This is a genomic window from Pseudomonas laurylsulfatiphila, assembly GCF_002934665.1.
GTDB classification, from domain to species: Bacteria; Pseudomonadota; Gammaproteobacteria; order Pseudomonadales; family Pseudomonadaceae; genus Aquipseudomonas; species Aquipseudomonas laurylsulfatiphila.
The window spans coordinates 747,916-975,927 of record NZ_NIRS01000002.1; the positions used below are offsets into that span (position 1 = coordinate 747,916).

212 protein-coding genes and 3 pseudogenes (2 of these 215 cut by a window edge) are annotated in these 228,012 nt (G+C 62.0%); 107 read left to right on the forward strand and 108 right to left on the reverse strand.

What is annotated here, in order from left to right; translation table 11 throughout:
• Both CD175_RS32070 and CD175_RS09115 read right to left on the reverse strand, forming a co-directional pair.
• Positions 1–420: pseudogene (locus CD175_RS32070) on the reverse strand (MCP four helix bundle domain-containing protein); its annotated part reaches 357 nt to the left of the window's first position; the annotation flags it as partial.
• A gap of 75 nt (positions 421–495) precedes the next feature.
• Complete coding sequence (locus CD175_RS09115) at positions 496–1,170, reverse strand: DUF2238 domain-containing protein (protein WP_104448616.1); 675 nt, start codon at positions 1,168–1,170, stop codon at positions 496–498.
• A 158-nt stretch (positions 1,171–1,328) separates the two neighbouring features.
• Here CD175_RS09115 and CD175_RS09120 point away from each other — a divergent pair, with 158 nt between their 5' ends.
• Positions 1,329–1,760: a nuclear transport factor 2 family protein gene (locus CD175_RS09120; protein ID WP_104448617.1), complete on the forward strand. Its 432-nt coding sequence runs from the start codon at positions 1,329–1,331 to the stop codon at positions 1,758–1,760.
• A gap of 131 nt (positions 1,761–1,891) precedes the next feature.
• On the opposite strand, the gene CD175_RS09125 is transcribed toward CD175_RS09120, so the two are convergent.
• Complete coding sequence (locus CD175_RS09125) at positions 1,892–2,707, reverse strand: AraC family transcriptional regulator (RefSeq protein ID WP_095967235.1); 816 nt, start codon at positions 2,705–2,707, stop codon at positions 1,892–1,894.
• 134 nt (positions 2,708–2,841) lie between these two features.
• Here CD175_RS09125 and CD175_RS09130 point away from each other — a divergent pair, with 134 nt between their 5' ends.
• Positions 2,842–3,360: a carboxymuconolactone decarboxylase family protein gene (locus CD175_RS09130; protein ID WP_104448618.1), complete on the forward strand. Its 519-nt coding sequence runs from the start codon at positions 2,842–2,844 to the stop codon at positions 3,358–3,360.
• Between the two features lie 161 nt (positions 3,361–3,521).
• On the opposite strand, the gene CD175_RS09135 is transcribed toward CD175_RS09130, so the two are convergent.
• Together CD175_RS09135 and CD175_RS09140 are read right to left on the reverse strand one after the other, a co-directional pair.
• Entirely contained in the window at positions 3,522–4,610 is a 1,089-nt protein-coding gene (locus tag CD175_RS09135) for a polyamine ABC transporter substrate-binding protein (RefSeq protein ID WP_007974146.1), read from the reverse strand.
• Between the two features lie 55 nt (positions 4,611–4,665).
• Positions 4,666–5,967, reverse strand: coding sequence for an NAD(P)/FAD-dependent oxidoreductase (locus CD175_RS09140; protein ID WP_104448619.1), 1,302 nt, complete (start codon positions 5,965–5,967; stop codon positions 4,666–4,668).
• 157 nt (positions 5,968–6,124) lie between these two features.
• Here CD175_RS09140 and CD175_RS09145 point away from each other — a divergent pair, with 157 nt between their 5' ends.
• On the forward strand, positions 6,125–7,012 hold the full coding sequence (locus CD175_RS09145; RefSeq protein ID WP_104448620.1) for a LysR substrate-binding domain-containing protein: 888 nt from the start codon (positions 6,125–6,127) through the stop codon (positions 7,010–7,012).
• Between the two features lie 263 nt (positions 7,013–7,275).
• Here CD175_RS09145 and CD175_RS09150 read toward each other — a convergent pair whose 3' ends face one another.
• The 3 genes from CD175_RS09150 to CD175_RS09160 are packed head-to-tail and all read right to left on the reverse strand — an operon-like array spanning position 7,276 to position 10,252.
• Complete coding sequence (locus CD175_RS09150; protein WP_104448621.1) at positions 7,276–8,784, reverse strand: tripartite tricarboxylate transporter permease; 1,509 nt, start codon at positions 8,782–8,784, stop codon at positions 7,276–7,278.
• A 15-nt stretch (positions 8,785–8,799) separates the two neighbouring features.
• Positions 8,800–9,285, reverse strand: coding sequence for a tripartite tricarboxylate transporter TctB family protein (locus CD175_RS09155; RefSeq protein ID WP_104448622.1), 486 nt, complete (start codon positions 9,283–9,285; stop codon positions 8,800–8,802).
• 1 nt (position 9,286) lies between these two features.
• On the reverse strand, positions 9,287–10,252 hold the full coding sequence (locus tag CD175_RS09160) for a Bug family tripartite tricarboxylate transporter substrate binding protein (protein WP_104448623.1): 966 nt from the start codon (positions 10,250–10,252) through the stop codon (positions 9,287–9,289).
• 360 nt (positions 10,253–10,612) lie between these two features.
• Here CD175_RS09160 and CD175_RS09165 point away from each other — a divergent pair, with 360 nt between their 5' ends.
• The 4 genes from CD175_RS09165 (at position 10,613) to CD175_RS09180 (ending at position 15,560) form a co-directional block, all read left to right on the forward strand.
• On the forward strand, positions 10,613–10,870 hold the full coding sequence (locus CD175_RS09165) for a DUF2790 domain-containing protein (RefSeq protein ID WP_104448624.1): 258 nt from the start codon (positions 10,613–10,615) through the stop codon (positions 10,868–10,870).
• A gap of 85 nt (positions 10,871–10,955) precedes the next feature.
• Positions 10,956–11,627, forward strand: a complete 672-nt coding sequence (locus tag CD175_RS09170) for a heavy metal response regulator transcription factor (protein ID WP_007979096.1) — start codon at positions 10,956–10,958, stop codon at positions 11,625–11,627.
• Positions 11,628–11,635: 8 nt separating this feature from the next.
• The gene (locus CD175_RS09175; protein WP_104448625.1) at positions 11,636–13,066 is read left to right on the forward strand and encodes a heavy metal sensor histidine kinase; all 1,431 of its coding nucleotides are present in this window, start codon (positions 11,636–11,638) and stop codon (positions 13,064–13,066) included.
• 106 nt (positions 13,067–13,172) lie between these two features.
• Entirely contained in the window at positions 13,173–15,560 is a 2,388-nt protein-coding gene (locus CD175_RS09180; protein WP_104448626.1) for a DUF3772 domain-containing protein, read from the forward strand.
• Positions 15,561–15,659: 99 nt separating this feature from the next.
• Here the strand turns inward: CD175_RS09180 and CD175_RS09190 are convergent, their stop codons facing one another.
• Both CD175_RS09190 and CD175_RS09195 read right to left on the reverse strand, forming a co-directional pair.
• Entirely contained in the window at positions 15,660–17,150 is a 1,491-nt protein-coding gene (locus tag CD175_RS09190) for an aldehyde dehydrogenase family protein (RefSeq protein WP_104448627.1), read from the reverse strand.
• Positions 17,151–17,251: 101 nt separating this feature from the next.
• Positions 17,252–17,641: a c-type cytochrome gene (locus tag CD175_RS09195; RefSeq protein WP_104448628.1), complete on the reverse strand. Its 390-nt coding sequence runs from the start codon at positions 17,639–17,641 to the stop codon at positions 17,252–17,254.
• 283 nt (positions 17,642–17,924) lie between these two features.
• Between CD175_RS09195 and CD175_RS09200 the strand changes: the two genes are divergently transcribed.
• The 6 genes and pseudogenes from CD175_RS09200 to CD175_RS09230 all read left to right on the forward strand — a co-directional run bounded on the left by CD175_RS09200 (position 17,925) and on the right by CD175_RS09230 (position 25,667).
• A complete protein-coding gene (locus tag CD175_RS09200; protein ID WP_104448629.1) occupies positions 17,925–19,247 on the forward strand; it encodes an alginate export family protein in 1,323 nt (440 codons plus the stop codon).
• A gap of 273 nt (positions 19,248–19,520) precedes the next feature.
• A pseudogene (locus CD175_RS32075) lies at positions 19,521–20,030 on the forward strand (cache domain-containing protein); the annotation flags it as partial.
• Positions 20,031–20,405: 375 nt separating this feature from the next.
• A pseudogene (locus CD175_RS32080) lies at positions 20,406–21,428 on the forward strand (methyl-accepting chemotaxis protein); the annotation flags it as partial.
• 626 nt (positions 21,429–22,054) lie between these two features.
• Positions 22,055–23,368, forward strand: a complete 1,314-nt coding sequence (locus tag CD175_RS09220; protein WP_104448632.1) for an amino acid permease — start codon at positions 22,055–22,057, stop codon at positions 23,366–23,368.
• On the forward strand, positions 23,361–24,641 hold the full coding sequence (locus CD175_RS09225; protein WP_104448633.1) for an aspartate aminotransferase family protein: 1,281 nt from the start codon (positions 23,361–23,363) through the stop codon (positions 24,639–24,641). Before CD175_RS09220 ends, CD175_RS09225 begins: the two co-directional genes overlap by 8 nt.
• A 9-nt stretch (positions 24,642–24,650) precedes the next feature.
• The gene (locus CD175_RS09230) at positions 24,651–25,667 is read left to right on the forward strand and encodes a phosphotransferase enzyme family protein (protein ID WP_104448634.1); all 1,017 of its coding nucleotides are present in this window, start codon (positions 24,651–24,653) and stop codon (positions 25,665–25,667) included.
• 178 nt (positions 25,668–25,845) lie between these two features.
• Here CD175_RS09230 and CD175_RS09240 read toward each other — a convergent pair whose 3' ends face one another.
• From CD175_RS09240 to CD175_RS09250, 3 genes are all read right to left on the reverse strand, one after another.
• Positions 25,846–26,142, reverse strand: a complete 297-nt coding sequence (locus CD175_RS09240; protein WP_104448635.1) for a DUF6124 family protein — start codon at positions 26,140–26,142, stop codon at positions 25,846–25,848.
• Positions 26,143–26,687: 545 nt separating this feature from the next.
• Complete coding sequence (locus CD175_RS09245; RefSeq protein ID WP_104448636.1) at positions 26,688–26,984, reverse strand: DUF6124 family protein; 297 nt, start codon at positions 26,982–26,984, stop codon at positions 26,688–26,690.
• A 446-nt stretch (positions 26,985–27,430) separates the two neighbouring features.
• Positions 27,431–28,513 carry a sigma-54 interaction domain-containing protein gene (locus CD175_RS09250; protein ID WP_104448637.1) on the reverse strand — a complete coding sequence of 361 codons (1,083 nt, stop codon included), beginning with the start codon at positions 28,511–28,513 and terminating at the stop codon, positions 27,431–27,433.
• Between the two features lie 542 nt (positions 28,514–29,055).
• Between CD175_RS09250 and CD175_RS09255 the strand changes: the two genes are divergently transcribed.
• From CD175_RS09255 to CD175_RS09280, 6 genes are all read left to right on the forward strand, one after another.
• On the forward strand, positions 29,056–30,129 hold the full coding sequence (locus tag CD175_RS09255; protein ID WP_104448638.1) for an ABC transporter substrate-binding protein: 1,074 nt from the start codon (positions 29,056–29,058) through the stop codon (positions 30,127–30,129).
• A gap of 14 nt (positions 30,130–30,143) precedes the next feature.
• The gene (locus CD175_RS09260) at positions 30,144–31,367 is read left to right on the forward strand and encodes a lipase family protein (RefSeq protein WP_104448639.1); all 1,224 of its coding nucleotides are present in this window, start codon (positions 30,144–30,146) and stop codon (positions 31,365–31,367) included.
• Positions 31,368–31,382: 15 nt separating this feature from the next.
• Positions 31,383–32,591, forward strand: a complete 1,209-nt coding sequence (locus CD175_RS09265) for an LLM class flavin-dependent oxidoreductase (protein WP_104448640.1) — start codon at positions 31,383–31,385, stop codon at positions 32,589–32,591.
• 4 nt (positions 32,592–32,595) lie between these two features.
• The gene (locus tag CD175_RS09270) at positions 32,596–34,182 is read left to right on the forward strand and encodes an ABC transporter substrate-binding protein (protein ID WP_104448641.1); all 1,587 of its coding nucleotides are present in this window, start codon (positions 32,596–32,598) and stop codon (positions 34,180–34,182) included.
• Between the two features lie 142 nt (positions 34,183–34,324).
• Positions 34,325–36,907, forward strand: a complete 2,583-nt coding sequence (locus tag CD175_RS09275) for a TonB-dependent receptor plug domain-containing protein (protein WP_104448850.1) — start codon at positions 34,325–34,327, stop codon at positions 36,905–36,907.
• A gap of 40 nt (positions 36,908–36,947) precedes the next feature.
• On the forward strand, positions 36,948–38,033 hold the full coding sequence (locus CD175_RS09280) for an LLM class flavin-dependent oxidoreductase (protein ID WP_104448642.1): 1,086 nt from the start codon (positions 36,948–36,950) through the stop codon (positions 38,031–38,033).
• Positions 38,034–38,171: 138 nt separating this feature from the next.
• Here the strand turns inward: CD175_RS09280 and CD175_RS09285 are convergent, their stop codons facing one another.
• The 8 genes from CD175_RS09285 to CD175_RS09320 all read right to left on the reverse strand — a co-directional run bounded on the left by CD175_RS09285 (position 38,172) and on the right by CD175_RS09320 (position 47,307).
• The gene (locus CD175_RS09285; RefSeq protein WP_104448643.1) at positions 38,172–38,630 is read right to left on the reverse strand and encodes an REP-associated tyrosine transposase; all 459 of its coding nucleotides are present in this window, start codon (positions 38,628–38,630) and stop codon (positions 38,172–38,174) included.
• A gap of 183 nt (positions 38,631–38,813) precedes the next feature.
• On the reverse strand, positions 38,814–40,616 hold the full coding sequence (locus tag CD175_RS09290; RefSeq protein WP_104448644.1) for a dipeptide ABC transporter ATP-binding protein: 1,803 nt from the start codon (positions 40,614–40,616) through the stop codon (positions 38,814–38,816).
• The gene (locus tag CD175_RS09295; protein ID WP_104448645.1) at positions 40,613–41,458 is read right to left on the reverse strand and encodes an ABC transporter permease; all 846 of its coding nucleotides are present in this window, start codon (positions 41,456–41,458) and stop codon (positions 40,613–40,615) included. Before CD175_RS09295 ends, CD175_RS09290 begins: the two co-directional genes overlap by 4 nt.
• 10 nt (positions 41,459–41,468) lie before the next feature.
• Positions 41,469–42,530, reverse strand: a complete 1,062-nt coding sequence (locus CD175_RS09300; protein WP_104448646.1) for an ABC transporter permease — start codon at positions 42,528–42,530, stop codon at positions 41,469–41,471.
• Positions 42,523–44,094 (reverse strand): ABC transporter substrate-binding protein, encoded by a 1,572-nt coding sequence (locus CD175_RS09305; protein WP_104448647.1) that lies wholly within the window; start codon positions 44,092–44,094, stop codon positions 42,523–42,525. Before CD175_RS09305 ends, CD175_RS09300 begins: the two co-directional genes overlap by 8 nt.
• An 11-nt stretch (positions 44,095–44,105) precedes the next feature.
• Positions 44,106–45,284, reverse strand: coding sequence for an LLM class flavin-dependent oxidoreductase (locus tag CD175_RS09310; RefSeq protein ID WP_104448648.1), 1,179 nt, complete (start codon positions 45,282–45,284; stop codon positions 44,106–44,108).
• Positions 45,285–45,489: 205 nt separating this feature from the next.
• A complete protein-coding gene (locus CD175_RS09315) occupies positions 45,490–46,236 on the reverse strand; it encodes a class II aldolase/adducin family protein (RefSeq protein ID WP_104448649.1) in 747 nt (248 codons plus the stop codon).
• A 15-nt stretch (positions 46,237–46,251) separates the two neighbouring features.
• Positions 46,252–47,307 carry an ABC transporter substrate-binding protein gene (locus CD175_RS09320; protein ID WP_104448650.1) on the reverse strand — a complete coding sequence of 352 codons (1,056 nt, stop codon included), beginning with the start codon at positions 47,305–47,307 and terminating at the stop codon, positions 46,252–46,254.
• A 444-nt stretch (positions 47,308–47,751) separates the two neighbouring features.
• On the opposite strand from CD175_RS09320, the gene CD175_RS09325 reads away from it, so the two are divergent.
• The 14 genes from CD175_RS09325 (at position 47,752) to CD175_RS09410 (ending at position 66,842) form a co-directional block, all read left to right on the forward strand.
• A complete protein-coding gene (locus tag CD175_RS09325) occupies positions 47,752–49,020 on the forward strand; it encodes an acyl-CoA dehydrogenase family protein (RefSeq protein ID WP_104448651.1) in 1,269 nt (422 codons plus the stop codon).
• 412 nt (positions 49,021–49,432) lie between these two features.
• On the forward strand, positions 49,433–51,214 hold the full coding sequence (locus CD175_RS09345; protein WP_104448851.1) for an ABC transporter ATP-binding protein: 1,782 nt from the start codon (positions 49,433–49,435) through the stop codon (positions 51,212–51,214).
• The gene (locus tag CD175_RS09350) at positions 51,207–53,075 is read left to right on the forward strand and encodes an ABC transporter ATP-binding protein (RefSeq protein WP_104448652.1); all 1,869 of its coding nucleotides are present in this window, start codon (positions 51,207–51,209) and stop codon (positions 53,073–53,075) included. The genes CD175_RS09345 and CD175_RS09350 overlap by 8 nt, the downstream gene beginning before the upstream one ends.
• Before the next feature lie 541 nt (positions 53,076–53,616).
• On the forward strand, positions 53,617–54,777 hold the full coding sequence (locus CD175_RS09355) for an LLM class flavin-dependent oxidoreductase (protein ID WP_104448653.1): 1,161 nt from the start codon (positions 53,617–53,619) through the stop codon (positions 54,775–54,777).
• A gap of 20 nt (positions 54,778–54,797) precedes the next feature.
• Positions 54,798–55,850, forward strand: coding sequence for an ABC transporter substrate-binding protein (locus CD175_RS09360; RefSeq protein ID WP_104448654.1), 1,053 nt, complete (start codon positions 54,798–54,800; stop codon positions 55,848–55,850).
• A 36-nt stretch (positions 55,851–55,886) separates the two neighbouring features.
• Positions 55,887–56,945, forward strand: coding sequence for an ABC transporter substrate-binding protein (locus tag CD175_RS09365; protein ID WP_104448655.1), 1,059 nt, complete (start codon positions 55,887–55,889; stop codon positions 56,943–56,945).
• 385 nt (positions 56,946–57,330) lie between these two features.
• Positions 57,331–59,601, forward strand: a complete 2,271-nt coding sequence (locus tag CD175_RS09375) for a TonB-dependent receptor (protein ID WP_104448657.1) — start codon at positions 57,331–57,333, stop codon at positions 59,599–59,601.
• Between the two features lie 125 nt (positions 59,602–59,726).
• Positions 59,727–62,189, forward strand: coding sequence for a TonB-dependent receptor plug domain-containing protein (locus tag CD175_RS09380; protein ID WP_104448658.1), 2,463 nt, complete (start codon positions 59,727–59,729; stop codon positions 62,187–62,189).
• Positions 62,190–62,426: 237 nt separating this feature from the next.
• The gene (locus tag CD175_RS09385) at positions 62,427–63,188 is read left to right on the forward strand and encodes an ABC transporter permease (protein ID WP_104448659.1); all 762 of its coding nucleotides are present in this window, start codon (positions 62,427–62,429) and stop codon (positions 63,186–63,188) included.
• Between the two features lie 9 nt (positions 63,189–63,197).
• Entirely contained in the window at positions 63,198–63,959 is a 762-nt protein-coding gene (locus tag CD175_RS09390) for an ABC transporter permease (protein ID WP_104448660.1), read from the forward strand.
• Positions 63,960–63,970: 11 nt separating this feature from the next.
• Entirely contained in the window at positions 63,971–64,765 is a 795-nt protein-coding gene (locus CD175_RS09395; RefSeq protein WP_104448661.1) for an ABC transporter ATP-binding protein, read from the forward strand.
• A 57-nt stretch (positions 64,766–64,822) separates the two neighbouring features.
• Entirely contained in the window at positions 64,823–65,635 is an 813-nt protein-coding gene (locus tag CD175_RS09400; RefSeq protein ID WP_104448662.1) for an energy transducer TonB, read from the forward strand.
• Positions 65,636–65,716: 81 nt separating this feature from the next.
• Complete coding sequence (locus CD175_RS09405; RefSeq protein ID WP_104448663.1) at positions 65,717–66,439, forward strand: MotA/TolQ/ExbB proton channel family protein; 723 nt, start codon at positions 65,717–65,719, stop codon at positions 66,437–66,439.
• A gap of 1 nt (position 66,440) precedes the next feature.
• A complete protein-coding gene (locus CD175_RS09410) occupies positions 66,441–66,842 on the forward strand; it encodes an ExbD/TolR family protein (protein ID WP_103395705.1) in 402 nt (133 codons plus the stop codon).
• A 96-nt stretch (positions 66,843–66,938) separates the two neighbouring features.
• Here the strand turns inward: CD175_RS09410 and hpaC are convergent, their stop codons facing one another.
• Positions 66,939–67,451 (reverse strand): 4-hydroxyphenylacetate 3-monooxygenase, reductase component, encoded by a 513-nt coding sequence (hpaC, locus tag CD175_RS09415; protein WP_008002569.1) that lies wholly within the window; start codon positions 67,449–67,451, stop codon positions 66,939–66,941.
• A gap of 260 nt (positions 67,452–67,711) precedes the next feature.
• Between hpaC and CD175_RS09420 the strand changes: the two genes are divergently transcribed.
• Positions 67,712–68,341, forward strand: coding sequence for a response regulator transcription factor (locus CD175_RS09420; protein WP_104448664.1), 630 nt, complete (start codon positions 67,712–67,714; stop codon positions 68,339–68,341).
• Between the two features lie 118 nt (positions 68,342–68,459).
• Here the strand turns inward: CD175_RS09420 and feaR are convergent, their stop codons facing one another.
• The 9 genes from feaR to CD175_RS09470 form a co-directional block, all read right to left on the reverse strand.
• A complete protein-coding gene (feaR, locus tag CD175_RS09425) occupies positions 68,460–69,380 on the reverse strand; it encodes a transcriptional regulator FeaR (protein WP_104448665.1) in 921 nt (306 codons plus the stop codon).
• Between the two features lie 152 nt (positions 69,381–69,532).
• A complete protein-coding gene (locus tag CD175_RS09430) occupies positions 69,533–70,483 on the reverse strand; it encodes a PDR/VanB family oxidoreductase (RefSeq protein ID WP_104448666.1) in 951 nt (316 codons plus the stop codon).
• 145 nt (positions 70,484–70,628) lie between these two features.
• Positions 70,629–71,369: an SDR family NAD(P)-dependent oxidoreductase gene (locus CD175_RS09440; protein ID WP_102675694.1), complete on the reverse strand. Its 741-nt coding sequence runs from the start codon at positions 71,367–71,369 to the stop codon at positions 70,629–70,631.
• Between the two features lie 10 nt (positions 71,370–71,379).
• On the reverse strand, positions 71,380–71,880 hold the full coding sequence (locus CD175_RS09445; protein WP_104448667.1) for an aromatic-ring-hydroxylating dioxygenase subunit beta: 501 nt from the start codon (positions 71,878–71,880) through the stop codon (positions 71,380–71,382).
• On the reverse strand, positions 71,877–73,160 hold the full coding sequence (locus CD175_RS09450; protein WP_102701674.1) for an aromatic ring-hydroxylating oxygenase subunit alpha: 1,284 nt from the start codon (positions 73,158–73,160) through the stop codon (positions 71,877–71,879). The genes CD175_RS09445 and CD175_RS09450 overlap by 4 nt, the downstream gene beginning before the upstream one ends.
• A 23-nt stretch (positions 73,161–73,183) precedes the next feature.
• On the reverse strand, positions 73,184–74,308 hold the full coding sequence (locus tag CD175_RS09455) for an amidase (RefSeq protein WP_104448668.1): 1,125 nt from the start codon (positions 74,306–74,308) through the stop codon (positions 73,184–73,186).
• Entirely contained in the window at positions 74,305–74,790 is a 486-nt protein-coding gene (locus CD175_RS09460) for a nuclear transport factor 2 family protein (RefSeq protein WP_104448669.1), read from the reverse strand. Before CD175_RS09460 ends, CD175_RS09455 begins: the two co-directional genes overlap by 4 nt.
• Before the next feature lie 3 nt (positions 74,791–74,793).
• Positions 74,794–75,165 (reverse strand): hypothetical protein, encoded by a 372-nt coding sequence (locus CD175_RS09465; RefSeq protein ID WP_007978123.1) that lies wholly within the window; start codon positions 75,163–75,165, stop codon positions 74,794–74,796.
• Between the two features lie 30 nt (positions 75,166–75,195).
• Positions 75,196–76,353, reverse strand: coding sequence for an acyl-CoA dehydrogenase family protein (locus CD175_RS09470; protein WP_104448670.1), 1,158 nt, complete (start codon positions 76,351–76,353; stop codon positions 75,196–75,198).
• A 335-nt stretch (positions 76,354–76,688) separates the two neighbouring features.
• Between CD175_RS09470 and CD175_RS09475 the strand changes: the two genes are divergently transcribed.
• From CD175_RS09475 to CD175_RS09510, 8 genes are all read left to right on the forward strand, one after another.
• A complete protein-coding gene (locus CD175_RS09475; protein WP_104448671.1) occupies positions 76,689–78,161 on the forward strand; it encodes a PAS domain-containing sensor histidine kinase in 1,473 nt (490 codons plus the stop codon).
• A 222-nt stretch (positions 78,162–78,383) separates the two neighbouring features.
• On the forward strand, positions 78,384–79,532 hold the full coding sequence (locus CD175_RS09480; protein WP_104448672.1) for an amine dehydrogenase large subunit: 1,149 nt from the start codon (positions 78,384–78,386) through the stop codon (positions 79,530–79,532).
• Positions 79,533–79,543: 11 nt separating this feature from the next.
• Entirely contained in the window at positions 79,544–80,083 is a 540-nt protein-coding gene (locus CD175_RS09485) for a MauE/DoxX family redox-associated membrane protein (protein ID WP_104448673.1), read from the forward strand.
• Positions 80,084–80,088: 5 nt separating this feature from the next.
• The gene (mauD, locus tag CD175_RS09490; protein WP_104448674.1) at positions 80,089–80,703 is read left to right on the forward strand and encodes a methylamine dehydrogenase accessory protein MauD; all 615 of its coding nucleotides are present in this window, start codon (positions 80,089–80,091) and stop codon (positions 80,701–80,703) included.
• A gap of 18 nt (positions 80,704–80,721) precedes the next feature.
• The gene (locus CD175_RS09495) at positions 80,722–81,243 is read left to right on the forward strand and encodes a methylamine dehydrogenase light chain (RefSeq protein WP_007978110.1); all 522 of its coding nucleotides are present in this window, start codon (positions 80,722–80,724) and stop codon (positions 81,241–81,243) included.
• Between the two features lie 226 nt (positions 81,244–81,469).
• Entirely contained in the window at positions 81,470–82,021 is a 552-nt protein-coding gene (locus tag CD175_RS09500) for a cytochrome C (RefSeq protein WP_104448675.1), read from the forward strand.
• Between the two features lie 51 nt (positions 82,022–82,072).
• Positions 82,073–82,285, forward strand: a complete 213-nt coding sequence (locus CD175_RS09505) for a DUF4287 domain-containing protein (RefSeq protein WP_007978105.1) — start codon at positions 82,073–82,075, stop codon at positions 82,283–82,285.
• A gap of 14 nt (positions 82,286–82,299) precedes the next feature.
• The gene (locus tag CD175_RS09510; RefSeq protein ID WP_104448676.1) at positions 82,300–82,971 is read left to right on the forward strand and encodes a class I SAM-dependent methyltransferase; all 672 of its coding nucleotides are present in this window, start codon (positions 82,300–82,302) and stop codon (positions 82,969–82,971) included.
• Positions 82,972–83,331: 360 nt separating this feature from the next.
• Here CD175_RS09510 and metE read toward each other — a convergent pair whose 3' ends face one another.
• Positions 83,332–85,620, reverse strand: coding sequence for a 5-methyltetrahydropteroyltriglutamate--homocysteine S-methyltransferase (metE, locus tag CD175_RS09515; protein WP_104448677.1), 2,289 nt, complete (start codon positions 85,618–85,620; stop codon positions 83,332–83,334).
• A 396-nt stretch (positions 85,621–86,016) separates the two neighbouring features.
• Between metE and CD175_RS09520 the strand changes: the two genes are divergently transcribed.
• From CD175_RS09520 to CD175_RS09540, 5 genes are all read left to right on the forward strand, one after another.
• On the forward strand, positions 86,017–87,000 hold the full coding sequence (locus CD175_RS09520) for a FecCD family ABC transporter permease (RefSeq protein ID WP_167399519.1): 984 nt from the start codon (positions 86,017–86,019) through the stop codon (positions 86,998–87,000).
• Complete coding sequence (locus CD175_RS09525) at positions 87,000–87,767, forward strand: heme ABC transporter ATP-binding protein (protein WP_104448679.1); 768 nt, start codon at positions 87,000–87,002, stop codon at positions 87,765–87,767. Before CD175_RS09520 ends, CD175_RS09525 begins: the two co-directional genes overlap by 1 nt.
• A 55-nt stretch (positions 87,768–87,822) precedes the next feature.
• Positions 87,823–88,707 carry a ChaN family lipoprotein gene (locus CD175_RS09530; RefSeq protein WP_104448680.1) on the forward strand — a complete coding sequence of 295 codons (885 nt, stop codon included), beginning with the start codon at positions 87,823–87,825 and terminating at the stop codon, positions 88,705–88,707.
• Between the two features lie 375 nt (positions 88,708–89,082).
• On the forward strand, positions 89,083–89,688 hold the full coding sequence (locus CD175_RS09535; protein WP_104448681.1) for an SCO family protein: 606 nt from the start codon (positions 89,083–89,085) through the stop codon (positions 89,686–89,688).
• 1 nt (position 89,689) lies between these two features.
• Positions 89,690–90,199 (forward strand): copper chaperone PCu(A)C, encoded by a 510-nt coding sequence (locus tag CD175_RS09540; RefSeq protein WP_104448682.1) that lies wholly within the window; start codon positions 89,690–89,692, stop codon positions 90,197–90,199.
• 100 nt (positions 90,200–90,299) lie between these two features.
• On the opposite strand, the gene CD175_RS09545 is transcribed toward CD175_RS09540, so the two are convergent.
• Both CD175_RS09545 and CD175_RS09550 read right to left on the reverse strand, forming a co-directional pair.
• Positions 90,300–90,716, reverse strand: a complete 417-nt coding sequence (locus CD175_RS09545) for an organic hydroperoxide resistance protein (protein ID WP_104448683.1) — start codon at positions 90,714–90,716, stop codon at positions 90,300–90,302.
• 124 nt (positions 90,717–90,840) lie between these two features.
• Positions 90,841–91,170: a hypothetical protein gene (locus tag CD175_RS09550; RefSeq protein ID WP_104448684.1), complete on the reverse strand. Its 330-nt coding sequence runs from the start codon at positions 91,168–91,170 to the stop codon at positions 90,841–90,843.
• Between the two features lie 182 nt (positions 91,171–91,352).
• Here CD175_RS09550 and potE point away from each other — a divergent pair, with 182 nt between their 5' ends.
• The 8 genes from potE (at position 91,353) to CD175_RS09595 (ending at position 100,538) form a co-directional block, all read left to right on the forward strand.
• A complete protein-coding gene (gene potE / locus CD175_RS09555; protein ID WP_104448685.1) occupies positions 91,353–92,762 on the forward strand; it encodes a putrescine-ornithine antiporter in 1,410 nt (469 codons plus the stop codon).
• Positions 92,759–95,044 carry an Orn/Lys/Arg family decarboxylase gene (locus CD175_RS09560; protein ID WP_104448686.1) on the forward strand — a complete coding sequence of 762 codons (2,286 nt, stop codon included), beginning with the start codon at positions 92,759–92,761 and terminating at the stop codon, positions 95,042–95,044. Before potE ends, CD175_RS09560 begins: the two co-directional genes overlap by 4 nt.
• A 182-nt stretch (positions 95,045–95,226) precedes the next feature.
• Positions 95,227–95,628: a hypothetical protein gene (locus CD175_RS09570; RefSeq protein ID WP_015094584.1), complete on the forward strand. Its 402-nt coding sequence runs from the start codon at positions 95,227–95,229 to the stop codon at positions 95,626–95,628.
• Positions 95,628–96,167: an HD domain-containing protein gene (locus CD175_RS09575; protein WP_104448687.1), complete on the forward strand. Its 540-nt coding sequence runs from the start codon at positions 95,628–95,630 to the stop codon at positions 96,165–96,167. The genes CD175_RS09570 and CD175_RS09575 overlap by 1 nt, the downstream gene beginning before the upstream one ends.
• A 202-nt stretch (positions 96,168–96,369) precedes the next feature.
• Entirely contained in the window at positions 96,370–96,648 is a 279-nt protein-coding gene (locus CD175_RS09580; RefSeq protein ID WP_104448688.1) for a DUF3303 domain-containing protein, read from the forward strand.
• A 217-nt stretch (positions 96,649–96,865) separates the two neighbouring features.
• Complete coding sequence (locus CD175_RS09585; RefSeq protein WP_104448689.1) at positions 96,866–98,479, forward strand: arylsulfatase; 1,614 nt, start codon at positions 96,866–96,868, stop codon at positions 98,477–98,479.
• Between the two features lie 69 nt (positions 98,480–98,548).
• The gene (locus CD175_RS09590) at positions 98,549–99,817 is read left to right on the forward strand and encodes an OmpP1/FadL family transporter (RefSeq protein ID WP_104448690.1); all 1,269 of its coding nucleotides are present in this window, start codon (positions 98,549–98,551) and stop codon (positions 99,815–99,817) included.
• Positions 99,818–99,863: 46 nt separating this feature from the next.
• Positions 99,864–100,538 (forward strand): DUF3313 domain-containing protein, encoded by a 675-nt coding sequence (locus tag CD175_RS09595; protein WP_104448691.1) that lies wholly within the window; start codon positions 99,864–99,866, stop codon positions 100,536–100,538.
• Positions 100,539–100,644: 106 nt separating this feature from the next.
• Here CD175_RS09595 and ligD read toward each other — a convergent pair whose 3' ends face one another.
• Positions 100,645–102,657: a DNA ligase D gene (gene ligD / locus CD175_RS09600; RefSeq protein WP_104448692.1), complete on the reverse strand. Its 2,013-nt coding sequence runs from the start codon at positions 102,655–102,657 to the stop codon at positions 100,645–100,647.
• Between the two features lie 248 nt (positions 102,658–102,905).
• A complete protein-coding gene (locus tag CD175_RS09610) occupies positions 102,906–103,634 on the reverse strand; it encodes a tellurite resistance TerB family protein (RefSeq protein ID WP_104448693.1) in 729 nt (242 codons plus the stop codon).
• 258 nt (positions 103,635–103,892) lie between these two features.
• Between CD175_RS09610 and pcsA the strand changes: the two genes are divergently transcribed.
• Together pcsA and CD175_RS09620 are read left to right on the forward strand one after the other, a co-directional pair.
• Positions 103,893–104,615 carry a phosphatidylcholine synthase gene (gene pcsA / locus CD175_RS09615; protein WP_102701706.1) on the forward strand — a complete coding sequence of 241 codons (723 nt, stop codon included), beginning with the start codon at positions 103,893–103,895 and terminating at the stop codon, positions 104,613–104,615.
• Between the two features lie 2 nt (positions 104,616–104,617).
• The gene (locus CD175_RS09620; protein ID WP_104448694.1) at positions 104,618–105,004 is read left to right on the forward strand and encodes a DUF488 domain-containing protein; all 387 of its coding nucleotides are present in this window, start codon (positions 104,618–104,620) and stop codon (positions 105,002–105,004) included.
• A 106-nt stretch (positions 105,005–105,110) separates the two neighbouring features.
• Here CD175_RS09620 and CD175_RS09625 read toward each other — a convergent pair whose 3' ends face one another.
• Both CD175_RS09625 and CD175_RS09630 read right to left on the reverse strand, forming a co-directional pair.
• Positions 105,111–105,923 (reverse strand): class I SAM-dependent methyltransferase, encoded by an 813-nt coding sequence (locus CD175_RS09625; protein ID WP_104448695.1) that lies wholly within the window; start codon positions 105,921–105,923, stop codon positions 105,111–105,113.
• Positions 105,924–105,967: 44 nt separating this feature from the next.
• Positions 105,968–106,237 carry a DUF4242 domain-containing protein gene (locus tag CD175_RS09630; RefSeq protein ID WP_104448696.1) on the reverse strand — a complete coding sequence of 90 codons (270 nt, stop codon included), beginning with the start codon at positions 106,235–106,237 and terminating at the stop codon, positions 105,968–105,970.
• 177 nt (positions 106,238–106,414) lie between these two features.
• Between CD175_RS09630 and CD175_RS09635 the strand changes: the two genes are divergently transcribed.
• Entirely contained in the window at positions 106,415–107,407 is a 993-nt protein-coding gene (locus CD175_RS09635; protein ID WP_104448697.1) for an AraC family transcriptional regulator, read from the forward strand.
• Between the two features lie 9 nt (positions 107,408–107,416).
• Here the strand turns inward: CD175_RS09635 and CD175_RS09640 are convergent, their stop codons facing one another.
• From CD175_RS09640 to CD175_RS09650, 3 genes are all read right to left on the reverse strand, one after another.
• Positions 107,417–108,634: a cytochrome c biogenesis protein DipZ gene (locus tag CD175_RS09640; protein WP_104448698.1), complete on the reverse strand. Its 1,218-nt coding sequence runs from the start codon at positions 108,632–108,634 to the stop codon at positions 107,417–107,419.
• A gap of 154 nt (positions 108,635–108,788) precedes the next feature.
• Positions 108,789–109,001 (reverse strand): hypothetical protein, encoded by a 213-nt coding sequence (locus CD175_RS09645; RefSeq protein ID WP_104448699.1) that lies wholly within the window; start codon positions 108,999–109,001, stop codon positions 108,789–108,791.
• 49 nt (positions 109,002–109,050) lie between these two features.
• The gene (locus CD175_RS09650) at positions 109,051–109,314 is read right to left on the reverse strand and encodes a DUF2790 domain-containing protein (RefSeq protein WP_104448700.1); all 264 of its coding nucleotides are present in this window, start codon (positions 109,312–109,314) and stop codon (positions 109,051–109,053) included.
• Positions 109,315–109,620: 306 nt separating this feature from the next.
• Here CD175_RS09650 and CD175_RS09655 point away from each other — a divergent pair, with 306 nt between their 5' ends.
• Positions 109,621–110,361 carry a response regulator gene (locus tag CD175_RS09655; RefSeq protein ID WP_102701714.1) on the forward strand — a complete coding sequence of 247 codons (741 nt, stop codon included), beginning with the start codon at positions 109,621–109,623 and terminating at the stop codon, positions 110,359–110,361.
• Complete coding sequence (locus CD175_RS09660) at positions 110,358–111,668, forward strand: ATP-binding protein (protein WP_104448701.1); 1,311 nt, start codon at positions 110,358–110,360, stop codon at positions 111,666–111,668. The genes CD175_RS09655 and CD175_RS09660 overlap by 4 nt, the downstream gene beginning before the upstream one ends.
• A 604-nt stretch (positions 111,669–112,272) precedes the next feature.
• On the opposite strand, the gene CD175_RS09670 is transcribed toward CD175_RS09660, so the two are convergent.
• Positions 112,273–113,031 (reverse strand): HvfC family RiPP maturation protein, encoded by a 759-nt coding sequence (locus tag CD175_RS09670; protein WP_104448702.1) that lies wholly within the window; start codon positions 113,029–113,031, stop codon positions 112,273–112,275.
• Positions 113,024–113,866 carry an HvfB family MNIO-type RiPP peptide maturase gene (locus CD175_RS09675; protein WP_104448703.1) on the reverse strand — a complete coding sequence of 281 codons (843 nt, stop codon included), beginning with the start codon at positions 113,864–113,866 and terminating at the stop codon, positions 113,024–113,026. Before CD175_RS09675 ends, CD175_RS09670 begins: the two co-directional genes overlap by 8 nt.
• A 434-nt stretch (positions 113,867–114,300) precedes the next feature.
• On the opposite strand from CD175_RS09675, the gene CD175_RS09680 reads away from it, so the two are divergent.
• On the forward strand, positions 114,301–115,347 hold the full coding sequence (locus tag CD175_RS09680) for a class I SAM-dependent methyltransferase (RefSeq protein ID WP_104448704.1): 1,047 nt from the start codon (positions 114,301–114,303) through the stop codon (positions 115,345–115,347).
• Between the two features lie 133 nt (positions 115,348–115,480).
• Complete coding sequence (locus tag CD175_RS09690; protein WP_104448705.1) at positions 115,481–116,323, forward strand: NAD-dependent protein deacetylase; 843 nt, start codon at positions 115,481–115,483, stop codon at positions 116,321–116,323.
• 120 nt (positions 116,324–116,443) lie between these two features.
• On the opposite strand, the gene CD175_RS09695 is transcribed toward CD175_RS09690, so the two are convergent.
• Positions 116,444–117,340 carry a LysR family transcriptional regulator gene (locus tag CD175_RS09695; RefSeq protein WP_104448706.1) on the reverse strand — a complete coding sequence of 299 codons (897 nt, stop codon included), beginning with the start codon at positions 117,338–117,340 and terminating at the stop codon, positions 116,444–116,446.
• A gap of 288 nt (positions 117,341–117,628) precedes the next feature.
• Between CD175_RS09695 and CD175_RS09700 the strand changes: the two genes are divergently transcribed.
• The 3 genes from CD175_RS09700 to CD175_RS09710 are packed head-to-tail and all read left to right on the forward strand — an operon-like array spanning position 117,629 to position 120,222.
• Entirely contained in the window at positions 117,629–118,327 is a 699-nt protein-coding gene (locus CD175_RS09700) for a CoA transferase subunit A (RefSeq protein ID WP_015094554.1), read from the forward strand.
• Positions 118,328–118,363: 36 nt separating this feature from the next.
• Entirely contained in the window at positions 118,364–119,029 is a 666-nt protein-coding gene (locus tag CD175_RS09705; protein WP_007975748.1) for a CoA transferase subunit B, read from the forward strand.
• A gap of 11 nt (positions 119,030–119,040) precedes the next feature.
• Positions 119,041–120,222 carry an acetyl-CoA C-acetyltransferase gene (locus CD175_RS09710; protein ID WP_104448707.1) on the forward strand — a complete coding sequence of 394 codons (1,182 nt, stop codon included), beginning with the start codon at positions 119,041–119,043 and terminating at the stop codon, positions 120,220–120,222.
• 211 nt (positions 120,223–120,433) lie between these two features.
• Here CD175_RS09710 and CD175_RS09715 read toward each other — a convergent pair whose 3' ends face one another.
• Both CD175_RS09715 and CD175_RS09720 read right to left on the reverse strand, forming a co-directional pair.
• Positions 120,434–121,756 (reverse strand): Nramp family divalent metal transporter, encoded by a 1,323-nt coding sequence (locus tag CD175_RS09715; protein ID WP_104448708.1) that lies wholly within the window; start codon positions 121,754–121,756, stop codon positions 120,434–120,436.
• Positions 121,757–121,813: 57 nt separating this feature from the next.
• On the reverse strand, positions 121,814–122,344 hold the full coding sequence (locus tag CD175_RS09720) for a chalcone isomerase family protein (RefSeq protein WP_104448709.1): 531 nt from the start codon (positions 122,342–122,344) through the stop codon (positions 121,814–121,816).
• Between the two features lie 160 nt (positions 122,345–122,504).
• Here CD175_RS09720 and CD175_RS09725 point away from each other — a divergent pair, with 160 nt between their 5' ends.
• From CD175_RS09725 to CD175_RS09740, 4 genes are all read left to right on the forward strand, one after another.
• Positions 122,505–123,299: a hypothetical protein gene (locus tag CD175_RS09725; RefSeq protein WP_104448852.1), complete on the forward strand. Its 795-nt coding sequence runs from the start codon at positions 122,505–122,507 to the stop codon at positions 123,297–123,299.
• A gap of 58 nt (positions 123,300–123,357) precedes the next feature.
• Positions 123,358–124,275, forward strand: coding sequence for an aromatic amino acid exporter YddG (gene yddG, locus CD175_RS09730; RefSeq protein ID WP_104448710.1), 918 nt, complete (start codon positions 123,358–123,360; stop codon positions 124,273–124,275).
• Positions 124,276–124,358: 83 nt separating this feature from the next.
• Positions 124,359–125,030 carry a glutathione S-transferase family protein gene (locus tag CD175_RS09735; protein WP_104448711.1) on the forward strand — a complete coding sequence of 224 codons (672 nt, stop codon included), beginning with the start codon at positions 124,359–124,361 and terminating at the stop codon, positions 125,028–125,030.
• A gap of 282 nt (positions 125,031–125,312) precedes the next feature.
• On the forward strand, positions 125,313–125,879 hold the full coding sequence (locus tag CD175_RS09740) for a DcrB/PsbP domain-containing protein (protein WP_104448712.1): 567 nt from the start codon (positions 125,313–125,315) through the stop codon (positions 125,877–125,879).
• Positions 125,880–125,882: 3 nt separating this feature from the next.
• On the opposite strand, the gene CD175_RS09745 is transcribed toward CD175_RS09740, so the two are convergent.
• From CD175_RS09745 to CD175_RS09755, 3 genes are all read right to left on the reverse strand, one after another.
• Positions 125,883–126,599, reverse strand: a complete 717-nt coding sequence (locus tag CD175_RS09745) for an alpha/beta hydrolase (protein WP_104448713.1) — start codon at positions 126,597–126,599, stop codon at positions 125,883–125,885.
• Positions 126,600–126,790: 191 nt separating this feature from the next.
• Positions 126,791–127,900 carry a succinylglutamate desuccinylase/aspartoacylase family protein gene (locus CD175_RS09750; RefSeq protein WP_104448714.1) on the reverse strand — a complete coding sequence of 370 codons (1,110 nt, stop codon included), beginning with the start codon at positions 127,898–127,900 and terminating at the stop codon, positions 126,791–126,793.
• Between the two features lie 168 nt (positions 127,901–128,068).
• Positions 128,069–128,848 carry an ABC transporter substrate-binding protein gene (locus CD175_RS09755; protein ID WP_007975754.1) on the reverse strand — a complete coding sequence of 260 codons (780 nt, stop codon included), beginning with the start codon at positions 128,846–128,848 and terminating at the stop codon, positions 128,069–128,071.
• Positions 128,849–129,179: 331 nt separating this feature from the next.
• Between CD175_RS09755 and CD175_RS09760 the strand changes: the two genes are divergently transcribed.
• The gene (locus CD175_RS09760; RefSeq protein WP_104448715.1) at positions 129,180–129,821 is read left to right on the forward strand and encodes a type 1 glutamine amidotransferase; all 642 of its coding nucleotides are present in this window, start codon (positions 129,180–129,182) and stop codon (positions 129,819–129,821) included.
• Positions 129,822–129,955: 134 nt separating this feature from the next.
• Here the strand turns inward: CD175_RS09760 and CD175_RS09765 are convergent, their stop codons facing one another.
• Positions 129,956–130,390 (reverse strand): rhodanese-like domain-containing protein, encoded by a 435-nt coding sequence (locus CD175_RS09765; protein ID WP_104448716.1) that lies wholly within the window; start codon positions 130,388–130,390, stop codon positions 129,956–129,958.
• 101 nt (positions 130,391–130,491) lie between these two features.
• Between CD175_RS09765 and ftrA the strand changes: the two genes are divergently transcribed.
• Complete coding sequence (gene ftrA / locus CD175_RS09770) at positions 130,492–131,466, forward strand: transcriptional regulator FtrA (protein WP_104448717.1); 975 nt, start codon at positions 130,492–130,494, stop codon at positions 131,464–131,466.
• A 115-nt stretch (positions 131,467–131,581) separates the two neighbouring features.
• Here ftrA and cobF read toward each other — a convergent pair whose 3' ends face one another.
• Together cobF and CD175_RS09780 are read right to left on the reverse strand one after the other, a co-directional pair.
• On the reverse strand, positions 131,582–132,337 hold the full coding sequence (gene cobF / locus CD175_RS09775) for a precorrin-6A synthase (deacetylating) (RefSeq protein ID WP_104448718.1): 756 nt from the start codon (positions 132,335–132,337) through the stop codon (positions 131,582–131,584).
• Positions 132,337–132,909, reverse strand: a complete 573-nt coding sequence (locus CD175_RS09780) for a histidine phosphatase family protein (RefSeq protein ID WP_104448719.1) — start codon at positions 132,907–132,909, stop codon at positions 132,337–132,339. The genes cobF and CD175_RS09780 overlap by 1 nt, the downstream gene beginning before the upstream one ends.
• Before the next feature lie 713 nt (positions 132,910–133,622).
• On the opposite strand from CD175_RS09780, the gene CD175_RS09785 reads away from it, so the two are divergent.
• The 3 genes from CD175_RS09785 to CD175_RS09795 all read left to right on the forward strand — a co-directional run bounded on the left by CD175_RS09785 (position 133,623) and on the right by CD175_RS09795 (position 136,741).
• Positions 133,623–134,639, forward strand: a complete 1,017-nt coding sequence (locus CD175_RS09785) for an arginine N-succinyltransferase (protein ID WP_104448720.1) — start codon at positions 133,623–133,625, stop codon at positions 134,637–134,639.
• Between the two features lie 55 nt (positions 134,640–134,694).
• The gene (gene astA / locus CD175_RS09790) at positions 134,695–135,729 is read left to right on the forward strand and encodes an arginine N-succinyltransferase (protein ID WP_104448721.1); all 1,035 of its coding nucleotides are present in this window, start codon (positions 134,695–134,697) and stop codon (positions 135,727–135,729) included.
• A 142-nt stretch (positions 135,730–135,871) separates the two neighbouring features.
• Positions 135,872–136,741 carry an isocitrate lyase/PEP mutase family protein gene (locus CD175_RS09795; protein ID WP_104448722.1) on the forward strand — a complete coding sequence of 290 codons (870 nt, stop codon included), beginning with the start codon at positions 135,872–135,874 and terminating at the stop codon, positions 136,739–136,741.
• A gap of 197 nt (positions 136,742–136,938) precedes the next feature.
• Here the strand turns inward: CD175_RS09795 and CD175_RS09800 are convergent, their stop codons facing one another.
• Positions 136,939–138,012, reverse strand: a complete 1,074-nt coding sequence (locus tag CD175_RS09800; protein ID WP_104448723.1) for a diguanylate cyclase — start codon at positions 138,010–138,012, stop codon at positions 136,939–136,941.
• 199 nt (positions 138,013–138,211) lie between these two features.
• On the opposite strand from CD175_RS09800, the gene CD175_RS09805 reads away from it, so the two are divergent.
• The 3 genes from CD175_RS09805 (at position 138,212) to hglS (ending at position 142,453) form a co-directional block, all read left to right on the forward strand.
• Positions 138,212–139,666: a flavin-containing monooxygenase gene (locus CD175_RS09805; protein ID WP_104448724.1), complete on the forward strand. Its 1,455-nt coding sequence runs from the start codon at positions 138,212–138,214 to the stop codon at positions 139,664–139,666.
• A 22-nt stretch (positions 139,667–139,688) separates the two neighbouring features.
• On the forward strand, positions 139,689–140,645 hold the full coding sequence (locus CD175_RS09810; RefSeq protein ID WP_104448725.1) for an alpha/beta fold hydrolase: 957 nt from the start codon (positions 139,689–139,691) through the stop codon (positions 140,643–140,645).
• A 377-nt stretch (positions 140,646–141,022) separates the two neighbouring features.
• Entirely contained in the window at positions 141,023–142,453 is a 1,431-nt protein-coding gene (hglS, locus tag CD175_RS09815; RefSeq protein ID WP_104448726.1) for a 2-oxoadipate dioxygenase/decarboxylase HglS, read from the forward strand.
• A gap of 965 nt (positions 142,454–143,418) precedes the next feature.
• Here the strand turns inward: hglS and CD175_RS09825 are convergent.
• The 4 genes from CD175_RS09825 to CD175_RS09840 form a co-directional block, all read right to left on the reverse strand.
• Complete coding sequence (locus CD175_RS09825) at positions 143,419–143,997, reverse strand: hypothetical protein (RefSeq protein WP_104448728.1); 579 nt, start codon at positions 143,995–143,997, stop codon at positions 143,419–143,421.
• Positions 143,998–144,128: 131 nt separating this feature from the next.
• Entirely contained in the window at positions 144,129–145,211 is a 1,083-nt protein-coding gene (locus CD175_RS09830; RefSeq protein WP_104448729.1) for a lipocalin-like domain-containing protein, read from the reverse strand.
• The gene (locus CD175_RS09835) at positions 145,201–147,672 is read right to left on the reverse strand and encodes an ABC transporter permease (protein ID WP_104448853.1); all 2,472 of its coding nucleotides are present in this window, start codon (positions 147,670–147,672) and stop codon (positions 145,201–145,203) included. Before CD175_RS09835 ends, CD175_RS09830 begins: the two co-directional genes overlap by 11 nt.
• A gap of 1 nt (position 147,673) precedes the next feature.
• On the reverse strand, positions 147,674–148,342 hold the full coding sequence (locus CD175_RS09840) for an ABC transporter ATP-binding protein (protein WP_104448730.1): 669 nt from the start codon (positions 148,340–148,342) through the stop codon (positions 147,674–147,676).
• A 137-nt stretch (positions 148,343–148,479) separates the two neighbouring features.
• On the opposite strand from CD175_RS09840, the gene CD175_RS09845 reads away from it, so the two are divergent.
• Positions 148,480–150,453: an alkyl/aryl-sulfatase gene (locus tag CD175_RS09845; protein ID WP_104448731.1), complete on the forward strand. Its 1,974-nt coding sequence runs from the start codon at positions 148,480–148,482 to the stop codon at positions 150,451–150,453.
• Positions 150,454–151,247: 794 nt separating this feature from the next.
• Here the strand turns inward: CD175_RS09845 and CD175_RS09860 are convergent.
• The 5 genes from CD175_RS09860 to CD175_RS09890 form a co-directional block, all read right to left on the reverse strand.
• Positions 151,248–152,633, reverse strand: coding sequence for a DUF1254 domain-containing protein (locus CD175_RS09860; protein ID WP_104448734.1), 1,386 nt, complete (start codon positions 152,631–152,633; stop codon positions 151,248–151,250).
• Positions 152,630–153,979, reverse strand: coding sequence for a DUF1254 domain-containing protein (locus CD175_RS09865; protein ID WP_104448735.1), 1,350 nt, complete (start codon positions 153,977–153,979; stop codon positions 152,630–152,632). Before CD175_RS09865 ends, CD175_RS09860 begins: the two co-directional genes overlap by 4 nt.
• A gap of 143 nt (positions 153,980–154,122) precedes the next feature.
• Positions 154,123–155,460, reverse strand: a complete 1,338-nt coding sequence (locus CD175_RS09870; protein WP_104448736.1) for a DUF1329 domain-containing protein — start codon at positions 155,458–155,460, stop codon at positions 154,123–154,125.
• 11 nt (positions 155,461–155,471) lie between these two features.
• Positions 155,472–157,298 (reverse strand): DUF1302 domain-containing protein, encoded by a 1,827-nt coding sequence (locus CD175_RS09875; RefSeq protein WP_104448737.1) that lies wholly within the window; start codon positions 157,296–157,298, stop codon positions 155,472–155,474.
• 875 nt (positions 157,299–158,173) lie between these two features.
• Positions 158,174–158,470, reverse strand: coding sequence for a DUF1330 domain-containing protein (locus CD175_RS09890; RefSeq protein WP_095967716.1), 297 nt, complete (start codon positions 158,468–158,470; stop codon positions 158,174–158,176).
• Positions 158,471–158,540: 70 nt separating this feature from the next.
• Here CD175_RS09890 and ribBA point away from each other — a divergent pair, with 70 nt between their 5' ends.
• The 6 genes from ribBA to CD175_RS09920 all read left to right on the forward strand — a co-directional run bounded on the left by ribBA (position 158,541) and on the right by CD175_RS09920 (position 166,070).
• Positions 158,541–159,650: a bifunctional 3,4-dihydroxy-2-butanone-4-phosphate synthase/GTP cyclohydrolase II gene (ribBA, locus tag CD175_RS09895; protein WP_104448740.1), complete on the forward strand. Its 1,110-nt coding sequence runs from the start codon at positions 158,541–158,543 to the stop codon at positions 159,648–159,650.
• 321 nt (positions 159,651–159,971) lie between these two features.
• Entirely contained in the window at positions 159,972–160,997 is a 1,026-nt protein-coding gene (locus tag CD175_RS09900) for an ABC transporter substrate-binding protein (RefSeq protein ID WP_104448741.1), read from the forward strand.
• Positions 160,994–161,938 carry an ABC transporter permease gene (locus tag CD175_RS09905; RefSeq protein ID WP_167399510.1) on the forward strand — a complete coding sequence of 315 codons (945 nt, stop codon included), beginning with the start codon at positions 160,994–160,996 and terminating at the stop codon, positions 161,936–161,938. The genes CD175_RS09900 and CD175_RS09905 overlap by 4 nt, the downstream gene beginning before the upstream one ends.
• A gap of 6 nt (positions 161,939–161,944) precedes the next feature.
• Positions 161,945–162,754 carry an ABC transporter permease gene (locus tag CD175_RS09910; protein ID WP_007976227.1) on the forward strand — a complete coding sequence of 270 codons (810 nt, stop codon included), beginning with the start codon at positions 161,945–161,947 and terminating at the stop codon, positions 162,752–162,754.
• A gap of 16 nt (positions 162,755–162,770) precedes the next feature.
• Entirely contained in the window at positions 162,771–163,925 is a 1,155-nt protein-coding gene (locus CD175_RS09915; RefSeq protein ID WP_104448743.1) for an ABC transporter ATP-binding protein, read from the forward strand.
• A gap of 429 nt (positions 163,926–164,354) precedes the next feature.
• Positions 164,355–166,070, forward strand: coding sequence for an amidase (locus tag CD175_RS09920; RefSeq protein ID WP_104448744.1), 1,716 nt, complete (start codon positions 164,355–164,357; stop codon positions 166,068–166,070).
• Between the two features lie 317 nt (positions 166,071–166,387).
• On the opposite strand, the gene CD175_RS09930 is transcribed toward CD175_RS09920, so the two are convergent.
• Positions 166,388–167,386 carry a bile acid:sodium symporter family protein gene (locus tag CD175_RS09930; RefSeq protein WP_104448746.1) on the reverse strand — a complete coding sequence of 333 codons (999 nt, stop codon included), beginning with the start codon at positions 167,384–167,386 and terminating at the stop codon, positions 166,388–166,390.
• Positions 167,387–167,470: 84 nt separating this feature from the next.
• Between CD175_RS09930 and CD175_RS09935 the strand changes: the two genes are divergently transcribed.
• Positions 167,471–168,259 (forward strand): AraC family transcriptional regulator, encoded by a 789-nt coding sequence (locus tag CD175_RS09935; RefSeq protein ID WP_104448747.1) that lies wholly within the window; start codon positions 167,471–167,473, stop codon positions 168,257–168,259.
• Positions 168,260–168,464: 205 nt separating this feature from the next.
• On the opposite strand, the gene CD175_RS09945 is transcribed toward CD175_RS09935, so the two are convergent.
• Positions 168,465–169,565, reverse strand: a complete 1,101-nt coding sequence (locus CD175_RS09945) for a polyamine ABC transporter substrate-binding protein (protein WP_104448748.1) — start codon at positions 169,563–169,565, stop codon at positions 168,465–168,467.
• 15 nt (positions 169,566–169,580) lie between these two features.
• On the opposite strand from CD175_RS09945, the gene CD175_RS09950 reads away from it, so the two are divergent.
• On the forward strand, positions 169,581–169,787 hold the full coding sequence (locus tag CD175_RS09950) for a hypothetical protein (protein ID WP_104448749.1): 207 nt from the start codon (positions 169,581–169,583) through the stop codon (positions 169,785–169,787).
• Positions 169,788–169,901: 114 nt separating this feature from the next.
• On the opposite strand, the gene CD175_RS09955 is transcribed toward CD175_RS09950, so the two are convergent.
• The gene (locus CD175_RS09955; protein ID WP_104448750.1) at positions 169,902–171,227 is read right to left on the reverse strand and encodes an OprD family porin; all 1,326 of its coding nucleotides are present in this window, start codon (positions 171,225–171,227) and stop codon (positions 169,902–169,904) included.
• Between the two features lie 348 nt (positions 171,228–171,575).
• Here CD175_RS09955 and CD175_RS09960 point away from each other — a divergent pair, with 348 nt between their 5' ends.
• Positions 171,576–172,196: a glutathione S-transferase family protein gene (locus CD175_RS09960; protein WP_104448751.1), complete on the forward strand. Its 621-nt coding sequence runs from the start codon at positions 171,576–171,578 to the stop codon at positions 172,194–172,196.
• 70 nt (positions 172,197–172,266) lie between these two features.
• Here the strand turns inward: CD175_RS09960 and CD175_RS09965 are convergent, their stop codons facing one another.
• On the reverse strand, positions 172,267–173,673 hold the full coding sequence (locus CD175_RS09965; RefSeq protein ID WP_104448752.1) for a purine-cytosine permease family protein: 1,407 nt from the start codon (positions 173,671–173,673) through the stop codon (positions 172,267–172,269).
• Positions 173,674–173,996: 323 nt separating this feature from the next.
• Between CD175_RS09965 and CD175_RS09970 the strand changes: the two genes are divergently transcribed.
• The 8 genes from CD175_RS09970 (at position 173,997) to CD175_RS10000 (ending at position 182,066) form a co-directional block, all read left to right on the forward strand.
• Positions 173,997–174,482: a flavin reductase family protein gene (locus CD175_RS09970; protein WP_007976207.1), complete on the forward strand. Its 486-nt coding sequence runs from the start codon at positions 173,997–173,999 to the stop codon at positions 174,480–174,482.
• A gap of 168 nt (positions 174,483–174,650) precedes the next feature.
• Positions 174,651–175,694 carry an LLM class flavin-dependent oxidoreductase gene (locus CD175_RS09975; protein WP_104448753.1) on the forward strand — a complete coding sequence of 348 codons (1,044 nt, stop codon included), beginning with the start codon at positions 174,651–174,653 and terminating at the stop codon, positions 175,692–175,694.
• A gap of 150 nt (positions 175,695–175,844) precedes the next feature.
• A complete protein-coding gene (locus CD175_RS31320; protein ID WP_167399511.1) occupies positions 175,845–175,997 on the forward strand; it encodes a hypothetical protein in 153 nt (50 codons plus the stop codon).
• 90 nt (positions 175,998–176,087) lie between these two features.
• Positions 176,088–176,765: a cysteine hydrolase family protein gene (locus tag CD175_RS09980; RefSeq protein ID WP_104448754.1), complete on the forward strand. Its 678-nt coding sequence runs from the start codon at positions 176,088–176,090 to the stop codon at positions 176,763–176,765.
• A 5-nt stretch (positions 176,766–176,770) separates the two neighbouring features.
• On the forward strand, positions 176,771–178,123 hold the full coding sequence (locus CD175_RS09985; protein WP_104448755.1) for a purine-cytosine permease family protein: 1,353 nt from the start codon (positions 176,771–176,773) through the stop codon (positions 178,121–178,123).
• Positions 178,124–178,676: 553 nt separating this feature from the next.
• Positions 178,677–179,198: a Tli1a family immunity protein gene (locus CD175_RS09990; protein ID WP_104448854.1), complete on the forward strand. Its 522-nt coding sequence runs from the start codon at positions 178,677–178,679 to the stop codon at positions 179,196–179,198.
• Entirely contained in the window at positions 179,186–181,507 is a 2,322-nt protein-coding gene (locus tag CD175_RS09995; protein WP_104448756.1) for a T6SS phospholipase effector Tle1-like catalytic domain-containing protein, read from the forward strand. Before CD175_RS09990 ends, CD175_RS09995 begins: the two co-directional genes overlap by 13 nt.
• A 37-nt stretch (positions 181,508–181,544) precedes the next feature.
• Positions 181,545–182,066 carry a Tli1a family immunity protein gene (locus CD175_RS10000; protein ID WP_104448757.1) on the forward strand — a complete coding sequence of 174 codons (522 nt, stop codon included), beginning with the start codon at positions 181,545–181,547 and terminating at the stop codon, positions 182,064–182,066.
• Between the two features lie 13 nt (positions 182,067–182,079).
• Here the strand turns inward: CD175_RS10000 and CD175_RS31045 are convergent, their stop codons facing one another.
• From CD175_RS31045 to CD175_RS10020, 5 genes are all read right to left on the reverse strand, one after another.
• Complete coding sequence (locus CD175_RS31045; RefSeq protein WP_146094566.1) at positions 182,080–182,307, reverse strand: hypothetical protein; 228 nt, start codon at positions 182,305–182,307, stop codon at positions 182,080–182,082.
• 56 nt (positions 182,308–182,363) lie between these two features.
• Positions 182,364–183,710, reverse strand: coding sequence for a glutamine synthetase family protein (locus tag CD175_RS10005; RefSeq protein ID WP_095967701.1), 1,347 nt, complete (start codon positions 183,708–183,710; stop codon positions 182,364–182,366).
• Between the two features lie 20 nt (positions 183,711–183,730).
• The gene (locus CD175_RS10010; RefSeq protein ID WP_104448758.1) at positions 183,731–184,285 is read right to left on the reverse strand and encodes a helix-turn-helix domain-containing protein; all 555 of its coding nucleotides are present in this window, start codon (positions 184,283–184,285) and stop codon (positions 183,731–183,733) included.
• Positions 184,286–184,310: 25 nt separating this feature from the next.
• Positions 184,311–185,600 carry an NAD(P)/FAD-dependent oxidoreductase gene (locus tag CD175_RS10015; RefSeq protein ID WP_104448759.1) on the reverse strand — a complete coding sequence of 430 codons (1,290 nt, stop codon included), beginning with the start codon at positions 185,598–185,600 and terminating at the stop codon, positions 184,311–184,313.
• 138 nt (positions 185,601–185,738) lie between these two features.
• Entirely contained in the window at positions 185,739–186,941 is a 1,203-nt protein-coding gene (locus CD175_RS10020) for an NAD(P)/FAD-dependent oxidoreductase (RefSeq protein WP_104448760.1), read from the reverse strand.
• Between the two features lie 309 nt (positions 186,942–187,250).
• On the opposite strand from CD175_RS10020, the gene CD175_RS10025 reads away from it, so the two are divergent.
• Positions 187,251–187,811, forward strand: coding sequence for an RrF2 family transcriptional regulator (locus tag CD175_RS10025; RefSeq protein WP_104448761.1), 561 nt, complete (start codon positions 187,251–187,253; stop codon positions 187,809–187,811).
• Positions 187,812–187,945: 134 nt separating this feature from the next.
• Here the strand turns inward: CD175_RS10025 and CD175_RS10030 are convergent, their stop codons facing one another.
• Positions 187,946–188,281, reverse strand: a complete 336-nt coding sequence (locus CD175_RS10030) for a hypothetical protein (RefSeq protein ID WP_102701579.1) — start codon at positions 188,279–188,281, stop codon at positions 187,946–187,948.
• A 279-nt stretch (positions 188,282–188,560) separates the two neighbouring features.
• On the opposite strand from CD175_RS10030, the gene CD175_RS10035 reads away from it, so the two are divergent.
• Entirely contained in the window at positions 188,561–188,800 is a 240-nt protein-coding gene (locus CD175_RS10035; RefSeq protein ID WP_104448762.1) for a hypothetical protein, read from the forward strand.
• A 13-nt stretch (positions 188,801–188,813) separates the two neighbouring features.
• The gene (gene osmE / locus CD175_RS10040) at positions 188,814–189,164 is read left to right on the forward strand and encodes an osmotically-inducible lipoprotein OsmE (RefSeq protein WP_104448763.1); all 351 of its coding nucleotides are present in this window, start codon (positions 188,814–188,816) and stop codon (positions 189,162–189,164) included.
• 114 nt (positions 189,165–189,278) lie between these two features.
• Here the strand turns inward: osmE and CD175_RS10045 are convergent, their stop codons facing one another.
• On the reverse strand, positions 189,279–189,479 hold the full coding sequence (locus CD175_RS10045) for an SPOR domain-containing protein (protein ID WP_102701582.1): 201 nt from the start codon (positions 189,477–189,479) through the stop codon (positions 189,279–189,281).
• 218 nt (positions 189,480–189,697) lie between these two features.
• On the opposite strand from CD175_RS10045, the gene CD175_RS10050 reads away from it, so the two are divergent.
• Positions 189,698–190,060 (forward strand): NUDIX hydrolase, encoded by a 363-nt coding sequence (locus tag CD175_RS10050; RefSeq protein WP_104448764.1) that lies wholly within the window; start codon positions 189,698–189,700, stop codon positions 190,058–190,060.
• A gap of 3 nt (positions 190,061–190,063) precedes the next feature.
• Here the strand turns inward: CD175_RS10050 and CD175_RS10055 are convergent, their stop codons facing one another.
• From CD175_RS10055 to CD175_RS10095, 9 genes are all read right to left on the reverse strand, one after another.
• Positions 190,064–190,762, reverse strand: a complete 699-nt coding sequence (locus tag CD175_RS10055; RefSeq protein ID WP_104448765.1) for an alpha/beta hydrolase — start codon at positions 190,760–190,762, stop codon at positions 190,064–190,066.
• A 42-nt stretch (positions 190,763–190,804) separates the two neighbouring features.
• Positions 190,805–191,578: a 1,6-dihydroxycyclohexa-2,4-diene-1-carboxylate dehydrogenase gene (locus CD175_RS10060; RefSeq protein WP_104448855.1), complete on the reverse strand. Its 774-nt coding sequence runs from the start codon at positions 191,576–191,578 to the stop codon at positions 190,805–190,807.
• A gap of 145 nt (positions 191,579–191,723) precedes the next feature.
• Entirely contained in the window at positions 191,724–192,737 is a 1,014-nt protein-coding gene (gene benC, locus CD175_RS10065) for a benzoate 1,2-dioxygenase electron transfer component BenC (protein ID WP_104448766.1), read from the reverse strand.
• A 10-nt stretch (positions 192,738–192,747) separates the two neighbouring features.
• Entirely contained in the window at positions 192,748–193,236 is a 489-nt protein-coding gene (gene benB / locus CD175_RS10070) for a benzoate 1,2-dioxygenase small subunit (protein ID WP_104448767.1), read from the reverse strand.
• Entirely contained in the window at positions 193,233–194,597 is a 1,365-nt protein-coding gene (benA, locus tag CD175_RS10075; protein ID WP_104448856.1) for a benzoate 1,2-dioxygenase large subunit, read from the reverse strand. The genes benB and benA overlap by 4 nt, the downstream gene beginning before the upstream one ends.
• A gap of 273 nt (positions 194,598–194,870) precedes the next feature.
• Positions 194,871–195,830: an AraC family transcriptional regulator gene (locus CD175_RS10080; RefSeq protein WP_104448768.1), complete on the reverse strand. Its 960-nt coding sequence runs from the start codon at positions 195,828–195,830 to the stop codon at positions 194,871–194,873.
• A 171-nt stretch (positions 195,831–196,001) separates the two neighbouring features.
• Entirely contained in the window at positions 196,002–196,931 is a 930-nt protein-coding gene (gene catA / locus CD175_RS10085) for a catechol 1,2-dioxygenase (RefSeq protein ID WP_104448769.1), read from the reverse strand.
• Between the two features lie 55 nt (positions 196,932–196,986).
• Positions 196,987–197,277, reverse strand: coding sequence for a muconolactone Delta-isomerase (catC, locus tag CD175_RS10090; protein WP_007978984.1), 291 nt, complete (start codon positions 197,275–197,277; stop codon positions 196,987–196,989).
• A gap of 10 nt (positions 197,278–197,287) precedes the next feature.
• Positions 197,288–198,427 carry a muconate cycloisomerase family protein gene (locus CD175_RS10095; protein WP_167399512.1) on the reverse strand — a complete coding sequence of 380 codons (1,140 nt, stop codon included), beginning with the start codon at positions 198,425–198,427 and terminating at the stop codon, positions 197,288–197,290.
• A 124-nt stretch (positions 198,428–198,551) separates the two neighbouring features.
• Between CD175_RS10095 and CD175_RS10100 the strand changes: the two genes are divergently transcribed.
• Complete coding sequence (locus tag CD175_RS10100) at positions 198,552–199,439, forward strand: LysR family transcriptional regulator (protein ID WP_104448771.1); 888 nt, start codon at positions 198,552–198,554, stop codon at positions 199,437–199,439.
• A 183-nt stretch (positions 199,440–199,622) separates the two neighbouring features.
• Here the strand turns inward: CD175_RS10100 and CD175_RS10105 are convergent, their stop codons facing one another.
• Positions 199,623–199,862, reverse strand: a complete 240-nt coding sequence (locus CD175_RS10105) for a DUF1652 domain-containing protein (RefSeq protein ID WP_104448772.1) — start codon at positions 199,860–199,862, stop codon at positions 199,623–199,625.
• Positions 199,863–199,981: 119 nt separating this feature from the next.
• On the reverse strand, positions 199,982–200,881 hold the full coding sequence (locus CD175_RS10110; RefSeq protein WP_104448773.1) for a polysaccharide deacetylase family protein: 900 nt from the start codon (positions 200,879–200,881) through the stop codon (positions 199,982–199,984).
• A gap of 172 nt (positions 200,882–201,053) precedes the next feature.
• On the opposite strand from CD175_RS10110, the gene CD175_RS10115 reads away from it, so the two are divergent.
• On the forward strand, positions 201,054–201,734 hold the full coding sequence (locus CD175_RS10115) for an SOS response-associated peptidase family protein (RefSeq protein ID WP_104448774.1): 681 nt from the start codon (positions 201,054–201,056) through the stop codon (positions 201,732–201,734).
• A 94-nt stretch (positions 201,735–201,828) separates the two neighbouring features.
• Here the strand turns inward: CD175_RS10115 and CD175_RS31325 are convergent, their stop codons facing one another.
• The 3 genes from CD175_RS31325 to CD175_RS10125 form a co-directional block, all read right to left on the reverse strand.
• Positions 201,829–201,975 (reverse strand): hypothetical protein, encoded by a 147-nt coding sequence (locus tag CD175_RS31325; RefSeq protein WP_167399513.1) that lies wholly within the window; start codon positions 201,973–201,975, stop codon positions 201,829–201,831.
• 65 nt (positions 201,976–202,040) lie between these two features.
• A complete protein-coding gene (locus tag CD175_RS10120; RefSeq protein WP_015095729.1) occupies positions 202,041–202,352 on the reverse strand; it encodes an AzlD domain-containing protein in 312 nt (103 codons plus the stop codon).
• The gene (locus CD175_RS10125) at positions 202,352–203,050 is read right to left on the reverse strand and encodes an AzlC family ABC transporter permease (protein WP_041474903.1); all 699 of its coding nucleotides are present in this window, start codon (positions 203,048–203,050) and stop codon (positions 202,352–202,354) included. The genes CD175_RS10120 and CD175_RS10125 overlap by 1 nt, the downstream gene beginning before the upstream one ends.
• Positions 203,051–203,219: 169 nt before the next feature.
• On the opposite strand from CD175_RS10125, the gene CD175_RS10130 reads away from it, so the two are divergent.
• The 4 genes from CD175_RS10130 (at position 203,220) to CD175_RS10145 (ending at position 206,783) form a co-directional block, all read left to right on the forward strand.
• Positions 203,220–204,155 (forward strand): sensor domain-containing diguanylate cyclase, encoded by a 936-nt coding sequence (locus tag CD175_RS10130; protein ID WP_104448775.1) that lies wholly within the window; start codon positions 203,220–203,222, stop codon positions 204,153–204,155.
• A gap of 285 nt (positions 204,156–204,440) precedes the next feature.
• Positions 204,441–205,316 carry a 4-hydroxy-tetrahydrodipicolinate synthase gene (gene dapA / locus CD175_RS10135; protein WP_104448776.1) on the forward strand — a complete coding sequence of 292 codons (876 nt, stop codon included), beginning with the start codon at positions 204,441–204,443 and terminating at the stop codon, positions 205,314–205,316.
• Positions 205,317–205,376: 60 nt separating this feature from the next.
• Positions 205,377–205,733, forward strand: a complete 357-nt coding sequence (locus CD175_RS10140) for a DUF2784 domain-containing protein (protein ID WP_104448777.1) — start codon at positions 205,377–205,379, stop codon at positions 205,731–205,733.
• Positions 205,734–205,865: 132 nt separating this feature from the next.
• On the forward strand, positions 205,866–206,783 hold the full coding sequence (locus CD175_RS10145; RefSeq protein ID WP_104448778.1) for a LysR family transcriptional regulator: 918 nt from the start codon (positions 205,866–205,868) through the stop codon (positions 206,781–206,783).
• A gap of 10 nt (positions 206,784–206,793) precedes the next feature.
• Here CD175_RS10145 and CD175_RS10150 read toward each other — a convergent pair whose 3' ends face one another.
• Both CD175_RS10150 and CD175_RS10155 read right to left on the reverse strand, forming a co-directional pair.
• Positions 206,794–208,338 (reverse strand): sensor domain-containing diguanylate cyclase, encoded by a 1,545-nt coding sequence (locus CD175_RS10150; protein ID WP_104448779.1) that lies wholly within the window; start codon positions 208,336–208,338, stop codon positions 206,794–206,796.
• A gap of 81 nt (positions 208,339–208,419) precedes the next feature.
• Positions 208,420–208,947, reverse strand: coding sequence for a DUF3087 domain-containing protein (locus CD175_RS10155; protein ID WP_205886326.1), 528 nt, complete (start codon positions 208,945–208,947; stop codon positions 208,420–208,422).
• A gap of 234 nt (positions 208,948–209,181) precedes the next feature.
• Between CD175_RS10155 and ppnN the strand changes: the two genes are divergently transcribed.
• Both ppnN and CD175_RS10165 read left to right on the forward strand, forming a co-directional pair.
• Positions 209,182–210,555 carry a nucleotide 5'-monophosphate nucleosidase PpnN gene (gene ppnN / locus CD175_RS10160; protein WP_104448781.1) on the forward strand — a complete coding sequence of 458 codons (1,374 nt, stop codon included), beginning with the start codon at positions 209,182–209,184 and terminating at the stop codon, positions 210,553–210,555.
• An 89-nt stretch (positions 210,556–210,644) separates the two neighbouring features.
• A complete protein-coding gene (locus CD175_RS10165; RefSeq protein WP_104448782.1) occupies positions 210,645–211,085 on the forward strand; it encodes an NUDIX hydrolase in 441 nt (146 codons plus the stop codon).
• A 142-nt stretch (positions 211,086–211,227) separates the two neighbouring features.
• Here CD175_RS10165 and CD175_RS10170 read toward each other — a convergent pair whose 3' ends face one another.
• The 19 genes from CD175_RS10170 to CD175_RS10265 all read right to left on the reverse strand — a co-directional run.
• On the reverse strand, positions 211,228–211,551 hold the full coding sequence (locus tag CD175_RS10170; protein ID WP_104448783.1) for a DUF6124 family protein: 324 nt from the start codon (positions 211,549–211,551) through the stop codon (positions 211,228–211,230).
• 1,577 nt (positions 211,552–213,128) lie between these two features.
• The gene (locus tag CD175_RS10180; protein ID WP_104448784.1) at positions 213,129–213,980 is read right to left on the reverse strand and encodes a CsgG/HfaB family protein; all 852 of its coding nucleotides are present in this window, start codon (positions 213,978–213,980) and stop codon (positions 213,129–213,131) included.
• A 31-nt stretch (positions 213,981–214,011) separates the two neighbouring features.
• Complete coding sequence (locus CD175_RS10185) at positions 214,012–214,452, reverse strand: curli assembly protein CsgF (RefSeq protein WP_104448785.1); 441 nt, start codon at positions 214,450–214,452, stop codon at positions 214,012–214,014.
• Complete coding sequence (csgE, locus tag CD175_RS10190; RefSeq protein ID WP_104448786.1) at positions 214,449–214,838, reverse strand: curli production assembly/transport protein CsgE; 390 nt, start codon at positions 214,836–214,838, stop codon at positions 214,449–214,451. The genes CD175_RS10185 and csgE overlap by 4 nt, the downstream gene beginning before the upstream one ends.
• Positions 214,835–215,374 carry a type II secretion system protein gene (locus tag CD175_RS10195; protein WP_104448787.1) on the reverse strand — a complete coding sequence of 180 codons (540 nt, stop codon included), beginning with the start codon at positions 215,372–215,374 and terminating at the stop codon, positions 214,835–214,837. Before CD175_RS10195 ends, csgE begins: the two co-directional genes overlap by 4 nt.
• Positions 215,349–215,723 (reverse strand): type II secretion system protein, encoded by a 375-nt coding sequence (locus tag CD175_RS10200; protein ID WP_007977246.1) that lies wholly within the window; start codon positions 215,721–215,723, stop codon positions 215,349–215,351. The genes CD175_RS10195 and CD175_RS10200 overlap by 26 nt, the downstream gene beginning before the upstream one ends.
• A 4-nt stretch (positions 215,724–215,727) precedes the next feature.
• Positions 215,728–216,201 carry a type II secretion system protein gene (locus tag CD175_RS10205; RefSeq protein WP_104448788.1) on the reverse strand — a complete coding sequence of 158 codons (474 nt, stop codon included), beginning with the start codon at positions 216,199–216,201 and terminating at the stop codon, positions 215,728–215,730.
• A gap of 2 nt (positions 216,202–216,203) precedes the next feature.
• On the reverse strand, positions 216,204–218,030 hold the full coding sequence (locus CD175_RS10210; protein ID WP_104448789.1) for a secretin GspD/PilQ domain-containing protein: 1,827 nt from the start codon (positions 218,028–218,030) through the stop codon (positions 216,204–216,206).
• Complete coding sequence (locus CD175_RS10215; protein ID WP_104448790.1) at positions 218,027–218,545, reverse strand: hypothetical protein; 519 nt, start codon at positions 218,543–218,545, stop codon at positions 218,027–218,029. Before CD175_RS10215 ends, CD175_RS10210 begins: the two co-directional genes overlap by 4 nt.
• Positions 218,545–219,093: a type IV pilus inner membrane component PilO gene (locus CD175_RS10220; RefSeq protein WP_104448791.1), complete on the reverse strand. Its 549-nt coding sequence runs from the start codon at positions 219,091–219,093 to the stop codon at positions 218,545–218,547. Before CD175_RS10220 ends, CD175_RS10215 begins: the two co-directional genes overlap by 1 nt.
• Positions 219,080–219,625 carry a PilN domain-containing protein gene (locus CD175_RS10225; protein WP_007977236.1) on the reverse strand — a complete coding sequence of 182 codons (546 nt, stop codon included), beginning with the start codon at positions 219,623–219,625 and terminating at the stop codon, positions 219,080–219,082. Before CD175_RS10225 ends, CD175_RS10220 begins: the two co-directional genes overlap by 14 nt.
• 1 nt (position 219,626) lies before the next feature.
• A complete protein-coding gene (locus CD175_RS10230) occupies positions 219,627–220,430 on the reverse strand; it encodes a hypothetical protein (RefSeq protein ID WP_104448792.1) in 804 nt (267 codons plus the stop codon).
• Positions 220,411–222,117, reverse strand: a complete 1,707-nt coding sequence (locus tag CD175_RS10235; protein ID WP_104448793.1) for a GspE/PulE family protein — start codon at positions 222,115–222,117, stop codon at positions 220,411–220,413. The genes CD175_RS10230 and CD175_RS10235 overlap by 20 nt, the downstream gene beginning before the upstream one ends.
• A gap of 84 nt (positions 222,118–222,201) precedes the next feature.
• Positions 222,202–222,735: a response regulator gene (locus CD175_RS10240; protein ID WP_104448794.1), complete on the reverse strand. Its 534-nt coding sequence runs from the start codon at positions 222,733–222,735 to the stop codon at positions 222,202–222,204.
• 222 nt (positions 222,736–222,957) lie between these two features.
• Positions 222,958–223,911 (reverse strand): peptidylprolyl isomerase, encoded by a 954-nt coding sequence (locus CD175_RS10245; RefSeq protein ID WP_104448795.1) that lies wholly within the window; start codon positions 223,909–223,911, stop codon positions 222,958–222,960.
• A gap of 13 nt (positions 223,912–223,924) precedes the next feature.
• Positions 223,925–225,475: a cytochrome c/ABC transporter substrate-binding protein gene (locus CD175_RS10250; protein ID WP_104448857.1), complete on the reverse strand. Its 1,551-nt coding sequence runs from the start codon at positions 225,473–225,475 to the stop codon at positions 223,925–223,927.
• 8 nt (positions 225,476–225,483) lie between these two features.
• A complete protein-coding gene (locus tag CD175_RS10255; RefSeq protein ID WP_104448796.1) occupies positions 225,484–226,107 on the reverse strand; it encodes an SCO family protein in 624 nt (207 codons plus the stop codon).
• Positions 226,104–226,760 carry an SCO family protein gene (locus CD175_RS10260; RefSeq protein ID WP_104448797.1) on the reverse strand — a complete coding sequence of 219 codons (657 nt, stop codon included), beginning with the start codon at positions 226,758–226,760 and terminating at the stop codon, positions 226,104–226,106. The genes CD175_RS10255 and CD175_RS10260 overlap by 4 nt, the downstream gene beginning before the upstream one ends.
• Positions 226,761–226,772: 12 nt before the next feature.
• Positions 226,773–228,012, reverse strand: partial view of a YncE family protein gene (locus tag CD175_RS10265; RefSeq protein ID WP_104448798.1) — the 3' portion only. It continues 713 nt past the right edge of the window; the window shows 1,240 of its 1,953 coding nt (coding positions 714–1,953); the start codon falls outside the window, past its right edge — the gene reads right to left on this strand; its stop codon occupies positions 226,773–226,775.

Below are 228,012 nucleotides of genomic sequence, written 5' to 3' on the forward strand. Positions count from 1 at the left end.
GGCCAGCCCGACGATGCGTTCGGCGGCGCTGATATAGGTGTCGAGGCTGGGCTTGATCTTGTTCAGGCCGGCCTTGATGGTGTCGTTGACCGGCAGCTTGAGGTTTTCCCCGAGCACTTCGCGAAAGCGCCCAGTGTGTTCTTCGACGGAACGGCGCACCTCCGCTTTGCTGCTGGTGCTCTTGTTCAAGCCCACCAACATGGCCGACAGCACGTCGGCGCGCAACGCGTCGTGCATCATGTCGGCTTCGAGGTGATTGCGCAGCGCGACCATGCTGACGTTGTCGTCGTCCACGGCCTCGGCCATCCGGGCGTTCCCCAGGTAACTGACCAGGCTCATGATCAATGCCGTCAGTAATCCGGTGCCGATCAGCAACATTAAACGCAGTTTTATGGACACTCTGTGGTTCCTCTCTGGCACGTTAGGCGGCGGGGTTGCCCCGCGCGGATGGCACGCTTGAAGAGGTTATCGACGGGGCCGCGCAGTAATTGAAGCCTATTGCCACAGATTGTGTTTTTTGCGACATGCGGTCGTCACCGGTTGCTTTTGCAGCATGCCGCGCAGGGACACCAGCGACAGGCTGGCAATCGCACCGGCGACCGCGATGGCCATGTCCTTTTGCGAATCCCACGGATCGTTTTGCGCACCGACGAAAGCCTTCGCCGTGTCATTGCCCAGGAAGGCACCGCCGATCCACTCCACCAGTTCGTACACGGCGGAGGTCGACAGCATGATGTTCAGGGTCACGAAAAACAGCCAGAACCCGCGCAGCGGCGTCAGCCGCCGCAGGACTTCGCGCACCGGATATGCCAGCAGCAGCCCGTAGCTCAGATGCACCAGCCGGTCGTAGTGATTGCGGTGAACACCCGACGCCTGCTCGACACTGAACCCGAACCACGCAGACGACCAGTGTTCGTAGGGGACCAGGGAATAGGTGTAATGGGCACCCAGTTCATGCACGCACAGAAACGCAAACACCAGGGTGACGGACGTCGCAGACAAGCGAAACCGCCGAGAAACCGCGACCAGCGTCCCCACCAGCAACAGCACCAGCAGGTTTTCCAACGCCCAGTCCACCCGGCTGCGGGGAGAAAAACCCGACACCACCACGATCACCAGGAACACCATCAGCAACGTCAGGTCGTGCCGTATACGTGGGTTCGGCTGCATGGCTGGAATACCTCGAAGTCAGGACATCGCCCTTTTAACTTCGAGGCAAGGTCGCCGGGCAAGTTCGCTTTTTCCCTCCAGCGCATGATAAGTTGTACGATGACTGATGAATGCTCGTCCATTCATCGCGTCATCCCTACAACAACAAGGAAACACCCATGAAAAAAGCAAAAGTGCTGATTGGTTTTCTGTGCCTGTTCACCGGCTACGTCGCCGCCACCCCGGCCGCCTCGGACAAGGACGTGGCCCAGGCCGTCGACCACTTGACCCAGGCCATGCTGCACAAGGACATCCCGGAGCTGAACGCCTTGACCGCCGAGAACCTGACCTACGGGCATTCCAGCGGCAAGATCCAGGACAAGCAGGCCTTCATCGCCGACATCGAAACCGGCAAAAGTGCGTTCAAGACCCTTGAGATGCAAAACCAGACCATCACCGTCTCCGGCGATGTCGCGCTGGTCCGCCACCATTTCTCGGCACAAGCGCTCAAAGGCACCGAAGTGGTGCCCACTGAAATCGAAAACTTCCAGATCTGGCAAAAGCAGGACGGTAAATGGCTGCTGGTGGGGCGGCAGGCGTTCAAGTTCTGATGCACTGCTGAGGCCACCACTGTATCTGTGGGAGCGAGCTTGCTCGCGATGACGGAGTGTCGGTCGCCATATCAGGTGTCTGACACACCGCTATCGCGAGCAAGCTCGCTCCCACAGGGTTTTCGGGTGTATCAACTGCCCTTCCACTCCCGCGGGCTCAGCCCGGTCTTGCGCCGGAACGCCCGGGCCAGCGCCGAGGGGCTCTCATAACCCACTTCCTCGGCGATCAGCGCTATCGGCCGGCCCTCGCGCAGTCGCTTCTGCGCCAGGCTGATGCGCCAGCTCACCAGGTAATCCACCGGCGTCTGCCCGACCACCCGGCGAAAGTGTTCGGCGAAACTGGCCCGCGACATGTTGGCGGCGACCGAGAGTTCGGCCACGCTCCAGGCCTTGGCCGGGCTTTGATGCATCAGGCTCAGGGGCCGCGCCAGGCGCGCATCGGCAAGGCCCGCCATCATGCCCGGTCGCTGGCCCGTGGTGCTCAGGATGTGCCGCAGCAACAGAATCACCAGCAGCTCGAACAGGCGATCCATCACCGCTTCACGCCCGCACGTACCGTCGAACGCCTCGTTGAACAGCCATTCCAGGGTCCCGGCCAGGGTCGGGATTTCATCGAGCTTGAGCACCAGGTAATCCGGCAGCGCCGCCGCCAGGGCATTGCCCGCACCGCCGTCGAAATCCAGGGTCGCGCACACCAGTTGCGTGCCGGATGCTTCAGACGCAAACAGACGATGCCTATAGGGCCGGGGGAAAAAGATCAGGCTCGGCTCGGTCAGTTGCAGGTCTGGCTGGTCGCCCATTTTGAGCAGCAACTCCCCCGCCTGGAGCAGGTGTAAATGACCGCTGGCCTGCTGGCCGTCGTAGGCGACGGTGCCGCAGAACATACCGCTATGGAAAGTGCCAGCATTGACGCCGAAATGGGTGAGCAACGTGGACAAGCGATCCATGACAAGACTCCCGAAGGCAGTTCTGGACGATCTGTCGCATATCCTCGACGATTTGCATCCAATACACCAGACCTTCTCCCTAACATGAGCTCCGTACCCAGCGCATTCCGCGCCTCACATCACGGAGTATCACCATGACCCGCATTGCCCCGATCAGCCTGGAAAACGCCACCGACACCACCCGCCCGCTGCTGGAAGGCGTGCAGAAGAAAGTCGGTTTTCTGCCCAACGTCTTCAAAGTCCTGGCCCACGCACCGGCCGTGCTGGCCTCGTACCTGCAAAACTCGGCCGCACTGGGCAAGACGTCCCTGAGCGCCACGGAAAAGGAAGCGGTGTTCCTCGCCACTTCGCAAGTCAACGGCTGCGACTACTGCCTGGCGGCTCACTCGGTGTTCGCCGGTAAGGCCGGACTGTCGAAGCAAGAGATCCTCAGCGCACGACACGGCGAGCTTAACGCCATTGCCACCCTCGCCCGCCAGGTCACCGAAAGCCGTGGCCACCTGAGCGTCGAGCAGATCGCCGCTGCCCGTAACGCGGGTATCGACGACGGCAAGATCATCGAAGTGATCGCCCATGTGGCTTCGCAAACGTTAACCAACTACCTGAACAACACGGCACTGACCGACATCGACTTCCCGGCCATCGACGCCTGAACCGATCCAGCGATCCTGCCCGAAACAACCTGTGGGAGCGAGCCTGCTCGCGAAAGCGGTGTGTCAGACATCCATAATGTCGACTGACACACCGTCATCGCGAGCAAGCTTGCTCCCACAGTGATTTTGCTCAAGCGACAGATGTGCGCATGACGTAGCGATCAGGTATTGGTTTTCAGCTTGGTCCACAAGCGCGTGCTGAGGCGTGCGATGGCCGCGGGCAAGTCCTCGACGGTGAACAGCTTGTCCATCACGGTTTTCGGTGGGTAGATCGCCAGGTCCTGCTTCACCGCCGGGTCGACGAATGCATCCGCCGCGCTGTTGGGGTTGGCGTAGTGGATGCTGTTGCTGATGTTGGCAATCACCTTCGGCTCCAGCAGGTAGTTCATGTAGGCGTAGCCGTTCTTCTCGTGTGGCGCGCTCTTGGGCATGACCACCATGTCCAGCCACAAGGTGGAACCTTCGTCCGGGATCGAGTAGGCAATGTCGATCCCGTTCTTGGCTTCCCTAGCGCTGGCGGCGGCCTGCACGATGTCGCCGTTGAAACCGATCACCGCGCAGACGTTGCCGTTGGCCAGGTCGCTGATGTACTTGGACGCATGGAAATACTGGACGTAAGGCCGGATCTTCAGCAGCGCCTGCTCGGCTTTCTTGTAGTCGGCCGGCTCGTGGCTATGAGGCGGCAGCCCCAGGTAGTTGAGCGTGATCGGCAGGATCTGCGTCGGGTTGTCGATGATCGCCACGCCGCACTCGCTGAGCTTCTTGATGTTGTTCTCGTCGAAGAACAGCTTCCAGGAATGGGTGACGTCGGTATTGCCGAAGATCGCCTTGATCTTCTCGACGTTGTAGCCGATGCCCGCCGTGCCCCACATGTAAGGGAAGCCATACTGGTTGCCCGGGTCGTTGACCTCAAGCTTTTTCATCAGCGCCGGGTCGAGGTTTTTCCAGTTGGGCAACTGGCTCCTGTCGAGTTTCTGGATCGCGCCGGCCTTGATCAGGCGCGACAGGAAGTGGTTCGACGGGCTGACCACGTCATAACCTGTATTGCCGGTCATCAGTTTCGATTCCAGCACTTCGTTGCTGTCGTGGATGTCGTAGGTCGCCTTGATCCCGGTTGCCTTGGTGAAGTCGGGCAAGGTGTCGTCGGCGATGTAACCGTTCCAGTTGGAAATATTGACCGTTTCGTCGGCGTAGGCGACGGCGGAAAAGGTCGAGATCAGGGCCACAAGGGAAAGCGTATTGACGCGCATGTTGAATCACCTTCGATGGGAAGTGCTGTTGTTCTTGTTGTGAAGTTCGTGTTGTTCAGACTTCGCTTCTGGCCCGAACCGTTTCCACGCGCATACGCAGCATGGCACCGATGTCGAGCAGCGGCTTGGGTGGCAGCCAGCCGGGTTGTGCCCGCGAGATCACCGATTGCAGCAGCGGTGAATCACCGCCCGAGGCCATTTCCGCGAGCAAGCGCCCCCACAACGTGCCCCGCGCCACGCCGGAACCGTTGCACCCGGCCACGGCGAACACGCCCTCCTCGACCTTGGCAAAGTACGGTTGCCCGGAGCGCGAAGCGCTGAGATGACCGGTCCAGGTGTATTCGATGTCCTGCTCGCCAAGCATCGGGAAACGTCGTTGCAACCCCAGCACGTGGTGTTGGCGACGGGTCGACAACTCGCTCAATGACAAATCCCTGGAGCGGTATTCCGCGGTGTTGCGGATCATCACCCGGCGATCCGGCGTCAGGCGCACCGTGGCGCCCAACGGACGGGTCGACAGCACGCCCCAGGACGCTGGCGCCCCCAGGGCTTGAAACTCTTGGTCGCTGAGCGGCCGCGTGAGGCTGGCGCTGAGTTCCATGGCGAAGGTGCCGCTGTCGTCGATCCCTGAACGAGGAATGAAGGCGTTCAGGCAGACCAACACCTGCCTGGCTTCAACGCAGCCGTTTTGGCCCCGGGCACGAATCCGGCCGTCGCCGAGGCGCTCAAGACCTGCAATATCGCTGTTCTCATGGACCGTCACTGTCGGCGGCAAGGTATCGAGCAGGCCCTTCACGTACTTGGCCGGTTGCAGCAACGCATTGCCATTGCCGCACCAGATTCCGGCACGGTAGTGGCGGGTGCCGAGTTTCTCGATCAGTTGCTCGCCTTGCAGGAACTGCGCGCTGGCGCCAACGGCCCGCAAGGTCTGCAACTTGGCCTCGACGTCGCTCAGCTTGCGTGGATCGCTGACGGCAAAGAAATAGCCCGATTCCCTGAAGTCGCACTCGATGCCCAGCCGGGCGATCTGCTTGCGCACTTCATCGGCGGCGGCGCGGCCGATCGCCGTATCCACTTGATAACCGGCGAACCCGGCGCTGCCCAACAGTTCGCTGGCGACGGGGTGTTCGTGGGCCACCACAAACCCGGAATTACGCGCCGATGCCCCCTGCGAAGCGCGCTGACGGTCAACGACCACAATGCGTGCCTGGGGGTGCATGTGCGCTAGGGCGTGCGCCGCACTGAGGCCGGTAATGCCGGCGCCGATCACCAGCCAGTCGGCGTGCTGCGAGCCTTTGAGCGGATCGCGCAACGGAGAACTCCCCGCTTGCGCAATCCAGCCACAGATATTTTCCATGCGTCACCTCAGGTTCTTGTTCTGCGAACCGTCTCGATCAACGCTTTATGCAGGATTCGCATAAATGGTTTTCGTGAACGGCGTCAATGACTAGAATCTAAAGGCTGATAACGCAGACAACCAACGTTATTAAATCATCGAGGCATTCTGAAAACGCATGGACAAACTACGCCACGTGCCTTCATTGCAGGGCTTGCAGGCCCTGGTCGAGGTCGCCGGCTCAGGCAGCTTCACCCAGGCGGCGCAAAAGCTCTGCCTGACCCAAAGCGCCGTGAGCCGACAGATCCAGCAACTGGAGAGCCACTTCGGTGTTGCGTTGTTCGTGCGCAGCAGCCGCAGCCTGCAACTGACCCCGGAAGGCGACCAGGTGCTGGCCAGCGCTCGCACCATCCTCGAGCAATTGAGGTCGCTCGAAGACCGGCTCGCGCCAAAGCAACGTCCGTTCCGCATTCGCATGCACGTATCACTGGCGGTTCGCTGGCTGCTGCCCAAACTGAACGATTTCTACCGGCATCACCCGGACGTCTCCCTGGCAATCGAAACCGTGGCCACCGAAGTCGTGGAACCGGCCAGTGACAGCGACGCCTACATTCTCTATCTGCCTGAGCCGTCCACGGCGCCCGATTGCCTGACGCTGTTCGAGGAAGCCCTGGTGCCGGTGTGTGCGCCCGGGCTGGGCACCCCGACCCGGCCATTGGCTTCGCTGGAAGATCTGTCGGGGTTCGCGTTGCTGCACCGCTCCTCCGATCAACATGACTGGCAGCTATGGTTGTCAGCCAATGGCAGCAAGGCGTTGCAGGAGTATCGGCATATCCCCTTCAACCTCGACGAACTGGCACTCGATGCCGCCGCGCGGGGGCTGGGGGTGGCGATGACCGACATGACGCTGGCTGGCGAGTCGATTCAACGCGGCGAACTGGTGATTCCGTTTGGTGAGCCATTGAAGACCCGGGGGATTTACTCGTTGTGCCTGCAACCCTCGGCGGCCTCCCATCCGGCGTGCGCACCGGTCATGCAGTGGTTCACCGCACAAGCCACTGCATGACCCTGTGGCTGTATGCAAAATCTGTGAGCGACCAAATTCCCTGTGGGAGCGAGCCTGCTCGCGAAGGCGTCGAGTCAGTTGACATTTATTTCGCTGACACTCCGTCTTCGCGAGCAGGCTCGCTCCCACAGGGTTAGTGGGTGTACGCCGTATTCGTGAACGACCGAAATTACTGTGGGAGCGGGCTTGCCCGCGAAGGCGTCGGGTCAGTTGACAATTATTTCTCTGACACTCCGTCTTCGCGAGCAGGCTCGCTCCTACAGTCAATCATCCTCATGCAACTTGATCCCGCGCTTATGCAACACATGGGGCACCACCAACACCAGCAGCGTCAGTGCGAGAAAGAACGCCGAGATCGGTTGCGTGACGAACACCGTCCAGTCGCCCTGGCCGATGGACAAGGCGTTGCGCAATTGCTTCTCGGCCATCGGCCCCAGCAGCATGCCGACGATCACCGGGGCGACGGGGAAGTCGAACCGCCGCATCAGCACCCCGCCCCAGCCAATCGCCAACATCAGCAGCAGGTCGAAGGATGAGTGGCGCATGCCATACACGCCGATGGTGGCGAATACCAGGATGCCGGCATTCAGGTACGGCCGGGGGATCTGCAGCAGTTTGACCCACAGCCCCACCAGCGGCAGGTTCAACACCAGCAGGATGACGTTGCCGATGTACAGCGAGGCCACCAGCGTCCAGACCAGGTCGGCGGAGGTTTCGAACAGCATCGGCCCCGGTTGCAGGTTGTAGTTCTGGAACGCGGCCAGAAGGATCGCCGCGGTGGCGGACGTCGGGATGCCCAGGGTCAGCAGCGGCACCAGGGACCCGGTCGCGCTGGCATTGTTGGCCGCTTCGGGGCCGGCGACCCCTTCGATAGCACCCTCGCCCTTGTTGGCGGAAAACTCCTTGGGGTACTTGCTGAGCTTGCGCTCGGTGGAATAGGACAGAAAGGTCGGAATCTCCGCACCGCCGGCCGGAATCGAACCAAACGGAAAGCCGATCAGCGTGCCCCGAAGCCACGCGGGCACCGAGCGCTTCCAGTCGGCGCGGGTCATCCACAACGAGGTCAGGCGATGCCGCCCTTCGTTCGATTCCTTTTGATAAAGCAAGCTGTACAAGGCCTCGCCCACGGCGAACAAGCCGACCGCCACCAGCACCACCTCGATACCGTCCACCAGCTCGGGAACGCCCAGGGTGTAGCGGGCAATGCCCGAAGTCGAGTCCAGGCCGATCAAACCGATGGTCAGGCCGACGCCCAGCGAAGCAAACCCTCGCAGCATGGAAGCGCCGAGCACCGCCGACACGGTGGTGAACGACAGCACCAGGATCGCGAAATATTCGGTCGGGCCGAAATTCAGCGCCAACCTGGCCACAACCGGCGCAAACAGTGTCAGCAAAACCGTGGCGATGGTGCCGGCGACGAACGAGCCTATCGCCGCCGTTGCCAGCGCAGGGCCGGCGCGGCCATTGCGCGCCATCAGGTTGCCCTCCAGGGCCGTGACCATGGAAGACGATTCACCCGGGGTGTTGAGCAGGATCGAGGTGGTGGACCCGCCGAACTGCGCACCGTAGTAGATACCGGCGAACATGATCAGCGCGCCGGTAGGGTCGACCTTGGCGGTGATCGGCAACAGCAGGGCCACCGTCAGCGCCGGACCGATCCCCGGCAACACGCCGATAGCGGTGCCGAGCAGGCAGCCGATGAACCCCCACATCAGGTTGATCGGCGTCAGTGCTGCGGCAAATCCCATTGCCAGGCTTGAAAGAATGTCCACGGTGTCTATCTCCTTTCAAAGCCAGATGTTGATCAGCGACGGCAGGGAAACCCCCAGCCCGGCGTTGAACAGCCAGTAGATCGGCAGGGTCAGGGCAATGCCGATGGCCAGGTCCCGCAGCGGATGACGGCTGCCGAACCCCCGCGCCGAACAGGCGAACAACAACCCGGCGGCCAGCACAAAACCGATGAGGTTGATCAGCAGTGCCACCCCGACAAGCCCGGCGGTCACCCAGGCGGCGCCGGTTTTTCCACCGGGCACCGTGCCCGTGTCGTCGTTATCCAGCTCGCGAAAACCGCCGCTGAGCGCCTGATAGCTCAGCAACAGGCCCACACCGCCGAGAAACGCCGCCACCACATAGGGGTAAACGTAGGCCGGGAGGATGACAAAACCCATTTCCGGCGGAAACCGGTAGGCCCCCATCGCCAAGACGACGCTGATGGCGATCAGGCCGAGGCCGACCGCCAATTGCGTCGGCACCACTGCGCGCAGTGTGGCCATCTCAAAGCAGCCCGACCTTGACCAGCATGGCGTGCAACCGCACGTGTTCTTCGTCGACGAATTTGCCGAACTCATCGCCGGTCAACACGCTGGGCGTCCAGGCGTTGGTCTGGAGATTGTCCTGCCAGACCTTGCTGTTGGTGGCGGCCACGACCGCGTCGATCACCTCTTTACGCTGCTCCGGGGTGAGGCCCGCCGCACCGTAGACGCCGCGCCAGTTGCCGATCGTCACGTCATAGCCGCTCTCCTTGAGGGTCGGTGCGTCAATGCCGGGAACACGCTCCGGCGCGCCGATGGCCAGGACACGGAACTGACCGTTCTTGATGTACTGGCCCAGCTCGGCGAAACCGCCGGTGATCACCTTGAGCTGGCCGCCCAGCGCCTGGGCAACCACCTCGCCACCGCCACCAAACGCCACGTAGTTCACCTTGTTGACCGGCACGTCCAGCTTGCCCGCCAGCTCGGCAATGCCGATGTGATCCACCGAGCCCTTGGAACCGCCGCCCCAAGTGATGCTCGTCGGGTTGGCCTTGAAGGCCTTGATCAGGTCATCGAGGGTCTTGAATTCCGATTCCTTGCGCACGGCGATCACGTTGTACTCGGTGAACAACCGGGCAATGGGCGTCACATCCTTCAGGCTGATCTGCGACTTGTTCTGTTCGATGCCCGCGACCATGATCGCGCCGACCACCAGCAACGCATTCGGATCGCCCTTGGTGCTGTTGGCAAATTGCGCCAGCCCCAGGGTCCCGCCCGCCCCGCCCTTGTTCTCGAAGGTCACGGCCTTGGCGGTTTTGGCTTCAACCATGGCCTTGCCCAGCACACGGGCAGTCTGGTCATAACCACCGCCCACCGAGCCCGGGGCCATGAATTTCACGGTATCGAGCGCGAAGGCGGGTGCGACAAGCACGGCAGCGGTCAAACCGGCGGCCATGCAGCGACTGAAACGACGGATCAAAGCGGACATGGGCATCTCCTGATTGCATTGTTTTTATAGGTGCCGCTGGCCCATCGAGGTGTTCGATGAACAGGGGCCTGCGAACAAGCTTAGGCCATGGATCCGCGGGTTGATCTGTTTTATGGCGCTGCCCCCCCTGTGGGAGCGGGCTTGCTCGCGAAGAGGCCATCACATCCAACATTGATGCTGGCTGATACACCGCCTTCGCGAGCAAGCCCGCTCCCACAGGGTTTTCGGTGTTCTTTCCGACGTTTCATTACAACTTTGTAATCGAGTTGTTGGTCAGCTGTCCGGATCACACCGTTAGCCTGAACTCACTGCCAGGCCAACCACCGGCAGCCACCTCAACCCTGAAAAGAGAAACTTGTGATGAAACTGTTGATCCTTGGCTTTGCCGCCCTGCTCGCCACCGGTTCGGCGTTTGCCGCCACCCAGTCCACCTCGCCGGTCATCCACGACCAGGACGGCCTCTATGTCCCGGTGGAAGTGGCCAAAGTGCTGTCCATGACCGACCTCAACGGCAAGTGCGGCGTCGTGCCCGCGCAGTTCAACTACCTCGACCACCAGGGCCGCGAACATCAACTGGACTATCAGGTTCAGGGTGTGAACTGCCTTGGCGAGAACTGACCCGATGCCTGCCACCACCGCCGATCGGGCTACACTTGCGCCACTGATGCGCCCCCGTAGCCCGACCGAACCAGGCAGGTTTTCCATGAACATCCTCGTAGTCGAAGACGAACCCAAGGCCGGCAATTACCTGCTCAATGGCCTGCAGGAACTCGGATACACCGTGAACCTGGCGCGCGACGGCGTCGATGGCCTGCACCTGGCCCTGGAACACGACTTCGATGTGATCGTGCTGGACGTCATGATGCCGAAGATGGATGGCTGGGAAGTCCTGCGCCGCCTGCGCAAGGAAGCCGACACACCGGTGCTGTTCCTCACCGCCCGGGATGACATCGCCGACCGCATCAAAGGCCTCGAACTGGGCGCCGACGATTACCTGATCAAACCGTTTTCCTTCGCCGAACTGGTGGCGCGCCTGCGCACCCTGACCCGCCGCGGCCCTACCCGGGAAGACGAACACCTGCACGTCGACGACCTGCAGATCGACGTGCTCAAGCGTCGCGTCAGCCGCGCCGGTAACCGCATCACCCTGACCAACAAGGAATTTGCACTGCTGCACCTGTTCGCCACGCATCAGGGTGAAGTGCTGTCACGCTCGATGATCGCCTCGCGGGTCTGGGACATGAATTTCGACAGCGACACCAATGTCGTCGATGTCGCGGTGCGCCGCCTGCGCCTGAAAATCGACGATCCGTTCCAGCTCAAGCTGATCCACAGCGTGCGCGGCATCGGCTATCGCTTCGACACTCAACCTTGAATGCCCCCATGAATGCCATGACGCCGCTGCGATCCGCCTCCCGTCTCAGCCACTCCCTGACCCTGCGCCTGGCGCTGGTGTTTGCCCTGCTGGCGTTTGTCTCGCTGGCGCTGCTGGGTGTCGCGCTGTACCGCGACCTGGAGCGCGAGCTGGTCCGCCGCGACGACATTGCCCTGATCACCCGCATCGACCAGTTGCGCACCTTCCTCAACGACAGCAACACCCTGGACCTGATCAAGGCCAAACCGGCGCTGTTCCAGAACATGATGGGCAACCGCGAGGCCTTGTTGACCATCGGCACCCCTGGGCAACCGCCGTTGCTGGTGGTCAATCCGGGCAACCTGACAATGCCCGTGCTGACCCCGGTGGCGATGGATCATCGACTGACCCTGGACGACGTGCAGCATTTGCCCAACGTCAACGGCGTGCCGTTTTCCGCCCTGGCGGCGACCATCGACTCCGGAGACCTGGGCAGTCTGCAAGTGGTGACCGGGCGCCTGATGACCGAACGCACCGCCGTGCTCGCCGATTACCGGCTCAACGTCTACCTGTTCGCCACCGTGGCCGCGATTCTGCTGGCGTTGTCCGGTTATGTGCTGGTGCATCGCGGCCTGTTGCCGGTGCGGCGCCTGGCCCGCCACACCCAGAGCATCGACGTCGGCAACCTCAACGAGCGCCTCGACAGCCAGGGCGCACCGCTGGAGCTGCTGCCGATGATCGACGCCTTCAACGCCATGCTCGACCGCCTGGACAAAGGCTTTGTGCAATTGGGTCAGGTATCGACCGACATGGCCCACGAACTGCGCACGCCGATCAACAACCTGCTCGGCGAAACCCAGGTGGCCTTGCAGCAGAACCGCAGCACCGACGCCTATCAGCAGTTGCTGGCCTCCAATGTCGAAGAGCTTGAACGCCTGGCGCGCATGCTCGACAACATGCTGTTCCTGGCCCGTACCGATCCGCGCAGTGCCTTGCGCCAGCGCCAGGAACTGGATGCCGCCGACGAAATGCAACGCATGGCCGACTATTTCGAAGGCCCGGCGACCGACGTTGGCATCTGCATCAATGCCCACGGCAGCGGCTTGATCTGGGCCGAGCCCATGTTGCTGCGTCGTGCCCTGGCCAACCTGTGCGCCAACGCCATCAAGTACGGCGCGCCGCATTCCGAGCTGTGCATTCACGCCAACCCGACCGCCAACGGCATCCAGGTGCAAGTGCGCAACCACGGCCAGACCATCCCGGCGCAGCATCTGCCACGGCTGTTCGAACGCTTCTACCGGGTCGATGAATCCCGCGAGCGCTCGGCCCAGTCCAATGGCCTGGGCCTGTCGATCGTGGCGACGATCATGCAACTGCACAACGGCGCCTGCCATGTCAGCAGTGCCGACGGCATCACCTGCTTCGAACTGTTTTTCCCGGCGCGGCAACAACATGAGTAGCGCCCGCGCGAAACCGGCCGGACACTTTCGACAAAACATCGCTCAAGGGTGCGTGTCATGACCTAACCTCATTGGCTAAGTGACTAACAACCCGTCGAGCACGCCGATGTTCAATGTATGGAAGTCAATGATTTACGTCGCCTTCGCACTGCTGGTGGCGACCCCGGGATGGCTGTCGGCGGCGACCATGGCCGACACCCTTGCTCCCGCCCCCACCGCCCCGGTCATCAGCATTTCCGACAGCGAATTGCTTGGGTTGCAAAACCAGCTGAACAGCCTCAAGCAGCAGGTTTCCCAGGCCAGCACCTACACCCAGCTGGAAAGCTCACAGGACCTGGTGCTGGCACTGATCCAGAATATTGAACGCCTCTCCACATCGCTGTTGCCTGGACAGGCGCAGTTGCAGGCGCAACTCAACGTGCTGGGGCCAGTGCCGCTCGACGAGAACGCCCAGGTGACGTCTGCCATTACCACCCAACGAGACACCCTCGGCGAGCAAAAAGACAGGATCGACAACCAGCTCAAAACCCTGGCCGCGCTGAAAGTCAGTGCCGCCGAGCTGATCACCCAGATCGCCAGTATTCGCCGCAGCCTGCTGGAGGCGGAGGTGACCCAGCAGACCAACAGCATCCTGAACCCGCGGTTCTGGTCGCCATTGTTCGATCTTCCGCTCGATGACCGCCAACGTTTCAGCGCCCTCGTCCAGCAACTCAATGTCACGCACCAGGCGGCCTGGCAACCCGGTCAACGCGCAATCACGGCCTCCCTGCTGGTTCTGGCCCTGGTCATCTGGAGCCTGGGGCGAAAACTCGCCGGTCGGGGTCTGGCGTGGCTGTGCATTCATCGAATGCCCGAAGGCCGATTACGGCGCAGCTCCCTGGCATTGGCCTCGGTACTGGCGACGGTGCTGAGCGCCGGCATCGCCCTGCAGTTGCTGCACTTTGCCGCGACCCGCCAACTGCCCTACACCCCACTGCTGGCCGACCTGGCGCAATACCTGGAAAAGCTGGCCTATACCTGCGTGATGATCACCGGATTGAGCCGCGCGTTGCTGTCGACCAAACATCCTTCATGGCGCCTGCCCGATATCGCCGATCCGGTGGCGCTGGCGATAGAGCCCTACCCCAGGCGGCTGGCAAGCCTGCTGCTGGTGCTGGTGACACTGGTGCAGATGAGCAACGTTACCGGCATGAGCGCCGAAGTGGTGTTGTTCGGCCGGGGAATCGTGGCGTTGGTCGTGGCACTGGTGATCGGCGCGCTGCTGTTGCGCGTCAGCAAGACCCGGCGGGCGCTGATCGTTGCCGGAGAGAATCCCGAAGGCGTCACCACGTCCGCCGGCCTGATTTATGTGTTTGCCGGCATTGCCGTGGTGGTTTCCCTGTTCGCCCTGGTAATCGGTTACGTGACGATGGCCCGGTTCATCACCTATGAAATGGTGTGGATTTTCATCGTCTTCGCCGCGTTCTACCTGCTCACACAGGTGTACCAGGACACCTGCGAATCGCTTTTTTCACCCAGGCAACCTACCGGCAAGGCGATCAAACAGCTGCTGGGCATCGGTAATCCACGCCTGGAGCAGATCTGCACTGTGTTTTCCGGGGCGGGCCGCGCCATCCTGATGCTGATCGGCGTCATTGCGTTGTTTGTCGGCGGGATAGGTACGACGTTCGGGCAACTGGTCACCAGCACCGCGGCCATTCTCGGTGGAGAAGGGCTGCGCAAGCTGAACATCGTCCCGGACAACTTGATGCGTGCCTTCCTGACACTGATGATCGGTGTCTACCTGATTCGCACGCTACGCCGCTGGCTGGACGGCGAGTTCCTGCCGAAAACCGAGATGGACCCGGGCATGTGCGCCTCGCTGAGCACCCTGTTCGCCAACATCGGATACGCGTCGATCGTGCTGCTCACGCTGTCGTCGCTGGGGATCAAGTGGACCAACCTGGCCTGGATTGTCAGCGCCCTGTCAGTGGGCATCGGCTTCGGCCTGCAGGAGATCGTGAAGAATTTCATCTCCGGCCTGATTTTGTTGACCGAGCGCCCGGTGAAGGTCGGCGACCTGATCAGCATCAGTGGTGTCGAAGGCGACATACGACGGATCAACGTGCGGGCCACGGAAATACAACTCGCCGACCGCTCGATCATGATCGTGCCCAACTCGCACCTGATTTCGCAGAACCTGCGCAACGTCACCCTCGGCGGCAGCGCCCAGGGCGTGGTGATACTCGAACTGATGTTCCCGCTGGATATCGATCCGGAACTGGTGCAAAACCTGCTGATGGACAGCTACACCGAGCACGAATCCATTCTGGATAAACCGGCGCCGTTCTTGCGCTTCAGCCAGTTGAAACCGGAAGGCATCACCTTGACCATCACCGGCTACGTCGGCAGCCCGCGCACGGTCGGGGCGATCAAGAGCGAGTTGCTGTTTGAAATTCTCAAGCGGCTGGGTGCCGCTGGGATTGAACTGGCGAAACCGCCCCCTACCCCGTAACCCCCATCCGTAGGAGCTGCCGAAGGCTGCGATCTTTTGATCTTTGATTTTTAAAACAAGAGCAGAAGATCGCAGCCTTCGGCAGCTCCTACAGGTTCATCAGTGGGCGATGCACACCGACTTGAGCTCGGTGTAGGCCTCGATCACCGCGCGACCGAACTCGCGGCCCATGCCCGATTGCTTGACGCCACCGAACGGCATTGCCGGGTCGAGCAACACGTGGGCGTTGACCCACACCGTACCGGCTTCGATACGTGGCACCAGGTTCATGGCTTTGCCCAGGTCGTTGGTCCACAGGCTCGCGGCCAGGCCGTAGCGGTTGTCGTTGGCCAGTTCGATCACGGCGTCTTCGTCGTCGAACGGCATCACGCCCAGCACCGGGCCGAACACTTCTTCGCGGGCCACGGCCATGCTGTGGTCGATGTCCGCCAGAATGGTCGGCTGCACGAAGAAGCCATCGCCTTGCAGCAACTCACCGCCAGTCACCACCCGCGCACCTTCCTGGCGGGCCAGTTCGATGTGCTTGAGCACGCTTTGTTGTTGCTTGCGCGACACCAGCGGGTTGATCGCCGCGTCGCCGTTCATGCCCGCGCCAATCGGCATCGCCGAGACGGCGGCGGCCAGGGCCTCGACGAATTTGTCGTGGATCGAGCGGTGCACATAGAAGCGCGATGCCGCGGCGCAGACCTGGCCGTTGTTCAGCAAGCCACCGAGGATCGCGCCTTGCACGGCTTTTTCGATGTCGGCATCGGCGAGCACGATCATCGGGTTCTTGCCGCCCAGTTCCAGGGAGAAGCGCGTCATGTTTTCCATGCACGCCACGCCGACGCTCTTGCCCACGGCGGTGGAACCGGTGAACGACACCTTGCTCACCCGTGGATGCGAGGTCAGCACGCCACCGACCGAGGCACCGCCACCGGTAACCACGTTGAACACGCCGGCCGGGATGCCCGCTTCCAGCGCGAGTTCGGCCAGGCGCATGGCGGTCAGCGGGGTTTCCATCGCCGGCTTAATGATGACGGTGCAACCGGTGGCCAGGGCCGGCATCAGCTTCCAGGCGGCGATCAGCAGCGGGAAGTTCCACGGCACGATGCCTACCACCACGCCCACCGGTTCACGCTTGGTGAACGCAGTGAATTTGGCGCCCGGTGGCAGCGGTATCGACACGTCGAAGGTCTGCCCTTCGATCTTGGTCGCCCAGCCGGACATGTAGCGCATGAACTCCACGGTGGCGTTCAGGTCCAGCGCGCGAGCCATGTTGATCGACTTGCCCTGGCTCAGGGTTTCCAGCTGGGCCAGTTCTTCGGCGTGTTCTTCGACCAGGCGGGTGAAGTTCAGCAGGATGCGCTCTCGGTCGGCCGGGCGCAGGCTCGACCACACGCCGGATTTGAACGCCTTGTGCGACGACTGTACGGCGCGCTCGACGATCTCCAGCGGCGCATCCAGGGTTTCGCACAGGGTTTGCCCGGTGGCCGGGTTGACCACGGCGATGCTGTCGCCTTCGGCAAACACCCACTGGCCGTCAATGAAGCAGCCGTGACGACGTTCGAGGAATGCAGCCACCTGGGGCAGGATTTCAACGTTGCTCATAAATCACCTTTCATTCAGGTGCAGGAGCCGACTCAAGGCCGTCTTCGCTGGCAAGCCAGCTCCTACAGGGGTTGGTGGTTGTCAGGCGCAAATTCGACTGATCAGTGTTGTTCTTTGAGGAAGCACGCAACCGCCTGGCGGTCGTCGGCGGACGCCAGGCCCATGTACGGCATGTAAGTGCCCGGCACGAAGGCCTGGGGCTGGGTGATCAATTGCGTGATGTTCTCGGCTTGCCAGCTGACGTCTTTGTCGCGCATGGCCTGGGAGTAGCTGAAGCCCGGCAGCGAGCCGGACTTGCGCCCGTACACACCGAAAAGATTCGGCCCCATCATCCCGGTCGTACCCTTGGTCACCGCATGGCAGACACTGCATTCAGTGGCAAACACTTCGGCACCACGCGGGGTATCCGTGGCGCACTCGGCGGCAGACACCGCCTGAACCAGGGTGAAGGACAGCAAGCCGATGAGGGGCAAACGCAGCGAAGTGAACATAAGAAAACGCCCTTGAAAATCCACGCGCTCGCCAGCAGGCGAACGCCAACACCAAAAAATGCCGAGGCCAGGGTGCTTCGGCAGCTTGGTGGGGATTGTCGGTGGTCGCCGGCACGCAGGTTTTGCCCTGCGTGCCAGTTATGTTGGCCGGGCTGCCAAACCGGACAATCTGGCATGCACAACCAACTAATTGGCAAACAGGGAAAAGGGCAAACGAAAGCCGCGACTTAGTATCCGGGCAGACCGCAAACCTGCGCTCAAGAACAAGAACGGATGCCACACCATGCTCAAGTCCCCCTTGCTTCGTCTCTCGACGCTCGCGCTGATGATCAGCGCCGGCCAGGCCAATGCCTATGAGCTGTACGCCGATGATGACAGCCATCTGAACGCCACCCTCGAAGCCGCGTTCGGCATTTTCCACAGCCAGGAAAACTACGCCCTGTCCGGCCGTCTCGACGAAGGTTCGTCGTCGTGGCGCGAGGGCTACATCAAATACGGTTTGAGTTTCGACAAGGGCCTGGGCGGTGCGGGCACGGCTTACGGCGCGGGCAACCTGCTCAGCTCCGGCACCTGGGGCGACGGCGATGCCGCCGGTTTCAGCGATGGCACCGAACGCACCACCAAGTTCGAAGACGCCTACCTCGGCTGGCGTTCGGCCGATCTGTTCAGCGCCTTGGGCAAGGACGGTATGGACCTGTCCTTCGGCCGCCAGAACATCGTGGTCGGCGATGGCTTCCTGATCGACGGCGACGCCCTGAACATGGGCAAGGGCCTGGCCGACGGCGAGTTCAACCGTGGCGGCGCCTACTACCTGGCCGCTCGCAAAGCCTTCGACGAAACCGCCGTATTGCGTCTGGGCGGCAAGGAAGGCTGGCGCAGCGACCTGATGTGGCTCAAGTCCGACAACCGCGCCCAGGCCAAGACCGAAATGTACGTCGGCACCCTGGAGCACGTGGCCGAGGCCGGCACGGTGGGCCTGACCTACATCAAGACCACCGACATTGACGAGCAGTACGCCTCGCCGATCCAGCTCGAACGCGACGGCATGAAGACCTACAGCGTGCGCGCGGCGGGTAATGCCGGGGTGAAGGACCTGTTCCTGTCCGGCGAATACGCCAAACAGGACAAACCCCACGCCGCCACCGAAGACGCCTGGTACCTGGAAGCCGGCTGGACCTTCTCCGACGCGATCTGGACCCCGAACGTCAGCTACCGCTACAGCCGCTTCTCGGAAGGCTACGACACCTTGTTCTACGGGATGAGCCGGGGTTATGGCACCTGGTTCCAGGGTGAAGTGGCGGGCAACTACGCCGGGCCGTTCAACAGCAACTCGCGGATTCAGAACGTCGGGCTGAAAGTCTCGCCGCTGGAAAACCTTAACCTGGGCGCGCTGTACTTCAACTTCGACACCATCGACCGCAGCCTGGGCAATACCGACGGCCACGAAGTCGACCTGTATGCCGAATGGCACGTCAACGACCACCTGACCGTGATGCCGCTGGTGGGCATCTACCAGCCGGACAAGAGCGCCGAAAACGGCGGCACGCAACTGGGCAACAACGACCGGAACGTCTACGCCCAACTGCTGTTCGTCACCGGTTTCTAACCTCGGTCGTGGGCAATGGCGGCGTCATTGCCCACGTGGAAAAAGGTATTTCCAATGCACAAGAAACTCCTGACGATCCAGAGCAAGATCGCCCTCCTTGCCGGGCTCTGCCTGTTGCTGGTCGTCGGCTTGTTGATGGGCTTGTCGCTCTATCAGACCCACAAGAGCAGCCAGCAGGTTGCGCAAGCCAGCGGTGACATGCTCGCCAATGCGGCCAGGGAACACATGCAGGCCCTGGGCAAAGTGCAGGCCATGCAAGTGCAACGCACCTTCATGCAGACCCACGAATACGGCCAGGGGTTATCGCGCTACCTGTTGTACCTGCGACAGCTGCAACAACAGGGCAGCCTGACCCGCCCGCAACTGCGCCGGGAGCTGAGCACCCAGCTTCACCAGGCCCTGATCGACAAGCCCGACCTGCTCGGGCTTTATGTCATTTTCGAACCCGGTGGACTTGACGGCGACGACGCCGGTTTCGCCCACCAGGCAGACATTGGCAGCAACGAAACCGGGCGCTTCGCCCTGTATTGGGTGCAGAGCAAACCCGGCGAACTGCAAGCGGTGATCGGCGACGAAGGCCTGCTCGCCAACACCGAGCCGGGGCCGAGCGGCGCGCCCTACAACGCCTTCTATACGTGCGCCCGCGACACCCGTCAGGCCTGCGTGCTCGAGCCTTATTTCGACGAGGCGTCCGGCAGCCGCAAACTGGTGACCAGCGTGGCCTTCCCGCTGCTGGAAAACGGCAAGGTGATCGCCGTGGTCGGGCTCGACATCAACCTCGCCGCCCTGCAACAGAACAGCCAGGCCAGCGCCCGTCAGTTATTCGAGGGCAATGGTCAGATCAGCATCGTCAGCCCGCGCGGGGTGATCTCCGCCAACAGCCAGGACGTCAGCCGCCTCGGCCAACCAATAGACAGCGCCGAGGTGATGGACGCCTTGCGCCAAGGCAAACCGAAGGTGTTTGTCGACGCCCAGCAAATCAAGGTGCTTGAGCCGCTGTCACCGATTGCCGGCGCCGCGCCCTGGGGCGTACTGGTCGGCGTGCCGCAAGACGTCTTGCTGGCGCCGGTGACCACCTTGCAAAAGGAACTCGATGCCCAAGGCGTGCAAAGCACCGCGCTGGAGTTGCTGCTCGGTGGCGGTTCGGCCCTGCTCGGCCTGCTGTTGATCGGCTACACGGCGCGGCGCATTACCCGGCCGCTGCAAGTGCTGACCCGCGTATTGGAGGATATCTCCCTCGGCGAAGGCGACCTGACCCGGCGCCTGCAGGTGCAATCGCGGGATGAAATCGGTCAACTGGCGACCGCCTTCAACCGCTTTGTCGAACGCATCCACCAGTCGATGCGCGAGGTGTCCTCGGCAGCCCTCGGCGTCAATGAGGGTGCCCGGCGCGTGCTGAATGCATCGAACGCTTCGCTGAGCAATTTCGACGATCAATCCACCCGCACCAGCAGCGTGGCGGCGGCGATCAACCAGTTGGGCGCGGCCGCCCAGGAGATTGCCCACAACGCCAGCGATGCCTCGCACCAGGCGTCCGGTGCCCGGCAACAGGCCGAGGACGGACGCCAGGTGGTGCAACGCACGATCGAGGTGATGCACGAACTGTCGGGCAAGATCAGCGCCTCGTGCGCCAACATCGAAGTGCTGAACGACAAGACCGTGAACATCGGGCAGATCCTCGAAGTGATCAAGGGCATCTCCCAGCAGACCAACCTGCTGGCGCTCAACGCGGCCATTGAAGCGGCGCGGGCCGGTGAAGCGGGCCGTGGTTTTGCGGTAGTGGCGGACGAAGTGCGCAGCCTGGCCGGACGCACCCAGGCCTCGGCGCTGGAGATCCAGCAGATGATCGAAGAGCTGCAAGTGGGCGCACGGGAATCGGTCACCACCATGACCGAGAGCCAGCGCCACAGCGAAGAAAGCGTCACCATCGCCAACCTCGCCGGCTCCCGCCTGGGCAGCGTGACCCAACGCATCGGCGAGATTGACAACGTCAACCAGTCCGTGGCCGCCGCCACGGAAGAACAGACGGCGGTGGTCGAGGCCCTTAATGTCGACATCACCCGGATCAACACCTTGAACCAGCAAGGGGTGGAGAATTTGCAATCGACATTGCGGGCTTGTACCGAGCTGGAGCAACAGGCCGGGCGGTTGAATCAGTTGGTGGGAAGTTTTCGGATCTGAGACTTGGGTTGCCTGACACGCAGACATCGCGGGCAAGCCAGCTCCCACACTGGATTTTTGGCGTACTCACTTCTTGTATTCACCTGAGATCCCTGTGGGAGCGAGCCTGCTCGCGATGAGGCCAGCACATCCAACACCACCGTCGCCTGACACCCCGCCTTCGCGAGCAGGCTCGCTCCCACATTTGGATCTCTGCCATGCACAAATCTTGTGTTCACCAGAGATCCCTGTGGGAGCGGGCTTGCCCGCGAAGAGGCCAGCACAGCCAACATCCTTGCCGACTGATACTCCGCCTTCGCGAGCAGGCTCGCTCCCACATTTGGATCTCTGCCATACACAAATCTTGTGTTCACCAGAGAACCCTGTGGGAGCGGGCTTGCCCGCGATGAGGCCAGCACAGCCAACATCACCGTCGCCTGACACCCCGCCTTCGCGAGCAGGCCCACATCTGGCACCCACAACCAATCACATGGCACACACGCACACCTGCCGCGCCACACCCCCGGCGTAGTATCGAAGTCGACCTCTGGGGCACAACCCGCTCCAAAGTGCCCTGCAATGCAACGCTGAACCCCTCCACATCTCACTAAAACAATAAATCGGCCTTCGGGTCGCGGGAGATTTCTGTGCTCAAGAAAAGTGCGCTGGGCTGGCCAAAGATTGCCGGCCTCGGAATTGCGTTGGTGGTGGCCGGGCAGTTTTCCGGCTGGAACTTCGGGCTGGCGGCCGGTGGCTGGCTGAACATGCTGATCGCCACGTTGCTGATGGCCCTGCTCTGCGGCGGCCTGGCCTTGTGCGTGGCGGAACTGTCCACGGCGTTGCCGAGTGCCGGCGGCGTGTTCGTGTATGCGCAAAGTGCGTTCGGGCCGTTCGTGGGGTATCTGGTCGGTGTCGCCTGTGCCTTGGCGCTGACCATCGGCACCGGGGCGGCGGCGACGTTCATTTGCGCCTACACCGAATCGATTTTCGGCCTCGGTGGCTGGCCGGTGAAAATCGCTCTGTTTGCGGTGATCATCGGCATCCACATGCGCGGCGTCGGTGAGGCCATGGGCCTGACCTTCATCGCCGGCATCATCGCCGTGGTCGCCCTGCTCACCTTTGGCGTGGCCATGGCGCCCCATGTCGAACTGGCCAACTTGCTGAAACTGCCCGCCAACGTCGCCACTCCGGTCAGCCTCGGCGGCATCTTCGCCTGCGTACCCTTCGCGATCTGGTTGTTCATCACCGTCGAGCAAACCGGTTCGGCAGCCGAGGAGGCGCACAACCCCGGCCGCACCATGCCGCGGGGCATTCTGGCGGCGATCGGCACCTTGCTGGTGACGGCGCTGGTGGTGCTGGTCTGCGCACCCGGTGCCGGTGGTGTCGAGCTGGTCGGTTCGGCAGGTGATCCGCTGTACGCCGCGATGTCCGGCAACAGCGCCTTCGGTGACGGCTCCTGGCTGGCCAAGGTGATTGGCTGCGGCGCGGTGTTCGGCCTGATCGCTACCTTCTTTTCGCTGGTGTTCGCCGCGTCTCGGCAGTTGTTCGCCATGGCCCGCGACGGCCTGTTCCCGCAATGGCTGGGCAAGACCGGCCAACGCGGCACGCCCTGGCCGGCGCTGTTGCTGATCGGCGCCATCGGCCTGCCGTTGTCCGAAGTGGACCCGGCCACCGTGATGCTCGCGGTCGTGCTGCTGCTCAACGTTTGCTACCTGTTCATCTTCGCCGCGTACCTGCGCATCAAGACCAGCCAGCCTGACCTGCCTCGGCCCTTCACCTTGCTCGGCGGCAAACTGGTTGCCTGGCTGGGCCTGGCCCTGACGCTGGTGGTGATCGCCGCCTGCTTCCAGCTCGACCTGCTGATGCTGATCGCCCTCGCCGTGACCTTCAGCCTGTGCCTTTTCAACTACCTGCTGCGCAACCGTCGCACCACCGCCCTCGAGGTTCCGGACCATGCCTGAAGACACTCTGCTGCAACGCCGCCATCGCGTACTGGGCAGCGCCTCACCGCTGTTCTATGACAACCCCTTGCACTTGGTGCGTGGCGAAGGTGTCTGGCTGTTCGACGTCGACGGTCGTCGCTACCTCGATGTCTACAACAACGTGCCCTGCGTCGGTCACTGCAACCCTCACGTGACCGAAGCCATGCACCGCCAGGCCAGCACGCTGAACATCCACACCCGCTACCTCGACGAGCAAGTGGTGCGCTATGCCGAACGCCTGACCGCGACCTTCGGCGAACCGCTGGACACCGCGATGTTCACCTGCACCGGCAGCGAGGCCAATGAGCTGGCGCTGCGCCTGGCACGCTTTGCCAGTGGCGGCACCGGCATCATCGTCAGTGACTACAACTACCACGGCAACTCGGCGTCGCTGGCGCAAGTCACCACCGCCCTGCCCTCGCCGGAACCCTTCGCCGCCCATGCCCGCGCCGTGCCGATTCCGTGCCTGTACCGGGCACCGGCTGGCACCACCGAGGCGCAACTGGCCGAGCAATACGCGGCCAATATCGCGGCGGCGATTGCCTCGATGCAGGCCCAGGGCATTCGCCCGGCCGCGTTGCTGATCGACACCCTGTTCGCCAACGAAGGCTTGCCACGGGTGCCGGCCAGTTTCGTCAACAAGGCCGCCGCGCTGATCCGCGCCGCCGGCGGTCTGTTCATCGCCGACGAAGTGCAGTCCGGCTTCGGCCGTACCGGTGATCACCTTTGGGGTCATCAGGCCCACGGCGTGGTACCGGACATCGTCACCCTCGGCAAACCCATGGGCAACGGCTATCCACTGGCCGGGCTGATCACCCACAAGGCCCTGGTCGAATCCTTCGGGCGCCATGCGATGTATTTCAACACCTTCGGTGGCTCGCCCGTGGCGGCGGCGGTCGGCATGGCGGTGCTGGACGTGATTGAGCAACAGCAACTGCTGAAAAACGCGCAAGACGTCGGCGCTTACGTGCAACAACGCCTGCAAGCGCTAGCCACCAGGCACTCGATCATCGGCGACGTGCGCGGCAAGGGCCTGTTCTTCGCCATGGAACTGGTGCGCGACCACGCCAGCAAGGAGCCGGCCGGCCTGGAGGCGCGCAAGGTGGTCAACGACATGCGCGAGAACGGCGTGTTGATCAGCAAGATCGGCGCCGGCGACAACATTCTGAAGCTACGGCCGCCGCTGGTGTTCGGCCGCGATCATGCCGACCTGTTTGTCGACACCCTGGACCAAGCCCTGAGCGCGATTTGAGGCCCTGCCATGACTGAATTCCACACCCTGCCACACGACCAGCAAGTCGCCCGTCTGCACGAACTGGCGCGCCATGCCCTGCAACAATGGGACGGCGAGTTCGCCGACATTGAACTGGTGAAGTTTCGCGAGAACGCGGTGTTCTCCGCCCACCGCCACGATGGTCAGCGGGTCGCCTTGCGCATCCATCGCAATGGCTATCACTGCGAAGCCGCGCTGCGTTCCGAGCTGCAATGGATGGAGGCGCTGGCCGGCGCCGGAATCACCGTGCCGCAAATCATCCGTGCGCAGAATCAAAGCCACCTGGTCGAAGTCACCCATCAAGCCATCGGCGAGCCGCGCCACATCGACATGCTCGCCTGGCTGCCGGGCGCCACCGCCGGCACCTCGGAGAACGGGGTGCAGGCCGATACCGAAATCGATTTTCTGTTCCGTGAGGCCGGCGCGATTGCCGCGCGCATTCACCTGCATTCGGCGGATTGGCAGCAGCCGGACGAGTTTGTCCGGCATGCCTGGGATGAAGAAGGCTTGATCGGCGTCAATCCGTTCTGGGGGCGTTTCTGGGAGCTGGAACAACTCAACGATGAGCAGCGGGATTTGCTGCAACAGGCCCGGCGCACAGCGCGCAAGGACTTGCGTCAGTACGGTCGACACCTGGGCAATTTCGGCATGATCCACGCCGACCTGGTGCCCGAGAACCTGCTGATCGAAGGCCCGCGCTTGCGCCTGATCGACTTCGACGATGCCGGGTTTGGCTGGCACATGTTCGAGTTGGCCACGGCGCTGTACTTCTGCCTGGATGACCCGCGCTACGAGCAAATCAAGACCGCGCTGCTCGACGGCTACCACGCGGTCAAGCCGCTGACCGAGGCGGATCGCAAGACCCTGGCGCTGTTCCTGATGCTGCGTGGCACCACGTACCTGGGCTGGATTCACACCCGCCAGGGCACGCCGACAGCGATTGAAATGGCGCCGATGTTGATTGAGCGGGCTTGCTGGTTGGCTCGGGAATATTTGCAGTTCTGATACACCGCCTTCGCGAGCAGGCTCGCTCCCACGAGTGATTTCTGTCGTACGCAAATCTTGTGTACGACAGTGACCTCCTGTGGGAGCGAGCCTGCTCGCGATGAGGGTCTTACATTCAAAATGAATGTCGACTGACACGCCGCCATCGCGAGCAGGCTCGCTCCTACAATATTGATCTCTAGCCAGCCGGATCCAGCCTGTCCAGCGCCCGATTCACCGCCAACTCCCCCAGCATGATCACTTGCGCGATGCCCAGCAGGGTGTTGCGGTGCGAGCCTTCCAGAAAACCCGCCAGGTCATTGGCCATGACACTCGCCGAGGCCAGCGATTCGCAGGCGTGGGCCAGCAGGGTTTCGGTGTCGATTTGCGGGTTGATGGTGAACATCGAGGAGGGTTTGTGCGGGGTGGCCATGATGTGCAGGGCCGGGTTTGGGCAGGAATCGTTGCCTGGTGGATCAGGTGTAACCTTGAGCATGACTTTCATTTCCGTTGTGATGCTGCCACGTCGTCGCTGCTAAACGAGGGGTGGCGGCTGTACGCAGGTTAGCAGACCGGGGAAATGAAGAAAGCCGGCGCGCCCGAGGGCGCCCTGCGCACAGCTGCCATCAAAAGCAGGTATGGAATACCTGCCTGACGGACACTCGTACGATCTTCAAATACCACGGGCTGCTAAACCCGATCACTGGAAATCAGTGACGCGGACCAAGTTACCGATGGCCTCCAAGGCGCACAAGCCGGCGGATTCTGGCGTAGCTGTAGGCTATGCCGCAAGGTGTTGTAGCTTGCAGGAAGTTACTCCTACAGCCGTTAAACAAGCTCTTCGAACTGGCACCGCCATCGCGAGCAAGCTCGCTCCCACAGTGGATTTCAGTGAACTCAGAACTTGTGTTCGACGACGATCCACTGTGGGAGCGGGCTTTGCCCGCGAAGAGGCCATCACTTCCAACATCAATGTTGACTGACACGCCGCTTTCGCGAGCAAGTCGGATCGCCGCACCGCCGCTCCCACAGTGTTCGTGGTTAGGCGGGGCGATCGACCTGATCCAAAGCCCGATTCACCGCCAACTCCTCCAGCATGATCACTTGCGCGATGCCCAGCAGGGTGTTGCGGTGGGTGCCTTCCAGGAAACCCGCGAGGTCATTGGCCATGACACTCGCCGAGGCCAGCGATTCGCAGGCGTGGGCCAGCAGGGTTTCGGTGTCGATTTGCGGGTTGATGGTGAACATCGAGGAGGGTTTGTGCGGGGTGGCCATGATGTGCAGGGCCGGGTTTTGGCAGGAATCGTTGCCTGGTGGATCAGGTGTAACCTTGAGCATGACTTTCATTTCCGTTGTGATGCTGCCACGTCGTCGCTGCTAAACGAAGGGTGGCGGCTGTACGCAGGTTAGCAGACCGGGGAGACACGAAACCGGCGCGCCCGAGGGCGCCCTGCGCACAGCTGCCATCAAGTGCAGGGATGGGGAATACCTGACTGTGCGGACGGCCAATGCGCCTCGTGTCACCACGGGCTGCTAAACCCGATCACTGGAAATCAGTGACGCGGACCAAGTTACCGATGGCCTCCAAGGCGCACAAGCCGGCGGATTCTGGCGTAGCTGTAGGCAATGCCGCAAGGTGTTGTAGCTTGCAGGAAGTTACTCCTACAGCCATTAAACAGGCTCTTCGAACTGGCACCGCCATCGCGAGCAGGCTCGCTCCCACAGGGACCTCAGTGAACACAACACTTGTGCTCGACGAGGATCTACTGTGGGAGCGAGCTTGCTCACGACTCCCCGACCGACAGTGGCTTGTTCAGCTCCCCGATCTTTTCAAGCCGCGCCCTGACGATATTGCGGCTGATGTTCAGCAACCGTCCGGTCTGCAACTGGTTGCCATGGCAGAACCGGTAAGCCGCGCGAAAGATGGTTTCCTCGATGTGTTCATACAGGTCTGGAATATTCTGTTCGAACAGGGCGTTGAGCGCAGCTTCCAGATCGACCGGTCCGGCAACGGCATGGCCCGTTTGAACCGCTGGCTCCTGATCATTACGGATGCCCGAAGAACGCATGTCCACCAGGTGCAGGTCCGCGGGAGCGACCCGCTGATTGCGGCACACCAGCAAGGCATGGTGAATCGAGTTTTCCAGCTCACGAATGTTGCCCGGCCAGCTGTGCTCCAGCAGTTTGCGTTCCGCCTCGACACTCAATGTGGCTCGGTTGTAGCCCAGTCGCTGGCAATGTTCTTCGAGGAAAAACTCGGCCAGTGGCAAGATGTCTCCCGGCCGTTCGCGCAAGGGTGGCAGACGAATCGTGGCGACGTGCAAACGGTAGAAAAGGTCCTCGCGAAAATGCCCGGCCACCACCGCATCCGCCAGGTTGACGTTGGTCGCGGCGACAAGGCGTACGTTGATTGGAATCGGGGTACGCGACCCCAGGCGCACTACTTCACGCTCCTGCAGGACGCGCAGCAATTTGACCTGCATGTTCAACGGCAGATCACCGATTTCATCGAGGAACAGCGTCCCGCCATTGGCGGCCTCGAACCACCCGGCCTTGGTCGTGGCAGCACCAGTGAACGCGCCTTTTTCATGGCCGAACAGTTCACTTTCCACCAGGGTTTCGGCGAAGGCACCGCAGTTGACGGCCACAAAGGGTTCACGCCCCCTGCGGCTCAAGTTGTGAATATGCCTTGCGACCAACTCCTTGCCGGTTCCGGTTTCGCCAATGATTAACGTATTGGCTTCGCTCGGGGCCAGGCGCTCGATGCGACTGAGCAATTCCTGGGATCGCGGGTCCTTGAACACCAGGACGGTGGCCCGCACCGACTTGGTCAATTCGCGAGCGTTTGGGTGAGTGATCAGCGACATGGTGCATTCCTGGCAGTAAAAGCGCGTGCTCAATAGTGCATGAAGATCATTAGACTAAAAAATTATTAATTAGTATTTATATATTCCCAATATGCATATCGCATTCAATTGCTTCCAGCCTGCTGCTGGAGCAGCAACGGACAGGCATCACCCTGCTTGCAGATCAGCACCTACCGCTCTCTCCCCACACCTGACAGATCCGCCAGAAGCCCGCCACGCAAGGCCTGCAGCCTGATTTTCACGCTATGGCATGCAATCTGCTCTCTCCCCTCCCAACACAAATCCACACACCGCCGCACCGCGTGGATTTTTTGTAGGGGCTGGCTTGCCAGCGATGGCGCCCGCAACAGCACCGTAAGGCTCAAGGGCCTCATCGCCGGCAAGCCGGCTCCTACAAGGAATGTGTACACAACGTGAAATCTGTAGGAGCTGGCTTGCCAGCGATGGTGTCCGCAACAGCGGCGCAAGGCTCAAGGGCCTCATCGCCGGCAAGCCGGCTCCTACAACGCGTGTTTCGCCAATGGCCATTTAGGGAGATTTCAATGAAACGTTTCTGGCGCAACAGCCTGGTCGCATTGACCGGTTTACTGCTCAGTGCCACCGCACTGGCCGAACAGGCTCCGGCCTCGGTGAGGATCGCCATTGTTGCCTACACGCAAGGCGGCAAGCCGGTGTTTGGCGGTATCGCTGGCCGGGTGATCGAGGACGGCTGGCTTGAACAGCAACTGAATCAGCGTGGCGTGAAGCTGGATTGGATCGCCCTGCCCCACGCCGGCGCCGGACCGCAGATCAACGAAGGCTTCAGCAATAACAGCATCGACTTCGCCGTACGCGGCGACCTGCCCTCGGTGATCGCCGGCGCAGGTGGCGTACCGGGCAAGCTGATCGTCCCCGGTGGCAGTGGCAACAACATCTACCTGGTGGTTCCGGCCGGCTCCGAGGCCAAGAGCATCGAAGACCTCAAAGGCAAGCGCCTGGCCCTGCATCGCGGGCGTCCCTGGGAGTTCGCCTTCAGCAACTTCCTCGCCAGCAAGGGCCTGAAGCTCGACGACTTCAAGATCGCCAACCTCAATCCGCAAGTCGGCGCGGCGGCGGTATCGGCCGGCAAAGTGGATGCCGCCGTGCTGCTCAGCGAGGCCTATGCCCTGGAAGACAAAGGCGTGGGCAAGATCATCTGGTCGACCAAGCAAGGTGCCAACGACTGGCGCCTGGTGTCCGACCTCTGGGGCACCGACAGTTTCGTCGCCCAACACCCGGACATTACTCAGTTACTGGCGACTGCCTGGGTCAAGGCCGCCTGGTGGATTTCCCAAGAGCAGAACCAGGACGCCTATTACCAGCTGTCCTCCCGCGCCGGCACGGCTGAAAGCGTGCTGCGCCGCGATGACTTGAACGATCCCGTGGCCTGGAAAGAGCGCTGGGCCCCCAAGAGCGACCAGCAACTCAAGGCGCATTACCAGGCCCTGACCGCCTACGCCCTGGCCAATCAGTTGATTCGCGACAACTACGACATCACCCCATCGCTGGCCACCGGTTTCACCAACCAGGCGCTGATCGATCTGAAGCTCACCGACTACTGGCCGGGCCTGCGTGGCCAGGTCAGCAACAATCCATGAATAGGGAATTCCTGATGAAACTGCCGCAACAATTCGTTTTCGGTCTGAGTGTGCTGGCGCTGTCCATGAGTGCCATGGCCGCCGGTGCACACGCGCCGAAACCCGATCCGCTGCAAGGTGATGGCCGAGTCTCGGCGTTCTACACCTGGCAAGAGGTGATCCCGTCCACGCCGGGCAAGCTGCTGCGCAGCGAGCCATTGGAAAAAACCTTGAGCCTGCCCAACGCGGCCAGCGCCCAGCGGATTCTCTACAGCTCCACCGACGGCATTGATAACAAGACCCCGATCGTGGTCTCCGGCACGTTGTTCCTGCCCAAGGGCAAGGCGCCCGCCGGTGGCTGGCCGGTCGCCAGTTGGGGCCACGGCACGGTCGGTGTCGCGGACGTTTGTGCGCCGTCCTGGCAAGGCCGCTCCTATCGCGACGTGCAGTACCTCAGCCGCTGGCTGGACGAAGGGTATGCCATTGTCGCCACCGACTATCAGGGCCTCGGCGTACCCGGTGGCCATCCGCTGCTGAACAATCGCATGGCCGCCTACGGCATTCTCGATGCCGCCAGGGCCGTGGTCGCCGGCGTACCGGGGCTGGCCAACAAAGTGTTGATCGTCGGTCAGTCCCAAGGGGGCGCGGGGGCATTCGCCTCGGCAGCCTATGCCCCGACTTATGCACCCGACCTCGGCGTCAAAGGCAGCATCGGCACCGGCGTGATTTACACCGTGGGCGCGAAAAACGTCGGTGAACAGGACCCGGACAAAGTCGATGCCTCCCTCGCCTACGGTTTCTACACCCTGCTTGCGGCCCAGCAATACGACCCCGGCATCAACCCCGGGGACTTCTACACCGACAAGGCGCTGCCACTGTTCGAGCAGGCCCGCACCAGTTGCCTGGCGGCGCTGGTCAGCGATGTGGTGGGCGTCGGCCTGACCCCGGCCAACGCGAAAAAGGACTACAAGGGCGACCAGCTTGCCCTGTGGCAGAAACAAGTGTCCTACCCGACGCTGAAACTGGCCCAGCCGATTTTCATCGGCACCGGCGCCGAGGACAAAACCCCGGCGGCCTCGACTCAAGTCGCGCTGATGCAGGACGCCTGCAAAACCGGCTCGGTGGTCGAAGGCCATCTCTACAAAGGCTTGGGCCATAGCGAAACGGTCAACGCGTCCCTCAAGGATTCGGTGCCCTTCGCCCACAAGGTCATCAACGACCAGCCCATCACCCCGATCTGCAGCCCCAGTGTGCAGTGAGACGGAGCCCTCGACATGAGCATTGAATTTTTCACCCGCCTGCCGCTTCACGGTGAAACCCAGTTCCTCCCCGGCGACCCGCGCAACCGTGGCGACTGGCATTGCGGCGGCCCGAGTACCGGCGCGGTCTCGGCATTCAGCGTCGGTGACCACTTCACCTATATCGATTATCTCGGGCAGATCGCCAAGGCTGCAGAGATCAACGGCTTCGGCGGTGCCCTGATGGTCAACGCCCCCTCGGGCGAAGAACCCTGGACCGTCTGCTCGCTGCTGGCCCGGGAAACCCGCACGCTGAAATTCGTCACGGCGTTCCAGCCCTATCACTACACGCCGTGGGTGGCGGTGCAGCAAGCCGCGACCTATCAGCGCGCCACCGGCAACCGCCTGGTCTGGAACATCATCAATGGTGGCTCGGATGCGATTCAGCGTCAGGTCGGTGACTTCAGCGACCACGATGAACGCTATGAACGGGCCATCGAGTTCATGGACGTGGTCAAGGGCTATTGGCACAACGAGAACTTCCACTACGAGGGCAAATTCTACAAGGCCGAAGGCGGTGGTTTGCGCGGGCCCCTGAAGAAGGCCGAGCTGCCACTGATCTGCACCGCCGGCTCATCGATCCCGGCCCGGGAATTCGCGGCCAAACACGCCGACTTCTACCTGATGCGGGCCGAGCATCCGGATGAGATTGCCGCGCTGATTGCCGATATTCGTGAACGCGCCCTGAAGTACGGACGCACCGACATTCGCTTCGGACTGTCGATCGATGTCATTACCCGGGAGACCGAAGAACTGGCCCGCACCGAAGCCAAGCGTTTCTTCGACGAAGGCATCGCCAGGGGCGCGGTCAAGGCGGTGGCGGCCCATGCCGGATTGCGCACGGCACGCAAGCTCAGCTACGAAAACCAGTTCGCGCAAAAGACCGAGACCCAAGGCTTCGACGACTTTTTCATCCACCCTAACGTCTGGACCGGTTTCGGCTACATCGGCATTCCGCCGGGCTGCGCGCTGGTGGGCAGTCATGAAAATGTGGTGGCGCGGATTCGCGAGTACAACGCCATCGGCATCGATCTGTTCTTCCTCGCCGGCTACCCGCACCTGGAAGAAGCCTATCGCCTGGGCGAGCACATCCTGCCGCACTTTCGCAGCGAGCGCAGCGAACTGAGCCGCCCTGCTCCAGCGCCGCTGGAACTGCGTTCCGCCAACGGCCCGGCTGGAGCCTGATGCCATGAGCGACGATCACTCATTCATCAGCCGCCGGGATTTTCTCGGCCACAGCGCCCTGCTTGGCGGTGGATTGCTGCTCGGTGGCGGACTGCTCACCGGCTGCGGCCCGAGCAGCGAGAAGCCCGCCGCCAACGCGACTGCCGACCTTGAGCCGCGCTACGGCGGACGCCTGCGTCTGGGCATTCTCGACGGCAATCAGAGCGGCAACCTCGACGCGCACAAACCCATCGGCAGCGGCATCGTTCGTGGCTTTGCGCTGTACAGCAAGCTGTGGGAATGGGACGAACAGATGCAGCCGCGCCTGGCCCTGGCCGAGTTCGCCGAACCGAATGCCGATGCCAGCAGCTGGACGCTGCGCCTGCGCCCGGACCTGGAGTTCCACCATGGCAAGACCATCGATGCCGATGACCTGATCTTCTCGATACGCCGTCTTACCGATCCGCAATTGGCCTCGCCCTATGCCGCGCTGTTGCACTGGGTGGACCGCGACAACCTGGTCAAGCTCGACTCGCGCACCGTGCGCCTGAACTTTCGCGAGGGCCGCAGCTATATGCCGCTGGCGGAGACCTGGGTCAATTTTGGCGGGATCGTGCCGGTGGATTATCACCCGGTGTCCAACCCGGTGGGCGCCGGCCCCTACAAACTGAAAAGCTTCACCCCCGGCCAGCGCTCGCTGTTCACGCGGTTCGAGAACTACTACAAGGAGGGCAAACCCTACGCCGACGAGCTGGAAATCATTGACTTCAAGGATCAGGTTTCGCGCCTGGCGGCCCTGCGCTCCGGGCAGATCGACATGGCCAACGTGATGCCCACCGAGCAGTTGGAAGTGCTGCAGCGCGATCCAAGGCTCAGGGTGCTCAAATCGGTGACCGGCAACTGGTTGTCGTTCGACATGAACCTCGACAAGCCACCGTTCAACGACCCCCGGGTACGCGAGGCATTCCGCCTGTTGGCCGACCGGGAGGAACTGGTACGCCGGGCGCTCAACGGCCAGGGCCGCGTGGCCAATGACCTTTACGCGCCAAGCGACCCGACCTTCAACCACAGCCTGGGGCCGCGCCCTCACGACCCGCAGCGGGCGGCGCAACTGCTCAAGGAAGCCGGGCATGAAAACCTTGAACTGGAACTGGTGACGACACCGGGGCCGGGGCTGACGTCGGCGCTGGTGCTGGCGGAACAAGCCAAGCGCATCGGCGTCACGCTCAAGGTCAAGCAGGTCGACCTGGCCACTTTTCAGGGACCGCTGCGCAACGACTGGACGCTGAGTACCGGCGGCAGCATCGGCGCGCCCTTCCTGGCCAGTGCGATTCATACCGACGCGCCGTTTGCCGTGTCGAACAAGACCCATTTCAACGATCCGCAGTTCAGCGAATTGTTCCTGGCGGCCATGGCCCAACCCGACCTGGAAAAGCGCAAGGCCCTGGTCCACCAGGTTCAGCAGATCCAGTACGAACGCGGCGGCATGTTGATCTGGGGTTACGCCGATTTGCTCGACAGCGTGGCCAACCGCGTCGGCGGCGCGGCGGCCGAAGAGTCGCTGTTCAGCACCTGGCGTTTTGAAAAGCTCTGGCTCAAGAACACCAGCTGAAAGAACACGCGCCCCCCCTGTAGGAGCTGCCGCAGGCTGCGATCTTTTGACCTTGCTTTTCAGCGATATCAAAGATCAAAAGATCGCAGCCTGCGGCAGCTCCTACACATCCCCCCATTATTTTCACGAGGCTCATTCAGTCATGCCCTCTATCGCCTTTCGTTTGCCTGTAAAACGCTCCGCCCTGGCTATGGCGGTGGTGTCGGCATTTTCGATACCCACCTTCGCTGCCGACACTCAACTGCAAACCGTCACCGTGCAAGCCAGCGCCAGCGATTCCGACGATGACGCCCTGCCCACCCGACCGGAGTCGTCGGTTTACGGCGGCATCGAAACCAAGGTGATCGACACCCCGCGCTCGATCACCCAGGTCAACGCCGAGCAGTTGGCCAACGACCCGATCCGCAGCGCCGACGACCTGGTCAAATACGCGCCGGGCATCACTCGCGGTGGCGGCCAGAATGCCGGGATCGCGCCGCAGTTCCGCGCCCAGGGGTCTGAAGTGTTCCAGGACGGTCAGCGGGCTTACAGCGTACGCCATCCCGCCAACTTCAACGCCTATGAAGGCGCCGACATCGTCGCCGGACCGTCCTCGGTAACCTATGGTTCGGTGTCAGGCAGTGGCGGTTACGTCAACTACCTGAGCAAAAAACCGAACTTCAGTGAATTCAAAACCAGGCTCAGTGGCGAGGTGGGCAGTTGGGTCCCTGACGGTGAATCCCGCGACGCCGCGAAATTCAGCGTCGATAACACCGGGCCGCTGAGTGACAACCTGGCGTATCGGCTCAGTATCACCAAGCAACGTCAGGAAGACTTCTACGACAACGTCGACAACAATTTCGACGCGTTCTACGGTGCGCTGGCCTGGCGCAATGACAACGTGCGCGTCGACTGGAATGCCAGTTACGACGACTACTACGATTACAACATCACCCACGGCTGGAACCGCGCCAACCAGAAACTGGTGGACAGCGGCAAATACTACGCCGGGCGCGCTACACCGATCATCCAGAACGGCAACACCCTGTGGTCGCCGGTACTGGCCTCCGGCGCCGCCGATGCACCGACCCTGGGTTGGGTCAAGCGCCAGCGTAACGCCCAAGGGCAATACAGCGCGGTCGATGGCAGTTTCCAGTCCGCCTCCCCCAACACCCGCAGCAACCCTGGCAGCCTGCGTGGCTGGGTGTATGACCCTTCGCTCGCCGGCAACGGCCTGACCTCCCTGTCCTCCCAGACCGGCCAGCGCGACGAAGATCAAAACACCTCGCGACGCTTCGCCACGCAACTGCGGGTGGAGGCGGATCTGACCCCGACCATCACCTTGGCCAACAGTACGTTTTACCAGCGCTCACGGGACATGACCGATGCCGTCGGGTCGTTCCAGGTGCAGTCCAAGGACAATATTTTCGACAACCGCTTCGAGTTCCGCTCGCGCAATGAAGTGCAACTGGGCGGCTTGACCCTGCGTGATGACAGCAATACAGGGCTGATCTACCGCCGCGAGTTCAACCAGTCGATCGCCGCCAACAACAGTTTCGGCTCGACCATCAACGCCTATGACCTGACCCAGGACCCGTCGGGCAAGAATCCCGGGGATCTGCTGGCACTGACCGGTGCCAACCCCGCCGGCGGTAACGCTGCCTGGATCGGCCAGGCCGGCGTACCGCAGTTTTCCAACACCTATGGCTGGCTGAATCTGCCGCCGATGTACCCGGCTGGCCATGGGTTGTACGCCGAATCCGTCGCGCCCTACACCGCACAAAGCACCTGGTCCACCCAGACGTTGTTCACCCAGCACAATCTGCGTTTCGGCGACCGTGCGGGCCTGAACATCGGCGCGAGCCGGAGCTGGATCGACGCTGAAATCGACAACCCCTTTGTGCTGGCCGGCGGTAATCCCCGCAAGGACAGCGACAATTACCGACTGTTTGCGTTCCAGGTCAGTCCGTACGTCAAACCGACCGAAAACAGCACGCTGTACTACACCTTCGATCGTTCACTGGCGGTCAATACCGGGTTCTTCTCCAACGGCCTGGGCTGGGGCAGCGGCGCTGGCGCGAACCTGCTCAACCCGCTGGCGTTCGAAAGTTTGAGCGTGCTGCACGAAGTCGGGTTGAAAGTCGAACCCGTGCCCAACGAACTGTTCATGACCCTGGCCGCTTTCAAGCAGGCACGGGACCAGTCCCCCGACAGCAATAACAACATTGCCCGCCTGGTGATCAAGGGCGTGGAGTCAACCCTTCGCTACCAACCGGACAATCACCTGCGCACCGCCCTGAACCTTACAAAACTCAGCGCCTACAACGAGTTTGCCTCCCAGGCCGGTTTTGCTTCGGCGGGCTTCATTCCCGACAACGGCACGGTGTTCGGCGACAACAACAGCCTGAACCAGCGACCGTCCGGGCGCTTCGACGCGGTACAGATCCCCGAGTACACCGCCAGTGGCTATATCGACTATCGCTTTGATTCAGGCTTTGGTGCCGAGCTCTCCGGCTGGTGGACGAGCAGTTGGTACCTGAACCTGAGCAAGACCGTGAAAATTCCGGACGAGTACAACCTCGACCTCGCGGTGTACTACCGCCAACCGCAGTGGAGCACCACGCTGCGCGTGCTCAACCTGACCAACGAACTGAACTTCGTCAGCGGCCTGGCCGGTTCCACCAATACCTTCCTGCAACCCATGCCCGGCCGCACGTTGCTGGCCCAGGTGGATTACCAGTTCTAAGCCCGCGGCCAGCCCGCTTATCGCCACCAGGAGTGTTCCCATGTCCATTGAATTCGTCGGCATGATTTTCCCCCGCCAGTGGTCCGAGACCCGAGGCGTTCGCAGCCCGGATTTCGATCTGGAGTTTATCCGTCACCACGCCCGTGCCCACGAGCACGCCGGCTTTGACCGGGTGCTGATCGCCAGCGGCCCGGGCAGCGCGGACAGTTTGCAGATCGCCGCCTACGCCGCCGCGCACACCGAGCGCCTGGGGTTCATGATCGCCCACCGCCCGGCCCTCACCGCGCCGACCGTCGCCGCCAGGGCCTTTGCGACACTGGATCACACCACGGGCGGCGGACGGATTCGCCTGCATGCCATCACCGGCATCACCGCCGAGCCCCAAGAAGGTGACTTCCTGCTGGACAAGACCGAGCGCTATAAACGCACCGATGAGTACCTGGAGATCGTCAGGCGCACCTGGACCGCTGAAGAGCCTTTCGACTTCGAGGGGCAGTACTTCAACATCAAGGGTGCCTTCTCACCGGTCAAGCCGTTGCAAAAACCGCACATTCCGATTTCCTTTGGCGGGTCTTCGGATATCGCCTATCAGATCGCCGTCAAGCACGCGGACCTGTATGCCTTGTGGGGCGAGCCTTTGACCGGTGTGGCCGAGCAGATCGGCAAGCTTCGCGCGGCCGCCGGCGCGGCGGGTGTGGAGGCGCCGAGGGTCAGCCTGTCCGTGCGTTTGATTCTTGGCGCGACCGAGGAACTGGCGTGGCAACGGGCGCAACAGATCCTCGAACAGATCAAGGCCAATCCACAGTTCGCGGCCGGTAGTCCCTGGCAAAAACGCATCAAGGGTACCGGCTCCGAACGCTTGCTGGCCGCCGCGGCCCTGGGCGACCGTCACGACCGTGCGCTGTGGATGCCCACCGCCACCGCCGTCGGCGCCTATGGCGACACGACAGCCCTGGTCGGCACCCCGGAAACCGTGGCCCAGGCGTTGCTCGACTACGTGGATCTGGGTGTGACCACCTTTCTCAATCGTGGCTACGACCCGCTCTACGACACGGTTGATTACGGCCGCTGGATAATCCCGGCGGTGCGCGAAGAAGCACGCCGGCGAAAGGCGCGTGTGGCGTAATAGCGGAGCAAGGCGCATCGACGCCATCGCCGGCAAGCCGGCTCCTACAAAACCGTATTCACAACGCTCAACCGTAGGAGCTGGCTTGCCAGCGATGGCGGCGGCACATTCACTACCAAATCGCCGGCAAGCCGGCTCCTACAGCCATTTTGCGTCCCACAATGGGTAATCGTGTACACGCCTGACAAGACCTGCCCGTATCGGATTGGCAATGACGTAACGCGCCACCGCCAGCAAGTCCTCTTCACATCGAATGGCCCGGTCATGAAAGCCTTTTTGCCATAGTCGTCCATTGCGTCCGAGGTTGGCATTGATTGCTCGTGCGCTACGGGATTTGGTGGCCAGCATCAACGCGGGCAGCGTGCTGCTCTTCAGTTCAACCAGCCAGTGAAAATGATCTGGCATTACCACCCAAGCCAGGGAGTCGGCCAGATCGTCGGTGTGCGCCTGTTGAAATTGCCGCACCAGTAATCGCCCGGTCTGCCAATTGGTAAACAACGGCTCTCGGTATCGGGTCACAGCGGTCAGCAAATAGATTTGTCCGGATTGGGAATAACGCCCGGCGCGTAGCCGGCTCGCGTGAGGAAGATCAGGCATTCCATTGCCCTCTTGTGTTCAAGACAGAATCACAAGGCTAGAGCGCGAGGATGAATGTCGTCGCCAATGTCGGGTTCCGGATGTGTCCGTACGAACGCCATCGCCGGCAAGCCGGCTCCTACAAGGTCGTATCCGCAGCGGCCATTTGTAGGAGCTGGCTTGCCAGCGATGGCGATGCCGGTATCACCTCAATGTCGGGGAGTTTTCGAGCAACGTACGGGTATAGGCCGCCTGCGGATGATCCAGCACTTGGTCCACCTCCCCCTGCTCCACCACGCGCCCCAGTTTCAGCACCAGCACGCGGTCGGCGATGGCGCGGACCACGCCGAGGTCGTGGGTGACGAACAGCAGCGTCAACCCCTCTCGTTGCAATTGCTGCAACAGCGCCAGGATCGAGGCCTGCACTGACACGTCCAGCGCCGAGGTGATTTCGTCGCAGATCAGCAGCTTTGGCTCGCACACCAGCGCCCGGGCGATCGCCACGCGCTGACGCTCGCCACCGGACAGGCTGTGGGGATACAGGTCTGCCACCGAGGCTGGCAGCGAAACCCGCTTGAGCACCGCCTCCACACGCTCCCGTGCGGCAGCACCCTTTATGCCGAAAAAATGCTCCAACGGCGCGCTCAGGGTCTGATAAACCGATTGCCGTAGGTTCAACGCCCGGTACGGGTTCTGGAAGATGTACTGGATCTGATGCCGTTGCACCGCGTCACGCTGGCGCGCCGACAGACTCAACGACTCACCGGCATAAAACAGCTCACCCTCGGCGTTTTCGCCCAGCCCGGCCACAGCACGCGCCAGGCTGGTCTTGCCCGAGCCGGACTCACCCACCAGCGCCAGGCACTCCCCGGCGGCCACCTTCAGAGAAACATCGAACAGCACCTGTCGATCATAGGCCACGTTCAGATCCTTGATCTCCAGCAACGGCGCGCGCGCCGGCGCCTCGATGGCCGCCAACACGGGTATCGGGCCAACCACCGGCAACGCCTGAAGATGCGGGTCCAGGCACGCTACCCTTTGCTGTGACGACAGGTCCCGCAGTCCCGGTTCGACCACCGCGCACGCGGCGACACGACGCGCACACCTTGGCGCGAATGCACAACCTGACGGCCGCTGCCCCGGTGCCGGTGCATGCCCCGGGATCGCCTGAAGATCCCGGCGCTGCGCAACGTCGGGAATCGCCGCCAGCAAGCCCCGCGTGTAGGGGTGCGCCGGCTGATGAAACAGCGCCGGGCGCTGGGCGACTTCGACAATCCGCCCGGCATACATCACCATCACCCGGTCCACCAGGTCCTTGATCACCGCGAGGTCATGGGACACATACACCGCGGCCACCCCCAGGCTTTTACACAAACGGCGCAACGTCGCCAGGATGTGGGCCTGGGTGGTGACGTCCAGCGCGGTCGTGGGTTCATCGAGGACGATCAATGCCGGGCGCAGGACAAAGGCCAGCGCCAGCATCACCCGCTGCTGCTGCCCACCAGACAGTTGATGGGGAAAACGGCGCAGAAACTGCGCATCGTCGGGCAGGCCGACATCGCGCAGTGTCTCGACGATGCGCTGCTCTTGTGCGGCGCGATCAAGTTGAATCTGATGCGCCCCCAGCGTTTCGCGCAGCAGGCTGCCAATACGCAGCGCCGGATTGAGGGCCGTCGCAGGGTCCTGGGCCACATACCCGATCAGGCTGCCACGGGCCCGGCGCAAGGCCTCGCCCTGCAACGTCAACATTGATTGACCGGACACCTCGACCTGCCCACCGACAATCCGCGCCCCCCTTCGTGCATGAGCCAGCAAGGCTGTCGCCAGGGTGGTTTTGCCCGACCCCGATTCGCCCACCAACCCAAGAATTTCTCCGGCCTCCAGGCTGAAGGTCACATCGGACAGCACATCAATCTGTCCCGGCAACTCGACCCGCAAGTCCCGCACCTGCAACACCTGCGCATTCAGCACAGAGGAACGGGACTCGATCCCGGCAATGGCGTTCATGGCTGTTTTTCTCCGATCCGTGAGCTGCTGCGGCCAATGCCTTCGGCCAGAATGTTGGTGCCATAGGCAAAGATGCCAATCAGGATGGCCGGCGCCAACACCGCCCAGGGCTGTACCAGCAACCCAGCCTGGTTCTCGTTGATCATCAGCCCCCAATCAGCGGTCGGCGGCGCCACGCCGTAACCGAGAAAACTCAGCCCCGAGAGCATGCCCACGCCCCAGGTCAGCATGTTGCCGAAGTGCACCAGCAGCGGCGTGAGGATGTTTGGCAGGATTTCCTTGAACAGAATCCGTCGCCGCGAATAGCCCATCATCTGTGCGGCCTCGACGAACTCCTGCCCCGCCACGGCCACCGCGCTGCCCCGGGCCAGGCGAATGACCCCGGGGGTGAAGGCAATGGCCACGGTCAGCACAATGAGCCAGGGCGCGCGGCCCAGCATGGAGACGATCAACAGCACCAGAATCAGGTCGGGAAAGGCCAGCGACACGTCCGCCAGCCAGGTAATCAATTGATCCAGGCGCCGTCGGGAGAACCCCGCCAACAGGCCCAGAGAGCTGCCCACGAGCAACGCAATCGAGGCCGCCGCCACTGACATCCACAGCACCGACACGCCGCCGCTGAGCAAGCGCGACAACACGTCGTGCCCGAGAAAGTCATACCCCAGCAAGGCCTTGCCCACGGGGGCGCCATACACCGAACCGACCATTTCTGTCGGGCTGTGGGGCGCCAGCCACGGCCCCAAAAGTGCCAGCGCTACCACCAGCGAAGTGATCACCGCGCCCTTGCGGGTTTGCGGTTCGGCCAGCCACAGGAGCCAGCGAGCGCGTCGCGAATCAGTCATGCATCACCTCTCAAGGTGCCTTGGATGGAGAACGCCGCCACCAGGGCTGAATGCCCCGACGGTTGCGCCGGATCAGGGTGACCCGGCGGGCGGTACGAAGCTTGGGTGTCAGCAGCACGGTCAACAGATCCGCGAGCAGGTTGATCAGCACCACGCCCAGGGTGATCACCAGCACGATGGCCTGGATCATCGGCAAGTCGCGCATCTGTATCGCTGAATTGAGCGAAGTGCCGATGCCCGGATAACTGAAAATCACCTCTGCCAGCAACGCCCCGCCGATCAGGGTGCGCAGGGTCAGGGCCACTCCCTGGATCGCCGGAATCAGCGCGTTGGGCAAGGTGTGACGCCAGACGATGCGCCACTCGGGAATGCCCCGCAGCCGTGCGGCGACGACATAGTCCGATTCCAGCGCTTCGATCATCGACGCCCGCACCATGCGCGTCAGGTACGGCAGCGCCGACAGACTCAGGGCCAGTACCGGCAACACCAGAAACTGCAATTGGCGTAGCAGCGATTTGTCCGGATCGAGGATCGACACCGCCGGCAGCAGATCCATGTGTGGCATGGAAAACAACAGGACCAGACCGATCGCCAAGAGGAAACCCGGCGTGGCCTTGAGGAAAATCAGCAGCGAAAGAACCCGGCGATCGAGGCGGCTGTCACGGCGCAAGGCCAGGGACACGCCCAACAACAAGGCGGCTGGCACGACCACGGCAATCACGCCGGCGAGCAGCGCCAAGGTGTAGCCAAAACGCCCGAACAGAATGCTGCCAACCGGTGCATTGGAGTCCAGCGACACACCCAGTTCCCCCCTCAGGGCGTGCCCGAGCCAACGCAGGTATTGCTCCAGAATCGGCCGATCCAGACCCAGCTGGCGTTGCAGGGTGAGGATGCTTTCCAGCGGTGCATCGGGGCCGAGGATCACTCGCGCAGGGTCCGAGGGCAGTGCCTGGGTGGCGATGAACACCACCAGGCTGATGACCCACGCGGTCAACAGGCCGTAACCCAATCGCCCGATGAACCAGGACAGCCAGGCCGGTGTACGCGGGGTTTTGCAGGACGGTTCAAACATGGTTCACCCACATTTCATCGAAACGCCAGGAGGCGAACGTCGTCTGTTCCGGTTGCAAACCACCGACCCGCACCGACGCCGCGTCCAGCACGTCGTTGAAGCCCCAGATCAGCAGGCCACCACGCTCGTGCTGGATGCTTTGTGCTTCATGCACCAGGACTTTGCGCTGTTCCAGATCAGGCTGTGCCAGCGCCTGGCGGTACAACGCACTGAATCGCTCATCGTGGAAATTGCTGCGGTTGTAGATGGCCTGCGGCGCATCGTTGTGCAGCGCCGAAGCCAGGAACCCCCGAGCCGGCGTCGAGCCTGGTGACAGCAGCCAGTTTTCCCGTTGCGGGCCGTTGAACACCGAGCCATCGACCTGGGTGACCTTGATCTCGACCCCGGCCTTCTTCGCCTGCTGGGCAAACACCAGCGCCGCATTGACGCCGGGTCCCGGTGTGGTGGTCAGTTCCACCCGCAAGTCGTCGTGCCCGGCCTGGCGCAACAACGACCGCGCCTGTTCCGGGTCGTACGGACGCTGGGCAATGCCGTGGTTGTACGTCGGGTCATGGGGCGAATACAGGTCGTTGGCGACCCGGCCGAAACCATTGAGCCCGCGCTCGACCAGCTCACGCCGGTCGGCCAGCAGACGAAACGCCTGACGCACGCGCTGATCCTGAAAGGGTGCCTTGGCCAGGTTGAGGTTAAAACCCGTGAACGAGGTGCTCGGCGATGCGTACAACCTCAGTCGCGAGTCGGCCTTGAGCAGCGCGCTGTGCTCGGCCTGCACGCCGCTCGCTACGTCGATCTGCCCGGCGCGCAGGGCCGCGGCACGGGACACCTGGTCCTTGAACTCGATGATTTCCAGTTCATCGGCGTAAGGCTGGCCGGGTTTGTAGTAGTTTTCGAAGCGCTGGTAGAGCGAGCGCTGACCGGGAATGAAGCTCCTGAGTTTGTAAGGCCCGGCACCGACCGGGTTGGTCACGGGGTCGTAGTCCGTAGGCACGATGCCGCCAAAACTGATCAGGGTTTCATCCAGCGGATAGAAGCTCTGGCCTTCCTTGAAGCGGATCTCAATGGTGCGCTCGTCCAGTTTGCGCAAGGCATTGCGGTCGATCGCCCCCACCAACCCGGCAAATGGCGAAGCCAGTTTCGGGTCCGTCAGACGCAGGATCGAGAACAGCATGTCGTCGGCGCCGATACTCTTGCCGTGATGGAACTCCAGCCCCGGCTTGATGCGGATGGTCCAGGCGCTGGCATCGGCATTGGGCTCGGCGAACTCCGCCAGGGCCAGCCGCGTGCTGACGTCGGTGTTCCACTCCCAAAACTTGCTGTACAGCGCCCAGCCGCGAATGATCCCGCCGCCCACCGGTTTGTGGGCATCGAGGTTACCGGATTGATCACCGTCGATAATGCCGACCCGCAAACGACCGCCCTGCACCGGGGTGCCGGACAAGGCCGCAGCGCCACTGATCGCCTCGCCGCCGTCGCAACCCCCGAGCAGGCTGCTGCCAAGGATCAGGCCGCCACCGACCGTCAGGCCGTCGCCGAGAAACCTGCGACGGGAAAATGCCTCGCTCATCAACGCCTCCCTCAGGCTTTCTCGACCGCGACGGCGCGCCCGAGGCGCGGAACGTCAAAACCGTGATCCAGGTCGAGCAACGGGAACAGTAGATCGGCCACCCGCTGCGCTTCATCGATCAACGGAAAACCGGAAAGGATGAAGGCCGACGTGCCTTGCGCTTCATATTCGCGAATGCGTTCGGCGACCTGTTCGGCGCTGCCCACCAGGTAGGTACCGGCGGCCGGGCCAAGGATGTTGAAGCCGAACAGGCTCGGGCCGAGCCAGACGTTGGGGTAGATCTCCAGATCACGGGCCTTGGGCAACCGACCGGCACGAATGGCGTCGACGTTGCGCTGGGTTTGCGGGTCGTCGCTGTGGAAGCTCTCCAGGGTTTCGCCGGGTGGCAGTTGCCGTTCAATCGCAGCCCGCGCGGTTTGCAGCGAGGTGCGCCGCAGCAGTTTCTCGGCGTGGGCCCACGCCTCTTCCTCGGTTTCACGGACGATGATCTGCAAGCGCGTGCCGAAGGTCAGTTCGCGGCCGATCTTCGCCGCTTCTGCCGTCACTTTGCGGAATTTCTCGCCAAGCTTTGGCGGGGTGTTGGCGAAGCTCAGGTAGACATCGAGCAATTGCACCGAATGGGCAACGCCCGGCCCCGAGGTGCCGGCACCCCACAACGGGATGCCCGGCTTCTGTTTCGGTGGATGCCAACCACCCAGCGGATGACTGGCCGCCGCCGGCGAACGTGGCGCGAGCTTGACGTACTGGCCGTCGAAACCGGCGGTGTCACCGGCGTAGAAGCGCTGGAAGGCGCGCCAGTATTCGAGGCTGAAGTCGTAGCGTTCGTCGTGGGGGTAATGCACGCCGAGCGTCGCGAGGCCGGCGTCATTGCCGTTGACCACGTTGAACAACAGGCGTCCGTTGGAGAATTGATCGAAGGTCAACGCCCACTTGGCCAGCACCGCTGGCGACAGTTCACCCGGATGTTGCGCCACCAGAAAACGCAGGCGCCGGGTGGCGTCGATCAAGGCGGCCGAGACTGCCAGGCTTTCATTGGGGCTGGAGCCCAGCAGCGAGCCGTAATAGCCCAGGCGATCGCTGGCCACGGCGATCTGTTTCAAATGCTCGAAGTCGGTTTTCCAGCGACCTTCGGGCTCCCATGGGTAAGGGCCGTCGGGGGTGGTGAGGTACCAGAGAATCTTTACTGCCATGAGGGTGTTCCTTGAATTATGTATCGACCGTTCGGACGCCATCGCTGGCAAGCCAGCTCCCACAAAAAAACACGCTGTTCACCGCTCCACCGTAGGAGCCGGCCTGCCGGCGATGAGGGCCTTGAGACTTGCATCGCATTGAAGGACGCCATCGCTGGCAAGCCAGCTCCTACAGGGGGGGTGTAGTGGTCGGGAGGTCGGTGGATCAGGCTCGGCGGTCGATGGCGGGTACCAGGCCCAGTCCGCTGGCTTTTTCATACAGGCCGCTCATTTTCCATTGCTGAGTCAGCACGCCCGGGCCGTAAGGACGGGAGCCGCCCAGGGCGTCGGCGAGCAATTGCAGTTGCGCGCCCTCTTCCAGCAACAGGATGAATTCAGCCGTGGCGCGCAAGCCTTGCTTGCCCCACACGGTGGAGCCGCCATTGGCTTCCAGAATCGCCAGGTTGAACGGGTTCTCGGCAATCTTGTCGAGAATGAAATCGACTTCCGGCTGACGGCGGTCGATGTACACCGGCAGTTCCCGGGCCAGTTGATAACGCTGCACCGGCACGTAGTGGAACGGCAGCGTGCGATGGGTCTGCGCCCAGGCACCCAGGTACGGCGAGTGCACATGGGAAACCGTGGTGATGTCGGCGTGCTGCTGGAACAGTTTGGTGTAGCGCCCCAAGCCACCCTTGCCTTTGCCGTAGATCACCTTGCCTTCAAAGTCGGTGACCGTGGCCTGCAGGGGCTTGCGGTAATTCCAGGGCCCGCCGTAGTTCACCGACACCAGCAGTTCCTGCCCCGGTACGCGCTCGATGAAACCGACGGTGCCATTGGCGGTGATGGTGTTGGTTTCACGAAAGACGGTGAAGGCTTCTTCAGCCTCGACCAGCACCTTGTCGATGAAGTTTTGCAGTTCCTGGCTAATCAATTGTTCGGTGACGGGCTTTTCGTTGATAAGTACGGTCATGGCAGTTCTCCGGATTCAGGCGCGGCGCTTGGCCAACAGTTCATGGGCAGCTTGCAACGGGCGCGGATCGACCCAGTCGGCGATGGAAAAATCGCGTTCCAGGAAACCGTGCAGGTACAGGAAATCTTTCTGGGTATCGAGAAACTCAAGACGCTGCGCAGACAGGTCCGGCGCGAGCGTGGTGTGGAATTCGCCGCGATAGGCCTCGGCGACCCCGGCGCTGCCGGCGCGGGTTTCCTCTTCGAGAATGGCGTTCAGCGCCTCCCGGTTGTTGGCAGCCCAATCAGCGGCGCTGAGGGTTTGTGCGAGAAAGCGCACCACCAGGTCGAAGTGATTGTCGAGCAGGCTCTGGTGAACAGTAATCGGACGCGGCGTGCCATTGTTGATGCGATAACGTGGCTCGGCGATCAGGTCCAGATCGATGCCCACCACCAGCCCGAGACGCCGCGCGGCATCGGCAGCGGAAGCGCCCTTGACGTACACCGCATCCACCTCGCCTCGCACCAGGTAATCGAGGCCCGACCACAAACGCTGCAACCCTTCCTGCGGGTTGGCCGCTCGCTCCTGGTCCTGCAACGCGACTTCCACCAGTTCGACGTCATCGAACCCCAGCCCTGCAAGGCTCAGCGCGCCTTTATAACCATGCAGGCTCATGGCGCGGGCGATGCTCCCGGGACGGCTTTCTCCCCAGGCCGGCAGCGCCAGGCGCTTGCCCTTGAGGTCGTGCGGATGACGAATGCCGGAGTCCGGGCGAACCAGGATGGTCTGCCATTCTTCGATCCAGGTCAGGCCGATCAGGCGACTCGGTGCACCGGCCGCGCGTGCCGCCAGGGCCGGTACGTTGCCGCCTTCACGAAACAACCCCGGCAACTCGTGATCGTAGTGGTGATGACCCAGTTGACGGGCTTCCTGCAAGGTTGAAACCGGCAGGCCATCGGCGGCGAACTCCTCGCTGAGCCAGCCGAGCTTGTAGGCAATCCCGGAGGCCGTCGGCACCGGGCAACGGGTGAACCAGATCTGGTCCAGTTCATTCAGGGAAGCAGGTCGGGATTGTTTGGCAGCAAGCGTCATGGGCAGCTCCATCGGGTTGGCAAGTCAGTCGCGGTGACTGTTGCCAGGGCTATTGCAGCGCCCGTGCCAAGAGTTGATCCCCCCGGTTTACCGGGCTTTGCGCCCGCCTTCGGTCGATGCGCAGCCGTTGATTGCTGGCCTGCCAGCAAGATTGCGCGGCGACTGCTGCTGTCCGAGCAGTCGCCGCCGCCCTGCTGCTTCCTCAGCAACACCCACCCGCCTTGCACTGCGCCAAACGCTGAGCTGCACAGCCTTTGCAGCCCTTGGCGCAGAACTTGCTCAAGACCCTTTCAACACCCGGGAAACACTGACGAACCCTGTGTAGGAGCTGGCTTGCCAGCGATTGGCCTTAGAGCCTTGCGCCGAGATCAAGGGCGCCATCGCCGGCAACGGATTTTGTGCAGTTTTGTGGTCATCAGACATTCAATTATCAGAGGTAGAGCAATGAGCAAGGTCGAACACAACCCCGCCGGACAACTGATACAAGAGCAGGCTCCGATCCGCTTACTGCAGAGCGAAGCGCAAGCCATCGCCGTGGCGAAGGAGATCGCCGTGGAGATCGCCGAAATCGCCGCCGATGCCAGTCAGAACGGCCAATTGCCTCGGCGTCAGGCGCAACTGTTGTCTGAAAGCGGCCTGACCGCCATCGGGGTGCCCAAGGCATTTGGCGGGCTGGGTGCCTCGGTGGAAACCATCGTCGAAACCGTACGCATCATTTCAATCGCCGACGGCGGCGTCGGTCAGTTGCTGCAAATCCATAACGTCATGCTGCGCGGGATTTTCACCGGTTACTCCGACGACATTCGCGACCGGCTGATCCGTGATGTGCTGGCCGGTAAACGATTCGGCAACGCCCTGGCCGAAGTGGGCGGCAAGAACAAGTTCGCGCTCAAGACCCGGGTCGAACGTCGTGCCGACGGCAAGCTGATCCTCAACGGCAGCAAGTTCTACTCCACCGGTTCCTACCTGGCCGAATGGATTTCCCTGACGGCCGCCAGCGATGACGGCGGCGCCGGGGTGCTGCTCAATCGCAACGCCCGGGGCCTGACGCTGGTCGATGACTGGGAGGCCTTCGGTCAGAAAAATTCGGTCAGTGGCACCGTGATCTTCGACAACATCGAGCTCGACGAAGGCTTCGTCTCCCAGCGCAAGGGCCCCATGAAACGCACGGGCCTGACCTTCCCGCAGATTCTCCACGCCGCCATCGATACCGGCATTGCCGAAGGCGCGCTGTCGGCGTCAGTGGAGTACCTCAATCACCATGCCCGCCCCTGGGTGGAAAGCGGTGTCGACCACGCCAATCAGGAGCCGCACATCATCAAGCAGATCGGTGAGTACGCCGTGGCCTTGCGTGGGGCGCAATCACTGCTGCGCGACGCGGCACGGGTGTTCGACCAGCACGAGCTGGATCCGGACAACAAAGCGCTGCAGGACGAGCTGATTCTCTCGGTAGCCACCGCCCGCGCCCACTCCGACGCGGCCTCGCTGAAAATCTCCAGTGACATCTTCTCCCTGCTCGGTGCCAGCTCATCACTGACCAAGTGGAACCTCGACCGCTTCTGGCGCAATGCCCGGGTCCACACCACTCACGACCCGATCCGCTGGCGCCTGCATCACGTAGGCAACTACTACCTCAATGGTGTCGATCCGGGCGAATACACCGCGATCCTCAACGCCAAGGAGCAACAGGGCGCCACCCGTCCTGCGCAATGACCTGAGGGCCTCATCGCCGGCAAGCCGGCTCCTACAGGAATCGCATGCAACGAACACCCTCTGTGGGAGCTGGCTTGCCAGCGATGGCGGCCTCGAAAACGCCACAGGGCTCAAGGACCCAATCGCCGGCAAGCCGGCTCCTACAGGAATTGTGTGCAACGAACACCCTCTGTGGGAGCTGGCTTGCCAGCGATGGCGGCTTCGAAAACGCCACAGGGCTCAAGGACCCAATCGCCGGCAAGCCGGCTCCTACAGGAATTGTGTGCAACGAACACCCTCTGTGGGAGCTGGCTTGCCAGCGATGGCGCCCCCAAGACCTGCACAAGGTTCCAGGACGCCTTCGCCGGCAAGCCGGCTCCTACAAGATCGTGATCGACACCGGTTTCCCGCGACATCCACAAAAGGCTTTTCCATGATCGAAAAACACCCCCTATTGCGCAGCCTGGCGATCTACCGGGAAATGCCCTGGCGCTTCGCCCTGGTGGCGCTACTGTTCATTGCCGTGAACCTGGGGCTGGTCTGGCAGCAATGGCTGATCGGGCACGCGGTGAACGACGTCAGCGCCGGTCGCGCGGTCATCCGCCAAGCCGATGGCAGCCTCGACGCCAGCCTTGGCTGGTACTGGCTGTGGTTGATGCTCGCCGTGGCCCTGGGCCGTGGCGTGTTGCAATACGCTGCGAGCGTGTTGTCGCTGGTACTCAGCCAGGAACTGCTGACGCGCCTGCGTGAACGCATCCTGCAACAGGTACAGCACCTGCACCTGGGCTATCACTGGCAACACGGCATGGGGGAAATGATCACTCGCACCACCCGTGATGCCGACAAGGTTCGCGACGCCCTGATCAGCTTCTGGCGCCAGGTGGTGGAAACGCCACTGGTGGTGCTGGCGACCGTCGGCCTGCTGGGTTGGTACAACCCGTTGCTGGGTCTGGTGCCGCTCATGTTGACCGTATTCGCCCTCTGGATCTTTGTGCGCCAGACCGAGCGCCTTGTCAGCCTCGACCGGGCCGTTGGCCAAGCCTACGACCGGGTCAACCAGGACCTCAGCGAAGGCATTGGCGGCGTGCGGGTGATCAAGTCGTTTGGCCTGGAAGATAGCCGCATCCAGCGTTTCACCACTCAAGTAACGGTGTTTGCCGACCACGCCCGTCACGCCCTCGCCTACTCCAGTTCGCGAATTCCGCTGCCACAGGCTGTCGTCGCATTGGGACATGTCTGGATTCTGGTCTATGGCGCCCACCTGGTGGCCAGCGACCAGCTCGGCATCGGTGAACTGGTCACCTCGCTGCTGATCGCCACCACCCTGGTGTTTCGCATCGAAGGCATCGGCCGTGTCATGCAGACCTTCGCTGACGCACGCTCCAGCGCCGAGCGGATCTGGCAGTTGCTGGACGAACCGGCCGCGATCCGCAGCGGTGATGCCAGCCTGCCTGACTCGCCTCTGGGCTTGAAGCTGGAGCACGTCAGCGTCAGTGCTCCCGGCGGTGGGCTGGATATTGTGCGGGACTGTTCACTGACCCTGCAGCCCGGTGAAATCGTCGCGCTGGTGGGTGCCACCGGCACGGGCAAAAGCCTGTTGGCCAGCCTGTTGCCGCGCCTGAGCGATATCAGTTCCGGGCGCGTGCTGATCGGTTCGGACAGCGCCGGCTGGCAGGACATCCGTCAATTGAAGCTGGACGAACTGAGACGCCGGGTTCACGTGGTCCCCCAGGAAAGCTTTCTGTTTTCCGACACCCTCGCGGCCAACCTGCGCCTGACCGCGCCGCAGGCCAGTGATCGACAGCTGCGTGAGGGATTGCGCCTGGCCGCCGCCGACGATGTGCTGGAGCGCCTGCCGCAAGGACTGGCCACTCCCCTGGGTGATCGTGGCGTGACACTGTCCGGTGGTCAGCGCCAGCGTCTGAGCCTGGCCCGCGCATTGCTCGGCGAACCGGACATTCTGTGCCTGGACGATGCCACCAGCGCGCTGGATGCGATCAGCGAACGCCATGTACTCAATAACATTCGCCAGTTGCGCCGCGCTCAAGGGCAGGCCACCACCCTGCTGGTGATCTCCAGCAAGCTCTCGACCATCCTCCTGGCCGACCGCGTGCTGATGCTCCAGGACGGCCACATCGCCGCCAGCGGCACCCATGCACAACTGCTGAAAACCTCTCCTGATTACCGCGACCTGCTAGGGATCGACCATGGCTAACCCAATCGCCGGCAAGGCCCTGAGCGATATCGAAATTGAAGAAATGCTGGCCAAAAAGGCCTTGGACCGCAGCATGTTCAGTCGACTGCTGCCGCTGCTGAAACCGATTCGCCGACATATTTTCGGGGTCATCGGCATTGAGCTTCTGCTGGTATTCACCGTGTTCCTGCGGCCCTGGTTCGTCCGTGAGTTGCTCGACCGTGGGCTGATCCAACAGAACGATCACTGGTTGCTCGATGAGCGCCTCGTACTCTGGCTCGGCCTGGGGTTGGCGGCCAGTTGGCTCGGGCGTTTTCTGCTCGCCGGGGTCTCACAGTACGTGGCCGGCAGCGCGGCGATCCGGGTGTTGAATGACCTGCGGGTGCAGGTGTTTGCGCATGTCCAGGGCTTGAGCGTCAGCTACTTCGACCGGACCAAGGCCGGGCGCATCATTTCCCGCGTCGACCGTGATGTCGATGCCCTTGAGCCCCTGGTGATCCAGGGTCCGCCTGAACTGCTGGGCGCGTTACTGCGCTGCGGGCTGGCCTCGGTGATGTTGTGGCGTATCGAACCGCGATTCTTTCTCAGCCTCGCCGCCACAGTGCCATTGCTGGTGTTGGCCACCTGGGGTTTCAAGCGCATTTCCCAACGCAACTGGGCCAAGGTGGCGGAGAACCGTAGCCGCTTCACCGCCCATCTGGTGGAGAGCGTCAACGGTGCGCGCATGTTGCAGCAGTGCGCCCAGCAAGCGCCGAACCTGCGGCGCTATCGCGCACTGCTGGATGATTTCAACCACGCACTGATCCGTGGCAGCCTGCGCTCAAGCTGGTTCGCGCCGTTCACCGCCCTGCTCAGCTCGGCCGGCATGGCGCTGCTGTTGCTGGTGGGGGCGTATGGCCTGGCGCAGACCGATGTGACCGTTGGCCAGGTCGCGGAGAGCCTGTTCTATGTGTTCCTGTTTCTGGGGCCATTGCAGGAACTCTCGGACCTGTTCGAGCGCTACGCCACCGGTTCGGCCTCGGCACAGCGGATCTTTTTGTTGCTCGACACGCGGCCGCAGATCAGCGACAGGGCCACGCCGCAGCACGTGGGCAAAGCCCGAGGCGAAGTGAATTTTGAACAGGTGCGTTTTAGCTACGATGCCAACAGTTCGTCACCGGTGATCAACGACCTTGACCTGCATATTCCTGCCGGTGAGGTGCTGGCGATTGTCGGTCCCTCGGGCCATGGCAAGAGCACGCTGGTGCAGTTGCTGACGCGCTTCTACGAGGTTCAATCGGGTTCGGTCAGACTCGATGGCATTGATATTCGCAACCTGCCCCAGCACGAATTGCGACGTAATGTCGGCGTGGTCCTGCAAGACAACGTGCTGTTCAGTGGCAGCATTCTCGACAACCTGCGCCTGGCGGCGCCGCAGGCCGACGATGCGCGCCTGATCGCAGCGGCCAGGGAGCTGGGCGCGGATGAAGTGCTGGAGCGGTTGCCACACCAATACCAGACCGAAGTCGGGCCACTGGGCGGACACCTGAGCCATGGCCAGCGGCAATTGGTCTGTCTGGTGCGCGCCTACCTCGCGGACCCGGCGGTACTGGTACTGGACGAAGCGACCTCGGCCGTCGACATCCATACCGAGCGCCGCATCCAGCGTGCGTTTCGCCGGCTGTGCGAAGGTCGCACGGCCATCATCATTGCCCACCGCCTGGCAACCATCCGCGATGCCGATCGCATTGCGGTCATCCGCCACGGCCGCCTGGTCGAACAAGGCCCCCACCGCCAATTGATCGATCAGGGCGGCACCTATGCAGCGCTGTACCAGACCTACCTGCGCAGTGCCGAAGCGGGTGCCTCGATTGACGACATCGTCGCCACCGCACCGGCGTAATCAAGACTGCCATCGCTCTAGGAGCCGGCTTGAAAGCGATGAGGCCGGCACATTCAACATTGATCTCCGCTGACCCACCGCCATCGCGAGCAGGCTCGCTCCCACAGTGATTTCGGTGGCTCGCAGATTTCGCATACACCCACTAACCCTGTGGGAGCGAGCCTGCTCGCGATGAGGCCAGCACATTCAACATCCATGGTGCCTGACACACCGCCATCGTGAGCAAGCTCGCTCCCACAGTGATTTCGGTTGCTCGCAGATTCGCATACACCCACTAACCCTGTGGGAGTGAGCCGGGTCCTACAGAAACGCGTGCCCCCACGCACCACCCAACCCACCTGCTGCCCCCCGAGCAACCATTGCTGACGGACTGCTGCCACAGCAGCACCCCTCGCCTCCCGCCCTCCTCCCATCCTCGCCCCCCCCCCGGCCCCGTTGGCCAAAACCCGGCGCGCCGAGCATGGCATGTCCGTTGCAATCCCCCTGACAAGACATCCTCGCACCTGCGCGACGTATCGCGTACTTGAATCAGGAGCAACCCATGACCACCGAATTTTTCTGGCGCCTGCCACTGGGCACCGACGGTCCGCAACTGACCACCGACAAACACAACCGTGGCAACCCTCACTATCGCCCGGGCAACATCGCACCGGGGCGCTTGCCCAACGGCGAACCGGACGACTTCACCTACATCGACTACATCGCCCAAGTGGCCAAGGCCGCGGAGTTGGCGGGTTTCGAAGGGGCCTTGTTGCCCACAGGCCCCGAGCCATGGATTGTCGCAGCGGCCCTGGCCCGGGAAACCCGTCGCATCAAATTCCTGATCGCGTTCCAGGCCACCTGGACTTTGCCGGCCTACGCCGCACAACAAGCGGCCATCCTGCAAAACCTCAGTCGCGGTCGCCTGGAGTGGAACATCATCACCGGTGGTAACCCGGCCAGTCAGCGAGCCAACGGCGACTTCCTCGAACATGACCTGCGCTACAAGCGCACCGGTGAATTCCTAGACATCATCCAGGGTCTTTGGCAGAACGAGCGTTTCTCCTACGACGGCGATATCTATCAACTGGAGAACGGCGCCCTACCCCACGGGCTGCACAACGAGCGCAAACCCGGCGTGTACTTTTCCGGGTTCTCCGACGCGGCACTGGACGTGGCCGCCCGGCACGCAGACGTTTACCTGAACTGGGCCGAGCCCATCGACAAGCTCAAGCCGCATATCGAACGGGTGCGCGAACTGGCAGATAAACAAGGCCGAAGCGTGCGCTTCGGTCTCAGGGTCGACCTGTTCGCCCGGGAAACCGAAGAGCTGGCGTGGAAAGACTTGCGTCGCCAGTTCGACAAACTTGAAGGCCAGAGCAGCACCTTGGCCAAGGGTTTTACCAGCGGTTCGGATTCGGTGGGGGGTGCACGGCAAACCGCCTACCACCAGAACATCGACCGCTTCGACGATCTGATCATCGGTCCGAACCTGTGGGCCGGTTTCGCCAAAGCCAAACCGGGGCCGACCGTGGGCCTGGTGGGCAGCCACCAGAACATCGCCGAACGCCTGGCGGAGTACCGCGACGCCGGGTTCTCGACCTTCATCCTGGCGGGCAACCCGCACCTGGAAGAAGCCCTGCGCATCGGCCAGGAAGTGCTGCCGCTGGTGCACCAACGCCCTGCCGTGCAACCGGCAACTCATTTGAAGGCCAGCGCCTGAGCGCTGCGGGAGAACCCTTGATGACTCAACCCCTCGACACCCTTTGGTACACCCGCTGCCCGGTCCCCACCGGGCTGGGCATCGCCGTGCAGAAAGGCTGGCTGCAGGACACCGTCGGCGCTCTGGGCACCCAGGTACAGTCGCTGCGCGAATCCACCGACAAGGCCGTACGTGAATCGCACTTCGACCACACCCTGCGCAACTCGGTACGCCACGGCGGCAACATTCCGGCCATCTGGGCCAGGGCCCAAGGCCGGGAAACACGGGTGATTGGCCTGTCCTGGGCCGATGAAGTGCAACTGATCCTGACGCGCGCAGACAGTGGCATCAAAACCGTGAAGGACCTCAAGGGACGGCGTTTCGGTTTGCCCGACTGGGCCGGCGCGCAAATCGACTTCACGCGGGCCCAGGCCCTGCGCGGGCTGGAAAACGCCCTGATACTGGAGGGCCTGCAGGTCGGCGATGTGCAACTGGTGAACTTCCGCTATGAAGGCACCTTCAGCGATCCGCAGGTCAGCACCGTAAACGGCACGCCGGTCAGTCCACAGCGGGTCGAGGGACGCAACCTGGAATTGGTGGGCCTGCTGCGTGGCGAGGTCGATGCCATCTTCCTCAAAGGCGCCAGCGCCGCGCGGCAGGCCCATGAGTTCGGCCTGCATACCGTCATCGACACCGGCTCACACCCCGAGCCCCTGATTCGCAGCAACAATGGCACCCCTCGCACGCTGGCCGTGGACCTGAACCTGCTGGATAACCACTTCGATATCGCCACCGGCATTCTCGATGCCGTACAGCGCGCCGAACAGTGGGCCCACACCCATCCCGAAGAGACCCGCCGCTACCTGGCCCGCGAAACCAACAGTAGCGAGTACTGGGTCAGCGCCGCTTATGGCAACGATGCTCATCTGCGCTTGCGCACCGAACTGGATGAACAGGCCATCGACGCCCTGCAGGACTTCACCCACTTCCTGCATCGCTGGCGCTTCATCCCGACAAGCTTCGATGTGCGCGACTGGATCGACCCTCGACCGCTGCACGCGTTGCTGCAAACAAACACCGCACTGGCAGGCTAACCCGCCAGGCTTCATGGATTGGCACTGAAGGACTTTATGAGCAAACCACTCGATACGCTTTGGTATACCCATAGCCCTGTTCCCACGGGGCTTGGCATCGCCGTGCAATCCGGTCGACTGGCGCAAGCCTTTCAGCCGTATGGCACCAATATCCAATCCCTGCGCGAATCCAGTGAACGGGAAGTGCGCGAAGCCCACTACGACCATCACCTGAAAAACTCGGTCCGTCACGGCGGCAATATCCCGGCCATCTGGGCCTATGCCAGCGGCGTTCAAACCCGAGTACTGGGGTTGTCCTGGAGTGACGAGGTGCAGTTGATCCTGACCACGGCGGAAAGCGGTGTGAAGAGCATTCGCGACTTGAAGAACCGCCGCTTCGGGCTGCCGAAATGGGCCAACGTGCAGATCGACTTCACTCGCGCCCAGGCCCTGCGCGGCCTGGAAAACGCCCTCAAGCTCGAAGGCCTGGACGTGTCCGATGTCGAGCTGGTGGACTATCCCTATGGCGGCACCTACAGCGACGACCAGAAACAGCATGTCTACGGCTCGGAGGTCAACCTCGGGGTCACGCGCGTCAGCCGTCGCAACAACGAACTGATCGGCTTGTTGCGCGGCGACATCGACGCGATTTTTCTCAAGGGCGCACACGCCGTGCACCTGGCCAATGAATTCGGCTTGCAGGTGGTCGTCGACACCGGCTCCCACCCTGACCCGCTGATTCGCTCGAACAACGGCACGCCACGGACCCTGACCGTCGACACCCACCTGCTGCATGAGCATTTCGACGCCAGCGTGAAAATCGTTGATACCGTGCTGCGCACCGAGCAATGGGCCTGGGCCAATCCGGACGAAACCCGGCGTTTTCTGGCCCGGGAACTGAACACCAGCGAGTACTGGGTCGCCGCCGCGTACGGCGAAGACGCTCATCGGCGTTTGCGCACGACGCTGGATGCACGATCCATTGAAGCCTTGCAGGATTTCACTGACTTCCTGCATCGCTGGGACTTTATTCCACGGCGTTTCGATGTGCGCGACTGGATTGATTTCAGCGTGCTGGAAAAGGTCATCGGCTCGACCTCACGCCTGGCGGTTTGAAATTTTTATCGCCGGTGACGACGCCATCGCCGACAAGCCGGCTCCTACAGAATACGTTCCGCTTCGACGCAAAAACCTGTAGGAGCCGGCTTGCCGGCGATGGCGTCCGCAAGGCCAATGAGTTGCTGGCCAGGCAACACTCCCCCGCTCAAATCCTGCTGCTCCAGCAACACCCGCCAAGCAACTTCTGCTGAATGTCTGACAGGCTCTTCGCAGCCAACTGGATCCAACTAATAAATTCAGGAAAAAAGGCTTTTAGCCAAACTCATACAAACATTAATTTCTATGTTTTTCATAAACTTAACAAAACTAACACGCTCAAAAAAACATTTGGCACGATCTCTGCTCTACCCCCTCTAGTGAAACTTTATTGGGGGAGACTTAAATGCATAAACTTAATCCAATCACCAAAAGTATCTGGCTAACCTTGTTACTTGCCGGGGGCGGTGTCAGCGAGGGATTGCTGGCGGCAGAGTCCACCGAGGTCGACAGCAGCAAGACCGCTGCCGAGCCTTCACTCAAGACCGTGACCGTCACCGCTCAACACCGTGAAGAAACCCTGCAGGAGATCCCGATAGCGGTGTCGGCGATACAGGGCACCAGCCTCGTCGCCGATGGCGCGCGCAACATGGGTGACATCACGACATTCGTTCCCAACGTTTCGGCGAAAAACCCGGACGGCGATGGCCGGCCCCGTTGGTACATCCGCGGCCTCGGCACGGGTGATACGGGCGCTGCAACCGTTTTCCCGGTGGGGATCTACGCCGATGATGTGTATCTGAACGCACCGATTGCCGGCGGCGGGCCGCTGTTCGACCTGGAGCGCATTGAAATCCTGCGGGGGCCGCAAGGTACGCTGTACGGCAAGAACACCACCGCAGGCGCGGTGAATGTCATCTCGAAAAAACCGACTTTCGACACCGACGGCTACGGCACGATCGGGTTTGGCACCAAGAACGAACGCATCGTCACCGGCGCTCTGGGGGGAGCGCTGGTGGATGAGAAACTCGCGGCGCGGGTCGCGCTTTACTCCGAGGAACGTGACGGTTACCAGGAGAACCTGGTCGACGACAACACCTATGGCGACGTGAACAAGAAAGCCGTCCGCCTGCAGTTTCTTGCTCAGGTGAACGACGATCTCGAGGCGTTGCTGAAGGTTCACAGCCGCGAATTCAAAGGCGACGGCAGCAACGGCTCGCTCACGGTCGGGCGTTACTACAACGTTGGCTACGAAAGACCCAATGGGCGCGATATCGCAATCAACGTCAATGAAGACTCCAAGCTCAATCACGACGGCACCTCACTGACCCTGAACTGGCACCTGGGTGACTACACCCTGACCTCCATCAGTGCCTATGACTACCTTCGCAACCAGGCGACCAGCGACGCCGACTACACGCCTTTTGAGGTCAACGGCGCAGCAATCACCGACAACAAATACGCTCAATACTCCCAGGAACTGCGGCTGGCATCGCCGCAACAGGAAACCCTGCGCTGGCTGTTGGGCGCTCATTACTTCCACGAGGACCTCGACAGCTCTGCGCAGCGTATTGTCACACCGGGCCCGACACCTAACGGCACCGGTTCCAACCAGATCGGCGGCGTCACCGACTTTCGTGACCTGAGCTATGACCACAAGACCGACAGCTACGCGCTGTTCGGCAACCTGACCTACGACTTCACCGATGATTTCAGCGTGACGGGCGGCCTGCGCTGGACCCAGGAAAAGAAAGACATCGACCTCGACCTGACGCAACTGACCCGCATCACGGCCAACGGCCCGCTGGTGCCGCTGCGTGGCGTCGGCACCAACGGTAATCGTCAGGAAGACAAGGCCTGGGACGCCTGGACCTATGACCTGACGCCCGAGTACCGGATCAACGACAACGTCCGGGTATTCTTCCGTTATGCCCACGGTTTCCGTTCCGGTGGGTTCAACACCGGCCTGTCCACCAGCCTTTCACAGCTGACCACGGTGGACCCGGAACAACTCGACGCCTACGAACTCGGCCTCAAATCCGAGTGGTTCGACCATCGCCTGACGGCCAACGCCAACCTCTTCTATTACGATTATTCGGATATTCAGGTGAACCTGCTGACGGTCAACAACGGTGTACTCACCACGGCACTGACCAACGGCGCCAAGGGTAAGGTCAAGGGTGCCGAACTGGAGCTTGAAGCCCAGCCGACTGACTTCCTGCACCTGCGTGCCGCAGTGTCCTTCCTCGACACCGAATACACCGATTTCAAGAACACCAACCCCAACACCGGGGTCGTCACGGGTGATTACAGCGGCAACAGCTTCGTACGCTCGCCGCGCAATGTGGTCGCGCTCGGTGCCGACTACACCTTCCCGCTGGAAGTCGGCGGCAAGCTGGTGGCTGGCGGCGACGTGAGTTTTCGCGACAAGGAATACTTCCTCGCTGACCGCCAGAGCAGTGCGGACAAGACCCTCAGCCAGCCGCACTACACCCTGGCCAACACTCGCCTGACCTGGTTCAGCCCGGATGAAAAACTCAGCGTCACCGGTTACGTGAACAACGTCACCGACCGTCGCTATCAGGTTCACGGTCGTCCGAACGGGACACTGGGCCAATACGTCATCACCTACGGCGACCCACGTACCGTCGGCCTGAGCGTGACCAGCCGCTTCTGATCTCACGCATAACCCTGTAGGAGCCGGCTTGCCGGCGATGAGGGCCACAAGCCTTGCATCGTTCTGGAGGCCGCCATCGCTGGCAAGCCAGCTCCTACAAAGCCTTGTCTGAAAGGAATCTTTTTATGCTCCAACGTACTCCGTTGGCCGGCGCTATCGCGCTGGTCATTGGCAGCCTTGCCGTGCCTGTCGTGGCTGCCGAAAGCCAACCCGCCGCCAACAGCGATCCCCTGGACACAGTGGTGGTGCTCGGGACCCGGCGCAGCGATCTGACCGCGCTGGAAAGCGCCTCGCCGATTGACGTGCTGTCCGCTGAGCAGCTCGAAGAAACCGGTGCCAGCGATTTGTCCGGTGCCCTCACCGCCCTGTCACCGTCGTTCACCTATCCGCAGTCCCCTCAGGGCGCCTTTGCCGGTTCCATCGCCCAGGGCGCGTCGTTGCGGGGCCTGGCATCCGATCAGGTGCTGGTGCTGGTCAACGGCAAGCGCCGCCACACCAGCGCCAACGTCACCCGCCAGAGCCTGGTCAACGGGCGTGGCGCGGCAGCGGTCGACTTGAGCCTGATTCCCCTGAGCTCGATCCAGCGAGTGGAAATCCTGCGCGACGGCGCGGCGGCCCAGTACGGCTCGGACGCCATCGCCGGGGTCATCAACATCGTACTCAAAGAGAACGACAACGGTGGCAACCTCGGTTATCGCTTCGGCGGCTACGACAAGGGCGACGGCATCCAGCGCAAACTCAGCGGCTGGAAAGGCATCGCCCTGCCCAACGACGGCTTCCTGACCCTGAGTTTCGATGCCGGCAATCAAGACCCGGCCAGCGACACCAACCCGGACAACCGGATTTTCTACCCCGGCTCCACCAGCATCAACACGCCCCGCGAGCAGAACAACCGCTATCGCACCTGGCGCTGGGGCTCGGGCAATGTGTCGGACCAGTACAATGTCGCCGCCAACAGTGAAATCGGCATTGGCGACGGTCTGACGGCCTACGGCTTTGCCACCTATTCCCACAAGAACACCGATGCCGAAGGCTTCTTCGACCCGCCCACGACCTTGCGCAACAACTACAGCAGCACCGCATTGCAGCGCTTCCCGGACGGCCGTGTACCGATCACCCGTTACTCGCTGGAAGACTATGCGTTGACCGGCGGACTGCGCTACGAAGATGAACAACTGGGCACGTTCGATTTCGCCGTCAACCATGGCGACAACACCCTGAAGTCCACCGACCGCAACGCCATCAACCCCAGTTGGGGTGTGAACAGCCCGGAAAAGATCTTTACCGGCGAACGCGACGCCGACCAGACCAACGTCACCCTCGATTGGGTGCGGGACTTCCCGACGGACCTGTTGTTCAAACCACTGACACTGTCCGCCGGCGTGGCGTGGCGACGGGAGAACTACGAGCTGAGCCCGGGCGAGGCCGCTGGCTGGCAAAACGGCCCGCTCTTCAACACGGTCGACCCCGTTACCCGCCGGCGCATCCCGGGTTACTACTCGGGCATCACCCAGGTCGATGCCGCCTCACTGGACCGCAACGTGGCGGGCGCCTATGTCGACGTCGAAGGCCAGGTCACCGAGAAATTCCAGGCCGGTGTCGCCGTCCGTTCCGAGCACTACTCGGACTTCGGCGACACCACCAACGGCAAACTCTCCCTGCGCTACGACTTCACCCCGCAGATCGCCGCCCGGGCCACCGCCAGCACCGGTTATCGTGCGCCATCCCTGGTGCAGAGCGGCTTGTCCTCGTTCAGCGTGCAAGTGGTCGAGCAACCGCCTGGCAGCGGTAACTTTGTCGAAGTGCAGCAACGTACGTTGCGCGCCAACAGCCCGGAGGCCGCGCTGCTGGGAGGGACGTCGCTCAAACCGGAAGAATCCACCAGCTATTCCCTGGGCCTGGTCTGGCGCCCATTGGCCAATGCATCGGTGACGCTGGACGCCTACCGCATTGATATCGACAACCGCATCACCCTCTCCGACCAGTTGCCCGCGTCGGTGGTGTCGCCGATTTTCGCCGGTACCCCTTACGCGAACATCCAGAGTGCGGCCTTCTACACCAACGTGGCCGACACCCGCACCGACGGTGTCGAACTGGCCAGCAACTATCAACTGGACCTGCAGCAATGGGGACGCCTGAACCTGAATGCCGGCGTGAGCCACAACAACACCCGAATCACCGCCCTGCGTGACGTCGGCAACATCAAGGGCTCGCAGATTGTCGGCCGCACCACCCAAGGCCTGATCGAGGACGGCACGCCCCACTCCAAGCTGATCCTCAGCGCCAACTGGCTGTATGACGGTTGGGGCGTCACCCTGTCCCAGCGCCGCTATGGCGAATGGAAAAGTCTCAACTCGACCAACCCGAACCTGGACCAGACCTACAGCCCGCAATGGGTGACGGACCTGGACTTGTCGTACACCTTCGACAAAGCACTGAAGGTGTCCGTGGGGGCGATCAACCTCTTCGATACCCATCCGGACAAGGCTGACGGGGCGCAGTTGTACGGCGTGCCGAAGTATTCGATCACCAGTCCTGAGGGTGCCCAGGGCGCGTTCTACTACACCAGCGTCAGTTACGACTTCTGAGTGGACTGCTGCCGGGGTGTTGCCCTGGCAGCAGCGGGTGTTGGTCAAGCACCAATTCATGAGCACCCCACCCTGTAGGAGCCGGCTTGCCGGCGATGGCGGTCCATGGGATTTGCGGCGCCACACACACCGCCATCGCCGGCAAGCCGGCTCCTACAGATTTAAACCGCCCGATTCCACCGCGCTGGCACAGCTCTTGCGATACCCCTTCGGTACTTCGCCGAAATAAGAACTGCCATGCGTACTCAACGTCTGCTGTCTTGCCTGACCTGGCTCATCTCCCCTGTTGCCCTGTTGTTGCTGTGGGCAGTGGTGGCCGACGCCGGGATTTTTCCGCGCAACCTGCTGGTTCCTCCCGCTCAGGTGTGGCGGACCTTCGAAGCGTTGTCGGCCAGTGGCGAGCTGCTCGAGCACCTGCTCAACAGCCTGTCGCGCCTGGGGCTGGGGTTCGGCATCGGCTCACTGTGCGGGCTGGCATTCGGCGTGCTCATGGCCTTGTCGAAAAACGTCGAGATCTACTGCTCGCCGCTGTTTCACACCTTGCGTCAGATCCCCAGCATCGCCTTGATCCCGATGTTCGTGCTGCTGTTCGGCATCGATGAAACCTTCAAGATCATCATCGTTGCCAAGACCGCTTTCTTCCCGGTCGCGCTGGCGGCCAGCGAAGGCGTCAAAGCCATTCCGCGCAGTTATTTCGAAGTCGCGGATGTGTATCGCCTGCGCTGGCCGACGTTCGTCCGGGAAATCGCCCTGCCCGCTGCCGCGCCCCCGATCATCACCGGTTTTCGCATCAGCCTGACCCGCGCCTGGGTGGTGCTGGTGGCCACCGAGTTGCTCGCCGCCGACAGTGGCCTGGGACAGATGATCGAAATGAGCCGGCAGATGCTGCGCATCGATGTGGTGATGGTCGGGATTGTGGTGACCGGTCTGATCGGTTTCGCCCTGGATTTCAGCTTTCGCCAACTGGAACAGCGACTGTTCCGCTGGCAGACCCGCTAGGAGCCTTCGATGTCTGGACTTATTGCCAAATCCCGCGGCCTGTTGTTGCCGCTGTTGTTGATCGGCGGTTGGGAGTACCTGTCTCGCCAGGGCGCGGCGGGGGCTTACGCCTTTGTGCCGCTGTCGACCATAGGCGCTGCCTTGCTCGAGTTGCTGGCCAACGGCGAACTGCTGGTGAACCTGTTGGCCAGCCTGACGCGCACCAGCGTCGGCCTGGCGCTGGGGATTTTTTTCGGGATTCTGCTGGGCGTGCTGATGGCGCTGTCAGGACCGGCCAATCGATTGATCGGGCCGCTTTTTCATTCGATCCGCCAGGTACCGATGCTCGGCTGGATTCCACTGATTGCCATGTGGTTCGGCAACGGCGAGTTTTCCAAGGTGCTGATTGTAAGTCTGGCGGCTTTCTACCCCATGGTGCTCAACACGTACCAGGGCTTCAGCCATGTAGAGCTGCGCTATCGCGAGGTCGGCCAGGTGCTGGTGTTGAGCCGCTGGCAGCGGTTGCGCCATGTGCTGTTGCCGGCGGCGCTGCCGAGCATCGCCACCGGTGTGCTGCATGCGCTCGCGTTTGCGTGGGTCACGGCGGTGGGCAGCGAGTTATTCCTGTCGTCCGGCGCCGGCCTGGGCAACCTGATGATGAACGCCGAGGCCGGCTCACGCATGGAGGTCATTGTCCTCAGTGTGCTGTGCATCGGTCTGTGCGGTTACTTGATGACCCTGCTATTCACCCTTCTTAGCCGCCATTTGCTGCGCTGGCGCAACATTCGTTGAAAGGCCACTCCATGAACGCAATTGCCCAACATGTCCTGCCACACAGCACCCCGACACAGTCCGGTGCGCTGCACATTCGCGGCCTGAGCAAAGCCTATCGGATCGAAGGCCAGCCCTTGCCGGTGCTGCGCAGCATCAACCTCGACGTACGCCCCGGCGAGTTCGTCAGCATCGTGGGGGCCAGCGGCTGCGGAAAATCCACGCTGCTGCGGCTCATCGTCGGGCTGGAGGCCGACTATGAAGGTGACATCCTGCTGGATGGCAAGCGGGTCGTGGCCACCAGCCTGGAGCGCGGGATCGTGTTTCAGGATCACCGTTTGTTTCCGTGGATGACCCTGAGCCAGAACATTGCCCTGGCCTTGAAAAACCACTCGCTGTCACAAGCGGAAAAGGACCGGCTGGTGGCCGAGCACATTGCCCTGGTCAACCTGGATGGCTTTGAAAATGCCTACCCGCACCAGTTGTCCGGTGGCATGGCGCAACGGGCAGCCATTGCCCGGGCACTGATCAACAAACCCAAAGTGCTGTTGCTCGACGAACCCCTCGGTGCGCTCGACGCGTTGACCCGGGTACGCCTGCAACACGAGTTGCAGCGCATCTGGGTGCAACAACGCTGCACCGTCATCATGGTCACCCACGACATCGAGGAAGCCCTGTACCTGGGTGACCGGGTGATCGTCATGGACGCCCATCCGGGACGGATCAAACACGAAATCAGGGTCGACCTGCCCCATCCCCGGGACCGGGCGTCAACCGTGCTGCAAGGCTACAAGGAACAACTGCTGGAAGAGCTGGTGGGACATTGAGACCCGGACCGCTCCATCGAGGCATGGAAAAAACACAGGATTCACAGGAGTAAACAAATGGGCAATGTCCAAAGCCCCGCCAGTCTGCCGCGGGTATTGCAGAGTCCGGCCCTCGGTGAGCTGCTCAACCTTGGCCGGGTATTTCGAGAGCCCCTGGCACTGTCGCGCCTGCACAGCACCCCCAAACGGGTGTTGAGTCGACGCGAGGTGGTCTTGCTGGGAGTGTTGGCGCTGGTGCTGCATGGCGCGGTGATTGTCTGGGTCAGCCAGGCACCCACGCCGCAACTGCCCGTCGTGCCCCCGGAAATTCCGCCGATGACCATCGAGTTCTCGCAGCCGGCGCCACCCGTTGTCGAACCGCCTCCGCCCGAGCCGGTGGTCCAACCCGTGGTGGAGCCGCCTCCTCCGGTGGAGGATGAACTGGCCGTGAAGCCGCCACCGCCCAAGCCGATCCCCAAGCCCAAGCCTGTGGTCAAGCCTGTGCCTAAACCGGTGGCCAAACCCGTGACGCAGCAGCCTGCCCCACCCGCGCCGCCACAACCCGTGGCCGCTGCGCCAACACCGGCGGCACCGCCTGCGCCAGCACCGGTCACTCCGGCTTCGGCAACTGCCGGTTACCTGCATAACCCGGCACCGGAATACCCGTCCCAGGCCATGCGCCGTGGCTGGCAAGGCACGGTCTTGCTGCGCGTGCATGTGTTGGCCAGCGGAAAGCCCGGAGAAATCCAGATTCAGAAAAGCAGTGGCCGCGATTCACTGGACGACGCCGCACTGGCCGCCGTGAAACGCTGGAGCTTCGTCCCGGCCAAGCAAGGCGACGTCGCCCTGGATGGCTGGGTCAGCGTGCCCATCGACTTCAAAATCAAGTAATACAACCCTACGAGACCCCGCGGGCTACCTGACAAAAGGCGCATCGCTACAACCGATCTACTGCCTTGTTGGAGCACGACCATGAATCTACTCACCTCCCCCTTCGAATCCATCGAACACGCCGTCATCTGGCTGTTGATCGTATTCTCCGTCGCCACCTGGGGCCTGGCCTTGCTCAAGGGCTTGCAGTTCACCCGGCTCAAGGCGCAGGACCGCAAATTCCACAAGCAATTCTGGGCCGCTTCGAGCCTTGAATCGGCCGCTGATTTCGCCCACAACCTGCCTGGCGCTGCCGCCCGCGTTGCGCTGGCCGGTTACCACGCCATCCAGACCGGTGACAGTCAGAGCGCCGACCTCAGCCAGTCGATCAATCATCAGGACCGCCTTGAGCGCGCATTGCGCCAGCAGATCGTGCGTGAACGGCGCTCGCTGGAAACAGGCTTGGCAATCCTCGCCAGTATCGGCAGCACCTCGCCCTTCATCGGCCTCTTCGGCACCGTTTGGGGGATCATGTCCGCGTTGAAAGGGATCAGTGCGGCAGGCTCGGCAAGCCTGGAAACCGTAGCGGGCCCCATCGGCGCCGCACTGGTCGCCACTGGCGTCGGTATTGCGGTCGCCGTGCCGGCGGTGCTGGTCTACAACTATTTCCTGCGCCGCCTGAAGTTGACGGCAGCAGACCTGGATGACTTTGCACACGACTTCTACAGCCTGGCGCAGAAACATGCGTTCCGCGTGCTGCTGAGCCCGGTCGCGGGCAAGTCCGGCGCCCACGCCGCCGGGCAGAAAATCAAGGAGGCGTCCTGATATGGCCTTCTCGACACAGGACAACGATGAAGTGCTCAGCGAGATCAACGTCACGCCCCTGGTGGACGTGATGCTGGTGCTGCTGGTGGTGTTCATCGTCACCGCGCCACTGCTGACCAATGCGATTCCGATCAACTTGCCCAAGACCGAAGCCGTGGCGCCGGTGGAGCAGAAAGATCCGCTGGTGGTGAGCATCGACGGCGCCGGCAAGCTGTTCATCAACAAGGATGAAATCCAGCCGGACTTGCTGGAATTCAACTTGCAGGCGGCAAAGGCCAAGGACCCGGAAGTCCGCGTGCAATTGCAGGCCGATGACGGCGTGAACTACGGTGAAGTGGCGCGCGCCATGGCGTCCATTGAGCGGGCGGGGATTACCAAACTGTCGGTGATCACCGCGAGGTAAACCTCACACGGTCACTGCAGGAGCCCGGCTTGCCGGCGATAGCGGTCTACAGGGCCTCATCGCTGGCAAGCCAGCTCCTACAGGTATGGGGGGAGCTCAGCAATGGGCGCCGGCATGTTCCAGGCGATGGAACAAGCGGTTGAAATACACCAGGCTGTCGCGTGGTTCGCGCACCCCGACCTTCGTCAGTTCCACGAACATCACCGAGTGCGAGCCCACTTCCTTGCACTCGCTGATGCGCCCTTCCAGCTGCACCAGGGCATCGCGCAGTACCGGCACGTCGGCCGCGCCGTCGTCCCACAGGTCCCAGGCGAAGCGCTCGGCCATCGGCACCTGGGTCATGCCGGCGAAGTGTCGGGCCAGTTCTTCCTGTTCGCCACACAGCACGTTGACGCACAAGTGGCCGTTGGTGCGGAACACGTCGTGGGTGGCGCTGTTGCGGTTGACGCACACCAACACGGTGGGCGGCGAATCGGTCACCGAGCACACGGCGCTGGCGGTGATGCCGCAGCGCCCGCCGGGGCCGTTGGTGGTAATGATGTTCACCGCCGCAGGCAGCTGCGCCATGGCGTTGCGAAAGTCGATTTGCTGCTGGCTCAGGTCGGCCATGTCGATGCCCCTTCCTTCAGGAGGACCGCCATCTTGCGGCCCGTAGGTGATGGAACAAGACTAAGGCTGCCAGCGCGGCACAACCATTCTGACGATCCCCATGGCAGGGTTGGGTTTCCGCTAGTCGACTAGGTGGTTTCTTTATCGCAAGGGCCGGCCACAGTGGGTATTCTGCTGACTGGCTCCACAAAGACGAGCCGATGCGTGCCGCGCGTTCGCGTGCGAAAACAATAATTAGAAAACTTTCGTGGCAGCCCCCGATGGAAACCCGCAAACCGATTGTTTATATCGTTGACGACGACAAGGACCTGCGCACTTCGCTGGCCTGGTTGCTGGAGTCGGTCAGCGTGCAGGCGCAGTGCTTTGCCGGCGCCGAAGAGTTCCTCAGCCAGTACGACCCCAAACAGCCCGCCTGCCTGGTGCTCGACGTGCGCATGCCGGAGACCAGCGGTTTCCAGTTGCAGGAAATCCTCAACCAGCGCGGCAGCACCCTGCCGACCATCTTCGTCTCGGCCCATGGCGACATCCCGATGTCGGTCACGGCGATGAAGAACGGCGCGCTGGACTTCGTCGAGAAGCCCTACAACCCGCAACAGATGATCGACCGCATCCAGGCCGCGCTGAAGACCGCCGTGCACGCCCAGGCCGATCAGCAACAGCGTCAGAACCTGCAGGGCAAACTGGCGTTGCTGACCAGCCGTGAGCGGGAAGTGTTGATGCTGGTGATCGATGGCAAGGCCAGCAAAGTGATCGCGCGGGAGCTGAACATCAGCGTGAAGACCGTTGACGTGCACCGCACCAAGATCAAGGAAAAGATGGGTGTGACCAGCATCGCCATGCTGGTGCGCGAGGTGCTGCATTTGCCGGTGGACGAGCCGGCGCGGCATTGAGCATTCTGTATTCGCTGAAGATCCCTGTAGGAGCTGCCGAAGGCTGCGATCTTTTGATCTTCTAAAGAGCAAGATCAAAAGATCGCAGCCTTCGGCAGCTCCTACAGGGGGGGCGGGGTCAGGTGTGGCTATAGCGCTTGCGATAAGCACCCGGTGACACGCCGAAGCGCGATTTGAAGGCCGACGAGAAGTAGCTCGAATCCGAGAAGCCCCAGGCATAACACAGCGCCGAAAGCTTCTGCTCGACATCGGCGCGGCGCAGGTTTTCGGCGCAAAAGTCCAGGCGACGGTGCTTGATGTACTGCGCCACCACCAGGCCGCGCTTGGAGAACATCCGGTACAGGCCGCGCACGGAAATTCCGACTTCACGGGCGATCAATTCAGGGCACAGTTCTTCGTCGCTGAGGTGCGCATCAATGAACGCGATGATCTTGCGGAACTGCCGCTCATGGGGATCGGCCGCGCTGTCCCGGGCGCTGATACCCGGCAACAACAAACTGGCCAGGGCATCGAGCACGGCCTCGCTTTCCTGCATGTCCAGCCCTTCCTGCTGGCGAGTCTCCAGCACCAGCTTGTTGGCCATCGCCGCCAGCGGGCTGCTGGCCGCAATGCGGGTGGCGCAGTTGACGGCATTGAAGTGCGAACCCCGCTCGACCACCTGGCGCGGAAGAATCAGCGACAGCTGTCGGCAATCGTCGTGGTAGGTCATGTCGCTCGGACGGCTGGCGTCGATCAGCGCGATGTCGCCACAACCCAGTTGCGCGCGGTTGTCGCCCTGCTCCAGCTGTGAACTGCCACGCATCTGGAACACGGCGTAGTAGTGGCCGTCGTTGCTGGTGCTGACGTCCTTGCTGGTGCGATACAAATGCACGTGCGCCATGTCGACCACACTGAGGTTGATAGCACCGCTGCGGAATTCCGCCAGTTCGCCGTAGAAATCAGTGTCCAGCGCCCGCGCGTCGAAACGCCCACAGGCCTGGTTCACCTGGCTCAACCAACTTTCGAACGCCTCGTTGCGCACCGTCGATGCTGTAATCATGTCCGCAAAGCCTCACGTTTTTGTTGTTATTTTTCGACCGCTTCATCGAGCGGTTCGTCAAAACCGTTGTGTCTGTAGCCATCGCCTCCCTCGACGGCCGCCGGGCGCCCATTCAACAGGCTCCGGCGCACGCTTTCCAGCCTTCCCGAGGCTTAAATGTCCAATACCAGACGAGCGGAAAGCGCCCGTGATACACAGGCGCAGATCTGCTTGTTGGACGCCTTTTCCTTGTTCGACAGGCAGTTGTCGCGGTGCTCCGGTACGCCATCCAGCACTTCGACGATGCAGGTGCCGCAAATACCTTCGCGGCATTCGGTGTCGATGTCGCAACCATGGGCCTGCAGCACGTCGACCAGACTGGCGTCGGCCGGCACATGCAGCACCACGCCGGAACTGGCCAGCTGCACTTCGAAACCGCCGGCCGGGGCGCTGTTGGCCGCCGGGTCCGCCGCGAAGTGTTCGAGGTGAATGGCCTCATCCGGGTGACTGCGCGAAGCCACCGCCACCACTGTGTTCATGAAGGGTGCCGGGCCGCAGGTGTAGACATGGGCGGCGCTGCCGGCGCGCTCCAGGCATGCGCTTAATGCACCGTCCAGGTCCGCGGGTTCCACACCGTAGTGAAACTCCACGTGATCGGCAAAACGGGTCGCCAACAGCTCGGTAAACGCGGCGTACTGCGCCGAACGGGCGAAATAATGCAGGCGATACGGCTGGCCGCTTTCCGCCAGTTTGTAGGCCATGCTCAGCAGCGGCGTGACACCGATACCGGCGGCGAACAACAGGTGTTCACAGGCACTTTCATCGAGACGGAACAGGTTGCGCGGCGCGCCCATCTCCAGCTCCATGCCCTCCTCGACCTGCTCGTGCAACGCCAGCGAACCGCCGCGTGACTGCGCTTCTTTCTTCACCGCCACCAGGTACGCACGGCGATCCTGGGGCGGGCTGCACAGCGAATACTGGCGGGTCACCCCGGTCGGCCCGGTCAGGTCGACGTGGGCACCCGGTTCATAGGTGTCGAGCGGCTGGCCGTCACTGCGCACGAGGCGAAAGGAGCGGATATCCAGCGCTTCGTCGACGATCCTTTCGATCTTCACCTTCATCATTGCATCACCTGAATACACTTGGTTGGGTTTAACTACACCCCCCTGTAGGAGCTGCCGAAGGCTGCGATCTTTTGATTTTGTTTTTTAAAATCAAGATCAAAAGATCGCAGCCTTCGGCAGCTCCTACAGAGGGGGGGTGTGTTGTTTAGCGCATGAACAAGCCGCCGTTGATGTCCCAGCACGCGCCCGTGACGGAGGCGGCGTTGTCGGCGATCAGCAGCAACACGCTGTCGGCGATGTACGATGGATCGCCGAGGGTGCCGGCCGGGATCATTTTCAGGATCTGCTCCAGACGCTCCGGCGCCACGGTTTCGCGCACCACCGGCAAGTCCAGCGGACCTGGCGAGATGCTGTTGACCGTCACCCCTTGCGGCGCCAGTTCACGGGCGAAAACCTTGGTCAGGGTCGCCACGCCGCCCTTGGCCGCCGCGTAGTGCGCGCCGGTGGCGGTACCGCCGTTCTGCCCGGCCAGCGACGCGATGTTGACGATGCGCCCGAAGCCACGCTCGGCAAAGTGCGCGCCGAACACCTGACAGGCCACGAAGGTGCCGCGCAGGTTGATCGCCATCGACTCGTCGAACTCTTCTGGCGTGATGTCCATCAGCGCCGCGACTTTCGACACGCCGGCGTTGTTCACCAGAATGTCGGTGCCGCCCCACTGCTCAACGAGCAGGTCGCGGGCACGCTGGAAGTCGGCCTTGCTGCGCACATCCAGCTCGATGGCCATGGCGCTGGCGCCGCTGCCGTCGAGTTGCAAAGCCAGTTGCTGCACGCCGTCGAGGCGCACATCCGCCAAGGCGACGCGATAACCTGCCGCGTGCAGACGGCGGGCGATGCACTCGCCCAGCCCGCGCGAGGCACCCGTTACGAGGGCTACTCGACTCATGTGGGTACCCTCACAAAAGGAAGCCGAGCGCGCTCAGGCTGTCGGTGGAGTTGATCAGGCGCACCACCTTGCGTTCCAGGGTCGGCACGCCGTCGGTGAAGCGGATGCGGTGGTTCAGGTCGGCCACGAATGGCGTGTGCACGCCGCGCTTGTAGGCGTACAGCAACTGCGCGGAATTCACTTCGACGATGTCACCGGCCGCTTCCACCAGACGGAAACGCGAGACGGTGCGAATGGTTTTCGCCGCGTCCACCGCCGACGGCGAGAAGCCGGCGCTCAGGCGTTCGATGCGCAGGGCACGCATGCGTGCATCGTCGTAGGCGTAGTTGAGGGTCGCTTCGAAATCTTCGGTGTCCGGGTCGATCGGCACGATGTACTTGCCGCTGTCGCTCCACAGCGTGGCCCATTCGGCATAGTGCTTGTGGTCGAGCAGCTCGGCTTCGCGCCAGATGAATTCGATGGCCTGGGCCAAGGGACCTGCAAAACCGTTCAGGGTGTCGTGATTGCTCATTGGCTCATCATCCTTTTCCACATGTCGTAGGCACCGCGCATGCCGCCTTCGTCGGTGGCGTGGCTGACCTTGTCGCCGTTTTCAGCGGTGATTTCGCGGTTCAGGCCGCGGTTGACCAGGATCGGCGCGTCGACGCCGGCATACGAGCCGCGCTGCACGCGGTCCCAGGCTTCGGCATCGTCAGGGCTGCCGAAACCGAACGGGCCCTGGAAGTGTTCGTGGATGCGCATGCGTTCGCGGTTGGCGATTTCCGGGCCGCCGTCCATGCCGAGGGCCACGTGACGGATCTCGGTTTCGGTGACTGACACCGGGCGCAGCACGCGGAAGAACGACATCGACATCGCCACGTTGGGGAACAGGTTCAGGTTGAAACCGGCGCCGTGCAGCGAGCGCACGATGCGACGCACCTGATCGGCCGGCAGGGTTTTCGACAGCTCTTCGGTGACGTGGGCGAAGCGTTCCTGCAACTGTTCGGTGCCGTCGTCGTGATCCAGGTCGACGTGCTCCGGCACCATCACCATCACGCTGTGGCCGTTGCCCAGGGAGTGGGTCACGGCTTGTTCGTCGGTCATGAACGAGAGCATTTCCGAGGTTTCTTCGTCCACCGATGACATGAATGACTTGTGCACGATGGGGAAGTGATAACCGTCGGTGGTGTTTTCCAGCTGGATCTTCCAGTTGCCCTTGAAGCTGAACTTGTGTTCGCCCTGGGTCTTGATCGGGTAGCCGGCGCCCTGCTTCATGAACAGGTCCATCCAGTGTCTGGCGCCGCCGAGGAAGTCTTCCAGCGGTTCGATCTCGTCGTTGTAGCTGGCGAAGACCATGCCGGCGTAGCTTTCGACGCGCAGGCTGGTCAGCGGCAGTTCGGACTTTTCCAGGATGCCTTCGTAACCGTCCGGATACGGCAACGCCCGCAGCTTGCCGTCCAGGCCATAGGACCAGCTGTGGTACGGGCAGGTGAAACCGGTGGCGTTGCCCTTGTGCTTCTCGCACACGGTGGCGCCACGGTGGCGGCAACGGTTTTCCAGCACGTTGATGGTGTTCTTCTTGTCGCGCACGACGATCACCGGGCGACGGCCGATGGTGGCGGTCTTGAAGTCGCCGCTATTACGCACCTCGCTTTCGTGGGCCACCCACACCCAGGTGCGGTAGAAAATCTTTTCCAGCTCGGCTTCGAACAGCGCCGGATCGTTGTACAGCGAGACGTCGACGCGGTCGTGACTGACCAGGTCTTCGGGGCTTTTCGACGTTGCGATCAGCCGGTATTCATGAGTGCTCATGCGGTTCTCCTCATGGCTTCTTTTTAGATTTGGGTTGTAGAGGCTTGAAGTTGCGCACCAAAGGCGCAGACCAGCTCGTCCTGACCTTTGCGGCCGACGATTTGCAGGCCGACTTTCAATCCGCCGCAATCGAGTTCCACCGGCACCGTCAGCGCCGGGTGGCCGCTGAGGTTGAAAGGCCGCACCAGCGGGGTCATGCCGGCCACGGCCTTGCTGCCGGCGCGGGCTTCGCTGAGGGTCGGCGGCAGGCTTGGCAGGGTCGGCAGCAACAGCACGGCGAACTCTTCCAGTGCCGCATCGACCTGTTGCGTGAAGCGCGTGCGCACGGCTTCAGCCTCTGCGAGCTCTTCACGCGTAGTACGGCTGGCCGCCAACAGGCGTGTCTCGACATCGGCACCGATCAGGCCTTTGCCGGTGAGATGACCGAACGCGGCCCAGTTTTCAAAATTGATCACGGTCAGGCCGGCGGCGAACGCGGCTTCGAATTCGCTCAGGTGCAGGTGGCTGCGGCGCCATCCCGCGCGGTCGGCCGCGGCACCGAGACTGGCTTGCAGATGCGCGTCACAGGCCACGTCGAGGAAGCCGACTTTCGCGCCGTCTGCGGGCAGTCCCTGCACCTCGAAGCCTGGGCAAATAACCTGCATGGCAGCGATCAGGTCGTCCATGGACCTGGCGAACGGCCCGACGCAATCGAGGCTCGATTCCCGCGGATGGGCACCGATGCGGCTGACACGGCCATAGGTCGGCTTGAGCCCGGCGATACCGCAGCACGCTGCCGGCACCCGCACCGAACCTCCAGTGTCGGTGCCGATGGCGATGTCTGCCAGGCCGGCGGCGACCGCCGAGGCCGAGCCGCTGGAGGAACCACCCGGCACTCGGTCCGGCGCCTGCGGGTTCACCGGTGTGCCGGTCCAGTCGTTGATGCCGGTGACGCCGAAGGCCAGTTCATGCAGGTTGGTCTTGCCGACGATCTGCCAGCCGGCGTCGAGGATCGCGTCGACCACTTCGGCGTTTTTCGTGGCAGCGGGTGCATCGGCGAAGGCTCGGCTGCCCGAGCGGGTCGGGTGGCCGGCGATGTCGATGGAGTCCTTGATGGCGACGCGCTTGCCGTTGCCGCCGAGGAGGAATTCGCTGATGAAAGTACTCATGTGCCCGCTCCCAAGGTGAAAAGCTGCGTATTGAACAGCCGTTGCGTGCGGAAATGCGCGATCAGCCAGGCGCCGTCGACGCAGCGGAAATCGATGTTCAGCCGCGTGCCGAACAGCTCGCTGCGGTCATCGGCGTAGGTGGAGATCTGCTGCATGATCCACTGCCCTTGCGCCATGCTGCCTTCGACGCTGATCGACTCGCTGGTGAGGTAGTGCAGGTTCAGTCGGAAGTGCTCCGACGGCGGCAGGTAACCGCCGACAAACGCGGCGACGGCATCGCGTCCACGGTGTTGGCCGAAGGTCTGCGTAGTCTGGCTGCCGACGCCTTCCCAGATCGCATCGATGCAGAACAGCTCAGCCAATTCGCTGACATGGGTAAGCGCCCTCGGCACATCGCACAGGTCCATGTAGCGCGCCATCAGACGACGCACCGCGCTTTCCCCTTCGAGCGTCTGAAGACGCTGCAGCAAGGCCTCGTTCATGGCTTACACCCGGGCCGCGTCAGGGATGGTCAGCGGGCGACCGATGCGCGCTTCGACCTTGGCGTAGCGCCACAGGCTGTACTCGCCCACCGGCGTGGTGCGGAACAGGTTGCAGGCGTCGATCACCGACTGGTGGCAGTCGACGTCGGCCATGATGTACACGGTCCAGGGCGAGGTGGTCGACGGGCCGACCATCAGGCGGTCGTCGTCCATGGCGCCGAGCACGGTGATGCCGGGCATGGCGCCGAGGGAGCCCATCATCTGGCTGAAGCCCTTCCACACGCTCAGGCCTTCGCCGGTGGGCAGGTCGAAAAAGTTCTGGGTGATGCCGATGCAGAAGACGACGCGCAACGGTTCCTGGGTAGCTTGGGACATGGTGTTGATCCTTGAAAAAGTAATGAAAAATCAGATGTAGCCCGGGAACGGCGGCACGCCGAGGAACACCGAGCCGGCGCCGTCGTACAGCCCTTCGCTGAGGAAGGCGTGCTGGGTCACCACCATCGAGTCGCGCAGGTAGCGTTGCAGCGGATGACGCAGGTAAATCGCGGTGGTCCCGGCCAGGCTGTAGGCGCTCTGCACCACCTCGGCCCCCGCCTGGGAGACATGGATCGCCGACAGGCGCAGCAGGCTGGTCTGCTCCGGCGTGACCGGGTTGCCGGCCAGGATCGAGTTCCACACCTGTTCGGTGGCGTTGTAGAAGAAACCCCGCGCGGCCATCAGCTTGGCTTCGGCCCTGGCGATCTCGATGCGCACGTAAGCGCGGTCGGCCATTTTCGGCGCACCGGTAATGCCGCCGGTGCCGGCCATGCGACTGATTTCGTCCAGCGCTGCACGGGCCAGGCCGAGGTTGACCACCGCCAGCACTTGCGCGGCGTAGGCGATCGACGGGTAGCGGAACAGCGGTTCGTCGATGGTGGCGGCACCGCCACGGATGAAGGTCCAGCGGTCCTCGACGAATTTGTCGGTGACGCGCAGGTCATGGCTGCCGGTGCCCTTGAGGCCGACCACATCCCAGTTTTCGACGATCTCGACCTGGCTGGCCGGGAACACCGCCGTGCGCGGTTTGCCGCCCGCCGCACTGGCGCCGATGCCGACACCCAGCAGGTCCGCGCCTTTGCTGCCGCTGGCGAACTTCCAGGTGCCGTTGACCTGCCAGCCGCCTTCCACCGCCTCGGCTGGCTGTAACGGGAACAACCCGCCGGCGAACACCAGGTCCGGGCTCTCGGCGTAGATTTCAGCCAGGGTTTGCGGTGGCAAGGCCGCCAGGTAGACACCGGCGCTGCCGAAGCTGGCCACCCAGCCCGCCGAGCCGTCGGCTTCGGAGATGCGCTCGATCATGTGCAGGAACAGCGCCGGTGCCAGGGCGTCGCCGCCGTAGCATTTCGGCGTGGCGGCGCGGTAGATGCCCACCTGCTTGAAGCGCTCGATCATGTCCCGAGGCACGTGGGAGCCGGCGTCGAACTCCTCGCGGCGTTGGCGAACCTCATCCAGCACCTGCTCAAATAGCTGACTCTCGACCATTGGCACGACCGGGCCGGACACAGGGTCTTGTTGCCGCAGCATGGGCTAGTTCTCCGTTTTGATTATTGTTAGAGGGCTGCACCGGTACCTGTAGGAGCGAGCCTGCTCGCGAAAAACGTCCGGACAACGCGGTCATTCAGACGGGACGCGTTATCGTTGACGTCCATCGCGAGCAGGCTCGCTCCTACAAAGAGCGCGGCGGTTGCCCTTGCATTGGAGGCCAGTGTAAAAACCGCATCCGCCCGCAACTATTGGGGCGTGCAGCCTCCGCGCTAAAGAAAACCCCTAGACCCACGCCGGTTACCTCTGAGCGCATCGCGCTGTGCGAGCAGGTATAAAACGCCATACTGCAAACCTCTGCCGCCAAGGGCCGTGCGATGTACCTGCCAAAACCGAACGACTTTTTTGCGCTGATCGAAGCCATGCCGCTGTGCATCATTCTTCATGACGCGCACACCAAGGAGATTCTCTGGGCCAACGCCGCTGCCCTGGCGGCGCTGGGCTTTACCCTGGAGGAACTGACGCCGCTCAAGGCCCCGGACATGACCCGCGATGCGCCGAAGTACCGACGTTCGGTAGGCTTGCGCTGGCTCGAAAGCGCGGCGCGCACCGGGCAGCGGGCCATCGAGTGGTGCTATCGCTCCAAGCAAGGGGTGGAGATTCTTTCCGAGGCGGTGGCGACCCTGGTGCACCTGGACGGTCGCGACGTGTTGATGGTGCAGTTCCGCGACATCTCCAAAGAGGACAAGGTCAAGCGCGACCTCAAGCGTTTCGAAAGCCGGCTCAAGGCCTTCATGCAGGACCTGGCCGAAGGCGTGGCGGTGCTCGGCCCCGAGGGTGACATCCGTTTTATCAGCGACTCCGGCGCGCACCTGCTCAACAGCGAAGTGCACAAGCTGATGGGCAAGAACTTCCTGGCCTGGTGCGACGACGCATCCGGCCAGCGCTTGTTGCAACAACTTGCCCATGAAACGCCGGAGCACGCGCCGTTCAACGTGCATTACAAGGTGCAGCGCCGCGATGGCGAGTGGCGTTGGCATGACGCAACCTGCCGCTACATCGAGATTGAAGATGATCTGGTCGGCCATCTGCTGCTGTTCCGCGACGTCACCGAGCAGGTCCAGGCCGAGGAAGCGCGGCGGGTCAGCGAGCAGAAGCTCGAGTACCTGGCGCGCTACAACGCCATGGGCGAAATGGCCGTGGCCATCGCCCACGAACTGAGCCAGCCCTTGGCCGCCACCCGCAACTTCATTGAAGGCACGATGATTCGCCTGGGCAACGCCGGGGAAACCGATCAGGACGTCGCCTGGGGTTTGCAAAACGCGGTACGGCAAATCGAGCATGCCTCGGTGATCATCAAGAGCGTGCGCGATTACGTGGTCAAGCTGGAGCAGTCGGAAGAGCGGGTCGACCTTAATGAGCTGCTGCGCGAAACCCGCTACTTCATCAGCCTGCGCGCCGACCCGAGCCGGGTGCGCGTGGAAATCATCGCCTCGCCAGAACCGCTGATGGTGAGTTGCGAGAAGGTGCTGATCGGCCAGGTGATCCTCAACCTGGCCTTCAACGCCATCGAAGAAATGGCCGACCTGCCCGCCGAACGCCGCGTGTTGCGTATCCAGGCCAGCCGCGACAACGAGGTGGCGCTGGTGCGCATCGAAGACTGCGGCCGAGGCATCCAGGCCCAGGCGCAGGAGAAGCTGTTCGACGGCTTTTTCTCCTCCAAGGTCAGTGGCAACGGCATTGGCCTGGCGCTGTGCAAGAACATCATCGGCCGCCACCGGGGTGATATCTGGGCGCAAAACCTGGAGCCGTGTGGCGCTGTTTTCAGCTTTTCCCTTCCCCTCGTTTAAAGCAAAGATCGCAGCCTGCGGCAGCTCCTACAGGGTGCGCATTACCCTGTAGGAGCTGCCGCAGGCTGCGATCTTTTCGCTGTTCATCACGACTGGCACAGACACACAAACACTTGGCAGGCAGGGCAATTCTCCTGATCGCGGGGCACGGCAGAATCAAAGGGTAAAAATCTGCCAAAGCACCCGCGATCCGCGTTACCAACAATTCAGGAAGTTCCCCTTATGCGAACAAACAGGATCTCCGTACAGTCAGCGCTTGGCCTGAGCCTGCTTGTACTCGGTTTGAACAGTGCCCGCGCGGATTTGCCCGCCGGTACGATTGGCCAGACCGTTCTGGCGTTTCCACCCGAAGCTCACCGCGCGTTTGTCATCGACGTCGAGTTCGACAGTTTCGTCGCTGGCCGCGTGACCGTGGTCGACCCGGACCAGAAGCGCATCCTCGGCATGGTGCCGACCGGTTTTGCCGCGCCGTCGACCCTCAGCCATGACAAGAAGACCCTCTACAGCGCCGACATCTGGTATTCGCGCGGCACCCGCGGTACCCGTACCGATGTGCTGACCGCGTGGGACAGTTCGACCCTGTCGCCAGCCTGGGAAGTGCTGATCCCGAACAAGCGTGCCGAATCGCTGACCCAGCGTTACTCGCTCAAGCCGAGTGGCGACGACAAGTTCGTCTATGTCTACAACTTCACCCCGTCGACCTCGGTCACCGTGGTCGACACCCAGGCCAAGGTCGTTGCCACGGAAATCGCCATCCCCGGTTGCGTGCTCAACTACCCGATCGGCAACCGCCGCTTCGCCTCGCTGTGCGGCGACGGCAGCCTGCAAGTGGTGACCCTCAACGATCAGGGCCAGGAAACCGCGCGCAGCCGCACGCCGTTCTTTGATCCGAACGCGGAAAAACTGGTAGAGCGCGCGGTCAACGTTGGCGACACCTACTACTTCACCACCACGACCGGCACCGTGCGTCCGGTGGATTTCGCCGGTGACGCGCCGAAGATCCTGCCGTCCTGGTCACTTGTTACCGACGAGGACAAGAAGGCCGGTTGGGCACCGGGTGGCTGGCAGTTGATGGCCGTGGCGCCGAAGCTGGACCGCCTGTATGTGCTGATGCACGACGCCCACGAAGCCATGAAGTGGGAAGACCCGAGCCCGTTGATCTGGGCGTTCGACCTCAAGACCCACAAGAAAGTAGCGACCCTGGAAGCCCCGGTTCCGGTGTGGAGCATGCAGGCCACCGGCGACGACAAGCCGCTGTTGCTCGGCGCCGATGTGGAAGGCGGTTTGCAGATTTTCGATCTGAAGACCAACAAGCTCACCGGCAGCATGCCGAAAGTCGCGAAGACCGCGACTCAGGTCCTGAGCTACTGAGAGGTTCGGCCATGCACACAGATCCGATCTTCATCATTGCCAGCGCCATCGCCATCGCGGTGTTGCTGGCCAGCGCCGCGACCCACAAGTTGCGCGCGCCGGCCCGCTTCGCCCGGCAACTGGCGGACTACCAACTGCTGCCCCAGGCGCTGGTGCGCCCGACGGCACGGCTGGTGCCGCTGCTGGAACTGGCCATCGCCTTTGCCCTGCTGGTGCCGGTCAGCCGTGGTTACGCCGCGGTGAGCGCGGCCAGCCTGTTGGCGCTGTACGCCGCCGCCATCGGCATCAACCTGTGGCGCGGTCGCGCGGACATCGACTGCGGTTGCGCCGGTCCCGACCAGGCACAACCGCTGCGCCCGGTGCTGCTGGCGCGCAACAGCGCACTGGTGCTGCTTACGCTGGTGGCCAGCGTGGCGCCGGTGGCCCGCGACCTCAACCTGTTCGATGGCTTCGTGACCCTGGCCGCCGCCGCGGTCGCGTTGCTCATCTACGCCGCCGCCGATGGCTTGCTGGCGAACTCCCCTCTTCTGCTCAAATTGATTGGTAGGTAATCGAAATGGAAGGCTTGATTGTTTCCAACGTTCTGCTCTGGGTGCTGCTGGTGGCCGTGGCGTTTGTCGTCATGGGCCTGGTGCGGCAGATTGGCGTGCTGCACGGGCGTCTGGCCCCGGCCGGCGCACTGATGGTCGACAAAGGCGTGGCGGTCAATGAACCCGCACCACAGATCACTGCCAGCGATCGTCACGGTCGCCCGGTGAACTTCGGCTATGCCGGTGAAAAATCGCAATTACTGTTCTTCCTCTCGCCGACCTGCCCGATCTGCAAGTCGCTGCTGCCGGCGATCAAATCCATCGCCAAGGAGCAAGCGGGCAGTCTGGACGTGGTGTTCGTCAGCGATGGCGACATGGACGCCCAGCAAGCGCTGATCCGGGAACACAAACTCGAAGACGCCACCTACGTGGTCGGCCCGCAAGTGGGCATGACCTACCAGATCGGCAAGCTGCCGTACGCCGCGCTGATCGACAAGGCCGGCACTTTGCGCGCCAAGGGCCTGGTCAACTCCCGCGAGCACCTGGACAGCCTGTTCGAAGTCGAGCACCTCAAGCACGCCACGTTGCAGCAGTACCTCAATGCCCAACCCCACACCCACGACCACAGCCACAGCCACTGATAAGGCAGGGAGACGTTTATGAAACTGCTGGATCTGTTGTTCGAGCGCTCGACCCGCCGTGTGGCCGACACCACCTCGCGCCGTAAATTGCTGTCGCGCATGGGCTCGCTGATGGTGGCCGGTGCCGCCCTGCCCTTGCTGCTGCCGCTGGACCGTACCAGCAAGGCCTTGGCCGCGGAGCCGGCGCAGGCTGGCGACCCGGGTGATCCAAACAGCTGCGACTACTGGCGCTACTGCTCCATCGACGGCTTTCTGTGCAGTTGCTGCGGCGGTTCGGTGACCTCCTGCCCGCCAGGCACCGAAGCCTCGCAAGTGACCTGGATCGGCACCTGCCGCAACCCGGCCGATGGCAAGGACTACATCATTTCGTACAACGACTGCTGCGGTAAGCAAAGCTGCGCCCAGTGCGCCTGTACCCGTAACGACAGTGAAGAACCGGCTTACCGCCCGTTCAACAACAACGATGTGAACTGGTGCCTGGCCGCCAAATCGCACATCTACCACTGCACCGTTTCGGTGATCCGCGGCGTCGCCGTCTAAACGCGCACTTTCCGCCGGTTGCTCGGGCAATCGGCGGTTTTTTTCTGTGGCTGCTTTTCTCTTTTTTACGGCTTTGTGTGTGTGTACCTGTAGGAGCGAGCCTGCTCGCGAAGAACTCAAGGGCGACGCGTTAAACCAGATAGCCCGCGTTATCGTTGACGTCCTTCGCGAGCAGGCTCGCTCCTACATAGAGGTGCCAAACCGGTCATCAGCGGAGGTTTGTTTTATGCGTAGGTTGATATTGCTCGGACTCGTCTGCGCCCTGAGCGCCCCGCTCGCGTTCGCCCGGGCTATTCCCGACCCGGCGCAGGGCCATGCGCCGGGCAACGAAGAGATTCAAAAACCGATCGCCCAGGCTGGCTACAGCGTGGGTGTGAACTACCAGCTGCAATGCGCCGGTTGCCACCTGGGCGACGGCACGGGTTCCGCCGCCAATGACACGCCACGGATGAAAAACTTTGTCGGCAACTTCCTGAAGGTACCGGGCGGCCGCGAATTCCTCGTGCGGGTGCCGGGCATGTCGCAGTCGGCGCTGAACAACGCGCAACTGGCGGACTTGCTCAACTGGCTGATGCGTAAAGACGGCATGGCGGGCGAAAGCCTGCCGGACGACTATCAGCCTTACACCGCCGAAGAAGTCACGGCGCTGCGTGCCCAGACCATGCTCAACCTGCCCGGCACCCGCAGCGAATTGATCAAGGCCATGCGCGCCCAGGGCATCGCGATCGATGACGGGATGACCGCTGGAACGATGGACTCGCCGACGGCAAATCAGTAACGTAGCCGGTGCTGCTTTCGAACCCACAAAAGCGAAAAGGGAGTTTGCATCGTGACCGAAGAGACAAAACCCAAAGGACCGGCTTCGTACTTCCCGTCAATCGAGAAGAAGTATGGGCAGCCGATCAGCCATTGGCTGGATCTGCTTAAAACCCTCAGCGACAAGAAACACATGGAACTGGTGGCCTGGCTCAAGACCGAACACGGCATGGGTCATGGCCACGCCAACGCGCTGGTTGCCTATCATTTGGCAACGGCCACCTAGCACCGGACAACGCCATGCCCGCCCCCGAATCCACCCTCCTCGACAGCTGGCACCACAATGCCCGGGCCTGGATCGACGCCATCCGCACGGGCACCATCGAAAGCCGTCTGAAGGTCACCGACCAGGCCATCCTGCTGGCGGTGCTGGGGCGCCAGCCCGAGCGGGTGCTCGATCTGGGCTGCGGCGAAGGCTGGCTGTTGCGTGCGCTGACGGACCGGGCCATCGAGGCGGTCGGGGTGGATGGCGATGCGACGCTGGTGGCGGCGGCGCGGGCGGCGGGCGCGGCACCGGTGCATCTGGCGAGCTATGAACAGTTGGCAGAGGCAGCCGTCGACATCGGCCGCGACTACAACCTGATCTGCGCCAACTTCGCCCTGCTGCATCAGGACATCATCCCCCTGCTCGGCGCCATGAACAGCCTGCTCGCCCCAGGCGGCGCGCTGGTGATCCAGACGCTGCACCCGTGGGCCGCTGCGGCGGGCGACTATCAGGATGGCTGGCGGGAGGAGACCTTTGCCGGATTCAAGGGCCAGTGGCAGCCCATGCCGTGGTACTTCCGCACCCTGTCCAGTTGGCTCAACGCGCTGGACATGGCCGGTTTTGTACTGGCCGGCTTACAGGAACCGCAGCACCCGCAAAGCCCTGTGCCACAGTCGTTGCTGTTGGTGGCCGAGCCGCGGCTGTAGGAGCGAAGAGACCGGCACATTCGACATCGATGTTGCCTGACACTCCGTCATCGCGAGCAAGCTCGCTCCCACAGGTTCAGGGCTGTACGCAAAATCTGCGAACTAACCAGGACACTGTGGGAGCGAGCCTGCTCGCGATAGCGATCTGGCAGTCACTACTCCGGTGTCTGTCATGCCGCCTTCGCGAGCAGGCTGTCCCACAGGTTCAGGGCTGTACGCAAAATCTGCGAACTAACCAGGTCACTGTGGGAGCGAGCCTGCTCGCGATAGCGATCTGGCAGTCACTACTCCGGTGTCTGTCATGCCGCCTTCGCGAGCAGGCTCGCTCCCACAGGTCTCAGTGGTGCATCCAGCAACGCGTCAGGCCCACTCTTTACGCAACTGACGCGCAGCGTTGACCATGTGCACCAGCGCCGCTTCGGTTTCCGGCCAGCCCCGGGTTTTCAGGCCGCAGTCCGGGTTGACCCACAGGCGGTCGGCGGGAATGCGCCTGGCGGCCTTACGCAAAAGGTTGGCCATTTCCGAGGAGTCCGGCACCCGTGGCGAGTGGATGTCGTACACGCCGGGGCCGATGTCGTTCGGGTAGGCGAAGGCTTCGAACGCGTCCAGCAACTCCATGTCCGAGCGCGAGGTTTCGATGGTGATCACGTCGGCATCCATGGCGGCGATGGACTCGATCACATCGTTGAATTCGCTGTAGCACATGTGGGTGTGGATCTGGGTTTCGTCCCGCACACCCGAGGCGCACAGGCGGAACACTTCGGTCGCCCAGTCCAGGTAGTGCTGCCACTGCGCCTGGCGCAACGGCAAGCCTTCGCGGAACGCCGCTTCGTCGATCTGCACGATCCTGATCCCGGCGGCTTCCAGGTCCACCACTTCGTCGCGAATGGCCAGGGCCAGTTGACGGGCCTGTACTTCACGGGTCACGTCTTCGCGCGGGAACGACCACATCAGCATGGTCACGGGACCGGTCAGCATGCCCTTCATCACTTTGTCGGTGAGACCTTGAGCGTAGCGGATCCACTCCACGGTCATGGCTTTCGGGCGGCTCAGGTCGCCGAAGATCACCGCCGGTTTCACGCAGCGCGAACCGTAGCTCTGCACCCAGCCAAAACGGGTGAACACATAGCCGTCGAGTTGCTCGGCGAAGTATTCGACCATGTCGTTGCGCTCGGCTTCACCGTGCACCAGCACGTCCAGGCCCAGGTTTTCCTGGACTTGCACGGCGTGACGGATCTCGCTGTGCATCGCTTCGGTGTACTCGGCCTCGGTCAGCTTGCCTTGCTTGAACGACTGGCGCGCCAGACGGATCGACGCGGTTTGCGGGAACGAACCAATGGTGGTGGTCGGGAACAGTGGCAGGTTCAGGCCGGCGCGTTGCCTGGCGATGCGCTGGGCAAACAGCGATTGACGCTGGCTGTCCCTGGCGGTGATCGCGGCCACACGCGCCTGAACAGCCGGTTTGTGGATGCGTGGCGATGCAGCACGGGCAGCCTGAACGGCGCGACTTTGGCTCAGCGCTTCGAGCACTTTCGGCGCTTCGGGTTCGTTGACCGACTGAGCTAGCAGCGCGACTTCTTCACACTTCTGCACGGCAAACGCCAGCCAGCTTTTCAGCTCGCCATCGAGCTGCTCTTCGCGGCCCAGGTCAACCGGACTGTGCAGCAGCGAGCAGGACGGCGCGACCCACAGGCGATCACCCAGGCGTTCATGAGCATGCTGCAGGGTGGCCAGGGCGTTTTCCAGATCGCAGCGCCAGACGTTGCGACCGTTGACCACACCCAGCGACAGCACTTTATAGGCCGGCAGGCGGTCGAGAATGGTCGGGTACTGTTCAGGCGCACGCACCAGATCGATGTGCAGACCGTCGACCGGCAGGTTGGCGGCCAGGCCCAGGTTCTCTTCCAGGCCACCGAAGTAAGTGGCGACCAGCTTCTTCAGCGGGTCACGCTGGATCAGGTTGTAGGCGCGTTCGAAGGCGTTTTTCCAGTCCTGAGGCAAGTCGAGCACCAGGATCGGCTCGTCGATTTGCACCCACTCGACGCCCTGTGCCGCGAGGCGCTGGAAGATCTGGCCGTACAGCGGCAGCAGGCGTTCGAGCAGTTCGAGCTTGTCGAATTCGGCGCCCTTGGCCTTGCCCAGCCACAAGTAGGTCAGCGGGCCGATGATGACGGGCTTGACGTTATGCCCCAGTGCGCGGGCTTCTTCGACTTCTTCGAACAGTTGATCCCAGCCAAGCTGGAACTGCTGGTCGGCGCTGAACTCCGGGACCAGGTAGTGATAGTTGGTGTCGAACCACTTGGTCATTTCCTGGGCGTGGGCACCGCCGCAGCAGCTGTCGCTCACACCGCGCGCCATGCCGAACAGGGTCTGCAGGCTGGCCTTGCCATCGTGCGGGCGGAAACGCTCAGGGATCACACCGAACATCAACGAGTGGGTCAGGACCTGGTCGTACCAGGCGAAGTCGCCAACCGGCAGCAGTTCGATGCCGGCCTTTTTCTGCAAGTCCCAGTGGGTCAGGCGCAGGTCACGGCCAACGGCGCGCAGGCCGGCTTCGTCCAGCTCGCCCTTCCAGAACGCCTCTTGGGCCTTTTTCAGTTCACGGTCGCGGCCGATGCGCGGAAATCCAAGGGAATGGGCCAATGCCATGTCAAATAACTCCAATGCGTTCAATGGAGCCATTGTCGACAGTGCCGGCGAGTGAGACAAACTCATTTTAATCGTGATGATCACAAGTTCTTCTCATGATCCGTAGCGCTGCGCAACCGGCGCTGGATGGACACCTGGTTCAACGCGCTCGTCTCAATGTCCAACCTGCACCTTGGCGTGTGCGTAAGCCGGGCGTCGATGGCATCATCACCCGCTACGAAGTTTTCGATGTCCGCCCCCTTTGATCGACCAAGGAATAGTCCCGATGCGTATCAAAACACGGCTGGCCTGTGCCACGGTGCTCTACCCGGACGCCAAAGCGCAGAGCGCCGGGTTCAACCCATGACGGCCATTTTCCGGCCGCGTCCGACCTTGATCTGTTTGCTGCTGTTGCTGGTGCTGGTGTTCTGGCTGTCCCTGGCCCTTGGGCCAGTGAGTCTGCCGCTGGGCGATACCTTGCTGGCCGGGATGCGCCTGCTGGGGTTGCCGCTTGACGGGGGTGACACGCAGCAGGCGGAGCTGATCCTCGGTCAGATCCGCCTGCCGCGCAGCCTGCTCGGCATCGCCGTGGGCTCGGTACTGGCATTGTCCGGCGTGGCGATGCAGGGGTTGTTCCGCAACCCCTTGGCGGACCCGGGCCTGGTCGGCGTGTCCGGCGGTGCCGCGCTGGGTGCCGCCCTCGCCATCGTCGGCGGCAGCCTGCTGGGTGGCGTGTCACCGGCCATCGAACCTTATCTGCTGTCGGTCAGCGCCTTCGCCGGTGGCTTGATCGTCACGGCGGTGGTGTATCGCTTCGGCCGCCGCAACGGGCAAACCGACGTTGCCACCCTGCTGTTGGCGGGTGTGGCGATGACGGCCATGGCCGGTGCCGGCGTGGGTCTGTTCACCTACCTGGCCGATGACGCGACCTTGCGCACCCTGACGTTCTGGAACCTGGGCAGCCTCAACGGCGCCAGCTATCCGCGCCTGTGGCCATTACTGATCGTCACCCTGGGCGTGGCGCTGTGGTTGCCACGTCGTGCGGCGGCACTCAATGCCATGCTGCTGGGCGAGTCGGAGGCCCGTCACCTGGGCTTCGACATCGAGCGGATCAAGCTTGAACTGGTGTTGTGCACGGCGCTCGGCGTCGGCGCGGCCGTGGCGGCAGCCGGCCTGATCGGCTTCATCGGCCTGGTGGTGCCGCACCTGATGCGCCTGCTGGTCGGCCCGGATCACCGGGTGTTGCTGCCCGCGTCGTTGCTCGCCGGTGCGAGCCTGCTGTTGCTGGCCGATCTGGCCGCGCGCCTGCTGTTGGCGCCGGCGGAATTGCCGATCGGCATCGTGACCGCACTGATCGGCGCGCCGTTCTTTCTTTATCTGCTGGTTCGAGGGCGTTCCTGATGCTGCGGGCAAACAACTTGCTGGTACGTCGTGGCAACCGCACGGTACTGGCGAACATCGATATCCAATTGCGCCCCGGCGAAGTACTCGGCGTGCTGGGACCGAATGGCGCCGGCAAAAGCACCCTGCTCGCCGCCTTGTGCGGCGAACTGCCAACCAGCGAAGGCAGGGTCAGCCTCGACGAGCGTCCGCTCGCCGACTGGCCAGGCCAGGAACGGGCCAGGCGCCTGGCCGTGCTGCCGCAGAGTTCGAGCCTGAACTTTGCGTTTTCGGTCAATGAAGTCGTGGGCATGGGGCGCCTGCCTCACGCCAGCGGCCGCGTACGCGATGCCGAAATCGTCGCCGAGGCGCTTTCAGCGGCCGATGCGCTTCATCTTGCCGGGCGCAGTTATCTGGCGCTGTCCGGCGGTGAACGCCAGCGCGTGCATCTGGCGCGGGTGCTCGCTCAACTCTGGCCGGGGGCCGAAGGGCAAACCCTGCTGCTCGATGAACCGACGTCGATGCTCGATCCGCTGCACCAGCACACCATTTTACAAGCCGTGCGCGACTTCGCCGAGCGCGGTGCAGCGGTGCTGGTGATTCTGCACGACCTCAATCTGGCTGCACGCTACTGCGATCAACTGCTGTTGTTGCAACAGGGCTTGCCCCACGCCTACGGTCCACCGGCACAGGTGCTGACCGCCGAGGCGCTGGCGGCGGTGTATGGCCTGGAGGTGCTGATCCACCAACACCCGGAACGCGGCCACCCGTTGATCATCGCGCGCTGATACCGTCCCCCTCCTTCATTGATCGAGGGGGCCTCTGTCTATTCAAGGAAAACCGATGCGCTTTCTGTTGCTGTGTGCGTTCAGCCTTTTGGCTGCCTGCCAAACCCATTCTGTAACGCCGCCCCCGGCACCGATTGCCCCGCAAGGGCGCGATCACGCCGACCTTGGCGTCATCCGTGAACTGGCCAGCGGTCGCACGCTGACACCGCAGGAACTGGTCGATCGTTTGGCCGCCGCGCCTCGGGTTCTGGTCGGTGAACAGCACGACAACCCGGACCACCACGCCCTGCAATTGTGGTTGCTGCGCGAGCTGGCGGTACAACGTGCCCAGGGCAGCCTGCTGATGGAGATGCTCAACCCCGATCAACAGGCCAAAGTCGATGCCGCGCAAGCCGCGACCCGCGCTGGCCAGCCGCCGGCCGATGCGTTCAAGGCGCTGGCCTGGCAGGCCAATTGGGACTGGAGCGTCTATGGTGCCCTCGTCACCTACGCGCTGCGCCAACCCTATCCGCTGCTGGCGGCGAATCTGGATCGCGCGCAGATCATGCAGATCTACCGACAGCGCCCTGTGTTGAATGGCGAAGCGTCCACCACCCGACAGGTGCAGGCGACCTTGCTGGACGACATCCGCCAATCCCATTGCGGTCTGCTGCCCGAATCACAAATGCCGGCCATGCTCGCCGTGCAGCAACAACGCGACCGGCGCATGGCCGAGCGCCTGATGGCCGCGCCGACGCCGGCGTTGCTGCTGGCCGGGGCCTTTCATGTGCGCAAGGATCTCGGGGTGCCGCTGCACTTGGAAGACCTCGGTGCCGGTGAAGGCAATGCCGTGCTGATCCTCGCCGAAGCGGGCAAGACCGTGACCGCCGAGAGCGCGGATTACGTGTGGTACACGGCCGCACAGCCGGAACAGGATCATTGCGCGAAGTTGCGTCGTTAATTGTGGCGAGGGGGGTTGTCGGATCGCCGCACCGTCCCGCTGGGTTGCGTAGCGACCCCAAAAAAAGGTTGTTCACGCAATTGCGGGGAACACCGATACCTGTAGGAGCTGCCGAAGGCTGCGATCTTTTGATCTTGCTTTTGCGATCTGGAGATTGCTGAAGATCAAAAGATCGCAGCCTTCGGCAGCTCCTACAGATAGATTGCCCTCAGCCGAACATGCTACGGCGCGACACTATGTCACGCCTCTGTGCCGGTCCAATGGTCGTATCCACCCCGCCGCTACCGGCACAGTTTGTTAAGATCCCCCCGTTTTTTTCGTCTGTACAGTCACCACGCTGTCAGTTTCAGCCTGTTCAACAGGATGCTTTTTTCCATGAGTACTTTGTATACCCGCCGAACTGTCCTGCAAGGCATGGGCCTGTTGAGCCTGGGCCTGCTCGCCGGTTGCGACGACAGCAGCAAGCTGTCGTTCAAGTACGGCAAAGACCTCAGCGACAAGATCATGGGGCGTAACTTCAAGCTCACGAACACCGAGGGCGAAACCAGGATGCTGGGCAGCTATCGCGGCCTGATGCCGATGGTGTTCTTCGGTTTCACCCAGTGCCCGGCCGTGTGCCCCACCACGCTGGCCCGCGCCGCCCAGGCCAAAAAGCTGATGGGCCGCGATGGCGAAAGGCTGCAGGTGATCTTCATCACCCTGGACCCGGAGCGCGACACGCCAGAGCTGGTCGACAAATACGTCAAGGCTTTCGACCCGAGTTTCGAAGCACTGTACGGCACCCTGGAACAAACCGCCGCCACCGCCAAGGAATTCGGCGTGTTCTTTGAAAAAGTCCCGAGCGGCGATACCTATACCCTCTCCCATACCGCGACCAGTTATGTCTTCGACTCCCGGGGCAATCTGCGCCTGGGGCTGTCCGCGTCCCTGACGGCCAAAGAGTGCGCAGAGGACCTGCTCACCGTAATGGAGGTTTGCTGATATGAATGCCCCGCAGGCTAACAACCGTTTCGTACAACGCTGCAAGCAACTGGCACTGGGCTTGTCCCTGGTCGGCCTGGCCTTTCAGGTGTCGGCACAAACCCGGGTCGACGACGCCTGGGTCCGCGCCACCGTAGCCGGCCAGCCATCGAGCGGCGCCTTCATGACCGTTACCGCGAGCAGCGACAGCAAACTGTTGAGCGTGCAAACGCCGGTGGCAGCTCTGGTGCAGATTCATGCAATGAGCATGAAAGACGACGTGATGAAAATGCAGCAGGTGGACGCCGTGGCACTGCCGGCCGGTAAAGCGGTGAGCCTGGATCCCAATGGCTACCACATCATGCTCATGAACCTGACGGGCCAGATCAAGGAAGGCGACAAGGTGCCGCTGACCCTGACCGTCGAAGACGCCAAGGGCGAGAAAGAGTCGATTCAGGTTGAAGCCGTTGCCAAGGCAATTGGCACCATGGATCACGGCAACATGGCGCATGATCACAGCAAGATGAATTGATTTCCCTCGCAACAGCAAAAAGATCGCAGCCTGCGGCAGCTCCTACGAAATCGGTGTAGGAGCTGCCGCAGGCTGCGATCTTTTTTGGATTCACGTCAACTCAAACGAGCTTGAGCACGACGTTGATGTTGTTGCGCGTAGCTTTCGAATACGGGCAGTACTGATGCCCGGTGTCGACGATTTTCTGTGCGGTTTCACGGTCCAGCCCCGGCAGGCTGACATTGAGCCGTGCCTGGAGCAGGTAACCGCCTTCATTAGTGCCCAGGTCGACTTCCGCATCGACAGCCACATCCTTGGGCAACGCCACTTTCAATTCCCTGGCTGCCACTTGCATGGCGCCGATAAAGCAGGCTGACCACCCGGCAGCGAATAATTGCTCGGGGTTGGTACCGCCACCGCCTGCACCTGGCGACGAAAGCTTCACATCGAGGATCCCGTCGGAACTGCGGGAGGCTCCGTCGCGCCCGCCGGTGGTGTGGGTCTGGGCGGTGTACAACACTTTATCGATCTGGTTCATGCTGACCTCCTGATTGAGTTGTAGGAAACCGGTTCTAACACCCCATCCGGTCGCCGGGATGGTCAATCAATATAGACGTCACCGGCCCGTGCCGCAGTCGATCCGACCAGCGCCCGCTTCTTCCTTATTTACGTGCCAACTTGTACCTGACGCAGTCCTCATAAAAGCTTTGCCGCACGGCCGTCGGCTTCAATCGCGACGAACTGTCATAAGTTTGCTCTGTAATACCAAGTGCCATCATGCGCATCCATGTTTTGGAGAACTTGTAGGCCTGGATTTTCTGCCGCGCGGCGTACAGGGAAACGCCTGAAAGCTTGAGTTCCTGTGCCCTTGCAGCAGTGCCCGCGCCCCAACTGCACATGTATTGATCCTGGGTGGCCAGTTCTTTGGCTTGCGCCGAATTGCTGATACCCGCAACAACTAGCGGAATTAACGCGATCCATATCTTGCGCATCTTGACCTATCTAACTAGTTGAAAATGAACTAATTTTGCGGGGGATTTTTAAACTTGGGGGCCAGCATCGTGCCTTTTTTGCAAATGAGTGCAAAAACGAGATGGCTGAGGCCATTTCTTGCGAGTTTTCAATCCTTTGCTATAGCTAAGACTCTCAATCGCCAACTAAGTGAGGCAACGGAATGTCAGTCGCAAAAAAAATGAGTGTAGGGCAACTGACAATGTTGACCGCAGTCAACATGTTGGGCTCAGGCATTGTGCTACTACCGACGAAACTAGCGGAAGTCGGTGCAATTTCGATTCTTTCCTGGCTGGTGACGGCCACCGGCTCCCTCGCTCTGGCCTACGCCTTTGCGCGATGCGGGATGCTCAGCCGCAAGACCGGTGGCATGGGCGGCTACGCCGAATACACGTTCGGTAAAGCCGGTAACTACATCACCAACTACACCTACGGCCTCTCACTGTTGATTGCCAACGTGGCGATCAGTATTACCGCGGTTGGCTATATACAGACGCTGTTCGGAATAAAACTTGATTCACTGCAAGTAGGTCTGGCGACCATTGCCTTGTTGTGGATCACCACCTTCGCCAACTTTGGCGGCGCGAGCATTACCGGCCGGATCGGCGCGATCACGGTCTGGGGCGTGATTGCACCGGTGGTGCTGGTGTCCACGGTGGGCTGGTTCTATTTCGACAGCAGCGTCTACGCCGCTGGCTGGAACCCTCATGACAAAGGCTGGTTCGAAGCGGCGGGCGCATCGGTGGCGATCACCCTGTGGGCCTTCCTTGGCCTGGAATCGGCTTGCGCCAACACCGACGCGGTGGAAAACCCTGAGCGCAACGTGCCGATTGCCGTGCTGGGCGGCACCCTGGGTGCGGCGGTGATCTACATCGTCTCCACCAACGTCATCTTCGGTATCGTCGGCAACGAAGAACTGGTCGCGTCCACCGCGCCGTTCGGCCTGGTGTTCGCCAAGATGTTCACCCCGATGGTCGGTGACATCGTGATGGCGGCCATGGTGCTGGCCTGCATCGGTTCGTTGCTGGGTTGGCAGTTCACGATTGCACAGGTGTACAAAAGCTCGGCCGACACCGGTTACTTCCTGTCGATCTTCGCCAAGGCCAACAAGGCGGGCACTCCGATTGTCGGCATGCTGGTGCTGCTCGCCGCACAGACCGCACTGGCCCTGCTCACCATCAGTCCCGACCTGAGCAAGCAGTTCGACACCCTGGTCAACCTCGCGGTAGTGACCAACCTGGTGCCGTACATCCTGTCCATGGCCGCGCTGATGACCATGCAGAAAGTCTCCAACGTGCCGGAAGGCAAGGCGCTGGCCACCAACGTCATTGCTCTGATCGCGGCGGCCTACAGCTACCTGGCGCTGTACAGTTCCGGTGAGCAGGCCCTGATGCTCGGTGGCGTCGCCACGATCTTCGGCTACACCCTGTTCGGCTTCGTCAACAACCGCCTGATCCGCCTCGAAGCACTCAACAACAGCGTACCGACGCAAACCGTCAGCGCGCAGCACCTCACTGCCGAGCCAGTGCCGGTGAACAATCTGAATAAAGCCACTCTGGAGGTTCAAGCATGACGGACTATAAACACTCGCTGGGCATGCTGGCGCTACTGGTCAGCAGTCCACCGGACAAACGAACGGTGTTTGGCCGCGCCCTGGATCATCTGGTCCACGACGTAGAGGGACGGGGCGTCAGTGTTCTGGCTTCGGAAAGCCTCTCGGATGCTGCTTCGATCCTGCGTTCGGACCCTGCTGTTCAGTGCGTGCTCATCCGCTGGGAAATGGACACCAGCGAAGGCCACGCCGACTGCATCAAACTGCTGGTCAAACTGCGCGAGCGCAACACCCGCGTGCCGGTGTTCCTGATCAGTGACCGTACCACCGCGTCGAGCATTCCGTTGCTGGTCATGCAACACGCCGACGACTTCATCTGGCTGCCCGAAGACACCACCGGTTTCCTCAGCGGGCGCATCCTGGCCGCCATCGAACGCTATCGTCAGGCGGCCCTGCCGCCGATGTTCGGCGCGCTGGTGAAGTTTGCCCGCACCTATGAATACTCCTGGCACACCCCGGGCCATGCCGGCGGCACCGCATTTCTCAAGAGCACCGCCGGGCGCGCTTTCTACGAGTTCTTCGGTGAAAACCTGCTGCGTTCCGACCTGTCGATCTCGGTCGGCGAACTGGGCTCCCTGCTCGATCACAGCGGCCCCATCGGCCAGGGCGAACGTTATGCCGCCAAGGTCTTCGGCGCACACCGCACGTACTACGTGACCAACGGCTCGTCGATGTCCAACCGCGTCATCCTCATGGCCAGCGTCACGCGCAACCAGATCGCCCTGTGCGACCGCAATTGCCACAAGTCCGCCGAGCATGCGATGACCCTGTCCGGGGCGATTCCGACCTACCTGGTGCCGACCCGCAACCGCTACGGCATCATCGGCCCGATCCTGCCGCAGACCCTGAGCACCGAAGGCGTGAAAGCCGCCATCGCCAGCAACCCGCTGGTCAAGAAAGGCATCGACCCGACGCCGGTGCACGCGATTGTCACCAACTCGACCTACGACGGCCTGACCTACAACGTCACCCGCGTCGAAGAGCTGCTGGGCGAAAGCGTCGACCGCCTGCACTTCGACGAAGCCTGGTACGGTTATGCGCGCTTCAACCCGCTGTACAGCGGACGCCATGCCATGCACGGCAACCCGGCAGACCACGACAAGTCCAAGCCGACCGTGTTCGCCACCCAGTCGACCCACAAGCTGCTGGCCGCCCTGTCCCAGGCCTCGATGATCCACGTGCGCGACGGCCGTAACCCGATTGAACATGCGCGCTTCAACGAGTCATACATGATGCACGCCTCGACCTCGCCGAACTACGCGATCATGGCGTCCTGCGACGTCAGCTCGGCGATGATGGAAGCGCCAAGCGGACAGATCCTCACCAGCGAGTCGATCGAAGAAGCCATCAGCTTCCGCCAGGTTCTCTCGCGCATGCACAACGAGATGCTGAGCAAGGACGACTGGTTCTTCACCTGCTGGCAGCCGCCGACCGTACAGGTGGGCGCCGCGACCGTGCCGTTCCATGAGGTCGACCCGGCTACCCTTAAAACCGACCCGAACTGCTGGGTCCTGCACCCGAACGCGGTATGGCACGGTTTCGGTGACATCGAAGACGGCTACTGCATGCTCGACCCGATCAAGGTGTCGGTACTTGCCCCGGGCATGGGCGACGACGGCAACCTGCTCGCCTCCGGTATCCCGGCCTGTGTGATCACGGCGTATCTGGGCCGCCAGGGTATCGTGGTCGAGAAAACCACCGACTTCACCATCCTGTTCCTGTTCTCCATCGGTATCACCAAAGGCAAGTGGGGCACGCTGCTCAACGCCCTGCTCGACTTCAAGCGCGACTACGACGACAACGCCGAGCTGGAGCTGTGCCTGCCCGACCTGTACAACGCCAACCAGCGACGCTATGCCGGCATGGGCCTCAAGGATCTGGCCGACGAAATCTTCGCCGCCATGAAGAAACACAAGACCACCGCCAACATGTCCCAGGCCTTCGGCACCTTGCCAAAAGCCGAGTTCAGCCCGGTGGAGGCCTACGAGAAACTGGTGCGCAACGACATCGAACTGGTCACCCTCGAGCAAGCCGCCGGACGCCTTGCCGCCACCGGTATCGTGCCGTACCCGCCAGGTATCCCGCTGCTCATGCCAGGTGAGAACGCAGGCCCCGCGGACGGTCCGCTGCTGGCGTATCTCAAGGCACTGGAAGCCTTCGACAAATCCTTCCCCGGCTTCACCCATGACACCCACGGGATCGAGGTTGAGGATGGCGTTTACCGGATGCTGGTCTTGAAGTGAGGTAAGCGAGACGCACCGTAAAACCTGTGGGAGCGAGCCTGCTCGCGAAGACGGCCTGACAGTCACCCAAGATGGCGACTGACACTCCGCTTTCGCGAGCAGGCTCGCTCCCACATTGCATTGCATCTCTCCCAAAAATCCCTATGGGCAAACTCAATCACGGCGCTCTATGATTGATCCCCATGACCACCACCGCTCCAATTCGCTCACCCTGCCCGCCCGGCGCCTGCGACTGCGGGCGTGACCCGCTGCTGGAAACACCAGGGGCGGACCTGCGCATTCTGTTTCTGACCCGCAACGAAGAAAAACGCCTGATCGAACGCCTGGAAAATCTGCAGAGCCTGAGCGATCTGGAGCACCTGCAACGGCGTATGCTCGAACAGTTGGGCATCCGCGTGGATATCGCCCCCGGCTTCAATGAGGTGCGCACCATGCGCGGCATCGGCATCCAGATCGGCGAACTGCCGGGGCTGTGCCGCAAGACCCGCGCCAACATCCCGGCCGCCATTCGCCGTGCCATGGAAAAGCGCCCGGAGATTGCCTACGAGCTGCTCAATGCCAACGACCTGTTGCGTGACGCCTGATGAAGCCCATTCTCGAATTCCCCCTCACCGACGAGATTCTCACCTCGTTCGCCCTGGCCATCGGCGCCGACCTGCAGGGCTACCGCAACCACATTTACCGGGTGCTGAATTTCCATGCGGCCCTCAGCGGTACCGAAGGCTTGCCCTCGGATGCCGTACAGATCGCAGCGGCGTTTCATGACCTGGGTATCTGGACCGATGACACCCTTGACTACCTGCCGCCCTCCATTGCATTGGCCACTGAATATCTCGACAGCCGACAACGCCCGCAACTGAAGGATGAAGTCAGTGCGTTGATACTCGAGCACCACAAACTGCGTCGGTATCGCGGCGCTTGTGCCGACAGCGTCGAACCTTTCCGCCGGGCCGATCTGGTGGACGTGTCCCTGGGCCTGGTCCGCTTCGGCCTGCCCCGAAGCTTCATCAAAACCGTGCAGTCGACTTTTCCCGATCACGGTTTTCACTCGATGCTGATAAAGCTTTCAGCCCGCCAATTACTCCGCTCGCCGCTACGGCCGCTGCCCATGCTTCGCTGGTGAAACAGGCGTCTGTTACCCCCTCGAAAATACACCGGAACAGGATCAGCGGTCGTACGTGAGTCGCGGGGCACTGCTATGCCTTCCTTGGGAGATTTCGCTGCAAGCCAGCCAGGACAGGACTGGGAACCCAAGCGTGGCCACGGCCCCGGCGCCAGCCAGGTACGCGCAACAACAGGTGCCGATGCGCAACAGGAGGTGGCCGATGTTATTCATCGTCAGTTGGACAATCAGCCCGGACAACCGTGATGCCGCAATCGCACGTTTCCTCAAGACTGGTGGCGCGCCGCCCGCAGGCGTCACCATGCACGGACGCTGGCACGCCGTGGGGAGCTCGGCCGGCTTCGGCATTGCCGAGGCGAATGATCTGGTGCCGATTCAAAAGTGGGTGCTGGAGTGGAACGATCTGATGAGCATGGACGTGCACGCCGCATTGACCGATGAGCAAATCGCCCCATTGCTGGTCGCCACTGCCGCCCGGTAATGACGATGGAGGCGGCGAGTATCGCTCGCCGCCCGATTCGACCGGCGCATTTACCGGTACGCCATTGAAGTGCAAAGCGCCTGAAACACTCACTTTCTGACTATCCAAAACTGGATATTTCGCCATTCAAACCTACGCTCTTGGCGGGGGATTACTAATTTCAATGACGGTCGGGGGCTCGTCTCGAAGTACTCACGCAAGTACGCAGGAGCTCTACATGAACCGGACAACCTTATCCTCGATGTTTGCGGTACCGCTGTTGCTGTCTGCAATGGCGATTCCCGGCCTGACCCTGGCCGCCGACAAAGCCCCCAACATCCTGGTGATCATGGGCGACGATATTGGCTGGTCGAATATCGGCGTCTACAACCAGGGCATGATGGCTGGCAGAACACCCAACCTCGACCAACTCGCCGCTGAAGGCATGCGCTTTACCGACTATTACGCCGAGGCCAGTTGCACGGCCGGGCGCGCCAACTTCATCACCGGCGAACTGCCGATCCGCACCGGCATGACCACCGTCGGCCAGGCCGGCTCGCCCGTGGGTATTCCCGCCGAAGCCGTCACCATCGCGACCGCGCTCAAGGCCATGGGGTATGCCACCGGCCAGTTCGGCAAGAACCACTTGGGTGACTTGAACGAGTTCCTGCCCACCGTGCACGGCTTCGACGAATTCTTCGGCTACCTCTATCACCTCGACGCCATGGAAGACCCGGCGCACCCCAACTATCCGCAAGAACTGCTCGCCACCGTTGGCCCGCGCAACATGGTCCACAGCTGGGCCACCACCACCGATGATACGACCGTGATGCCGCGCTGGGGTAAGGTCGGCAAGCAGAAAATCGAAGATGCCGGCACGCTCTATCCGGAGCGGATGAAAACCGTCGACGACGAAATTCGCGACAAGGCCTTCTCGTTCATCGACAAGGCCAAGCAGGACAACAAACCGTTCTTCGTCTGGCTCAACCCGACCCGCATGCACATCGTCACGCACCTGTCCGACAAGTACGAAGCCATGCGCAACTCGCAGAATGGCTGGTCGGAACAGGAAGCCGGCATGGCGCAGCTCGATGACGTCGTTGGCGATGTCCTGGCGAAGCTGAAAAAAGACGGCATGGACGACAACACCATCGTCATTTTCACTACCGACAACGGTGCGGAAAACTTCACCTGGCCGGACGGCGGCACCACCCCGTTCGCCATGGGCAAAGGCACGGTCATGGAAGGCGGCTTCCGGGTGCCGGCAATCATTCGCTGGCCGGGCAAGGTGCCGGCCAACCAGGTCGCCAATGGCATCATGTCCGGCATGGACTGGTTCCCGACCCTGGTCGCAGCGGCGGGTAACCCGAACATCACGGCAGAGCTGCTCAAGGGCAAACAATTGGGTGATACCACCTACAAAGTTCACCTGGACGGCTATGATCAAACGCCAATGATCACCGGAAAAGGCCCGTCGAACCGGCATGAAATCTTCTACTTTGGAGAGAGTGCCCTGGGTGCAGTGCGCATAGACGACTACAAATATCGCTTCATTGACCAACCGGGTGGATGGATGGGGGCTAAAGTTGCTGTGGACGTGCCGATCCTGACCAACCTTCGACTCGACCCGTTCGAGCGCATGGGTTGGCCGGAAAATCAGGCCGCGCAGGGCTCGCAACAATACTTCGACTGGTTCAAGTACCAGTTCTGGCGCTTCGTATTCGTGCAGCAACACGTCGCCAAACTGGCCGAAACCGCGATCGAGTTCCCGCCGATGCAAAAAGGTGCGAGCTTCAACCTTGACTCGGTGAAAGCCAAGATCGCAGCAGCGCGGGCCGAGATGGCCAAGTAAACAGCCGAATCCACGGGTGGCCGGTACCGTCCACCCGTGTTCGAAATGGACATTTGCTGAGGTAGATACATGCCGACCAGAACACTTGCCCGATCTGCATCCGCGCTACTCGCCCTGTGCTGCCAACAAGCCTGGGCCGGCGGCATCATGCTTTACGAAATCGGCACCGATAACGCTGGCCTGGCCAATGCCGGTGCCGCTGCCCGCGCCCAAGGCCCCTCGACCATCGCCAGCAACCCGGCGGGCATGAGCTACCTGCCAGGCACGCAAATCACCGCCGGCTTGCAGGTGCTGTACGGCGATTTGAGCTTCGACCGCGACGCCGGCACCAACACCCCGGGCAGCGGCAGTGGCAACGCCCTCGACCCGATTCCCGGTGGCAGCTTCTTCATCAGCCATGAGCTGGACGAGCACTGGAGCGTCGGTTTCGGCCAGTACGGCGACTTCGGGTTGGCGGTCAACTACGACAACGACTGGTCCGGACGCTACTTCTCGCAAAACGCCAGCCTGCTCGGTCTGTCGTTGGTGCCGAGCGTGGCTTATCGCTTCAACGAGCAGTGGTCGGTGGGTCTGGGCGTCAAGGCCATGTACGGCATGCTGCAAGCCCAGACCGCGATTGACCGCTCGCCGTTCGGTTTTACCGACCGCACCGACGGCCAATTCAAGTACAAGGACCAGGATTGGGGCTTCGGTGCGAATGTCGGCGTGATCTACGCCCCGCAAGCCGGCACGCGGATTGGCCTGACCTACACCAGCCAGGTCGATCTGGACTTTGAGGACCGGCTGGACGTGAATGGCGATGGCCGACTGCTCGAGCGCGTCAACAACACCAAAACCGAACTCGATGTGAAGGTGCCGCAAACCGTCACCCTGAGCCTGTTCCAGCAACTGGACCGGCAATGGGCCTTGCTGGCCTCGGTCAACTGGCAGGACTGGTCGGAATTCGGTGACATCGGCGTGCAGGTCGACACCACTGCCGTGGGTGCGCAATCGACCACTGTCGACGCACATTTCAAGGACACCTGGCACCTGTCCCTGGGGGCGCAATACCAGGCCACCGAGCAGTGGCTGTGGAACGTTGGTGTGGCGTACGACAGCAGCGCCGTGTCGGACGGCAACCGCAGCGTGATCGTGCCGATGAACGAATCCTGGCGCATTGCGACAGGAGCCACCTATGCTCTGAACAAGGACACCGATGTCAACGTCAGTTGGGCCATGGTCTGGATCGGCGACATGCCGGTTGACCAGGCCAAGCCCGTATCGGGTAATCAAATCTCCGGTGAATTCGACAATGCCTGGATTCAAGCTATAACCGGAAACATGACTTGGCGATTCTGATGCCCAGCTCAAAAAAGACGATTTCTTCCAAGGAGTACACACCACTATGAATCTGTCCCGAAAACTGCTCGTCGGCGCTACGCTGGCAAGTCTGTTGCTTGGCGGTTGCACCTCGAAAGTGACGGAGAAGGAACAGTACTCAGGCTTCCTGTCCAACTACAACAACCTGCAGGAAGTCCAGACCCCAAGCGGTGGCACCGCGATGCGCTGGGTCAGCCCTTCGTGGAACCCGAACGCGTATGACACCGTAGTGTTCAACAAGCTGGAGCTGTACCCGGCGCCCAAACCCAATGAGCGGGTCAACCAGCAGACGCTGACCGACATCCAGAACTACATGACCAACAAGGCCAAGGCCACGCTGGGTCAGAGATACCGCGTAGTGTCGAACTCCTCAGCGGCTCCGGCGGGTTCCCGGCCACTGATCATGCGTGCGGCAATTACCGGGGTTAACGCCGAGAACGAAGGCATGAAGTGGTATGAAGTGGTACCGGTCGCGGCCGTTGTCGGGGCGACCCAGGCAGCCACCGGTCACCGTGACCAGGACACCACCCTGTTCATCGAAGCCGAGTTCATCGACGCGAAGAGCAATCAGACCGTGGCCAAAGTGGTGCGCAAGGTGTTTGGCACTACCCTGGAAAATGAAAGCCAGAAGATTACCGCCAAGGACTTCAAGGCGGCGATCGACAAACTGGGTACCGACTTCCAGGCCTTCCTCAAGTAAGAACAGGTTGCTCGTGTAGGAGCTGCCGCAGGCTGCGATCCTTTGATCTACAGGTTATTGAAACCATAAGAAGATCGCAGCCTTCAGCAGCGCCTTTCGGCCCAGGTCACTTCTTCATCCCCACCCGCCGGCGCATTTTGGCAGTGATCGCCTGCCGGGTCTTGCGCATGTCCGCCCAGGGTTCATCACCGACTTCAGCCAGGCGTTCAAGCGCGTTGTGCAGGTTCCACTGATTGCCGCCCTTGAGCTCGGCAACCTCTTCGCGAAAGATCGGCATCGACACCGGCAGGCCCTCACGGGTACGGACGGCGTAGGCACAGATGGTGGTCGCGCCCAGACCGTTGCGCAGGTAATCGATGAAGATCCGTCCGACCCGGTTCTTCGGTCCCGACACCGCCGAAAAACGCTCGGGCAACAGCCTGGCCATGTGGCTGACAATGGCATGGCTGAAGTCCTTGACCTCATCCCAGCCGAGCTTGCGGGTCAGCGGTACCACCACATGGATGCCCTTGCCGCCGCTGGTTTTCAGAAACGCCTTGAGCCCCAATTCATCCAGCACCGACAGCGTCAACTCGGTGGCCTCGATCATGCGTTTCCATGGCAGCGCCGGGTCCGGGTCAAGGTCGAGGACAAAACGGTCCGGCTTGTCGAAGTTGACCGACGTGGCGTTCCAGGTGTGCAACTCCACGGTACTCATCTGCACCGCGCCAATCAGCGCCTCGGCATTGTTGATGAGCATCATCGGCTGACCGGTGAGCTGCTTGTCCAGCGTGGCGATGCCGGGGATCGCCAGGTGCTCGGCATTCTTCTGGAAAAACAGCTCGCCGGCGATACCATCCGGCGCACGCACCAGCGCCACCGGGCGATCCTTGAGTTCGGGCAGGATCCACTCGGCGACACTCGCGTAGTACTGCGCCAGTTGCAGTTTGGTGGTGCCGCTGCCGGGGTCGATCACCCGGTCCGGGTGAGTGATGCGCACCTGCCCCGCGTCCAGGCCGATTTGCGAGGGTGCGGGGTCGGGCTTCTTTTGTGTGGCAGCGGTTTTTTTCGCAGTGGAGGTTTTCACGGTGTTCGCGCGCTCCTCGGTGATGTCGTGTGCCGGTTTGTCATTGCGCAGGCCATGGAACACGGCGTGGCGCACCGAGCCGTCCCGGGTCATTTCAGCGAAAGCCACTTCTGCCAGCAGCTTGGGTTTGAGCCAATGCACATCCCTGGCCTCGGCACCGCCGGGTGGATTGACCACCGGCGGTTTTTTCACCTGCAACGGCTTGAGCTGCTCATGGAGGCTGCGCAGCGTCGCCTCGTTGAACCCGGTGCCGACTTTGCCGGCATAGCGCAACTCGCCACTGTCGCGATCATGCAGCCCCAGCAGCAGCGCGCCGAAGGCATGGCGCGAGCCTTTCGGCTCGGTGAATCCGACGATGACGAACTCCTGCCGATGCTGGCATTTGAGCTTGATCCAGTCGCTGCTGCGCCGGGAGACATAGGGCGACCCAAGACGCTTGCCGATCAAGCCTTCCATGCGCATCCGGCAGGCGCTGTCGAACAAGGCTTGCGGCTCCTCGCCAAACGACTCGGAGAAGCGCAGCAGCGGCTGGTCATTGACCTTGAGCACAGTCGCCAGCGCGGCCCGACGTTCTTCGACCGGCACTTCACGCAAGTCCACGCCATTGAGGTACGGCAGGTCGAACAGATAGTAGAGAATGCCATCGCTGCGCTGCGCCTCGAAGGCGTTTTGCAACGCCTGAAAGTCCGGCACACCCTGGTCGTCGGCCACCACCATTTCGCCATCGAGCCACGCCGATTCCAGGCCAAGCGCGACAAGGGCCTGGGCCTGTTGTGGCAGTTTGTGGGTCCAGTCGTGGCCATTGCGGGTGATCAGCCTGACGTCACCGTGGTCGATGCGGGCCATGATCCGGTAGCCGTCGAACTTGATTTCGTAGCTCCACGCGCCGTCCGGGACCCTGTCCACCAGCGTCGCCAATTGCGGCTTGAGCAGGTCCGGCAACCTGGCTTTGCGGGCGCCGGTCAGTGGTGATGATTTTTCCTTGCTTGAGCGCTTGGCGGCTGGCTCGCCAGTCGCCGAAAAATCGCGCCTGTCATCGAGGTTGCGGGGCATGGCTCACCTGCTTCGCGCCAGGACGTCGGATGCAAACGTCTCTTAACCAAGCAGAGCCGGCGAGCGGCGCAATAATTCAATCGGCATTGAAAAGCCCCGGACGGACGGGCTTGTGGCGCGTGCTCCCCCACAAACCTGTAGGAGCTGGCTTGCCAGCGAAGAGGACGGCATGACCAGTATTGAGGTTGCCTGACACGCCGCCTTCGCTGGCAAGCCAGCTCCTACATTTGGATGTGTCATGCAACCGGTCAGGCAGTGCCCTTGGCCTGCTGCTCCAGATGCAATTGCAACTCTGGCTCGATCTGCAAGGCCGCGGCCAGTTCATCCAGATAGTTGCGCTCGGCGTCCTGCTGGTCGTCCACCAGCATCACGCTGGCCAGGTACATCTCCGAGGCCATGGCAGGGTCGTTCTTTGCCGACTGCGCGACGTCATAGGGGTCCAGCGGCTTGGCGACTTCATCGTCCAGCCATTGCTGCAATTGCGGATCGTCGGTGTGACGGCCGATTTCAGTGCTGATCATCTGTTTTTCGGATTCATCGATCCGGCCATCGGCCTTGGCCGCGGCAATCAATGCCCGCAGGATCGCATGGCTGTGTTCCTCGGCTTCCGGGCCGGCCAGCAAGTCGACGGTCCGCGGCGCTTCCTGCGGGGCCGACGCCTGGCTGCGTTGCCAGGCCTGGTATGCCTGGAACGCCATCATGCCGAGGGACGCCAGCGCCGCATAATTGGTGCCGCCACCGGAACGGCTTTGCGGTGCGCCACCCATCGGCGAACCGCCGCCCAGCAAACCACCGAGCAAACCGCCCAACCCTGAGCCACCACCCGCACCCGCACCGGCGCCACCACCCAACAACCCGCCGAGCAATCCGCCCAGGTCGCCGAGCCCGCCCTGGGCCGAGGCGCCACCGCCGCCCTGTTGCGCCATCGAGCCCTGGCCGGCGCGCAATAACTGTTCGAGCAGATCGCTGGTGTTCATGACGCTTGTCCTCTTTGGAAGGGTTCTGTCCAGACAGGCAACGATAGACCTCGCAGACGAATGTGCCAGCGCCGTTGGGCTGACGCGCCCGCGCCACCGCGGATTGTCCGGGGTATTTTTTTTCAGCGCGGCTAAGATTCATAGGTGGTGAACCTTATCCGCGGATACCCGGTCGATACCTGCAACCCGACCCGGTTTGCCAGCGCCCCCTTGTGCGGGGCGTCAACTGGCTTGCTTCATTCACTGGAGAACGCCCCTGTGATTTCAACCCTGTACATCGCCAGACTCAAAGCATGGGGCGCCCATGGTTTTACGGCCACCGGCGTGGTCACCGCTTTCCTCGCCACCCTGTCCCTGCTGGATAACCAGCCGACCCATTGCCTGCTGTGGCTGGGTGTCGCGCTGATCGTCGACGGACTGGACGGCGCACTGGCGCGCAAGGTCAACGTGCAGTCGGTGTTGCCGAGCTTCGATGGCTCGATCCTCGACCTGGTGATCGATTACCTGACGTATGTGTTTATCCCGGCGCTGTTCATCTATCGCTACATCCCGTTGCCGGACTACACCCTGCTGCTGAGCGTGTCGCTGATTCTGGTGTCGTCGCTGTTCTGCTTCTGCAACGTCAACATGAAGAGCAAGGACAACTACTTCCAGGGCTTCCCCGCCGCCTGGAACGTGGTTGCCCTGTGCCTGTACATCATCGCCCCGTCGCCGTGGATCACCTTCCTGACCGTGATTGGCCTGGCCCTGCTGACCGTGACCCGGATGAAATTCCTGCACCCGTTCCGCGTGCGCCGGTTCATGCCGATCAACATTGCGGTGACGGCCATCTGGTTGCTGTGCAGCTTGTCGCTGGTGCTCAACCATCCGGTGATCAACCCGATGGTGATGGGGCTGTGGCTGCTGATGTCGGCGTATTTCCTCGGTATCTGCTTCTGGCGCACGGCGCTGGAGTGGTTCGACGAATCGCGGCTCAAGTAGCCATGGCGGTCCATATCGTTCAACTGGGTTCGCCGCGTCGCCCCGACGAAGGCTTGCGCCTGGGCACGGTACGCCGCCCTCCCCGTGGCGTACCGAAAGCCGAATTCGCCAGCCGGGACTTCTATGATGTCTGGCAGCCGTTGCTGTCACCCAGCGCGGAACTGGTGGCCGAGGCCAAGTCTGCGCAGGATGCCAAAGCCTGGGAGGTGTTCCGGCGCAAGTTCAAGGCCGAGATGAGCCAGCCCGCTGCCAGTCAGATGCTGGACCTGCTGGCCGCGCTGTCTCACAGCACGTCCCTGGCCGTGGGGTGTTATTGCGAGGATGAAGCCCATTGTCATCGGTCGGTGTTGCGCGAGTTGCTGGAGGCGCGGGGGGCAGAAGTGATTTAGTTGCCAAGACCACCTGGGTTTGACATCAAAAGATCGCAGCCTGCGGCAGCTCCTACAGGGGACGGCATTCACAATGTAGGAGCTGCCGCAGGCTGCGATCTTTTGATCAACGCCGCGTGATCACCACCTCCAGGTATTCACTCGGCACCACCAGCGACTTGTCGCCCGCCCGGTTCATCCGGTTGATCAACTCGGTCAGGTCCGCTTCCAGCGCCTTGGCGCCATCCGCGGGCAGTGCGGCGAAGGCTTTGTGCATCGGCCCGTACCACTGGCGGAAGGTGTCGATGAAATGCGCCGCCGAGCGATAGCGGAAATTGAACGTGCGGCGCGTCACCTGCAACAGGAATTCCTGCTCGTCGAAGTGCTCGTGCAGCCAGGCTTCGGTGCCCCAGCGCGAGGGCGGATTCGCTCCCGGCACAGGTGGCAGGTGCTGGCCCAGGGTCTTGAACATCTGGCCGACGAAACCTTCAGGTGTCCAGTTGGCCAGGCCGATCCGCCCACCCGGGCGGCAGACTCGCGCCAGCTCCGCGGCGGCCTTGGGCTGGTCCGGCGTGAACATCACACCGAAAGTGGAAAGCACGGCGTCGAAGCTGCCGTCGGCAAAGGGCAAGGCTTCGGCATCGGCGACCTGGAAGGCGACATTCAGGCGTTCTGCCCGGGTCCGTTCTGCGCCGCGCTCCAGCAAGGCGGCAACATAGTCGGTGGACGTCACCTGGCAGCCACGGCGCGCGGCAGCGAGGGTCGCGTTGCCGTTGCCGGCGGCGACGTCGAGCACGCGCTCATCGCACAACAGGTCGCAGGCTTCGGCCAGTTGCTCGCCGACGATTTGCAGGGTGGTGCCAATCACGGCGTAGTCGCCGCTGGCCCAGGAGGCCATCTGGCGGTTTTTCAAGGCAGTCAGATCAATGGGTGTACTCATGGAGGCAGTCTCTGGGTTGAAACACGTATCGGACCTGATCGCGGTTACTCCGCTGTCGTCGGATCGATGATGTTCATGACCCGGGAAATGCGGTTGGCGGGAAAACCACTGATCCTCGCGTGCTCCTGGATCTGCTCCTCGTTCGGCGAGATGTACACGCAGTAGAGCTTGTCACCGGTGACATAGCTCTGCAGCCACTGCACCTGCGGCAACTCCCGCAAGGCCTGGCAGGACTTTAGCGAAGCGGCTTTCAAATCCCTTTCCGACAGAGCTCCGGCGCCCTGGATCTCACGTTCAATGACGAACTTAGGCATGGCAACCTCTCTTTATTGTTCTGGATGGCAGGGCGCATTCACCCTGTGATCAAACTATCGTCCTGACGGGCGCTGGCGTCCTGCCCGATCGTCGCTCAAGCCTGCCCGATCGTCCGGAGATTCCACACGGCGCACCGAGGCGTTCACAATCAGGAATCCTGTCACGGGGAAATCCCTATGGACGCTCTGTCACAGACCCTGCGGGTGGTGCACCTGGTCGGCGCGATCTTCATCAACGCCCGGTTCACTGCACCCTGGTGCTACCAGTCGCCCAGCGCCGACACGGCCGCGCCGTTCCTGGAGCCCGATGCGGAACGGGTGGTGATTTTTCACCTGATCACCGAGGGCGAGTGCTACGTCGAGCTGGGCGATGACCCGCCGCTGCTGCTGAGCGCCGGCGACGTGGTGATCTTCCCTCAGGGCGACGCCCATCGCATGTGCTCCCGACCGGGATTGCCACCGGCCACGGGTGCGCGACTGGATGCGGTGCTGGCACGCCGGCCCCGCCAGCTGAGCTATGGCGGTGGTGGCGCGGTCACCCGCCTGGTATGCGGCTACCTGGCGTGCGACACACGCCTGGCGGGCATGTTGCTCAAGGGCTTGCCGCCCGTGGTGCGGGTCAACGTGCGCGGTTCGGATGCCGGTATCTGGCTGGAATCCTCCGTGCGCTACGCCCTCGCCGAAGCCCGCTCGCCCCGCCCCGGCGGCGAAGGGGTCCTGGCCAAGCTCGCCGAAGTGCTGTTCATCGAAGTGCTGCGCCTGTACATGAACGAACAGGGCGAAGGCCGCACCGGCTGGCTGGCCGGAGTACGTGACCGCATCGTCGGCGCCGCCCTCAACGCTTTGCACAAAAAACCCTGCCACGCCTGGACGCTGGACGAACTGGCGCGCACCGCCAGCACTTCAAGATCGGTGTTGGCCGAGCGCTTCCAGCAACTGGTGGGGGTGTCGCCGATGCAGTACCTGACGCAATGGCGGATGTTGCTCGCCGCCAACCTGTTGCGCAGCAGCAACAACTCATTGACGCGCATCGCCGAGGAAGTGGGTTACCAGACCGATACCGCCTTCAGCCGCGCCTTTCGGCGCGAGTTCGGTGCACCGCCGGCGGCGTGGCGGCGTGGTCAGGAGAAAAAAAACATGGCCCACGAGGCTATGCCCGTGAGCCACTGATCAGGCCGTTCAAGCCGCTGGCGCGCTGGCCTTGGCCTCCTCCAGCAACTGCTGGATCACTTTCTCCTGCGTGTCGTAGCTGCCTTCACCGAAGTGGGTGTAACGCACCTGCCCCTTGGCATCAATGATGTAGTGCGCCGGCCAGTACTGGTTGTCGAAGTTGCGCCAGATCGCGTAGTTGTTGTCGATCGCCACCGGGTAGGTGATGCCGTATTCCTTCACCTTGTCCCGGACGTTGTCGATGATGCGTTCAAAGCCGTATTCAGGCGTGTGCACACCGATCACCACCAGTCCGTCCTTTTCATATTTCTTCGCCCAGTCCTTCACGTACGGCAGGGTGTGCTTGCAGTTGATGCAGTCGAAGGTCCAGAAGTCCACAAGCACCACCTTGCCTTTGAGGGCTTCGTTGGTCAGTGCCGGTGAGTTGATCCAGTCCACCGCGCCGGACAGCGACGGCATCGCGCCCTGGGCGTTGCCCATGGTGCTGTCGGCCTTGACCTTGCTGACCAGGTAATCGACGACTTTCGGCACGGTCTCCAGCACGCCTTTCTCGACACGGCTGACGCCTTGCGATGAGGTGTTGGCCAGCAACAGGTCATTGGCCCCCGTTGCGATCACCGCCGCACCGGCCAGCACCGCAACCCCGGCGCCCCGGCGCAGCCAGCCGGTGACCGGAATCGACGGTTTCAAGCGATTGACCAGGCCGCGACCGGCAAAGATCAAGACGCCCAGGGACAGCGCACTGCCCGCGCCATAGGCCACCAACAACAGGCTGGTACCGGCGTTCGCGCCCTGCAGCATGGCGCTGGTGAGAATCACCCCGAGGATCGGCCCGGCGCAGGGTGCCCAGAGCAGCCCGGTGGCGACACCGATCATGATCGACGCCAGCGGCCCGGAGATCTTGCGCGAGTCCGGGTCGATGCGATTGCCCAGCAGCACGAAGGGGCGCGCCAGCCAGTCACCGACCCGGGCGGAAATCAGCGACAGGGCGAACAGCACCATGACGAACAGGGCGACGTGGCGGCCGGTGTTGCTGGCCTGTATCACCCACTCGGTACTGACCACGGCCAGGCTGGAGACCAGGGCGAAGGTCAGGACCATGCCGCCGAGGGTCAGCAGGATCGAGGCGCGTGTGCGGTCGGCCCCGGCGAACAGGAAGGGCACGACCGGCAGAATGCACGGGCTGAGGACGGTCAATATGCCGCCCAGGAAAGCGATGAGTAACATGGGATCACCTTTGAAAAAATGGGGAGGCATCCACCCCCCCCTGTAGGAGCTGGCTTGCCAGCGATAGCGGTCTGACTGTTACACCCACGTCGATTGGGCCGCCGTGATCGCTGGCAAGCCAGCTCCTACAAAGAAGCGGTAGTGTTTTTGGAATTCAGGCCGTCTGGCTGTCCTGCATCTGCCCTTGCGGCGTACGGCTGGAGCCGTCTTGCGCCAGCAAGCCCTGGGTGCCCTTCTCTGCCACGGGCGTGAGCTGGAAGCAGGTGTTGCTGCCGCAGGCGCTTTGCTCGACAGAGGCGTTGGCATGGGCTGCCGCACCGGCGACGGAAAAGGCGATGGCAGTGAGAAAGCGGGATACGTTGTTCATGATGTCCTTCCTGATTCAAATGGGATTAAGCGGTCGTTGATCGCAGCACTCAGTTTTCCGAGTTGCAGTGGTCGGCGAACTTGCTGTAATCCAGCACCTGGGTTTTCGACTGGGAGTCGAGGTACGTCAGCCGTGCATTGACCACGCCGCAGGAAGGCGTAGCGTCCTCGGTCAGCGAAACCACTTTCCTGATGTCAAGATGGGTGCCGTAGGTGTAGGTTTTTGGCGCAACATCGGCTTCGGCGCGGGCCGACAGGGTGCAGATGTTCAGGGCGGCAAACAGGCAAGCGGCGTAGACGGCTTTGGTGTTCATGGCGAGTTCCTCAAGGTTTCAACAGGTCGTTGGTTCGTTGGGCCGAGGCGGTCTGGTTTGCCTCGATGGAACCTATTAAAAGCCTGCGAGGTATCTCGTCTGTGTCGGGAATCGGCGTGAATCAATCGGTACGTATCAGAACCGCGTGCAGATACAGAGCAATACAAAACCCCTGAAAATCGGCTTTTTTGCCTTCGTGTGTATCCGCAGGCAGGCCGGATACACTGCAATACAAAGGGCAGCAGGCGACCCCGCCCGGGCTCGATAGACTGTGTGGCAATCCCCATTCATCAGAGGTTTGGCCCAATGGATCACGTTGATCACATCCTCATCGTTGACGATGACCGCGAAATCCGCGAGCTGGTAGGCAACTACCTGAAGAAGAACGGCCTGCGCACCACCGTCGTGGCGGATGGACGGCAGATGCGCGCGTTTCTGGAAACCACCCCGGTGGACCTGATCGTGCTGGACATCATGATGCCGGGGGACGATGGCCTGCTGCTCTGCCGCGAATTGCGCGCCGGCAAACACAAGACCACGCCGGTGCTGATGCTCACCGCGCGCAATGATGAAACCGACCGCATCCTCGGCCTCGAAATGGGCGCCGACGACTACCTGGTCAAACCCTTCGCTGCCCGTGAACTGCTGGCGCGGATCAACGCGGTGCTGCGGCGCACCCGCATGCTGCCGCCGAACCTGGTGGTGACCGAAGCCAGCCGCCTGCTGGCCTTTGGGCGCTGGCGCCTGGACACCTCGGCCCGTCACCTGCTCGATCAGGACGGCACCATGGTCGCCCTGAGCGGCGCCGAATATCGATTGCTGCGGGTGTTTCTCGACCATCCGCAACGGGTGCTCAACCGTGATCAATTGCTCAACCTGACCCAGGGCCGCGACGCCGACCTGTTCGACCGTTCCATCGATCTTTTGGTCAGCCGCCTGCGTCAGCGCCTGCTCGACGACGCCCGCGAACCGGCCTACATCAAGACCGTGCGCAGCGAAGGCTATGTGTTTTCCCTGCCGGTGGAAATCCTGGGCGATCAATCATGACGCGGGCGCTGCATTGGCCGCGGACCCTGGCCTCGCGGCTGTCGCTGATATTCCTGATCGGCCTGATCCTCGCCCAGGCATTGTCCTTCGGCGCGCAGTACTACGAACGCTACGAATCCTCGAAAAACACCATGCTCGGCAACCTGGAAACCGATGTGTCCACCTCCATTGCCATCCTCGACCGCCTGCCCGCCAATGAGCGGGCCGCCTGGCTCAAACAACTGGAGCGACGCAACTACAGTTACCTGCTGAACGAGGGCTCGCCGGGCTCGCCCATCCACACCGACATGCCCGATGCGCCCATTGCCATCGCCTCGATCAAGGACGCCATCGGCCACGATTACCCGATGACCTTTACTGAGATTCCCGGGCCGAAAAAACACTTCCAAGTGCACCTGAACCTGGCGGATGGCAGCCCGCTGACCATCGACCTCCGCCCGGCGATGGTGCCGCTGTCGCCCTGGCTGCCCATCGTGTTGCTCGGGCAACTGGCGCTGATGCTCGCCTGTTCCTGGCTGGCGGTCAGAATCGCCATCCGCCCCCTCACCCGCCTCGCCGACGCCGTCGAAACCCTGGACCCCAACGCCCACCCCGTGCTCCTGGACGAAAAAGGCCCGAGCGAAGTCGCCCACGCCGCCAAAGCCTTCAACGCGATGCAGGCACGCATCGCGGCGTATCTGAAGGAGCGCATGCAATTGCTCGCGGCGATCTCCCACGACCTGCAAACCCCGATCACCCGCATGAAACTGCGCGCCGAGTTCATGGACGACTCCAGCGAAAAAGACAAACTGTGGAACGACCTGGGCGAGATGGAACACCTGGTACGCGAAGGCGTCGCCTACGCCCGCAGCATCCACGGCGCCACCGAAGAAAGCCGCCGCACCGACCTCGACTCGTTCCTCGACAGCCTGGTGTTCGACTACCAGGACATGGGCAAGGACGTTCAGCTCAAAGGCAAGAGCACCACCGTCATCGACACCCGCCCCCACGCCCTGCGCCGGGTGCTGGTCAACCTGACGGACAACGCATTGAAATTTGCCGGGGCTGCCGAAATGCACGTGGAAAAACAGGCCGACGGCAAGCTGTCGATCAAGATCCTCGACCGTGGTCCGGGGATCGCCGAAGAAGAACTCAAGCAAGTCATGGAACCCTTCTACCGCGTGGAAAACTCCCGCAACCGCAGCACCGGCGGCACCGGGTTGGGGTTGGCGATTGCCCAGCAACTGGCGATAGCGATTGGAGGGTCGTTGACCTTGAGCAATCGTGAAGGTGGGGGGTTGTGTGCGGAGCTGAGATTGCCGGGGTAGGAAGGATTGGTTGGGAAGTAAGGATGTTGGGCCAGCTGTAGAAAATGGTCGGCTGGAAGGCCGCCATCGCTGGCAAGCCAGCTCCCACAGTGGTTCGGCGTATGTCTGAGAGAATTTGATCCGCTGGCAGGCCGCCTTCGCGGGCAAGCCAGCTCCTACCTTTGATTTTTGACAATGTCGAGAGGGTGGAAGATCAAGAGCAAAAGATCGCAGCCTGCGGCAGCTCCTACAAGGGGAGTGCGTTTAGCCGAAGAGCAGGTTCGCCCCCACACGCTCTTCACCACTCAACAGGCCGAGCGTTAGCTCGCCTGCAGCTTGTGATCTTGATCCACCCGCCCCCTCGGCAGGCTGAGCGGAGGTGTTCATCCGGGGATGGGCGCGCAGCGCCGTTCGACGCAGTCGAACTCATTGCATGTAGGTCGAAGCGAAGCCGACCGGAGGGCAATGCCCCCGGATGAATACCGGAGCGAAGGTACCCCGAGCCTCAGCGAGGGGCCGTACGTAAGGGGCGAGCGCTTTTGGTTACTTTTAAGGCGCTTGTTAAAAGTGACTCGCCGTAAGGGCGAAACCATAAGCCGCCGTTACCCAAAAAACGGATATGTACTCAATCAACAACCCCCAAAACCCCCTCCCCATGCATCTGCCGCAACAACCCCACCCCACCTTCCAGAAACTCCAAAGACCCCACCACCCCAGCCTCCACCGCCAACCCCTGCAACAGCTCACGCCCGGTCAACTCGGGAAACTCGCCAACAAGCAGCAACAACCGCCACGCCAACGGACTCAACTCGGAAAACCTCACACCCCAGTCCTCGGCCCGACGCACCAGCAACAACGTCGGCTGAGTCGGCAAAACGTCCGGCTGATAATCCGGCCCCACCCGTTGCACCGGCCAGGCATACGCCAACGGCCAGGCCAGCGGCGACACCTGCAACGGTTGATCCAGCAACAACGCCGCATCACCGGCAGCCACAGGCTCGGCGTCGGACTGTTGCAGCGCCATTTCCACCCACTCGTAATGCGCCAGCTCCACCATGAACGGCGGCCACGGCCCATCGACCAACGCCTGAGGCTCACTGGCAAGAAACTCGACAAACTCCTGAGCGATCTCACCGAATTTCGGCGTGCGGGCGCGGTAGTCCCGCAGAAAAATCCGCACCAGCGAACGCCAGTGTTCATCGCCCAGAATCTTCACCAGGACCGGAAAGGTTCCACTGAGCAATGAAGACAGGTTGGCGAACACCAGATCGCGGTAAACCTGTGCTCGCGCCGGGTCCATTTCGGTGGGTGGCGCGTTGTGCTCAGGGTCGCGCAGGTACAGGCCCATGGTGGTTTGTTGCTGCACAAGGCTCGACTTATCCACGGCTCACGCCCTCCTGTTGCAAGCGGCGAATGGTCTGCAATTCCGCCACCAGTTCGGCGAATACCGGAAAATTGAAATCGCGCTCCAGCAAGGTCGGTTGAGCACCGAAACGGGCATAGGCCTGGGCCAGCAACGACCATACCGCCGGCTTCACCGAAGCGCCATGGGTATCGATTTTCAAGGTATCGGACTCATCGAAATGCCCGGCGATATGCATGGCCACCACCCGTCCCGCATCGATACTGGCGAGAAACGCCTGGGGGTCGAAACCGTGGTTGATCGAGTTGACGTAGACGTTGTTGACGTCCAGCAACAGGTCGCAATCAGCCTCGCGCAACACCGCATTGGTGAACGTCACCTCGTCCATGTCCTGCTGGGGCGCGGCGTAGTAAGAGACGTTTTCCACCGCCAGGCGCCGTCCGAGGATGTCCTGGGCCTGGCGGATACGCGCGGCGACGTGGTGCACCGCTTCTTCGGTAAACGGCAGCGGCAGCAGGTCGTACAGGTGACCGTCATCGCTGCAATAGCTCAAATGCTCGCTGTACAGCGGCACGTGGTAATGATCGAGAAAACCCCGGACTTCCTGCAAAAAACCGACGTCCAGCGGCGACGGTCCGCCCAGGGACAGGGACAGCCCGTGACAGGACAGCGGATAACGTTCGGCCAGTGCCCGCAGCGCCGCACCATGGGCGCCGCCGATGCCGATCCAGTTTTCTGGCGCGACCTCCAGAAAGTCGAAACTGCCGACAGGGGCCGCTTGCAGGTCTTTGAGTAAACCGCGACGCAGGCCAAGCCCGGCGCTGGCCTTGGCTACGGGGGGAATGGATGTCTGCATGGTATCGATCTCGCCTGTGTCCAATGGCGCGGGCCGGTGCCCGCCATGAGGCACAGTTAATCGAAGGGGTGTATCGGGACTGTGTTCGGCCGGACCCTGAAGTTGCGCGGGACTGTATCGAAAGGCAGGTTGGATACAGTGAGATACATCACGCCCTACTGTGGGAGCGAGCCTGCTCGCGAAAGCGTTTTTACAGGCGAAAAGCCTTTGCCTGAGCCACCGCGTTCGCGAGCAGGCTCGCTCCCACAGGGTCCAGTGTCGGTCAGGAACATATTGCTTTCGTCGCGCCAGGCCGCGCGGTACAAGGCCCGAACTAAACTTACTGCACGCAGGACCCGCATGGTGCCCTGCACACCCCCACGACCACCGCCCAGCGGCGCATGCCTCGCCAGACAATGCCTCTGGACCGTGATCCTGCCAAAGGAGCACACGTGATGGACGAGGCCAGACTCAACGACTTCATGGGCAAACTGGTGAATGACATGGGCGGCGCGGCGATGCTCGCCAACGTCATCCTCGGCGAAGAGCTCGGCCTGTACCGGGCAATGGCCGACAGCCAGCCGATCACCCCCGAAACCCTTGCCGAGAGGACCGGCTGCAACACCCGCCTGCTGCGCGAATGGCTCAGCGCCCACGCCGCCTCCGGCTACATGGAACACCGCGACGGCCAGTTCCGCCTGCCCGAAGAGCAAGCCCTGGCCCTGGCCATCGAAGACTCTCCGGTCTATATCGCCGGGGGCATCGGCGTGGTCGCGTCGTTTTTCCACGACAAGGACAAGCTGGTCAACGCCATGCACGGCAACGGCGCCCTGCCCTGGGGCGAGCATCACCCGTGCATGTTCAGCGGTACCGAGCGTTTCTTCCGCCCTGGGTACAAAGCCCATCTGATCGCCGAATGGTTGCCGGCCCTCGACGGTGTGGTGGCCAAACTGGAAGCCGGGGCCAAAGTGGCGGACATCGGCTGCGGTCACGGCGCCTCGACGGTGATCATGGCCCAGGCATTTCCGGATTCGCGCTTCGTCGGCTTCGACTATCACGCGCCGTCCGTCACCGTCGCCACCCAAAGGGCCGAAGAAGGCGGTGTGTCCAGTCGGGCCCGGTTCTTCCAGGGCACGGCGAAAAGCTACCCCGGCAGCGACTATGACCTGGTCTGCTACTTCGACTGCCTGCACGACATGGGCGACCCGGTAGGCGCGGCCAAACATGCCTATGAATCGTTGAAAGACGACGGCACGGTGCTGCTGGTCGAGCCCTACGCCAATGACTTGCTCGACGACAACGTCAACCCGGTCGGACGCCTGTTCTACGCCGCCTCGACCTTCATTTGCACGCCGAACTCGCTGTCCCAGGAAGTCGGCCTCGGCCTCGGCGCCCAGGCCGGTGAAGCGCGCTTGCGCAAGGTGTTCAACGAGGCCGGGTTCAGCCGTTTTCGTCGGGCCACGGAAACACCGTTCAACCTGATTCTGGAGGCACGTAAATAACCCCCGAGGGTTGTAGGAGCTGCCGAAGGCTGCGATCTTTTGACTTTGCTTTTGAAAAACAAGATCAAGAGATCGCAGCCTTCGGCAGCTCCTACAAAAGGCCATGCCAATCTGCGCCCCCGGAGTGCTGAACATGCTCGACAGCCTGATCCACGAACAACTCGACCGCCTCCATCAACGCATGGCCGACGCGCCGTTTGCTGTGCTGACCGGTGCCGGCATCAGCACACCGTCGGGCATCCCCGATTATCGTGACAACCAGGGCGTGCGGCGGGGCCGGCAGCCGATGATGTACCAGGAGTTTCTCTCCGCCCCGGAGTCCCGGCGACGCTATTGGGCGCGGGCGATGCTCGGCTGGCCACGGGTGCGCCTGGCGCAGCCGAACGTGGCCCACGACACCCTGGCCCGGCTGCAGGGCACGCGACAAATCAGCGGGTTGATCACCCAGAACGTCGACACCCTGCACGACCAGGCCGGCAGCCATGACGTGATCGAACTCCACGGCAGTTTGCACCGGGTGTTGTGCCTCGATTGCGGCAGGCTCTGTGAGCGCGATTCGATCCAGCGCTTGATGGAAACCCGCAACCCGTACCTGGCCGGCGTCGACGCGGTGCAGGCGCCGGACGGCGACACCTTGCTCGACCCGGCCTTCGAGGCCCGCTTCCAGGTCCCTCATTGCCCGCATTGCGCCGGGGAACGGATGAAGCCGGATGTGGTGTTTTTTGGTGAAAACGTCGCGCAGGCCACGGCGACCAAGGCGATGGCGGCCGTTGAACAGGCTGCCGGGTTGTTGGTGATCGGGTCTTCGTTGATGGCCTATTCGGCGTTCCGCTTGTGCCGGGCGGTGGTGGACCAGGGCAAGCCGTTGATCGCGATCAACCTGGGCAAGACCCGGGCGGATGACATTCTGGATATGAAGATCGAGGGGTCATGCGAGCGGTTGTTGCCAATATTGGCTCAACGCCTGACTTCCTGATCAACACAACACCCTGTGGGAGCGTGCTTGCCCGCGATGGCGGTGGATCAGCCAATAAATTTTCTGAATGTGCCGGCCTCATCGCGAGCAAGCTCGCTCCCACAGGGGCCGGCGTTCATTTCAGAGGAGCTTTTCCCCAAATTTTTCCTCTTTCAGCACATCAAACAACGCCTGCGCCGCCGCCGACAACTCTCCCCCAGGCAACGTCAACACCCCAAGCGCCCGCTCCACCACCGGGTCGCGCAAGGTAATGCAGCGCGCCCCCAGCTCGTGCATCTGCCCGGCACACAATGCCGGCACCGCGCTCACGCCCAGGCCGCTGGCGACCATGCGCCCGACCGTCGCCAGTTGATGGCTTTCAAACTCCACCGACAGCTTCATGCCGCGGGCCTGCAGGTGCTCTTCTAGCATGACCCGCACGGTGGAAGGTCGCTGCAAGGTAATGAACGGCTCCTTGAGCAGGGTCTGCCAATCGATGTCATCGAGTTCGGCCAGCGCCGAATCCAGGGGCACCACCGCCACGAATCGATCGATGTACAACGGCGTGAATTGCAGCGGCGAACTCTGGGTCGGCTCGAACGCCACCCCCAGTTCAACCTGGCGGTCACGGACCATTTCCAGCACCTGCTCGTTGATCACGTCATTGACCGTCACGTTGACGTTCGGGTAACGGGCGCGGAAGGTCTTGAGGATCGGCGGCAGCAGGTTGCCGGCGAACGATGGCATCGCCGCCAGGGTCACGCGACCGCGCTGCAGGGTGAAGCGTTGACGCAGCTCGTCCTCGACATTGTCCCAGTCGGCGATCAACCGGCGCGCCAGCGGCACCAGGGCTTCGCCTTCGGCGGTGAGCGCCACGTTGCGCGTGTTGCGGGTGAACAGGCGCCCGCCGAGGCCCTCTTCCAGCGCCTTGATGGTCAGGCTCAGGGCCGATTGCGACAGGTGCAGGCGTTCACAGGCCACGGCAAAGCTCAGGCTCTGGGCCACGGCCAGAAAGGCACGGATCTGCTTGACGGTCATAGGTCGCTTCGCTCCGTTTGCAAGCAGCAGATTTCAAGTCTCAAGATAAAATCAACAGCCAAGGGACGACCTGTAGGAGCCGGCTTGCCGGCGATAGCGATTTGGCAGGCGACATGGATGTTGATCGATCCGACGCCATCGCTGGCAAGCCAGCTCCTACAGGATTGTCATTTAATGATCTTTATCAATCAATCCGCTCTAAAAAACAACTTAACAAATGAATCTTCCGGCGCAACACTCAACTCCATTCGGCTAGCCAGCCGCCCACAAAGAATAAAAGAGGTGCATATGGCAGGTTTCGACAAGCGCGTGAGTTCCTACGAGCAAGCGTTGGCAGGTCTTGAAGACGGCATGACCGTGATCGCTGGCGGCTTCGGCCTGTGCGGCATCCCGGAAAACCTGATCGCCGAGATCAAGCGCAAGGGCACTCGCGACCTCACCGTGGTCTCCAACAACTGCGGCGTCGACGGTTTCGGCCTCGGCGTACTGCTGACCGACCGCCAGATCAGCAAAGTGGTGGCGTCCTACGTCGGCGAAAACAAGCTGTTCGAAGAGCAGCTGCTCAAGGGCGAAATCGAAGTCATCCTGACCCCGCAAGGCACCCTCGCCGAGAAAATGCGCGCGGGCGGCGCCGGCATTCCGGCCTTCTTCACCGCCACCGGCGTGGGCACTCCGGTTGCCGAAGGCAAGGAAGTGCGCGAATTCCATGGCCGCAAGTACCTGATGGAAGAGTCCATCACCGGCGACTTCGCCATCGTCAAAGGCTGGAAAGCCGACCATTTCGGTAACGTGATCTATCGTCACACCGCCCAGAACTTCAACCCGCTGGCCGCCACTGCCGGCAAGATCACCGTGGTCGAAGTCGAAGAAATCGTCGAACCCGGCGAGCTGGACCCGGCGCAGATCCACACCCCTGGCATCTACGTCGACCGGATCATCTGCGGCACGTTCGAGAAGCGCATCGAACAGCGCACCGTGCGTAAGTGATCCCCTGCCCCCGGACCGAATGAAGGAATAACGACAATGGCACTTTCCCGCGAACAAATGGCTCAACGCGTCGCCCGCGAAATGCAGGACGGCTTCTACGTGAACCTGGGCATCGGCATTCCGACCCTGGTCGCCAACTACATCCCCGAAGGCATGGAAGTCATGCTGCAGTCGGAAAACGGCCTGCTGGGCATGGGTCCGTTCCCGACTGAAGAAACCATCGATGCCGACATGATCAACGCCGGCAAACAAACGGTGACCGCGCGCATCGGCGCTTCGATCTTTTCCTCGGCCGAGTCCTTCGCGATGATTCGCGGTGGTCATGTCGACCTGACCGTGCTCGGCGCCTTCGAAGTGGACGTGCAAGGCAACATCGCCTCGTGGATGATCCCCGGCAAGCTGGTCAAGGGCATGGGCGGCGCGATGGACCTGGTGGCCGGCGCAGACAACATCATCGTCATCATGACCCACGCGTCCAAGGACGGTGAGTCCAAGCTGCTGTCCCAATGCAGCCTGCCGCTGACCGGCGCCGGGTGCATCAAGCGCGTGCTGACCGACCTCGCCTACCTGGAAATCGAAAATGGCGCATTTGTCCTCAAGGAACGCGCACCTGGCGTCAGTGTTGAGGAAATCGTCGCCAAGACCGCTGGTAAACTGATCGTCCCGGACCACGTTCCGGAAATGCAGTTCGCTGCCCAGTGAGGAATCATTCCATGCAAGAAGTCGTCATTGTTGCCGCCACGCGCACCGCGATCGGCAGTTTCCAGGGTTCCCTGGCCAATGTTTCTGCCGTTGACCTGGGCGCTGCGGTGATCCGCCAGTTGCTGGCGCAGACCGGCCTGGACCCGGCCGAAGTCGATGAAGTGATCATGGGCCAGGTGCTGACCGCCGGCGCCGGGCAGAACCCTGCACGCCAGGCCGCAATCAAGGCCGGCCTGCCCTTCGCCGTACCGGCCATGACCCTGAACAAGGTCTGCGGTTCGGGCCTCAAGGCCCTGCACCTGGGCGCCCAGGCGATTCGCTGCGGCGATGCCGAGGTGATCATCGCCGGTGGCCAGGAAAACATGAGCCTGGCCAACTACGTCATGCCCGGCGCGCGCACCGGCCTGCGCATGGGCCACGCGCAGATCGTCGACACCATGATCAGCGATGGCCTGTGGGACGCGTTCAACGACTACCACATGGGCATCACCGCCGAGAACCTGGCCGAGAAGTACAGCCTGACTCGCGAGCAGCAGGACGCGTTCGCCGCCGCCTCGCAGCAGAAAGCCGTAGCCGCCATCGAAGCCGGGCGCTTCGTCGATGAAATCACCCCGATCCTGATCCCGCAGCGCAAGGGCGATCCCCTGTCCTTCGCCACCGACGAGCAGCCACGGGCCGGCACCACCGCCGAATCCCTGGGCAAACTCAAAGCGGCCTTCAAGAAGGACGGTTCGGTGACCGCCGGCAACGCTTCGTCGCTGAACGACGGTGCCGCCGCCGTGATCCTGATGAGCGCCGAAAAGGCCAAGGCCCTGGGCCTGCCGGTTCTGGCAAAAATCGCGGCGTACGCCAACGCAGGCGTCGACCCGGCGATCATGGGCATCGGCCCGGTGTCGGCCACCCGTCGTTGCCTGGACAAGGCCGGCTGGAACATCGACCAGTTGGACCTGATCGAAGCCAACGAAGCCTTCGCCGCGCAATCGCTGGCTGTGGCCAAGGACCTGGAATGGGACTTGAACAAGGTCAACGTCAACGGCGGCGCCATCGCCCTGGGCCACCCGATCGGTGCTTCGGGTTGCCGCGTGCTGGTGACCCTGCTGCATGAAATGCTCAAGCGTGATGCCAAAAAAGGCCTCGCCACCCTGTGCATCGGTGGCGGTCAGGGCGTGGCCCTGGCGCTCGAACGGGCTTAAAGCGTTCAACAGACGGCACGGGGACCCACGAAGATCCGTCGCCGTCTGGACAAACACCCGGTGCGATGCAAGTCGCACCGGGTTCTTTTTTGCCTGCGTTTTTTCAGGTGGACCGCGTTATCGTTCTTCGCGGGCAAGCCCGCTCCCACAATTGTCCAGACGAGCGCGGTCCACTGTGGGAGCGGGCTTGCCCGCGAAGGGGCCGGAACTGTCACCCCACAAACTGCAGAATCAGCCAACTGTTCGCCCCACTGATCACCACAAACAAGCCCCACGCCAGCACCCGCGTCGGCCGCCGGTTCACCAGCGGCCCCATGAGTGAGTGATCGTTGGTCATACGAATCAACGGGTACAACGCGAACGGCAATTGCAGGCTCAACACGACCTGACTCAACACCAGCAACTTGCCGATGGCGTCATCGCCCATCAGCCACACGCCGATGAACGCCGGGATCAGCGCCAGCCCGCGCGTAATCAGGCGTCGTTGCCAGCAGGGAATGCGCAGGTTCAGGAACCCTTCCATGATCACCTGGCCGGCGATGGTACCGGTGAAGGTCGAACTCTGCCCCGAGGCCAGCAACGCCACGCCAAACAACACACTGGCCAAGGCCCCGCCCACCAGCGGGTCGAGCAAGTGGTAGGCATCCTGTATGTCCACGACATCGGTGTGCCCGGTCTGGTGGAACGCTGCCGCCGCCAGAATCAGGATCGCCGCGTTGACCAGCAACGCCAGTGCCAGGGAGCCGATGGTGTCGATGCGCGCCAGTTTGACCGCGTCCTGCTTGCTGGTCAGGTCCTTGCCGATCAACCGGGTTTGCACGATGGACGTGTGCAAGTACAGGTTATGTGGCATGACCGTGGCCCCGAGGATGCCGATGGCCAGGTAAAGCGGCGCAGCATCACCGATGGCCGCCAGCGACGGCGTGAAACCGCGAGCGACATCGGGCCAGTAGGGTTTGATCAGCAGCAGTTCGACAAAAAAGCACGCGCCAATGGTGCCGCCCAGTACCAGCATGATCGCTTCGAGCCGACGGAAGCCACGGTTCTGCAAGGCCAGCACCAACAAGGTGTCGAACGCCGTGAGGGCGATGCCGAAGGTCAGCGAGCAACCGAGCAACAAATGGAACGCCAGCGCGCAGCCAAGTACCTCGGCCAGGTCGGTGGCGATAATGGATATCTCCGCCAGAAACCACTGCGTGCGAGCAGTGCGCGTGCTGTAGCGCTCCCTGGACAATTGCGCCAGGTCACGCCCGGTGGCAATGCCCAGACGCGAACACAGGCACTGCACCACCATCCCCGCCAGGCTTGCCAGCAACACCACGAACAACAGGCTGTAGCCGAACCGCGAGCCGGCCTCGATGGCGGTAGCCCAGTTGCCCGGATCCATGTAACCGATGGACACCAGCAACCCCGGCCCGGCAAAACGCAGGACACGCTTGAAGAACGATGCGCGCGGGTCGACGGCGACACTGCCAGCCACTTCCGGTGGGCAAAACGGCGCAGTCGCGGTTTTGGGCAAAAAACTGAATTTCACACGATGATCCATCAACAGGTGGAAAGGCTCGCAAACAGGTTGCGATCATCGCAAAGTTCAGGGGGCCATGCCCAGCAACTGCTGGCGCAACTCGGGGTTGCTGGTGCGTGGATCGAGCCAGATGGCAAAAAATGCCTGGGCGAATTGCAGGTCCTTCACATCACGCAGCATCTGCTGGCCGAGAAAAAACCGTGCGCCCTGCCCCGGCAGATAGACACCGGTCAGCCGCGTACCGGCCTGCACATCGACGAACGACTGCTGCATCTGCGCCTGCCAGGACGCCAGTTGCCCGTCACTGACCGCGGTACCGGCCAGTCGCTTGATTTCCCTGACGCTGGCGCTCACCAGATCATCACGGGAAATGCTGCGCTGGTAGATCAGCTCCAGGGCGAACGGCTGATCGCTCGCCAAAGGCCGCGAGGTACTCCAGAGCCGCGCGCTGTAGACATCGAAGCCGTACTTGCGAAACTCGCCACTGCCGAGCAGTTGCGCACCGGGCAGCGCATCCTGCCAGTTGGCCAAGGCCTGGCAGCTCAGCAAGACAAGCAGCCACAGACCATGGCGCAGCGGTGATCGTGGGTGGTTCATGGCAGGTTGGCCTCCTCGCAGATGCCCAGGAAACGTACGCGCAAAAGATCCTTTCGTACAAATTCCGAAGTCTTCATGTATACAAAATCCGCACACAAATAAAGCAATCTAGCCGATGCAATGTTACCGTTGCCACCTCACACAGGCCGGAGACATGCGCGTGTTGATCCTAAAACTGCTGGTAATCCCAGGCTTCCTGCTGCTGATTTCCCTGGCCGGCAAACGCTGGGGACCGAGCGTGGCCGGTTGGTTGTCGGGGTTGCCGGTGGTGGTCGGACCGATCCTGTTGTTCCTTGCCCTTGAGCAAGGCCAGGCGTTCGCTGCGCAATCGGCCACGGCGGCGCTGTCGGCCATGTTCGCGATGATTGCGTTTTGTGTGACCTACGCGCAGGTCGCACAACGGGCCGGATGGCCATTGGCGTTGCTGATCTCGCTGTCGGTCTGGGCGCTGGTCGCGGTGGTCCTGTCGCTGATCCCGGGATCCCTGGTGTTTTCCCTGTGCGCCGCCGCGACCGCACTGCTCGCCGCGCCCTATCTGTTCCCCGCCGTGCAACCGGTGCTCAGTGGCCCGGGGCCGAAATCCGACAAGCTTGTGCTGCGCATGGCGGCCGGTGCATTGCTCACCTTGGTCGTGACGCTGCTGGCCAGCACCGTCGGCGACCGCTGGAGCGGTCTGCTGGCGGTGTTCCCGGTATTGGGCAGCGTGATGGCGGTGTTCTCCCAGCAAACCCGTGGCCCGGCCTTTACCGCCGCATTGCTGCGCGCCACCGCCACCGGCATGTATTCGTTCGCCGCGTTTTGCCTGGTATTGGCCCTGGCCCTGCCGTCGATGGGGATGAACGCTTTTGTCCTGGGCGTTGCGGTGTCGGTGGCCATGCTGGGGGTGACCAAACGCTTGCTGGCGCGGCCGGTCGGCCCGACGACGGACACTGGAGGAACGGCCATCAAGCGCTAAGCTGCATGATGTCATCGGGCCAGGATGTTGCCCGCCTCTACGCGCTGAAGGAACAGACATGACTGCATTTCGCTTGCGCACTGCCCGATCGGCGACCGCCGTGGGCGTGATTGCGATCTTCCTCTGGTCCTGTCTGGCGTTGTTGACCACCCTCACCGAAGGCATCCCGCCCTTTGAACTGCTGACCTTGAGTTTCGGCGTGGCGTTTGCCGCCAGCCTGATCACTCTCGGCCGCCATGGCATGAACGGGTTCAGCAGCTGGCGCCAGCCCTGGGCTGTCTGGGCCACCGGTTTCGTCGGGATATTCGTTTATCACGCGCTGTACTTCTTCGCGCTCAAAGTCGCGCCTGCCGCCGAAGCCAGCCTGATCAATTACCTGTGGCCGCTGATGCTGGTGCTGCTCTCGGCCTTCGCCGCCAGCGAAAAACTGCACAAGCGCCAGGTGCTCGGTGCAGTGCTGGGCCTGGCGGGCACGGCGTTCATCATGCAGCAACGCGCCACCCACATGGCGGCGACCATGCCCGTCGCCGGGTACCTGGCGGCGTTCGGCTGCGCGCTGATCTGGGCCGGCTACTCGGTGTTCAACCGTCGTTTCAGCGCAGTGCCCAGCAGCATCATCGGTGGCATCTGCGGCATGTCGGCCGCCGCCGGGCTGGTCTGCCACCTGGCCTTCGAAAGCACCGTATGGCCTGACTACAATCAATGGGCAGCGATCGTCGTCCTCGGCCTGGGGCCGGCCGGTCTGGCGTTCTTTGCCTGGGACCACGCCACCAAACACGGCAACCTGGCGACGCTGGGGGCGCTGTCCTATCTGGCGCCCTTGATCTCGACCTTGCTGCTGATCGTCGTCGGCCATGGCCATGCCAGCCCGATCCTGATTGTGCCGGCGCTGCTGATCATCGCTGGCGCGGTGATTGCCACCGCACAGGCGCCCGAAAAAGCACCCGCAACCCGTTCGATAGTTTCGCACGAGTAGAACGACTGCCCCGTACGTCAATCGAACGGGTTTGCTTCAACATCAGCCTCAGTTCCACCCCCTACCCGACTGAGGCCTGCACCATGAAATTCTTCTTCCACCCTTCGCCGAACCCGATGAAAGTTGCCCTGCTGCTCGAAGAACTGCAAACGCCCTACGAACTGATCGGCGTCGACACCTTCAAGGGCGAGCAACACCAGCCAGCCTTCCTGGCGATCAACCCGAACGCCAAGGTACCCGCGCTGGTGGATGGCGATGCCAGCGTGTTCGACTCCCAGGCGATCCTGCTGCACCTGGCGCACAAACATCAGCGCTTTGTGCCGACGTCCGCTGCCGGCCAGGCCGAAATGCTTTCCTGGCTGATGCTCATCGGCACCGGCCTATCGCCGTTCTCCGGCCAGGCGGTGCACTTCCTGCACCACGCACCGGAAGATCTGCCTTACGCAAAAAACCGCTATTTCAAGGAAGTCGAACGCCATTACCGCATCCTCGACGAACGCCTGGCCACGCATCAGTACCTGGCAGGCGACACCTACAGCATCGCCGACATGGCCCTGTGGGGCTGGGCCAACTACGCGCCCTACATCCTCGGTGAGAACGGTCTGGCGGCGTACCCCAACGTCAAGCGCCTGTACGATGAAATCAGCACCCGCCCCGCCGCCCTGCGTGCCCACGGCCTGAAGGAGAAACTGGTGCTCAAGGCCGAATTCGACGAAGAAACCCGTCGCAATCTGTTCCCGCAAAACCAGGCGTAATCCGCCGGTTCCAGCCTGTGGCGAGGAGGCTTGCCTGTGGCGAGGGAGCTTGCTCCCGCTCGGCTGCGAAGCAGTCGCCAATCCTGCCTGCACAGTACATCTGGAAGAAATGCAGGGGGCCGCTTCGCGACCCAGCGGGAGCAAGCTCCCTCGCCACAGGTGAGCCACCTCATCCCAGATCGCTGCTTTACCTAAGTGACCACTCGTTAGAGCAAGCTGGAATGCAGCACAATCTCCGTGGGATGATCGCGCCCCACCGCGCGCCCATCCCTGGAGATTCCGATGTCTTTGTTGAGTAAAAAAGCCCTTGTCCTGCTGCTGGCAGCCGCTACCAGCCTGGGGGCTTTGAATGCGCAGGCCGCCAAGGCCGCTTCCAGCGATGCGCCCGCCCAGAAAGTCTCGATGCTCGGTGGCAAGTTCACCTTCAACCTGCCCAAGGGTTTCATCGCCAACCCGCTGCCGGCGAGCCCGGACGGTGCCAGCGGCACCCTGTACAGCAACGAATCCACCAAGACCGTAGTGATCGCCGCGGAGAACAACCTGCCCAAAGGGGTCAGCGTCAAGGACAACGACGGTGAATTCCTCGACGGCACCGTGGCCGACTTCGATGCGGCGCAACACAAATCCCTGCCCGACTACAACAAGCTCAGCGAGAAAACCCTGACCCAGAAATCCGGGCTGGGCCTGCGCCAGGTCGACGGTACCGCCACCCAGGGCGGTGGCCTGACCCTCACCACCACGCTGATGGCCGCCTCCGGCCCCCGCATGGCGGTGATCCAGGTGATTTCCCGCCCCGGCGACATGGCGGCCCATGAAACCCTGATCAAACAGATCGTCAGCGGAAAATAAGGCTCAGGGGTTAAGACGCTGCAACCAGGCGCTCAAGTCCTGGATCTCTTCGGCGCTGATGTTGTGGCCGACACCGGGGTAGCCGTGAAACTCGGGTTCGAGTGACACGCTCTGCAACAGGCTGTTGGCTTCGGTACCGTCGCTGTAGGGAAGGCGTTTGTCCTGCTCGCCATGACCAATGAAAATCGCCAGCGACTGGCGCTTTTCATCCGGTTTGAGCTCGGACTTGAGCACCGGCAGAATCCGCCCGCTCAACGCCGCGATCCCGCCGAGCGCTTCGGGGTGCCGCAAGCCCACTTCGTAAGACATGATCGCGCCCTGGCTGAAACCGACCAGGAACACCTTCTCGGGTTCGGTGTGATATTTCTTCGTGGCCTGTGCGACGAAGTCCAGCAACACCTGGCCACTGGACTTCAGATCATCGGTCTCGCCGTTGTAGGCCCCTTCGCCCTTCTTGCGGAACCACTGATAACTGCCCGCCTCCATCACCAAAGGTGCCTGCACCGACAGGTAGGTGTAGGACTTGGGCAATTCATCCTTGATACCGAACAGGTCCTGCTCGTTACTGCCGTAACCGTGAAGGAAAATCACCAGGGGCTGATGGTTCGAATCGGTGGTGGCCTGCGCCAGGTACTTGAGTGGCAGGTCGGTTTGCAGCGGGGTTTGGGCGTGGACGGCAGTGGATGCCAACAGCGTGAGCAGCGCGAGAATCTTCAACATGGGTCTTCCTTCACGGAATGCAGGATTCGCGCAAGAGCCTAACACTGTGAATCAGGCAGGAACATCTCCGGTGAGGCGAATGCCGTCATCGCGGGCAAGCCCGCTCCCACAGGTTTTGTGAACGCCACAAATCCACTGTAGGAGCGAGCCTGCTCGCGATGAGGCCCGGACGGGCAGTGAAGATTCCGAAGTCAGTCGTTGATCAACTTCCCCACCCGAATCGGTTCGCGCCCGGCGACCTTCGCCTGCCAGGTGCCAGGCTGGGTGTAGCGCCCACGATCGATGGCGAACAGCACGCCACTGGTGCCGGCCTGCACAGTGGTGACCTTGTCGTTCAACGGGTCGACCACCTCGAACAGCGCATCGCCCTTCTCTACCCATTCCCCGGCTTCACGCAGGAAACTGACCACGCCGTGATGCGGTGCGAACAGGTACTGGGTACCTTCGAACGGCATGCCTTCACAGCAGTCGGCCGGTGCCGCCGGCCAGGTGCCGGAGATGAAACCCTGCTCGGCGAGGAAGCCGAGAATGGCCTCGCAATTGGCCTGGGCCTGGTCGACCCGGGTGTCCCCCATGCTGCCCAGCTCCAGCGTGGTCGCCAGGTTGGCCGGTGGAATCGCCGCCGGGAACGCCCGGGCCAGGCGCAACCAGGGCGAAGAACAGGATTCGTCGAACGAGCTGCCGCCGGAGTCTTCACACAACAGCGCCACGCCGGCCTGCAAACGCGCCGCCAGGGAACGCCATTGTGGCCAGTGCTGCGGCAACGCGTAGATGTGGATCGCTGCGTCGAAATCGCAATGCAGATCGAGGGTGATGTCGGCGTCGCAAGCATGGCGCAGCAACAGGCGATGCATGGCTTCCAGCTGCGATGTCGCCGCCGGCAAGTCGTCGAGCACCTGGCCCATGGTCTGGCGAATCAGCGCGATGTTGGCCTGGGCATCGCTGCCGAGGCGATCACCGACCCGCTCGGCCACCGGCGCGCTGAGTTCGACGAACGAGCGGTTGAAGTTCTTGCCGCTGCCCAGCTCGAAACGCCCCATGTGGCTGCCTTGCAGGTGCTGGTCGAGACCAATGGGATTGGCCACCGGCACCAGTTCGATCACACCGTTCAACTGTCCCTGTTGTTCCAGCTCGGTCAGGCGCTTCTTCAACTCCCAGGCCGTGCGCATGCCCGGCAATTCGTCGGCGTGCAGGCTGGCCTGGATGTACACCTTGCGCGGGCCCGCGCCATAACGAAACACGCTGAGGGTGCGCTCAGTGCCCAGGTGGCTCCAGGGCAGCGGATGGTCGATGCGTTGCATGGCGAGACTCCGATGTTCCTTGTGTAGGAGCTGCCGAAGGCTGCGATCTTTTAAGCTGTTTCAAAAGATCAAAAGATCGCAGCCTTCGGCAGCTCCTACAGGGGAAATGTGTTGGCATAAAAAAAGTGGCAGTCGCGTCAACGGCTGCCACTTTCTCGAACGGCTGGATTACTCGCCGTAAACGTCAAACTTGAAGTACTTGTCCTGCACTTGCTTGTACTTGCCGTTGGCGCGGATTTCGGTGATGGCTTTGTTGAACTGCTCGGCCAGCGCGGTATCGCCCTTGCGCACGGCAATGCCGGCGCCGCCACCGAAGTACTTAGGATCGTTGTACTCCGGGCCGACGAATGCAAAACCTTTACCGGCGTCGGTTTTCAGGAAACCGTCGTCCAGGTTGACCGAATCGGCCAGCAGCGCGTCGATGCGGCCGGAGACCATGTCCAGGTTGGCTTCCTGCTGGGAGCCGTAGCGCACCAGGACAATCCCTGCCGGTTGCAGCACTTCGGTGGCGAAGCGGTCGTGGGTACTGGCGCGCAGTACACCGACTTTCTTGCCCTTGAGTTCGGTCAGCGGATCCTTGACGTCGGTGCCTTCCTTCATCACGAAGCGCGCCGGAGTGTGGTAGTACTTGATGGTGAAATCGACGTTCTTCTTGCGGTCGTCAGTGATGGTCATGGACGACAGGATGGCGTCGATTTTCTTGACCTTCAGCGCAGGGATCAGGCCGTCGAACTCTTGCTCGACCCAGGTGCACTTGACCTTCATCTGCTCGCACAGGGCATCGCCGATGTCCACGTCGAAACCGGTGAGTTTGCCGTCAGGGGTTTTCATCGAAAATGGCGGGTAGCCGGCTTCGATGCCGATGCGGATCGGCTTGGCGTCGTCAGCCACGGCGGTCAGGGACAACATCGACAGTGCCAGGGCACCGAACATCACTAGCTTCTTCATTTATAACTCCTGTGTGCGGAGGCTTTTATTGGCAGCTTCGATTGGCAGCGTTCGGTCCCTCGCTTTGTGAGCGGGAATCGAAGTGGCCGGCAGTCTAGAGCGGCTACAGGAGGGTAAATTACGCCAAGGCGACAAATACTTACAAAAAAGTGGCGCCGGGATCGAGTCATTGCGGTGAACGCGCCATGACGATGCAACCTCTGTCGGACAGAACGCGTTTTCAGACCAGGACTACAGCTCTTTCGGTGCCATCCGACGCAACGGGCCGGCTGGCGATACCCGGTGTTTTACGGCACATTGGGCGCCCTTGCGTCCCATCGAGAGTAGCGCGATGCCCACGTTGAACCTGATCCAGCACCACCCCGCCGAAGGCCCGGGTGCCATCGCCTTTTGGGCCGAGTCCAGGGGGCTGACGCTGAAGGTGTTTCGCGCCGACCTGGGGCAGTTGCCGCCCGTCAGCGCCGATCCGGTGATCCTGTTGGGCGGGCCTTATGAATCCAACGCCGGCCCGGCTTGGCTTGCGGCCGAACGGCAATGGCTCAAAGGCAGTCTGGATCTGGGCGGGGCCGTGTTCGCCATATGCCTGGGGGCTCAGTTGCTGGCGTTGAGTCTGGGCGGCAATGTACGGCGCATGGACCGGAGCGAAACCGGATGGACCACGGTGAGCTTCATCGATGGGCAAGCGCTGAAGGTACTCGAGTGGCACGAAGACGCCATCGACCTGCCGCCTGGCGCGCAACTGTTGGCCAGCAGCGAGCACTGTGTGCAACAGATGTACCGCGCCGGGCCGGCGCGGCTGGGGTTGCAGTTTCATCCGGAGTGGAACGCCGAGTCGGTGGCCATGCTCAATGCGCATTTTGGCGATGAGTCGCCGTTGCCGCGGGGGCCGCAGGACGATACAGCCTATGCCGAGGTGTTGGCGTGGTTGCAGGCGACGCTGGATGAGTGGTGGGCGGCCGCTAACGAACACTGATCCGTATCAAAGCACATTCCTGTGGCGAGGGAGCTTGCTCCCGCTCGGCTGCGCAGCAGACGCAGTTTTTGGGGGCGCTACGCGACCCAGCGGGAGCAAGCTCCCTCGCCACAAAGATCAACAGTGTTTGAAGGTCAGCATTCGCAACCGATCACTTCACGGGCCGGGCGCTGCTGGGCGACACTCAACTCAAACCCTTCATCCAGCCACCCGGTCACGCCGCCGATCATCTCCTTGACCGGATAACCCAGGGCCGCCAGCTTCACCGCGGCCTTGTTGGCGCCGTTGCAGTGAGGCCCGGCGCAGTAGACCACGAACAAACTGTGTTTCGGATAACCGGCCAAACCTTCGGCGGTCAGCAAGCGCCCGGGAATGTTGATCGCTCCCGGTACATGCCCGCGCTCGAACGCCAGCGGACCACGCACATCCACCAGAATGAAATCGACTTCGCCAGCCTGCTGGCTGCCGTAGACGTCGGAACAATCGGTTTCGAACGTCAGACGGTTGCTGAAATGCATCAGGGCGATGGCCGAAGGGGCGGCGGGAATTTCGCGAACCAGACTGGTCATGGGCTGTACTCCAAAGGGGCGGTGGGTGTGGGAAGACTTTATCCGCCAGGCACTTGCAGCTACAGTGGCGTACAAGACACCGATCGGGAATTTTCCGCCAAATGCATCCCAACCCAGCCATGGTCGCGATTCTGGCCTATGACGGCCTCTGCACATTCGAGTTCGGCATTGCCGTGGAGATCTTCGGCCTGCCACGTCCTGAGTTCGATTTCCCGTGGTACGAACATCGTATCGTCGCCGTCGATCAAGGCCCGATGCGTGCCATGGGCGGCATCCAGGTCCTGGCCGACGGCGGCATGGAATTGCTCGCCGATGCCCGCACCATCATCATTCCCGGCTGGCGCGACCGCAGCGCCACAGTCCCCGCAGAGCTCATCGACGCCCTGCGCCAGGCCCATGCGCGGGGCGCACGGTTGCTGTCGATCTGCTCCGGGGTGTTCGTCCTCGCTGCCACCGGGCTGCTCGACGGGCACGGTGCGACCACGCACTGGCGCTACACCTCGGAACTGGCCGAGCGGTTTCCCGGCATCCTGGTGGACCCGGACGTGCTGTATGTCGATTCCGGCCAATTGATCACCTCTGCCGGCAGCGCGGCTGGCATCGATGCCTGCCTGCATCTGGTGGCCCGGGACTTCGGCACGCAAGTGGCCAATTCCGTGGCCCGCCGCCTGGTCATGTCGCCGCAACGCAGCGGCGGCCAGGCACAATTCATTCCGACGCCGGTCAGTCCCACACCGCGCAGTGATCTTTCCCGCGTCATGCAGTGGGCACGTGAGCGCTTGCACGAACCGCTGGAAGTGCGCGACCTGGCCAGCGAAGCCGCCATGAGCGAACGCACGTTCCTGCGCCGCTTCACCGAAGCCAGCGGCCAGTCACCGAAAACCTGGTTGCAATACCAACGTCTGGGCCGCGCCCGCGAACTGCTGGAAAGCAGCGACCAGAACACCGACCAGATTGCCGAACGTTGCGGTTATCGCTCGGTGGAAAGCTTCCGGGTGGCCTTTCGAACCGTGGTTGGCGTGCCGCCTTCGGTGTATCGGGAGCGGTTTGGGCGTGGGGGCAGTGCTGGTTTTTGAGGTGTTCTCGAGGGCCTCTTCGCGGGCAAGCCCGCTCCTACAGGTTATTTGAACACCGCATAACCCTGTAGGAGCTGGCTTGCCAGCGAAGGCGCCAGCCGGGGCAATTCAAGTCTCAAGGCTTGCGCAACAGATAGGTATCCATGATCCACCCATTGGCAAGCCGCGCCGCCTTGCGCACCCGTTCGATTTCATCCGCCACATCCTTGAGCTTGCCGCTGATCAGGATTTCGTCCGGCGTCCCCAGATAGGCCCCCCAGTAAATCTCGGTGTCCTGATCTGCAACCTGATGGTAGGCATCCTGGGCATCGAGCATCACCACCAGGCTGTCGGCATCACTCACCTGCCCTGCCGCCAAACGCCGGCCCGTGGTGATTTCAACGGAGCGGCCAATCTGGTTGAGCGGCACCTTGTGCTGTGCAGCCAGGGCCTGGACGCTGGTAATACCGGGGATCACCTCGAACTCGAATTCACAGGCGCCCGAGGCCTGGATCGCCTGAAGGATACGGATTGTGCTGTCGTACAGCGCGGGGTCGCCCCACACCAGGAAACCACCACACTGGCTGTCGGACAGTTCTTCATTGATCAGCCGTTCGAAGGTCTGCTGTTTGGCCAGGTTCAAGTCGTCGACACTGCTCCTGTAGTCCACCTCACCGCGCTCGCGCTCGGGACTGTGGGCCTGGACAAAACGGTAATCGAGGTCGGTGATGTAGCGTTCGCAGATTTCGCGCCGCAAGTCGATGAGTTTGTCTTTGCTCTCGCCCTTGTCCATGAGGAAAAAAACGTCGACCTGATTCAGCGCCTTCACCGCTTGCATCGTGATGTAGTCGGGATTGCCGGCACCGATGCCGATGACCAGGAGTTTTTTCATCACAGCAGGTCCTCGGGGTCGGTGCCCGGCAAGCGCAACCGCCAGCGGCCATGGAACCTCAGTTCCACCGCCGACAGGGGTTCGACGTCGATCATATTGGACGCCGCTCCCTGCAACACGTGCGTCAGAGCGGCGCGGATGACAAAGGGGTGGGTAATGGCAACGATGTGCCCGGGCGTCGACTGCAACGCGGTCAACCACGCCCCCACCCGCTCGCCCAGTTGCAGCAGCGACTCGCCACCGTGGGGTGCCGAAGCCGGATCCCCCAGCCAATGCTCGAGGGCCCCGGCGTCGGTTTTTTGCAGATCGCCGATGCGCTCACCCCCCCAACGCCCGAAGTCGCAGTCCTTCAACGCATCGACAATTTCCGGAGCACTGCTGAAAAGCTCAGCGGTTTGCCGGGTGCGCAGTTCCGGACCGCAGACAAGGCGTGGAACGCCCTTGAACTGATTGCAACGGGAAAGCCTGAGCGCTTGCCAATCCAAATCCAGAGGTTCGTCCAATGGAAAACGCGCCAGTTTCTGTGCGACGGTTCGAGCATGACAAATCAGGGTTAAACGGGTCGCCTGCACCGGCAAACACTCCAGGGATGGAAAGGAACAACGGCGTTGGGGAGCGCCATCGGGCAATTGTGCCGCAAGCAAGCAGGCCTTAGGGGTAATGCCGATCAGTTAAGCCCCGGACATTGTGGGAGCGAGCTTGCTCGCGATGGCAGACTGTCAGGCACCCCTTGTTTGACTGTCCAGCCGTCATCGCGAGCAAGCTCGCTCCCACAAGGTTTGCACTGACTGGCATCAGGCCTTGGGGGCGTTTAATTTTCCCGTTTGAAGCGGACTCCGTCAGGCCTTTCCTGGCAGATTTTCTGTTATCGCTGACTGCAACCAAGGCAATGGCCTACAAGACTTTGCGACATCGGCGTAGCCCTTTGCTGCAGGCACTTCGCCCCTTTTTCGGGCACGGTCGGACCACGCGAAAATTAACTAGACAGGCAGCACGCGATAATTAAATACTCTTTTCAACGGACTGTTAAAACATGTGCCACGCTCATCCAGCAGGAGCCCGGATGCCCTCTCTCGAATACCCGATCAATGAGCCTGGCCAGGCAACGCCTGCGGCCGAGCCGTCCGTTCCTCGTTTAAAGCAGGCAATCCCAAGCAGCATCTGACAAGAAAAAAAGTGGCGCCTGACAACGATCAGATGTCCACCGAATAAATGTGTGGAAAAACCGACAGTGATAGTCAGGTTCGGCTCAAACCGCCGGATCATTTGATACAGGAGTATCTCCATGCTGGTCTTGCGTCCAGTCGAGTTGGCCGACCTGCCCCGGTTGCAGAAGCTGGCTCGTGAAAGCCTGGTGGGCGTCACATCCCTGCCCGACGATAGCGAACGGTTGCGCGAAAAAATTCTCGATTCCTGTGCCTCGTTCGAGAAAGACGTCGAAGGTCATGGCCCGGAAAACTATTTCTTTGTCCTCGAGGACCCGGCGACGCAGCACCTGGTCGGCTGCTCGGAAATCCTCGCCACGGCGGGGTACGGCGAGCCGTTCTACAGCCTGCGCAACCGGCACTTCACCAGTGCCTCGCGGGAACTGAACATTGAGCACGGTGTACCGGCCTTGTCGTTGTGTCACGACCTCAGTGGCCACACGTTGCTGCGCGGCTTTCATATCGATGCCGCACGGGTACGCACCGCCTATTCCGAACTGCTGTCCCGGGCGCGCCTGTTGTTCATCGCGGCCCACCCCGGGCGTTTTTCCGCAACGGTGATCACCGAAATCGTCGGCTTCAGCAGTGATGAAGGGCACTCGCCATTCTGGGATGCCGTGGGCAAGCATTTCTTCGACCTGCCCTATGTCGAGGCCGAACGGCTTTGCGGCCTGCAGAGCCGCACCTTTCTCGCCGAACTGATGCCGCAGTATCCGATTTACGTGCCCATGCTGCCGCAAGCGGCACAGGACTGCATCGGCAGCATCCACCCCGATGGCCAGGAAGCCTTCGATATCCTCGAGCGTGAAGGCTTCGAAACCAACAGCTACATCGATCTGTTCGATGGCGGCCCGACGCTCTATGCGCGCACCTCGGGCATTCGGTCCATCGCCCACAGCCAGTGCGGCCTCACGCAGCCTGGCCCGGTGAACGATGCCCGGGGCAGCTATCTGGTGAGCAACGAGTCCTTGACCGACTATCGGGCCATCGTCGCCGATCTTGATTACATCGCCGGGCAACCTGTCACGCTGGACGCGGCCATGTGCACGGCGCTGAAGGTCACCGAAGGCAGCCCGGTCAGGCTAATCGCCCTGTGAGTGCCCGCCTGGGTCAACGCCAACGCCCGAACCCCTATGAACAAGGAACAGCCGCATGATTGTCCGTCCGGTCCAGATCACCGACCTGCCCGCCTTGTTCACGCTGGTGCGTCAAGCCAGCCCCGGACTCACCAGCCTGCCGGTTGACGAAGAACGCCTGGCCTACCGGATCCGCTGGGCCCAACGCACCTTCGCCGGGCAGGTCGATCGGGCCGACGCCGATTACCTGTTCGTGCTCGAGGACGACGAGCAGCAAGTGGTGGGCGTCAGCGCCCTGACGGGTGGAATCGGTCTGCGCGAGCCCTGGTACAACTACCGGGTCGGGATGACGGTCAGCGCTTGCGCGGACCTGGGTATCCAGCGCCAGATCCCGACCCTGTTTCTGAGCAATGAATTGACCGGGCAATCGGAAGTCTGCTCGTTGTACCTGCGCCCCGATCAGCGCCAGGGAAGCAACGGCCGTTTGCTTTCGCTCGGGCGTTTGTTGTTCGTGGCCGAGTTTACGCAGCTGTTCGGCAACCGGCTGATCGCCGAAATACGCGGCAGTACCGACGAACGAGGTGGCTCACCGTTCTGGGACAGCCTCGGCCGGCATTTTTTCAAGATGGATTTCAGCCATGCCGACCACTTGTCCGGGCTGGGCAACAAATCGTTCATCGCCGAACTCATGCCACGCCAGCCGCTGTACACCTGCCTGCTCACCGAACAGGCCCAGGCGGTGATCGGCAAGGCCCACCCGAACACCGAGCCGGCCCTGAAAATCCTCAGCGCCGAAGGTTTTGCCCACAACGGCCATATCGATATCTTCGACGGCGGACCGGTCATCGAGGCCCCGGTTTCCGGTATCCGCACCGTGTGCGACAGCCGACCGCTGCAACTGGCCATCGGCTCGCCGGACGCTAACGATACGCTCTGGCTGATTCACAATCGGCGTCTGGAAAACTGCCGCATTACCTGCGTCCCGGCCCGACTGGCGGGCAACAGCCTGGTGGTCGATCGCCTGACCGCCAAGCGCTTGCAACTGCAGCCCGGCGACTCGGTGCGCGCCGTGCCACTGCTCAACCAGCGGCACCAGGCCGCAGCGGCGTGACCTATCAGCTTCCTGCCTCAGGCGTCAATCTGGCTTACCCAGCAAATTCGTCATCATTCTCCCCCTGCGCGCGTGATAGCCTTTTATTTCTTCGGCGTTGACACTTTTGCTCAAGCCCTTCCATTCCATTGGTGGAACTCATATGTCCAGGCTTTCCCATCAAGATTTGCGCCGCAATTTTCGCCAACTGTTCGCCTCCGACACCTGCTACCACACGGCCTCGGTGTTCGACCCGATGTCGGCGCGCATCGCCGCCGACCTGGGCTTCGAAGTCGGGATCCTGGGTGGCTCGGTCGCCTCGCTGCAGGTGCTGGGCGCCCCTGACTTTGCCCTGATCACCCTCAGCGAGTTCGCTGAACAGGCCACCCGCATCGGCCGTGTCGCCCAGTTGCCGGTGATTGCCGACGCCGACCACGGCTACGGCAACGCGCTCAACGTCATGCGCACCATCGTCGAACTCGAACGCGCCGGTGTCGCTGCGCTGACCATCGAAGACACCCTGCTGCCCGCGCAGTTCGGCCGCAAATCCACCGACCTGATCACGGTCGCCGAAGGCGTCGGCAAGATCCGCGCGGCACTGGAAGCCCGCTGCGATAAGGAAATGGCGATCATCGCCCGCACCCACGCCGGAATTCTGCCGGTGCAGGAAATCATCAGCCGCACCCGGCAATACCAGCAGGCCGGGGCCGACGGGATCTGCATGGTGGGCGTCAAGGACTTCGACCATCTGGAGCAGATCGCCGAGCACCTGAGCGTGCCGCTGATGCTGGTGACCTACGGCAACCCGCTGCTACGCGACGACAAGCGCCTGGCCGAACTGGGTGTGCGTGTGACCATCGACGGCCATGGCGCCTACTTCGCCGCGATCAAGGCGACCTACGACAGCCTGCGCGAACAACGCCAGATCCTCACCCAGACCTCGGACCTGAGCGCGACCGAGCTGACTCACACCTACACGCAACCTGAGGAATACATCCGCTACGCGGAAGAGTTCATGAGCGTGAAGGAGTGATGGTTTAACCCGATACACCGCCTTCGCGAGCAGGCTCGCTCCCACAGTGGATCTGCAGTGTGCACATCATTTGCATCCACCCGTGATAATTTGTGGGAGCGAGCCTGCTCGCGAAGAGGCCATCACTGCCAACATCCCTGCTGCCTGACACTGCGCCATCGTCGGATCGCCGCCCGGAGCAAGCTCGCTCCCACAGGTCACGCCGAGTCGAGCAGTTCGCGATGGGGTTTGCCATTGCCGCAACAGATCACGCGGTTACGCCCGGTGGTCTTGGCTTCGTATAGCGCATGATCGGCGTCGTTGAGCCAAAGCGTCGCGTCGGTGTGCGCCGGGTCGAATGACGCCAGGCCAATGCTCAGGCTGACTTTCAGCGCCGGACTCTGCTCGTAGCCCAAGGTGGCGAAGCGATCACGCAAGGCATCCATGACCATGGCGGCGCGGTTCAGGGGCAGGTCCGGAAGGATCACACAGAACTCGTCACCGCCGTAGCGCCCGGCCACATCGGTCGCTCGCAGGTTCTGCTTGAGCATTTTGCTCAACTGACGCAACACGATGTCACCGGCAACATGGCCGTAGGTGTCGTTGATGGCCTTGAAATGGTCGATGTCGATCAGGGCAATCGCCCCGCCTTTTTGCTGACGTTTGCAGCGCTGGAACTCGACTTCCAACTGGTCCTTCCAGGTGCCATGGTTGAACAGGCCCGTCAGGCTGTCGGTGCGGCTCAGTGCCAGCAGTTCACGCTTCTGGCGGCCGAGGGTATGGGCCTGGCGGAAGCAGATCCAGCCCAGTGCCAACGGATACAGGCACAGCAAGGGCAAACAGGCGTAGAGCTGCAGCGGGCTGGTCGCTGGAATGAACGCCGGGGTGAAAATCTGCAACCCGACGCCGATGCCCAGCACTTGCGCGGCCGTCCCGGCCAGCAGGAAGCGCATGCCGCCGATGGCCACGTTGTTCATGGCCATCATGGAAATGGTGGTCGCGCTGGGCAGTGGATTGAAATGCATCGCGGCAATCCAGAAGCCGCCGAGAAAGGCATCGATCAGCAGGTTGCGGTGTTCGGCGTGATAAGGCCTTTTCGCCCGCCGCGCCCATTGATAAGCCACGTGCGGCCAGACCAGGCCATTGAACCACATGAAACCCCAGACCCAGGGCGCCGGATCGAGTGGATACATCGCCGCGCTCACGCACACCAATCCCAGGGCCACCCCCAGGATTCGCGATGTATAGAGCCTCCTGGCTAATGAGAATCCCTTTCCTCCCGCTTTTTCCATAAGGCCTCTGTGCCACTCGACGGAATGCGATAACAGCCTGTGCCTGTGCGCTGGAGTCTATCAGGGCGAGATTAAATAGCCATCACCGGCTGGCGGGCTGAATATCGCGATATCACCCTCATATAAAAGCAAAAGCCTCGCCTTCAGAAACGGCTATACATGAAAGAAGGGGTTGATCAATGACCATAAGAGGAGGCCCATGCAGACCTTTCAAGTATTGATCATCGGCAGCGGGTTTGGCGGCCAATGTGCTGCAATCAATTTGCTCAAGGCCGGCATCGACGATTTTCGCCTGCTGGAGCGGCGGGATTTCTTCGGCGGCACCTGGTGCCAGAACACCTACCCCGGCGCGGCAGTCGACGTGCCCTCGCCGCTGTATTCGTTGTCTTTCGCGCCGTATCGGTGGACGCAGATGTTCGCCGAACAGGCCGAGCTGCATCGCTACACCCGGCATGTGGTGGAACACTTCGGCCTGCGCGACAAGGTGGAACTGGACGCGAATGTCGAGCGCATCGAATGGGACGACGCCAGCAAGCGCTGGACCGTCTACACCGCCGGCAAAGGCACGTATTGCGCGCAGTTCCTGATCAACGCGACCGGGCCGCTGAGCCAACCGGTGGTGCCGCGCTTCGAGGGACAGGAGCGTTTTCAAGGTAAAACGTTTCACACCAACAACTGGGATCATAACTACGACTACCGGCACAAACGCGTGGCCATCGTCGGCAGCGGCGCCAGTGCGGCCCAGGTGATACCGGCCATCGCCCCGGACGTGGGGCACTTGCATGTGTTCCAGCGCACGCCCCACTGGGTGTTGCCCCGGGCCGACCGCAGCTTTGGCCGTTTCCAGCGCTGGCTGCTGGGACTCAAGCCGGCCTACAAACTGCTGCGCTGGGGGATCTACTGGCAGTTCGAAACCCGAGTGATTGCCTTCAAGTATTCGAAGCCGGCGATACACATGGTCCAGCGCCAGGCCCTGCGTTTTCTCAAACGCCAGGTGCCGGACGCCGAACTGCGGCGTCAACTGACGCCGGACTACACCATCGGCTGCAAACGAGTGATCCTGTCCAGCACGCTGTATCCGGCACTGGCGCGGCGCAACGTGACGCTGCACAGCCGCGAGCAAGGCATCGCCGCCATCGACGAAACCGGCATCGTGACCCTGGACGGCCAGCACATCGACCTGGACCTGATCGTCTGGTCCACCGGCTACGACGCCACCGACGGGGTGATTTCCTACCCGGTCACGGGGAAAAACGGCACCCGCCTCAAGGACGTCTGGGCGCAATACCCTCGGGCCTACCTCGGCACCGCCCTGCCCGACTTTCCCAACCTGTTTATCGTCACCGGGCCGAACACCGGGATCGGCCACACCTCGGCGCTGTTCATCATCGAATCGCAGATGAACTACATCCTCGACTGCATTCGCACCTTGAAGGCTCAAGGTTTACGCAGCATCGAAGTTCGCCATGAGGCGGAACGTACCTACACTGAAATGATCCACCGGGAAATGGAACGTACCGTGTGGAAGTCCGGTGGTTGCCACAGTTGGTATCAAAGCAAGAGCGGTCATGTGATTGCCATGTTTCCGGGGTTCAGCTTCAGCTTTCATCGCTTGACCCGAGCGCTGAAACCCGCCGATCACATTTTGTCCTGAGCTGATAGAAGGGAGACGCGTGATGCTTTTGTTGTTCGTGGTTCTCGCAGTGTTCGTCGCCTGGAGCTGGCTGACCTACCCGGCCATCGGCTACTGGCTCTATGACTTGAGCATGGCGGCCGAGGCCAAGCTGTACCGGCTGCACAAGATCGTCGTGCCCATCCCCGAGATGACCGTCTCGACCTGGCAAGGCGGGCCGTACGAGGCCACCAGCAGTGTGCTGATGCTCCATGGCTTCAGCGCCGACAAGAACCTCTGGCTGCGTTTCGCCCGGCACTTTGTCGGCAGCCACCGGGTGATCATCCCGGACATCGCCGGCCATGGCGAAACCGGCTTCAAGGCCGGCGGCGGCTACGACATCCCGTTGCAGGCCAAGCGCATGATCCAGCTGCTGGACGTGTGCGGTGTCGAGAAAGTCCATGTCATCGGCAACTCCATGGGTGGCTACATGGCGGCGTGGCTCGCGGCCACTTATCCGGAGCGCATTGTGTCCCTGGCCCTGATCGACCCGGCAGGGGTCACCTCGCCCGAGCCCAGTGACCTGGAGCGGCATTTGGCCAAGGGCCACAACCCGTTTCTGATTCATTCGCGGGAAGAATTCCAGCGTTTCTACGCCATGACCATGGCGTCCCCGCCCTGGGTGCCGAAGCTCGTGCTCGATGCCGTCGCCCAGCGTTATGAACAGTCCCGCGAGGAGCTGGAAGAAATCTTCCGCGATTTCCGCGCCAGCCCGCCGATGGAACCCCACCTGCCCGACATCAGCGTCCCGTCGCTGTTGCTGTGGGGGCGCAAGGACCGGCTGATCGACGTCAGCAGCGTGGCGGTCTGGAGCAAGGGCATCGCCGACCTGCGCGTGCATATCTGGGACGCCATCGGGCACATGCCCATGGTGGAAGCGCCCACCGGTTCGGCGCGCCTGTATCGGGAGTTTTTGGCATCACTGCGTTCGGAGAGTCCACAGGATCAACGACTACATTAGGTGGGGGCGTTCTCAATTAGTTTCCCTACCGCGCCGGGTCTGCTGTTGTGCAGGGCAAGGCGCGAGAAGCGCAGTTTGGTCATTCCAAATCAGCTTCGAGCAACACAGCCCTGCACAACAGCAGGCCCGGCCCTTCGGGTTGTGCCTTAAAGCTGGCCATGCTGCGTTGCAGGCCTTGGAAAGGGAACAACCATTCCCAGCGGCCTACGCCTTGCCTGGCCAGCTTTAAGGCGACAACGCGGTGGGGAAACTAATTGAGAACGCCCCCCTTGCAGTCCTTTGCAGAATGAAGTTCGTCAGAAACTTCGTTTGTCGGCGTCGCTGAAGGCTGCGATCTTTTGCCCATCCTTTACGTCACCGCGCCAGGAATCCTGTTCATGAACCACCCGAACTTCGTCAGCCCTGACCTGATCCGCCAACGCTTCTCCAAAGCGATGTCCGACATGTACCGCGAGGAAGTGCCGTTGTACGGCGCGTTGATGGAACTGGTGGAGCAGACTAACCGCCACGTGCTGCAAAGCGATCCGCAAATCCTGCAACAGCTCACCAGCACCGGCGAAATCGAGCGCCTGGACCTGGAGCGCCATGGTGCGATCCGCGTCGGTACGGCCGATGAGCTGGCGACCCTCGCCCGCCTGTTCGCGGTGATGGGTATGCAACCGGTGGGCTACTACGACCTGACACCGGCCGGCGTCCCGGTGCATTCCACGGCGTTTCGCGCCGTGCATGAAGCGTCGTTGCAGGTCAGTCCGTTCCGGGTGTTCACCTCGTTGTTGCGCCTGGAGTTGATCGAAGACCTGGAACTGCGAACGTTCGCCCAGTCGATGCTCGACCGGCGCTCGATCTTCACCGCCAAAGCCCTCTCGCTCATCGAGCGTGCCGAATCCGAGGGGGGCCTGACCGAACCGCAAGCCCTGGAATTCGTCGAACAGGCCCTGGAAACCTTTCGCTGGCACCACAGCGCCACCGTCACCGCCGAGCAGTATCAGAAACTCAGCGCCCAGCATCGGCTGATCGCCGACGTGGTGGCGTTCAAGGGCCCGCACATCAACCACCTGACTCCACGGACCCTGGACATCGACATCGTCCAGGCGCAAATGCCCGCCCACGGCATCACCCCCAAAGCGGTGATCGAAGGTCCGCCCCGCCGCCAGTGCCCGATCCTGCTGCGTCAGACCAGTTTCAAGGCCCTCGACGAGCCGATTGCCTTCACCGATCAGAACGAAGCTCGCGGCAGCCACAGTGCCCGCTTCGGCGAGATCGAACAGCGCGGTGCCGCCCTCACGCCAAAAGGCCGCACACTGTACGACCGCTTGCTCAATGCCGCGCGGGACGAACTCAAGGACTTCCCCAACGAAGCCAACGCCGCGCGCTATAACGCCCTGATGGCGCAGCATTTCAGCGAGTTCCCCGACACCTGGGAAGGCATGCGCCAACAGGAGCTGGCTTACTTCCGCTACTTCGTGACGGAAAAAGGCCTCGCGGCGGGTGACCTGAAAAACGTCGCACTGGACGACCTGCTCGGCAGCGGTTACCTGCGGGTTGAACCGCTGGTTTATGAAGACTTCCTACCGGTCAGCGCGGCGGGGATTTTTCAGTCGAACCTGGGGGACGCGGCGCAAACCCGTTACGGCGTGCACTCCAATCAGCAGGCGTTCGAAAAGGCCCTGGGGCGTTCGACGATCGATGAATTGGCGTTGTATGCCGAGAGCCAGCGGCGCTCGATCGAGCAGTGTTTCGTGGCGTTGGCCGATGTTGTTCAGGCCAATGAAAAAGGCTCTTCACACAATCCCGGGAAACACCGATAACGCAATACCTGTAGGAGCCAGCCTGCTGGCGATGGACTCCAGTGCGCCGCATTCATCCAGTTCGCCCGCGTTATCGTTAACGCCCATCGCTGGCAGGCCAGCTCCCACAAGGGGCCATGCCCACGCTGAAACTGTAGGAGCCAGCCTGCTGGCGATGGACTCCAGTGCGCCGCGTTTATCCAGTTCGCCCGCGTTATCGTTAACGACCATCGCTGGCAAGCCAGCTCCTACAGGGGACCGCGCCCACGCTGAAACTGTAGGAGCCAGCCTGCTGGCGATGGACTCCAGCGCGCCGCGTTCATCCAGTTCGCCCGCGTTATCGTTAACGACCATCGCTGGCAAGCCAGCTCCTACAGGGGACCGCGCCCACGCTGAAACTGTAGGAGCCAGCCTGCTGGCGATGGACTCCAGCGCGCCGCGTTCATCCAGTTCGCCCGCGTTATCGTTAACGACCATCGCTGGCAAGCCAGCTCCCACATGGGACCGCGTCCGCGTCGTTTTTTCACGCAATACCTGTAGGAGCCAGCCTGCTGGCGATGGACTCCAGTGCACCGCGTTTAACCAGCTCACACGCGTTATCGTTAACGACCATCGCTGGCAAGCCCGCGCCTACACGGGAGCGTTCCCGCGCTGAAACCCAAAAAAAACGGGCGACCCGCAGGTCGCCCGTTTTTTATATCCGAAACTTTCAATACAACCAATAAAGTGTTCGCCCAGTGCAATGGCCTCGGCAATCCATGCACTGGTAAAGAGCCGTACACTGGGCGAACGGAAGGCATTTTAGTAGATGAGAATCAATATGTCCGCACTGCAAAGATGAAATTTATCGACACAATGTTTAAGGAAATGTCGACTTGAGTACGAATGCCGCACAACGCTTTAAACGCACCCGTTAAACGCTATGAGCTGATTATTCCTGTACAAGACTTCTACAAAAACAATCAGCCCATACAAACAACTCAATCTCAGTGCTTGCTGGTCACCGTCAATATGTCGGTGTAAACCACGTTAACGCTTTGTCCAACTTTCAAGTCCTTGAGTTTGGCCTGGACTTCAGGTCGCTTGACGTCAACCGTCTTGGACTTGCCTTCCGGGTTTTCAAAAGTCACCTGGTGTTTTTTCAGGTCGATGTGGGTGATTTTCAGCTGCACTTTCACTTGACGGTAAGCTTCGCCGCCGGGGTTCGCGCTACCTGGCGCAGCACGCACTTCACCGGTGGCTTCGGCAGTGCCCGGCAGGCCTTTGTCGACATCGGTGTCGAGGTAGGCGGCAACGGCGCTGGTGACCCTGATGTCGACCTTGTCGCCGGCCTTGAGGTTGTCGAGGTTTTTCGCCTTTTCGGTCAGTTGCACAGGGAATTCATTACCCTGCGGGCCTTTGAGGACCACGATACGGTTTGCGGTATCTACCGAAACGACTTGGGTGGCGACCTGATCGACCACCACAACTTCGGACAACGGGAGTTCGGCGGCAACCGCGCCGAAACTGGCGGCAGACAGCAAGGTGGCGAGGGTGATGGCTTTGGTCAGTGCGTGACGTTTCATAGGCAGAACTTTCCCTGTGATGAATGACAACAGACGGCATTGACGCAAAGCGCAATGCCATGTGTGCGATGAGCATAGACGCTGTTCAGCGAGTGGTCGCAGCAGGCCGCTGATTTTCGTGGCGCAGGGTACTAGTACCCGGTCATTTCCAGATAGCCGTTCCCTGCATGACTGCCACTGAGGCGCACCGGGCCTTCCCAGTACGGTATGCGCAAGTCCATCCACGCCTGGGGATTGAGCGCGGTGATGGCGATATCGAGGTGTCTGGCGGGGATTTTGATCGACCAGCGCACGGGCATCTCACGCCCGGCCACGCTGGCCCTGTCTTGCGGTGTGAGGCTGATGTCGCCGGCGTGCAGCAACTGTGTCTGCCCCTGGGCGTCGATCCAGGTGCCGGTGAGGTAAGGCTCGCCGTCCTTTTGCCGCATGCGATACAGCATCACCTGCTCGCCGCTGTCCAGGTGCAGGGAGAACCAGTCCCAACCGCTCTGGTTGGCCGTCAGGGGCTGGCTGCTCCATTCACGGTCGAGCCACGCCGGGCCACTGACCTGAAAGGTCTGGCCGTCGATTTCCAGGGTGCCGCTGGCCTGGAAAAACGGCTGACTGTAGTAGTAAGAGGCCTGACCCTGTTCGGACTTCTGGCTGAAGCCCTTGTCGCCTTGCAGCACCAGCGGACCTGTCGAGGTCAACCGCAGCCGGTAGCTGAAACGCTTGTCGCGGGCGCTGAGCAGCAGGTCGGCCAACGGATCGTCGGCTGTCGCCTGGCTGCTCAGTTGCCAGTCGTCGATCCATGCATTGAACGGCGCAACGCTGACACCGGCCTGACCGACGCCGCCACGGGCATAGCGTTCAGCCGCGTGATGCACCGTCGCCGACGTCACCGCCGCGTGACCGAGCCAGATCGTCTGATTCTGCCAGCCTGCCTCCTCGGGGATGGCTTTCAAGGCGCTGCGGAACAGCGTCCATTGCGCGCCGAACTCATGCCCCTGAGCGTCCTTCAGATTGGCGGTGATGTACCACCATTCGATACGAAAGCCATCGTGCGGGCCGTGATCCGCCGGGAAGCTGAACACCCGGCCGGGCACCACCTTGGTAAACGCAGCGGCCTGGTTGCCCAGCCCGGCAAACCCCTTTTCTACCGGCGCCGGTTGATCGCAGCCGCTCACCAGCAGCGCCTGCAGCACCAGGAGCAAGACGCCGAGATTAATCTTCATGGGCAAACGTGCGCAGTAAGTCCGCCGGTTGCGTACGGTACAAACGGAACAACGGCCAGGCCGAAGCCAGCAATGTCGCCACCAGCGCCAGCCCCATCAACTGCAACAGTTGCAACGGGAACACCCGCAACGGCAGGCGCCAGCCAAAGGCCTGCACATTGATCACCGTGTCCAGGCACCACGCCAGGGCGATGCCCAACGGCAACGCCAGCGCCAGGGTCAGCAGCGCCAGCAACCAGGTCTGCCCGAGGTTGAGCAACATCAGATGCCGACGCGTCACGCCCAGCGCCCACAGCGGCGCCAGCTGCCCGAGACGGCTCTGGCTTTGGGTCAACAGGCTGATGAACAGCGCCACACCGGCCACGCATAACGTCAGGCTATTGAGCGCGGCGGTGGCGGCGAAGGTGCGTTCGAAGACTTGCGTGGACCAGCCCTTGAGTCGCGCCTGATCGACGATGCGGCTGTCGTCCAGGGTAAAACGCGCCTGTAGCGCCGTGACGAACGCCGGGATCGACGCCGGTTCGATGCGCAGGTTGAAGCGGTTCGGTGCCAGTTGCGGCCAACCGCGCAGCAGGTGGTTGATATTGACCAGAATGTGGCCCTTGGGATTGCCGTAGTCGGCGTAGATCCCGACGATCCGTGGCGACCAGGGGCCAGTGGGCGTCGGCAGCGTCAGGTGGTCGCCCAGTTGCACGCGCAGGCGTCGGGCCAGTTGTTCGCTGAGCATCACCGCATCGTCCTTTGCCAACCGTTCCCAGGGGTTGTCGCCCAGGGCTTCGAGCAACGGCCAGTGCTGGCGGTAGGTCGGGTGATCGATGATCCCGGACAGGTCCGTCGGCCAGCCCTGCAACTGGATCGACACCTGCCAGTTGGGCAACACCGCCGCCAGTTGCGGCTGCTGGTCGAGCCAGCTGTGCAGCTCCCTGGACTGGGCCGGGTTCTGTGGGTTGAGGTAAAGCTCGGCCGTCAGTCGTTGTTCGAGCCAGTCGCTGAAGGTCTGGCGAAAGCCTGCGGTCATGCTGCCGGCACCGATATTGGCGGCCATGGCCAACAGCAGCGCCATCAACGCCAGGCTCAACGCCGGAAGTTGCTGGCGGCAATCGGCGACAAACCATTGGCCCAGTACCGAGCGACTGCGCTGCGAAGCGAGACTGAGCAGCGAACTGAGCACCACCGGCAACGCCAGTGCGGCGGCGATTAACAGCGCCGCCATCAGTATGAAGCCACTGACCAGGCTGTCGCCGAAGATCAGCGCCAGCAGCGCGATCATCCCGGCCATTGCCGCCACCCAAGCCTGGCGTCGCAACCAGCGTGCATGGGCCTGATGCCAGGCCTGTGGGTCGGCCAGCGCCAGCAAGGGCAAACGCGCCGCCCGCAGCAGACTGTTGACACCGGCCAGCAATGCGCCGGTCAGACTCAGGCCGATACCACTGATCCACCATGACAGGCCGAGGTTCAACTGCCCCGCCACTTCGGCACCGTACAAGCCACGCAGGCTGGCGGCGACATCCGGCAACAGCACGGCGGCCAGCAGGTAGCCGCTGACCACCCCGGCCGCCCCGCCGACCAGGGCCAATCCACCCAATTCGACGGCGAGACAAGCGATCAGCATGCGCGCACTCACACCACAGGCACGCAGGGTCCGCAGCAAACCTCGGCGTTGCTCCAGCGCCAGCCCGATGGCGGCGTGCACGATAAACAGGCCGACCACGAACGACAACACCCCCAGGGCCGCAAGGTTCAGGTGAAAGCTTTCGGTCAGGCGTGTGAGGTTGTTTTCTTCGCCGGCGCTCTTGAGTTGCAGCTGGCCCTGGAAGGCGTGCGGCAGCGGCGCAGTGAAATCCTTCGGTAGCAGCAGTCGCGACAGTTGCTCCGGCAACCCGAGAATCTGCTGGGCAAAACCGATGTCCACCAGCAGCACACCGGGCGCCATGTCGGCCTGCACCTGCAGCGGCGGCAGTGCCACGCCCGCCAGGTTCAGTGGCCGGTCACCTTCGCGCAAGCCCAGTGCCTGCAAGGTTTGCGACGATATCCAGGTACTGCCCGGCGGGCTGAAAAAACCGACCACTTGCTCAATAGCCAAAGCCTGCCCCGCCAACGCCGCGCCCGCCGGTAGCGACACCGGCTCGATGCCCATCAACTGCAGGCGCTGTTCTTCATGCCCCTTGAGCGTGACCCGCCCCTGCAGCACCGGTGACACGGGCCACCCCGCGCGGCGCAGATCGACAAACCATTGCTGTGGGAAGGTGCCGCCACCGGGCGCACTGAGACTGGCCTGAGGCTCGCCGCCGATCAACTGACTGGCGCGGGCATAGCTGTCGCGGGCCTGGCTGTTGAGTGCCTGGACGCCGGTCAACAGGCCGGTGGCCAGCCACAACCCGGTCAGCACACTGAAAAACTGCACCGGATGCTGCCGCCAGTGGCTGAGCAGCGCGCGCAGGGTCTGGCCAAAGATGCGCATGTCAGCGCTCGCCCACAGCGGCCAGGCGACCACCGCACAGCAAGGCCTTTTCCGCCAGCCGCGCCGCCACGCCGGGACTGTGGGTGACCATCAACAGGCTGGTGGGACTGTCGTCGAGCAATTCCAGCAGCAACTGCAACACTTCGGCGCCGGTGGTTTCATCGAGGCTGCCGGTGGGCTCGTCGGCCAGCAGCAATGGCGGGCGCGACGCCAGCGCCCGGCCCAGCGCGACCCGTTGCTGCTGGCCGCCGGACAGTTGCTCCGGGTAGCGCCGCAACAGCTCGCCCAAACCCAGGCGTCGCACCAGATGAGCTTGCCAGCGTGGGTCATGACGCCCGGCCAGACGCGCTTGAATCGCCAGGTTGTCTTCGACCCGCAGGCTGCCGATCAGGTTGAATTGCTGGAACACCAGGCCGATTTCCGTACGACGCCAGTTTGCCAGCTGCCCTTCGTTCATCTGTTCCAGGTGATGCCCGCCACTGCGGATGCTGCCACGATCGACCTTGTCCAGCCCGGCGATCAGGTGCAGCAAAGTGCTTTTGCCACTGCCCGACTCGCCCATCAACGCCAGGCTGCTGCCGGGCCTGAGCGTCAGGTCGACGCCTTGCAGCACCGGCAGCGGCCCCTGCGGTGTGGCGTAGCTTTTGAAAACGCCATGGACTTCAAGCATGGGTCAACCTGCTGGGTATGCGTGGCTCAAGGATAGCGGCCCTGAATGTTTTTTGTCCGTTGCCGATGATCGCCCTGCCCGTGCCCCGCCCTACCCTCGAAGCTGGTCTAGCCATAACGATAAAAAACGGAGACGCCATGCCTCGTTTCACCTTGAGCCCTCGTGGGCTGCTCGCTTGCCTGATCACTGCCTGCCTGGCGCAAGCGGTGGTCGCCGCCGATGCACCGGTCGCGGCCAGCCCGCAAACCACGGCCAGTAACGCCGCCGTCCTGAAGCAACTGCCCTTCACCGACCGCACCGACTACGAGTCGGTCACCAAGGGCTTGATCGCGCCCTTCAAAGGCCAGGTCAAGGACGCCGCGGGCAAGGTCATCTGGGATATCCAGGCCTATGACTTCCTCGCCAAAGACCAGGCCCCGGAGTCGGTCAACCCGAGCCTCTGGCGCCTGGCCCAACTCAGCGCCCATGCCGGTCTGTTCGAAGTCAGCCCTCGGCTGTATCAGGTGCGCGGCCTGGACCTGGCGAACATGACCATCATCGAAGGCGACGACGGGCTGATCATCATCGACCCGTTGACCATGGCCGAAACCGCCAAGGCAGCACTGGACCTGTACTACCAGAACCGACCGCACAAACCGGTGGTGGCGGTGATCTACAGCCACACCCACGTCGACCACTTCGGTGGCGTGCGCGGGGTCATCGACGAAGCCGACGTCAAGGCCGGCAAGGTCAAAGTGTTCGCCCCCGCCGGGTTCATGGAACACGTGATGAGCGAGAACGTCTACGCTGGCAACGCCATGAGCCGCCGTGCGCAGTTCCAGTTCGGCAGCCTGCTGCCCCGTGGCGAAAAAGGCCAGGTCGATGCCGGCCTGGGCAAGAGCACGCCGAGCGGCGGCACCGTCACCCTGATCCCGCCCACCGACCTGATCGACAAAGAACTGGAGACCCGCACCATCGCCGGCCTCGAGGTGGAATTCCAGTTGACCCCGGGCACCGAGGCGCCCGCGGAAATGAACCTGTACCTGCCGCAATTGCGTGCCTTATGCATGGCGGAAAACGCCACGCAAATGATGCACAACATCCTCACCCCGCGCGGCGCGCAAGTGCGGGACGCCAAGGCCTGGGCCGAGTACCTGGACGGCAGCCTGGCGCGATACGGCGACAAGAGCGACGTACTGTTCGCGCAGCACAACTGGCCGACCTGGGGCGGCGAACGCATCCGCACCTTCCTCGCCGACCAGCGCGACATGTACGCCTTCCTCAATGACCGCACCCTGCACCTGCTGAACCAGGGCCTGACGCCGCTGGAAATCGCCGACTCGATCAAGAAACTGCCCGGCAGCCTGGACCAGAAGTGGTACACCCGCGGCTACTACGGCTCGCTGAGCTTCAACACCCGTGCGGTGTATCAGCGTTACATGGGTTTCTATGACGGCAACCCGGCCAACCTCAATCCGCTGCCACCTGTGGAAACGGCGAAGTACACGGTCGAGGCCATGGGTGGCGAAGCGGCGGTACTGGAGAAAATGCGCGCGGCGATGACCAAGGGTGAGTACCGCTGGGCCGCGCAACTGGGCAATCAATTGCTGTTCGCCAACCCGGACAACGGCGATGCGCGCAAAGCTCAGGCTGAGGCGCTGGAGCAGATGGGCTATCAAAGTGAAAACGCCACCTGGCGCAACATGTACCTGACCGGCGCCATGGAACTGCGCAACGGCGTACCGCCCCATGCGGGCACTTCGGTGTCGGTGGACATGGTGCGGGCGATGAGCCCGCAGATGTTCTTCGACTTCCTGGCCGTGCGTCTGGACAGCGAAAAGGCCGCAGGCCATGACCTGACCCTGAACTGGACCTTCGAGGACCTGAACAAGGACTTCAACCTGACCCTGCGCAACGGCGTGCTGACCCACCGCGCCGGCCTCAACGCCCAGGCGGATGCCGGCGTGACCATGAGCAAGGCCACCCTGGAACAGATCAGCCTCAAGCAACTGGATATCCCCACGGCGATCCAGAAAGGCCTGATCAAGTTGCAAGGCAATGGCAAGAAGCTCGGGGAGTTGATGACCAGCCTCGATACGTTTGCGCCGCAGTTCAATATCGTTACCCCGTGACAGATCCCCTGTAGGAGCGAGCTTGCTCGCGATGGAGGTCAACGATGATGCGGGGAGCCTGACACCCCGCGGTGCGCTCAGGTTTTTCGTCGGAACGCCGCCCGGAGCAAGCTCGCTCCTACAGAGCCCGCCGCCATCCATGCCGGGTTGCCCACTGCGCAGAACCGGAACGAAGCCTCTCGAGGGGGCAAGAAGATCAAAAGATCGCAGCCTTCGGCAGCTCCTACATTGACCGGGTACACCGCGAATATCGTGGACGGACAAAAATCCCTGTAGGAGCTGCCGCAGGCTGCGATCTTTTGATTTTGATTTTTAAGCGCGGAAGATCAAGATCAAAAGATCGCAGCCTGCGGCAGCTCCTACAGGCCGAGCGTTAGCTCGCCTGCAGCTTGTGATCTTGATCCACCCGCCCCCTCGGCAGGCTGAGCGGAGGTGTTCATCCGGGGATGGGCGCGCAGCGCCGTTCGACGTAGTCGAACTCATTGCATGTAGGTCGAAGCGAAGCCGACCGGAGGGCAATGCCCCCGGATGAATACCGGAGCGAAGGAACCCCGAGCCTCAGCGAGGGGCCGTACGTAAGGGGCGTGACTTTTTGGTTCCTTTTGTGTCGTTTGACAAAAGGGACTCGCCGTAAGGGCGAAACCGCCAGCCGCCGTTACCGAAGAAACGGATATGTACACCCGTAAGAATCCACACCGCCTGACACTCCGCCTTCGCTGGCAAGCCAGCTCCCACAAGGATCCAGGTCGTCCACAACAGGTGTGAACGACTCAGATCCAATGCAGGGGCGCGACTCAGGCAGACACCACCTCAACCACCGGCATTTGCCAGCGCTGATTGACCACCTGCTGCCCGGGCCCATACAGGCGCAAAACCAGGGTGAACGCCCCGCTCGCCGGCGTCGGCAACCAGTTGCTCTGCTCGGCCGGCGTGGCGTTCTGCAGGATCAACGTCAACCCACCATCCGCATCCGCTTGCAAACGATCCCGGCTGCTCAGGCAGTAACGATTGATCGGGTTGGCTACCAGTTGCCGGTCCGGCAAGTCATACAAGGTCAGCGACCAGAACTCGCTGGCAGGCGGCAATTGACCCGGTGCAAAACGCAGGCGATAGCTTCGCCCGCCCTGCAAGGGTTGCCCCTGATTATCCACACGAGTGCCGGTGTAGAAGGCCTCCTCCACACTGTTGCCGTAGATGCCGACATTCGCCGCGACAGCGCGGTTGAGGTAATTGCCGTCCATCGCTTCGCGAGTGCCGAACAGGCCGAGGGTGGTGCGGACCTGGCTCACCGCCGCTTGCAGTTGCGCCTGGGCGTCCTGAATCCCGGCGAGCAGTGCCTTGCGCGTGGCTGGCGGCAACGTCGCCGGGTCGAAGCCCTGGCCGGGCACGATGCCGATCCGCGCAAAGCGTGCGCGCAAGGCTTGCTCGGACGGTTGCGTCGGACACAGGCTGAGGATCTGGTTCAACGCCGGGATAAACTCCAGCCCCAACCCGGTCTTGCTGTCCCAGGGATACCAGTCAATGGCTGGCGCAGCCACGGGCGGTGCACTGCCGATGTAGTCATGCAACGAACGCAAGCCGTATTGCTGCTGCAAGGCACGCACCGCCGGCAGGTCCTCGGTGTTTTTCAGGCCCGTTCTGCCAAGCACCATGACGATTTCGGTTTCGCTGCGCAGCACGGCCGTGACGCCGTCCGGTATCTGGCCTTGCCAGTCGGGTCCGGCGATCAGGTAGTTTCCCGCATCGCGCCCGGTGCTGAGCACGCCGACATAGGCAAAGTTGTGGGTGTACTGGTCGACCAGTTGAAGCACGTAATAGCGGTCGTCAGGCACGGTCGGCACACTCAACACTTGCGGCTCGCTGCGCAGGTCGAGCCAGGCCCAGGAGTACGGCGTGTCGTTGTTCGGCGTGACGATGTCGCGATTGCTCGGGGTGAACAACTCACCGTAGTGACGGAACCGGTTGAAGCCGCCGACGTACTCCGGCGCAGACGCGTTGAGCGCCTGCTTTTCCATGGTCTGGTAATGCATGAGCATGGGGTACGCGTAAATCCACGCCTCTTTGGCAATCTGCCGAAGGTCATCGGAATCAGCGGCCAGCAACCAGCGCGGAAACATCAGGCTGCCTCCCAATACCCCCATGCAGCCCAACACCCGGCGGCGACTGAACATCAGGTTCATGGTTCGATCCTCGCAATCGTCGGCAACTGATAACTCCCGTCCAGTGCCCCGCCCTTGGGCAGGTACAGGCGCAACAGCAGGTTGAACGGACCTTGCGGCGTCGGCAGCCAGTTGCCCTGCGGCGCATCCTTGGGCGCATCGGCTTGCAGGGTCAGGGTCAAGCCGCCGTCGGCATCGTATTGTAGACCAGGGCTGCGGTCGCCCAGGGCATAACGCTGGATCGGGTTGGCGGCGAGCAATTGGGTTTTGCCGTCATACAAGGTCAGCGACCAGAACGCATTCACCGGTGGCAATTGCCCGGCGGGGAAATGCAGGCGATAGGCGTGCTGGCCGCTGAGCATCTGCCCCTGGGCATCGTGCAGCGCCATCGGGTACAACGCTTCCACCGCATCGTTGGCGTAGATGTAGCGCCAGGCGACCGCGGCACGGGTCAGGTCGTCGTCGCCGAACTTGCCGACGTTGGACGGCGACGGCAACCAGCCCTGCCGTTCCACCGACAGCTGGCTGGACGCTGCGCGCACTTGCTCGCGACCGGCTTCGGCGCCTTGGGCGACGGCTTCGAGCAAACCCGCCGGCGCCTGGAATGTGGCGCCCGGCATCACACCGATGGCGGCGAAACGGGCCAGCTTTTCCTGCTCGCTGGCGCTCCACTGGTGCAGCGGCGCCAAGGCGTTGAAGGTGCTGAACAGCGCCTGCGCCGGCCCCTGTTTGGTGTCCGCATACGCTGGAAGCTGCAGCGCTGGCAAGGGTTCAGGCGCCGCGCCGCCGCTCACGGTGGACAGTGGTTGCAAGGCGTAGCCCTTGAGCACTTGAGCGGCGTCCTTCTGATCGGCTTCGCCCTTCACCTCGGTGCGCCCCAACAGGAACACCAGGCGGCTCGGCGAACGAATCACACCGCTGAAACCCGATGGCACTTCACCCTTCCAGTCCGGCCCGGCGATCAGGTAGCGCCCCGCTTTATCACCCGTGGCGCGGGTACCGATGTAATCGAGGTTGTCGGTGCGCATGTCGACCAGTTGAAAGCTGTAGTAGCGCCCCTGCACGGCCGGCACGTCCAGCACCATCGGTTCGCTGCGCAAATCAAGCAAGGCTCGGGAATAGAAGGTGTCGTTGTTCGGCGACACCACTTTGTTGTCCTGCGGGCCGAGCAAGCGCGGTTCGCTGTAGAGCCGGTTGAACGGCAGCTTCGCGGCGATGGCGCTGAGCACTTTGTCGTGCTCGACGGTGGCGTAGGCGAACACGTAGGCCTCCTGGGCCAATGCCTTCGCCTGGGGTTGATCGAGGGTTGCAGCGTGAACGGTACCCAGGCTTGCGCCCAGGGCAAGAGCGGATATCCAGTAGCGCACGGTAGATCTCCTGGCAAATAAAAGCACAGCACACACCACAACCTTGTAGGAGCCCGGCTTGCCGGCGATGGCGGTCTCAGTGGCGCCATCGCCGGCAAGCCGGGCTCCTACAGAGGATTTGCGGGGTGCCAAGGGAAGACGGGTTACTTGGCCCAGCGCCGCAGGTCCGACGGGGTGTAGTCGTCGGTCTTGGCGGCGAAGCCCACGCGCATCGGTTCGGTCTCCTCGTTGGCCAGGCCGCCGGCGTAGTAGCGTCCGGAGATCAGGTCGTACGAGGTTTCCAGCACGTTGTAGGTGAAGCCGTGGTCGTACTGCTGAATCGCATGCAGTTCACCGCTGCGCCACAGTTCACCGCGGCTGTCGTACTGGTCCGACTGAGCGATCTGCCAGCTGTCCTCGTCCACATAGAAGCGGCGCTTGGCGTAGATGTGCCGGGCACCCGGCTTGAGGGTCGCCTCCACCACCCACACCCGGTGCTTTTCATAGCGGGCCAGGTCCTGGTTGACGTGGTTGGGTTGGATCACGGCGTCGTACTTGAGGTCGCGGCTGCCGATCTTGTAGCTGTTGTAAGGGATGAACAGCTCTTGCTTGCCCACCAGTTTCCAGTCGAAGCGGTCCGGCGCGCCGTTGTAGCCGTCGACGTTGTCGGCGGTGATCAGGCCATTGCTGTAACGGGCGCTGTTGTCATAGGCGATCATCGGCGCACGACGCACGCGACGTTGCCCCGGCAGGTATTGCCAGGCCGAACGCGGCTCGGCGACCTGGTCGATCGGCTCATGCACCAGCACCGCTTCGCCGGACAGACGCGCCGGTTCCAGGACCCGGCTCTTGAACATGAACAGCACGTTAGAGCCCGCCTCCAGGCCACTCACGGTGTCGGCGAAGTTGATCAGCGACTGGTTGCGCACGTAGCTGGTGGCGCCGTTTTCACGCACCAGTGCGGCGCTACTGATGCGCTCGTAACTGCCGCCGCGATAACGGGTCATGTGGTTCCACATCACCTCCAGGCCTTCGGTGGGCAGCGGAAACGGAATGCCCCTGGCGTAGTCATGCAGACCGTTGCCACCATCGGCCATGCTGGTCTTGGCCACGTTGTCGCGGCTTGCCGCCAGCACCTCCTTGGGCAGGTTGGCGCTGCGATGGGACGGGTAGATGTTCATTTTGTAAGTGTCGGGAAAGCGTTTGAACAACGCGATTTGCCCGGGGCTGAGAAACTTCTCGTACTGCGCCACATTCTTCGCCGTGACGGTGAACAAGGGCTTCTCGGCCGCATAAGGGTCGCTATAGCCGCCCTTGCTGTCGACGGTGCCGGCGTTGCTCGCCAGGCCACCGGTCCAGGCCGGAATGCTGCCGTCGGCATTGGCCGCCATTTCCGAGCCCATGGGGGTCAGGGTCTTGCCCAGGGCCGCCGAATCAGTGCCTTTGGCCTGAGCCAGGCCGACGGTGCAGGCCAGGGCCAGCACGCACAATTGCATACGCATAACGGTTCTCCTTAGAAGTCTGCCTTGAAGCTGACGGATGCGAAATCGCGGTCGTCGAGGGTGCTGTAGTCGTTGGTACCAAAGAAGGCGTTGTAGGCCAGCTCCACGCTGTAATCGTTCATGTAGACGCCGGTCAGGCTCACGCCCAGCGCTTGCTGGCCTTCCTGGAACGGCCCTTGCGGATCGTAGGAATAACCCTCGACGTCATGTCGCCAGTTGACGGCCGGAATCAGGTTGATGCCCGGCAACACATCGCTGTATTCGAGACTGGCGCGCAGGCGATAACCCCACGACCACTCGGTGGCAAAGCCTTTGTCGGTGCAGTACTGGTTGGTGACGCCGGAGGCCACGGTGTTGCACGGTGTGCCGTTGCGCGGAGCACTGCGGCCGAACGCGGCGCTACGGCCCAGGCGCTCGTCCCCCAGATCCTCGATGTGCACGACACCGGCTTCACCGAACAAGCTCAGACGCGTGGCGCCCAGCACGTTGTCGATGGCCTGGGTGGCCGAACCGGTCATCTGCCAGACACCCTTGCGTTCCCAGGCATCGAACTGGCTGCCATTGGTGGTGCTGAAGCCGTCCGGCAATTGCACCCAGGAGCTGCCCCCCGGCCCGGATATCACGGCGACGTTGACGTCGGGTGCGTTGATCGCCAGTGGCATGTTCGGCCGGTAGCTCAACTCGCCGGCCAGGGAAATCCCGGTGACCGGTTCGACGCCGTTGAGGCTGATGCCGTACAGGTGAATGTTTTCCGGGAAGGCCGCCGCATAGCTCGGCCCCTGGATGCCACCAGGGAAGGTGCCGGGCAAGGAAGTGTTCCTGGCGTTGAGGGTGAAATACGGCAACCGCGAGTGATAGTTGATGTAGTAAAACGCCGCTTCGGCATCGTTCAGCGCCGGGATCATCTGGCGCAGGGCGAAGCCGAACTGGCCGTAATCGGACGGCGACTCGTTGCCCCGGGACGTCGCGAACAAACCTGCGGCCTGCATCTGTTCATCGGTCTGCACCTGGCTCAGGTACAACGGCCCGCACCCCGGCTGAATCGCGTCACTGCTGGCGAAGAAAGTGCCGCAACCGTCGAGGACACTGGGCCGCCAGTTGTACTGGTAGAAACCTTCGAGGTTGGTGGTGTCGGTCAGGCCGAAGCTGAAGGACACCATCTCCACCGGCAACTGGCCTTCCTTGATTTCCACGCCGGGACGGTTGAACGCCGAGATGTCCAGCGGGTTGATCACGTTGATGCCGTTCTGAATCAACAGCGCCTCGCCCCAGGACAACACCTGGTTGCCGACCTTCACGTTCAGCGGATGGTCGGCCACCTGGAAGTCTTTCCAGACGTAGGCGTCGAGGACCTGGAAGCCCTTGAACTTGGCCAGGTCGTCCCAGCCCGAATCGTCGAAATCCTTGAAGCGGCCATTGCCGGTTTCATAGGCGTGGTCGTACCAGTATTTGAAGCGCAGGAACGCGCCCTGGCCCTGGCCATCGAGACTGAAATCGGTGAGGCCCTTGAACAGCTGCGAGATGGGATCCCCCTTCTCGAAGTTCAGCCGGTTGTCATCGGCGCTGACGCTACTGCCATTGGCATTCACGCCCTGGGCCTGCAGGGCATTGGCGCGGGTCATCAGGCTCTTGTCGGGGTTTTGCGTCGACCAACTGCTACCCAGGCTCAGGCTGGTCCTGGTCGACAGGCTCCAGTCTTCGTTGAGGTCAAAGGTGGTGGCGCAGGCCGGCCCCGTGAGTACCGCAAGAATCGCCAACGCAAGCGGTTGCGGGCGGGTATGGCCAGGCCGGTGAAGTCGTTGGCGGACTCCGGCTGTGGCCGAGCTTTTTTTTATCATTATTGGGCTCCGGTCAGGTTTGCTCAGCCCGGACACGGTGCCCAACTATCGGCTGCGACACGCAAGCGATGGCCGACAAAAAATAATCATCGGGGGGATCTGCGGGGCGGGTGGTATTTTTTTGAAGGTGTACATATCCATTGCTGCGGTAACGGTCAACGATGATGCGGGGAGCCTGACACCCCGCGGTGCTCTCGGGTTTTTCGCGAGCAAGCTCGCTCCTACAGAGCCCGCCGCCATCGGCCATCCATGGCCGGCGGCTAACCGGCCGGCCTGGTTCTGATGCGTTTCCCTGTAGGAGCTGCCGCAGGCTGCGATCTTTTGATTTTGACCATGTCGAAGGGGCGGAAGATCAAGATCAAAAGATCGCAGCCTTCGGCAGCTCCTACATTGACCGGGTACGCCGCCAATATCGTGGACGGACAAAAATCCCCGTAGGAGCTGCCGCAGGCTGCGATCTTTTGATTTTGATTTTTGACAATGTCGAAAGAGCGGAAGATCAAGATCAAAAGATCGCAGCCTGCGGCAGCTCCTACAGGCCGAGCGTTAGCTCGCCTGCAGCTTGTGATCTTGATCCACCCGCCCCCTCGGAAGGCTGAGTGGAGGTGTTCATCCGGGGATGGGCGCGCAGCGCCGTTCGACGCAGTCGAACTCATTGCATGTAGGTCGAAGCGAAGCCGACCGGAGGGCAATGCCCCCGGATGAATGCCGCAGCGAAGGAACCCCGAGCCTCAGCGAGGGGCCGTACGTAAGGGGCGAGACCTTTGGTTCCTTTGGGCTGGGCCGGCACTCCGGCGTTTGCCAAAGGGACTCGCCGTAAGGGCGAAACCGCCAGCCGCCGTTACCGAAGAAACGGATATGTACACATTCGCAATTCAGAGCGGCGCCACGCCTTCGACAATGATGACCTCAGCCAAAGCCACCCCCTCACGATACCCCCGCGCCTCCTGATACAACGCCGAGTGATAACAAGCCACCGCCTGCTCATAGGAATCAAACTCGATCACCACACTGCGCTGCGGCGTCGCCCGACCTTCCATCGCCTCGCTACGCCCACCCCGCGCCAGAATCCGACCGCCATACAGGGCAAACGCCTGCGGCGCCCGCCGGGTGTATTGGCTGTATTGATCAGGGTCAGTGACATCCACGTGAGCAATCCAGTACGCCTTCATAGTGACCTCTCGGTTTATTTTGTATTATGGTATACCAAATTACTCATCCCACAAATACCGAGACTCCAGCATGGCCTTCAACAGCATCGAAGAAATCATCGAAGATTACCGCCTCGGCAAAATGGTCCTGCTGGTCGACGATGAAGACCGGGAAAACGAAGGCGACCTGCTGCTGGCCGCCGACTGCTGCACACCCGAGGCGATCAGCTTCATGGCCCGTGAAGCCCGTGGCCTGATCTGCCTGACCCTGACCGACGAACACTGCAAACGCCTGGGCCTGGAACAAATGGTGCCTAGCAACGGCAGCGTGTTCAGCACCGCGTTCACCGTGTCCATCGAGGCTGCCGTTGGCGTGACCACCGGGATCTCCGCCGCCGATCGTGCCTGCACCGTGGCCGCCGCCGTCGCCGCCAACGCCGGCCCCGCCGACATCGTGCAACCGGGCCACATCTTCCCGCTGCGCGCCCGGGAAGGCGGTGTGCTGACCCGCGCCGGCCACACCGAAGCCGGTTGCGACCTGGCCCGCCTGGCCGGCCATACGCCCGCCTCGGTGATCGTCGAAGTGATGAACGACGACGGCACCATGGCCCGCCGCCCCGACCTGGAAGTGTTCGCGCACAGGCACGGAATCAAGATCGGCACCATCGCCGACCTGATCCACTACTGCCTGAGCACCGAACACACCATCGTGCGCATCGGTGAACGTGATCTGCCGACGGTGCACGGCACCTTTCGTCTGATCACCTTTGAGGATCGCATCGAAGGCGGTGTCCACATGGCCATGGTCATGGGCGATCTGCGCCGTGAAGAGCCGACATTGGTGCGCGTGCATGTGATCGATCCGTTGCGCGACCTGGTTGGCGCCGAATACAGCGGGCCGACCAACTGGACCTTGTGGGCCGCCTTGCAGCGTGTCGCCGCCGAAGGCCACGGCGTGGTGGTGGTGCTGGCCAATCACGAATCCTCCCAGGCGCTTCTGGAACGTGTGCCGCAATTGACCCAGCCGCCCCGGCAGTTCAGCCGTTCGCAGTCGCGGATTTATTCGGAAGTCGGCACCGGCGCGCAGATCCTGCAGAACCTGGGTGTCGGCAAGCTGCGCCACCTCGGTCCGCCGTTGAAATATGCGGGTTTGACCGGGTATGACCTGGAGGTGGTGGAGAGTATTGCGTTCACCGAATGATACGCAGTCATTCCTGCATGGAAAAAACCCTGTGGGAGCGGGCTTGCCCGCGATGACGGCGGTACATCCAAAATCAATGTCACAGATGTACCGCTATCGCGGGCAAGCCCGCTCCCACAGGAATGTGGCTAGGGATAAATCAACTTCATAAAGAGCAATTTGGCTGATAGCCGGTACGGCAAAGTGCTTGCACAAAGTTTGGAATACCATAATATGATATTCCATAGACCGGACAGTCAGCACTGACTCGACGGACCTACTGCTCCCGATAGGCGGGCACTCGAAGGCCCCGCTCATAAACACAACAATGAGGGCGTGAAAATGGTGTTGAACAAACGTGCGACCGCGGTTCTTTTTGCGGGACTGCTGAGCGTCACCAGCCAGGCATTGCTGGCGGCTGAAAGCGTCAACTTCGTGAGTTGGGGCGGCAGCACCCAGGATGCGCAAAAGCAGGCCTGGGCCGATCCGTTCAGCAAGGCCAGCGGCATCACCGTTGTGCAGGATGGCCCGACCGACTACGGCAAGCTCAAGGCCATGGTCGAAAGCGGCAACGTGCAATGGGACGTGGTCGATGTCGAAGCCGACTTCGCCCTGCGCGCCGCCTCCGAAGGCTTGCTCGAACCCCTCGATTTCAAAGTCATTGACCGCGACAAGATCGACCCGCGCTTCGTCAGCGATCACGGCGTCGGCTCGTTCTTCTTCTCCTTCGTCCTCGGCTACAACGAAGGCAAGCTCGGCGCCAACAAGCCTCAGGACTGGTCCGCGCTGTTCGACACCAAGACCTACCCCGGCAAACGCGCCCTCTACAAATGGCCAAGCCCTGGCGTGCTCGAGCTCGCGCTGCTGGCCGACGGTGTAGCGGCGGACAAGCTCTACCCGCTGGACCTGGACCGCGCGTTCAAGAAACTCGACACCATCAAGAAAGACATCGTCTGGTGGGGCGGCGGCGCGCAGTCGCAGCAACTGCTGGCCTCCGGTGAAGCGAGCATGGGCCAGTTCTGGAACGGCCGGATTCATGCCCTGCAGGAAGACGGCGCCCCGGTCGGCGTAAGCTGGAAACAGAACCTGGTCATGGCCGACATCCTGGTCATTCCCAAGGGTTCGAAAAACAAGGACGCGGCGATGACGTTCCTGGCCAACGCCAGCAGTGCCAAGGGCCAGGCCGACTTCTCCAACCTGACCGCCTACGCCCCGGTCAACGTCGACAGCGTGGCGCGCCTGGACTCGGCGCTGGCCCCGAACCTGCCGACCGCCTACGCAAAGGATCAGATCACTCTTGATTTCGCATACTGGGCCAAGAACGGTCCGGCCATTGCGACACGGTGGAACGAATGGCTGGTCAAATGAAAATGACGGCAACCGCGCCTCGTCCTTCCACGGCCTCCGGGAGCGCCATCGGCGCTGCCGGTTCGGCAGTCGGCCAGACCGTTGCAAAGCAACCCTCGCCATCGCTGAAGCAGCGTTGGCGTGGCGCCAGTAACCTGGTCCCCGCCCTGCTGTTTCTCGGCCTGTTCTTTCTCGCGCCGCTGATTGGCCTGCTGCTGCGCGGCGTGCTGGAACCGGTGCCGGGCCTGGGCAACTACGAGCAACTGTTCGCCAACTCGGCCTATGCCCGGGTCCTGCTCAATACCTTCTCGGTGGCGGGCCTGGTGACGCTGTTCAGCCTGCTACTGGGCTTCCCGCTGGCCTGGGCGATCACCCTGGTGCCGCGCGGCTGGGGGCGCTGGATTCTCAACATCGTGCTGTTGTCGATGTGGACCAGCCTGCTCGCCCGCACCTACTCCTGGCTGGTGTTGCTGCAAGCCTCTGGGGTGATCAACAAGGCGTTGATGGCGATGGGCATCATCGATCAACCGCTGGAGATGGTGCACAACCTCACCGGCGTGGTGATCGGCATGAGCTACATCATGATCCCGTTCATCGTGCTGCCGTTGCAGGCGACCATGCAGGCCATCGACCCGATGATCCTGCAGGCCGGTTCGATCTGCGGCGCCAGCCCCTGGACCAACTTCTTCCGGGTGTTCCTGCCGCTGTGCCGGCCGGGGCTGTTCTCCGGTGGCCTGATGGTGTTCGTGATGTCCCTCGGTTACTACGTGACCCCGGCGCTGCTGGGCGGTGCGCAGAACATGATGCTGCCCGAGTTCATCATTCAGCAGGTGCAATCGTTCCTCAACTGGGGCCTGGCCAGCGCCGGCGCCGCGTTGTTGATCGTGATCACGCTGGTGCTGTTCTACTTCTACCTGAAGCTCCAGCCGGAATCCCCGGTTGGCGCCAGCAACGCGAGGTAAGCCGTCATGCTCCTGACCCCCAATGCCATGAGCCGCCGGATGCGCTTCGGCCTCTATGCCACCACCGGGCTGATCGGTCTGTTCCTGCTGCTGCCGATCGTGTTCATCGTGCTGCTGTCGTTCGGATCGTCGCAATGGCTGGTGTTCCCGCCGCCGGGCTGGACGCTGAAATGGTACGGCCAGTTCTTCTCCAACGCCGACTGGATGAACGCGGCGATGGCCAGCCTCAAGGTCGCGGTGCTGACGACGTTCTTCGCCGTCGCGTTGGGCTTGCCGACCGCGTTCGCCCTGGTGCGCGGCCGCTTCCCCGGCCGGGAAATGCTCTACGGCCTGTTCACCCTGCCGATGATCGTGCCCCTGGTGATCATCGCCGTGGCGGTGTACGCGCTGTTCCTGAAACTGGGCTACACCGGGACCATGTTCGCCTTCGTGGTCAGCCATGTGATCGTGGCGTTGCCGTTCACCATCATCTCGATCATCAACTCGCTGAAGCTGTTCGATCAGTCGATCGAGGATGCGGCGGTGATCTGCGGCGCCTCGCGCCTGCAAGCGGTGTTCAAGGTGACCTTCCCGGCGATCCGCCCGGGCATGGTTGCCGGTGCCCTCTTCGCCTTCCTCGTCTCGTGGGATGAAGTGGTGCTGAGCGTGATGATGGCCAGCCCGACCCTGCAAACCCTTCCCGTGAAAATGTGGACCACCCTGCGCCAGGACCTGACGCCCGTGATCGCCGTCGCCTCGACGTTGCTGATCGGCCTCTCGGTATTGGTCATGGTGATCGCCGCCGCTCTGCGCCGGCGCAACGAAATCAGCGCTTGAGCGCCAGGAGTACGACATGAGTGCAGTGATCAAAGATTCCGCGCAGCAAAATGACAAACCCTTGGTCAGCCTGCGTAACCTGAACAAGCACTACGGCGACTTCGCCGCCGTGGACAACATCTCGCTGGACATCAAGGACGGTGAATTCCTCACCTTCCTCGGCTCCAGCGGCTCGGGCAAAAGCACTACGCTGTCGATGCTTGCCGGCTTCGAAACGCCGAGCAGCGGCGAGATCCTGGTCAACGGCCAGTCGCTGGTCAACGTGCCGCCGCACAAACGCGACATCGGCATGGTGTTCCAGCGCTACTCGCTGTTCCCGCACCTGTCCGTGCGCGACAACATCGCCTTCCCACTGGCCATTCGCAAACTGGCCACGGCCGAACGCGAACGCCGGGTCGATGCAATGCTCAAGCTGGTGCAGCTTGAGCAATTCGCCCATCGCCGCCCTTCGCAACTGTCCGGTGGCCAGCAGCAACGCGTCGCCATCGCCCGCGCACTGGTTTACGAACCACGCATTTTGCTGATGGACGAACCCCTCGGCGCGCTGGACAAAAAACTGCGCGAAGACTTGCAGGATGAACTGCGCCAGCTGCATCGGCGCCTGGGCATCACCATCGTCTACGTGACTCACGATCAGGAAGAAGCCATGCGCCTGTCCCAGCGCATCGCGATCTTCAGCCACGGCAAGATCGTTGGCCTGGGCAGCGGTTATGACCTGTACCAGAATCCGCCGAACGCCTTTGTCGCCTCGTTCCTCGGCAACTCCAACTTCCTCAAGCTCAAGGCCCAGGGCAATGCGGTGGCGACCTTCGAGGGGCAACCGCTGTCGATCCGACTCACCGCCAGCCTGCAAACCGACCAGGACGTGCTGCTGATGGTGCGCCCGGAAAAAGCCCTGGCCCTGAGCAACGAACAAGCCCTCGCCGAACCGCTGGCCGCCGGCTGGAACGAAGTCTCGGCCAAGGTCGTGGAAGTGTTGTTCCTCGGCGAAAGCCAGACCTGCAGCGTGATCACTGCCGGCGGCACCTCGATGACGGTCAAGGCACTGTCCGCCGCCGGTATGCCGCTCAAGGCGGGCGACCCGGTGCGGGTGCGTTGGGCCACCGCCGACGCCTGCGTCTACACCGAATGGGCCGAAAGCGACCTGAACAAGGCTGCCGGCGCTCACTGATCCATTGGCCTGCGCGCGCGGGCCACTATAATGAGTCACCCTCGGGCCACCACAACGTCGGGTTGTGGTGGCCTTTTTTTGGGGCTTGCACAGGTTTGAAGATCAGATCAGTTGTAGGAGCTGGCTTGTCGGGTCGCCGCATCGCAGCGATGGTCGTTAACGATATCGCGTGTGGGCTGAGTAAACGCGGCGCATTTGAGTCCATCGCCGGCAAGCCGGCTCCTACAGGTTCCAGGATGGCGTGAAGTCGCCTGTAAGATAAATTGGACAACGGATTCCTAAAATCCCGGTTTAATGCTAAATAGTGCTCAGTATTTTTAACACCCGACCCTGTCGTGCCACACAGTGCAACGAGAATAACGATATGAAAGTCCATTTCGAGAAAAGTGAAGTGTTTGGGACCCTCCACCTGCAAGCGGCGGTGGCAGCATGATCGAAGTTACCGAAGTTTCCATTGCCGAGCTGCGCGCCGCGCTCGAATCCGGCCAGACCACCTCGGTTGAACTGGTCCAGGCCTATCTCGCGCGGATCGACGCCTATGACGGCCCCGAGACGCCCACGGCACTGAACGCAGTGGTGGTGCGCAACCCCGAGGCCCTCGCCGAAGCGCAAGCCGCCGACGCCCGTCGCGCCAAGGGCCAGGTGCTGGGTCCGCTGGACGGCATCCCTTACACCGCCAAGGACAGTTACCTGGTCAAGGGCCTCACCGCCGCTTCCGGCAGCCCGGCCTTCAAGGACCTGGTCGCCTACCGCGATGCGTTCACCATCGAACGCCTGCGTGCCGCCGGGGCGATCTGCCTGGGCAAGACCAACATGCCGCCGATGGCCAACGGCGGGATGCAGCGCGGCGTCTACGGCCGCGCCGAGAGCCCGTACAACGCCGGCTACCTCACCGCCCCTTTCGCCTCCGGTTCGTCGAACGGTGCCGGCACGGCCACCGCGGCCAGTTTCGCCGCTTTCGGCCTGGCGGAAGAAACCTGGTCGAGTGGTCGCGGCCCGGCCTCGAACAACGGTTTGTGCGCCTACACCCCGTCGCGCGGAGTGATCTCGGTACGCGGCAACTGGCCGCTGACCCCGACCATGGACGTGGTCGTGCCGTTTGCCCGGACCATGGCCGACCTGCTCGAAGTGCTCGACGTGGTGGTGGCCGATGACCCGGACACTCGCGGTGACCTGTGGCGCCTGCAGCCATGGGTGCCCATTCCGAAATCGTCCGAGGTACGCCCGCAATCCTATGCCGCGCTGGCGGCGAACGGCGAAGCGCTCAAAGGCAAGAAGTTCGGCGTTCCGCGTATGTACATCAACGCCGACCCTGAAGCCGGCACCTCCGAAGCGCCGGGCATCGGTGGCCCCACCGGCCAGCGCATCAACACCCGTCCTTCGGTGATCGGTCTCTGGGAACAGGCGCGCAAGGCCCTCGAAGACGCCGGTGCGCAAGTGATCGACGTGGACTTCCCGCTGGTCTCCAATTGCGAAGGCGATCGCCCTGGCGCGCCGACCGTGTTCAATCGCGGCATCGTCTCCAAGGAATTTCTGCACCATGAACTGTGGGACCTGACCGCCTGGGCGTTCGATGACTTCCTGCAGGCCAACGGCGATCCGAAATTGAATCGCCTGGTCGATGTCGACGGCCCGCTGATCTTCCCTCACGACCCGGGCACCCTGCCCAACCGCGAGGGCGACCTGGTCGCCGGCATGGACGAATACGTGCGCATGGCCGAGCGCGGCATCACGCCGTGGGACCAGATCAGCACAGTGCCCGACGGCCTGCGCGGACTGGAGAAGACCCGCAAGATCGATCTGGAAGACTGGATGGATCGCCTGGGCCTCGACGCGGTGCTGTTCCCGACGGTCGCCGATGTAGCACCGGCGAATGCCGATGTCGATCCGCAGTCGGCGGATATCGCCTGGAGCAACGGTATATGGGTCGCCAACGGCAACCTCGCCATTCGTCACCTCGGCGTGCCAACGGTCACCGTGCCGATGGGCGTGATGCCGGACATCGGCATGCCGGTCGGCCTGACGTTTGCCGGGCGCGCCTATGACGACTCGTCGCTGCTGCACCTGGCATCGGCGTTCGAGTCCACCGGCAGCAAACGCATGATTCCGCCGCGCACCCCGCCATTGGCGGCTGACAAGCGGTAATGAGGCGCTGGCTTGCCAGCGATGGTCGTTAACGATAACGCGTGTGAACTGGATAAACGCGGTCCTTTGTAGGAGCTGGCCTGCCAGCGATGGTCGTTAACGATAACGCGGGTGAGCTGGATAAACGCGGTCCTTTGTAGGAGCTGGCCTGCCAGCGATGGTCGTTAACGATAACGCGGGTGAGCTGGATAAACGCGGTCCTTTGTAGGAGCTGGCCTGCCAGCGATGGTCGTTAACGATAACGCGGGTGAGCTGGATAAACGCGGCGCACTTGAGTCCATCGCCAGCAGGCTGGCTCCTACAGGTTTCCGGGATTTTCAGGGATCGACCTGGGCCATCAGTTCTGGAATCGATTCCGGCCGATTGGCAAAACGCTGCGCCAGTACCGCACAGACCATCAGTTGAATCTGGTGGAACAGCATCAACGGCAGGATCAACACGCCAATGGTGCTACCGGCAAACAACACCTGCGCCATCGGCACACCGGTCGCCAGGCTTTTCTTCGAGCCGCAGAAGAGAATGGTGATGCGGTCTTCCTGATTGAAGCCGAACGCCTTGCCCAGTACGGTCGAGGCCACCAACACCAGCGCCAGGACCACGCAGCACGCCACCACCAGCCCGACCAGGTCCAGCAGCGGAATCTGGTGCCAGAGGCCTTCGATCACCGCCTCGCTGAACGCGCCGTAGACCACCAGCAAAATCGAACCCTGATCGACGAATTTCAGCCAACTCTTGTTGCGTCCCACCCAGCTGCCGATCCAGCGCCGCGCGATCTGCCCGGCAATGAACGGTAGCAGCAACTGCACGCTGATCTTGAGAATGGCGTCGAGGGTCGAGGCACCTTCGCCGTGCACGTTGAGCAGCAGGGTCACCAGCAAGGGCGTGAGGAAAATCCCGAACAGGCTGGACGCCGCCGCGCTGCAAATCGCCGCCGGGATGTTGCCCCGCGCCAGCGAAGTAAAGGCAATCGCCGACTGCACCGTGGCGGGCAGCGCACACAGGTAGAGCATGCCCATGTACAGGTCATTGCCGATCAGCGGTGACAGCAGCGGTTTGAGCGCCAGGCCGAGCAGCGGGAACAGCACGAAGGTCAGGCTGAACACCAGCAAATGCAGGCGCCAGTGCCCGGCACCGGCAATGATCGACTCGCGGGACAGCTTGGCGCCATGCAGGAAAAACAGCAGCGCGATGGCGATGTTGGTCAGCCAGCCAAAACCGACCGCGACCTGGCCGCTGGCAGGCAGCAGGCTGGCGAGCGCGACCACGCCGATCAGGGTCAGGGTGAAGTTGTCGGGTAACAAACGGGGGCGCGTCATGGGTTGATCATCCGGGGGTTGCCAGTACGTGAAAGCGACTCTAACGTGACTGGATATTACCGACTAACGCCGATGAGCCCACCGATGCCGCCTAAAGGACATGACAAAAGTATCCGGCGCAGTATTCCCGGGCTGTCCAGCCTGCCTCGACCGCTCTACGGCCGTACCGAATCGCTGCCCAATCGCGCCCTGACCCGGCGCCATAGCCACCCGTGGGTGCAACTGTCCTATGCGATCCAGGGCGTGCTCGAAATCCAGACCGGCGTCGGGCGCTTCGTCGCCCCGCCGGAGCGTGCGGTGTGGATTCCGGCGGGCATGCCGCACCGGGTGTTCAGTTCGCCGCGCACGGAAATGCGCAGCCTGTACATCGATTGCAGCGTCTCGACCTGGGCGCCGCCGGGCTGTCATGTGTTGGCGGTCAGCGATCTGTTGCGCGAATTGATCCGTGCCTTCAGTCAGATTCCAGTGGAATACGATCAGGACGGAGCGCACGGCCGGTTGGCCCAGGTGATTCTCGATCAGTTGGCTGAGGCCCCGCAGATCGACCTGATGCTGCCCCTGCCCCAGGACAGCCGATTGCGGCAAATCGCGCAAAGCCTGGAGTCGCACCCCGAGCAACAAACCACCCTCAGTCACTGGAGCGACCAATTTGGCGTCACCGAGAAAACCCTCAGTCGCCTGTTCCTGCGCGACACCGGCCTGACCTTTCGCGCCTGGCGCCAGCGTTTGCGCCTGCTCGGCGCCCTGACACCCCTGGAACAGGGCGAGCGAGTGACCGACGTGGCGCTGGCTTGTGGCTACGACTCGACGTCGGCGTTTATCGCGGCGTTTCGTCAGCAGTTTGGTGAAACGCCGGGGGAGTTCTTCCGCTAATCACTGCACCTTCAATCTTTGTTGCCTGTCAGTCAGCCATCGCGGGCAAGCCCGCTCCCACAGGGTCATGGGTGCGCGCAAAACCTGTGCTCGACACAAAACCTGTGGGAGCGAGCTTGCTCGCGATGGCGCTGTGGCAGTCGACACATGCATTGACTGTCAGGTCGCTATCGCGAGCAGGCTCGCTCCTACAGGTTTTCCGGTGTTACTGATCGGACTTGATGCTGGTCCACACCCGCGTGCGCACCCGCTCGAGCTTTTGCGGCAATGGCTGCACGACGTACAGCGTACTCAATGCCTCGCTGGTGGGTGTCAGGTTCGGGTTACCGGTGATGTCCTTGTTGATCAGCGCCAGCGAGTCCTTGTTGGCATTCGGGTAACCGAGGAAGTCGCTGATCGGCGCGATGACTTTCGGGTCCAGCAGGTTGTTGAGGAATTCGTGGGCCTCGGCGACGTTCCTGGCGCTTTTCGGGATGGCGAAGGTGTCGAACCAGATCGGCGCGCCCTCTTTCGGCAGGCGCCAGTCGACGACCACACCGTTGCCCGCCTCTTTGGCGCGGTTGCCGAACTGATAGAAGCTGCCGGAATACCCGATGGCCACGCAGATATCGCCGTTGGCAATGTCGGTCATGTACTTGGCGGAGTTGAAGTAGGTGACGTAAGGGCGGACCTTGAGCATCAGCGCCTTGGCTTTTTCGTAGTCATCCGGGTTCTGGCTGTTAGGGTCCAGCCCCAGGTAATGCAGAGCCAGCGGCAGGATCTCCGATGGCGAGTCGAGCATCGCGACGCCACAGGCCTTGAGCTTCTCCATGTTCTCGGGCTTGAACACCAGGTCCCAGCTGTCCACTGGCGCATTCTCGCCCAGCGCCGCCTTGACCTTGGCCGGGTTGAAACCGATCAGCACGGTGCCATACATGTAGGGCACGCCGTACTGGTTGCCCGGGTCGTTCTTGTCCAGCAGCTTGAGCAACGCCGGGTCCTGGTGCGACCAGTTCGGCAACTTGGACTTGTCGAGTTTCTGGAACACGCCCGCCTTGATCTGGGTTTCGATGAACTGGTTCGAGGGCACCACCAGGTCGTAGCCCGAGTTGCCGGTGAGCAGCTTGGCTTCCAGGGACTCGTTGGTGTCGAAGGTGTCCCAGGTCACCTTGATCCCGGTGTCCCTGGCAAAATCCTTGGGTACGGACGGCAGGATGTAGTCCGCCCAGTTGTACACCCGCAATTCGTGCTGTTCGGCGTGCACCGCGCTGGCCAGCAGCGACAGTCCGCAAACGGTGGCGCCCAGTATGCGTTTCATTGAGTCCATGGATCATTTCCCCAAGTGTGGCGTGAGTTCGATGGTTTTTATGTTCTGTACACGGCAGCGGCCTTGAAAATTGCCAAGGGTAAGGAAGTGAAGTTTCTGGTTGTGATTCTTGCCGAGGGCGTGACCGGTTCACAGCGTGAGTCAGGCCAAAAGGAGATCGAAACGGCCAAAATACCTGTCCGCATTGATCAGCGATGCGACAGTGCGGCGGCCAGCCCATGAATCGATTTTTGTGGGAGCGAGCCTGCTCGCGAAAGCGGTGTATCAGACACATTGATGTCGACTGGCACACCGTCTTCGCGAGCAGGCTCGCTCCCACAGGGGGGATGTGCGTGATTACAGCAATGACAAGGTGTAATTGATGATGAACCGGCTCTGGTCCACATTGCGGCCGGCGTCGGTGTTCGATTTGGCATTACGCAGTGTGAACCCCACCCCTTTGAACGTGCCCGACTGCAACACGTAGTCCAGGGTCATGTCGCGCTCCCATTCGGACTGATCGCTGGCGTTTTGTGCCTTGATGTCCGTGCCCTTCAGATACGCGATCGAGGCTTTCAGGCCCGGCACGCCCATGGGCGCGAAGTCGTAGGTGTATTGCCCGAAGTTCGTCTGCTCTCCGGCGCGTGCAAAGTTCTGGATCATCTTGTCGGTGGGCAGGTAGACACTGCCGCCGCCCGCCCCTTTGTCCACCAGGCTGCCCTGGTTGGGCTGGACGAAGTTGCTGCCGTCGCCCACCCGTTGATGACCCACCGACACCGCATGCCCGCCATGGGTGTAAGTGAGCATCGCCACCCAGGTGCTGTTGTCGATTTCACCGTCGTTGTCGTCGGTGTATCCGGATACCCGATAACCTTGCGCGCGGCCAGAGGCTGAGTTATTGACACCGCTGGACGTGGTGCGGAAGTAGCGCAGGTCGGTGGTCAGTGAGCTGGCGCTGTCGATGGACAGAATGTGCGTCAGGCCGAGAAAGCTCTGGTTGTAGAAATCTTCCAGCTGCGCGAAGTAATACTGCGTCTTGAGACTTTTGGTGAGGTTGTAGTCAGCACCGGCGTAGTAGAACTTGTTGCTGTCCTGGGTGCTACCGGCGACTGACAGGCCTGTACGGTCGGTCGAGGCGCGCCCTACCGCGTGCTCCAGCACACCGCTGGTCAACGTCAGGCCTTCGATGTCGTTCGAGGTGACCTGCGCACCGGTAAACGATTGCGGTAACACACGCGCATCGTTGGCCAGCAGGATCGGCAACTTCGGCAGCAAGGTGCCGTAGCGAAATTCAGTCCTGGCCAGGCGCATCTTCGCCGTGGGGCCGAAGCTGCTCCAGGTGTCGGCCGCGCCGTCGCCGTCGGAAGGAATCATGCCGCTACCGACGTGGCGCCCCGCTCCGCTGTCCAGCGTGATGCCGAGCAATGCCTGGGCATCGAGCCCGAACCCTACCGCGCCCTGGGTGAACCCGGACTCATAGCGCAACACGAAGCCTTGGGCTGACTCTTCGGTTTTCGAAGGCTCCGCTGCGCCATCGCGATTGTCGCTGTTGAAGTACAGGGTGCGCATCGACAGGCTGGCCTTGCTGTCTTCGAGAAAACCATGGGCGGCGGAATCGGCGGCCTGTGCACACAGCGAACCGGTGGCCAACAGGACTGCGGTGGGAATCGCGCGTTTGAACATAGGGTGCTCCTGGGTGTTTCTTATCGTTATTTGAAGGTTTCACTGCCAGGCAGGCCCTGATTGCCGCCCACGCCACAGCGCTCAACACGAGTGCGACAACAGGCGCGCTCGATGAGTGATGTGAATCGTTCGAGGTGAGGGTTTACTGGCTGGCTTGTGAAACTCTTAAAACATTTCGGCAGGCTATTATCAAACGCGGTGAAAGTAGTTTTCGTAGAGGGATACGGCTTGTCGCGCAGGGGTATGGACGATCACAGTTTTTGAATATCGGTGCGGCGGATTTTCATCATACTGACCTCATCGGCAGTGTTCGCTGGCTGCCTGTGGGTCACCCAAGGAGCAATGCCCATGAACGATCGGATAGAGCTGTTCGGCGCCAATACCGGCAACAGTCTGCGGGCCGCGATCGCCCTCGAAGAGTCGGGCATCGCCTACACGGCACGCAGGCTCGACCTGTATGCACAGGAGCACCGCGGGCCGGACTACCTGGCGCTCAACCCGGCCGGGAAAGTGCCGACCCTGATCGATCACGGGACGACGCCGATGCTGGTCATCAACCAGTCCAACGCCATCATCCAGTACGCCGACTCCATTGCCCCCGGAAAGCTGGCACCGGCGCAGCCGGGACCTGTGCGCACCCGAGTGATCGACCGCTATTTCTTTTTCGTGACCGATGTCATCGCCCCCAGCCATGCCGCGTTTTTCCTGCACAAGGAAGGGCAGGACAAAGCGGCGGCGATCATCGATCTGCGGGTGATCGAACAACTGACCTACTCGGAAAGTTTTTTGACCGGCGAATTCATGGCCGGCGAACAGTTTTCCATGGCCGACATTTCGGCGTTCACCATTACCATGGCATTCCGTGACCGGCTGGACTGGAAGCTGCTTCCACAGCTATCGCGCTGGTTCGACACGGTCGAAGCCAGGCCGGCGGTACAACGCGGCTTGAATGTGTTCAAGCATTCCTGAGCGGTCAGCGAACACAAAAATGCCCGGCGACGCGCCGGGCATTTTCAATCGAACACCAAACGATTTTGCCTCAATCGGTGTAGCCGAACGTCACCGCACGGCTTTCCTGCGCCTGGCTTCGCGTAGCGAGGCAGTAGTACAACGGGCATGTCACCACCAGCCCCACCAGCCACGACAGGTCCGCACCGTCCACCAGATTGGCGTACGGCCCGACATACAGTGAAGTGTTGGCGAATGGCAACTGCACGATGATGCCGATGAAGTAGGCGATGATTGCGTGCAGGTTGAAGCGCCCGTAGATGCCGCCGTCCGCGCGGAAGATCGAGGCGATGTCGTAGCGGCGACCCTTGATCAGGTAGAAGTCGATCAGGTTGATCGACGCCCAGGGCACCAGCACCAGCAGCAGCGCCAGAATCAGGCCGATGAACTGCGAAATGAAGTTCGCCGAGGCACCCAGCGCCACCACGCAACAACCCGCCAGGACGATGCCCGACAACACCACGCGCACTTTGATGCTCGGCGTCCACTGGCTGGCGAAGGTCTGGATCGAGGTGATGATCGACAGCACCGCGCCATACAGATTCAGGGCGTTGTGGCTGATGATGTTGAGCAGGAACAGCACCATCAGGATCGGCCCCAGCCAACCGGTGGACTGCTTGACCGCCGCCATCGCCTCGGTGCCTTCGGGCGTCGCCAGTACCGCCACGGCACCGAAGGTGAACGACAGGATCGTGCCCAGGGTCGCCCCCAGGTAAGTGGCGAAGAACGGCCGGGTGATGCCGATGTCCGCCGGCAGGTAACGCGAGTAGTCCGACACATACGGCGAGAAGCTGATCTGCCAGATGATGCCCAGCGAGACCGTGGCCAGCCAGCCCGACAGGTTGAACCCGCCGCGAGTGAAGAAGTCCGCCGGCAGGTCATGGGCGAAGATATAGAGGAAACCGGCGAGCAACGCGCTGCCCATGACCCAGGTGCCGATGCGGTTCAGGGTGTGGATGAAGCGATAACCGATCACCCCGATGGCCGTGGCGCTGAGGGCACCGATCAGAATGCTCGCCGGCACCGGAACCGACGGCGCAATGCCGACGATCGATTTGCCTGCCAGCACGATGTTGGAGATGAAGAAACCGATGTAGATCAACGCGGCGAAGAACACGATCAGCAGCGCGCCATAGCGGCCGAACTGACCACGACTCTGGACCATCTGCGGAATGCCCATGCACGGCCCCTGGGCCGACGCCAGCGCAATCACCACACCGCCGACCATGTGCCCGAGGGCAATTGCCAGCAGGCCCCAGAACAGATTGAGGTGGAACACCTGGACCACCATGGCGCCGGTGACGATGGGCAGTGGCGCGATGTTGGTGCTGAACCACAGGGTGAAAAGATCGCGGGCCTTCCCATGGCGCTCTGCGAGTGGAACGTAGTCGACCGTGTGGTTCTCGATCAACGGATCTTGCCGGGACATCTGGGACATGTGCATGAACTCGAGTTTGTCTGTTCTTATCTTTGTATGAAGCCAAACCGGGAGGACTCTCTGGCCGCCCCTCAGATGCGGACCATATTATGGTATTCCAAACTTTAAACAAGACTGATCCGGTCTTTGAACAAGCCTCTGATCCGGTATCCTGCCCGATTCACGCCCACATTTGCTAGCTAATAGCCCCGTAATCATTGGGCTTCCGACGACAGCCGTACGTTTATCGGTTCCCTCAAAAAGACCTTGCAATCGATGTATTACGGTATACCATCAGACCTACAAACACATAAAAACGCGTCACACCACCCGAGGACCGTCCAATGATCGATGCCGCCATCTACAAACAAGTCATGGGCTCGTTCCCGTCCGGAGTGACCGTGATCACTACACTGGATGAAGATGGGCAAATCGTCGGCCTGACCGCCAGCGCCTTCAGCTCGTTGTCGATGGACCCGGCCCTGGTGCTGTTCTGCCCCAACTACAGCTCCGACTCCTACCCGGTCCTGATCAGGAACAAACGTTTTGCGATCCACGTGCTTTCCGGCGGCCAGCAAAGCGAAGCCTATGCCTTCGCGCGCAAAGGCAAGGACAAGGCCCAGGGGATCGAGTGGACGCTCAGCGAGTTGGGCAACCCGATCCTGGCCAACGCCACGGCGGTCATCGAGTGCGAGTTGTGGCGCGAATACGAAGGCGGCGACCACGCCATCATGGTCGGCGCGGTGAAAAACCTGATCGTGCCCCAACAGAGCAGCGGGCCACTGGTGTATTGCCACGGCAAGATGGGTGCCCTGCCCGTCCTGGCCTGACCATTGGAAAGATCGCAGCCTGCGGCAGCTCCTACAGGGGGCAACGCATCTCGTTGTAGGAGCTGCCGAAGGCTGCGATCTTTTGCCCCTCAATACATATTATGGTATACCAATAATCAACAGGCCCGCAGTCGACAGGCCAACAACAAAAGATCCGAGGTAAGCGTCATGAAGTTTTCCCTGTTCGTACACATGGAACGTTGGGACGAAAGCGTCAGCCACCGCCAGTTGTTCGAAGACCTGACCGAACTGACGCTGATGGCCGAAGCCGGTGGTTTCAGCACCGTGTGGATCGGCGAACACCACGCCATGGAGTACACCATTTCGCCGAGCCCGATGCCGTTGCTGGCTTATCTGGCGGGCAAGACCACTACCATTCACCTCGGTGCTGGCACCATCATCGCGCCGTTCTGGCATCCGCTGCGGGTGGCCGGTGAATGCGCGTTGCTCGACGTGATCAGCAACGGCCGCATGGAAGTCGGCCTGGCCCGTGGCGCCTACCAGATCGAGTTCGACCGCATGGCCGGCGGCATGCCAGCCTCCTCCGGCGGCCAGGCGTTGCGGGAAATGGTTCCGGTGGTGCGGGCCTTGTGGAACGGCGACTACGCCCATGACGGCGACATCTGGAAATTCCCCACCTCCACCAGCGTGCCCAAGCCGATCCAGCAGCCGAACCCGCCCATGTGGATCGCCGCCCGCGACCCGGACTCGCACAACTTCGCGGTGGCCAACGGCTGCAACGTCATGGTCACGCCGCTGATGAAAGGCGACGAGGAAGTCCTCGACCTGAAGAACAAATTCCAGGCCGCCCTGGACAACAACCCGGACGTGCCGCGCCCGCAACTGATGGTGCTGCGTCACACCCACGTGCACACCGCTGACGATCCAGAAGGCTGGAAAGTCGGGGCCAAGGCGATCTCGAAGTTCTATCGCACCTTCGATGCCTGGTTCGGCAACAAGACCACCCCGGTCAACGGCTTCCTCGCGCCGAGTCCGGAAGAGAAGTTCGCCGGTCGCCCCGAGTTCGAACTCGAGAGCCTGCACAAGACCGCCATGATCGGCACCCCGGAAGAAATCATTCCGCGCATCAAGTACTACCAGGAACTGGGCGTGGACGAATTCAGCTTCTGGTGCGATAACAGCCTGCCCCACGCGGAGAAGAAAAAATCCCTGGAGCTGTTTATCAAGCATGTGGTGCCAGCGTTCCGCTGATTGCGCCGCCCTGCGACATCAACTGTAGGAGCGAGCTTGCTCCGGGCGGCGTTCCGACGATGGACGCCAACGATAACGCGGGCCATCTGAATGAACGCGTTGTCCAGAGTTTTTCGCGAGCAGGCTCGCTCCTACAGGGGGTCGATTTCCATGTTCACTGATCGTCTCCCATCACGTGCCCTCCCCTCCGGCGCCGCGCGGGCTTATCTGCGCGGTGAATGGACCGCCTCGCACCTGCATTTCAAGCGTCTGCGCGCCAGCGTTTCGGCCAAGCAGAACGGCTTCTGGCAAATAGTTCACTGAGCCCACCCGAACAGCCAATCACGCACCCCGCGTCTCGCCATGGCCTGGCGCGTGCGGTGTCTTGTATTCGCCTTTGATCAGGTTTGCCCAATGAACAATAACAACGCGCTGTTGATCATCGACATGCAGCAGGAGGACGCTTTCGTCCTGGAAAACTTCGATAGGGTGCTCGCCCATACCGCCACCCTGCTCGATAGCGCCCGCCATCAGCGGATGCCTGTCATCTATACCCGCCACATCAATCAGGCCGACGGCAGTGACCTGCCCCACGGCGAACCCCTGGCCGCCGACGGTGGCCCCGGCGGTTACCGCGCCGGCACCCGGCAAGTGGAAATCATCGAGTCGCTGACACCGCAATCCGGTGAATTGATCATCGACAAGGGCCGTTACAGTGCCTTTCACCGCACCGACCTCGATGCCCGACTCAGGGCCATGGAGGTCGACACGCTGATCGTCTGCGGCGTGTTGACCGACGTCTGCGTACTGACCAGCGTGTTCGATGCCTTTGCCCTGGGCTATCGCGTACGCCTGGTCAGCGATGCCTGCACCACGACCACCGAGGCCGGGCATTATTCGGCCCTGCTGATCATGGCCAACTGGGTCTACTCGCTGGAAATCCTCACCACGACCGAATGCCTGCGCGCCCTGGAACAGCGCGACTACCTGAGCCTGATCCCCGAGCGCCCGGACCTGTTTGCCCACCAGCCCCATGAGCTGCAAAGCACCATCGCCCGTCTGCAATCCCGTCTCGTCCGGACTCAGGAGTGATCGCCATGCAAGTCGAAAAAAGAAGCATCGATTTCATCCCCGAAACCGAACGCCACGGCAAGCCGGGTTCGCTGTTCTATATCTGGTTCGGCGCCAACATGAACATCACCACCATCGCCTCCGGCGTGTTGCCGGTGGTGATGGGGCTCAACCTGTTCTGGAGCGCCCTGGCGATCATCGTCGGCTCGTTGCTGGGGGCGATTTTCATGGCCTCCCACTCGGCCCAGGGACCGAAGCTGGGCATTCCGCAAATGATCCAGAGCCGGGCGCAATTCGGCGTGCTGGGGGCGGTGTTGCCGCTGCTGTTCGTGATGCTGATTTACCTGGGCTTCTTCGTCAGCAACACCTTGCTCGCGGCCCAGGCGCTGGAGTCCGTCAGCCCGCTGCCGATGTCCGGCAACATCTACCTGATCGGCGCGTTGTGCTTCGTCGTCGCTCTCTATGGCTATCGGTTGATTCACCGTTTGCAGAAGCTGCTGTCGATCCTGTCGCTGGTGGTGTTCGTGGCCGCCACGGTGCTCGCCTTGCAGTTGCCGATCCCGGCCGAACAATGGCTGCCGACCGGCTTCTCGTTGTCGAAGTTCCTGGTGGCGGTGAGCATCGCCGTGACCTGGCAACTGTCCTACGCGCCTTACGTCGCCGACTACTCGCGCTACCTGCCGAGCAATACGCCGACCGCCCAGGTGTTCTGGTACAGCTACGCCGGCACGGTCAGCGGTGGTGCGTGGATGATGATTCTCGGGGCGATCCTGAGCGTCGGCATCGGCGACTTTTCCAGCAACGTCGGCGGGCATGTCGCCGGTTTGTTCGGCACTGGTGCGGTGCTGCTGTTCGCCTTCATCGTCTATGGCCAGGTGTCGATCAACGTGTTCAACCTGTACGGCGCGTTCATGTCAACCATCACCGTGATCGAGCCTTTCGCCCGACTCAAGGTGACGCCGCGGGTGCGCGGTGTGTTCATGCTGCTGATCAGCCTGGTGGCCACGGCCCTGTGCACCATCAGTCAGGACGACTTCATCAACTTCTTCCTGAACTTCATCTTCTTCATGAGCTACTTCCTGATCCCGTGGACGGCGATCAATCTGGTGGACTACTACTGCCTGCGCAAAGGGCAGTACCGGATTGACGACATCTTCGACCTGGACGGGATCTACGGGCGGGTCAACCGGATTGCCTGCGGCAGTTTCCTGCTGGCGATCGCCCTGGAAATTCCGTTCATGAACACCACGCTGTACGTCGGCCCGGTGGTCACGGCGCTGGACGGGGTGGATCTGGCGTGGGTTGTCGGGTTGCTGGTGCCGGCGGTGAGTTATTACTGGCTGATGAAAATGAACGCGCGCGTCAGCGTACCTGCTTAGTCATCAGCATTTGACGGCAAAAAGATCGCAGCCTGCGGCAGCTCCTACAAAGGGTGAGACGTGCATCCCTGTAGGAGCTGGCGAAGCCTGCGATCTTTTTTCCTGCGGAGTAATCACCGTTGGACGGCAAAAAGAATCGGAGCCTGCGGCAGCTCCTTGTATTTCGACTATCGCTCCGTCAGGAGCGATAGTTCTCGACTGATCATCGAGGGAGGGCTCTGAAAGGCGCGCAGCTCCTCAGGCGTTAAGCCTGCAACAACGTAGCAGGCTAATTACCGGATGCATCCTACAAAGCACACGGAAACGTCCTATTTGTAACTAAATCAACTTCGCCAAAGCTATGCAGCCCCAGGACCGGGGCGCTAACGCAGCTCTTCCTGCTCGCCCCCATTCAGACCAGGAAGGCCTGACCATGCTCACCCAACTGTCCACCCTCTTCGATGACAGCCACCTCAACCGCTGGGGCCGTAACCTCGACCATGGTCCCGATGTCCTCGCCCTCCCCGGCAGCAAACGCCTTGCCCACCCCTTCACCCATCACGTCGAACGGCTTATGCCGAGATTGTCATCCGCTACGTATCCGCTGTCCTTGTTCTGCGTTCTGGTCGGTACGTTGTTCGCTCAAAGCACCCAGGCTGGCACGCTTGAAGCCGTCAATCACACCCACTGGGCCATCAATCGATTCAGCGTTGAGGGTCGTTCGGGGATCGACATCATTGGGCCGTACCAGGGCGGGGGTGGGGGGTGTTGTTACAGCGCGCCGTCGCGCTGGAAGTCGGGGATGACGGTGCGTGTTGATTGGGAGACTGGGGTGGCCTATCCCGACGGTTTTCCCGGTTTTGCCGATGAAGCTAAATACGACGCTTGGGCAGAACAAATAAGGACTCAAAAACGCAAACACAGCCAAATAGTCCCCGTCCCGGACTACTCCGGCCAGAAAACCTGCGGCCTCACCGTGCACTTCCTGCCCTGCGATGACCTCCTGGTCACCACCTCTTGTTACGCCTACGGCAGCCCCGAATACCCGATCAAAACCCCATTGCACTTGCCGGAGCCTCAGTCATGTCCGAAGTGAAACATGCCAGCGTCTGCTATCCGCCGCCATTTCCGCTGGAGGGTCGTTTGCCCCGTCGGGCACACCAGGTTCAGCAAAACATATCGCGCCATAGGCAACAGGAACGTGACTATCAGGATGCCCTGTCCGTGGCAGCCGGTCGTCGTGTGATGCTGCCATGCTGCAAGTCCTTGCATATCAGCCTGTTCTTCGACGGCACCGGCAATAACCTCAACAATGACCTGTACGAATCCACTCCCCCCCACCCGACCAATATTGCCCGGTTGTTTCGCGCGACTATTGGCGACGGCCATGCCGGCGGCACCGGCCACCGCGACAGCACCTCCCAGCGGCTGACCGATGCCGCGGGCACGGGTTACGGCCAGTACTTCAAGTACTACATGCCCGGTGTGGGGACGCCTTTTGCGGAAGTCGGCGATCTGGATTACACCATGCTGGGTTTGGCCGGCGCCTGGTACGGCGAGGAGCGGATCAACTGGGGCTTGCTGATGATCATCGATGCCCTGCGTCGCGCGCTGGGCCAGCCACGGCTGGACGACGCCAGTCTGCTGGCGGCGGTCAAGGCCATGGGCACGGTACCGGGCATGGAGTGGGCGACGGGGCAGACGAACCGCCGCGTCGAGTTTCGCAAGCAGCTCAAGGCCATTGAAAAACCACTGCACTTCGCCTTGAGCCAGCCGCAGCCCGGTATCTCGAAACTCTTGGGTATCAAGCTGTTTGTCTATGGTTTTTCCCGTGGCGCGGCGGCGGCGCGGGCCTTTGTCAGTTGGCTGAACGAGCTGATGCGTTATACGCCAGCACTGAAGCTGGACGATCTGGAGCTTCCCGTCAGCGTGGAGTACCTGGGGCTGCTGGACACCGTGGCCTCGGTGGGCTTCGCCGATATCGTACCGGTCGCGAACGGTCATATGAGCTGGGCCGATGGCAATCAGGAGTTACCCGGTGGCGGACTGGTCAAGCGCTGTTTGCACCTTGTGGCCAGTCATGAGCAGCGATTGTGTTTTCCGTTGGAATCGATTCGGCGTGAGAGCGGTGTGTACCCGGTCAATAGTGTGGAAGTGATCTATCCGGGTGTGCATTCCGATCAGGGTGGGGGCTACCCGCCGGGGGATCAAGGCAAGGCTGGTAACAAGGACAGCATTGAAGGCGATGGTTTGTTGCTGTCGCAGATCGCGCTGAATGATTTGTATGGCGATGCCTTCGCTTTCGGGGCCCCCTTCAAAGTACCGAAAAATACATTGCCAATCGAATTACGCGATGAGCTCTGGCGGGCTATGGAAGATGATTTGGCACAACAGTTTGATGTTTCTACAAGTCTGGTCACACGCTTCAACGCCTGGCGCCAACTAACGCTGAGACTACCATCTGTAAATCAACCGCTACCCACCGATCAAACAGAGCGATACGAACCGCTACCATCCACCATTACCCTCGAACAGGCCGTACGCGAACAACTCGGCTGGATCACCGCCTGGCGCATCGACCGCTATGCCTTTGCCAGTCTGAGAAAGACCGCTTTCTATCTAGACGCGAGCGATACCCACGCTGATCCCGACACACGAGCCACCGCCGAGACCCAGCGTAAAAAAGCCCAGGCGGACATCGAAAAAAACCGCCTCCAACAACGCGCCCGCGAACGCAACGGGCGCACGCCGAAAACGCCCCTGGCGCCCGGACTCCCGAGTTTCGATCCGGATATCGCAAGAACCCAACTGCGCGAAGCAGCCGAGGAGTTCCGTGCGAACTACCACGACCCCGATCACCTGGCCTCAAGTCTGAGCCGAGTACTACCGGCCAACGCCCCGTCTGTAGCCGTCCTGCGCATCATCACCGCCGATGCGCGGGTCGAATGCCGGCAGATGAAGGCCGCCGGTCGAGCCAGGGTCAGCGAGTTGTTTCCACCTCCGGAACGCGAACGCAATCACTGGGACGAAAAAAGCCGTGGCAATGTCGACGAGAGCCGCAATGCCAATCAGCCGGCGGGACTGCTGCGTGCACTGTTCGATGATCAAGTCCACGACTCTCGCGCCTGGTTCCTTTATTCGTTCGGGCGCGAACCGCTGGGCAGCTATTTTCGCGAACGCATGGTGTTCTTCGGTGAAGCCAGCCGCAGGGAACTGGCGCTCAATCCCGAAATGCAGGCGGCAATGCTGGCGAGCGGCATGCCACTGCCAGCCTATGCACCTGCCGTGGCGGCAGGACCTCCCGTCATGGATGCCCAACAGCTGGCTGAGGTCCACCAGGCCATCGACGCCATCTGGGAAGACTTTTACAGCAAGCTCGGCGAGGCAGACGATGCACAGGCCTGACTCGGTGGTTCGACACTCGGTAAAAGGATCAAAAACCATGTCCCGTCGCAATGCGTGTCGCCTGCAGATCCGGGTTCTAGCGGGCTTGGCTACGGCCCTGCTCCTGCAAAACGCCGAGGCCAGTTCTCTCGAAGCCGTCAATCACACCCATTGGGCCATCAATCGATTCAGCGTGGATGGTCGGTCGGGTATCGACATTATTGGCCCATACCAAGGTGGCGGTGGGGGGTGTTGTTACATTGCACCGGCTCGCTGGAAGCCGGGGATGACGGTGCGGGTTGATTGGGAGACAGGAGTGGCTTATTCCGATGATTTCCCTGGTTTTGCTGATAGGCCCAAGTACTTTGCTTGGAAGCAAAAAGTGAATGCCCAAAAGCGCAAGCACAGCAAAGTCGTGCCAATTCCCGACTACACCGGCCAAAAAACCTGCGGCCTCACCGTGCACTTCCTGCCCTGCGACGAGCTTCAGCTCACCACCTCCTGCTACGCCTACGGCAGCCCCGAATACCCGATCAAGACCCCGCTGCATTTGCCGCAGCCCCAATCATGCCCTAATTAATGCGGTGATTTCGTCACAGCGTCGAGGCCGAAACTCTGAATGCCATGACTGCAGATACGGGTAGGGTCTCTGAAAAACAATTGGCTTCCGAGCTGGCTTCGCCATGCACACCAAATTTCAGGCAAAAAAAATCCCGGGCAGCTGATGGACGCCCGGGACTTAAAAATGCATAAACCGTGGTGGTGAACGCGGCGCGGATATTACGGAATATTTCGGCCTGTAACAAGATATTTTTATTCACTATCCAGTTACTAAACGCTCTAAGCCCTTATATATCCACATATTTTCTAAGGGCGACTACAAGAACCAACGATACTCCCGCGCGCTGATGTCATGCAGAAATGCCAGATGATCCTGACGTTTGTTTTCGCAATAGACGTCCACAAACTCCGCCCCCAAGCCTTCGCGCACGGCTGAATGATGTTGCATGGACTGCACCGCTTCGAGCATTTCCAACGGGAAATCGATGCCACTGCTGCGGTCTTCGTTGAGCGGTGCAATCGGCTCGCGCTCCCCTTCCAGGCCCTGCTCCAAGCCCACCAGGATCGCCGCCAACGCCAGATACGGGTTGGCATCGGCGCCCGCCAGGCGATGTTCGATGCGCAGGTTCTTGACGTCCGACTCCGGAATACGCAAGCACGCATCGCGATCCTCGAAGCCCCAGCTGGCGCGAGACGCGACGTTCACCGTGCCACTCAAGCGACGCATGGCATTGTGGTTCGGGGCAAAGATCGGCATGCAGTGCGGCAACACCTCCAGGCAACCGGCCACGGCATGGCGCAGCGCCCGCTGACCATTCGCCGCCAGCAGGTTGTTGCCGGCCTGGTCATACAGGCTGACGTGCACGTGCATGCCGCTGCCGGGGTGTTGCAGGTAAGGTTTAGCCATGAAGCTGGCGCGCAGGTTGTGCTTGAGCGCCACGCCTCGGGTGCTGCGGCAGAACAGGGCTGCCCAGTCGGCGGCGCGCAGGCCGTCATCGCAATGGCCGAAGTTGATTTCGAACTGACCCGGGCCGAGTTCGGCGGTAATCACCGTGGCATCGATGCCTTGGGCTCGCGCGGTCTCGACCATTTCATCGAGCACCGGGGCGAAGCGCGACAAGCGTTCGATGTGCATGTTCGGTTGATCATCGGCGTCGCCGGTCAGCTCATCACGGGGGAACTGTGGCAAGCCGTCCTTCAAGCGGCTGTCGAACAGGTAAAACTCCAGCTCGAAGGCCACCACCGGAAAAATCCCTTTACGGTGCAGGCGGTTCAACACCTGGGCCAGCACTTCACGGGGTTCGAATTCGATGGGTTTTTCCGTACCGTCGGAGGTGATCAGCATCTGGCCCAAGGGCTGCTTTTCCCAGGTCACCAGCTTCAAGGTACCGGGCACCAAACGCCGCAGCGCATCCGGGTCACCATCGTTGAAGCAGTAGTCGCCAATCTTGAACAGCCCACCCTGGGTGCCGAGCAGCACGCAGTTTTGCGGCAGTTTCAGTGCACTGCCGGCAGCGACTTTCTCCAGCATCTCGATCGGGTAGCGCTTGCCGTAGAAATGCCCCGGAATGTCCAGGGAGATCAGGTCGACATAACGTACTTCGGGGTTGCAGTGGCGGAAGTTGCGAACTTCGGCCAGCAGTTCAGAGCACACGGCATCCATCGTTTTGGTCCTTGTTGTTATCAGGTGTAAACCCAAAGCACGCGGGTCAGTTGGTCGGACAGGTTGCCGTAGCGGCAGTGCGCATGGCTGGCCAGTTGAAAGCTGTCGCCGGGATGCAGGGTCACCGGTTCGTTGTTGTCGAGCCACAGGGTCAGTTGCCCTTCGAGGACATAACCGCCCTGCTCCGAGCTGTCCTTCATGTGCCGGTCACCGCTGCTGGCGCCGGGTTCGAGCTGGCTTTCCAGCATCGAGAACGACGCGCGCATTTTTGGCGAAACGAGGATGTCGGTGATGCCGTCGGCGTAGTACAGCGTGCGGCGCTCGTCCGGGCGGGTGACCCAGGACAACGCCATGGGTTTGGGCAGGCTGTAGAAATAGGTGGTCGGCACGCCGAGGGTTTCGCTGATCGCGGTCAGGTCCGCCACCGTCGGGCGCGACAGGCCGCGCTCGACCTGGGACAGAAAGCCGACGGAGCGGCCGATTTTGTCCGCCAGTTCCTTCAGGGTGTACTTCTTGTGCTTGCGCAGGTCCTGGATCAGGATCGCCAGCGCCGAGATTTCTTCTTGCATGTCCATCAAGAGGCTTCCAGAAAGTGTCGCTTCAAATACTGTCGCGCAGTCGATACCAGGCCTTGCCGATGGCTTCCAGCGGCGCGGCCAGGTATTTGCCGCCGGGAAAACTGCCGTTGTTCAGGCCCTGGTACAGGGACAGTTCATCGGGTTGACCGAGGATCGCGTCGGACACCGCCCGTGCTGCTGCCAGTGTCGGCAGCACGCCATGCCCGGAATAGCCTTGCATCCAGTACAGGTCACCGCGGCGCCCGATATCCGGCGTGCGCTTGAGGGTCAGGTCGATGTGTCCGCCCCAGGCAAACTCAAGCTCGACGCCCGTGAGTTGCGGGAACACCCGCTCCAGGAACGGCCGGGTCGCCGCGGCGATGTCCTTGGGCATCCCGCCCAGGTAAGTGCAACCGCCGCCGAAGAGCAAGCGGTTATCCGGGGTGCGGCGGAAATAATCGAGCACGAACTGATTGTCGGTCACGCACACGTTGCTCGGCAGCAACGCAGTGGCCTGGTCCTTGGTGAGTGGCGCGGTCGCGACCTGATAGGTGCCGACCGGTAACACGCAACTGGCCAATTGCGGGTCGAGTCGATCGAGGTAGGCGTTGCACGCCAGCACCAGCACATCGGCGCGAACACGACCGCGCTCGGTCGTCACCACAAAGCCTTCGCCCTCCTCGCCATAACTCAGCGCCTTGCTTTGCTCGTAGATACGGCCGCCAGCCCGCTCAACCGCCTCCGCGAGGCCCAGGGCCAGTTTCAGCGGATTCAAATGCCCGCCCTCAGGGTCGAACAGGCCGGCCTGATAACGCTCGCTGGCCACCCATTCCGGCAGCTGTTGCCGGGGGATGAATTGCAGTTTGTCGTGACCCCACTTGTGGCTGGCCTCGTGCTGCCACTCGGTCAGCAGCCCCACTCGCCGCGGCATCACCGAAGTCCAGAGATGGCCGGCGCGGTAGTCGCAATCAAATTCATGGCGGCCGGGCAGATCACGCAATTCGCGCGCAGCCCAGCGCATGCCGTCCCATAATCGCCGCGCCCGCTCGTATCCCAGCGCCGCTTCCAGCGGTGGCATGTCGCACGACCAGCCGAGAATCGCCTGTCCGCCATTACGCCCGGACGCGGCCCAGGCCACCCGGCTGGCTTCGAGCAGGGTCACGCGCTTGCCGGCCAGCGCCAGGCGCAACGCCGTGTGCAATCCACTGAAACCGGCCCCGATGATCAGCACTTCAGTGTCTTGCTCTCCTTCCAGTGCGATTCGATTGACCAGTCGATCGGCGCAGCTATGGGCGTAGTAACTGGCGACATGCCGGGTGGATTGCTGAAACATACGGCCTCGTGAAATTTTGTATTTTTAATTTCATGAAAAAATACACGGTTAATTTCACGCAGGCAATCGAGACGTAAAAAATCCCGCTTCGGCGAACCCGAGCGGGATTGTTTTGTTCAGACGCGATGTTCGAATCAATCAGGCCACGGGAATCATCGGATCCGCCGAAGCCAGTGCAGTGACACGATCAGCCGCCGGTGGGTAGATCCACTGGGTGTTGATCTGGGTCTTCAATGCCTTGGCCTCATGCTTGATCAACTTGACCTGGCGGTCCCAACCCTCGGTGTAGACCGCGCCCCAGGCGCCGAGGTCGAGGCAGGTCACGTACTTGGGCTGGCTGTACGGCGTCGGGTCGACTCCGAGGATCTGCGCCGCCACGTTGTTGCCGGCATGACGACCCAGCGAAATCGCGTGCTGGCAGGTCATCAGGGCGTAGTTGCCGATCTCGTCACTGGCTGCGTAGGCCACGTCGCCGGTGGCGAAGATGTCGTCCTGGCCAATCACTTTCAGGTGGGCGTCGACATGCAGGCGGCCCAGGCGATCGCGTTCGGCCGGAATCTGTTCGGTCAGGGTGCTGGCGCGAACGCCGGTGGTCCAGACCACGGTCCTGGCATCGATACGCGCACCGTCGGACAGGGTGACGCCGTTGGCATCGACCGACACAACCGAGGCTTTCAGGTGCCATTTCACGCCGGTCGCCACACTGGCCTCGACGATCGATTCGGCGATTTCCTCGCCCATCGAGCCGCCGACTTTATCGCCACGGTCAACGATGATCACATTGATGTCGGCACGGTCGCCGAGGATGGCCCGCAGGCGGGTCGGCAGTTCAGTCGCCGTTTCGATCCCGGTGAAACCGCCACCGGCCACCACCACCGTGTTGCGTGCGTTGCTTTCGGGCTGATTGGCCAGCGCCTTGAGGTGGTTTTCCAGGCGCACCGCCTGTTCGATCTGGTCGACGTCGAACGCATGTTCGGCCACGCCCGGGGTGTTTGGCGAAGCCAGGCCGCTGCCGGTGGCCAGAACGAGTTTGTCGTAGCTGCAGACTTGTCGGGCACCGGCGGCATCGACATAGCCGACCTGTTTTTGCTCGACATCGATGGTCTGCGCCGCGCCCTTGATGAACCTGACCCCTACAGCATCGAACAGATCTCCGATCGGCGCAGCCAGTTGATGGGCGTTCGGTTCGTAGAAGCGCGGACGCACACGCAGCTCGGCCTGGGGCGCCAGCACGGTCACTTCAACGTCGTTGTGGCCGTGAATATCGAACAGGCGCGTGGCACTCAAAGCGGTCCACATGCCACCGAAACCTGCGCCGATCACCAGAATGTGCTGTTTCATCTTTAACTCCAGGGGATAAACAAGGGTTGTGAGTCACGCTCATCAGGAGCCGGCAATGAGGTCGGTGTTTTTCGAGAATCGCCGACCTGTGCCGCTCGAATAACTACGACTGTATTGATCCTAGTTAAATCCTGCAACCCGTTTTTTTGATGACGGCCATCGAACCCGTCGATGCCTCGGCAAAAAAGCCTCAAGAACGTGCGTGACAAGGATTTTTCGAGCGGACAAAAAAATTTAAGGACGCGACGATTCGTTGCCTGGCTTAGGCTCGGCTGCTAGAATTGGCGACTAATCAAGTCGGAGATTTGTATGTCTCTTTACAGCGCAGGTGTCGAGTACGGCATCCACTGCCTGCTTTTTCTCGTCGGCAACGGTGGCGACTCGCGTGAAGCGAGTGTGCGCGACCTGGCCGAACTGCAAGGTGTTCCCCTGGACTATCTGGCGAAAATCTTCACCAAGCTGGCCAAAGGCAAACTGGTGGTCGCCACCGAAGGCATGCGCGGAGGCTTCAAGCTGGCCCGGCCCGCCGACGAAATCACCCTGCTGGATATCGTCAACGCCATCGACGGCCGCAAGTCGATCTTCGATTGTCGGGAGATCCGTGGCCGTTGCGCAGTGTTCGACGGCTCCCCGCCGGCCTGGGCACTGGACGGTCCTTGTGCAGTTCATGGGGCGATGATGGTTGCGCAAAAACGCATGGAAGAGGCCCTCGCCCAGCAAACCATCCTCGACATCGCCAGGAAATTCGGACGCAAGGCCCCGGCAGAATTCGGCGTGAAGGTGGAAAGCTGGATGAATGAGCGTCGGGAAAGGAAAAGCAGCGCCCAGGCCAGTGAGCAGATCATTCCTGCGACCAACCTTTCAGACTGACGGCACAGATTACGAAATATACATTTTCCCGGAATTACGTGATGAACCATAAAAAAACCGGATGCACGCCAGGCATCCGGTTTTTCTCGGTTCAGGCGAAAAACAGTCGGAGACCGATTTTCACCCTCTCGCACTTACAGGCAGTCGCGCACGATTTTGCGCAGGTCGCCGGATTTGGCCCAGGGTGGCCCCTGATACAGCGAAATCCGGCTGCCATCCTTGTATTTCACGATATCCAGCACTTCATCGGCCGTTATCACGCTCGGTGCGGTGATCCGGTAGCCGTTGGAAATCGACACCTGGGTCGTATTCGATACTTCCTTCTGCCAAGCAGGCAAAACGCACGCCGCATACTCTTTTGGCGTCTTCTCGCTGTGCTTGCTGACATTCGGCTCGCCCGGTACCAGCGACGCCGGCAACGAACATCCGCCCAGCAATGCCAGCGCGACTCCCCCCATCAACATCCGCATGCTGCTTCCTTAAATTCGAAAAGAGAAAATGTAGCTTGCCGTCGACCGTACATCCATCCCGACAATTCGGCGAGTCATTGATATCACTTTGCCCCGTTAGTTCCTTGCAGGTTGTCATTTGACGTCATCCTGGCGTGAGAACACCGGCACTAGAGCGGGACAGCGCATTGTCCTGTTCGCTTTTCCCGACCAAAGGAAACCCCGCTGACTCAGACGAACACAACATCCGGTCCGGTAAACGGGTCTAACATTGCGGAATGCAGTGTTCAGGAGGTCATCATGTGGCTTAACGATTCGGAACAGGAACTTCGGCGTGACCTGCAAGGGCTTGCGTCAGATTTGCGCTGGTCGGCGGTGGAGCTTTTGCGCATTGAGCAGCGGTTGCGCGAGCTTGGCAGCGAAGGCGACGCGCAAGCCGTGCAAAGACTGTGTGCTTTGTTTCAGGGTGATGAACAAAAACTGGCCGGCTATGCCGAGGAAGTGAAAGCCAAGGTCATTAGCCGCAACAAGGCTCAATAGCGGGAGCGCTGCCATGAACAGGCCTCTATTCACGCTGGTCGCCGTACTGACCGCGTTGGCAGGCTGCAGCACCAACTCGATCTATCAGGACCAGCCGCTGGTGGCGAAAGTCGACACCGGCATGACCCGGGAGCAAGTCCGGCAAATCGGCGGCCAGCCACTGGCGGTGACTGATCGTACCGTTGAAGCCGGTACCTGCTTTGACTACAAACTGACTCAGGCCGGCCATCAGCAGGCGTACAACGTCAGTTTCGATGGCCGCGGCATGGTCGACCACAAGAGCTTCATGACTTGCGCGGAATGGAGTCACACGCAGCTAAAGGCCCGGGAACCCTCCCGGCCCAGTGGAGGTGGGGGCTATTAACACTGTAGGAGCGAGCTTGCTCGCGATAAACGTCCGGACAACGCGTTCATTCAGACAGGGCGCGTCATCGTTGACGTCCATCGCGAGCAAGCTCGCTCCTACAGGAGATTGACGTCATTTTGTTTGATGGCTGCCTGCAGGCTTGCCGGCACGAGCCCTGTAGCCGGGCAGTGACGCGGCAAACGCCAGTGCCTCCTCTCGACTGTTGAACGAGCCAAGCCGGTCACCCTGGGTGCATACCCGCCAGGGGCCGTTGTTCACGCTGAGTACGTCATAGCCGTTCATGTGCATCTTGTTCAGCATCGAAACGCTCATGGTCACCTCCTCCTGGGCAGTGCTATCAGGTTGACTTGTTTACCTTACACCCGCCCTTCTCCAAAATACCGACCAGACGTCGCCATGGAAATTCCCTGTTTCGGTGGCACTTTTCGTCACATTGGCAGCTCAAACTACTCCGATGGCAGCGCAATCGCGGCGAAGGCCCGAGCGCTGCAGTTCCATGCCTGTTTCATGACAACGGCAACGGGTAACCCATGAAAGTACGCGCAACCATCATCTGCGAGCAGGACAGGCATGTACTGCTGGTACGCAAGCAAGGAGGTCGCTGGACGCTGCCCGGCGGCAAGCTCGAACGGGGTGAAAGCGCAGCCGATGCAGCCGTGCGCGAGCTGTGGGAAGAAACCGGCCTGCGGGTCGACGAGTTGATGTACGTGCTGGAGCTGGAAACGGACGGCACCCGACACCACGTCTTCGAGGTGTCGGTGCTGAACCTTGAGCAAATGCGGCCGCTGAACGAAATCACCGAGTGCATCTGGCACCCGCTGGATGCGCTACACAACCTGAACATCAGCGACGCCATGCGCAGTATCGTCAGCGCCTTTGTGCGGCGCCTGTAGACCCTAAACCCTGGCCAACGCCGTCGCTGCCCTGTCGATCAAGGCCGCCACTTCGGCGGGCATCGACGCCAGGGACGCATGGCTGGCATGCAAGGTCAGGATCTCCCGGGCGTTGAGCCGCTCGGCCATCCATTGCTGGTTCTGTGGCGCGATCATCCGGTCTGCAGTCGAGATCTGATACCAGGATGGCTTGTTCTTCCAGGCCACCGTGCCAATGGTGTCGCCAAAGGTGCTCGCCAGCGGCGCTTTCTGGGTGAGGCCCATGACCAACCCTTCGGTCGCCGGCAGGTCCTGACAAAAGCTCTCGTGATAGAGCTCGGGCTTGACCCACAGGTAACCGTCGCTATCTGGCATCAGGTTGGCCGCTGCCGCAGGCGGGTGCCGTTGCGTGATGCCGCCGGGACTTTCACCGGTGTCCGGGGCGAACGCGGCGATGTACACCAGCCCGACCACATTCGGCAAATCCCCCGCTTGAGTGATGACCGCGCCGCCATAGGAGTGCCCCACCAGCAGCACCGGACCGGGCACCTGGGCGACCATCTTGCGCGTACGCTCGGCATCATCAGCCAATGAAGTCAGCGGCAATTCGACGGCACGAATGTGCGTGTCACCCCGGCTGAGCAATTTGGCGATGACCTTGTTCCAGTGGGCGGCACCGCCCCAGAAACCATGGACCAGCACGATCGTGGGTTTGTCACTCATCACCATGACTCCGTTTGCCGATGGGGTTGTTCGTCGCTCGCCTCAGCCCTGATCGCCGCCGCCCACGGGCATGACCATGCCGGTGATATAGGACGCTTCGTCGCTGGCCAGAAACAGAATAGCCCCCGCCTGCTCATCCAGGGTGCCGTAGCGTTTCATCAGACTGCTGTCGAGGGTCTGGTCGACGATCTGCTGGTACCAGAGTTTTTCCTGCTCACTCTGCCCGGCACCATTGCGGGGTATGCGTCGCGGTGGAGCTTCAGTGCCGCCAGGCGCCGTGGCATTGACCCGCACGCCACGACCGGCGGTTTCGAACGCCAGACAAGCGGTCAAGGCATTCACCCCACCCTTTGCCGCACCATAGGGCACGCGGTTGAGGCTGCGGGTGGCGATGGAAGAGACGTTGACGATCGCCCCGCTGCCCTGCTCCAGCATGAACGGCAGCGCGGCATGGCAACACCACAGGGTAGGGAACAGCGAACGGCGGACCTCGGCCTCGATCTGCGAAGCCTCGTAGTGCTCGAACGGTTTGGCCCAGATGGTGCCGCCGACGTTGTTGACCAGCACATCGAGGCGCCCGAAACGCTCGACGGCGGTTTGCATCACCCGGCTGCATTCGTCGTATTGCTCAAGGTCGGCGGTCAGGGCCAACACCTGAGTGGTCGCGGCCAGTTGTTGCTGCACTTCGAACACCAGTTCGGAACGATCCACCAGGATCAGCTTCGCCCCTTCGGCGGCCATGCGCTCGGCCACCCGCTGCCCGATGCCCTGGGCAGCGCCGGTGATCAGCGCGACTTTTTCGTGAAATCTGTTCATGGTCATCCTCATGCTCCCGCCAACGCCTTCCCTGTAGGAGCTGCCGAAGGCTGCGATCTTTTGATCCTGGTTTGTAAAAAACACAATCAAAAGATCGCAGCCTTCGGCAGCTCCTACAGGTACAGGGGGGTTGGCGAACGGAAGGTTATGCCGCGCTGGCGGCGAATTTTTCGTAGTAGAAGTTCGCTGGCGCGATGCCTTGTTCGCGAATGAACTGGCTGACGGCCTCGACCATCGGCGGCGGGCCGCACAGGTAGACGTCGACGTCACCCTCGTTCAAATGCTTTGGCTCGATGTGCTGGGTCACGTAGCCCTTGAGCGGATGTTGGCTCTCGGGGCTGGCGACACAGGCGCTGAAGGTGAAGTTGGGGATGCGCGCGGCAAAGGCTTCGAGGCGGTCGATTTCCACCAGGTCGAAATCGTGGGTCACGCCGTAGATCAGATGCAGCGGATGATCGCTGCCCTGCTCGGCGATCTTCTCCAGCATCGCGGTGAACGGCGCCAGCCCGGTGCCACCGGCCAGCAGCAACAGCGGCCGACGGATGTCACGCAAGTAGAAACTGCCCAGGGGACCTGCCAGGCTCATGCAATCGCCGGCCTTGGCCATGCCGGTGAGGAAACTGCTCATCAAGCCGCCGGGCACGTTGCGGATCAGGAAGCTGACCTCGCCATCGCGCTGCAACGAGCTGAACGAGTAGGCGCGGGTCTGTTCGCTGCCGGGAATTCCCAGGTTCACATACTGCCCGGGCAGGAACGCCAGTTTGCTCAGGGCTTCGCCCTTGATCGACAGTGCGATGGTGCTGTCGGACAGCTGGCGCACGGCGCTGATGGTCGCGTCGTAGCTGGCCTGACGGGTGCGGCAGACCTCGGAGGACGTCGGTACGCGCACCACGCAATCGCTCTGGGCGCGCATCTGGCAGGTCAGGACAAAACCCTGCGCGGCCTCTTCAGGGCTGAGGGCGTCTTCGATGTACTCCTCGCCCAATTCGTACTGGCCGGCTTCGGCAAAACACTTGCAAGTGCCGCAGGCGCCGTCGCGGCAGTCCAGCGGGATGTTGATGCCCTGGCGGTAAGCGGCATCGGCCACGGTCTCGCCCACGTTGGCGTCGATGAAACGGGTGACGCCGTCTTCGAAATTGAACGCAATGGAATGGGTCATGACGCCAGCCTCACAAGTGGTAAACATCGATGACCTGACGAACGTAGTCGTTCTTCAGGATCACTTTCTTGGCCTTGATCAACGGGTTTTCACCGCGCACGTCGAGGGTGTAGAAACTGCTGCCGAAATAGCTGTCGACGGTCTTGTAGCGAAAGCTCAGGGTGTGCCAGTTGAAGCGCACCTTGCACAGTCCGTCGGCGTGTTCGAGCAGCTCGATGTTGCTGATGTTGTGGGAGGTGCGGGTGTCCGGCACGCTGGCGCTGGAGCGCTCGGTCTTGATGCGGAAGACACGGTCTTCCAGGCCGGTGCGGTTGCCGTACCAGATCAGCGAGATTTCCCGCTGCGGGTCCTCGGTCAATTCGTCGTTGTCGTCCCAGGACGGCATCCAGAACGTCGCGTCCGGGGCGTACAGCTCCAGCCACTCGTCCCACTGGCGGTCGTCGAGGTAACGCGCTTCGCGGTAGAGAAAGTCGCGCACGGTGTCATGGGAAATCGTCATTGCACGTCCTCCACGGCGATCAGTTTCGATTGCTCGGCGGCGAGGGCCTTGAGCATGGTCTGCTGCCAGTACTTGTGTTGCAGCACGAACAGGCCTTCGTCCTCGGTGCGCACGCCACTGAGCAGCGGGTGCAGGTCGATCTCTTTGGCGGCTTCGTCTGCACCTTCGATCCAGTGCTCGGCGCCACGTGACATGTCGTTCCAGGTGGTGACGCTGCCCTGATAGCTGGTCTGGCAGGAACGGAATTCCTCCAGATCGTCCGGCGTGGCCATGCCGCTGACGTTGAAGAAATCCTCGTACTGGCGAATCCGGCTGGAACGGGCGTGGTCGCTCTCGCCTTTCGGGGCGATGCAGTAGATGGTGATCTCCGTGCGGTTGACCGAGATCGGCCGGGCGATGCGGATCTGCGAGCTGAACTGGTCCATCAGGTACACGTTGGGGTACAGGCACAGGTTGCGCGAATTCTCGATCATCCAGTCGGCGCGAGCCTTGCCGAAATCCTGCGCCAGCTCATCGCGACGCTCGTACAGCGGACGGTCCTCGGGGTTGGCCCAACGGGTCCAGAGCAGCATGTGGCCCTTGTCGAAGGAATAGAAACCACCGCCCTGCTTGGCCCAGCTGCCGGCGCTCATGGTCGGGTTGGCGTCACCGGCTTCACGCTGCTTGCGCTGGTTCTGGGTGGCCGCGTAGTTCCAGTGCACGGAGCTGACGTGGTAGCCGTCGGCGCCGTTTTCGGCGGTGAGTTTCCAGTTGCCTTCGTAGATGTAGCTGGAGGAGCCGCGCAGCACTTCCAGGCCATCGGCGGACTGGTCGACGATCATGTCGATGATCTTCGCCGACTCGCCCAGGTGCTCAACCAGTGGCAGGACATCGGCCTTGAGACTGCCGAACAGGAAGCCGCGATAGGACTCGAACCGCGCGACGCGGGTCAGGTCGTGGGAGCCTTCGCAGTTGAAGCTCGCGGGATAACCGGCGTTGGCCGGATCCTTGACCTTGAGCAGCTTGCCGGAGTTGTTGAAGGTCCAGCCGTGGAACGGACAGGTGTAGGAGCTCTTGTTGCCGGACTTGTGCCGGCACAGGGTCGCGCCACGGTGGCTGCAGGCGTTGATGAAGGCGTTGAGCACACCGTCCTTGTTGCGCGCGATGAAGATCGACTGGCGCCCCATGGTCGTGGTGTAGAAATCGTTGATGTTGGGGATCTGGCTTTCATGGGCCAGGTACAGCCAGTTGCCTTCGAAGATGTGTTCCATCTCCAGATCGAACAGACGCGGGTCGGTGAACATCTCGCGCTTGCAGCGATAGAGGCCCTGCTCGGGATCGTCTTCAAGCAGGGAATGCAAATATTCGGGTCGCAGGGTCATGGCCACCGCCTCCATTGTTATTGTTCAGGCAGGGGTCATGCTAGGACGGGGCAATGGGGCGGACTATCCGCGGGGTGCAGAGCTTTATCCGTTTTGTGCAGTCACTGGCGGTGTGTCAGGCGCCAACAATGGTGAATGTGCCGGCCCCATCGCGAGCAAGCTCGCTCCCACAGTGTTATTGGCTGGATGCGATTTTTTCGCTCAACCGAAATCCCTGTGGGAGCGAGCTTGCTCGCGATGGCGTCGGATCAGGAGACATCAATGTTGAATGCATCAATACCGGCGCTTGAGAGTATCGGACGGCAATTCGCCGAACTGCTTGCGATAGCTGTCGGAGAACCGTCCCAGGTGCAGGAAGCCGTAGTCCATGGCCACTTCGGTGATGTTGCGCACGTTGCAGGTCGGGTCGCTCAGGCAGGCGTTGATGCGTTCGAGGCGTTTCTGGCGCAGGTAGTTTTTCGGCGTAAGGCCGGCATTGCGTTCGAACAATCCATACAACGAACGCAAGCTCATGTGGGCCTGGCGCGCCAGTTCTTCGCTGTCGATGTCCTGCTTGAGGTTGTTGGCGATGTAATCGGCAATCGCTTCGAACGTGGCTGCCTGCGAGCCCAGCTCGAGGCGGCTGACGTTGGTTCTCATCAGGCTGAGCATCTTGCTGACGATGATCTGCGTGTAATGCTCCTGCACCCTGGGGATCTGCTCGGTGGATTCGGCCTCTTGGCAGATCATTGCCAACAGGTTGACGAAACCTTCCAGTTCATTGAGCTGATAACGGTTTTCCAGAAACCGCACGCCCTGCTCCGGATAGCGCCAGCGCTGCTCATCGCAGACCGATTCAAACAAGCGGGTCGGGACCTTGAGGATGAATTTCTCGCAATCGGCAGAGTACGTCAGGTCCACCGGATCGTCGGGGTTGATCAGCAACAATTCGCCGGGGGCGAAGTAATGCTCCTGGCCGTGTCCACGCCACAGGCAGTTGCCGCGCAGCAGCACTTGCAGGTGATAAATGCTGTCCAGCGCACCGGACGTCACGCGCACACTGGCACCGTAGCTGATGCGGCACAGGTCGAGGCTGGCGAACTTGCGATGATCAAGGCTGGCAAGCGGGCTGCCGGCACGGGGCATGAGAATGCAGTGGTTACCGACGTGCTGATTGACGTAGCCCGACACTGCGTAAGGGTCGGCATGGTCGAACACCCGGCTGCGCTGACTCAACAGTTGCGCTTGCATCATCAGGTCACTCTCGTTGTTGTTATGAGTTGCTTCAGTTCATTCTAGAACCGAAACACTTGTAGGAGCGAGCCTGCTCGCGATGGACTCGAGGACGCCGCGGGGCATCAGGCACCCAGCGTCATCGTTGACGTCCATCGCGAGCAGGCTCGCTCCTACCGGGGTCGGGGGTGATCAGTCCTCCAGGGCGCGGACCCGTTCGTGGCGCTGCTGTTCTTCAGGCTGGGCGGACGACTGCAAGGTGAAGTCGAATTCGATTTCGGCAAAGCGACCGCTCACGCCATGGGCCGCCGCGCGCTGCTGATCGTCGCTGAAGGTGATCTTGGCGATCAGTTCGTCGCGGGTGGCGTAGGCGAAATCGTCGTGCAGGTACTGATCGCCGTCGAGGTTGATCTGGGTGGTCAGGTGGCGATGATCCGGCGCGGAAATGAAGAAGTGCACGTGCGCCGGGCGCTGGCCATGACGGCCCAGTTGATCGAGCAGTTGCTGGGTCGGACCGTCCGGTGGGCAGCCATAGCCCGACGGCACGATGCTACGGAAGCGGTAACGGCCTTCGGCGTCGGTCACGATGCGGCGACGCAGGTTGAATTCCGACTGCGAGACATCGAAGTACGAGTAGGTTCCGCCGGTGTTGGCGTGCCAGACGTCCACCACGGCACCGGCCAGGGGTTCGCCGGCGGTATTGAACACGCGGCCTTGCATGAACAGGGTCACGCCCGGATCGACGCCGTCATCCAGACGCGCCTCGCCCTCGGACAATGGCGCACCGGCTACGTACAGCGGGCCTTCGATGGTGCGCGGGGTACCGCCGGTCTTGCCGGCCTGCTCGTCTTCGGCGTCCATCAACAGGTCGAGGTAATGCTCCAGGCCAATACCGGCCACCAGCAACCCGGCTTCCTGGCGCGCACCCAGCACGTTGAGGTAGTTGACGGCTTTCCAGAACTCTTCCGGGGTCACGGCCAGGTCTTCGATGATGTTCACCGAATCACGCAGGATGCGGTAGACCAGCGCCTTGGTCCGTGGATTGCCGGCGTCGTTGAGCAGGCCGCTGGCTTCTTCGAGAAATTTCTGGACTTCGGCAGTGTGGGAAATCTTGACGTTCATTTTTCAGGGTTCCTCATCTTGTAATTATGGGCGTAGCGAGCTGAACAGGCGAAGCTCAGCGGTCATCGTCACGGATGGAAGAAGGATGCCGGCACATCGCGTCGATTTCGATGGCCATGTAGGGAAACAATGGCAATTGCATCAGCAGGTCATGCAGTTCCTGAACGCTGTCGACATCGAACACGCTGTAGTTGGCGTAGTGCCCGGCGATGCGCCACAGGTGACGCCACTTGCCCTGCTCTTGCAGGCGCTGGGCCAAGGCTTTTTCGTCAGCCTTGAGTCTGGCCGCCGCCTCCGGATTCATGTCGACCGGCAGGTTCACGGTCATTTTTACGTGAAACAGCATAATGCTCTCCTCAGGCTTGATGAGTGGTCTTGTCGCGACGGAAGAACGCCAGGCGCTCTTCATCCAGGCTCAGGCCCAGGCCCGGTGTTTTCGGCACGTGCAGTTCAAAATCGCGATACACCAGCGGCTCGCTGAGAATGTCTTCGGTCAGCAGCAGCGGGCCGAACAGTTCGGTGTCCCACGCCAGTTTGTTCAGGGTGACGAAGGCATGGGCCGACGCCATCGTGCCCAGGCCGCCTTCGAGCATGGTGCCGCCGTACAGGGCGATACCGGCTGCTTCGGCGATGCAGGCAGTACGCAACACGGCGCGCGGGCCGCCGTTCTTGGCGATCTTCAGGGCGAACACCGAGGCCGCGCCTTCGCGGGCCAGGTTGAACGCATCTTCCACGCATTCGATGGATTCGTCGGCCATGATCGGCGCCGGGCTCATGGCGTTCAGGCGGGCCATGCCGGCGCGGTTGTTGCGCGAGATCGGCTGTTCGATCAGGTCGATGCCGTTGCTGCCGAGGATTCGGCAGGCACGTATTGCGACGGCTTCGTCCCACGCCTGGTTGACGTCGACACGCACGCTGGCGCGGTCACCCAGGGCTTTCTTGATGGCGATGACGTGGGCCAGGTCGCGATTGACCTCGCCGGCACCGATCTTCAGCTTGAAGATGCGATGGCGGCGCAGATCGAGCATTTTCTCTGCTTCGGCGATGTCCTTCTCAGTATCGCCACTGGCCAGGGTCCAAGCCACCGGCAGTGCATCGCGAACACGGCCGCCGAGCAATTCACTGACCGGCAGGCCAAGGCGCTTGCCCTGGGCGTCGAGCAGCGCGGTTTCGATACCGGATTTGGCGAAGGTGTTGCCACGGATGCTGCGCTCCAGGCGCAACATGGCGGCATTGACGTTGCCGCTGTCCTGGCCGATCAACAAGGGTGCGAAGTGCGTGTCGATGTTGGTCTTGATGCTGTCCGGGCTTTCGTTGCCGTAGGCCAGGCCACCGATGGTGGTGGATTCGCCGATGCCTTCGATGCCGTCGGCGCAACGCACGCGAACGATCACCAGGGTCTGGTTCTGCATGGTGTGCATGGCCAGCTTGTGCGGGCGGATGGTCGGCAGATCGACGATGATCGTCTCGATCGACTCAATGGCGGTTGCAAGCATTTCGATACCCGTCAGGTTCTTGAAGTTCTGAGTCGGATTCTCATACGGCTTTTTCCGGGCGGCCAATATAGAATTGGTCTGGCTTGATACCTTAAAGGTATTCAATTGAAAATCCGGAGGCCCCATGGAACTGCGTCACCTGCGTTACTTTCAGGTGCTGGCTCAAACCCTCAATTTCACCCGCGCCGCCGAGCGCCTGCACATCGCCCAACCGCCATTGAGCCGGCAGATCCAGCAACTGGAGGACGAACTGGGGGTGATGTTGCTGGAGCGCGGCCGCCCGCTGAAGCTGACCGATGCCGGGCGGTTTTTCCATGAGCACTCCACCGCCCTGCTCGAACAACTGAACAAGGTCTGCGACAACACGCGGCGTATCGGCCTGGGTGAAAAGACCTGGCTGGGTATCGGCTTTGCGCCATCGACACTGTATGGCGTGCTGCCGGAACTGATCCGCCGGTTACGCAGTGGCGAACCACTGGAGCTGGAATTGGGCCTGTCGGAAATGACCACTCTGCAACAGGTGCAGGCATTGAAGGCCGGGCGCATCGACATCGGTTTTGGCCGGATCCGCATCGACGACCCGGCCATCGTCCAGACCGTGCTCACCGAAGACCGCCTGGTCGCCGCCCTGCCCGCCGGCCATCCGTTGCTCGCCGGCCCCATCAGCCTGCGGGAACTGGCCAGGGAGCCCTTTGTGCTGTACCCCGGCAATCCACGGCCGAGTTACGCCGACCATGTGATCGCGCTGTTTGAGTCCTACGGGGTGAGCATCCACGTCGCGCAGTGGACCAACGAACTGCAAACGGCGATCGGTCTGGTGGGGGCGGGAATCGGGGTCACGCTGGTGCCGGCTTCGGTGCAGTTGCTGCACCGCGACGACATCGGTTTCACACCCTTGCTGGAAGACAACGCGACCTCACCGATCATCCTCAGCCGACGGGTGGGCGATGTTTCTCCGGGGTTGAACCATTGCTTGCGGATGATTGATGAGCTGTTGCCGCCGGCCTCCTAAGCAGATAGAGCGGCAAGCCATTACTTGTGGCGAGGGGGCTTGCCCCCGTTGGGCTGCGTAGCGGCCCTAAAAGCGTTACCCGGTTTCCCGGACATGAACGTAAGGACCATTTTGGGGGCGCTTCGCACCCCAACGGGGGCAAGCCCCCTCGCCACAGGTCAGTGTTTACCCTGTCGGCAACGATCAGCCCGCAAACGCCCGGCGCCCTGCCTTCATCTCGGTACGCAACTCGCCGATAAAATCAGAGATGGCGCGCACGCTGGTCAGTTCGGCTGTCGAGACACCACTGATCAGCAGCTCCACCCGCCCGGTGACGGAGTCGAAGACTTCGATGCGCAGCAGCCCGAGATTCTCCGTGCACTCGCACGACAGTGGCTCGAAACCGGACTCTACGATGTTGCAAAGCACTGAAATCGGAAGCATGGCCGGTCCCTCGGGCGACAGTCGATTCTATTGGATCCGTTTCAGCATAGTTACACTTTGCCGATTCTGCGCCAGTAAATTGCCGTCAATTTTGTTATACCCCTCGCATTTCCGGCAGCTCAGTGGGAATTACCACCCCAGATCCAGTTCCAGAACCCCGGCAACTCGACCGGCTGCGAGCCATCGCGCACGGTTCGCGCCATGGCCGCCCGCTGTAGCGCAGCCTGGTCGTCGTAAAACGGCTTGTCCGCGGTTTTCACCCCGGTCTCCCGGGCGCTGTCGAGCAGAATCTGCAGGTATTCACGGGTATGCCGGGCGGTATAGCGGTTGAGGTCGTGAAATGTCACCACGACCGGAATCACCCCATCGACCACCGGCAATTCGCCACGAGCGATGCGTTCGCGCACTTCAGACATCGAGCGCAGCATGTGCGACCGGCGCCGGGGGCTGGCGTTGAAACCCCAGATCTTGCCGTCATTGGCGCTCAAGTCCGTAAGCAGCACGTGCAAGCCATGCTGTTGATAAGCGGCGAAGGTGCGCTTGTCGTAGTTCCAGAATGGCGGGCGCAGCAGGGTTGGGGGGGCACCGGTGATCGCCGCGATGTCGGCGCTGCCATCGGTCAGGGCCTGCTCCAGTTCTTGCGGCTCCAGCGAGCGATGATTGGTGTGCCAGGGCGTTGCCGTGTGGAAGCCCAGAATGTGACCTTCGGCGTGTTCGCGCCGCATGATGCCCCGGCCCAATTCGCTGCCACCGGCGCGCGGCGCGCGGGTTTGCACGAAGAACACGGCTTTGATCCCCGGCTGCAACGGGTTTTGCGCCAGGCTCTCAAGCACCGTGACGGTCGGGTTCCACCAGCTCGATGCACTGGGACCGTCATCGAACGTCAGCAGAAAACGGATAGGCGGTTGCGCCTGCAAACGCTGTTCGGTCTGCGGCGTCATTGCAATGGGTGCGGCGATACAACCCAGCAAGCCAACTGCCAGGGCGCACACCGTTAAACACTTGAACCACTGTTTCATCTTTTGCCTTGGGCCAGACCATCACGATTGAAATACAAATTGGCAGGAATCCTTCGCCCGAGACGCCGGGCCGAGGTTGGATAAGGTACACAGGCTTTGGTTCCGGCGCTTGCCAAGCCTGTTTCGTCGCCAGCTACTAAACTGAAAAAACGCTCAACCAGAGTGTCAGGCCATGTGCGGACGACTGTCGCAATACCGCGGGATTCACGACTTCGTGGCGGTGCTGAGCATCCCCGACGCGCTGGTCAATCACGTCGGCAACGAACCCCTGGCGCACTATAACGCCGCGCCCACCACGCAACTTGCCCTGCTGCACCTGGAGAACGAGCGGCTGCACGCCGACGCCGTGCGCTGGGGTTGGCGGCCGCACTGGGCAACGGATCGCACGGAGCCGATCAATGCCCGGGTCGAGAAAGTCGCCCACGGCCCGTACTTCCGGGCCATCTGGCCGCATCGCGCGATCTGCCCGATCGATAACTGGTTTGAGTGGGTCGACGCCGGTGACGGCAACAAACAGCCCTGGCTGATTCGGCGACGGGACCGGGCGCCGGCTTTCTGCGCGGCCATCGGCCAATACCCCATCGGCGGAGCCCCGCACAGGGAGCACGACGGTTTCGTGATTCTCACGGCAGACAGTGCAGGCGGCCTGCTTGACGTGCATGACCGGCGGCCGGTGGTGTTCTCGCCCGAGCTGGCGCGGGAATGGCTGGACCCGGCCACGCCCAAGGAAAGAGCCGAGGAAATGGCGTTATCCCAGGGCGAGGTCAGTAACGTATTTGAGTGGTTCAAGGTGGACAAGGCCGTCGGCAATGTCAGGAACCAGGGCGCCGCGCTGATCAAGGAAGTTCCTTGAATCTGTCGATAACGACAAAAGCCCCACTCAATGGAAAGGAAATTGTAGGAGCGAGCTCGCTCCTACAATGGCGGGGCTTTGTTGTTTGGGTTGATCAGAACTTGCGGTCAGGCTCTGACAGTTCCTTACCGTCGTCAGGATGCTTCCAGTCCGGCATCGACCGCTTTTGCTGCTCAATCTCTTCTTCCGTGGGTTCGTCCACGTCTTCTTCCGGGTCCGGACGCTTGGGTTCATTGGCCATGTTCACCTCACTTCCCGAAGGGATCGGTCATCCACTTTAAGCTTAGATCAGTTCCCCTGCTCCGCTCAGAGCCACCAGCGCAGCAAAAAGAAAAAGCCCATGCTCAACAGCATGCTGAGCAACGTATTGCGCGTGTAAAGCACCAGCCCCACCGCCACCAGCGAGCTGATCAGATAGGGGTTGTCCCAGTGCAGGTTCAGCTGTTTTTCCGGCATGAACACAATCGGCCCACAGATAGCCGTCAACATGCCCGGTACGGCAAACCCGAGGAACTGCCGGGCATTGCTGCTCAGGCGCACCGGCAGGCGCGGCTCGAGAAAAACGTAGCGGTTGAGGAACACCAACACGCCCATTCCGACAATCACAGCCCAGACCATCATGTGCGTCCACCGTAGAATTTATTGCAGACAAACCCCGCGGTCATCCCCGCCAGCCCCGACAGCACCAGCGCTGAACCCCATTGCCAGTAGCTGAACAGCACCGAGCAAAACAGCGACACCGCCACGCACACCACGGTCGGCACGTTGCGGACCACCGGGGTGATCAGGGCAATGAAGGTGGCCGCGATGGAGAAATCCAGGCCCAGGTGTTCAAGGCCCGGAATGCTGCTGCCGAGTACAATGCCCGCCAGGGTGAAGAGGTTCCAGGCGATGTAGAACGTCAGGCCCACGCCCAGGGCGTACCAGCGATTGAATTGCTGCTTGTCGTGCTGGCTGGTCAGGGCAAACAGCTCATCGGTGAGCAAGAAACCCAGCCCCGCACGCCAGCGCCCCGGCAATGGCGAAATCACCGAACGCATGCTCATCCCGTAAAGCAAATGCTGGGAGGTCAGCAACAGCGTGGTGAGCAAGATCGAAAAGATCCCGGCACCGCCCTTGAGCATGCCGATGGCCACCAGTTGCGCCGCACCGGCAAACACAATGCTCGACAGGCCCTGGCCTTGCAGGGGCGTGAGGTTGGCTTCGATGGCCATGGAGCCGGCCAGCAAGCCCCAGGGCGCGGTGGCCAGGGACAGCGGCATGATCGCCGCAGCGCCGCGCAAAAAGGCGCTGCGCGGCATGAGTGAGTTGGGCATGACGTTCTACAGACAGGGAAAGACCTGAGACTTTGCCAGCTGTGGCGGCCAATGGCTTGAACAATCTTGCTCACTGAGACGCTTGCTTGCCATTCATCGGCTGCCCGCTTGATTCGCCTCGGTGGTAGCAACATGATGGCCCTGCATTTTTCATCGAGGCAGGCCCTTCATGATTTCAGCCGAAACCGACAGCGACGTTTACAAAACCCTGCTTGAGTCGACCAAAGCCATTCCCTGGCGCATCGACTGGAAAACCATGACCTTCAGCTACGTCGGGCCACAGATCGAAGAACTGCTGGGCTGGAAGCAGCACAGCTGGGCCTCGGTCAATGACTGGGTCGAGCGCATGCACCCGGATGACCGCGACTACGTGATGGACTTCTGTGTCTCGCAATCGCGGGCCGGCATCGATCACGAGGCCGACTATCGCGCACTGACCGACAGCGGCGAGTACGTGTGGATCCGCGATGTGGTGCACGTGGTGCGCAAGGACGGCGAAGTCGAGGCGCTGGTGGGGTTCATGTTCGATATCAGCGAGCGCAAGAAAACCGAAGAACACCTGATCCGCCTGCAAAAACAACTGGAGGAGTATTCCTTCCAGGACGGCCTGACCGGCATCGCCAACCGCCGCATGTTCGACACCGTGCTGGAGCGCGAGTGGAACACGGCCCAGCGTAACGGCTTGCCGTTGTCGGTGATCGTGCTGGATATCGATTATTTCAAGCAGTACAACGACCACTACGGCCACATCAAGGGTGACGAATGCCTGCGTCGCGTGGCCCAGACCCTGTCCATGGCGGCAAACCGGCCACGGGATTTCATCGCCCGGATCGGCGGTGAAGAGTTCGTCTGGCTGCTGCCGGAAACCGATGCCGAATCCGCACGGCTGGTGGCGCACAAATGCCTGCACCTGATTCGCCAGCAGCAGATCCCCCATGAATTCTCGAACGTGTCGAAGCTGCTGAGTATCAGCCTCGGCGTCGGCACCACCCTGGCATCGATGCATGCGACGGCCCTGGAGCTCGTCGAGCAGGTCGATCATCTGCTCTACAAGGCCAAGCACAATGGCCGGATGCGCGCCGAGTTCGCTGATTTTCGTGATTGACAAAAGGCGCGCCAGCTTTTAAAACTGGGCGCCTCACTCAGGGTGTAAGCAAGTATGTCCGCAACCTTCAACCTCAACACTTCCGTCATTGGCTTGATTGCCAAGGCGCAAGGTTGCGTTGCGCACGCCCTCAAATCGAAGAAACAGTCGCTCATGTGACCGGGGCGCGCTGTCCCGTCAGATGAGCTGACAGGACATTGAGCGCGACGGACCACACTCCCCTTGCTTACTCTCCTTCCATGCCCCTGACGGTGACGAAATCGGTCAACCATCAGGAGAAAAAGCATGTCAGCGTTTCAGGGTATCTGGGTTCCACTGGTCACCCCCTTCCACAACGGCGCCATCGATTTCGTCGGCTTGCGCCGTCTGGTCAGCCATCTGCTGGAAAAAGGTGTCGACGGCCTCATCGTTTGCGGCACCACCGGCGAGCCGGCGGCGATGGGCAAACATGAGCAACTGGCAGTGCTTGATGCGGTGCTGGAGCTGGTGCCGGCGCAACGGGTGGTCATGGGCCTGGCCGGCAACAACCTGACCGAGTTGTTGCAGTTCCAGAGCGAGATCCTCAAGCGCCCGGTGGCGGGCCTGCTGGTGCCGGCGCCGTATTACATCCGCCCGTCCCAGGCCGGCCTCGAAGCGTTTTTCCGCACGGTCGCCGATGCCTCCAGCGTGCCACTGATTCTCTACGACATCCCCTACCGTACCGGCGTGGCCTTCGAACAGGCGACCCTGCTCAACATCGTCGCCCATGAGCGAATCGTCGCGATCAAGGATTGCGGCGGTAACTTTTCCAACACCCTCGCCTTGCTCGATAGCGGCCATGTCGACGTGCTGTGTGGCGAAGACAACCAGATCTTCAATGCCCTGTGCCTGGGCGCCAAAGGCGCGATTGCCGCGTCGGCGCATGTCCATCCGGAACTGTTCGTGCAGTTGCACCGGCAGATCCGCGACAACCGATTGGCTGAAGGCCGCGCCACGTTTTTCCGTCTGCTGCCGCTGATCAATAGCCTGTTCCTGGAACCCAACCCGGCCCCAGTGAAAACCGCGCTGGCCCTGCAAGGCTTGATCGGTGACGAACTGCGCGCACCGATGCAACGCAGCAGCGAATCGATGACCGAACGTTTGCAAGGCGTGCTCAGGACATTGGATCGCGACAATCGATAGAGCGCCCGCCACCGGCCCGAGTACCATGGAGCGATTCGATCAGCCTTCAGGGGCACCGACATGCTGTACCGAATCGCCGCCGACGGGCTGATGCTGTTTCACCTGTCGTTCATTGTGTTTGTCGTGTTCGGCGGGCTGCTGATACTCAAATGGCGCCACCTGATTTGGTGGCATCCGCCCGCTGCGCTGTGGGGTATGGCGGTGGAGTTCTTCCACCTGCCCTGCCCGCTGACCGACTGGGAAAACCGCATGCGCCATGGGGCCGGACAAACCGGTTATGGCGGTGGGTTCATCGAGCATTACATTTGGCCGGTGATTTACCCGGCGGGCCTGACGCCCGGCATTCAGTTGGGTTTGGGCAGCGTGGTGTTGGTGATCAATGTGTTGGTCTATCTTCGATTGATCCGTACTTCCTGAGTCACCCCACCCTGCCTCTGTAGGAGCTGGCTTGCCAGCGATCGGCCTTGAGCCATGCATCGCACTCGCGAGCCCCTTCGCCGGCAAGCCGGCTCCTACAAGGTTGTCGTGTTCGTTTGAGGATTTTTGCACATGCTGTCGACCGAAGACCTGGCGCTACTAGAAGCAATCCGCGAAACCGGCAGCCTGTCGCGGGCGGCGGCGTACCTGGGCAAGGCGCCGTCGACCGTGTCCTATGCGGCGCGGCAGCTGGAGGAACGCTTCGATGCGTTGCTGTTCGACCGCCGTCGCTACCGTTTGCAACTGACCCCGGCGGGTGAGTTGCTGGTCAACGAAGCGGCGCGGCTGATGCAGGACGTCTCGCGCCTGACCCAACGGGTCCGGCAAGTGGCCAATGGCTGGGAGAGCCGCCTGTGGATTGTCACCGACGAGTTGCTGGAGTTCGAAACCCTGATCCCGGTGATCGACGAGTTCGATGCGCTGCAATCCGGCGTACCGCTGCGCATCACCCAGGAGGTCCTCAAAGGGGTCTGGGAGGCCCTGCGCGAAGGCCGCGCGGACCTGATCATCGGCGCCACCAATGAGCCAGCGGCGATTCCGTCCTTGCGCTGGATGCAACTGGGGGAAATGGAATGGGTGTTTGCGGTGTCGCCCAGACACCCGCTGGCCAAGGCCAAAGGCCCGATTAGCCGGGCCATGGTCGCGCAGCACCGGGCCGTTGTGGTGGCCGATTCGTCCAGAGTCAGCGAGGGCAGCACCTACGGCGTCACCGGTGGGCAAGCGGTGCTGGCCGTGCCGACCATGGGCGCGAAAATCCTCGCCCAGTGCCATGCGCTGGGGGTGGGTTGGCTGCCGCGGCACCGGGTTGGTTCGCTGCTGAAAAACGGCACGCTGGTTGAAAAGCCGATGGCCGACCCGCGCGAACCGAACATCCTCTACGCAGGCTGGCGTGGCGACCATGACGGTCGCGCCCTCGGCTGGTGGCTGGAGCAGCTTGAAAAACCCGGCCTGGCGACCCGACTGGTTCAGGGAACGGACCGGTTTGCCTGACGCCTGAGCCTCAGTTGGCAATCACACTCATATTGCGCCCACTGGCCTTGGCCACGTACAGCGCCTTGTCCGCCGCAGCGATCAGGTCTTCGGAGCGAACCTGGGACGCACCATTGCTGGCACACACGCCAACGCTGACGGTGACGGCGCCTTCCGGGCTGTCGCTGTGGGCAATTTCAGCCTGCAGCACCGCGCGGCGGATTTTCTCCGCCACCAGGAATGCCCCCACGTAGTCGTTGCCGGGCAGCACCACCGCAAACTCCTCGCCACCATAACGGGCGGCCAGATCACCGGGGCGCTTGATGTTGTCGGTGATGATCGCACCGACCTTGCGCAAACACTCATCACCGGCCGGGTGACCGTAGCGGTCATTGAACGGTTTGAAATGATCGACATCGATCATCAGCAGCGCCAGCTCGCTCTGGCTACGCCGGGCACGGCCCATTTCGGCATCGATGAACGCGTCGAGCTGACGCCGGTTGGCCAGCCCCGTCAGCGCATCCTTGAGAGCCAGGCCTTCGAGGTTGCGATTGACCTCCAGGAGCTTGTCCTGGGTGTCCAGCAACTCGACCTGCACCAGGTTCTGCTGCTTCATCAGCTTGATCAGCCGGAACCCCAGTCCCCCGAGAACACTGAGCAACAGCGTGACGATGCCGGCGCTGAGCAGCGTTTCCTTGCGCCAACTGGCCAGCACTTCATCCTTGTTCAGTGCGGCAAACACGATCAGCGGATAACCCTCGACCCGGCGGTACCCCGTCACCCGCTCGACACCGTCGATGACCGACGTGATCGTGGCCGTGCCCGCATCGCTCTTGGGCAACAACTGGGTGAACAACGGGCTCTTGGCAAGGCTGCTGCCGATATCCGACTCCTTGAAGGGCCGCCGAATGACAATGCTGGCGTTGTCGGCGATCAGGGTGATCACGCCATTGCTGCCCATGTCGATGCTGTCGTAGAGCTGCAGAAAATGAGTGAGGTAAATCGTCGCCAGCGCCACGCCGGCAAAACTGCCGTCGGGATGATTGAGCCGACGCGAAACCGTCAGGATCCACTCGCCGCTCGAACGGCTCTTGATCGACGGCCCGATGTGCGGCCCACGGCTGGGGTTGTCGCGATGGAAGATGAAGTATTCGCGGTCGGAATTGTTGACGCCGGTTTGGCCGGCGCCATTGGAATTGGCGAGCCACTGCCCTTTTTCGTCGAAAACGAACAAGCCATGAAGCTGGCTCAACTCACTGCGCTGGGCATTGAGCAATGCCGGCAGCCGGGATTGATCCACGCCGTCGTGTTCCAGGCGATCGACCAACGTGAACAGCAGCGTATCGGCCTGCTTGATCGTTGCCTGCGCTTGCGAAGCCAGGGTCTGCGCCAGGTTGGACATCACCACTTGCTTGTCATGCAGGTGGTACAGGCGTGAGCTCCAGGCTTCCCAGATCACGATAGCCACCATCGACAGGCACACCGCCACCAGCAAGGTCACCGCCGAGCGGACCTTGAGCCTTGCCACGGCTGGCCGAAGCATTTCAATTTGATCGTTGATCAATGGATGTCCCATGGTGCTCCCTGTGTCGATGACGGACGAACCTTCCTGATCGCCGTTTTTGCTCACTATGCCCGAGCCGGGCTCGCCATGATGTTAGCGCGGCGCCTGCTTTAGCGCCTCCAGCCACGCCGGATCGAGCCGTGTCTGTTGGATTTCGATGCCCTGCGCTTGCATCCGTTCCTTGTGCTGGTCCATTTCGCGGATCAACTGGCCATGGTCACTGGAGTTGCCATCGAGTTGATGCATCTGGTTCAAGCCCAAATGGTAGAAACGCAACAGCTTCATCGCAACCGGATCACCGCGTTCCACGGCCGCCGTTACATGATGCATGACATTGGTGATGCTCATCAGGCTGCGCTTGAGTTGCCAACTGTAGACCGCAGGCGCCATCCACGCCTGGCGCCAGAACACCTTGCGCATCAGCGCCACCATCACCAGCACGGCAACAAACACGCCACCGACGTTGAAGCGCAGATTGTCGCCCCCGGGCGTGCCGAACAGCGCCACTGCCGCCGAGGACAGCAGCATCGCCAGCGCCAGGAAGATCAGGGCAATGATGACCGTGCTGCGCCGCGTCTGTTGCCGGTAGGTGTCAGCGTTCATCGGCTGGATTTCGAACATTGCGTCGGGTTTCCTGAGCTGAAAGGGTAAAAAGGGGTCTGAGGCAAAAAGACAGCGGGCCATTATCCCCTCTGCGGGGGATTTAGCTATGCTGGGGCTCCTTTTCATCTTTTCATCGTCAAGCGGGGGACATGGCGAGACCGCGCAGTTCGTGCCATCTTCTTTCATGAATACACATTATTCGGATGCCATTCGTAGTTGCTGTGTGAATGACATCGTTTTAAGGATCATTGAATGACCCAACGCCAAGTTATCAACGCCTCCGTCAGTCCAAAAGGCAGCCTGGAAACGCTCTCGCAACGGGAAGTCCAGCAATTGAGCGAGGCCGGTTCCGGCAGCACCTACACCCTCTTTCGCCAGTGCGCCCTGGCCATCCTCAACACCGGCGCCCATGTCGACAACGCCAAGACCATTCTGGAAGCCTACAAGGATTTCGAGATCCGCATTCACCAGCAGGACCGCGGTGTACGCCTGGAACTACTGAACGCCCCGGCCGACGCCTTCGTCGACGGCGAAATGATCGCCAGCACCCGGGAAATGCTGTTCAGCGCCCTGCGTGACATCGTCTACACCGAAAACGAACTCGACAGCCAGCGCATCGACCTGAGCAACTCCCAGGGCATCAGCGACTACGTCTTCCACCTGCTGCGCAACGCCCGCACCCTGCGCCCCGGCGTCGAGCCGAAGATCGTGGTGTGCTGGGGCGGGCACTCGATCAACACCGAAGAATACAAATACACCAAGAAAGTCGGCCACGAACTGGGCCTGCGCAGCCTGGACATCTGCACCGGATGCGGCCCCGGCGTGATGAAAGGCCCGATGAAAGGCGCGACCATCGCCCACGCCAAGCAACGCATCCACGGCGGCCGCTACCTGGGCCTGACCGAACCCGGCATCATCGCCGCCGAAGCGCCGAACCCGATCGTCAACGAACTGGTGATCCTGCCGGACATCGAAAAACGCCTGGAAGCCTTCGTCCGTGTCGGCCACGGCATCATCATCTTCCCGGGCGGCGCCGGTACGGCCGAAGAGTTCCTGTACCTGCTGGGCATCCTGATGCACCCGGACAACGCAGGCATTCCCTTCCCGGTCGTCCTCACCGGGCCGAAACATGCCGCACCGTACCTGGAGCAACTGGACGCGTTCGTCGGCGCCACCCTGGGCGACGCCGCCAAGCAGCACTACCAGATCATCATCGATGACCCGGCCGAAGTGGCGCGCCAGATGACCCAGGGCCTCAAGGCGGTCAAGCAGTTCCGCCGCGAGCGCAACGACGCGTTCCACTTCAACTGGCTGCTGAAAATCGACGAAGGCTTCCAGCGCCCGTTCGACCCGACCCACGAAAACATGGCCAACCTGAAACTGAGCCTCGACCTGCCCTCCCACGAACTGGCGGCCAACCTGCGCCGCGCGTTCTCCGGCATCGTCGCCGGCAACGTCAAGGACAAGGGCATCCGCCTGATCGAAGAGCACGGGCCTTACCAGATCCGTGGCGACGCCGCGATCATGCAACCGCTGGACCTGCTGCTCAAAGCCTTCGTCGCCCAGCACCGCATGAAACTGCCGGGCGGCGCGGCGTATGTGCCGTGTTACCGGGTGGTGGCTTGACCCTTTCGGTGTAATAACGCCGACATGAGCTTTACCGTCGCGGGCCGCAGTGAAAGCTGCGGTTCGCGGCACTCTATGGAAAGAAAAAAATGCGCCAACGCAATTCCGCCAGACTGCTGGTGATCAATCCCTCGCAACAGGTTCTGCTGTTTCACTTCCAGCACAAAGGCGATGCCCTCGACGGCCAAAGCCACTGGGCGACACCCGGTGGCGGGCTTGAACCGGGTGAATCCTTTGAGGCTGCGGCGGCTCGTGAACTGTTTGAAGAAACAGGCCTGAATGTCGCAGCCGTGGGAGCCAGCGTTGCAGAGCGCAGTTTTCCGATGATGCTGCCAAGCGGCGAAACGGTGTTGTCGGTTGAACGGTATTTTGTGGTTCATACCGACAGTGAACGCCTGTCCCGCGAAGGGTGGACGGCTAACGAGGTTCGGGTCATGGCGGAGCATAAATGGTGGTCGGTGGCCGAGTTGCGAGAGACCCGAGAAACGGTGTGGCCTGAGCACTTGATCAAGATGCTGGAAAGCGCCTGAAGCGTTCCGGCGTACACAAACCCTGTGGCGAGGGGGCTTGCCCCCGTTGGGTCGCGAAGCGACCCTAAAACCAGCAGACACTATTTTACGACTGCTGCGCAGCCGAGCGGGAGCAAGCTCCCTCGCCACAATGGTTCTGTGTTTAGTCCAATGGGGCGACGTTATCCAGTGCGCGGTTGACCGCCAGGTCCGCCAGCATGATCACCTGCTGGATCCCCAGCAACATGCTGCGTTGCGGGCCATCCAGGAATGTTGCGAAATCACTGGCCATGACGCTCGCCGACGCCAGCGATTCACAGGCATGGGCCAACAGGCTTTCGGTGTCGATGTTCGGCGCGATGGTGAACATCGTGCTGGGGTTGTGGGGGGCGTTGTTTTTGAGGATGGCGGGTTTTAGGTGGAGGCCGGATGCACGGTGAATAGTGTCGGATTCTGATACGGGGGGATTGGGTGTGGGTTTGACCATGACGAAGCTCCTTGATTGATGGAGCCGCCACAATTCGCTGCGAAGTGAAGAAGGTGGCGGCCATACGCAGGTTCGCAGACCGGGAATCAAGGAACCCGGCAGACCCGAAAGTCTCCCGCGCACAGCCGCCATAACGCAAAACAGTGGGCGAACAAAAGCGCCAACTATATGGAAACGGTGGCGCTGAGCGCCTTGATTAACCCGGGCTGCGAAACCCGGTCGCTGAATTTGCAGCGACCCGACAACGATAGAGTCAGGGTCCAAGGCCCACAAGCCGGCGGATTCTGGCGTAGTTGTAGGCAACGACGCAAGGCGGTGTAGCCTCACTCCTGGTCCTACAGCCTTCTCTGACATCCACAATTTCTGGCCATTTTGCTGGTGTGAGGCAGAGGATTTTCGTTGGCTGTAAGGCCGTCTTCGCGAGCAGGCTCGCTCCCACAGATGCCGAGTACAGCCCCAAGAAATTGGTCGGCTGTCTGGCCGCCTTCGCGAGCAGGCTCGCTCCCACAGGTGCCGAGTACAGCCCCAAGAAATTGGTGGGCTGTCAGGTCGCCTTCGCTGGCAAGCCAGCTCCTACAGGGATTGGGTATACCTGTGCGAAATTGGTTGTCTGGTAGGCCGCCTTCGCGAGCAGGCTCGCTCCCACAGATGCCGAGTACAGCCCCAAGAAATTGGTCGGCTGTCAGGTCGCCATCGCTGGCAAGCCAGCTCCTACAGGGATTGGGTATACCTGTGCGAAATGGTTGTCTGGTAGGCCGTCTTCGCGGGCAAGCCCGCTCCCCCAGGTGCCGAGTATAGCCCCAAGAAATTGGTCGGCTGTCTGGCCGCCTTCGCGAGCAGGCTCGCTCCCACAGGTGCCGAGTATAGCCCCAAGAAATTGGTCGGCTGTCTGGCCGCCTTCGCGAGCAGGCTCGCTCCCACAGATGCCGAGTACAGCTCCAAGAAATTGGTCGGCTGTCAGGCCGCCTTCGCGGGCAAGCCCGCTCCCACAGGGATTGGGGACATCTGCAAAAATCAGGTCGGCTGGCAGACCGCCTTCGCGAGCAGGCTCGCTCCCACAGTTGGGCTGGGTACATTCGAAAGAAATTGGTCGGCTGGCAGGCCGCCATCGCGAGCAAGCTCGCTCCCACAGAAGAGCAAAGGCAGAGCAGTCCACACCGCGCCGCTTCTCACCACTCATCAGGCCGAGCGTTAGCTCGCCTGCAGCTCTTGATCTTGATCCACCCGCCCCCTCGGCAGGCTGAGTGGAGGTGTTCATCCGGGGATGGGCGCGCAGCGCCGTTCGACGCAGTCGAACTCATTGCATGTAGGTCGAAGCGAAGCCGACCGGAGGGCAATGCCCCCGGATGAATGCCGGAGCGAAGGAACCCCGAGCCTTAGCGAGGGGCCGTACGTAAGGGGCGAGACCTTTGGTTCCTTTGGGCTGGGCCGGCACTCCGGCGTTTGCCAAAGGGACTCGCCGTAAGGGCGAAACCGCCAGCCGCCGTTACCGCAGCAACGGATATGTACTCAATAACCCAAGAACCTGGTCGGCTCGAAGGCCGCCAAGGTTAAAAGATCGCAACCTTAGGCAGCTCCTAATCATCCACCTCGTTCTGCGTCAGATACCGCTCCAGCGTCTCATTCTGCACAGGCTGGGAATTGTCCCCCGCCACCTGCCACAACCGCCGCTCGATCCCCTGGGCCAGCAAATGCCCCACCGCCGACTCGATCGCCGACAACACACACAACTGCGCCGGCTCGTTGGTGGTATAGCCGACCTCGGCCTCAAGCAGTTTCTTGAACTCGATGAACTTGAACACCCCGGCACTGCGACCGACCGAATAAATGGTCTTGCTGGTCATCACGTTGGCCAGCACCTGCCCACTGCGCACGTCCACCGCCCGCAGGTTCACCGTCACCTGATCCACGCGGTACTCACGGGAAATGTCGATGCCCAGGTAGCGTGCCCCTTCCCCGCCACTGCGCACGTTGGTGTCGTAGGCGATGATCCCGCCTTCGAGCATCATGTTTGCCGCCTGCAGCGGCGGCAGCTCACCCAGGATGTTCACCGGTGTATTGGGTTTCTTTTGCGAGGCGCGAATGATCTTGCGCTCGGTCAACAGGTTTTGCAGCCCTTCACGCTCCAGTACCACGAACCAGCCACTGGCCTGCAAGGCGTCCATCAGCATGCTCGCCGCGCCCTGGGTCACGCTGGTGGAAAACGAGCTGGCCGGGGTTGGCTTGTATTGCCCGGTCTGGTCACGGAAACCGTACACCACTGCCATCAACTTGCCCTTGGGTCGTGGCATGTTCAACAAGTCGTAGTAGGTCGAGGCCCTGGGGGTCAGGGTCGGTGTTTCAGTGTCCTGTTCAGCGGACATCGGTTCACGCAGACCACAGCCGGAAAGCACCGCCAACAGCATCCCTAGCACCATTATTCTTTTCATATCCGTAACTCCCCATCGGCCCATATCCCCATCAAGGGGTGGTGGTGATGCCGTTTACCTGGATTTCCGACACTTCACCGGTTGCCCGGTCGGTCACGTTGATCGTCAATGCCCCCGAGTCGTCGATGACGTTGACGATAAAGGCGTCAGTCGACAGGCTCCCGGTGTTGCCCGTGGAGATGTTGTCCAGCAGTTGCCCCAGCAACCGTGATTGCAACTGACTGGTAAACCGTTCCAGCGCCGAAGTGCCGGCTACAGCGGTACGGTTATTCAGATCGGGATCGTCGTAGTCGTTCTGCGCCTGGGCGTTGTTGAGCAACCAGGTGCCGTTCAACGGGTTACCGCCGAACGCCGGGTTGATGGGCGTGTAGACCAGCTCTGTGGCATGGACCCAGCCAGCACTTCCCGCCCCGGCAAACCAGAGGCCGAGCAACCACAGTCCTGTACGCTTCCCGAAAGCTGTTTCCTTCATAATTCGTCCCTCTCAAGGTCGGTGGTGTCCTGCAACAAGACTTCCAGCTTGCGCCGCACGATCTCCATGCGAACCTGGTCGGCAGCCTCATAGGCCTCGTCTTTCAACTCCACTGTGTTCGGCGGCAGGAAGCGCCGATAAACCAGTCGTTGCTGAAACTCCACGGTCACCAGGCTGCCCCAGCGCGCCGAAGGTCTTTCGCGCACCACCAGGTTGAAATCCATCGGGCTGGTGGCACGCAGGCGTTCACTGAACGAGTAATAAAAGTCATGGCCGATGTGCGAAATCGTGTCGTCGATGATGAACCCCAGCATCTCGTCGTCTTGCGCCGAGGCGAAGCTCGCCACCAGCGTCAGGACCAGTGCCGCGAGCCAGTGCCGGATCAAGGCTGCAATGCCTCAGGTGCGGTGGACTGTGCTTTCGGCTGCCCGCTGGAGTCATCGAGGAAGGCTTTCTCGGCCACGAACTGCCAGTCCTTGTAGCTGGCCATGCCGTTGAAGTCCGACCACTGGCTGGGAAAGTTCACCTGCTTGAGCGGCTTCTCCGTGGAGGAGCAGTACACACCGCTGATCCGTCCATCGATACCGCGTATCAGCTCCCATTCGCCCCCCGTCATCGGCTCCGGGTACAACTTGCGGATATGGTGCCTGGCCGACGGGAAGCGCTCGTCCTGCAACAGGTCCGCGAGTTCTTTCGGGTACATGGCCACGCCGGGCGAACTGCGGTAATAGCTGCGCAGCGCCTGGGCATACTGCGTACCGACCCAGAGCAACTGGTTTTCCCGGTCCCGGCGTGAAGCGGTGGCCCACAACTCGCCGGCACTGGCCAGGCCCATGCCCATCACGACGATCAGAAACAGCACACCCAGGTAGGTGAAGCCGTCCTGGCCCGAAGGCTTACCACTCGGAGTAAAGGCTGCCATCACGTGCCCTCCCGCTGGCGCCACTCTTGATATCGGCCACCCCGCCCGCCACGCCTTCCGGTGGCGCGACCATGACCCAGGTGTCCTTGCGCTCGGCAATCGGGTCCAGCGGCTGGTTGCGCAGGTAGCGCAGTTCGACCAGTTGTTCGATGGAGTCTGGATAACGCCCGGTGTCGCCGTAGTAATGATCCAGCGCCTCGCGCATGGCCGACAGGCTCTGGCGCAGGGTGGTCTCTTTCGAGGCTTCCAGGCTGGTGAAGTAGCGTGGCATGGCGATCGTCATCAGGGTCGCGATGATTGCCATGACCACCATCAGTTCCAACAGGGTAAAACCCTTTTGCCGACGCATATGCTCACCACTCCCGATAGGCGATGCCGTTGAGACCCTTGCCCCGGGCCTTGGAGTAAACGTCGAAGACGTCCTGGCCCTCCCGCGGGTTCTCGGCCGAACTGTCATAGGCACGCAGGCCCCAGCCACCCTGATCGTCACGCTTGACGGTGGCCAGCGGGTCACGGGGGATGCGCCGCAGGAAGTAGAACTTGGCACCCTTGGCGCTGCGCACGTCACGTACACCATCGACCAGCACTTTCAGGTTCGGCGGGTAGCCGTTGCTGTCGAGCGTCTTCTCGATGTAGCCGGCGTCGAAGGCGCGTTTGTAGGCGTCGATGCCATCGCGGATCTGGTACAGCGCGTTCCGCAGTTCCTGCTCTTTGCCCCGGCGCACCACCGTCTCGGTCAGCGGTGCGGCCATGCCGGCCAACAGGCCGACCAGGGCAAGCGTCACCACGACTTCGATCAGGGTAAAACCGCGCTGCGAGGCGTTCATGATCATGGCTTCCCGACGGTAACGGTGGTGGCGATCGGTGCGTTCATGGGGCCGGTCTGAACCGTCGTGTTCATCGAACGGTCGGGGGCCTGGATGTGCATGCTGGTTTCTGTGCCGGTCGGGAATTCCATGTCCGACGGGCTCTGGTACGGCAGGTTGCGCACTATCCGCGGGGTGATCGACAGCACCAGTTCGGACTTGCTGACATCGTCCTTGTTACTGCCGAACAGGCGGCCGAGGCCAGGAATGTCGCCAAGGCCAGGAATCTTGTTACCGCTGCTGCCATGGTCGTTGCGCACCAGACCGGCGAGGATCTGGGTTTCGCCATCATGCAGACGCAAGGTGGTCTGGGCGTTGCGGGTATCGACCTGGACTGGAATGGTGCCCTGAGCGGTGGGCGTCAGCGGCGTGGCGTTACTGACTTCCAGCGCGATCTTGATCGCCACTTCGTTGTTCAGGTGCACGATGGGCTGCACTTCAAGCTTCAGACCGACGTCGAGGTAGGTCACGCTTTCGGTGATCACCGGGCCCTGGGTCGAAGGCACCGAGGTGGCGCTGATGATCGGCACGCGCTGACCAATGTGGATGCGCGCCTGTTCACGGTTGCTCACCCGGATCACCGGGCTGGCCAGGGTGTTGATGTCCTTGTCCTGGGCGTTGATCTTGGCCTGGGGCGCCGGGCTGATGGAGATGCGGCTGGAATCGATGCCTTTGAGCTGGTCAAGGATGGACACTGGCGAGCCGTCGCTGTTGATCACACCGAAGGTGTTGGGCCATTGCAAGCCGAGGTCGAGAATGCGTTGGCGGGCGACTTCCATCACTTCCACTTCCAGCACCACTTCGGGGTTGGACTGGTCCTGCGATTGCAGGAGTTTTTCCGCCATGCGCACGGCGTCGCCGGTGTCGCGCATGGTCAGGGTATTGAGGCGTTCATCGACGAACACGTCGCGGGTCTTGAGCATGGTCTTGATCATGTTCAACGCGGTGTTGGCATCGATGCTGGTCAGGTAGAAGGTGCGCATCACCAGCTCCTGGTAATCCTTGAGCTTCTGCGGCGAGTCCGGGTAAATCAGCAAGGTGTTTTCATTCACCACTTTCTGATGCAACTGGTTCTGTTGCAGCAGCAATTCCACGGCGTCTTCGATGCGCACATCACGTACGAAGATCGTGGCTTTCATGTCCGGGCGCAGGTCCTTGTCGAAGATGAAGTTCAGGCCGGCGACCTGGGACAGCACTTCGAAAATGGTCTTCAGGTTGGCGTCGCGAAATTCCAGGGTCACTGGCCGGTCCAGGCGTGTGCGCAATTGCGGGTACTGCACCACGTTGCGGCTCTGCACCAGGCGGATGTTGTCTTGCAGTTCCCGGGCACCCTCGTTGTTCGGGTCCAGTTCGAGAATCTGTTTGACCTGGCGATCGGCACCGTAGATGTCACCGCGACGCAGGTCGCCACGAGCCAGTTCGAGTTTCTCGTCCATGCTGCGCAGGTAGTCGAGCTGGCGCAGGGAGTCCTGGGCACGACGGTTGTTCGGCTCGATGCCCAGGACCCGGCTGTAGCCCATGCGGGCCCCGGCGAAATTACGCTGGGCGCGGTCCATGTCGGCCTGAGTCAGCAGTGCCGTCACGGCGCGGGCCCGACCGCTATTGAGCGCGATGTGCAGATCGGTATCGCGAGGGTTCTCGCGCAACCCCTGTTCGATGCGAGCCAGGCCGGCTTCGTACTGGCCAGATTCCATCAGGGCGGAAGCTTCTTCCTTGGCGACCTGCGCCGAACTGCATGCAGCCAGCCCTGCGCAGAGACAAAGGCTCATCAGCAAACGGGATTTGTTCATTCCGTACTCCCCACAGACAGAGTCTGAGCTAAATGCAGAGGCAGGTAGACCAGGCTCAGCTCCTCTTTGGAAATGCGCTCGATCCGCCAGGTTTCGTCGATGACATCCCCTTTGCGCACGACGTATATTTTTTCGCCGCTCTGCAAGAACACCTGCAGATCGGAACGGTCATCCAGCCTGCCGACAAACTGGAAGGGCATCGGCGGTGCAGTGAGGACCTGCACCTCTGGCGTCACGACCACCGGTTGTTCAATGACGGTGCCGAGGACCGGCTCCGCTTTCCAGCTGCGGGCGGCGAACAGGTCGCCTGCCGGACTCAGGTCCTTGATCGGCACTACCGCCGCGGCGCTCGATGCAGCTGCCGCTGCGCCCGGGGCCTTGCCTTTGGCTGGCATGGTCACGGCGGCCACCGCAGGGTCGCTGTCGTCAGCCTGCTTGAAGTATTCGGGGAACCAGGCGAGCGCTGCCGCTACACCGAAGAACGCCACCCAACCCACCACTCGCTTGGTATTCATCATGACCTCGACAGGTAAAGGGTCATGCGGATCCGCCCGGTCAGGTCGGTATCGGCGATTTTCTTGCGTTGAAACTCCACATCCTCCAGCACCACCGCCGGCAACTGGCCGAGCAAGGCGTGCAGGAAACGCCGCAGTTGCGGATAGCTGCCGCGTACCGGCAGCAGAATCTGATAACGGGCCAGGTGCGTCTTGGGGTCCACGCCCAGGGAGTATTCACCCCGGGACAAGGTGATGCGCTCCTGGGCAGCCAGGGCGTAGATCTTGTCGATGGCCACGGTGGCCTGGGGCTGGGACGGCAACTTGCTGCGGAAGTCGTCGAGCTGGCGCTGCGGCACCACGGGTGCAGCCACGGTGCCGTCTTCGACCCGGGCCAGGTATTCGGTGGCTTCGCGGGTCTGCTGGTTGAGGCTTTGCAGCGACTGCCAGTCCGGCAGCAATCCGGCCAGGCCATAGCTCAGCGCCAGCACCAGCATGGCCAACCCGGCCAGCCCCGGAACCCCCAGGCCTTGCAGGTATTCGTGGACGATCAATTTATGGATTTGCATCGCCGATCTCCCAGGTAGCCGACAGGTTGAACTGCACCGGGTGCTCCGGCACGTTGGCGACAATTTCGTGGCTCAGCAGCGACACGTCGGACAGCTCGTCGCTGGCTTCGAGGCGGCGGTGGAAATCGAGCATGGCGTCCAGGTCCATCGCCTCGGCACTGATCCGGACCTGGCCTTTGCGGGCGTCCGGGGTCAGGGTCAGCAGGGCAATGTTGTCCCGCGGCATGGCTTCCAGCGTGGCGAACAGACGCTCCCAGGGGCGGCGCAACTGCTGGGAGACCTTGCGCATTTCGGCCAGGTTCTGCGCCTGCTCGCGAGTTTCCGCCGGGGTCAGGCCGGGCTTGCTGCCGTTGTCGCCGGTGAGCACCCGCTGGGTGGTTTGCAGGTGGCCTTGCTGTTGTTCGGCCTCGTTGCTCAGGTGCTGCTGCACCAGGGCGCAAGTCAGTGTCAGCACCACGCCACCGGCCAGCAGGCTCCAGCCCAGGGGACCTGCGCGGCGGCGCGGCTGAAAGTCGAGCATCAGGGGGCGCATGTCAGGCCACCGCCCGAGACATGACGTACAGGCAATCGCGTACGGCTGTCCGGTCTTCTTCGAGGGTGCGCAGATGCACACCGGGCACTTCAGGGTGCGAGTCGATGCGCGCCGGCGCATGCAGGTAGACCGTCAACGGCCGTTCGCTGGTGGATGCCTGCAACTGGTTCTCACGGCCGATCAGCGCCGTCAGGGCCGCATCACTGTCGCTGCTGCCCACCGAGCGCACCGACGTCCAGCGCCCGTCCCGGGCCAGCAGCAACACGCTGCGTACCGGTTCGGCGACCACGAACAGGAAGTCCCCGGCATCAAGGCTTTTATCGAAATGGTTGAACGCCGCCATCAGGTACGGTTGCACCGAACGCAGGCGCAAGCCACGCGCGCTGACCAGGGCGCGCAGGCGGTCGAGCAAGTCCTGGGGCAGCGCGGTAGCGATGCGGTCATAACCGGCAGGTTCAGCCGACAGCACCAGGCTCCAGGGTTGCGTCGGTGCACCGTAGAGGTCTTCGAAACACAGTTGGGCGAAGCCGAGCAATTCGGCCGGGCTGCTGATCTGATCGCTCCAGGGCACCAGGCAATAGCGGCTGAAGTGTCCGGAGATCACCACCGTCAGTTCCGCCCTGGCAACGGCGTGCTCGGCCAGCAAACGGTCGAGGGTGTCGAGGGCCACCGCCCAGGCGTGGAAACCTTCGTCGATGTAGCCGACGCTGCCCAGCCAGTGGGTTGCACTGCCTTGCCGATGCCCCAGGCCTACACCGCTGGCGCCGAGCACGGCGACAAATTGCTCACGAGATAAAAGTGACACGATTGATCTCCTCGAGAGTGGTCCGGCCTTGTTCCACCAGCTCCAGCGCCGACTCGCGCAACAGGCGCAAGCCACGTTTGCAGGCATGGGCCTTGATTTTCGAGATGGGTTGGCGCTCGACGATCATTTGCCGCAGTTCGTCATCCAGGTGCAGCAGCTCGGCAATCGCACTGCGCCCGCGATACCCGGTGCCCCGGCAATGCCCGCAACCCTTGCCGTGGACGAACCGGTAGTGAGCGACCTTTTGCGGATCGAGCCCCGAGACTTCCAGCTCTTCTTCTGTCGGGCTGTAAGGGGCGCTGCAACTGGTGCAGACCAGACGAATCAAACGCTGGGCCAGGACGGCATTGAGTGCCGAGACCAGGCTGTAGGGATCGATTTCCATCTGGGTGAAGCGGCCGATCACGTCGAACACGTTGTTGGCGTGGATGGTGGTGAACACCAGGTGACCGGTGAGCGCCGATTGCACGGCGATCTGTGCGGTGTCCGGGTCGCGGATTTCACCGACCATGATCTTGTCCGGGTCATGACGCAGGATCGAGCGCAGGCCCCGGGCGAAGGTCAGGCCTTTTTTCTCGTTGACAGGGATTTGCAGCACGCCCGGCAGTTGATATTCCACCGGGTCTTCAATGGTGATGATCTTGTCCACGCCGTGGTTGATCTCGGTGATCATCGCGTACAGGGTGGTGGTCTTGCCGCTACCGGTAGGTCCGGTCACCAGCACCATGCCGTAGGGTTCGGCGGCCAGCCGGCGCAACTGGCGCAGGGTATCTTCTTCAAAGCCCAGGGCTTGCAGTTGCACGCCACAGACTTTGTCGGCGAGGTCCTGTTTGTCGAGCACCCGCAGCACCGCGTCTTCGCCGAAGATGCTCGGCATGATCGACACCCGGAAGTCGATCTGCCGGCCGCTGATGCCGATCTTGAAACGACCGTCCTGGGGCACGCGCTTTTCGCCGATGTCCAGTTCAGCCATGACCTTGACCCGGGAAATCACTTGCTCGGCGAACTCGCTGCCCTGGATCTTGCTGATGTTGTTGAGCACACCGTCGATCCGGTACTTGATCACCAGGCCGCTGCCGGTGGTGCCGAGGTGGATGTCGCTGGCGTGCATTTTCAGCGCGTCGTACAGCGTCGAGTTGACCAGCTTGACCACCACGCTGGCGTCTTCGCTGATGCTGGTCAGGGACAGGCTTTGCAGGGTATCGATCTCGGCTCCGCCCTCGGCCTGGGCGTTGAGCGACTCCACCGCGTGGAAACTTTCTTCGTGACGCGCCAGGTAGGCCTTCAGGTCGTCGGCATGCACCAGGTACAGCGGCGCGCCGTGCAGGCATTCATCGATCCAGGCCAGGCGTGCGCTGTCGAAGGGGTCGGCGAACACGCCGATGACCGCCTCGTCGTGACGCAGCAGGATGAATTCACGCTTGAGGCATTGCGCCAGGGTCACCCGGTCGAACACCGGGGTGGCACTGAACAGGCTGTCGGTGTCGAGCACCGGGTAGTGCAGGGTTACACCCAGACACTGGATGAAAGGCATGGGAGCCAGTTCACTCAACTCCCCGAGGGTGTCCAGCATCCGCTCGCCGGAACTGGTGGCCAGGGCGCGCGCCTGGGCCAGTTGTTCACTGGTAAAACGAGTCGGTACACATTCCACTTGCGCCGGTTCTACGGCAAGGGATAGACGGTCCATGGCTTGCTCTCCAACGCCCGGGGCTTTGAGCCCTGTCGGCGCGGCGAGCCATTTCGGCACAGGCCGGAACGTCTTGTCGCGCCACTACTCCCCGGTGAGCAATTGTTCGTCGTCTGGCGCCATGGAAGCCGATGTATTTTTTCGGCGATCTGCAAGCACCCAACTACCGTCGTACAACTGCAGCGGGAAACTCTCGGTCCTGCTCTGGCGTCGTTCGACGAATCCTTCGGAAGTGCTCACACCCGGCCTGGGCTCGCGCCGCCTGTCCAGAAGATCATTCACTGCACGGGCCAACTCCGCCAACGGAAAGGGTTTGAACAGGATATGGCTGACTCCCAGTAGCCGGGCCCGCTCGCAAACTTCTGCGGTTGGATGCCCTGTGATCAGCACAAAATGGCACTTCCTGTTCTGGCGGACAGCATCGAGCACCTGAAAGCCTTCCATATCGGGCAAGCGGTAATCGAACACCATCACATCGGGCTCGAAAGCGCCTGCTTCGGCGATTCCATGTGCCCCGTCGTGAGCAATCCGGACTTCCAGCGCTTGCGCCTGCAGGTAACCCTGGAGGTTTTCCGCCAGCAGCTGTTCGTCATCAACAACCAGTACTTTGTTTAACAAGGTCGACTCCTTGAAACCGCAGGTCCGGGTTTTGAACCTGGCGGAGCGCGTGCCCTGAGAGGACTAACGCACACTTCATGCCAGACTGAGCGCCGGTAATTTTAGGCCTTCATGTCCTTGAATTTAAAAACAATGCCTTTTCGTACAGCAATCCCATCCCCCAAAAACGGGGAAAGCGATCGGATGGGCATTGACGTTTTTCCCCCACTGTTGGGGAACACCCTAGTCGTCATCAATCCGCTCGATCCGATTGCGCGAGCGCAATTGCGCCAATGCCTGCAAGCGCGCCTGAACCTGTTGCTGGCGGGCAAGATAAGCCCGAACCCTCTCAAGTCCTTGCTCCTCCGGGACATGGGTCGCCTCCCTGTGGTTCTCTAAATAGATCAGATGCCAGCCCACCGCCGTGCGCACGGGTTCGCTGATGGCCCCCGGTGCCAGGGCAAACGCGGCCGCCTCGAACTCCGGCAGCATCCGTCCACGGGGAAAGTAGCCCAGGTCGCCCCCTTCGCTGGCCGACGCGTCTTCGGACCCGCTACGGGCAACGCTGGCGAAATCGGCCCCGGCAACAATGGACGCCCTTATTTCAATTAAGCGTAGCCGCGCAGCCTCGACTGTGGAAGCGTCGGCACCGGGCGCTACCTTGACCAGGATATGCCGGGCCCGCACTTCTTCGGGCCGGCTCAGCTCGTCTCGGTGTTCTTCGTAGAACGCCCGGACCTGTTTTTCGTCCGGCCCGGCGGTCTGGATGAGGTCATTGAACACTTGCCGGGCCGCCAGTTCACGGCGGGTGTATTCGGTGTAACCGGCCTCATCGAAACCGGCATCCTCAAGACGCCTGGCAAACACCTCGGCTCCGCCCATGGCCTGACGGGTCTGATCGATCTGGTCCCTGACCACGGCATCACTGATCACCACGCCGCGCTTGACGGCTTCCTGCCACAGCAATTCGCGATCGATCAAGGCATCCAGTGCGGCCTTGCGCAGTTGCTTGTAGGCGGTCGGATTGCGGATGTTGCCTACCGCCCGGCCCTGATCTTCCAGGTATTCGGCGAAGTAGCGCTCCAGGCGCAGTTGGGAAATTTCCTCGCCATTGACCCGCGCCGCGGCCGGACCATTGCTGCACCACGCCACGGGTGCCCATAACGTCAGCAGGACCAGCAAGGTGTCGAGTTTCATGATCGGCCTCCGGTCATGGCGTGGCAACCACAGGTTTATAGGGGGCGACCAGATAGAATCGCTGGTCCGGCAGATCCACCGTGACGATATGGGCACCGCTCAAACCCAGGCGTCGGCCAGGACCAAAGCTCATCAGGGGCGTCAGCCCGGTATCGAAGTCATGCAGGCCTTCCAGGGCACTGACCAGCTTTTCGCGGCTGGCATCCCGCCCGGCCTGTTTCATGCCTTCGCTGAGCAGCATCATCGAACTGAACGCGCCCACTTGCAGTATCGCGTGCTGGCCACCGAGGCCCTGGTGTTCGCGCAACTGGGTCAGGGCCAGGCGCCCGGCCTGGGTCCAGTCGCTGGGCACGAACGGATAGGCCAGGAACACCCGCCGGGAAAATCCGCTGGGCACCTGCGTCAGATTGCCCGCCACCTGGTTCGAGGTGGCGAACAAGTAAGGCACCTGCCCCGCCGTTTGCAGGCGCTCGGCCAGTCGGCTGAAGCCGCTGCTGGTGCCCAGGTAAAACACCGAGCGCGACCCCAGGGGCAAATCTTCCCCGCTCGGGTCGTAGGCTTGCAGGCGCACCTTTTGCCAGGCGTGCCCCTGCAAGTACTGGCCGAGCTCCTGCGCCGCCAGCCGTTGGCCGGATTCGTCCGGATAGGCGATCAGCGTCGGCCCCTGAAGCACCCGCAGGCTGGCACCGGCGTAATCGGCCAGGGCGATCAATTGTTCGCGAAGCCCCGGCAGTGGTTCGAATATCTGCGGGCTGGCGTGGGGCGTGCCTTGCAACGACAACGGCCCGATCAGGGGAATGCCGGCCCGTTCCAGGCGCACGGCGAGGTCCATGTCCAATGCCGGCGCCAGCGGGGCGATCAGGGCGAACACCTGCTCTTCATCGATCAGCCGGTCCAGCGCCTTTTCGGCACTGGCGCGATCGGTACCGGGGTCGAGGATGGTCAGGCGCAACTGCCGGCCGTGAATGCCCCCCGCCTCGTTGATACGCGTCACGCAGCCCTTGAGCACCGCCGCCACCGTGACGCTCTCATCGCTCAATGGCCCGGTGCCCGGCAGCAATGTGCCCAGGTGCAGACTGTCGGGGGTCAGGCCCGGATCGCGGTCTTCGGCCAGGCGCTTGAGGTACGCCGTGAGGTTGCGTTGATCGTTCATCGACAACACGAACCGCGGCATCGACGGATCGAGCCGATTGTTGCCGGGGTCGCGCCCCTCCTGCACCGCCCGCGCCAGGGTGCTGTCGCTGTAGGCCGGGTAACTGCGGCCGTTGATGTGCTGCTGGCCATGGCTGCTGGCCAGCCGCGACCAACTCAGGTCCGGTGGGCGCACCCCGCCTTCCGGCCGCCCGAGGCCGTCTTCGCCATGACAGTTGGCGCACGGCAGGCTGGTGGCCGGCAGCACCATGTTCGATGCGCCGACCCGGGCCATGATCGGCTCGCCGCTGGCCGATACACCTTCGCGGTACAGGCGCTTGCCGGCACTTTCACTGAGGCTCAGCGGCAGCGCCTGGACACTGAGCGAAAGGCCGCCGAAGAGCAGCAGGCCAAGGACGAGGGCAGTATTGATGGCCATGGCTAGCGTCCGGCCACGGGCATTGCCAGCAGCTGCAGGCGCTGGGCAATGGCGGCCGCCGGGGCATCGGGACGGATTTTGCTCCAGCGCTTGTTCGCCACGTCACCGACGATCAACTGGGTGGAGTGCTGCTCGGGGGTCGGCACGATCTGACCGATGCGACCCAATACAAGGTCCATTTGCGCCTTGTCGCCGGTAAGAAAAAACCAGTGGGGCCCATCGACGCCCTGTTTCAAGGTGTAAGCCTTGAGTACCGCCGGGGTGTCCCGCAGCGGATCACTGGTAAGGGAGATAAAGGTGATGCCGTCGGCCTTGTCGCCGAGCACTTCACGCACTTCCTTGAGCTTGCGGGTAATCAGCGGGCAAGCATCGTCGCAACGGGTGAAAATCACATTGAGCAGCACCACACGGTCCTTCAATGTGTCGCTGTAGAAGCGCAGCGTGTTGCCGTTCTGATCCTGCAACGGCGTGTCGGTGAACCAGGTCTTCGCGTCGTGGGTGCCGCTGGACGGCTGCGCGGCGGCCACCGCAGGCGCGGTGGTCTGCTCATGCCCTTCGTGGGCAAACGCCACTGAACTGAAAATGCAGTAGCAGATGCCCAGGGCGAACCAGTCGATGGCTCTCATGGCTGTTGCTCCATGGCAATGGCAGTGTGCTTGGCGTGGACGTTGCGTTCACCGCTGAGTTTCTCGACGGCCCGGGCCAGTTCCATCGGGTCGGTGAAACCGTAATAGCGGGTCCAGAAGCGGTTGTTGCCGTCGCCCACCAGAATCAGCGGTGAGTGGTTCTTGAAGTCACCGCTGTAGGCGCCCAGGCCCTTGAGGGTGGCATTGACCGACTGCGGTGAACCGGTCAGCCAGCTCCAGCCCGGCCCCTGCTGGAAGGTGCGTGCGTAGTCGCTCAGGCGTTGGGGATCGTCACGCTGCGGGTCGATGCTGATCGACACCAGTTGCACCTCGGTGCCGACCCGCGCACCCAGCTGTTTCTGCACCTTGCCCATGATCGAGGACACCACCGGGCAGACCGTGGTGCAGCTGGTGTAGATGAACCCCATGACCACGATCTTGTTGCTCACCAGGTCTTTTTCCAGGCTGACGACCTTGCCGTTCTGGTCCAGCAAGGCCACGTCGGCAATCTTGATCCGGGCGGTCTCCTGGCCGGCCTTCCTGGCGGCCATGTCGTGCCCGGCGTGCTCGTCCGTCGAATGAGCGAGCGCCTGGCCGATACCGGTGACCAACAGGCAGAACGTCAGCAAGCCGCGATGTGCGAATCGGTTCATGTCAGTTTCCTCTTAGTGGGTATCGCCGGGTATGACCCGGACGCTGGCAAAGGTCTTGTCATCGAAACTCGAGCCCAGGGACGCCGCACGCACGTGCAGGTACCAGGCACCGTCCTGGTCGAGGGTCACCGGGGCCTCATACACACCATCGGCGACTTCCAGCGCGGCGACCTCCTGTGGTCGCGAGGTCGGGGCGCGGAAGTAGCGCACCTGAGCATCCTTGACCCCGCTGCGCTGCGCCTTCTGCTTGCCCTCGACGATGCGAAAGCGCACCAGGTACGGACTGCCCAGGTCAGCGGTGGACTTGTCGAGCATGAACTCCACCCTGGGCATCCCACGGTGCTGGTCGAGCCGCTTGTCCTCCTCCACCAGGGTGCTGAAGCAGTGGATGATGTTCGGCTGGTTGAGCAGGAACGCCACGTCGAAACGCCCCGCCGCCGGTAGCTTGACCCGCGAGCTGTAAAGCCCCGGCTCGATTTCCCGCAGGCTGCGGTCAATCACCAGTGCTGCACGCGCCACTTGCCCGCGATTGGGGTAGCCGGACATCGGCGCATTCATGCCTTCGGCGTAGAAGTAGGTGGTGTTGTCCACCGGGTTGACCACGAACACCGCGTTGTCGTCCCGCGATACCGCCAGGCTTGACGCCAGTGGCAGATCACCGGCCATCCGCGGTGCCTGGGGTCCGGCCTCGAACCCCTGGGTGATCGGCGTGCGGCCCTCGCCGAGGGAGGCCAGGTTGATCATCGTGACTTTTGGCGAAGCCAGGCCGCGCACGTAGGCATAGGCCTTGGTGAACACCACTTGCCAGGGCTCGGCGGAGACGTTCAGTTCATGGATCAACGCGTCGTTGGCGGTGTCGATCACCGCGGCCTGGTTTTCCAGGGTGTTGAGCACGATGCCAAAACGACCGTCGGCGCTGAAGCCCATCGGGCCCAGGCCCTGCTTGAGCCTGATCACCCGGCGCACCGACTGGCTGTTGCCATCGACGACGGTCACCGTGCCATCCTTGCCATCGGCCACATAGGCGGCGCCGGACAACGGCGAATACTTCACCGACAACGGGTGCGAACCGGTCTTGAGTTGTTTGCTGATGCTCAGGCTGGCGATGTCGACGATGCTCACCGTGCCATCGTCGCGGTTGGTGACAAAGGCAAAACGGCTGTCCTTGCTGAAAGCGATTTCGTGGTGCCCGGCCCCGGTGGCCAGGTGTTTGAGGGGTTTGAGGCTGGCGGCGTCAATCACCGTGACCCCG

Excerpts from the sequence above, each read along its gene's own strand:
- CD175_RS09115 (WP_104448616.1), bottom strand. The coding sequence starts at position 1,170 with ATGCAGCCGAACCCACGTATACGGCACGACCTGACGTTGCTGATGGTG.
- CD175_RS09120 (WP_104448617.1), top strand. The coding sequence starts at position 1,329 with ATGAAAAAAGCAAAAGTGCTGATTGGTTTTCTGTGCCTGTTCACCGGC.
- CD175_RS09125 (WP_095967235.1), bottom strand. The coding sequence starts at position 2,707 with ATGGATCGCTTGTCCACGTTGCTCACCCATTTCGGCGTCAATGCTGGC.
- CD175_RS09130 (WP_104448618.1), top strand. The coding sequence starts at position 2,842 with ATGACCCGCATTGCCCCGATCAGCCTGGAAAACGCCACCGACACCACC.
- CD175_RS09135 (WP_007974146.1), bottom strand. The coding sequence starts at position 4,610 with ATGCGCGTCAATACGCTTTCCCTTGTGGCCCTGATCTCGACCTTTTCC.
- CD175_RS09140 (WP_104448619.1), bottom strand. The coding sequence starts at position 5,967 with ATGGAAAATATCTGTGGCTGGATTGCGCAAGCGGGGAGTTCTCCGTTG.
- CD175_RS09145 (WP_104448620.1), top strand. The coding sequence starts at position 6,125 with ATGGACAAACTACGCCACGTGCCTTCATTGCAGGGCTTGCAGGCCCTG.
- CD175_RS09155 (WP_104448622.1), bottom strand. The coding sequence starts at position 9,285 with ATGGCCACACTGCGCGCAGTGGTGCCGACGCAATTGGCGGTCGGCCTC.
- CD175_RS09160 (WP_104448623.1), bottom strand. The coding sequence starts at position 10,252 with ATGTCCGCTTTGATCCGTCGTTTCAGTCGCTGCATGGCCGCCGGTTTG.
- CD175_RS09165 (WP_104448624.1), top strand. The coding sequence starts at position 10,613 with ATGAAACTGTTGATCCTTGGCTTTGCCGCCCTGCTCGCCACCGGTTCG.
- CD175_RS09170 (WP_007979096.1), top strand. The coding sequence starts at position 10,956 with ATGAACATCCTCGTAGTCGAAGACGAACCCAAGGCCGGCAATTACCTG.
- CD175_RS09175 (WP_104448625.1), top strand. The coding sequence starts at position 11,636 with ATGAATGCCATGACGCCGCTGCGATCCGCCTCCCGTCTCAGCCACTCC.
- CD175_RS09180 (WP_104448626.1), top strand. The coding sequence starts at position 13,173 with ATGTTCAATGTATGGAAGTCAATGATTTACGTCGCCTTCGCACTGCTG.
- CD175_RS09190 (WP_104448627.1), bottom strand. The coding sequence starts at position 17,150 with ATGAGCAACGTTGAAATCCTGCCCCAGGTGGCTGCATTCCTCGAACGT.
- CD175_RS09195 (WP_104448628.1), bottom strand. The coding sequence starts at position 17,641 with ATGTTCACTTCGCTGCGTTTGCCCCTCATCGGCTTGCTGTCCTTCACC.
- CD175_RS09200 (WP_104448629.1), top strand. The coding sequence starts at position 17,925 with ATGCTCAAGTCCCCCTTGCTTCGTCTCTCGACGCTCGCGCTGATGATC.
- CD175_RS09225 (WP_104448633.1), top strand. The coding sequence starts at position 23,361 with ATGCCTGAAGACACTCTGCTGCAACGCCGCCATCGCGTACTGGGCAGC.
- CD175_RS09230 (WP_104448634.1), top strand. The coding sequence starts at position 24,651 with ATGACTGAATTCCACACCCTGCCACACGACCAGCAAGTCGCCCGTCTG.
- CD175_RS09240 (WP_104448635.1), bottom strand. The coding sequence starts at position 26,142 with ATGCTCAAGGTTACACCTGATCCACCAGGCAACGATTCCTGCCCAAAC.
- CD175_RS09245 (WP_104448636.1), bottom strand. The coding sequence starts at position 26,984 with ATGCTCAAGGTTACACCTGATCCACCAGGCAACGATTCCTGCCAAAAC.
- CD175_RS09250 (WP_104448637.1), bottom strand. The coding sequence starts at position 28,513 with ATGTCGCTGATCACTCACCCAAACGCTCGCGAATTGACCAAGTCGGTG.
- CD175_RS09255 (WP_104448638.1), top strand. The coding sequence starts at position 29,056 with ATGAAACGTTTCTGGCGCAACAGCCTGGTCGCATTGACCGGTTTACTG.
- CD175_RS09260 (WP_104448639.1), top strand. The coding sequence starts at position 30,144 with ATGAAACTGCCGCAACAATTCGTTTTCGGTCTGAGTGTGCTGGCGCTG.
- CD175_RS09265 (WP_104448640.1), top strand. The coding sequence starts at position 31,383 with ATGAGCATTGAATTTTTCACCCGCCTGCCGCTTCACGGTGAAACCCAG.
- CD175_RS09270 (WP_104448641.1), top strand. The coding sequence starts at position 32,596 with ATGAGCGACGATCACTCATTCATCAGCCGCCGGGATTTTCTCGGCCAC.
- CD175_RS09275 (WP_104448850.1), top strand. The coding sequence starts at position 34,325 with ATGCCCTCTATCGCCTTTCGTTTGCCTGTAAAACGCTCCGCCCTGGCT.
- CD175_RS09280 (WP_104448642.1), top strand. The coding sequence starts at position 36,948 with ATGTCCATTGAATTCGTCGGCATGATTTTCCCCCGCCAGTGGTCCGAG.
- CD175_RS09285 (WP_104448643.1), bottom strand. The coding sequence starts at position 38,630 with ATGCCTGATCTTCCTCACGCGAGCCGGCTACGCGCCGGGCGTTATTCC.
- CD175_RS09290 (WP_104448644.1), bottom strand. The coding sequence starts at position 40,616 with ATGAACGCCATTGCCGGGATCGAGTCCCGTTCCTCTGTGCTGAATGCG.
- CD175_RS09295 (WP_104448645.1), bottom strand. The coding sequence starts at position 41,458 with ATGACTGATTCGCGACGCGCTCGCTGGCTCCTGTGGCTGGCCGAACCG.
- CD175_RS09300 (WP_104448646.1), bottom strand. The coding sequence starts at position 42,530 with ATGTTTGAACCGTCCTGCAAAACCCCGCGTACACCGGCCTGGCTGTCC.
- CD175_RS09305 (WP_104448647.1), bottom strand. The coding sequence starts at position 44,094 with ATGAGCGAGGCATTTTCCCGTCGCAGGTTTCTCGGCGACGGCCTGACG.
- CD175_RS09310 (WP_104448648.1), bottom strand. The coding sequence starts at position 45,284 with ATGGCAGTAAAGATTCTCTGGTACCTCACCACCCCCGACGGCCCTTAC.
- CD175_RS09315 (WP_104448649.1), bottom strand. The coding sequence starts at position 46,236 with ATGACCGTACTTATCAACGAAAAGCCCGTCACCGAACAATTGATTAGC.
- CD175_RS09320 (WP_104448650.1), bottom strand. The coding sequence starts at position 47,307 with ATGACGCTTGCTGCCAAACAATCCCGACCTGCTTCCCTGAATGAACTG.
- CD175_RS09325 (WP_104448651.1), top strand. The coding sequence starts at position 47,752 with ATGAGCAAGGTCGAACACAACCCCGCCGGACAACTGATACAAGAGCAG.
- CD175_RS09345 (WP_104448851.1), top strand. The coding sequence starts at position 49,433 with ATGATCGAAAAACACCCCCTATTGCGCAGCCTGGCGATCTACCGGGAA.
- CD175_RS09350 (WP_104448652.1), top strand. The coding sequence starts at position 51,207 with ATGGCTAACCCAATCGCCGGCAAGGCCCTGAGCGATATCGAAATTGAA.
- CD175_RS09355 (WP_104448653.1), top strand. The coding sequence starts at position 53,617 with ATGACCACCGAATTTTTCTGGCGCCTGCCACTGGGCACCGACGGTCCG.
- CD175_RS09360 (WP_104448654.1), top strand. The coding sequence starts at position 54,798 with ATGACTCAACCCCTCGACACCCTTTGGTACACCCGCTGCCCGGTCCCC.
- CD175_RS09365 (WP_104448655.1), top strand. The coding sequence starts at position 55,887 with ATGAGCAAACCACTCGATACGCTTTGGTATACCCATAGCCCTGTTCCC.
- CD175_RS09375 (WP_104448657.1), top strand. The coding sequence starts at position 57,331 with ATGCATAAACTTAATCCAATCACCAAAAGTATCTGGCTAACCTTGTTA.
- CD175_RS09380 (WP_104448658.1), top strand. The coding sequence starts at position 59,727 with ATGCTCCAACGTACTCCGTTGGCCGGCGCTATCGCGCTGGTCATTGGC.
- CD175_RS09385 (WP_104448659.1), top strand. The coding sequence starts at position 62,427 with ATGCGTACTCAACGTCTGCTGTCTTGCCTGACCTGGCTCATCTCCCCT.
- CD175_RS09390 (WP_104448660.1), top strand. The coding sequence starts at position 63,198 with ATGTCTGGACTTATTGCCAAATCCCGCGGCCTGTTGTTGCCGCTGTTG.
- CD175_RS09395 (WP_104448661.1), top strand. The coding sequence starts at position 63,971 with ATGAACGCAATTGCCCAACATGTCCTGCCACACAGCACCCCGACACAG.
- CD175_RS09400 (WP_104448662.1), top strand. The coding sequence starts at position 64,823 with ATGGGCAATGTCCAAAGCCCCGCCAGTCTGCCGCGGGTATTGCAGAGT.
- CD175_RS09405 (WP_104448663.1), top strand. The coding sequence starts at position 65,717 with ATGAATCTACTCACCTCCCCCTTCGAATCCATCGAACACGCCGTCATC.
- CD175_RS09410 (WP_103395705.1), top strand. The coding sequence starts at position 66,441 with ATGGCCTTCTCGACACAGGACAACGATGAAGTGCTCAGCGAGATCAAC.
- hpaC (WP_008002569.1), bottom strand. The coding sequence starts at position 67,451 with ATGGCCGACCTGAGCCAGCAGCAAATCGACTTTCGCAACGCCATGGCG.
- CD175_RS09420 (WP_104448664.1), top strand. The coding sequence starts at position 67,712 with ATGGAAACCCGCAAACCGATTGTTTATATCGTTGACGACGACAAGGAC.
- feaR (WP_104448665.1), bottom strand. The coding sequence starts at position 69,380 with ATGATTACAGCATCGACGGTGCGCAACGAGGCGTTCGAAAGTTGGTTG.
- CD175_RS09430 (WP_104448666.1), bottom strand. The coding sequence starts at position 70,483 with ATGATGAAGGTGAAGATCGAAAGGATCGTCGACGAAGCGCTGGATATC.
- CD175_RS09440 (WP_102675694.1), bottom strand. The coding sequence starts at position 71,369 with ATGAGTCGAGTAGCCCTCGTAACGGGTGCCTCGCGCGGGCTGGGCGAG.
- CD175_RS09445 (WP_104448667.1), bottom strand. The coding sequence starts at position 71,880 with ATGAGCAATCACGACACCCTGAACGGTTTTGCAGGTCCCTTGGCCCAG.
- CD175_RS09450 (WP_102701674.1), bottom strand. The coding sequence starts at position 73,160 with ATGAGCACTCATGAATACCGGCTGATCGCAACGTCGAAAAGCCCCGAA.
- CD175_RS09455 (WP_104448668.1), bottom strand. The coding sequence starts at position 74,308 with ATGAGTACTTTCATCAGCGAATTCCTCCTCGGCGGCAACGGCAAGCGC.
- CD175_RS09460 (WP_104448669.1), bottom strand. The coding sequence starts at position 74,790 with ATGAACGAGGCCTTGCTGCAGCGTCTTCAGACGCTCGAAGGGGAAAGC.
- CD175_RS09465 (WP_007978123.1), bottom strand. The coding sequence starts at position 75,165 with ATGTCCCAAGCTACCCAGGAACCGTTGCGCGTCGTCTTCTGCATCGGC.
- CD175_RS09470 (WP_104448670.1), bottom strand. The coding sequence starts at position 76,353 with ATGCTGCGGCAACAAGACCCTGTGTCCGGCCCGGTCGTGCCAATGGTC.
- CD175_RS09475 (WP_104448671.1), top strand. The coding sequence starts at position 76,689 with ATGTACCTGCCAAAACCGAACGACTTTTTTGCGCTGATCGAAGCCATG.
- CD175_RS09480 (WP_104448672.1), top strand. The coding sequence starts at position 78,384 with ATGCGAACAAACAGGATCTCCGTACAGTCAGCGCTTGGCCTGAGCCTG.
- CD175_RS09485 (WP_104448673.1), top strand. The coding sequence starts at position 79,544 with ATGCACACAGATCCGATCTTCATCATTGCCAGCGCCATCGCCATCGCG.
- mauD (WP_104448674.1), top strand. The coding sequence starts at position 80,089 with ATGGAAGGCTTGATTGTTTCCAACGTTCTGCTCTGGGTGCTGCTGGTG.
- CD175_RS09495 (WP_007978110.1), top strand. The coding sequence starts at position 80,722 with ATGAAACTGCTGGATCTGTTGTTCGAGCGCTCGACCCGCCGTGTGGCC.
- CD175_RS09500 (WP_104448675.1), top strand. The coding sequence starts at position 81,470 with ATGCGTAGGTTGATATTGCTCGGACTCGTCTGCGCCCTGAGCGCCCCG.
- CD175_RS09510 (WP_104448676.1), top strand. The coding sequence starts at position 82,300 with ATGCCCGCCCCCGAATCCACCCTCCTCGACAGCTGGCACCACAATGCC.
- metE (WP_104448677.1), bottom strand. The coding sequence starts at position 85,620 with ATGGCATTGGCCCATTCCCTTGGATTTCCGCGCATCGGCCGCGACCGT.
- CD175_RS09525 (WP_104448679.1), top strand. The coding sequence starts at position 87,000 with ATGCTGCGGGCAAACAACTTGCTGGTACGTCGTGGCAACCGCACGGTA.
- CD175_RS09530 (WP_104448680.1), top strand. The coding sequence starts at position 87,823 with ATGCGCTTTCTGTTGCTGTGTGCGTTCAGCCTTTTGGCTGCCTGCCAA.
- CD175_RS09535 (WP_104448681.1), top strand. The coding sequence starts at position 89,083 with ATGAGTACTTTGTATACCCGCCGAACTGTCCTGCAAGGCATGGGCCTG.
- CD175_RS09540 (WP_104448682.1), top strand. The coding sequence starts at position 89,690 with ATGAATGCCCCGCAGGCTAACAACCGTTTCGTACAACGCTGCAAGCAA.
- CD175_RS09545 (WP_104448683.1), bottom strand. The coding sequence starts at position 90,716 with ATGAACCAGATCGATAAAGTGTTGTACACCGCCCAGACCCACACCACC.
- CD175_RS09550 (WP_104448684.1), bottom strand. The coding sequence starts at position 91,170 with ATGCGCAAGATATGGATCGCGTTAATTCCGCTAGTTGTTGCGGGTATC.
- potE (WP_104448685.1), top strand. The coding sequence starts at position 91,353 with ATGTCAGTCGCAAAAAAAATGAGTGTAGGGCAACTGACAATGTTGACC.
- CD175_RS09560 (WP_104448686.1), top strand. The coding sequence starts at position 92,759 with ATGACGGACTATAAACACTCGCTGGGCATGCTGGCGCTACTGGTCAGC.
- CD175_RS09570 (WP_015094584.1), top strand. The coding sequence starts at position 95,227 with ATGACCACCACCGCTCCAATTCGCTCACCCTGCCCGCCCGGCGCCTGC.
- CD175_RS09575 (WP_104448687.1), top strand. The coding sequence starts at position 95,628 with ATGAAGCCCATTCTCGAATTCCCCCTCACCGACGAGATTCTCACCTCG.
- CD175_RS09580 (WP_104448688.1), top strand. The coding sequence starts at position 96,370 with ATGTTATTCATCGTCAGTTGGACAATCAGCCCGGACAACCGTGATGCC.
- CD175_RS09585 (WP_104448689.1), top strand. The coding sequence starts at position 96,866 with ATGAACCGGACAACCTTATCCTCGATGTTTGCGGTACCGCTGTTGCTG.
- CD175_RS09590 (WP_104448690.1), top strand. The coding sequence starts at position 98,549 with ATGCCGACCAGAACACTTGCCCGATCTGCATCCGCGCTACTCGCCCTG.
- CD175_RS09595 (WP_104448691.1), top strand. The coding sequence starts at position 99,864 with ATGAATCTGTCCCGAAAACTGCTCGTCGGCGCTACGCTGGCAAGTCTG.
- ligD (WP_104448692.1), bottom strand. The coding sequence starts at position 102,657 with ATGCCCCGCAACCTCGATGACAGGCGCGATTTTTCGGCGACTGGCGAG.
- CD175_RS09610 (WP_104448693.1), bottom strand. The coding sequence starts at position 103,634 with ATGAACACCAGCGATCTGCTCGAACAGTTATTGCGCGCCGGCCAGGGC.
- CD175_RS09620 (WP_104448694.1), top strand. The coding sequence starts at position 104,618 with ATGGCGGTCCATATCGTTCAACTGGGTTCGCCGCGTCGCCCCGACGAA.
- CD175_RS09625 (WP_104448695.1), bottom strand. The coding sequence starts at position 105,923 with ATGAGTACACCCATTGATCTGACTGCCTTGAAAAACCGCCAGATGGCC.
- CD175_RS09630 (WP_104448696.1), bottom strand. The coding sequence starts at position 106,237 with ATGCCTAAGTTCGTCATTGAACGTGAGATCCAGGGCGCCGGAGCTCTG.
- CD175_RS09635 (WP_104448697.1), top strand. The coding sequence starts at position 106,415 with ATGGACGCTCTGTCACAGACCCTGCGGGTGGTGCACCTGGTCGGCGCG.
- CD175_RS09640 (WP_104448698.1), bottom strand. The coding sequence starts at position 108,634 with ATGTTACTCATCGCTTTCCTGGGCGGCATATTGACCGTCCTCAGCCCG.
- CD175_RS09645 (WP_104448699.1), bottom strand. The coding sequence starts at position 109,001 with ATGAACAACGTATCCCGCTTTCTCACTGCCATCGCCTTTTCCGTCGCC.
- CD175_RS09650 (WP_104448700.1), bottom strand. The coding sequence starts at position 109,314 with ATGAACACCAAAGCCGTCTACGCCGCTTGCCTGTTTGCCGCCCTGAAC.
- CD175_RS09655 (WP_102701714.1), top strand. The coding sequence starts at position 109,621 with ATGGATCACGTTGATCACATCCTCATCGTTGACGATGACCGCGAAATC.
- CD175_RS09660 (WP_104448701.1), top strand. The coding sequence starts at position 110,358 with ATGACGCGGGCGCTGCATTGGCCGCGGACCCTGGCCTCGCGGCTGTCG.
- CD175_RS09675 (WP_104448703.1), bottom strand. The coding sequence starts at position 113,866 with ATGCAGACATCCATTCCCCCCGTAGCCAAGGCCAGCGCCGGGCTTGGC.
- CD175_RS09680 (WP_104448704.1), top strand. The coding sequence starts at position 114,301 with ATGGACGAGGCCAGACTCAACGACTTCATGGGCAAACTGGTGAATGAC.
- CD175_RS09690 (WP_104448705.1), top strand. The coding sequence starts at position 115,481 with ATGCTCGACAGCCTGATCCACGAACAACTCGACCGCCTCCATCAACGC.
- CD175_RS09695 (WP_104448706.1), bottom strand. The coding sequence starts at position 117,340 with ATGACCGTCAAGCAGATCCGTGCCTTTCTGGCCGTGGCCCAGAGCCTG.
- CD175_RS09700 (WP_015094554.1), top strand. The coding sequence starts at position 117,629 with ATGGCAGGTTTCGACAAGCGCGTGAGTTCCTACGAGCAAGCGTTGGCA.
- CD175_RS09705 (WP_007975748.1), top strand. The coding sequence starts at position 118,364 with ATGGCACTTTCCCGCGAACAAATGGCTCAACGCGTCGCCCGCGAAATG.
- CD175_RS09710 (WP_104448707.1), top strand. The coding sequence starts at position 119,041 with ATGCAAGAAGTCGTCATTGTTGCCGCCACGCGCACCGCGATCGGCAGT.
- CD175_RS09720 (WP_104448709.1), bottom strand. The coding sequence starts at position 122,344 with ATGAACCACCCACGATCACCGCTGCGCCATGGTCTGTGGCTGCTTGTC.
- yddG (WP_104448710.1), top strand. The coding sequence starts at position 123,358 with ATGACTGCATTTCGCTTGCGCACTGCCCGATCGGCGACCGCCGTGGGC.
- CD175_RS09735 (WP_104448711.1), top strand. The coding sequence starts at position 124,359 with ATGAAATTCTTCTTCCACCCTTCGCCGAACCCGATGAAAGTTGCCCTG.
- CD175_RS09740 (WP_104448712.1), top strand. The coding sequence starts at position 125,313 with ATGTCTTTGTTGAGTAAAAAAGCCCTTGTCCTGCTGCTGGCAGCCGCT.
- CD175_RS09745 (WP_104448713.1), bottom strand. The coding sequence starts at position 126,599 with ATGTTGAAGATTCTCGCGCTGCTCACGCTGTTGGCATCCACTGCCGTC.
- CD175_RS09750 (WP_104448714.1), bottom strand. The coding sequence starts at position 127,900 with ATGCAACGCATCGACCATCCGCTGCCCTGGAGCCACCTGGGCACTGAG.
- CD175_RS09755 (WP_007975754.1), bottom strand. The coding sequence starts at position 128,848 with ATGAAGAAGCTAGTGATGTTCGGTGCCCTGGCACTGTCGATGTTGTCC.
- CD175_RS09760 (WP_104448715.1), top strand. The coding sequence starts at position 129,180 with ATGCCCACGTTGAACCTGATCCAGCACCACCCCGCCGAAGGCCCGGGT.
- CD175_RS09765 (WP_104448716.1), bottom strand. The coding sequence starts at position 130,390 with ATGACCAGTCTGGTTCGCGAAATTCCCGCCGCCCCTTCGGCCATCGCC.
- ftrA (WP_104448717.1), top strand. The coding sequence starts at position 130,492 with ATGCATCCCAACCCAGCCATGGTCGCGATTCTGGCCTATGACGGCCTC.
- cobF (WP_104448718.1), bottom strand. The coding sequence starts at position 132,337 with ATGAAAAAACTCCTGGTCATCGGCATCGGTGCCGGCAATCCCGACTAC.
- CD175_RS09785 (WP_104448720.1), top strand. The coding sequence starts at position 133,623 with ATGCTGGTCTTGCGTCCAGTCGAGTTGGCCGACCTGCCCCGGTTGCAG.
- astA (WP_104448721.1), top strand. The coding sequence starts at position 134,695 with ATGATTGTCCGTCCGGTCCAGATCACCGACCTGCCCGCCTTGTTCACG.
- CD175_RS09795 (WP_104448722.1), top strand. The coding sequence starts at position 135,872 with ATGTCCAGGCTTTCCCATCAAGATTTGCGCCGCAATTTTCGCCAACTG.
- CD175_RS09800 (WP_104448723.1), bottom strand. The coding sequence starts at position 138,012 with ATGGAAAAAGCGGGAGGAAAGGGATTCTCATTAGCCAGGAGGCTCTAT.
- CD175_RS09805 (WP_104448724.1), top strand. The coding sequence starts at position 138,212 with ATGCAGACCTTTCAAGTATTGATCATCGGCAGCGGGTTTGGCGGCCAA.
- CD175_RS09810 (WP_104448725.1), top strand. The coding sequence starts at position 139,689 with ATGCTTTTGTTGTTCGTGGTTCTCGCAGTGTTCGTCGCCTGGAGCTGG.
- hglS (WP_104448726.1), top strand. The coding sequence starts at position 141,023 with ATGAACCACCCGAACTTCGTCAGCCCTGACCTGATCCGCCAACGCTTC.
- CD175_RS09825 (WP_104448728.1), bottom strand. The coding sequence starts at position 143,997 with ATGAAACGTCACGCACTGACCAAAGCCATCACCCTCGCCACCTTGCTG.
- CD175_RS09830 (WP_104448729.1), bottom strand. The coding sequence starts at position 145,211 with ATGAAGATTAATCTCGGCGTCTTGCTCCTGGTGCTGCAGGCGCTGCTG.
- CD175_RS09835 (WP_104448853.1), bottom strand. The coding sequence starts at position 147,672 with ATGCGCATCTTTGGCCAGACCCTGCGCGCGCTGCTCAGCCACTGGCGG.
- CD175_RS09840 (WP_104448730.1), bottom strand. The coding sequence starts at position 148,342 with ATGCTTGAAGTCCATGGCGTTTTCAAAAGCTACGCCACACCGCAGGGG.
- CD175_RS09845 (WP_104448731.1), top strand. The coding sequence starts at position 148,480 with ATGCCTCGTTTCACCTTGAGCCCTCGTGGGCTGCTCGCTTGCCTGATC.
- CD175_RS09860 (WP_104448734.1), bottom strand. The coding sequence starts at position 152,633 with ATGAACCTGATGTTCAGTCGCCGCCGGGTGTTGGGCTGCATGGGGGTA.
- CD175_RS09870 (WP_104448736.1), bottom strand. The coding sequence starts at position 155,460 with ATGCGTATGCAATTGTGCGTGCTGGCCCTGGCCTGCACCGTCGGCCTG.
- CD175_RS09875 (WP_104448737.1), bottom strand. The coding sequence starts at position 157,298 with ATGATAAAAAAAAGCTCGGCCACAGCCGGAGTCCGCCAACGACTTCAC.
- CD175_RS09890 (WP_095967716.1), bottom strand. The coding sequence starts at position 158,470 with ATGAAGGCGTACTGGATTGCTCACGTGGATGTCACTGACCCTGATCAA.
- ribBA (WP_104448740.1), top strand. The coding sequence starts at position 158,541 with ATGGCCTTCAACAGCATCGAAGAAATCATCGAAGATTACCGCCTCGGC.
- CD175_RS09900 (WP_104448741.1), top strand. The coding sequence starts at position 159,972 with ATGGTGTTGAACAAACGTGCGACCGCGGTTCTTTTTGCGGGACTGCTG.
- CD175_RS09905 (WP_167399510.1), top strand. The coding sequence starts at position 160,994 with ATGAAAATGACGGCAACCGCGCCTCGTCCTTCCACGGCCTCCGGGAGC.
- CD175_RS09910 (WP_007976227.1), top strand. The coding sequence starts at position 161,945 with ATGCTCCTGACCCCCAATGCCATGAGCCGCCGGATGCGCTTCGGCCTC.
- CD175_RS09915 (WP_104448743.1), top strand. The coding sequence starts at position 162,771 with ATGAGTGCAGTGATCAAAGATTCCGCGCAGCAAAATGACAAACCCTTG.
- CD175_RS09920 (WP_104448744.1), top strand. The coding sequence starts at position 164,355 with ATGATCGAAGTTACCGAAGTTTCCATTGCCGAGCTGCGCGCCGCGCTC.
- CD175_RS09930 (WP_104448746.1), bottom strand. The coding sequence starts at position 167,386 with ATGACGCGCCCCCGTTTGTTACCCGACAACTTCACCCTGACCCTGATC.
- CD175_RS09935 (WP_104448747.1), top strand. The coding sequence starts at position 167,471 with ATGCCGCCTAAAGGACATGACAAAAGTATCCGGCGCAGTATTCCCGGG.
- CD175_RS09945 (WP_104448748.1), bottom strand. The coding sequence starts at position 169,565 with ATGGACTCAATGAAACGCATACTGGGCGCCACCGTTTGCGGACTGTCG.
- CD175_RS09955 (WP_104448750.1), bottom strand. The coding sequence starts at position 171,227 with ATGTTCAAACGCGCGATTCCCACCGCAGTCCTGTTGGCCACCGGTTCG.
- CD175_RS09960 (WP_104448751.1), top strand. The coding sequence starts at position 171,576 with ATGAACGATCGGATAGAGCTGTTCGGCGCCAATACCGGCAACAGTCTG.
- CD175_RS09965 (WP_104448752.1), bottom strand. The coding sequence starts at position 173,673 with ATGTCCCAGATGTCCCGGCAAGATCCGTTGATCGAGAACCACACGGTC.
- CD175_RS09970 (WP_007976207.1), top strand. The coding sequence starts at position 173,997 with ATGATCGATGCCGCCATCTACAAACAAGTCATGGGCTCGTTCCCGTCC.
- CD175_RS09975 (WP_104448753.1), top strand. The coding sequence starts at position 174,651 with ATGAAGTTTTCCCTGTTCGTACACATGGAACGTTGGGACGAAAGCGTC.
- CD175_RS31320 (WP_167399511.1), top strand. The coding sequence starts at position 175,845 with ATGTTCACTGATCGTCTCCCATCACGTGCCCTCCCCTCCGGCGCCGCG.
- CD175_RS09980 (WP_104448754.1), top strand. The coding sequence starts at position 176,088 with ATGAACAATAACAACGCGCTGTTGATCATCGACATGCAGCAGGAGGAC.
- CD175_RS09985 (WP_104448755.1), top strand. The coding sequence starts at position 176,771 with ATGCAAGTCGAAAAAAGAAGCATCGATTTCATCCCCGAAACCGAACGC.
- CD175_RS09990 (WP_104448854.1), top strand. The coding sequence starts at position 178,677 with ATGCCGAGATTGTCATCCGCTACGTATCCGCTGTCCTTGTTCTGCGTT.
- CD175_RS09995 (WP_104448756.1), top strand. The coding sequence starts at position 179,186 with ATGTCCGAAGTGAAACATGCCAGCGTCTGCTATCCGCCGCCATTTCCG.
- CD175_RS10000 (WP_104448757.1), top strand. The coding sequence starts at position 181,545 with ATGTCCCGTCGCAATGCGTGTCGCCTGCAGATCCGGGTTCTAGCGGGC.
- CD175_RS10005 (WP_095967701.1), bottom strand. The coding sequence starts at position 183,710 with ATGGATGCCGTGTGCTCTGAACTGCTGGCCGAAGTTCGCAACTTCCGC.
- CD175_RS10010 (WP_104448758.1), bottom strand. The coding sequence starts at position 184,285 with ATGGACATGCAAGAAGAAATCTCGGCGCTGGCGATCCTGATCCAGGAC.
- CD175_RS10015 (WP_104448759.1), bottom strand. The coding sequence starts at position 185,600 with ATGTTTCAGCAATCCACCCGGCATGTCGCCAGTTACTACGCCCATAGC.
- CD175_RS10020 (WP_104448760.1), bottom strand. The coding sequence starts at position 186,941 with ATGAAACAGCACATTCTGGTGATCGGCGCAGGTTTCGGTGGCATGTGG.
- CD175_RS10025 (WP_104448761.1), top strand. The coding sequence starts at position 187,251 with ATGTCTCTTTACAGCGCAGGTGTCGAGTACGGCATCCACTGCCTGCTT.
- CD175_RS10030 (WP_102701579.1), bottom strand. The coding sequence starts at position 188,281 with ATGCGGATGTTGATGGGGGGAGTCGCGCTGGCATTGCTGGGCGGATGT.
- CD175_RS10035 (WP_104448762.1), top strand. The coding sequence starts at position 188,561 with ATGTGGCTTAACGATTCGGAACAGGAACTTCGGCGTGACCTGCAAGGG.
- osmE (WP_104448763.1), top strand. The coding sequence starts at position 188,814 with ATGAACAGGCCTCTATTCACGCTGGTCGCCGTACTGACCGCGTTGGCA.
- CD175_RS10045 (WP_102701582.1), bottom strand. The coding sequence starts at position 189,479 with ATGAGCGTTTCGATGCTGAACAAGATGCACATGAACGGCTATGACGTA.
- CD175_RS10050 (WP_104448764.1), top strand. The coding sequence starts at position 189,698 with ATGAAAGTACGCGCAACCATCATCTGCGAGCAGGACAGGCATGTACTG.
- CD175_RS10055 (WP_104448765.1), bottom strand. The coding sequence starts at position 190,762 with ATGAGTGACAAACCCACGATCGTGCTGGTCCATGGTTTCTGGGGCGGT.
- CD175_RS10060 (WP_104448855.1), bottom strand. The coding sequence starts at position 191,578 with ATGAACAGATTTCACGAAAAAGTCGCGCTGATCACCGGCGCTGCCCAG.
- benC (WP_104448766.1), bottom strand. The coding sequence starts at position 192,737 with ATGACCCATTCCATTGCGTTCAATTTCGAAGACGGCGTCACCCGTTTC.
- benB (WP_104448767.1), bottom strand. The coding sequence starts at position 193,236 with ATGACGATTTCCCATGACACCGTGCGCGACTTTCTCTACCGCGAAGCG.
- benA (WP_104448856.1), bottom strand. The coding sequence starts at position 194,597 with ATGACCCTGCGACCCGAATATTTGCATTCCCTGCTTGAAGACGATCCC.
- CD175_RS10080 (WP_104448768.1), bottom strand. The coding sequence starts at position 195,830 with ATGATGCAAGCGCAACTGTTGAGTCAGCGCAGCCGGGTGTTCGACCAT.
- catA (WP_104448769.1), bottom strand. The coding sequence starts at position 196,931 with ATGAACGTCAAGATTTCCCACACTGCCGAAGTCCAGAAATTTCTCGAA.
- catC (WP_007978984.1), bottom strand. The coding sequence starts at position 197,277 with ATGCTGTTTCACGTAAAAATGACCGTGAACCTGCCGGTCGACATGAAT.
- CD175_RS10095 (WP_167399512.1), bottom strand. The coding sequence starts at position 198,427 with ATGCTTGCAACCGCCATTGAGTCGATCGAGACGATCATCGTCGATCTG.
- CD175_RS10100 (WP_104448771.1), top strand. The coding sequence starts at position 198,552 with ATGGAACTGCGTCACCTGCGTTACTTTCAGGTGCTGGCTCAAACCCTC.
- CD175_RS10105 (WP_104448772.1), bottom strand. The coding sequence starts at position 199,862 with ATGCTTCCGATTTCAGTGCTTTGCAACATCGTAGAGTCCGGTTTCGAG.
- CD175_RS10110 (WP_104448773.1), bottom strand. The coding sequence starts at position 200,881 with ATGAAACAGTGGTTCAAGTGTTTAACGGTGTGCGCCCTGGCAGTTGGC.
- CD175_RS10115 (WP_104448774.1), top strand. The coding sequence starts at position 201,054 with ATGTGCGGACGACTGTCGCAATACCGCGGGATTCACGACTTCGTGGCG.
- CD175_RS31325 (WP_167399513.1), bottom strand. The coding sequence starts at position 201,975 with ATGGCCAATGAACCCAAGCGTCCGGACCCGGAAGAAGACGTGGACGAA.
- CD175_RS10120 (WP_015095729.1), bottom strand. The coding sequence starts at position 202,352 with ATGGTCTGGGCTGTGATTGTCGGAATGGGCGTGTTGGTGTTCCTCAAC.
- CD175_RS10125 (WP_041474903.1), bottom strand. The coding sequence starts at position 203,050 with ATGCCCAACTCACTCATGCCGCGCAGCGCCTTTTTGCGCGGCGCTGCG.
- CD175_RS10130 (WP_104448775.1), top strand. The coding sequence starts at position 203,220 with ATGATTTCAGCCGAAACCGACAGCGACGTTTACAAAACCCTGCTTGAG.
- dapA (WP_104448776.1), top strand. The coding sequence starts at position 204,441 with ATGTCAGCGTTTCAGGGTATCTGGGTTCCACTGGTCACCCCCTTCCAC.
- CD175_RS10140 (WP_104448777.1), top strand. The coding sequence starts at position 205,377 with ATGCTGTACCGAATCGCCGCCGACGGGCTGATGCTGTTTCACCTGTCG.
- CD175_RS10145 (WP_104448778.1), top strand. The coding sequence starts at position 205,866 with ATGCTGTCGACCGAAGACCTGGCGCTACTAGAAGCAATCCGCGAAACC.
- CD175_RS10150 (WP_104448779.1), bottom strand. The coding sequence starts at position 208,338 with ATGGGACATCCATTGATCAACGATCAAATTGAAATGCTTCGGCCAGCC.
- CD175_RS10155 (WP_205886326.1), bottom strand. The coding sequence starts at position 208,947 with ATGTTCGAAATCCAGCCGATGAACGCTGACACCTACCGGCAACAGACG.
- ppnN (WP_104448781.1), top strand. The coding sequence starts at position 209,182 with ATGACCCAACGCCAAGTTATCAACGCCTCCGTCAGTCCAAAAGGCAGC.
- CD175_RS10165 (WP_104448782.1), top strand. The coding sequence starts at position 210,645 with ATGCGCCAACGCAATTCCGCCAGACTGCTGGTGATCAATCCCTCGCAA.
- CD175_RS10170 (WP_104448783.1), bottom strand. The coding sequence starts at position 211,551 with ATGGTCAAACCCACACCCAATCCCCCCGTATCAGAATCCGACACTATT.
- CD175_RS10180 (WP_104448784.1), bottom strand. The coding sequence starts at position 213,980 with ATGAAAAGAATAATGGTGCTAGGGATGCTGTTGGCGGTGCTTTCCGGC.
- CD175_RS10185 (WP_104448785.1), bottom strand. The coding sequence starts at position 214,452 with ATGAAGGAAACAGCTTTCGGGAAGCGTACAGGACTGTGGTTGCTCGGC.
- CD175_RS10195 (WP_104448787.1), bottom strand. The coding sequence starts at position 215,374 with ATGGCAGCCTTTACTCCGAGTGGTAAGCCTTCGGGCCAGGACGGCTTC.
- CD175_RS10200 (WP_007977246.1), bottom strand. The coding sequence starts at position 215,723 with ATGCGTCGGCAAAAGGGTTTTACCCTGTTGGAACTGATGGTGGTCATG.
- CD175_RS10205 (WP_104448788.1), bottom strand. The coding sequence starts at position 216,201 with ATGAACGCCTCGCAGCGCGGTTTTACCCTGATCGAAGTCGTGGTGACG.
- CD175_RS10210 (WP_104448789.1), bottom strand. The coding sequence starts at position 218,030 with ATGAACAAATCCCGTTTGCTGATGAGCCTTTGTCTCTGCGCAGGGCTG.
- CD175_RS10215 (WP_104448790.1), bottom strand. The coding sequence starts at position 218,545 with ATGAATACCAAGCGAGTGGTGGGTTGGGTGGCGTTCTTCGGTGTAGCG.
- CD175_RS10220 (WP_104448791.1), bottom strand. The coding sequence starts at position 219,093 with ATGCAAATCCATAAATTGATCGTCCACGAATACCTGCAAGGCCTGGGG.
- CD175_RS10225 (WP_007977236.1), bottom strand. The coding sequence starts at position 219,625 with ATGCGCCCCCTGATGCTCGACTTTCAGCCGCGCCGCCGCGCAGGTCCC.
- CD175_RS10235 (WP_104448793.1), bottom strand. The coding sequence starts at position 222,117 with ATGGACCGTCTATCCCTTGCCGTAGAACCGGCGCAAGTGGAATGTGTA.
- CD175_RS10245 (WP_104448795.1), bottom strand. The coding sequence starts at position 223,911 with ATGAAACTCGACACCTTGCTGGTCCTGCTGACGTTATGGGCACCCGTG.
- CD175_RS10255 (WP_104448796.1), bottom strand. The coding sequence starts at position 226,107 with ATGAGAGCCATCGACTGGTTCGCCCTGGGCATCTGCTACTGCATTTTC.
- CD175_RS10260 (WP_104448797.1), bottom strand. The coding sequence starts at position 226,760 with ATGAACCGATTCGCACATCGCGGCTTGCTGACGTTCTGCCTGTTGGTC.